Source organism: Marivirga arenosa (assembly GCF_030503895.2).
In the GTDB taxonomy this organism is placed as follows: Bacteria; Bacteroidota; Bacteroidia; order Cytophagales; family Cyclobacteriaceae; genus Marivirga; species Marivirga arenosa.
The window spans coordinates 1,021,373-1,252,058 of sequence record NZ_CP129970.2 but is presented as its reverse complement, the minus strand read 5'-3'; the positions used below and the strand labels follow the sequence as shown (position 1 = coordinate 1,252,058).

General features: G+C 33.5%; 212 protein-coding genes (2 of these 212 cut by a window edge). 126 read left to right on the top strand and 86 right to left on the bottom strand.

Annotated features, from left to right (window positions below; translation table 11 throughout):
• Positions 1 to 2,277: the end of a hypothetical protein gene (locus tag QYS48_RS05525; RefSeq protein ID WP_308357861.1), read on the top strand. Its footprint begins 2,538 nt before the window's first position; the window shows 2,277 of its 4,815 coding nt (coding positions 2,539–4,815); its start codon lies beyond the left edge, outside the window; its stop codon occupies positions 2,275 to 2,277.
• A gap of 28 nt (positions 2,278 to 2,305) precedes the next feature.
• Positions 2,306 to 3,688, top strand: coding sequence for a dipeptidase (locus QYS48_RS05520; RefSeq protein WP_308357860.1), 1,383 nt, complete (start codon positions 2,306 to 2,308; stop codon positions 3,686 to 3,688).
• A gap of 51 nt (positions 3,689 to 3,739) precedes the next feature.
• On the opposite strand, the gene QYS48_RS05515 is transcribed toward QYS48_RS05520, so the two are convergent.
• Positions 3,740 to 4,780 (bottom strand): sodium:calcium antiporter, encoded by a 1,041-nt coding sequence (locus QYS48_RS05515; protein WP_302103208.1) that lies wholly within the window; start codon positions 4,778 to 4,780, stop codon positions 3,740 to 3,742.
• 114 nt (positions 4,781 to 4,894) lie between these two features.
• Positions 4,895 to 6,184: a hypothetical protein gene (locus QYS48_RS05510; protein WP_308357859.1), complete on the bottom strand. Its 1,290-nt coding sequence runs from the start codon at positions 6,182 to 6,184 to the stop codon at positions 4,895 to 4,897.
• Positions 6,185 to 6,406: 222 nt separating this feature from the next.
• On the opposite strand from QYS48_RS05510, the gene rbfA reads away from it, so the two are divergent.
• The 6 genes from rbfA to QYS48_RS05480 all read left to right on the top strand — a co-directional run bounded on the left by rbfA (position 6,407) and on the right by QYS48_RS05480 (position 13,800).
• Positions 6,407 to 6,796, top strand: coding sequence for a 30S ribosome-binding factor RbfA (gene rbfA, locus QYS48_RS05505; protein ID WP_302128010.1), 390 nt, complete (start codon positions 6,407 to 6,409; stop codon positions 6,794 to 6,796).
• Positions 6,797 to 6,814: 18 nt separating this feature from the next.
• Positions 6,815 to 8,041, top strand: a complete 1,227-nt coding sequence (locus QYS48_RS05500) for an ABC transporter permease (protein ID WP_308357858.1) — start codon at positions 6,815 to 6,817, stop codon at positions 8,039 to 8,041.
• Positions 8,042 to 8,146: 105 nt separating this feature from the next.
• The gene (locus QYS48_RS05495; RefSeq protein ID WP_308357857.1) at positions 8,147 to 11,077 is read left to right on the top strand and encodes a DEAD/DEAH box helicase; all 2,931 of its coding nucleotides are present in this window, start codon (positions 8,147 to 8,149) and stop codon (positions 11,075 to 11,077) included.
• 9 nt (positions 11,078 to 11,086) lie between these two features.
• Positions 11,087 to 12,451 carry a DNA repair protein RadA gene (gene radA, locus QYS48_RS05490; RefSeq protein WP_308357856.1) on the top strand — a complete coding sequence of 455 codons (1,365 nt, stop codon included), beginning with the start codon at positions 11,087 to 11,089 and terminating at the stop codon, positions 12,449 to 12,451.
• A 311-nt stretch (positions 12,452 to 12,762) separates the two neighbouring features.
• On the top strand, positions 12,763 to 13,035 hold the full coding sequence (locus QYS48_RS05485; protein WP_302103214.1) for a hypothetical protein: 273 nt from the start codon (positions 12,763 to 12,765) through the stop codon (positions 13,033 to 13,035).
• 153 nt (positions 13,036 to 13,188) lie between these two features.
• On the top strand, positions 13,189 to 13,800 hold the full coding sequence (locus QYS48_RS05480; protein ID WP_308357855.1) for a hypothetical protein: 612 nt from the start codon (positions 13,189 to 13,191) through the stop codon (positions 13,798 to 13,800).
• An 80-nt stretch (positions 13,801 to 13,880) separates the two neighbouring features.
• On the opposite strand, the gene QYS48_RS05475 is transcribed toward QYS48_RS05480, so the two are convergent.
• Both QYS48_RS05475 and QYS48_RS05470 read right to left on the bottom strand, forming a co-directional pair.
• Positions 13,881 to 14,144, bottom strand: coding sequence for an HTH domain-containing protein (locus QYS48_RS05475; RefSeq protein ID WP_302103216.1), 264 nt, complete (start codon positions 14,142 to 14,144; stop codon positions 13,881 to 13,883).
• A gap of 59 nt (positions 14,145 to 14,203) precedes the next feature.
• A complete protein-coding gene (locus QYS48_RS05470) occupies positions 14,204 to 14,473 on the bottom strand; it encodes a hypothetical protein (RefSeq protein WP_308357854.1) in 270 nt (89 codons plus the stop codon).
• Between the two features lie 254 nt (positions 14,474 to 14,727).
• Between QYS48_RS05470 and QYS48_RS05465 the strand changes: the two genes are divergently transcribed.
• The 3 genes from QYS48_RS05465 to QYS48_RS05455 all read left to right on the top strand — a co-directional run bounded on the left by QYS48_RS05465 (position 14,728) and on the right by QYS48_RS05455 (position 16,501).
• Positions 14,728 to 15,330 (top strand): DUF2179 domain-containing protein, encoded by a 603-nt coding sequence (locus QYS48_RS05465; protein WP_302103217.1) that lies wholly within the window; start codon positions 14,728 to 14,730, stop codon positions 15,328 to 15,330.
• A gap of 147 nt (positions 15,331 to 15,477) precedes the next feature.
• Complete coding sequence (locus QYS48_RS05460) at positions 15,478 to 15,882, top strand: DUF4783 domain-containing protein (RefSeq protein ID WP_302128002.1); 405 nt, start codon at positions 15,478 to 15,480, stop codon at positions 15,880 to 15,882.
• A 214-nt stretch (positions 15,883 to 16,096) separates the two neighbouring features.
• The gene (locus QYS48_RS05455; protein WP_308357853.1) at positions 16,097 to 16,501 is read left to right on the top strand and encodes a DUF4783 domain-containing protein; all 405 of its coding nucleotides are present in this window, start codon (positions 16,097 to 16,099) and stop codon (positions 16,499 to 16,501) included.
• Between the two features lie 7 nt (positions 16,502 to 16,508).
• Here QYS48_RS05455 and QYS48_RS05450 read toward each other — a convergent pair whose 3' ends face one another.
• Positions 16,509 to 16,709 carry a PspC domain-containing protein gene (locus QYS48_RS05450; RefSeq protein WP_302103219.1) on the bottom strand — a complete coding sequence of 67 codons (201 nt, stop codon included), beginning with the start codon at positions 16,707 to 16,709 and terminating at the stop codon, positions 16,509 to 16,511.
• Between the two features lie 177 nt (positions 16,710 to 16,886).
• Here QYS48_RS05450 and QYS48_RS05445 point away from each other — a divergent pair, with 177 nt between their 5' ends.
• Positions 16,887 to 18,194 carry a 1-acyl-sn-glycerol-3-phosphate acyltransferase gene (locus QYS48_RS05445; protein ID WP_308357852.1) on the top strand — a complete coding sequence of 436 codons (1,308 nt, stop codon included), beginning with the start codon at positions 16,887 to 16,889 and terminating at the stop codon, positions 18,192 to 18,194.
• Here QYS48_RS05445 and QYS48_RS05440 read toward each other — a convergent pair.
• From QYS48_RS05440 to QYS48_RS05425, 4 genes are read right to left on the bottom strand one after another with little or no spacing between them, the layout of a single operon-like run.
• Positions 18,191 to 19,630 carry a DASS family sodium-coupled anion symporter gene (locus QYS48_RS05440; RefSeq protein WP_308357851.1) on the bottom strand — a complete coding sequence of 480 codons (1,440 nt, stop codon included), beginning with the start codon at positions 19,628 to 19,630 and terminating at the stop codon, positions 18,191 to 18,193. The two genes, QYS48_RS05445 and QYS48_RS05440, sit on opposite strands and share 4 nt — an antisense overlap.
• Before the next feature lie 2 nt (positions 19,631 to 19,632).
• Positions 19,633 to 20,292, bottom strand: a complete 660-nt coding sequence (nth, locus tag QYS48_RS05435; protein ID WP_308357850.1) for an endonuclease III — start codon at positions 20,290 to 20,292, stop codon at positions 19,633 to 19,635.
• Between the two features lie 4 nt (positions 20,293 to 20,296).
• Positions 20,297 to 20,539 carry a hypothetical protein gene (locus QYS48_RS05430; RefSeq protein ID WP_308357849.1) on the bottom strand — a complete coding sequence of 81 codons (243 nt, stop codon included), beginning with the start codon at positions 20,537 to 20,539 and terminating at the stop codon, positions 20,297 to 20,299.
• The gene (locus tag QYS48_RS05425; protein WP_308357848.1) at positions 20,517 to 21,119 is read right to left on the bottom strand and encodes a sigma-70 family RNA polymerase sigma factor; all 603 of its coding nucleotides are present in this window, start codon (positions 21,117 to 21,119) and stop codon (positions 20,517 to 20,519) included. The genes QYS48_RS05430 and QYS48_RS05425 overlap by 23 nt, the downstream gene beginning before the upstream one ends.
• A gap of 361 nt (positions 21,120 to 21,480) precedes the next feature.
• On the opposite strand from QYS48_RS05425, the gene QYS48_RS05420 reads away from it, so the two are divergent.
• The 4 genes from QYS48_RS05420 (at position 21,481) to QYS48_RS05405 (ending at position 26,791) form a co-directional block, all read left to right on the top strand.
• Complete coding sequence (locus QYS48_RS05420) at positions 21,481 to 22,059, top strand: ECF-type sigma factor (protein WP_308357847.1); 579 nt, start codon at positions 21,481 to 21,483, stop codon at positions 22,057 to 22,059.
• Positions 22,060 to 22,062: 3 nt separating this feature from the next.
• Entirely contained in the window at positions 22,063 to 24,567 is a 2,505-nt protein-coding gene (locus QYS48_RS05415) for a serine/threonine-protein kinase (protein ID WP_308357846.1), read from the top strand.
• Between the two features lie 86 nt (positions 24,568 to 24,653).
• On the top strand, positions 24,654 to 26,120 hold the full coding sequence (gene crtD, locus QYS48_RS05410; protein WP_308357845.1) for a 1-hydroxycarotenoid 3,4-desaturase CrtD: 1,467 nt from the start codon (positions 24,654 to 24,656) through the stop codon (positions 26,118 to 26,120).
• Positions 26,117 to 26,791, top strand: a complete 675-nt coding sequence (locus tag QYS48_RS05405) for a carotenoid biosynthesis protein (RefSeq protein ID WP_308357844.1) — start codon at positions 26,117 to 26,119, stop codon at positions 26,789 to 26,791. Before crtD ends, QYS48_RS05405 begins: the two co-directional genes overlap by 4 nt.
• A gap of 37 nt (positions 26,792 to 26,828) precedes the next feature.
• Here the strand turns inward: QYS48_RS05405 and QYS48_RS05400 are convergent, their stop codons facing one another.
• Positions 26,829 to 27,056 (bottom strand): hypothetical protein, encoded by a 228-nt coding sequence (locus QYS48_RS05400; RefSeq protein ID WP_308357843.1) that lies wholly within the window; start codon positions 27,054 to 27,056, stop codon positions 26,829 to 26,831.
• 269 nt (positions 27,057 to 27,325) lie between these two features.
• Between QYS48_RS05400 and QYS48_RS05395 the strand changes: the two genes are divergently transcribed.
• Positions 27,326 to 29,104, top strand: coding sequence for a chloride channel protein (locus QYS48_RS05395; protein WP_308357842.1), 1,779 nt, complete (start codon positions 27,326 to 27,328; stop codon positions 29,102 to 29,104).
• 479 nt (positions 29,105 to 29,583) lie between these two features.
• Here the strand turns inward: QYS48_RS05395 and QYS48_RS05390 are convergent, their stop codons facing one another.
• From QYS48_RS05390 to QYS48_RS05370, 5 genes are all read right to left on the bottom strand, one after another.
• Positions 29,584 to 30,645: a S41 family peptidase gene (locus tag QYS48_RS05390; RefSeq protein WP_308357841.1), complete on the bottom strand. Its 1,062-nt coding sequence runs from the start codon at positions 30,643 to 30,645 to the stop codon at positions 29,584 to 29,586.
• Positions 30,642 to 31,454, bottom strand: a complete 813-nt coding sequence (locus QYS48_RS05385) for a hypothetical protein (protein ID WP_308357840.1) — start codon at positions 31,452 to 31,454, stop codon at positions 30,642 to 30,644. Before QYS48_RS05385 ends, QYS48_RS05390 begins: the two co-directional genes overlap by 4 nt.
• Entirely contained in the window at positions 31,447 to 32,655 is a 1,209-nt protein-coding gene (gene lysA, locus QYS48_RS05380) for a diaminopimelate decarboxylase (RefSeq protein ID WP_308357839.1), read from the bottom strand. Before lysA ends, QYS48_RS05385 begins: the two co-directional genes overlap by 8 nt.
• Before the next feature lie 29 nt (positions 32,656 to 32,684).
• Positions 32,685 to 34,718, bottom strand: a complete 2,034-nt coding sequence (locus QYS48_RS05375) for a cation:proton antiporter (RefSeq protein WP_308357838.1) — start codon at positions 34,716 to 34,718, stop codon at positions 32,685 to 32,687.
• 225 nt (positions 34,719 to 34,943) lie between these two features.
• The gene (locus QYS48_RS05370) at positions 34,944 to 35,702 is read right to left on the bottom strand and encodes an SDR family NAD(P)-dependent oxidoreductase (RefSeq protein ID WP_302103234.1); all 759 of its coding nucleotides are present in this window, start codon (positions 35,700 to 35,702) and stop codon (positions 34,944 to 34,946) included.
• 181 nt (positions 35,703 to 35,883) lie between these two features.
• Here QYS48_RS05370 and QYS48_RS05365 point away from each other — a divergent pair, with 181 nt between their 5' ends.
• Positions 35,884 to 37,530, top strand: a complete 1,647-nt coding sequence (locus tag QYS48_RS05365) for a pseudouridine synthase (protein ID WP_308357837.1) — start codon at positions 35,884 to 35,886, stop codon at positions 37,528 to 37,530.
• Between the two features lie 34 nt (positions 37,531 to 37,564).
• Here the strand turns inward: QYS48_RS05365 and QYS48_RS05360 are convergent, their stop codons facing one another.
• Complete coding sequence (locus tag QYS48_RS05360; protein WP_302103238.1) at positions 37,565 to 37,921, bottom strand: T9SS type A sorting domain-containing protein; 357 nt, start codon at positions 37,919 to 37,921, stop codon at positions 37,565 to 37,567.
• A gap of 87 nt (positions 37,922 to 38,008) precedes the next feature.
• Positions 38,009 to 38,173 carry a hypothetical protein gene (locus QYS48_RS05355; RefSeq protein WP_308357836.1) on the bottom strand — a complete coding sequence of 55 codons (165 nt, stop codon included), beginning with the start codon at positions 38,171 to 38,173 and terminating at the stop codon, positions 38,009 to 38,011.
• A gap of 92 nt (positions 38,174 to 38,265) precedes the next feature.
• On the opposite strand from QYS48_RS05355, the gene QYS48_RS05350 reads away from it, so the two are divergent.
• Positions 38,266 to 38,739, top strand: a complete 474-nt coding sequence (locus QYS48_RS05350) for a DUF6438 domain-containing protein (RefSeq protein WP_302103239.1) — start codon at positions 38,266 to 38,268, stop codon at positions 38,737 to 38,739.
• A 21-nt stretch (positions 38,740 to 38,760) separates the two neighbouring features.
• On the opposite strand, the gene QYS48_RS05345 is transcribed toward QYS48_RS05350, so the two are convergent.
• Together QYS48_RS05345 and QYS48_RS05340 are read right to left on the bottom strand one after the other, a co-directional pair.
• Complete coding sequence (locus QYS48_RS05345; protein WP_308357835.1) at positions 38,761 to 39,288, bottom strand: hypothetical protein; 528 nt, start codon at positions 39,286 to 39,288, stop codon at positions 38,761 to 38,763.
• Positions 39,281 to 39,811, bottom strand: coding sequence for a helix-turn-helix transcriptional regulator (locus QYS48_RS05340; protein WP_308357834.1), 531 nt, complete (start codon positions 39,809 to 39,811; stop codon positions 39,281 to 39,283). Before QYS48_RS05340 ends, QYS48_RS05345 begins: the two co-directional genes overlap by 8 nt.
• Positions 39,812 to 39,921: 110 nt before the next feature.
• Here QYS48_RS05340 and QYS48_RS05335 point away from each other — a divergent pair, with 110 nt between their 5' ends.
• The 4 genes from QYS48_RS05335 (at position 39,922) to QYS48_RS05320 (ending at position 42,037) form a co-directional block, all read left to right on the top strand.
• Positions 39,922 to 40,179, top strand: a complete 258-nt coding sequence (locus QYS48_RS05335) for a YtxH domain-containing protein (protein WP_302127973.1) — start codon at positions 39,922 to 39,924, stop codon at positions 40,177 to 40,179.
• Between the two features lie 58 nt (positions 40,180 to 40,237).
• The gene (locus QYS48_RS05330) at positions 40,238 to 40,729 is read left to right on the top strand and encodes a Dps family protein (RefSeq protein WP_302103244.1); all 492 of its coding nucleotides are present in this window, start codon (positions 40,238 to 40,240) and stop codon (positions 40,727 to 40,729) included.
• 119 nt (positions 40,730 to 40,848) lie between these two features.
• A complete protein-coding gene (locus QYS48_RS05325; RefSeq protein ID WP_308357833.1) occupies positions 40,849 to 41,625 on the top strand; it encodes a UDP-2,3-diacylglucosamine diphosphatase in 777 nt (258 codons plus the stop codon).
• 16 nt (positions 41,626 to 41,641) lie between these two features.
• Positions 41,642 to 42,037 carry a hypothetical protein gene (locus QYS48_RS05320; protein ID WP_302103245.1) on the top strand — a complete coding sequence of 132 codons (396 nt, stop codon included), beginning with the start codon at positions 41,642 to 41,644 and terminating at the stop codon, positions 42,035 to 42,037.
• Positions 42,038 to 42,122: 85 nt separating this feature from the next.
• On the opposite strand, the gene gcvP is transcribed toward QYS48_RS05320, so the two are convergent.
• Entirely contained in the window at positions 42,123 to 45,035 is a 2,913-nt protein-coding gene (gene gcvP, locus QYS48_RS05315; RefSeq protein ID WP_308357832.1) for an aminomethyl-transferring glycine dehydrogenase, read from the bottom strand.
• Between the two features lie 137 nt (positions 45,036 to 45,172).
• Here gcvP and QYS48_RS05310 point away from each other — a divergent pair, with 137 nt between their 5' ends.
• Positions 45,173 to 46,633: a M28 family peptidase gene (locus tag QYS48_RS05310; RefSeq protein ID WP_308357831.1), complete on the top strand. Its 1,461-nt coding sequence runs from the start codon at positions 45,173 to 45,175 to the stop codon at positions 46,631 to 46,633.
• Between the two features lie 2 nt (positions 46,634 to 46,635).
• Entirely contained in the window at positions 46,636 to 46,836 is a 201-nt protein-coding gene (locus QYS48_RS05305) for a hypothetical protein (protein WP_302103247.1), read from the top strand.
• A gap of 38 nt (positions 46,837 to 46,874) precedes the next feature.
• Here QYS48_RS05305 and QYS48_RS05300 read toward each other — a convergent pair whose 3' ends face one another.
• The 14 genes from QYS48_RS05300 to QYS48_RS05235 all read right to left on the bottom strand — a co-directional run bounded on the left by QYS48_RS05300 (position 46,875) and on the right by QYS48_RS05235 (position 58,903).
• Complete coding sequence (locus QYS48_RS05300) at positions 46,875 to 47,384, bottom strand: hypothetical protein (protein ID WP_308357830.1); 510 nt, start codon at positions 47,382 to 47,384, stop codon at positions 46,875 to 46,877.
• 30 nt (positions 47,385 to 47,414) lie between these two features.
• A complete protein-coding gene (locus tag QYS48_RS05295) occupies positions 47,415 to 47,924 on the bottom strand; it encodes a hypothetical protein (RefSeq protein WP_308357829.1) in 510 nt (169 codons plus the stop codon).
• Positions 47,906 to 48,706, bottom strand: a complete 801-nt coding sequence (locus QYS48_RS05290) for an inositol monophosphatase family protein (protein ID WP_308357828.1) — start codon at positions 48,704 to 48,706, stop codon at positions 47,906 to 47,908. Before QYS48_RS05290 ends, QYS48_RS05295 begins: the two co-directional genes overlap by 19 nt.
• Positions 48,706 to 49,875, bottom strand: coding sequence for a DUF4105 domain-containing protein (locus tag QYS48_RS05285; protein ID WP_308357827.1), 1,170 nt, complete (start codon positions 49,873 to 49,875; stop codon positions 48,706 to 48,708). Before QYS48_RS05285 ends, QYS48_RS05290 begins: the two co-directional genes overlap by 1 nt.
• The gene (rsmI, locus tag QYS48_RS05280) at positions 49,872 to 50,555 is read right to left on the bottom strand and encodes a 16S rRNA (cytidine(1402)-2'-O)-methyltransferase (RefSeq protein WP_302127967.1); all 684 of its coding nucleotides are present in this window, start codon (positions 50,553 to 50,555) and stop codon (positions 49,872 to 49,874) included. Before rsmI ends, QYS48_RS05285 begins: the two co-directional genes overlap by 4 nt.
• 20 nt (positions 50,556 to 50,575) lie before the next feature.
• Positions 50,576 to 50,806 (bottom strand): 4a-hydroxytetrahydrobiopterin dehydratase, encoded by a 231-nt coding sequence (locus QYS48_RS05275; protein WP_302103252.1) that lies wholly within the window; start codon positions 50,804 to 50,806, stop codon positions 50,576 to 50,578.
• Between the two features lie 58 nt (positions 50,807 to 50,864).
• The gene (locus QYS48_RS05270; protein WP_302127965.1) at positions 50,865 to 51,131 is read right to left on the bottom strand and encodes a DUF493 domain-containing protein; all 267 of its coding nucleotides are present in this window, start codon (positions 51,129 to 51,131) and stop codon (positions 50,865 to 50,867) included.
• A gap of 74 nt (positions 51,132 to 51,205) precedes the next feature.
• The gene (locus QYS48_RS05265; protein ID WP_308357826.1) at positions 51,206 to 53,317 is read right to left on the bottom strand and encodes a SurA N-terminal domain-containing protein; all 2,112 of its coding nucleotides are present in this window, start codon (positions 53,315 to 53,317) and stop codon (positions 51,206 to 51,208) included.
• 77 nt (positions 53,318 to 53,394) lie between these two features.
• Positions 53,395 to 54,669, bottom strand: a complete 1,275-nt coding sequence (locus QYS48_RS05260) for a hemolysin family protein (protein WP_308357825.1) — start codon at positions 54,667 to 54,669, stop codon at positions 53,395 to 53,397.
• Between the two features lie 12 nt (positions 54,670 to 54,681).
• Positions 54,682 to 54,891 carry a hypothetical protein gene (locus tag QYS48_RS05255; RefSeq protein ID WP_302103257.1) on the bottom strand — a complete coding sequence of 70 codons (210 nt, stop codon included), beginning with the start codon at positions 54,889 to 54,891 and terminating at the stop codon, positions 54,682 to 54,684.
• 34 nt (positions 54,892 to 54,925) lie between these two features.
• Positions 54,926 to 55,519 carry an LPS export ABC transporter periplasmic protein LptC gene (gene lptC / locus QYS48_RS05250; RefSeq protein ID WP_308357824.1) on the bottom strand — a complete coding sequence of 198 codons (594 nt, stop codon included), beginning with the start codon at positions 55,517 to 55,519 and terminating at the stop codon, positions 54,926 to 54,928.
• Between the two features lie 68 nt (positions 55,520 to 55,587).
• Entirely contained in the window at positions 55,588 to 56,892 is a 1,305-nt protein-coding gene (locus QYS48_RS05245) for a tetratricopeptide repeat protein (RefSeq protein ID WP_308357823.1), read from the bottom strand.
• A gap of 12 nt (positions 56,893 to 56,904) precedes the next feature.
• Positions 56,905 to 58,200, bottom strand: a complete 1,296-nt coding sequence (locus tag QYS48_RS05240) for a hypothetical protein (RefSeq protein WP_308357822.1) — start codon at positions 58,198 to 58,200, stop codon at positions 56,905 to 56,907.
• Positions 58,187 to 58,903, bottom strand: coding sequence for a type III pantothenate kinase (locus QYS48_RS05235; RefSeq protein ID WP_308357821.1), 717 nt, complete (start codon positions 58,901 to 58,903; stop codon positions 58,187 to 58,189). Before QYS48_RS05235 ends, QYS48_RS05240 begins: the two co-directional genes overlap by 14 nt.
• 41 nt (positions 58,904 to 58,944) lie before the next feature.
• Here QYS48_RS05235 and QYS48_RS05230 point away from each other — a divergent pair, with 41 nt between their 5' ends.
• The 3 genes from QYS48_RS05230 to QYS48_RS05220 all read left to right on the top strand — a co-directional run bounded on the left by QYS48_RS05230 (position 58,945) and on the right by QYS48_RS05220 (position 62,915).
• Positions 58,945 to 60,021, top strand: a complete 1,077-nt coding sequence (locus QYS48_RS05230) for an anhydro-N-acetylmuramic acid kinase (RefSeq protein ID WP_308357820.1) — start codon at positions 58,945 to 58,947, stop codon at positions 60,019 to 60,021.
• A gap of 86 nt (positions 60,022 to 60,107) precedes the next feature.
• The gene (locus QYS48_RS05225) at positions 60,108 to 61,334 is read left to right on the top strand and encodes a Glu/Leu/Phe/Val dehydrogenase dimerization domain-containing protein (protein ID WP_308357819.1); all 1,227 of its coding nucleotides are present in this window, start codon (positions 60,108 to 60,110) and stop codon (positions 61,332 to 61,334) included.
• 75 nt (positions 61,335 to 61,409) lie between these two features.
• Positions 61,410 to 62,915, top strand: a complete 1,506-nt coding sequence (locus tag QYS48_RS05220) for a sodium:proton antiporter (RefSeq protein WP_308357818.1) — start codon at positions 61,410 to 61,412, stop codon at positions 62,913 to 62,915.
• A gap of 57 nt (positions 62,916 to 62,972) precedes the next feature.
• Here the strand turns inward: QYS48_RS05220 and hemE are convergent, their stop codons facing one another.
• On the bottom strand, positions 62,973 to 64,004 hold the full coding sequence (hemE, locus tag QYS48_RS05215; RefSeq protein ID WP_308357817.1) for a uroporphyrinogen decarboxylase: 1,032 nt from the start codon (positions 64,002 to 64,004) through the stop codon (positions 62,973 to 62,975).
• Between the two features lie 98 nt (positions 64,005 to 64,102).
• On the opposite strand from hemE, the gene sdaAA reads away from it, so the two are divergent.
• Complete coding sequence (gene sdaAA / locus QYS48_RS05210; protein WP_308357816.1) at positions 64,103 to 65,005, top strand: L-serine ammonia-lyase, iron-sulfur-dependent, subunit alpha; 903 nt, start codon at positions 64,103 to 64,105, stop codon at positions 65,003 to 65,005.
• A gap of 5 nt (positions 65,006 to 65,010) precedes the next feature.
• On the opposite strand, the gene QYS48_RS05205 is transcribed toward sdaAA, so the two are convergent.
• On the bottom strand, positions 65,011 to 65,970 hold the full coding sequence (locus QYS48_RS05205) for a calcium/sodium antiporter (RefSeq protein WP_302128763.1): 960 nt from the start codon (positions 65,968 to 65,970) through the stop codon (positions 65,011 to 65,013).
• A 2-nt stretch (positions 65,971 to 65,972) separates the two neighbouring features.
• On the bottom strand, positions 65,973 to 66,623 hold the full coding sequence (upp, locus tag QYS48_RS05200; protein WP_308358425.1) for a uracil phosphoribosyltransferase: 651 nt from the start codon (positions 66,621 to 66,623) through the stop codon (positions 65,973 to 65,975).
• Positions 66,624 to 66,760: 137 nt separating this feature from the next.
• On the opposite strand from upp, the gene QYS48_RS05195 reads away from it, so the two are divergent.
• From QYS48_RS05195 to QYS48_RS05140, 12 genes are all read left to right on the top strand, one after another.
• Positions 66,761 to 67,678 carry a M20/M25/M40 family metallo-hydrolase gene (locus QYS48_RS05195; RefSeq protein WP_308357815.1) on the top strand — a complete coding sequence of 306 codons (918 nt, stop codon included), beginning with the start codon at positions 66,761 to 66,763 and terminating at the stop codon, positions 67,676 to 67,678.
• A complete protein-coding gene (gene hpt, locus QYS48_RS05190) occupies positions 67,679 to 68,206 on the top strand; it encodes a hypoxanthine phosphoribosyltransferase (RefSeq protein WP_308357814.1) in 528 nt (175 codons plus the stop codon).
• 173 nt (positions 68,207 to 68,379) lie between these two features.
• A complete protein-coding gene (locus tag QYS48_RS05185) occupies positions 68,380 to 68,958 on the top strand; it encodes an adenylate kinase (RefSeq protein ID WP_308357813.1) in 579 nt (192 codons plus the stop codon).
• A 99-nt stretch (positions 68,959 to 69,057) separates the two neighbouring features.
• A complete protein-coding gene (obgE, locus tag QYS48_RS05180) occupies positions 69,058 to 70,050 on the top strand; it encodes a GTPase ObgE (RefSeq protein WP_308357812.1) in 993 nt (330 codons plus the stop codon).
• 81 nt (positions 70,051 to 70,131) lie between these two features.
• Positions 70,132 to 70,743: a nucleotide exchange factor GrpE gene (locus QYS48_RS05175; protein WP_308357811.1), complete on the top strand. Its 612-nt coding sequence runs from the start codon at positions 70,132 to 70,134 to the stop codon at positions 70,741 to 70,743.
• Between the two features lie 10 nt (positions 70,744 to 70,753).
• Positions 70,754 to 71,881, top strand: a complete 1,128-nt coding sequence (gene dnaJ, locus QYS48_RS05170) for a molecular chaperone DnaJ (RefSeq protein WP_308357810.1) — start codon at positions 70,754 to 70,756, stop codon at positions 71,879 to 71,881.
• Between the two features lie 161 nt (positions 71,882 to 72,042).
• Positions 72,043 to 72,924 carry a hypothetical protein gene (locus QYS48_RS05165; RefSeq protein ID WP_308357809.1) on the top strand — a complete coding sequence of 294 codons (882 nt, stop codon included), beginning with the start codon at positions 72,043 to 72,045 and terminating at the stop codon, positions 72,922 to 72,924.
• A 450-nt stretch (positions 72,925 to 73,374) separates the two neighbouring features.
• Positions 73,375 to 74,805: an amidohydrolase family protein gene (locus QYS48_RS05160; protein ID WP_308357808.1), complete on the top strand. Its 1,431-nt coding sequence runs from the start codon at positions 73,375 to 73,377 to the stop codon at positions 74,803 to 74,805.
• A 64-nt stretch (positions 74,806 to 74,869) separates the two neighbouring features.
• Complete coding sequence (locus QYS48_RS05155) at positions 74,870 to 76,537, top strand: formate--tetrahydrofolate ligase (RefSeq protein ID WP_308357807.1); 1,668 nt, start codon at positions 74,870 to 74,872, stop codon at positions 76,535 to 76,537.
• Positions 76,538 to 76,726: 189 nt separating this feature from the next.
• On the top strand, positions 76,727 to 77,179 hold the full coding sequence (locus QYS48_RS05150; RefSeq protein WP_308357806.1) for a hypothetical protein: 453 nt from the start codon (positions 76,727 to 76,729) through the stop codon (positions 77,177 to 77,179).
• 68 nt (positions 77,180 to 77,247) lie between these two features.
• Entirely contained in the window at positions 77,248 to 78,480 is a 1,233-nt protein-coding gene (locus QYS48_RS05145; protein WP_308357805.1) for a hypothetical protein, read from the top strand.
• A 76-nt stretch (positions 78,481 to 78,556) separates the two neighbouring features.
• Entirely contained in the window at positions 78,557 to 78,955 is a 399-nt protein-coding gene (locus QYS48_RS05140) for a hypothetical protein (protein ID WP_308357804.1), read from the top strand.
• Between the two features lie 2 nt (positions 78,956 to 78,957).
• Here the strand turns inward: QYS48_RS05140 and QYS48_RS05135 are convergent, their stop codons facing one another.
• Positions 78,958 to 79,584, bottom strand: coding sequence for a hypothetical protein (locus QYS48_RS05135; RefSeq protein ID WP_308357803.1), 627 nt, complete (start codon positions 79,582 to 79,584; stop codon positions 78,958 to 78,960).
• A gap of 91 nt (positions 79,585 to 79,675) precedes the next feature.
• On the opposite strand from QYS48_RS05135, the gene QYS48_RS05130 reads away from it, so the two are divergent.
• Together QYS48_RS05130 and QYS48_RS05125 are read left to right on the top strand one after the other, a co-directional pair.
• Positions 79,676 to 80,392 carry a hypothetical protein gene (locus QYS48_RS05130; RefSeq protein WP_308357802.1) on the top strand — a complete coding sequence of 239 codons (717 nt, stop codon included), beginning with the start codon at positions 79,676 to 79,678 and terminating at the stop codon, positions 80,390 to 80,392.
• 28 nt (positions 80,393 to 80,420) lie between these two features.
• Positions 80,421 to 81,713, top strand: coding sequence for an amino acid permease (locus QYS48_RS05125; protein ID WP_308357801.1), 1,293 nt, complete (start codon positions 80,421 to 80,423; stop codon positions 81,711 to 81,713).
• Here QYS48_RS05125 and QYS48_RS05120 read toward each other — a convergent pair whose 3' ends face one another.
• The gene (locus QYS48_RS05120; protein ID WP_302103277.1) at positions 81,714 to 82,883 is read right to left on the bottom strand and encodes an AIR synthase-related protein; all 1,170 of its coding nucleotides are present in this window, start codon (positions 82,881 to 82,883) and stop codon (positions 81,714 to 81,716) included.
• 384 nt (positions 82,884 to 83,267) lie between these two features.
• Between QYS48_RS05120 and QYS48_RS05115 the strand changes: the two genes are divergently transcribed.
• The 3 genes from QYS48_RS05115 (at position 83,268) to QYS48_RS05105 (ending at position 84,520) form a co-directional block, all read left to right on the top strand.
• Complete coding sequence (locus QYS48_RS05115; protein WP_302104082.1) at positions 83,268 to 83,549, top strand: type II toxin-antitoxin system RelE/ParE family toxin; 282 nt, start codon at positions 83,268 to 83,270, stop codon at positions 83,547 to 83,549.
• A 9-nt stretch (positions 83,550 to 83,558) separates the two neighbouring features.
• Positions 83,559 to 83,858 (top strand): HigA family addiction module antitoxin, encoded by a 300-nt coding sequence (locus tag QYS48_RS05110; RefSeq protein WP_302102753.1) that lies wholly within the window; start codon positions 83,559 to 83,561, stop codon positions 83,856 to 83,858.
• Between the two features lie 353 nt (positions 83,859 to 84,211).
• Positions 84,212 to 84,520, top strand: coding sequence for a hypothetical protein (locus QYS48_RS05105; protein ID WP_308357800.1), 309 nt, complete (start codon positions 84,212 to 84,214; stop codon positions 84,518 to 84,520).
• Between the two features lie 69 nt (positions 84,521 to 84,589).
• On the opposite strand, the gene rocD is transcribed toward QYS48_RS05105, so the two are convergent.
• Positions 84,590 to 85,870: an ornithine--oxo-acid transaminase gene (gene rocD / locus QYS48_RS05100; RefSeq protein WP_302103279.1), complete on the bottom strand. Its 1,281-nt coding sequence runs from the start codon at positions 85,868 to 85,870 to the stop codon at positions 84,590 to 84,592.
• 189 nt (positions 85,871 to 86,059) lie between these two features.
• Here rocD and rpmB point away from each other — a divergent pair, with 189 nt between their 5' ends.
• From rpmB to ftsY, 4 genes are all read left to right on the top strand, one after another.
• Positions 86,060 to 86,299, top strand: coding sequence for a 50S ribosomal protein L28 (gene rpmB, locus QYS48_RS05095; protein ID WP_302103280.1), 240 nt, complete (start codon positions 86,060 to 86,062; stop codon positions 86,297 to 86,299).
• Positions 86,300 to 86,327: 28 nt separating this feature from the next.
• Positions 86,328 to 86,510, top strand: a complete 183-nt coding sequence (gene rpmG, locus QYS48_RS05090; protein ID WP_302103281.1) for a 50S ribosomal protein L33 — start codon at positions 86,328 to 86,330, stop codon at positions 86,508 to 86,510.
• A 2-nt stretch (positions 86,511 to 86,512) separates the two neighbouring features.
• Positions 86,513 to 86,662, top strand: coding sequence for a DUF4295 domain-containing protein (locus QYS48_RS05085; RefSeq protein ID WP_302127935.1), 150 nt, complete (start codon positions 86,513 to 86,515; stop codon positions 86,660 to 86,662).
• Positions 86,663 to 86,814: 152 nt separating this feature from the next.
• On the top strand, positions 86,815 to 87,774 hold the full coding sequence (gene ftsY / locus QYS48_RS05080) for a signal recognition particle-docking protein FtsY (RefSeq protein WP_308357799.1): 960 nt from the start codon (positions 86,815 to 86,817) through the stop codon (positions 87,772 to 87,774).
• On the opposite strand, the gene QYS48_RS05075 is transcribed toward ftsY, so the two are convergent.
• Both QYS48_RS05075 and QYS48_RS05070 read right to left on the bottom strand, forming a co-directional pair.
• Positions 87,771 to 88,466, bottom strand: coding sequence for a DUF6048 family protein (locus QYS48_RS05075; protein ID WP_308357798.1), 696 nt, complete (start codon positions 88,464 to 88,466; stop codon positions 87,771 to 87,773). The genes ftsY and QYS48_RS05075 overlap by 4 nt on opposite strands.
• 4 nt (positions 88,467 to 88,470) lie before the next feature.
• On the bottom strand, positions 88,471 to 88,932 hold the full coding sequence (locus QYS48_RS05070; RefSeq protein ID WP_308357797.1) for a DUF6452 family protein: 462 nt from the start codon (positions 88,930 to 88,932) through the stop codon (positions 88,471 to 88,473).
• A gap of 214 nt (positions 88,933 to 89,146) precedes the next feature.
• On the opposite strand from QYS48_RS05070, the gene rimO reads away from it, so the two are divergent.
• The 4 genes from rimO (at position 89,147) to QYS48_RS05050 (ending at position 92,915) form a co-directional block, all read left to right on the top strand.
• The gene (gene rimO, locus QYS48_RS05065; protein WP_308357796.1) at positions 89,147 to 90,457 is read left to right on the top strand and encodes a 30S ribosomal protein S12 methylthiotransferase RimO; all 1,311 of its coding nucleotides are present in this window, start codon (positions 89,147 to 89,149) and stop codon (positions 90,455 to 90,457) included.
• 11 nt (positions 90,458 to 90,468) lie between these two features.
• Entirely contained in the window at positions 90,469 to 92,034 is a 1,566-nt protein-coding gene (bshC, locus tag QYS48_RS05060; protein ID WP_308357795.1) for a bacillithiol biosynthesis cysteine-adding enzyme BshC, read from the top strand.
• The gene (locus QYS48_RS05055; RefSeq protein ID WP_308357794.1) at positions 92,027 to 92,602 is read left to right on the top strand and encodes a 5-formyltetrahydrofolate cyclo-ligase; all 576 of its coding nucleotides are present in this window, start codon (positions 92,027 to 92,029) and stop codon (positions 92,600 to 92,602) included. The genes bshC and QYS48_RS05055 overlap by 8 nt, the downstream gene beginning before the upstream one ends.
• Positions 92,603 to 92,693: 91 nt before the next feature.
• Entirely contained in the window at positions 92,694 to 92,915 is a 222-nt protein-coding gene (locus QYS48_RS05050; protein ID WP_308357793.1) for a hypothetical protein, read from the top strand.
• Positions 92,916 to 92,917: 2 nt separating this feature from the next.
• Here QYS48_RS05050 and QYS48_RS05045 read toward each other — a convergent pair whose 3' ends face one another.
• From QYS48_RS05045 to QYS48_RS05005, 9 genes are all read right to left on the bottom strand, one after another.
• Positions 92,918 to 93,973, bottom strand: coding sequence for a potassium channel family protein (locus QYS48_RS05045; RefSeq protein ID WP_308357792.1), 1,056 nt, complete (start codon positions 93,971 to 93,973; stop codon positions 92,918 to 92,920).
• A 2-nt stretch (positions 93,974 to 93,975) separates the two neighbouring features.
• Positions 93,976 to 96,231, bottom strand: a complete 2,256-nt coding sequence (locus tag QYS48_RS05040) for a tetratricopeptide repeat protein (protein WP_308357791.1) — start codon at positions 96,229 to 96,231, stop codon at positions 93,976 to 93,978.
• 215 nt (positions 96,232 to 96,446) lie between these two features.
• Positions 96,447 to 97,037 (bottom strand): dephospho-CoA kinase, encoded by a 591-nt coding sequence (gene coaE / locus QYS48_RS05035; RefSeq protein ID WP_308357790.1) that lies wholly within the window; start codon positions 97,035 to 97,037, stop codon positions 96,447 to 96,449.
• Positions 97,034 to 98,011 (bottom strand): hypothetical protein, encoded by a 978-nt coding sequence (locus QYS48_RS05030; RefSeq protein ID WP_308357789.1) that lies wholly within the window; start codon positions 98,009 to 98,011, stop codon positions 97,034 to 97,036. Before QYS48_RS05030 ends, coaE begins: the two co-directional genes overlap by 4 nt.
• A gap of 4 nt (positions 98,012 to 98,015) precedes the next feature.
• Entirely contained in the window at positions 98,016 to 98,333 is a 318-nt protein-coding gene (gene yajC, locus QYS48_RS05025) for a preprotein translocase subunit YajC (protein ID WP_308357788.1), read from the bottom strand.
• Positions 98,334 to 98,339: 6 nt separating this feature from the next.
• Entirely contained in the window at positions 98,340 to 98,900 is a 561-nt protein-coding gene (locus tag QYS48_RS05020) for a DUF1573 domain-containing protein (protein ID WP_308357787.1), read from the bottom strand.
• A 28-nt stretch (positions 98,901 to 98,928) separates the two neighbouring features.
• On the bottom strand, positions 98,929 to 99,234 hold the full coding sequence (locus QYS48_RS05015; RefSeq protein WP_308357786.1) for a YtxH domain-containing protein: 306 nt from the start codon (positions 99,232 to 99,234) through the stop codon (positions 98,929 to 98,931).
• 95 nt (positions 99,235 to 99,329) lie between these two features.
• Positions 99,330 to 100,478 carry a transcription antitermination factor NusB gene (gene nusB, locus QYS48_RS05010; protein ID WP_308357785.1) on the bottom strand — a complete coding sequence of 383 codons (1,149 nt, stop codon included), beginning with the start codon at positions 100,476 to 100,478 and terminating at the stop codon, positions 99,330 to 99,332.
• A 116-nt stretch (positions 100,479 to 100,594) separates the two neighbouring features.
• Positions 100,595 to 101,698, bottom strand: coding sequence for a Glu/Leu/Phe/Val dehydrogenase (locus QYS48_RS05005; protein ID WP_308357784.1), 1,104 nt, complete (start codon positions 101,696 to 101,698; stop codon positions 100,595 to 100,597).
• A gap of 374 nt (positions 101,699 to 102,072) precedes the next feature.
• Here QYS48_RS05005 and QYS48_RS05000 point away from each other — a divergent pair, with 374 nt between their 5' ends.
• Together QYS48_RS05000 and QYS48_RS04995 are read left to right on the top strand one after the other, a co-directional pair.
• Positions 102,073 to 103,854: an ABC transporter ATP-binding protein gene (locus QYS48_RS05000; RefSeq protein ID WP_308357783.1), complete on the top strand. Its 1,782-nt coding sequence runs from the start codon at positions 102,073 to 102,075 to the stop codon at positions 103,852 to 103,854.
• A gap of 49 nt (positions 103,855 to 103,903) precedes the next feature.
• Entirely contained in the window at positions 103,904 to 104,359 is a 456-nt protein-coding gene (locus tag QYS48_RS04995; protein ID WP_302103299.1) for a Fur family transcriptional regulator, read from the top strand.
• On the opposite strand, the gene QYS48_RS04990 is transcribed toward QYS48_RS04995, so the two are convergent.
• The 4 genes from QYS48_RS04990 to QYS48_RS04975 all read right to left on the bottom strand — a co-directional run bounded on the left by QYS48_RS04990 (position 104,356) and on the right by QYS48_RS04975 (position 107,746).
• Positions 104,356 to 104,745: a hypothetical protein gene (locus QYS48_RS04990; protein WP_308357782.1), complete on the bottom strand. Its 390-nt coding sequence runs from the start codon at positions 104,743 to 104,745 to the stop codon at positions 104,356 to 104,358. The two genes, QYS48_RS04995 and QYS48_RS04990, sit on opposite strands and share 4 nt — an antisense overlap.
• Before the next feature lie 109 nt (positions 104,746 to 104,854).
• The gene (locus tag QYS48_RS04985) at positions 104,855 to 105,541 is read right to left on the bottom strand and encodes an ABC transporter ATP-binding protein (protein ID WP_308357781.1); all 687 of its coding nucleotides are present in this window, start codon (positions 105,539 to 105,541) and stop codon (positions 104,855 to 104,857) included.
• A gap of 70 nt (positions 105,542 to 105,611) precedes the next feature.
• Entirely contained in the window at positions 105,612 to 106,604 is a 993-nt protein-coding gene (locus tag QYS48_RS04980) for an iron ABC transporter permease (RefSeq protein ID WP_308358424.1), read from the bottom strand.
• A 26-nt stretch (positions 106,605 to 106,630) separates the two neighbouring features.
• Positions 106,631 to 107,746, bottom strand: a complete 1,116-nt coding sequence (locus QYS48_RS04975; RefSeq protein WP_308357780.1) for an ABC transporter substrate-binding protein — start codon at positions 107,744 to 107,746, stop codon at positions 106,631 to 106,633.
• 118 nt (positions 107,747 to 107,864) lie between these two features.
• On the opposite strand from QYS48_RS04975, the gene QYS48_RS04970 reads away from it, so the two are divergent.
• The 5 genes from QYS48_RS04970 (at position 107,865) to QYS48_RS04950 (ending at position 115,078) form a co-directional block, all read left to right on the top strand.
• Complete coding sequence (locus tag QYS48_RS04970; RefSeq protein WP_308357779.1) at positions 107,865 to 108,572, top strand: 2-phosphosulfolactate phosphatase; 708 nt, start codon at positions 107,865 to 107,867, stop codon at positions 108,570 to 108,572.
• 60 nt (positions 108,573 to 108,632) lie between these two features.
• The gene (locus QYS48_RS04965) at positions 108,633 to 110,708 is read left to right on the top strand and encodes a hypothetical protein (RefSeq protein ID WP_308357778.1); all 2,076 of its coding nucleotides are present in this window, start codon (positions 108,633 to 108,635) and stop codon (positions 110,706 to 110,708) included.
• A 184-nt stretch (positions 110,709 to 110,892) separates the two neighbouring features.
• Entirely contained in the window at positions 110,893 to 112,194 is a 1,302-nt protein-coding gene (locus QYS48_RS04960) for a peptidoglycan DD-metalloendopeptidase family protein (protein ID WP_308357777.1), read from the top strand.
• Positions 112,195 to 112,377: 183 nt separating this feature from the next.
• A complete protein-coding gene (locus QYS48_RS04955; RefSeq protein WP_308357776.1) occupies positions 112,378 to 113,064 on the top strand; it encodes an OmpA family protein in 687 nt (228 codons plus the stop codon).
• A 4-nt stretch (positions 113,065 to 113,068) separates the two neighbouring features.
• A complete protein-coding gene (locus tag QYS48_RS04950) occupies positions 113,069 to 115,078 on the top strand; it encodes an OmpA family protein (RefSeq protein ID WP_308357775.1) in 2,010 nt (669 codons plus the stop codon).
• A 56-nt stretch (positions 115,079 to 115,134) separates the two neighbouring features.
• Here QYS48_RS04950 and QYS48_RS04945 read toward each other — a convergent pair whose 3' ends face one another.
• The 7 genes from QYS48_RS04945 to QYS48_RS04915 all read right to left on the bottom strand — a co-directional run bounded on the left by QYS48_RS04945 (position 115,135) and on the right by QYS48_RS04915 (position 127,724).
• Complete coding sequence (locus QYS48_RS04945) at positions 115,135 to 115,425, bottom strand: DUF6787 family protein (RefSeq protein WP_308357774.1); 291 nt, start codon at positions 115,423 to 115,425, stop codon at positions 115,135 to 115,137.
• A gap of 28 nt (positions 115,426 to 115,453) precedes the next feature.
• Positions 115,454 to 116,767 (bottom strand): TolC family protein, encoded by a 1,314-nt coding sequence (locus QYS48_RS04940; RefSeq protein ID WP_308357773.1) that lies wholly within the window; start codon positions 116,765 to 116,767, stop codon positions 115,454 to 115,456.
• Positions 116,768 to 116,773: 6 nt separating this feature from the next.
• Positions 116,774 to 119,833, bottom strand: a complete 3,060-nt coding sequence (locus tag QYS48_RS04935; RefSeq protein WP_308357772.1) for an efflux RND transporter permease subunit — start codon at positions 119,831 to 119,833, stop codon at positions 116,774 to 116,776.
• A gap of 1 nt (position 119,834) precedes the next feature.
• Complete coding sequence (locus QYS48_RS04930; RefSeq protein ID WP_308357771.1) at positions 119,835 to 120,908, bottom strand: efflux RND transporter periplasmic adaptor subunit; 1,074 nt, start codon at positions 120,906 to 120,908, stop codon at positions 119,835 to 119,837.
• Positions 120,909 to 121,091: 183 nt separating this feature from the next.
• Positions 121,092 to 123,050 (bottom strand): endonuclease, encoded by a 1,959-nt coding sequence (locus QYS48_RS04925; protein ID WP_308357770.1) that lies wholly within the window; start codon positions 123,048 to 123,050, stop codon positions 121,092 to 121,094.
• Positions 123,051 to 123,295: 245 nt separating this feature from the next.
• Positions 123,296 to 124,369 (bottom strand): fasciclin domain-containing protein, encoded by a 1,074-nt coding sequence (locus QYS48_RS04920; protein ID WP_308357769.1) that lies wholly within the window; start codon positions 124,367 to 124,369, stop codon positions 123,296 to 123,298.
• Positions 124,370 to 124,397: 28 nt separating this feature from the next.
• Complete coding sequence (locus QYS48_RS04915) at positions 124,398 to 127,724, bottom strand: carboxypeptidase regulatory-like domain-containing protein (RefSeq protein WP_308357768.1); 3,327 nt, start codon at positions 127,722 to 127,724, stop codon at positions 124,398 to 124,400.
• Positions 127,725 to 127,951: 227 nt separating this feature from the next.
• Between QYS48_RS04915 and QYS48_RS04910 the strand changes: the two genes are divergently transcribed.
• On the top strand, positions 127,952 to 130,495 hold the full coding sequence (locus QYS48_RS04910; RefSeq protein ID WP_308357767.1) for a M14 family metallopeptidase: 2,544 nt from the start codon (positions 127,952 to 127,954) through the stop codon (positions 130,493 to 130,495).
• A 76-nt stretch (positions 130,496 to 130,571) separates the two neighbouring features.
• On the opposite strand, the gene QYS48_RS04905 is transcribed toward QYS48_RS04910, so the two are convergent.
• From QYS48_RS04905 to gdhA, 4 genes are all read right to left on the bottom strand, one after another.
• The gene (locus QYS48_RS04905; RefSeq protein WP_308357766.1) at positions 130,572 to 131,279 is read right to left on the bottom strand and encodes an ABC transporter ATP-binding protein; all 708 of its coding nucleotides are present in this window, start codon (positions 131,277 to 131,279) and stop codon (positions 130,572 to 130,574) included.
• 2 nt (positions 131,280 to 131,281) lie between these two features.
• Positions 131,282 to 132,754: a DUF5687 family protein gene (locus QYS48_RS04900; RefSeq protein ID WP_308357765.1), complete on the bottom strand. Its 1,473-nt coding sequence runs from the start codon at positions 132,752 to 132,754 to the stop codon at positions 131,282 to 131,284.
• A gap of 65 nt (positions 132,755 to 132,819) precedes the next feature.
• A complete protein-coding gene (locus tag QYS48_RS04895) occupies positions 132,820 to 133,287 on the bottom strand; it encodes a DUF1801 domain-containing protein (protein ID WP_308357764.1) in 468 nt (155 codons plus the stop codon).
• A 294-nt stretch (positions 133,288 to 133,581) separates the two neighbouring features.
• Entirely contained in the window at positions 133,582 to 134,940 is a 1,359-nt protein-coding gene (gene gdhA / locus QYS48_RS04890; RefSeq protein ID WP_308357763.1) for an NADP-specific glutamate dehydrogenase, read from the bottom strand.
• 189 nt (positions 134,941 to 135,129) lie between these two features.
• Here gdhA and QYS48_RS04885 point away from each other — a divergent pair, with 189 nt between their 5' ends.
• Positions 135,130 to 135,579: a hypothetical protein gene (locus tag QYS48_RS04885; protein WP_308357762.1), complete on the top strand. Its 450-nt coding sequence runs from the start codon at positions 135,130 to 135,132 to the stop codon at positions 135,577 to 135,579.
• Here QYS48_RS04885 and QYS48_RS04880 read toward each other — a convergent pair.
• The 3 genes from QYS48_RS04880 to uvrA form a co-directional block, all read right to left on the bottom strand.
• Positions 135,576 to 136,352 (bottom strand): SDR family oxidoreductase, encoded by a 777-nt coding sequence (locus QYS48_RS04880; RefSeq protein WP_308357761.1) that lies wholly within the window; start codon positions 136,350 to 136,352, stop codon positions 135,576 to 135,578. The two genes, QYS48_RS04885 and QYS48_RS04880, sit on opposite strands and share 4 nt — an antisense overlap.
• A gap of 49 nt (positions 136,353 to 136,401) precedes the next feature.
• Complete coding sequence (locus QYS48_RS04875; protein WP_308357760.1) at positions 136,402 to 136,956, bottom strand: TetR/AcrR family transcriptional regulator; 555 nt, start codon at positions 136,954 to 136,956, stop codon at positions 136,402 to 136,404.
• Positions 136,957 to 137,103: 147 nt separating this feature from the next.
• Entirely contained in the window at positions 137,104 to 139,929 is a 2,826-nt protein-coding gene (uvrA, locus tag QYS48_RS04870) for an excinuclease ABC subunit UvrA (protein WP_308357759.1), read from the bottom strand.
• A gap of 167 nt (positions 139,930 to 140,096) precedes the next feature.
• Here uvrA and QYS48_RS04865 point away from each other — a divergent pair, with 167 nt between their 5' ends.
• Together QYS48_RS04865 and QYS48_RS04860 are read left to right on the top strand one after the other, a co-directional pair.
• Complete coding sequence (locus QYS48_RS04865; RefSeq protein ID WP_308357758.1) at positions 140,097 to 142,478, top strand: PKD domain-containing protein; 2,382 nt, start codon at positions 140,097 to 140,099, stop codon at positions 142,476 to 142,478.
• Positions 142,479 to 142,529: 51 nt separating this feature from the next.
• Positions 142,530 to 143,096, top strand: coding sequence for a hypothetical protein (locus QYS48_RS04860; RefSeq protein ID WP_308357757.1), 567 nt, complete (start codon positions 142,530 to 142,532; stop codon positions 143,094 to 143,096).
• Between the two features lie 114 nt (positions 143,097 to 143,210).
• Here the strand turns inward: QYS48_RS04860 and QYS48_RS04855 are convergent, their stop codons facing one another.
• Positions 143,211 to 143,930: a pyridoxine 5'-phosphate synthase gene (locus QYS48_RS04855; RefSeq protein ID WP_308357756.1), complete on the bottom strand. Its 720-nt coding sequence runs from the start codon at positions 143,928 to 143,930 to the stop codon at positions 143,211 to 143,213.
• Between the two features lie 54 nt (positions 143,931 to 143,984).
• Here QYS48_RS04855 and QYS48_RS04850 point away from each other — a divergent pair, with 54 nt between their 5' ends.
• From QYS48_RS04850 to QYS48_RS04790, 13 genes are all read left to right on the top strand, one after another.
• Positions 143,985 to 144,437, top strand: a complete 453-nt coding sequence (locus QYS48_RS04850) for a GatB/YqeY domain-containing protein (RefSeq protein ID WP_308357755.1) — start codon at positions 143,985 to 143,987, stop codon at positions 144,435 to 144,437.
• On the top strand, positions 144,434 to 144,955 hold the full coding sequence (locus QYS48_RS04845; protein WP_308357754.1) for a CvpA family protein: 522 nt from the start codon (positions 144,434 to 144,436) through the stop codon (positions 144,953 to 144,955). Before QYS48_RS04850 ends, QYS48_RS04845 begins: the two co-directional genes overlap by 4 nt.
• A gap of 9 nt (positions 144,956 to 144,964) precedes the next feature.
• The gene (locus QYS48_RS04840; protein WP_308357753.1) at positions 144,965 to 145,561 is read left to right on the top strand and encodes an aminodeoxychorismate/anthranilate synthase component II; all 597 of its coding nucleotides are present in this window, start codon (positions 144,965 to 144,967) and stop codon (positions 145,559 to 145,561) included.
• A gap of 107 nt (positions 145,562 to 145,668) precedes the next feature.
• Positions 145,669 to 146,436 (top strand): alpha/beta hydrolase, encoded by a 768-nt coding sequence (locus QYS48_RS04835; protein WP_308357752.1) that lies wholly within the window; start codon positions 145,669 to 145,671, stop codon positions 146,434 to 146,436.
• Positions 146,433 to 147,095 (top strand): CBS domain-containing protein, encoded by a 663-nt coding sequence (locus QYS48_RS04830; RefSeq protein ID WP_308357751.1) that lies wholly within the window; start codon positions 146,433 to 146,435, stop codon positions 147,093 to 147,095. The genes QYS48_RS04835 and QYS48_RS04830 overlap by 4 nt, the downstream gene beginning before the upstream one ends.
• Entirely contained in the window at positions 147,088 to 147,975 is an 888-nt protein-coding gene (locus tag QYS48_RS04825; protein ID WP_308357750.1) for an NAD kinase, read from the top strand. Before QYS48_RS04830 ends, QYS48_RS04825 begins: the two co-directional genes overlap by 8 nt.
• Before the next feature lie 60 nt (positions 147,976 to 148,035).
• Positions 148,036 to 149,256: a hypothetical protein gene (locus QYS48_RS04820; RefSeq protein WP_308357749.1), complete on the top strand. Its 1,221-nt coding sequence runs from the start codon at positions 148,036 to 148,038 to the stop codon at positions 149,254 to 149,256.
• Positions 149,257 to 149,261: 5 nt separating this feature from the next.
• On the top strand, positions 149,262 to 149,975 hold the full coding sequence (locus tag QYS48_RS04815) for a DUF6089 family protein (protein WP_308357748.1): 714 nt from the start codon (positions 149,262 to 149,264) through the stop codon (positions 149,973 to 149,975).
• Positions 149,976 to 150,053: 78 nt separating this feature from the next.
• On the top strand, positions 150,054 to 150,782 hold the full coding sequence (locus QYS48_RS04810; RefSeq protein WP_308357747.1) for an isoprenyl transferase: 729 nt from the start codon (positions 150,054 to 150,056) through the stop codon (positions 150,780 to 150,782).
• On the top strand, positions 150,779 to 153,445 hold the full coding sequence (locus QYS48_RS04805; RefSeq protein WP_308357746.1) for a POTRA domain-containing protein: 2,667 nt from the start codon (positions 150,779 to 150,781) through the stop codon (positions 153,443 to 153,445). Before QYS48_RS04810 ends, QYS48_RS04805 begins: the two co-directional genes overlap by 4 nt.
• A gap of 6 nt (positions 153,446 to 153,451) precedes the next feature.
• On the top strand, positions 153,452 to 153,994 hold the full coding sequence (locus QYS48_RS04800; protein ID WP_308357745.1) for an OmpH family outer membrane protein: 543 nt from the start codon (positions 153,452 to 153,454) through the stop codon (positions 153,992 to 153,994).
• A 16-nt stretch (positions 153,995 to 154,010) separates the two neighbouring features.
• Positions 154,011 to 154,541 carry an OmpH family outer membrane protein gene (locus tag QYS48_RS04795; protein ID WP_308357744.1) on the top strand — a complete coding sequence of 177 codons (531 nt, stop codon included), beginning with the start codon at positions 154,011 to 154,013 and terminating at the stop codon, positions 154,539 to 154,541.
• 81 nt (positions 154,542 to 154,622) lie between these two features.
• A complete protein-coding gene (locus tag QYS48_RS04790; protein WP_308357743.1) occupies positions 154,623 to 155,531 on the top strand; it encodes an LD-carboxypeptidase in 909 nt (302 codons plus the stop codon).
• On the opposite strand, the gene chrA is transcribed toward QYS48_RS04790, so the two are convergent.
• Together chrA and QYS48_RS04780 are read right to left on the bottom strand one after the other, a co-directional pair.
• Complete coding sequence (gene chrA / locus QYS48_RS04785; protein WP_308357742.1) at positions 155,520 to 156,668, bottom strand: chromate efflux transporter; 1,149 nt, start codon at positions 156,666 to 156,668, stop codon at positions 155,520 to 155,522. The genes QYS48_RS04790 and chrA overlap by 12 nt on opposite strands.
• A 33-nt stretch (positions 156,669 to 156,701) precedes the next feature.
• Entirely contained in the window at positions 156,702 to 157,676 is a 975-nt protein-coding gene (locus QYS48_RS04780) for a 2-oxoglutarate and iron-dependent oxygenase domain-containing protein (protein WP_308357741.1), read from the bottom strand.
• 94 nt (positions 157,677 to 157,770) lie between these two features.
• On the opposite strand from QYS48_RS04780, the gene QYS48_RS04775 reads away from it, so the two are divergent.
• From QYS48_RS04775 to QYS48_RS04660, 24 genes are all read left to right on the top strand, one after another.
• On the top strand, positions 157,771 to 158,604 hold the full coding sequence (locus QYS48_RS04775) for a phosphopeptide-binding protein (RefSeq protein WP_302103356.1): 834 nt from the start codon (positions 157,771 to 157,773) through the stop codon (positions 158,602 to 158,604).
• A gap of 184 nt (positions 158,605 to 158,788) precedes the next feature.
• A complete protein-coding gene (locus QYS48_RS04770; protein WP_308357740.1) occupies positions 158,789 to 159,991 on the top strand; it encodes a pyridoxal phosphate-dependent aminotransferase in 1,203 nt (400 codons plus the stop codon).
• Between the two features lie 139 nt (positions 159,992 to 160,130).
• The gene (locus QYS48_RS04765; RefSeq protein ID WP_308357739.1) at positions 160,131 to 161,126 is read left to right on the top strand and encodes a bifunctional ADP-heptose synthase; all 996 of its coding nucleotides are present in this window, start codon (positions 160,131 to 160,133) and stop codon (positions 161,124 to 161,126) included.
• 39 nt (positions 161,127 to 161,165) lie between these two features.
• Positions 161,166 to 162,989 carry a potassium transporter TrkG gene (locus tag QYS48_RS04760; protein WP_308357738.1) on the top strand — a complete coding sequence of 608 codons (1,824 nt, stop codon included), beginning with the start codon at positions 161,166 to 161,168 and terminating at the stop codon, positions 162,987 to 162,989.
• A 72-nt stretch (positions 162,990 to 163,061) separates the two neighbouring features.
• Positions 163,062 to 163,613, top strand: coding sequence for a hypothetical protein (locus QYS48_RS04755; protein WP_302103360.1), 552 nt, complete (start codon positions 163,062 to 163,064; stop codon positions 163,611 to 163,613).
• Positions 163,600 to 164,253: a hypothetical protein gene (locus QYS48_RS04750; RefSeq protein ID WP_308357737.1), complete on the top strand. Its 654-nt coding sequence runs from the start codon at positions 163,600 to 163,602 to the stop codon at positions 164,251 to 164,253. Before QYS48_RS04755 ends, QYS48_RS04750 begins: the two co-directional genes overlap by 14 nt.
• Before the next feature lie 61 nt (positions 164,254 to 164,314).
• On the top strand, positions 164,315 to 165,094 hold the full coding sequence (dapF, locus tag QYS48_RS04745; protein ID WP_302103362.1) for a diaminopimelate epimerase: 780 nt from the start codon (positions 164,315 to 164,317) through the stop codon (positions 165,092 to 165,094).
• Between the two features lie 68 nt (positions 165,095 to 165,162).
• Positions 165,163 to 168,519 carry a preprotein translocase subunit SecA gene (gene secA, locus QYS48_RS04740; protein WP_308357736.1) on the top strand — a complete coding sequence of 1,119 codons (3,357 nt, stop codon included), beginning with the start codon at positions 165,163 to 165,165 and terminating at the stop codon, positions 168,517 to 168,519.
• Positions 168,512 to 169,021: an SPOR domain-containing protein gene (locus QYS48_RS04735; protein WP_308357735.1), complete on the top strand. Its 510-nt coding sequence runs from the start codon at positions 168,512 to 168,514 to the stop codon at positions 169,019 to 169,021. Before secA ends, QYS48_RS04735 begins: the two co-directional genes overlap by 8 nt.
• Positions 169,022 to 169,538: 517 nt before the next feature.
• Positions 169,539 to 170,732, top strand: a complete 1,194-nt coding sequence (locus tag QYS48_RS04730) for a M20 family metallopeptidase (protein ID WP_308357734.1) — start codon at positions 169,539 to 169,541, stop codon at positions 170,730 to 170,732.
• Between the two features lie 347 nt (positions 170,733 to 171,079).
• Complete coding sequence (locus QYS48_RS04725; protein ID WP_308357733.1) at positions 171,080 to 171,979, top strand: DUF1963 domain-containing protein; 900 nt, start codon at positions 171,080 to 171,082, stop codon at positions 171,977 to 171,979.
• A gap of 166 nt (positions 171,980 to 172,145) precedes the next feature.
• On the top strand, positions 172,146 to 173,696 hold the full coding sequence (locus QYS48_RS04720; protein WP_308357732.1) for a hypothetical protein: 1,551 nt from the start codon (positions 172,146 to 172,148) through the stop codon (positions 173,694 to 173,696).
• 300 nt (positions 173,697 to 173,996) lie between these two features.
• Positions 173,997 to 174,566, top strand: coding sequence for a hypothetical protein (locus QYS48_RS04715; protein ID WP_308357731.1), 570 nt, complete (start codon positions 173,997 to 173,999; stop codon positions 174,564 to 174,566).
• 253 nt (positions 174,567 to 174,819) lie between these two features.
• Positions 174,820 to 175,281: a hypothetical protein gene (locus tag QYS48_RS04710; RefSeq protein ID WP_308357730.1), complete on the top strand. Its 462-nt coding sequence runs from the start codon at positions 174,820 to 174,822 to the stop codon at positions 175,279 to 175,281.
• A 331-nt stretch (positions 175,282 to 175,612) separates the two neighbouring features.
• Positions 175,613 to 175,960 (top strand): heavy metal-binding domain-containing protein, encoded by a 348-nt coding sequence (locus QYS48_RS04705; RefSeq protein ID WP_308357729.1) that lies wholly within the window; start codon positions 175,613 to 175,615, stop codon positions 175,958 to 175,960.
• Positions 175,961 to 175,977: 17 nt separating this feature from the next.
• Complete coding sequence (locus QYS48_RS04700; RefSeq protein ID WP_302103373.1) at positions 175,978 to 176,307, top strand: hypothetical protein; 330 nt, start codon at positions 175,978 to 175,980, stop codon at positions 176,305 to 176,307.
• Positions 176,308 to 176,895: 588 nt separating this feature from the next.
• Positions 176,896 to 178,914: an OmpA family protein gene (locus QYS48_RS04695; protein ID WP_308357728.1), complete on the top strand. Its 2,019-nt coding sequence runs from the start codon at positions 176,896 to 176,898 to the stop codon at positions 178,912 to 178,914.
• Positions 178,915 to 179,235: 321 nt separating this feature from the next.
• Positions 179,236 to 180,495: a serine hydrolase domain-containing protein gene (locus tag QYS48_RS04690; RefSeq protein ID WP_308357727.1), complete on the top strand. Its 1,260-nt coding sequence runs from the start codon at positions 179,236 to 179,238 to the stop codon at positions 180,493 to 180,495.
• A gap of 115 nt (positions 180,496 to 180,610) precedes the next feature.
• Entirely contained in the window at positions 180,611 to 181,234 is a 624-nt protein-coding gene (locus tag QYS48_RS04685) for a CatB-related O-acetyltransferase (protein WP_308357726.1), read from the top strand.
• A 193-nt stretch (positions 181,235 to 181,427) separates the two neighbouring features.
• Entirely contained in the window at positions 181,428 to 182,447 is a 1,020-nt protein-coding gene (locus tag QYS48_RS04680) for a hypothetical protein (RefSeq protein ID WP_308357725.1), read from the top strand.
• Between the two features lie 133 nt (positions 182,448 to 182,580).
• On the top strand, positions 182,581 to 184,176 hold the full coding sequence (locus QYS48_RS04675; RefSeq protein WP_308357724.1) for an alpha/beta hydrolase-fold protein: 1,596 nt from the start codon (positions 182,581 to 182,583) through the stop codon (positions 184,174 to 184,176).
• A gap of 1 nt (position 184,177) precedes the next feature.
• Positions 184,178 to 185,218, top strand: coding sequence for a serine hydrolase (locus tag QYS48_RS04670; protein ID WP_302103383.1), 1,041 nt, complete (start codon positions 184,178 to 184,180; stop codon positions 185,216 to 185,218).
• Between the two features lie 134 nt (positions 185,219 to 185,352).
• Positions 185,353 to 186,033, top strand: coding sequence for a DUF4386 domain-containing protein (locus QYS48_RS04665; RefSeq protein ID WP_308357723.1), 681 nt, complete (start codon positions 185,353 to 185,355; stop codon positions 186,031 to 186,033).
• Between the two features lie 18 nt (positions 186,034 to 186,051).
• On the top strand, positions 186,052 to 186,510 hold the full coding sequence (locus QYS48_RS04660; RefSeq protein WP_308357722.1) for a GNAT family N-acetyltransferase: 459 nt from the start codon (positions 186,052 to 186,054) through the stop codon (positions 186,508 to 186,510).
• Positions 186,511 to 186,663: 153 nt separating this feature from the next.
• Here QYS48_RS04660 and QYS48_RS04655 read toward each other — a convergent pair whose 3' ends face one another.
• Together QYS48_RS04655 and QYS48_RS04650 are read right to left on the bottom strand one after the other, a co-directional pair.
• Entirely contained in the window at positions 186,664 to 187,251 is a 588-nt protein-coding gene (locus tag QYS48_RS04655) for an AsmA-like C-terminal region-containing protein (protein WP_308357721.1), read from the bottom strand.
• Positions 187,242 to 189,785 carry a hypothetical protein gene (locus QYS48_RS04650; RefSeq protein ID WP_308357720.1) on the bottom strand — a complete coding sequence of 848 codons (2,544 nt, stop codon included), beginning with the start codon at positions 189,783 to 189,785 and terminating at the stop codon, positions 187,242 to 187,244. The genes QYS48_RS04655 and QYS48_RS04650 overlap by 10 nt, the downstream gene beginning before the upstream one ends.
• Before the next feature lie 165 nt (positions 189,786 to 189,950).
• On the opposite strand from QYS48_RS04650, the gene QYS48_RS04645 reads away from it, so the two are divergent.
• Together QYS48_RS04645 and QYS48_RS04640 are read left to right on the top strand one after the other, a co-directional pair.
• Positions 189,951 to 190,859 (top strand): oxidoreductase, encoded by a 909-nt coding sequence (locus tag QYS48_RS04645; protein WP_302103392.1) that lies wholly within the window; start codon positions 189,951 to 189,953, stop codon positions 190,857 to 190,859.
• Between the two features lie 112 nt (positions 190,860 to 190,971).
• On the top strand, positions 190,972 to 192,537 hold the full coding sequence (locus tag QYS48_RS04640) for a GMC oxidoreductase (protein ID WP_308357719.1): 1,566 nt from the start codon (positions 190,972 to 190,974) through the stop codon (positions 192,535 to 192,537).
• 20 nt (positions 192,538 to 192,557) lie between these two features.
• On the opposite strand, the gene QYS48_RS04635 is transcribed toward QYS48_RS04640, so the two are convergent.
• Positions 192,558 to 193,154: a chemotaxis protein gene (locus tag QYS48_RS04635; RefSeq protein ID WP_308357718.1), complete on the bottom strand. Its 597-nt coding sequence runs from the start codon at positions 193,152 to 193,154 to the stop codon at positions 192,558 to 192,560.
• 172 nt (positions 193,155 to 193,326) lie between these two features.
• Here QYS48_RS04635 and QYS48_RS04630 point away from each other — a divergent pair, with 172 nt between their 5' ends.
• The 6 genes from QYS48_RS04630 (at position 193,327) to QYS48_RS04605 (ending at position 197,984) form a co-directional block, all read left to right on the top strand.
• Positions 193,327 to 193,656, top strand: coding sequence for a helix-turn-helix transcriptional regulator (locus QYS48_RS04630; RefSeq protein ID WP_302103396.1), 330 nt, complete (start codon positions 193,327 to 193,329; stop codon positions 193,654 to 193,656).
• A 45-nt stretch (positions 193,657 to 193,701) separates the two neighbouring features.
• A complete protein-coding gene (locus QYS48_RS04625) occupies positions 193,702 to 194,169 on the top strand; it encodes a DUF6428 family protein (protein ID WP_308357717.1) in 468 nt (155 codons plus the stop codon).
• Positions 194,170 to 194,198: 29 nt separating this feature from the next.
• The gene (locus QYS48_RS04620) at positions 194,199 to 194,813 is read left to right on the top strand and encodes a protein-tyrosine-phosphatase (protein WP_308357716.1); all 615 of its coding nucleotides are present in this window, start codon (positions 194,199 to 194,201) and stop codon (positions 194,811 to 194,813) included.
• Complete coding sequence (arsB, locus tag QYS48_RS04615; protein ID WP_308357715.1) at positions 194,813 to 195,859, top strand: ACR3 family arsenite efflux transporter; 1,047 nt, start codon at positions 194,813 to 194,815, stop codon at positions 195,857 to 195,859. The genes QYS48_RS04620 and arsB overlap by 1 nt, the downstream gene beginning before the upstream one ends.
• Positions 195,860 to 196,033: 174 nt before the next feature.
• Positions 196,034 to 197,500 (top strand): hypothetical protein, encoded by a 1,467-nt coding sequence (locus QYS48_RS04610; protein ID WP_308357714.1) that lies wholly within the window; start codon positions 196,034 to 196,036, stop codon positions 197,498 to 197,500.
• Positions 197,501 to 197,654: 154 nt separating this feature from the next.
• On the top strand, positions 197,655 to 197,984 hold the full coding sequence (locus QYS48_RS04605; RefSeq protein ID WP_308357713.1) for a hypothetical protein: 330 nt from the start codon (positions 197,655 to 197,657) through the stop codon (positions 197,982 to 197,984).
• 24 nt (positions 197,985 to 198,008) lie between these two features.
• Here the strand turns inward: QYS48_RS04605 and QYS48_RS04600 are convergent, their stop codons facing one another.
• Positions 198,009 to 199,148 carry a hypothetical protein gene (locus tag QYS48_RS04600; protein ID WP_308357712.1) on the bottom strand — a complete coding sequence of 380 codons (1,140 nt, stop codon included), beginning with the start codon at positions 199,146 to 199,148 and terminating at the stop codon, positions 198,009 to 198,011.
• A 342-nt stretch (positions 199,149 to 199,490) separates the two neighbouring features.
• Between QYS48_RS04600 and QYS48_RS04595 the strand changes: the two genes are divergently transcribed.
• A complete protein-coding gene (locus QYS48_RS04595; RefSeq protein WP_308357711.1) occupies positions 199,491 to 200,636 on the top strand; it encodes a Na/Pi symporter in 1,146 nt (381 codons plus the stop codon).
• Here the strand turns inward: QYS48_RS04595 and QYS48_RS04590 are convergent.
• Positions 200,625 to 200,855 (bottom strand): cytochrome b5 domain-containing protein, encoded by a 231-nt coding sequence (locus tag QYS48_RS04590; RefSeq protein ID WP_308357710.1) that lies wholly within the window; start codon positions 200,853 to 200,855, stop codon positions 200,625 to 200,627. The two genes, QYS48_RS04595 and QYS48_RS04590, sit on opposite strands and share 12 nt — an antisense overlap.
• A 267-nt stretch (positions 200,856 to 201,122) precedes the next feature.
• Here QYS48_RS04590 and QYS48_RS04585 point away from each other — a divergent pair, with 267 nt between their 5' ends.
• The gene (locus QYS48_RS04585; protein WP_308357709.1) at positions 201,123 to 201,506 is read left to right on the top strand and encodes an STAS/SEC14 domain-containing protein; all 384 of its coding nucleotides are present in this window, start codon (positions 201,123 to 201,125) and stop codon (positions 201,504 to 201,506) included.
• Positions 201,507 to 201,628: 122 nt separating this feature from the next.
• On the opposite strand, the gene QYS48_RS04580 is transcribed toward QYS48_RS04585, so the two are convergent.
• Both QYS48_RS04580 and QYS48_RS04575 read right to left on the bottom strand, forming a co-directional pair.
• Positions 201,629 to 203,938 carry a M1 family metallopeptidase gene (locus QYS48_RS04580; protein WP_308357708.1) on the bottom strand — a complete coding sequence of 770 codons (2,310 nt, stop codon included), beginning with the start codon at positions 203,936 to 203,938 and terminating at the stop codon, positions 201,629 to 201,631.
• Between the two features lie 20 nt (positions 203,939 to 203,958).
• Positions 203,959 to 204,546 (bottom strand): HupE/UreJ family protein, encoded by a 588-nt coding sequence (locus tag QYS48_RS04575; protein WP_308357707.1) that lies wholly within the window; start codon positions 204,544 to 204,546, stop codon positions 203,959 to 203,961.
• An 85-nt stretch (positions 204,547 to 204,631) separates the two neighbouring features.
• On the opposite strand from QYS48_RS04575, the gene QYS48_RS04570 reads away from it, so the two are divergent.
• Positions 204,632 to 205,132, top strand: a complete 501-nt coding sequence (locus tag QYS48_RS04570; RefSeq protein ID WP_308357706.1) for a DUF6702 family protein — start codon at positions 204,632 to 204,634, stop codon at positions 205,130 to 205,132.
• A 39-nt stretch (positions 205,133 to 205,171) separates the two neighbouring features.
• On the opposite strand, the gene QYS48_RS04565 is transcribed toward QYS48_RS04570, so the two are convergent.
• From QYS48_RS04565 to QYS48_RS04555, 3 genes are read right to left on the bottom strand one after another with little or no spacing between them, the layout of a single operon-like run.
• Positions 205,172 to 206,050 carry a YicC/YloC family endoribonuclease gene (locus QYS48_RS04565; protein WP_308357705.1) on the bottom strand — a complete coding sequence of 293 codons (879 nt, stop codon included), beginning with the start codon at positions 206,048 to 206,050 and terminating at the stop codon, positions 205,172 to 205,174.
• Positions 206,051 to 206,059: 9 nt separating this feature from the next.
• Complete coding sequence (locus QYS48_RS04560) at positions 206,060 to 209,320, bottom strand: hypothetical protein (protein WP_308357704.1); 3,261 nt, start codon at positions 209,318 to 209,320, stop codon at positions 206,060 to 206,062.
• A gap of 1 nt (position 209,321) precedes the next feature.
• On the bottom strand, positions 209,322 to 210,380 hold the full coding sequence (locus QYS48_RS04555; RefSeq protein WP_308357703.1) for an FAD-dependent oxidoreductase: 1,059 nt from the start codon (positions 210,378 to 210,380) through the stop codon (positions 209,322 to 209,324).
• A 134-nt stretch (positions 210,381 to 210,514) separates the two neighbouring features.
• Here QYS48_RS04555 and QYS48_RS04550 point away from each other — a divergent pair, with 134 nt between their 5' ends.
• The 6 genes from QYS48_RS04550 (at position 210,515) to QYS48_RS04525 (ending at position 218,433) form a co-directional block, all read left to right on the top strand.
• The gene (locus QYS48_RS04550) at positions 210,515 to 211,159 is read left to right on the top strand and encodes an MBL fold metallo-hydrolase (protein ID WP_308357702.1); all 645 of its coding nucleotides are present in this window, start codon (positions 210,515 to 210,517) and stop codon (positions 211,157 to 211,159) included.
• Positions 211,160 to 211,165: 6 nt separating this feature from the next.
• Entirely contained in the window at positions 211,166 to 211,849 is a 684-nt protein-coding gene (pssA, locus tag QYS48_RS04545; protein ID WP_308357701.1) for a CDP-diacylglycerol--serine O-phosphatidyltransferase, read from the top strand.
• Between the two features lie 41 nt (positions 211,850 to 211,890).
• A complete protein-coding gene (gene porU, locus QYS48_RS04540; protein WP_308357700.1) occupies positions 211,891 to 215,265 on the top strand; it encodes a type IX secretion system sortase PorU in 3,375 nt (1,124 codons plus the stop codon).
• A 25-nt stretch (positions 215,266 to 215,290) separates the two neighbouring features.
• Entirely contained in the window at positions 215,291 to 216,463 is a 1,173-nt protein-coding gene (porV, locus tag QYS48_RS04535; protein ID WP_308357699.1) for a type IX secretion system outer membrane channel protein PorV, read from the top strand.
• A gap of 31 nt (positions 216,464 to 216,494) precedes the next feature.
• Complete coding sequence (locus QYS48_RS04530; RefSeq protein WP_308357698.1) at positions 216,495 to 217,754, top strand: pitrilysin family protein; 1,260 nt, start codon at positions 216,495 to 216,497, stop codon at positions 217,752 to 217,754.
• A 73-nt stretch (positions 217,755 to 217,827) separates the two neighbouring features.
• Complete coding sequence (locus tag QYS48_RS04525; protein ID WP_308357697.1) at positions 217,828 to 218,433, top strand: YkgJ family cysteine cluster protein; 606 nt, start codon at positions 217,828 to 217,830, stop codon at positions 218,431 to 218,433.
• A gap of 63 nt (positions 218,434 to 218,496) precedes the next feature.
• On the opposite strand, the gene lpdA is transcribed toward QYS48_RS04525, so the two are convergent.
• Genes lpdA through QYS48_RS04505 form a run of 4 tightly spaced genes read right to left on the bottom strand, consistent with a single transcriptional unit; the run spans position 218,497 to position 224,698 of the window.
• A complete protein-coding gene (lpdA, locus tag QYS48_RS04520) occupies positions 218,497 to 219,900 on the bottom strand; it encodes a dihydrolipoyl dehydrogenase (protein WP_308357696.1) in 1,404 nt (467 codons plus the stop codon).
• 46 nt (positions 219,901 to 219,946) lie between these two features.
• A complete protein-coding gene (locus tag QYS48_RS04515; protein ID WP_302103428.1) occupies positions 219,947 to 220,297 on the bottom strand; it encodes a four helix bundle protein in 351 nt (116 codons plus the stop codon).
• A gap of 51 nt (positions 220,298 to 220,348) precedes the next feature.
• Positions 220,349 to 221,932, bottom strand: a complete 1,584-nt coding sequence (odhB, locus tag QYS48_RS04510) for a 2-oxoglutarate dehydrogenase complex dihydrolipoyllysine-residue succinyltransferase (protein WP_308357695.1) — start codon at positions 221,930 to 221,932, stop codon at positions 220,349 to 220,351.
• A gap of 27 nt (positions 221,933 to 221,959) precedes the next feature.
• Positions 221,960 to 224,698, bottom strand: coding sequence for a 2-oxoglutarate dehydrogenase E1 component (locus QYS48_RS04505; RefSeq protein WP_308357694.1), 2,739 nt, complete (start codon positions 224,696 to 224,698; stop codon positions 221,960 to 221,962).
• Positions 224,699 to 225,306: 608 nt separating this feature from the next.
• On the opposite strand from QYS48_RS04505, the gene QYS48_RS04500 reads away from it, so the two are divergent.
• The 7 genes from QYS48_RS04500 to carB form a co-directional block, all read left to right on the top strand.
• Entirely contained in the window at positions 225,307 to 225,903 is a 597-nt protein-coding gene (locus QYS48_RS04500; RefSeq protein WP_308357693.1) for a 30S ribosomal protein S16, read from the top strand.
• A gap of 12 nt (positions 225,904 to 225,915) precedes the next feature.
• The gene (gene rimM, locus QYS48_RS04495; RefSeq protein ID WP_308357692.1) at positions 225,916 to 226,452 is read left to right on the top strand and encodes a ribosome maturation factor RimM; all 537 of its coding nucleotides are present in this window, start codon (positions 225,916 to 225,918) and stop codon (positions 226,450 to 226,452) included.
• Positions 226,442 to 227,122 carry a tRNA (guanosine(37)-N1)-methyltransferase TrmD gene (trmD, locus tag QYS48_RS04490; protein WP_302103430.1) on the top strand — a complete coding sequence of 227 codons (681 nt, stop codon included), beginning with the start codon at positions 226,442 to 226,444 and terminating at the stop codon, positions 227,120 to 227,122. The genes rimM and trmD overlap by 11 nt, the downstream gene beginning before the upstream one ends.
• Before the next feature lie 102 nt (positions 227,123 to 227,224).
• Positions 227,225 to 227,575, top strand: coding sequence for a 50S ribosomal protein L19 (gene rplS / locus QYS48_RS04485; protein ID WP_308357691.1), 351 nt, complete (start codon positions 227,225 to 227,227; stop codon positions 227,573 to 227,575).
• A gap of 121 nt (positions 227,576 to 227,696) precedes the next feature.
• Positions 227,697 to 228,536: a hypothetical protein gene (locus QYS48_RS04480; RefSeq protein WP_302103431.1), complete on the top strand. Its 840-nt coding sequence runs from the start codon at positions 227,697 to 227,699 to the stop codon at positions 228,534 to 228,536.
• Positions 228,529 to 229,131, top strand: a complete 603-nt coding sequence (locus QYS48_RS04475) for a class I SAM-dependent methyltransferase (RefSeq protein WP_308357690.1) — start codon at positions 228,529 to 228,531, stop codon at positions 229,129 to 229,131. Before QYS48_RS04480 ends, QYS48_RS04475 begins: the two co-directional genes overlap by 8 nt.
• A 74-nt stretch (positions 229,132 to 229,205) precedes the next feature.
• Positions 229,206 to 230,686: the 5' portion of a carbamoyl-phosphate synthase large subunit gene (gene carB, locus QYS48_RS04470; protein ID WP_308357689.1), read on the top strand. It continues 1,333 nt past the right edge of the window; the window shows 1,481 of its 2,814 coding nt (coding positions 1–1,481); the start codon lies at positions 229,206 to 229,208; the stop codon falls past the right edge of the window.

Here is a 230,686-nt window from a genome sequence, read left to right as displayed (position 1 = left end):
GGCTTAAGAGGGGGAGATAGAATTGAATATCTCAGTTCAACCATACGATCTGAGAACTTTACTTTCTTTAAGGATTCAATTACAGCTGTGGGAACTTATGCCACAATTGATCCAGGCAATTGGGAAGGAGTATCTTTTCCTCAATTAGAGATCGCAAATTTTGATATGCGATGGTTAACCGCCAAGGATAGTTTATATATGACAAATCGATCTGATCCTTTTAAAATGTATAATGAAACAGCTTCTCTGGAAGGCCGGACTATTATCTCCAAAAAAGGTCTTTTCGGTGAGGGAGATATGACCACAAGAGGTTCTAATACAAGCTCAAAAGAATACAGCTTTAAAGAGGATGGATTCTCTGCACGACATGCAGCCTTTAGAATTGAATCAACTGATACAATACCAGCCCTTTCTTCAGATGATGTTAGATTAGATTTCGATTTTGAAGCTAATACTGCAACTATCAATCCTGAAATTGAAGGGGATGCGGCTTTAGATTTCCCTTATGCAAGCTACAAAACCTCAATTCCATCAGCATTGTGGAAGCTAGATGAAAAAGTGGTGGAAATGACCAAGCCTGCTGATATTAATATTAGAAATTCATATTTCTATTCAACCAACCCAGATCAAGATTCATTGGTGTTTAATGCAACTAAAGCAGTTTATGATATAGAAAGTCAAGCTTTAAATGTTTCAGGAATTCCTTATATAACTGTAGCGGATGCAAATATAACACCAAGTGCAGGCGAAGTAATTATTGGGGAAAATGGAGAAATCAACAAATTATATAATGCTACTTTAGAATTGGACACTCTAACAGGATACCATAACCTTTATGATGCTGAAATTGAAATTGCTTCAAGAAATAAGTTTTCTGGAAATGCAACTTATAGATATGTAAATTCAGTTGGAGATACATTTTCTATTAAGATGGGCGAGTTTAGCTTAGAACCCATTCCTGATGCTTCCAAAAATGACAAGCAATTAAGAACTGTTTCTTCAGGTGTGGTTCGTAAAGAGGATAGATTGTTGATGAGCCCAGGCATGTTTTTCAAAGGAGATGTAACCATGTATGCAGATAAACCTGCATTGGAATTAAAAGGCTATATACAACCTGATCTAAGAGATATTCCTAATTATGATACTTGGATAGCTTATACCAGCGATGGTAGCGCAAAAGAAGTAGTCATTGATTTTGATAATAGTACTACTGAAATGGGTGAACCACTTCAAGCTGGTATTCATTTCGATAATGTCAGCAATCAGTTGTATGCTACTTTTATGACTGAAAAAAGAGACTTTACTGACGCTGATTTCTTTAAACCTTCTGGTTTATTAACCTATAATGCAAATGGAAATCAATTCGTAATTGAAAGTAAAGGTAGAAAGTCAGGAACATCCTATGCCGGTAAATATTTTGCCTATAATGAAGAAGATCAAAAGTTGGAATTTGAAGGGCCATTCAAGTTCATGAATAGTAGAAAGGAAGCCGAGTTTAATTCAGCGGGTTCAGGATCAGGAGATTTATTAAATCAAGAATTTATTTTCAATTTGATGATGACTGTTGAGTTCGACTTGCCAAATGGGTTTACTCAAATCATCGGAAATGATATGATAGAAGTGATCCAACGTTTAGGTCTGCCAGAATCAACAAAGGATTTAGATAGACTGCTTCCAAAACTAGCAGAAATAGCTGGTAACTCCGCTGCTAAGAGATATGAGGAATACATTTTTAATGAATACATTCCATTACATGCCTTATCTTCAAATTTAACCAAAACGCTGGTCTTGAATAATTTGGATATGAAATGGTCAGACATGGAGCAAGCTTGGTATAGTGTAGGTAAAATTGGTTTTTCAAACACTGGTGCTCAGGATATAAATGCTAATGTTGATGGATTTGTAGAACTTCAAAAGAAAGAAATGGGCTCTGCTATTAAATTATTTTTACAAGTTTCGCCATCATGTTGGTATTTCTTCCACTATGAACAAGATAGACTCATATTCTTCTCTTCCAATGCTGGCGCAAATGATTTAATAACTAAAAAATCGAAAGCTGATAAAGCAAAATTTGGAGAGTTTGTATTCTTAACCGGTGATAAATCAGAAGTGATTAGTTTTATAGAAGAATATAGAAGAAAATATTTCGATATTGATGCTCCTTATTACTTAGAGATGGCGAGTGAAGCAAGTAGTGGAGCAGCGGCACCAGTAAATAGTAACCCAACTCCAACTCAGGAGCCAACTCCTGCTGAGGATGATGACGATGGATTTTAATTGAATATTTGGATATAAATTTTAATAAATGATTACGAAAGAGGAAACAGGAAAATACTTACAACAGAACAAACAAAGATTTTTAGACGAGCTATTCGAATTGCTTAGAATTCCTAGCGTAAGTGCAGATCCTAAATTTAAAGCAGATGTAAAAAAGGCTGCTGAATTTATGAAAGCTAAGTTTGAGGAAGCGGGGGCTGAAAATGTGGAAGTTTGTGAAACAAAGGGGCATCCAATTGTATATGCGGATAAGATTATAGACCCTAACTTACCTACTGTTTTAGTATATGGTCATTATGATGTTCAACCTGCCGATCCTTATGAATTATGGGAATCAGAGCCTTTCAACCCCGTAATTAAAAATGATAAAATTGTAGCTAGAGGTTCGGCTGATGATAAAGGTCAAATGTACATCCATGTGAAAGCATTTGAAATGATGATGAAGAATGGTGGTGTACCTTGCAATATCAAATTTATGATTGAAGGTGAGGAGGAAGTTGGTTCTGAAAACCTTGAGGTATTCATAAAAGAAAATAAAGAGAAGCTAAAAGCTGATGTAATTGTTATTTCGGACACTTCAATGATTGCTAATGATCATCCATCAATGGCAGTTAGTTTGAAAGGATTAAGCTATTTGGAAGTTGAAGTCACAGGGCCTAATAGAGATTTACATTCAGGTGTTTACGGAGGTGCAGTTGCCAATCCAATCAATGTATTATGCAGAATGATTGCCTCCCTTCAAGATGAGAATAAAAGAGTAACTATTCCTGGCTTTTATGACAAAGTATTAGAACTTACTGCTGAAGAAAGAGCTAAAATGAATGAGGCCCCATTTGATTTAGGGGACTTTAAAAAGGATTTAAATATTGAGGATGTAGAAGGTGAAGAATCTTATAATACTTTAGAGAGAATGGGAATCCGTCCTACTTTAGATGTAAATGGAATTTGGGGAGGATATACAGGAGAAGGTGCAAAAACAGTATTACCCTCAAAAGCAAATGCCAAAATTTCAATGCGTTTAGTTCCGGATCAAAATCATTATGAAATATCAGAATTATTCCAGAAACATTTTGAAAGTATTGCTCCCAAAAGTGTGAAGGTAAAAGTAAAACCTCATCATGGAGGTATGCCATATGTTACCCCAACGGATACCGATTCTTATAAAGCAGCAGAGAAAGCGTTTGAAAAGGTTTGGGGTAAAATGCCAATTCCTACTCGTGAGGGAGGTAGTATTCCAATCGTATCTTTATTTAAGGATATATTAGGCTTAGATAGTATCTTAATGGGATTCGGTTTGAATTCTGATGCAATACATTCACCTAATGAAAGTTTTGGAGTTGAGAATTACCTTAAAGGAATTGAAACTGTAGCTTTGTTCCATCAATATTTTTCAGAATTAGATAGAAAATAAGTATTTGAAAAAATACTAATTGGTAGAGCCTGCTTTTAAAGCGGGCTTTTTTTATTTAATCACTATTGAAGTAATGCCTATGGTTTCGAATATCATCCAGATCACGAATAGAACGTAAAGGCCTAATAATACCATCCCCTCCCATTTAACTAAGGCTAAGTTAGTTCTTAAGAAAATGAACATTATAATGGTAATTATTGCTAGGAATAGCATTAAAGGTGCAGCTACTGTAAAATTAACTATTGCAGAACCAGCTATTAATACCCCCACTGGAACTGCGACTAGCAAATCAAAAATATTGCTCCCTAATACATTACCCAAGCTAATTGATCCTTTAAATTTCTTTGCAATTTTAATGCTTACCACTGCATCAGGAATGCTGGTTGCGCCAGCTACAATTGTAATACCCCAAATGAAATCAGGAGTATTAAAGAAATTGCCTAAGAAAATTGCACCACTAACTAAGCCTTCCACACTGGCTACAATTAATACTAAGCTAATAATAAGTTTAATCCAGTCCTTTCGGATATTTGTAATTTCCCTATCAACACCAAGAACAGCTCTTTTTCCATGATCCCTTCTATAATCACGAGTTTCCATTCCCTGAATGAAAATGTATAATATATAAAAGAAAATTGGAAGGCAGGCAATCCATCTAGTCATATTCCCTTCCATATTTCCTGCTGTTATATTTACTGGATAGTATATATAGGCTAAAGCAAATGAAATGAATAATACAAAAACTGAAATTATGTAATATTGGGTGTCTTTGTATATCAAGCTAAGATCTGCGGGCATTCTTTTTACCATCACGGCTGAAATTCCTGGAATTACAAGAATGTTAAAAATCGCTGAACCTACTATAGCGGATACTCCTAAATCGAATTTACCATGAAGTAATGTTGATAAAATTGTAGCTGCTAATTCAGGGAAACTTGACCCTACGGCCGTTATAATTGTACCTTGAATAAGTGGAGGTAAATGATAATAATCAGAAAGTTTTTCAGACGATTCTTCTAGGAGACTACCGCCTTTCCATACCGCCCATGTGGAAATTGAAATTATTCCAATATAAAGTAATAGTTCTCCCATATCTCCTGTCAAATATGAGCAAATTCAAATTCTAAAACAACACTGTACTTTAAATTCAGATTAAAAATATGTACTGACGGTTATATTTAATATCACTCTGTATATATTCCCAAATTAATTCTGATTAACTCTTACAAATAAGTTGTTACTAATTTGTGTATAGTTATTACTATCAATGTTAAGTCTATTCTGAATTGAAACGAAATACCCAGATTGATCAATAATGATTTCAGGTTGATTTGATTTAATATCATTATACAGAGTTATCATCCTTTCTTTTTCATTCATATCACTTAAAATTTTCTCACTTAATTCAGGATGATAAAAGCGAGTGGATATTGATTTAGCATTCATATAAAGGCTTGTTTTTCCGCCAATAATCATAGCATCTTTATCAAGAGTTGCTCTAGCATATATAGAATTTTGAGCTTTTAATTTGTTAAAATCACCTGACTCATGCAGTGATGTGTTTTCAAAAAACAATGCATAGTTTGTAGAAATTAATAAAATGCTAAAAGTTATGGTAAAGATTTCTGCTCTAACTTTTCTTTTAAATTGTAGTATTAAATGGATAGTAAAAAATGCGAAAGAAGGAACGAATAATAATAATTCAAACGGAGCCTGCTGCTCTGAAATCCACCACCCTCCAAATGCAGCTAAAAACATAATAAACATCACTTGCTGCACTCTTAATTGGTAATTTGTAAATCGAGTGGCACTAAAAGTTTTATATAGCGCAAATAGAAAAACAATTGAAGGTATTGCTGCAATAATAAGGATTGATTGCAGGTTTATAACTGGCTGTATGGAACTAAAGAGGTTGAATTTTATCCATTGTGATAACAATTCATCTAATCCTCCCTGCCAGTAAAAATAAATGAATACTAGCATAAAAGGGAAAAGAAAGCCATAAAGAAATAATAGATATCTTCGAATCACTAAACTTGTAAGTAAAGCGAATGATAAGATTGTTGCAATTAAAAATACAACTGAAGGCAGATAAAAAAGCACTGCTATTCCCATAAAAAAACCCGTTTTTAAAATGGTGGAATCCTTCAGTTTATTTTCAATACGTAAATAGATATTATCTAAAACTAATAAAATAAAAGTTAGACTTATTAAAGCTGGCGATAAAGTGAAAAAGTCATAGAATACCAACATTATTAAAGCATAAATTAATGCGGGTATATAAGAGTTTTCATTATATGCTTTATTTCGAAGCATAATATTATTAAATAATGAAAACTGATAGGTAACCAATAAAATGGAAAGTATTTGTAATAAAAGAATTGACCTACCCCCGATAGAACTTATTAGCATATACATCCAGGCGGCAAGTGGTGCGATCGGGCTTACAAGGTCTTTATATAAAACTTTTCCCGTGCTTAAACTTTCTCCAATCATTAGCCAATTGATTTCATATACCAATGGCTCAGACCCAATAAGATAAGGCAGCCGTATTAAAAATACTGCTAAAAAAAGAATCAGTAAGCGGTAAGGGTCGTTTATACGGAAAAATCCTAACAATTCTATTGGGTTTTGTTTGATGTTCGATTGCTAAATTAGGCGATTAAGCACAAATTGTATAAAATATCATGCATATTTGTAAAGAAATTAAAGAATAATATGGCCTCAGGTTCAAGACAGAAAAAATATTCCAGTTTATTACAGAAAGATTTAAGCGAGATATTCCAAAAACAAATGGCAAATGCTTTTGGTAAAGCCTTTATCACCATAACAGATGTGGAAGTTTCTCCAGACTTAAGCTTTGCTAAAATTTATTTGAGTTTGATGCTTTCTGATAAGCCTAGTGAAACTTTAGAATTAATACAAGCTAAGAAAAGTGAGATTCGAAAACACCTAGGGAATAGAATTGGGAAGCAAGTACGAATCATTCCTGAATTAGCCTTCTTCATGGATGATACTCTAGAAAGAGCGAATAGAATTGATGATATATTATCTAAATTGGATATCCCGCCTGCTGATGAAGAGGACGAAGATGACCAAGATAATTAATGAATCAAAAATAGTATTTTGAAGAATCTTTCATTTTTTATAGCAAGACGTTATTTCCTATCTAAAAAGAAAAAAGGATTTATTAATGTGCTTTCTATTATTGCTATGGTAGGAGTGGCAATAGGAACTGCTGCATTGGTTATTGTTTTATCCGTTTTTAACGGTCTTGAAGACTTAATTCGATCATTATACAGTTCTTTTGATGCAGATATAAAAATTAGCCTGAAAGAAGGGAAGTTTTTTGAATATGATGAGGAATTAAAAACTCAAATTCAAAATATTGAAGGCCTTGCCACGATAGTTGAAGTGGTAGAAGACAATGTATTAGTACGTTATAATGATGGAGAGTCAGTAGTGAGAATGAAAGGAGTATCTCCTGACTTTGAGAAAAATGCTGAATTAAGAAATCATATTACAGAAGGTCAACTTAAACTCACCGAAAAAGAACAGAATTTTGCTGTGGTGGGTCAAGGTATTCGATATGATCTATCGATAAATTCAAGAAATAATTTTCTGGCATTACAGTTTTATTATCCTAAAAATATTAGTCCTGGTAGATCCAATCCATCCAGTATGTATAATTCCGGAATACTAATGCCTGCAGGTGTTTTTGCAATTGAAAAACAGTATGACGAAAAATACATATTTGTTCCGTTACGGTTCGCACGAAATTTAATAGGAAAAGATAATGAGTGTACGTCTTTAGAAATCGAATTAGAGGATGGAGTCTCCGTCAGTGAAATTCAAAACATACTAAAGAGAAAATTAGGGGACAGCTTTGATATAATGAATTCAGATGAGCAACATGCTTCTCTACTTAAAGCCATCAAAATTGAGAAATTATTTATCTATCTAACTTTCAGTTTTATACTAGCCGTAGCTTCGTTTAATATTTTCTTTGCTTTAACAATGTTGGCTTTAGATAAAAAAAGAGACATAAGTATTTTGTTTGCGATGGGTACACCTATAAAAACCATCAGGAATATTTTCTTAAAAGAAGGGGCTATAATATCCCTGTCAGGAGCATTAACAGGAGGGCTATTTGGGTTTATCATTTGCCTACTACAACAGGAATATGGATTGATATCCATGAATATGGCGTCAGCAGTGCAGGAGGCTTATCCAGTAAAAATGATAGCCACAGATTTTATTTTTACGATGTTGAGTATTGCAATTATTACAATTTTAGCTTCATTCAAACCAGCCCAAGTAGCTGCGAAGTCAGTAGAAATACAGCGTTTGTAGTAATTAATTGTAAAAATCATTATTTGTTCCATCCTATTTTATTAAATTTCAATTCTGATTTTACTAAAAACCTAACGTTAATTGTTTGATTGATAAGTTTTATTCATGGAGGTATACACCACACAACCTTTTCAACTAATCTATTCATTATTCGAGCACGAGTATTTGGGCTATACTTTTGAGTCTTTTGTCGTGCAAAAAAATTCAAGGGGAGAGTTAACCTTTTCTCATCAAAATATTTCCTCGAAAAATGCTAGAGAGTTTGCAAAAGGATTAGATGATGTTGATTATGAGTTGATAAAGCTGATGGATGAAATGCAGCAGGATGTGGTGGTTAGGAAGTTTGCGAAGAAGAAAATGAAACCTGTTGAATTCTTTGATAAAAACTATAATATTGATGGTGGCAATGAACTAGTGAAAAATGAGATTGAGCGCTATATGGAAAAGAGGCGTTCGGAAATTCTCAGTCGTATTAAAGGAAAAATGCTTTTTGAAATGGGAAATGATGGAGAACCCGCATGGCGCCAGATTGAAATAATGGAAGAAAAGGCAACCATACTTTTCCACTTTGTAAAAAATGAAGACAATACGCATTACTTTCCTACCATAAAGCATGCAGGTGAAAAACTTGAGTTTCAATATAAAGGAGCTTATCTCATTTGTAATGAACCCGCATGGTTAATAGTAGATCAAAAATTATATTCCTTTGAGAAAAACCCTGATGGTAAAAAAATAAAGCCTTTCCTAAATAAAAAATTTATAGCTATTCCACAGAAAGTGGAAGAAACGTATTTCAAAAAATTTGTAGCTCCTTTAGTTGCTTCTTTTGATGTATTCGCAAGAGGCTTCAAAATTAAGACTTATAGAGAAGAACCTTTTCCAATTTTAAAGATTTCTGAATTAGCCGCTAGTTCTGGTAAAAGCATGGATCTGTTTAATGATGATAAGTCCGGAACCAACGAAGAGGGTAAGTTATTATTAGAACTTAAATTTAAATATGGTGATCATATTTTTTCACTCGGAAAGAATGAGCAAGTTTCTGTTAAAGTTGAAAAGGAAGATGGACAATTTGTATTCAAACGATTAGTTCGAAATATTCTGAAAGAAAAGAGTTTGAGAGATGCCATGGCGAGCAGAGGCCTTGATATTTTAAAAGGCAAATTAACAGCCCCTAAAACACAGGCTTTCAGCTGGATTTCTAAAAATGTTGATTGGCTAGAAGAAAATGAGGTTGAAATTCAACAAGAAAAACAGAATTCTGAAAAGAATTACTTTGTAGGTAAATCATCCATCTCTATTGATATTTCAGAAGGGATTGATTGGTTTGATATCAATGCTGTAGTAATGTTTGGAGAGTATGAAATTCCATTCAAAGAACTCCGTAAACATATATTGAATAACCAAACTGAATTCCAGCTGCCTAATAACCAAACGGCTGTTATTCCATCGCACTGGTTTGAAGATTATTCTGAATTATTCAGCTTCATGGAAAATGGAGAAGATGATAGAATGAAAATGAGAAAGCATCATCTATCATTGGTCAATGAAATGGATAAGAGTAATCTAGCGAAAGTTCAGATGGATCGTAAACTAGCAAAGCTGAAGGATTTCACTCAGATTGATGACCATCCTATGCCAGAGGATTTTTCTGGTGAACTGCGTCCTTATCAAAAGGAAGGATTTAATTGGCTGCAGTTTTTGAATCAATATAATTTTGGAGGTTGTTTAGCGGATGATATGGGGCTCGGTAAAACAGTTCAGACTTTAGCAATGCTGCAATCTGAAAAGGAAAATGGCAGAACTAATGCTAACTTACTCATAATGCCAACCTCACTCATATATAATTGGCAATCGGAAGCAGAAAAGTTTACTCCTGACCTTAAAATATTTGTTTATACGGGTACCAATAGAATTAAAGACAGTAAACAATTTGAAGATTATGATCTTATTTTAACGTCTTACGGAATCACTAGATTAGATATTGATATCCTTTCTGAATTCCTTTTCAATTATATTATTCTTGATGAATCTCAGGCTATTAAAAATCCTGATTCACATATTGCCAAAGCAGTTAAGAAGCTGAAGTCTAGAAGAAAATTAGTACTTACAGGTACTCCTGTTGAAAACAGTACTATGGATTTATGGTCTCAAATGTCATTCGTTAATCCGGGACTTCTGGGGAATAAAAAATTCTTCAAAGATGAGTTTGTAACGCCAATTGAGAAAAAGCGTGATGAGCATAAATCTCAAAAACTAGCGACTCTAATAAAGCCTTTCATTCTCCGAAGACATAAGTCGCAAGTAGCAACTGAATTACCTGATAAAATTGAAAATATTCATTATTCAGGTATGACTACCATGCAGGAAGAAAAGTATGAAGAAGTAAAAAATTACTTCAGAGATATGATCTTGGATGAGATAGAGAAGAAAGGAATTAGAAGTTCTCAAATGATTCTTTTACAAGGGTTAACTCAGTTGCGTCAAATTGCAAACCACCCTAAACTTACCGATACTGAGTATCAAGGGGATTCTGGTAAAATGGAGGATGTAACCCACATGTTAAGCTCCATCATATCAAAAGGACATAAAATATTAGTGTTTAGTCAGTTTGTAAAGCATTTGGCCTTATTTAAAGATTATTTAGAACGTAGTCATATTAAATACGCTTATTTAGACGGTACTACTAAGGATAGGCAAAAACAAGTAAAGTTATTCCAAGAAAGTGATGACATTCCTGTATTCTTAATTTCTTTGAAGGCGGGTGGACTAGGATTAAATTTAACAGCTGCTGATTATGTGTTTTTATTAGATCCTTGGTGGAATCCTGCTATTGAGCAGCAAGCTGTGGATAGAGCGCATAGAATAGGCCAAAAACAGCAGGTTTTTACCTATAAATTCATCACAAAAAATTCAGTAGAAGAAAAAATTCTTGCCTTACAACAAAAGAAGCTAACATTAGCTCGAGATTTAATTAGTACAGAAGAGAGCTTCATGAAAAGCTTAAGTAAAGAAGATATTGAAGGGATCTTGTCTTAAAATCAAAATATGGCTAAAGTAAAATCAGCATATTTCTGTCAGGAATGTGGTCATGAATCACCAAAGTGGGTAGGTAAATGTCCTTCTTGCGGAAAATGGAATACATTTGTGGAGGAGGTTATCAGCAAAGACAAATCCTCAAGTGGATATCAGCCTTCAAAAAAAAGAGCTAATAAACCTATTCCTATTAAAGAGGTAGAAAGTACACAGGAGGCCAGAATAGAAGTTGAAGATAGAGAGTTAAGCCGAGTGCTAGGAGGAGGAATCGTTCCTGGATCTCTTGTACTAATCGGTGGGGAGCCTGGTATTGGTAAATCTACATTAATGCTTCAAATTGCCTTGCAGTTAACCAATTTGAAAGTATTATATGTAAGTGGTGAAGAAAGTGCTCAGCAAATTAAAATGAGGGCTGACAGAATGGAAAATAAATCTGATAACTGTTTCATTTTAACCGAAACTCATACCGCAGATATATTTAGAGAGATTGAAGAACTCAATCCTGATTTATTAGTAATAGATTCAATCCAAACTTTACATTCACCTAAGATAGAATCGGCAGCAGGAAGTGTAGGTCAGGTCAAAGAATGTACGGCTGAATTAATGCGTTTCGCTAAGGAAAATAAAATACCAGTATTTCTTATAGGCCATATCACTAAAGATGGAGCAATTGCTGGTCCTAAAGTTTTAGAGCATATGGTGGATGCAGTTTTGCAGTTTGAAGGGGATCGACATTTGACTTACAGAATCCTCAGAACTACAAAAAACCGATTTGGCTCAACCAATGAATTAGGAATTTATGAGATGCAACAATATGGTTTGCGTCAAGTGAGCAATCCATCCGAAATATTAATCTCTCAAAAAGATAAAGACAGTAGCGGAACAGCTATCGGAGCCACTTTAGAAGGAAACAGGCCATTGCTGATTGAAATACAAGCCTTAGTTAGCCCAGCTACATACGGTACTCCTCAAAGATCAGCTACCGGTTACGATAGTAAGAGAATGAATATGCTTTTGGCCGTATTAGAAAAAAGAGGAGGCTTTAGATTGGGGATTCAGGATGTTTTTTTAAATATGGCAGGAGGGGTAAGAGTGGAAGACCCAGCTATTGATTTAGCGGTTTGCATGGCGATTGTTTCATCTTTGGAAGAAATTCCTTTGTCATCTAAAACTTGTTTTGCTGCTGAAGTAGGATTGAGTGGGGAAATACGAGCAGTAAACAGAATTGAAAACAGAATAGCAGAAGCTGAAAAGTTAGGGTTTGATGAAATTATAGTTTCAAAATTTAGTATGAAAGGTGTAGATACATCCCGCTATAAAATTGAAATTAAAACTTTTAGCCAACTAAGAGAGGTAGTGAGTTATTTATTTGGATAATAGTATAAAGCTTTGGAAATAAATAATATTGAATCTAATTATTGATTTTATGAAACTCTGTTTTTTGAAGTTCAATATCAGAAATATAAAATGATCCCTCTTCAAAATGCTTGGTCGTTTTTTATAGAATTAAATCAATCATTTGTAATGGGAGCTTAATTAATAAACTCCAATGAAAAGAGCATATTCCTACCTAAAGGATTTCACATATTCTAAAATAATTTTACGTTTTTTCCCCACTCCGAAGAAATCAGAGTAGCCAGCAATATTTTTGAATCATAAATCTAGTATTCATAAAATAGTTTAAAAAGATGGCTAATGACAATCAAAAATGGCTAGTGAGTGAATCGAATCCTAGACCAGATAATTATGTAGCAATATTTTGTGTGACCAAAGCGAGTAAAATTAAAAGATTAGGATGTTCTGTTTATCCAAATGTAAATGAAGCATTAAAAAGAGCTAAATATCTTCAAGTTAAACATAAGACCAAAAACATTAGGATTTTCTATCCCAATAGTGTGAGTATTATTATTAAAAAAGGGAGGGAGATCAATAATGAAAAACTAGAAGTAACTTCAAACTAATAATAGAAATATTTTACAGTGATAATCTCTATAAAACAATCACCAGCAACCTTGGATGTATAATAGATTTTATTCGTTTGGAAGCTGGCTGTTTTATTTTAGAATTTATAATTCAATAGTTCGATATATAATTAACCTTTATTAACATATAAAATGAAAAAGACCAATTTAATGATTTTAATAGTAGGCTTTATTTTTTTAAACCACCAGTTAAAAGCGCAAGAAAGTGAAAAGCCGAAAACTCTGATGGATAGTGAATCAATTAATACAGAAGCCATCGGTTTTTTTGTTGCACCTTCCTTTGGATTTACCCAAATGGACGGTAGCGCGACTTCTTTGCTTAATTTAAGAGGTGGTGTAACTTACAAAGATGTATCAATAGGTGCTTATTTCAGTACGTCATTAAACGAAATATATCCTGAGAGTGAGACTTTGCCCAATATTTATATGGATTATTGGACAGCAGGAGGATTTGTAGAATATTCGCTTCTTTCTAAAAATATATTTCATTTGACCTTTCCACTGTACTTAGGTTATGGAGAAGTTCAAATGGATAATGAAGATGGAGATCCTGGTTTAGGAGAAGCTAATTTCTTTCAAGTTGAGCCTTCTGCACTACTTGAGGTGAACCTTCATCCAAATATCAGATTTAATTTAGGAGCTGGCTATCGATTTGTTGGGGAGATGAATTATCGAAATTTTAATCAGACAGATATGACCGGTTTTACAGCCTATCTTGGTTTTAAATTTGGGCTCTTTAAATAAGAAATAAAAAATTTCAAAATCAGCTGAATATTAAGAAAGACATTCGATTTCGCTCTAATTGAAATCGAATGTCCTTATTTTTAAATTAAATTATTTAGCTTTTGATTATTTTTAAAGCCTATGTGGAGTTTGCCCTCCTTTTCATAAATATATGATCGCCTATTATGACAATAGCGAATAGGTGCTAATAAAACATTTCTCATTACTTCAATATATTCATAAAGGGTACTCGGAGATATTTCTAATCGGTCTGCCAATTCTTGTGGCTGTCCTGTTGCTTTCAAACGAATAAGCTGGTCAATCCTTTGTAGCTTATCCACCATTTTAGGAAATAGTTTACTCATTGGTCTATGATTTTTAAAATGTAACTTTTGAAAAAAATTCAGTGAAACATTCTTGCATTTCAAATCAGAAGACGCGAGTGAAATAAAAATATTTTTTGAACTATTTTTATAGGAATGAATGATGTTTTTTGAATATTGAATAGAAACTTGGGGAGTTCTATGGGAAGAACATCATCATAAATATTCTTAAAAACTAGTCTGTTTGGAAGTCTATGACTTTGAGAAAAATATTCAATTCTTTCAACTTCATTCTTTTCAAAAGCTTCTATTTGCTTCGAACCAAAAGGTAAAAGCATGATGAAGGATAGAAAGAATAACAGATTTTTCATTTTTTTAAATATTTCCTAAAAACGCATGTGCTGACGAATGGTTTATGAAATTATTTAAAAAAATATCTTTCTTCATATTGAATGGTCATGGAATAAGCTCACTATATTTCAATATTTACTTTGCTATACCTGCCGATTCAGAATGATATCTTTTCTGTTTTGACCTCGCACATTCCTTTCTTTGCTACACTTCTAAATTTTCCCATCTGAAATAATTTTCTGATATTTAAACTCAATCTGAAATGCAATCTGTAATGCAAGAATTTTTTAATGAGCTTGGATTTTCAAATGAGATATTTGCTTTTGTCTTATTACCCATCTTAATATTTTTTGCGAGAGTCGCAGATGTTTCAATTGGAACAATGCGGGTAATTCTTGTAATGCAAGGAAAAAAAGGCATTGCCCCATTATTAGGATTTTTTGAATCCTTTATTTGGCTTTTAGCAATAGGTCAAATCTTTCAACATATTGATAATCCGATTAGCTATATTTCATATGCCTCAGGCTATGCATTTGGAACATTTGTGGGGATAATTTTAGAGGAGAAAATGGCAATCGGTAGAGTTGTGGTCCGGATTATTACTGCTTTACCTGCTAATGACTTACTGCACTATTTAGAAACAAAAAATCATAGATACTCTAATATTGATGCCATGGGAAATGATGGTAAAGTAAATGTTATATTTACTGTAGTAAAAAGGAATACTTTGAAAGAACTAATACCAAAAATAAAAGAATATAATCCTAAGGCATTCTTTACTATAGAAGGGGTTAAAAAGGTAAGCGATGAAGAATTTTCTTATAAAGAAAATAAAGGTATTGTATTAGGTAAAATGCTAGATATAAGAAGTAAATAATGTATTATGCCACATTAATTTAAATTAAAGGCTAGCTTTTTGCATACTCAGCTGCATTGTGCTAATTTTAATATAATTTTGCTTTGTTATGCGTTAGAATGGCATAATTTTAGCTGAATTGATAATTCAATAGAATTTAAAATCCTTATGAAAGGAATTACTATAAAATTATTCTTGATATTTCTGCTTTTGAGCTTTTTTACTCAAAATGGGTTTAGCCAAAATGAATCTTTATTTGCAGAGGTTCGCTCGGCTCTCAAAGCAGGGAGTTCAAAGGAATTATCACAATATTTCAATGATAATATTGAATTAAATATAAATGGAGAATCAGGGAATTATAGTAACGTTCATGCAGAAATTTATTTAAAGGAATTCTTCAAAAATCATGAGCCAGTTAGCTTTGAATATGCTCATCAAGGGAGTTCTAATGAAGGTTTAAAGTATGCCATTGGAAATTATGTATATTCTGGAGGTACTTATCTTGTGCTTATTAGAGCTAAAAAGATAAACGGAAAAGAGAAAATATATATTATAGATTTTTCAGAGGATTAAATAATCTTTAATTCAGTTTATCCTCATTAGTTTTATAGATCATTATTCTTCCTATCACAATTAAATTCTTTTTAATTAACCCCATCAAGATATCCAATTTGAATTACTCGGTAATAGAGGTGAAAGCTTAATTGTATTACCGTAAATTAAATTCCATTTTGTAATTCATGGCGTAATTATTGCTAATCAATCATCTAAATTATCATAGATTTTAATGAGAGGAATAAGTATTAAACTTTTCTTTTTTCTGGTATTATCAGGCTTAGATTATAGCAATTCTTATGGCCAAAATGAGTCCTTACTTGCAGAGGTTCGTCTTGCACTAAAAGCAGGTAGCGCTAAGGAGCTTTCTCAATATTTCCATGATAATGTAGAAGTTAACATAAAGGATGAATCAGGGAATTATAGTAGAATCCATGCTGAGATTTATTTAAAAGAATTTTTTAAAAATATTGAACCTATTAGCTTTGAATATGTACTCCAAAGAAGCACAGATAATGGTTTAAAATATGCAATTGGAAATTACACATATTCAGAAGGTAAATATCTTGTGCTTATTAGAGCTAAAATAATCAATGGTAAAGAGAAAATTTATATTATTGATTTCTCAGAAGATTAAGTTAAGCTTATTTCCAGCTTAATTTCTCTTCTGGCATTACAAACCATAATATGATATAAACTAGTATACCTGGAAAAGCCGCGCTTAAAATAGATATTAAAACATAAAGTAACCTTACTTTTCCTGCATCCCATCCAAAATATTTTGCAATTCCTCCGCATACACCTGCAAATACTCTTTCTCTTGTTCTTTCTAAATTCTTAGTCATAATTGTTGCTCGTTTTATTTAATAAAACGCAATATAAATGCCAAAACCTAAAATATGCATTTATTTAGAATTAAGGCTTATTGCGTAATTCTATATGTTCAAATTCGAACATATAATTTCTATATTGAACACTATTTAATTTCATTATATTTGTGGCTTTATTTTAAGCTCAGCTCAATGTATAAAATAATTAGATCATTAATTTATTCATTTATCCGCGTTTTTTTAAACGTCAGTTTATCTTTTTCATATAGAAATATAATTGTAACGGGATATGAAAAAGTTAAAAAGCGAAAGCCAGTATTGTTCGTAAGTAACCATCAAAATACTTTTATGGATGGTTTAGTGCTAGTAAAAGTAGCTAAAAATATAAATCCTAACATATTAGTAAGAGCTGATATTTTCCAATCAAAATGGGCTGCAATCGCATTAGATATAATCAGACTTATTCCTATTTATCGTAAAAAAGATAAAGTAGGAAGTGTAGCTCAAAATTCAGAAATATTTAAAAAATGTATTGACCTATTTAAAGAAGGTAAACCAATTTTAATATTTCCTGAAGGGAATCATGATATAAAAAGGTTTTTAAGACCTATAAAAAAAGGCGCTGCTCGTTTAGCATTTCAAGCAGAGGAAGAAAATGACTTTAATTTAAAACTAACAGCAGCACCATTTGGGCTAGAATACGAAAATCATCCTCAGAGATGGTATGATTTACACGTTCATTTTGCTGAGCCGTTTTTAATAGATGATTACGGGGAACTTTATAATAAGAACCCTCTTGAAGCACAATCTCAATTTACAAATAGAATTAGGGAGGAGATTTCTGCTGAAATGGTGGATATCAAATGGAAAGAGGAATATGAATTTATGGAAGATGTTAGGCAACTTATTAAGCCATATGCTGTAGATTGGGCTAAAAATAAAAAATCAATTGTTCATGCGGAAACGGAAGTGATAAATCATATTGCAGGTCAATTAAAAGAGGATGAACCCAAGACAAATAGTTTGAAAGAGAAGCTTTCTGCTTATTTCAGAGATGTTCAAAAAGCAGGTTTAAGCTATGACTATAATATCAAAAAAATTGGCCTATTTCAATCTATCATAAAATCCATTGGAGTAGTAATTGGTGCCCCATTTTGGTTATTAGCAAAGCTTATTAATTTTATTCCAGAATACATTATTGAAAGAAAGGTTATAGATAATGTTAAAGATATAACTTGGCATATTTCATTGAGAGCAGGAATTTCTATCTTTCTATATCCAATATTTTATTTGATTATATTTTTAATATTAGGCTTTAGTATTGATTGGTTAATTGCAGGAATAGCTGTGTTTAGCCTTCCTTTAATTTCTGTAGTAATGTATGAGACAGAATACCATTTCAAAAGGCTAAAAAGTGCTTTTATTTTATCAAAGAATAAATCATTAAATCAGCAAGAGTCAGAATTAGTTAATGAATTTAAAAAGCTGGCACTTGGCTAATTGATATAGGGAGCTAAAAATATGCCGGCAAGTACAAGAATAATAATTGCAAATAGATTCAATATTATCCCCGCTCGTACCATTTGTTTGATGTTGATATATCCACTGGAAAATACAATGGCATTAGGTGGAGTACTTATTGGCATCATAAAAGCGCAACTGGTAGCCATGGCTACTGGTACAGCAAGCAAATAAGGGTTAACTTCTAAGCCTGAAGATATACTTAACACCATAGGAATTGCAATAGTGGTTAAGGCTACATTACTCATAATTTCAGTTAAGAATAATGATAAAGCGGTTAAAACTAATATTAATAACCATATAGGAATGTCCTTATAAGTACCGATTGCTTGTCCAATCATATCCACGAAGCCTGCTTCCTCCATTGCTTTTGCTAAAGCCATTCCGCCACCAAATAAAATAAGAATTCCCCAAGGGAGGTTTTTCATATCTTCCCAATTCATTAGCATTTTTCCCGATTTATTAAGAGGAATTAAGAATGTGGCTAATCCGCCAGACATGGCTGTAACCGTATCGTTTAAAATTTCCGATCCAATTAATGAATTAATCTGAGATTTGCCTATCCAGCATATAGCAGTAATGCCAAATATTATTGCTACCCATTTTTCTTCCTGTGACCATTGCCCTAAGGAAGCAATCTCTTTATGAATATAACTTTCAGCACCTTCAATTTTTTTAATTCCGTGTTTGAATAAGACTTTAGTTAATAATTGATAGATAACTATTATCATAACTGTAACAGTAGGGATACCAATTATAAGCCAGTTTACAAAATCAATGGTTTCGCCTAATATGTTCTGTACTAATCCTACTAAAACTACATTGGGCGGAGTACCAATAATTGTAGCCATGCCTCCCACATTAGCTGAATACGCAATGCTTAAGAATAAGGCAGTTTTAAACCTACCAAAGCCTGAAAAACTATCATTATGTTTTTCTAATAGTTTAACTACAGAAAGCGCAATAGGCAACATCATTACTGTTGTGGCTGTATTGCTAATCCACATACTCAAAACCGCAGTAGCTAACATGAAACCCAGGATTATTCCATTTGCATTGGTCCCAGTTAGATGAATTAGGTTAAGGGCAATTCTTTTATGGAGTTTATGTTTTTCCATAGCAAGCGCTAACATGAAACCACCCATAAATAAAAAAATAATAGGACTAGCGTACGGGCTAGTTGCCTCAGCCAATTTAAAAACTCCAGTACTTGGGAATAATATCATGGGTAATAAAGCGGTTGCAAAAATCGGGATGGCTTCAAATACCCACCATATAATCATCCAAATCCCAATTGAAAAAACATCCCAAGCAATTTCTGGAAACCAAATTTGAGGATTAACTATTTGGATTAACAGAAAAATTATTGGGCCAACTAATAAAGCCAAATACTTTACCGAAGTCCTGGAACTCATTTTTATAGTTGGTTTTCTAAAGGTTTATTCTTTTCGAAATATCTACAGAAATGTGTGATCTTACATTCCTCGCATTTTGGTTTTCTTGCTACACAAACATATCTACCATGTAAAATTAGCCAATGATGTGCCACATGTACATATTCAGCAGGAATATGCTTAATAAGAGTTTTTTCTACTTCAAGTGGGGTTTTAGCATTTTGATTTACCAAGCCCAATCGCTTTGAGACTCTGAAAACATGTGTGTCAACGGCCATTGCAGCTTTATTAAAGACTACTGAAGCAATAACATTTGCTGTTTTTCTACCAACACCTGGCATTTTTTGTAAATCTTCAACTTTTTCTGGCACCTCTGAATTGAAATCTTCTACCAGAATTTTGGCCATACCAATTAAATGCTTGGTTTTATTATTCATGAAGGTCACGCTTTTTATATAAGGTAAAACTTCATCAAAATGTGCGTTAGCAAGATGCTCAGGAGTAGGGAAGGCCTCAAAAAGAGCTGGTGTAACCATGTTTACTCTTTTATCAGTACACTGAGCTGATAAAATAACAGCCACAAGCAACTGATACGGATTTTCATAATTCAATTCCGTTTCTGCCTGTGGCTGGTTTTCAGAAAAATATTCTAAAAATGATTCGTAGCGTTCTTTGCGTGTCATTTGCTTAATCCTCCTTAACAGGATGCAAATTAACAGCTTTTGAATATTCTAAAATAGTATTGATGGTTTTTTCTGAGGGGTTCATCATTCCCCCATCCATTTGCTTTTTCAGCCATAAAAGTTCATGATATTGCTCGAGCAGTTCCATGTCCTCATTTAAGGCCAGTTTGATTTGCCGATTTTCTTCCGGCTGTGTTTCTTCATAAACATATCGGATTAAATCGTCATGAGTAAAAATTTTGGTCATAGGCTATATTATATTGTTGCATCTTTTTCCTCAAATTAATGAGGGCATAGCGCATTCTTCCTAATGCAGTATTGATGCTTACGCCTGTCTGATCCGAAATTTCCTTAAAGCTCATGTCCATATAATGACGCATAATTAAAACTTGCTTTTGAGCTTCAGGTAACTCCTGTATCAATTTACGAAGCGATTTATGTACATCTTTCTTCATTTGGATGTCCTCAAAAGTGCCTTCTGCAAATTCGAGGGTTTCGAATACACTGTTTCCATCATCCATAACGATGGTAGGGTATCTTTTATTTTTCCTGAACTTATCAATTGCTAAATTATGTGCAATCCTTAAAATCCAGGGCAAAAATTTACCTTCCTCGTTATAACGACCAGATTTTAAAGTTCGTATAGCTTTTATGAAAACTTCTTGCATTAAATCTTCAGCTACATACTGATCCTTCACGATCATGTAGATAGTAGTGAAAATTCTTGATTTGTGGCGGTTTACTAATTCTTCAAACGCTACTTCATTACCATTGATATACTGGCTCACCAATTTACTGTCTTCCAGCATTGTTTTTTGATTATTCATCTTAAAACACCTTGTTTAGTTTGGTAAAAGTTTATTCTATAGCGTTCTGTTTAGGGGTGAAAAATTATAATTATAGTTTCGAAAGTATTCAAATGATTTTAAATCACAAAAATATTTTTCGATTTATTTTATAGTGACAAGATAAATATCAAAAAGGTTGGAAAACATATAATAATATTTTTTAAAGTACGTTTTCTACAGTTTTTTTGATAAAATCTTATTAGGTTTTTAACTTGTTCTTACTCCTAATTAAAGTTTTAGCATATTTAACCAGTTATAATATTCTTTTTTTATCAATCTTTATTTTATCTAAAAAAATAGTAGATTTATACATTAAATTCTTTATATTTATCGAATTATTATGGTGAATACAGGAGAAATAACGCAATTATTGGTAAAAGTAAACAATGGAGATTTGGATGCTTATAATAAAATCTTTCCTGTTGTTTATAATGAACTTCGTCATATAGCTCACAGGATAAGATTTCAATATTTTGGAATCGAAACTATGAATACTACCGCGATAGTTCATGAAGCCTATTTAAAAATAATTAATTCTGAGGCAGATTGGAATAGCCGTGCTCATTTCTATGGTGTTGCAGGAAAAGCAATGCGTCATATCTTATTAAATGCTGCTAGAAGAAAAAAAGCAATTAAAAGAGGTAGAGATGCACAGCACATTTGTTTTGAAGAATGGGAAGAAAAAATCAATCTATCTGTAGATTGCTCTGAAGAGTTATTAAATCTTGACGAGATTCTCAACGAATTAGAAAAAAAAGATAGTAAGCAAGTGAAATTAGTAGAGTGTAGGTTTTTTGCTAATATGACTATTGAAGAAACTGCCATAGTTCTTGATGTTTCACCTTCCACTGTTAAGAGAAACTGGCAAGTAATAAAAGCATGGATCTACAGCCAGATTCAATCTAAGAAAACAGCTTAAGTAATGGGGTATTCCTGGAGTGAGTTAGAAACGATCTTCCAAACTGCATTAAAGTTACCCGAAAAAGATCGTATAGAATACGTGAAAAATCAAGCTGAGGGTAATTCTAAATTAGAGCAGACTGTATTATCAATGCTGAAGGAGTCTGAAAATGCCAATCACTATTTTGATAAGCTTCAAGTAGATATAGCGCAAGGTTTTGAGGAAAGGAAAGAGGATATTTTTAGCATTGGTGATACAATTGATAAATATGTTATAAAAGAAAAATTAGGTGAAGGAGGGATGAGTCAGGTTTATCTGGCTGAGAGAAATGATCAACAATATGATCAACTAGTAGCTATAAAATGTTTTTCAATTTCTAATGAGAAGCACGATTTATTTAAAAATTTCCAAAAAGAACGCCAATTTCTTGCCAAGCTGAACCACCCAAATATTGCCCATATTCTTGATGGAGGTGTAACAGATCATGATATACACTACATCATTATGGAATATGTAGATGGGATGCCATTAGTTGACTATATCAATCATAATAATTTTGATCTTAAGAGTAAGTTAAAAATTTTTAAAAAGGTATGTAATGCAATTAATTATGCTCATAACCATTTAATTCTTCATTTAGATATAAAACCTTCAAATGTTTATGTGAATAAGGAAGGAAGCATAAAGTTATTAGATTTTGGCATTGCGCAAAAAATAGGAGAACCACTAGCTGATCGATATTTTTTGGCTTCGCCACTTTATGCATCACCAGAACAAATTAAGAATAAAACTATAAGCGTAGCTTCTGATATCTATCAACTCGGGATATTACTGCATCAAATACTTTCAGGAAAATTACCCTTTAAATCGAGAGAAAACAGTTTAAAATCAAATAAGGAATTAATTCTTTCTCAAGATAGCATTGACAAAGAATTACTATCTATTATAAAGAATTGTTTAAAGGAAAATCCTGATAAGCGTTATCTTTCTGTTTCAAGTTTAATTCAAGATATAGATTTCTTTTTGGATAATAAGGCAATTGCAGTTCATAGTAAATCAGTCTTTTATCAAGGAAAAAAGTTTTTTATAAGAAATAAAATAAAAATGTCTTTAGCGATTCTGCTTCTGATATCTATGACAATGGGAATAATTTTTACCTCTCATCAAGCAGAAATAGCAAAGGAAAATGAATTAAAAGCGAAAAAGACTAGTGAATTTTTATTGGACATATTTAATAATGCAAACCCAAATTTGACTAAAGGGAGCTTGACGGTTAAGGAAATCTTAGATAATAGTACAAAAAGTGTTGAAAATAAATTTGATGAAAGAGAGTTCAAATTGGCTTTATATGCTCAACTTATTGATATTTACACTAATGTGTATTTGTGGGAAGATTCCAAAAAGTTAGCGGAGAAAGTACTAACTGATTATACGGATCTTTATAATTATTCTTCCCTGAAAATCATGAGTAATTTAGCTTCGAATTACAGAGAATTATCAGAATTCAAGAAGGCGGATTCAGTTTTTTCTAAGATTGTTAGCAGCTTTGAAATTATTCCAGTAACACCAGAATTTAAGGTTGAAAATTATTTAGCTTATGGAAAATTAAAACAGATCGAAAGTAATTATGATTCAGCATTACAACTAATTCATAAAGCGGATTCTATTACTAAGATGAGGAAAACTAGACCTAAAGAAGCAGCAGATATTTTTAACCATTATGCCTCAGTTTATAAAGATCTGTCGAAGTATGATACAGCTTTAAGTTTTCAGAAAAAAGCAATAAATACCATCAGTGACATTGATGGGCCTGAATACCAAAACTCATTATCCATTTATTATAATAATCAAGGGAATATCTTTGAAAAGCTTTCATTATATGATTCAGCAATTCTAGCTTTTGAGAATTCAATTCAACGTAAAAGGCAAATTCAATCAAAACCTAACTTAGATTTGGCAATTACCTATAGTAACTTAGGGGGGGCGTATTATAAGAAAGAAGCCTATGACAGTGCTTCAAAATATTTGAATACTGCAATTACAATATTCAGTATTGAATTAGAGCCTGACAATAATTTCATAATTTCTTCTCGCTATTCTCTTGCCAACATCTATTATAGCCAACAACAGTTTAAGAAAGCCTTTGAAGAATATAAATTAATACTCCAAGCAGACACTAACAATTTTGGATCTGAACACCCCTACGTGGCAGATGATTATATTTCTTTGGCTAATTGCCAAAGGGAGATGGGAGAATTAAATAAGGCACTAAAGAACCTGAAGAGAGCGGAAGTCATAATAAATAATAAATTTGATAAATCGCATCAAAAAACATCATACCTAAATAATAAATTTGGGATGTTGTATGAAGCTATGGAGAATTATACTTTAGCTCAGTTGTACTATCAACAATCGTATGATTTAGCTTTTCAATATTTAGGTTCAGATCACCGCTATACAAAACTTTACAAAGAAGATGTTGAACGGGTGTCTAAAATCATGAAAGCATCTATCAAGAATATGTAAAGCTAACTTTTCTGACTCAATATTTAAATTTTTTAAACTATTCGGTTTAATATTAATTAGATTGAGAAATATTTTTAAATATTCATATGAAAGCTGTAATTATAGGTGCTGGAATTGGTGGAATCGCAACTTCTATCCGCTTAGCTAAAAAAGGGTATGAAGTAGAAGTTTATGAACAAAATAGCTACCCTGGGGGTAAGTTATCAGTTTTTGAGCAAGATGGTTTTCGCTTTGACGCAGGCCCTTCTTTGTTTACTTTACCAGAACTTGTAGATGATTTGGTGTCTTTACAAGAGGAATCAGAAGATATTGATTTTCCCTATAAGAAATTAGATGAATCGTGTAGATATTTTTGGGAAGATGGGAAGAGGTTGACTGCTTATACAGATCCAGAAAAGTTTGGCCAAGAGGTTGAAAAAGTTTTTAGTGTTCCTTCTAAGGTAATTGTAGACTACATAAAAAATGCAGAATTTAAATACGAAAAGTCTGCGAGGATATTTTTAGAAAAATCATTACATAAGCGCTCTACCTTTTTATCAAAAGAGATTCTTCCTGCCTTGTTGAATATATATAAGTTTGGACTTTTTAAAAGTATGAATCAGGTCAATAAAAAGGCATTAAAACACCCTAAATTGGTTCAGCTTTTTAATCGATTTGCAACCTATAATGGTTCTGATCCTTATCAGGCTCCAGGCATTCTAACTTCAATAGCAAATTTGGAATTGAATAAGGGCACATTCTATCCACAAAATGGTATGTTTCAAATAACGGAAACGTTATTAAAAGTAGCTGAAAGCCTTTCTGTTAAATTTAACTATAATTCCAGAGTAGAGCAGATTCTTATAAAAGAAGGTAAGGCAGTTGGAATCATTAATAATGGGGAGAAAATACTTGCTGATTTAGTAGTAAGTAATATGGATATTTACCCTACTTACCGAAAGCTGCTATCTGATCAAAAACAACCTGAGAAAATATTAAAACAAGAAAGGAGTAGTTCAGCCCTCATTTTTTATTGGGGTATAAATAAGGATTTTGATGAGCTCGGTTTACATAATATATTTTTTAGTGAAGATTATGAGAAAGAATTTAATCATATCTTTAAAAAGAAAACAATTGTGGATGATCCTACGATTTATGTTAACATCACTTCTAAACATTCTCCATCTGACGCACCAGAGGGGAATGAAAATTGGTTCGTAATGGTAAATGTACCTTCAAACAGTGGGCAAAATTGGGATGAGTTAATTCCAATAATAAAAGAATCAGTTATTAAAAAGCTAAATAGAATTTTAGGTACAGATCTGGAAAATCTAATCAAAACTGAAAGTATTCTTGAGCCTAGGACTATAGAAAGTAAAACTTCCTCTTATGGTGGAGCACTTTATGGAAGTAGTTCTAACAATCAATTTTCAGCATTTTTAAGGCATCCGAATTTCCATCAAAAAATTAAAAACTTGTATTTTTCTGGGGGTAGCGTACACCCGGGTGGAGGCATTCCTTTATGTTTACTTTCAGCTAAAATTATTGATGACTTAAGTCCAGCTGCAAAATGAAAAAAACATCAGTTCTGAACTTTATTGAAAAAATAAGAGATAGGCCTTTAATTGGTATAATAATCATTTCTGCTTTTTACTTTTTCGGTATTATTGGAATTATATCCCCCTATCAAGATTGGTTTATTGAGAAAACTGCGTTCAACTTAATGTTGTCATTTCTAATAGTAGTTTTATATCAACAAAGGCAAGATTTACGGTTAATATTAGCTATTATCTTTTGTTATCTGATTGGCTTCTTTGCTGAATTTTTAGGAGTTAATTATGGGTTAATTTTCGGTAGTTATAATTACCCAGATACTCTAGGTCCACAATTAAAAGGAGTTCCTTTAATTATTGGTATAAATTGGTTTATCATCACTTTTTGTGTTGGAGCAGTGATATTTAGATTGTCAAAAATGCCTTTGGTAGTTAAAGTTTTACTGGCTACAGTTTTAACTGTTTTAATAGATGTTTTGATAGAACCTGTTGCCATGAAAATTGATTTTTGGAATTGGAGTAATAATGAGGTGCCTTTTCAGAATTATTTAGGTTGGGCCGTTATTTCCTTGCTGATTTTTTCTTTTTATGCCTTAATTAAAATTCCATTTAAGAACATTGTGGCAGTTGTTTTACTAATTTGGCAGATTTTATTTTTTGGTGTGTTAAATCTGTTTCTAGATGTAATTTGAGAGAATAAAAAAGCCGACACATGGTCGGCTATTATTATTATGCTGAAGTTTTAACGTATTGATTTTCTTGAACTAACTCAAAATATTCGTCAAACAAGGATTTTGAGATTAATTTACTGTCCGTTCCTGAACCCCATTTGGCATTAATTTCAAATAAGCCGTTAAATGACCTACCTTCATAATTTTCGCCAATTCTAAAACCCTTCAATCCAGTTTTTTGGTCAGGCAATTTATTACATACGAAATTTATTCTGTACCTATCCATGTTTAAAAAGTTTACATAAAACTATAAACTATAGACCAAGATGCGTGCCAAAAGGTTGGTATTTTTAAATTAATTATCGACCAATCCTATATATTTTAAGACGAGTGCAATGAGAATCATATCATTTAAGGATTCAAAACTATTTCCATTATATGGTAGGTAATTTCTTTATTTTGTAATGGATTTAAGTTTTGAAAATATCCTATAAATCTTCTAAAATAGATCAATTTCGGACTTGGATAGCTTTATAATTATTTACCTTTGCAAACATGAAATTTAAATCACTCTTACTTAAGTTTCTTATTTGGCGTGTAAAACACGTAAGTACCACAAACTTTGTGATTTTCACCAGTGGTATAATTGGTATTATTGCTGGTTTAGCCGCAGTAAGCTTAAAGGAGAGTGTTCATGTCATTCAAAATTTCCTAACTAGAGATTTCCAACAAGAATTTGGTAACTATTTATACTTAAGTTATCCTCTAATTGGTATAATTCTTACTCTTTTGTTGTCTAAATATATTTTGAAGGAAAAGTTAGGGCATGGCATTACGGACATACTGTATACAATTTCAAAGAAATCAAGTATTGTGAAAAGAACCAAAACCTTCTCTAGAATGCTTACCAGTTCCTTGACGGTTGGTTTTGGAGGATCTGTAGGATTGGAGGCACCTATTGTGGTTACGGGTTCGGCAATTGGTTCTAATATTGGAAGGTTAGTTCACTTAAATTATAAGCAAAGAACTCTTTTGATTGGTTGTGGTTCTGCTGGAGCTATTTCAGCAATATTTAATTCGCCTATAGCAGGAGTAATTTTTAGTATAGAAGTGATTTTAGCGGAGGTAACAATTAATACCTTTATACCACTATTGATAGCCTCAGTTTGCGGAGCTCTAGTTTCTTTAACTTTGTTAGGCGATGACGTATTATTTTCATTTAACCTGACTGATGATTTTGTAGCTGCAGATACCCCCTTTTATATCTTTTTAGGAATTTTTACCGGTTTAGTTGCTCTTTATTTTACAAGAGTAGTTAGTAAAGTTGAAGGATTAATTCATAATGTAAAGGGAGATTTAAATAGAGCAATTCTTGGAGGTGTTGCACTGGGTTTCTTAGTTTTTATTTTGCCACCACTATACGGTGAGGGTTATGATACTATTACAAAGTTATTGGAAGGGAATGCTCAAAATATATTGAATAATAGCCTTTTCTTTGATGAAATAGAGTCATTTTTCTTAATTGTTTTATTTGCTGCTGGTATAATATTAGTAAAGCCAGTTGCTACAGCCCTAACTATTGGTGCTGGAGGTAGTGGTGGTATATTTGCCCCTTCTTTGTTTTTGGGAGGCGTTACTGGATTTTTGTTTGCTTATCTGGTTAATAAATTAGGAATTACAGCACCTATAAGTTTAAGTAATTTTACTTTGGTAGGAATGAGCGGAGTTATGAGTGGAGTATTACATGCTCCTCTAACAGCTATTTTCTTAATTGCAGAGATCACTAGTGGTTACACTTTATTCGTGCCGCTCATGATTGTATCAGCAATTTCCTATAGTACCATATCTTATTTCGAAAAATATTCAATGTACACTAAGCCACTTGTTGAAAAAGGTGACTTAATCTATCATGATAAAGACCGACAAGTTTTAAGCTTAATCGATTTAAAAAAAGTTATTGAAACGGATTTATTAACCATAGACCCAGATGCAACTTTGGGAGAATTAGTTGATTTAGTAAGATTTTCCAAAAGGAATATTTTTCCAGTAGTGAATCAGGATAAAGAATTAATGGGAATAGTAACATTGGATGATATTCGTGAAATTATGTTCGATGAAGAATCCCGAAAAAATATTATTGTTAATACTTTAATGCATACCCCACCTACAAACGTTACTGGTAAAGAAAATATGAGATCCGTGATGATGAAGTTCGAAAAAACAGGTGCATGGAACTTGCCAGTGTTAGAAGATGGTAAATATGTTGGCTTTGTTTCTAAATCAAGAATTTTCAATGCTTACCGTAAAAAATTGATCAGACAGCAAATCGAATAGGTTTACATTTTTGCAAACCTTACATTCTTTACTTCTGTAAGAAAAAGTAGTGTGTTTTGGCTTAAATGCTTGATCTTCTGAGGATTGTCCACATTTGTAAATTATTAAAAATATATATAACATACTGATTAACAGTCTCTTGAAATTTATGTGTGGATAAGTGTGGATAAGTATAGCTATTTGTGGATAAAAAATTGTTTGATAACTTGAATCTTTATTTTGTTAAAATACACTGCTAAAAGTGTGGTTATATGTAAGGTTTCATTTGAGTAGTAAAGTGTTTTACAAATCGTACTAATTATTAAACAAAATAGGTCTAAGTAATATTACGTAGATTAATATTAATTGATTATTAACTGTATAAGTTGAATGTATACTTTAAGTTAACTTGAGGATTCAATAATTATTCAGGAAGGATCATTTATTTTTTAATAATTCAACTTTAGCCTGTTGATTTTAGTTTATTAGAATAATACAATTTAGTTATTCTTTATAAAATTAATTGCAGCTTCAATCATGCTGTCTTTTCCATTAGCAAGATCAATTGAATCTAGAGCTACTTCAACATCTGGTTTAACCCCAAATTCAATATTATTCCCATTTGCATCTATTGTTCTTGTAGAAGAAAAACGATAACGCCAACCATTAGGTAATTCATCATTAATTGGCAATCCACCACCCCCGCCAGTTTGATCTCCAATTAAAGTAACGTTAGGTAAGAAACTCATCATGCTAGCAAAGAAGTTTGCTGAACTGTAACTGCTTCTATTTATTAAAACAACGATTGGCTTGTTGAATTTATAATCATCATCTCCGTCAAACTCAATGAATTTCTCTTCAGCTATGGAAAAATCTTTATGGCCAGGCCCTGTTTTATAATACCAGTCTGCCACTTTTATTTTATCATCTGCAAAGCGATTGGCTATAGTGAATGCATTACTAATACTTCCACCTCCATTATTTCTGATGTCAATGATAAGACCAGCAACAGGCCCATCAAGGCTATTAATTTCAAACCCACCTTTTCGTTCGTTAATTAGGAATTTCTGAACGATATAATTCATTAGTGAAGTGCTTACATTGTCTGAGAAGCTTTCATAATACATATAACCGACTGAATCAATAATGGTATTATGTATTGGGCCTGAGATTTGATAATCCTCACTTGGAACTAAGTAATTTCTTTCAATTATATCGAAATTAAAATTGCTTGGGTATTCTAAAAACCATTCCCAGTTTCGGGAAAAATCTATACCTGCTGATATGTTAACATGTCCATCTTCAAGAATAAATAAAAGCTCGGATAGTACCTCAAATAGCTCAATGCTATTTCTAGCCGCAATAGCTTTAGGTCTATAAATGCTTCTTGCAGAATCCCAATCAATATTTTTATCATCAAAAAACGAATATTTTTCATCTACAGTAGTCCATAAATGATCAAATACTTCAGCGTTTTCAGGCTCTGGATTTTCTTCAATAAATAATCTTTCACATGAAAGATTAAAAAATGCTAATAATATGATGATTAGGCGGATTCTCATAATTGAAAAAATGTACTTATCATGATAGCATGCTCTGCTGTTTTGATCGGGTTCTGTGATTGATAGCTTTCAAAACTCCAGAAGTAATCTAGTCTTAAGCCATTACCATTTTTTAAAGGATAGTATAAATACATTTGATTTGACCATTTGAAATACTTGTTAAATGAGATGATATCTCCTTCTAAAATATAATCAAAAAACTCAACCTCTTCTTTATTTATGGATGCTGGAAATTTGGTTGAAGCAAATAGCGGTCTAGTGGCATAGGTAACAACTGGTATATTTACAAACATCCCAATGTCAAATTTTCGCTTCCATAAAGTAAAGCTTTTATCTATTAAAATTGCTGGAGCAACGGATATTCTGGTCTCTATGTGCTGACTATTATTAGTATAACTTAAGTGTTGTCTTAATGCCCACTTTCCTGATAAATCAAAGCCTAAATTTAGATTTATGAATTTATCATTTTCATTAAAAACATTCCAATATTGCTGATAATGTCCTTCTAATCTGAAAGTGTACATTTCAGCATTGCTAATACTGCTGTTAGGATTATTAAAATCAAACTTTAAATGTGATGTATTAAGTTTGCTGTCTTTCTTAGTCAAATGGCCTAAGATTACACTTCCACCAATTCCATTGTATAATAATGGTGAAATGCCTTGATCCAGAACATTTACATAACTACCTCCAACACCGGTTATAAAGTGAGAGATAGGCTTTTCAGTTTCACTAATTGTTTCTTGAGCTACATTTTTATTGAGTAACCCTAAGCATAATATGGCAAGTATGAAGTATGCTTTATTCAAAATCAACGATGACTTGGTTTCTTAGAAGGTCATCTAAGGACTCTCTTTTTCTTATTAATTGATCTTTTCCTTCATGTACTAATACTTCTGCAGGTCTATAGCGTGAATTATAATTCGAGGCCATAGAAAACCCATAAGCTCCAGCATTTTTGATTGCAATTATATCACCTTGTCTAACCTCAGAAAGTCTTCTGTCAGTACCAAAAGTGTCTGTTTCACAAATGTATCCAACAACCGTGTATACTCTTTGTGTATCAGATGGATTTGATATGTTTTCAATTTGATGGTAAGCATCATACATCATAGGTCTTAGCAGATGGTTCATACCCGTATCCAAACCTACAAATACTGTGGCAGGTGTAGTTTTGATTACATTGACTTTAGATAAAAAATAACCTGCTTCGGAAACTAAGAATTTTCCAGGTTCGAACCATAATTCTAAATCCTTGCCTCTGGATTTGCAGAAATCCTTAAATCTTTTGCTTACTTCTTTTCCTAATTCCTCAATGTCAGTTGTTACATCGCCTTCTTTATAAGCTACTTTAAATCCACTTCCAAAATCAATAAAATCTATATCAGGGAAGTCTTCAGCAGCTTCAAAGATTATTTCAGTTCCTCTTAAAAAGACTTCTGAATCTAAAATATCTGAACCAGTATGAATGTGAAGTCCAATTACATTAATGTTATAATTTTCAATCACCCTCAACAAATGCCTCATTTGTAGAATAGAAATCCCAAATTTTGAGTCAATATGACCGGTTGATATTTTTGAGTTTCCACCTGCCATTATGTGTGGGTTTAATCTGATACAAACCGGAACACTATTATGATATTTATGGCCAAACTGCTCCAAAATTGAAATATTGTCAATATTGATCATCAGCCCTAAATCAACAGCTTCAACGATTTCATCTATAGAAACGCAATTAGGAGTATATAAAATATCCTTTGGTTCAAATCCAGCTTTTAATCCTAAATAAGCTTCTTGTATAGAAACTACATCAAGGCCAGTTCCGTGCTTTTTCATCCATTTCAAAACTGAAATATTGCTTAAAGCTTTGGTTGCATATTTAAGCTTCAGATTAATGCCAGAAAAGGCATCGTTTAAACGTTTGATTTGAGAAGCTATTTTGTCGGCATCATAAACATATAATGGAGTGCCGTATTTTTCAGTTAATGAGGTTAAGAATTTATTATCCACTCGATTGTTATATTAAAATTTAAAAGCGATTATTGAATGCTTATTTTTTCGTAAAAATGTTCCAAATCTTCGGGTTTACCAAATACAAAAATAACATCTCCTAATATAGGTGTAGTTTCTGGTCCAATTTGAGTATTAAGTTCACCATCTCGTTTAATTCCAATTACGGTAACACCAAAATTATGACGAATGTTAGTTTCTGCTATAGGTTTTCCTGTTATTTGGCTGTTTTCACGCTCAATTTCATAACAAGCAGTCGTAAGATTTGGAAATTCTTCTGTCAGCTTCATCATTGGGTTTCTTTTAATGACACCCCTCAGCATTTCGTAATTATCTGCTCTAATGTTTCGAACAAACTCTTTTATTCTTTTTTGAGGAATAAAATACTGATTTAATACTCTTGTAAATATTTCAACAGAGGTTTCAAATTCTTCAGGTATCACTTCATCTGCCCCAAGTCGGAGATTTTCTTCTGTTTCCGTAATAAAGCGAGTTCTAACTATAACATGAATAGTATTACTTATCACTCTAATTTGAGTAACAATCCTCTTAGTAGCCAATGGATCAGAAATTGCAATTACTACCACCTTAGCTTTATGAACCCCTAGTGATTTCAAAACTTCAGCCTGAATAGCATCTCCAAAATGGATAGGCTCGCCTAAAGCTTTATATTTTTTTATGGTATCTGGATTCATTTCACAAATCACATAAGGAATACCAGCACTTTTTGCTGCTTTAGCCACATTCTGTCCATTCAAACCAAAACCAATAATAATAATATGATTCTCTAATTCTTCATCAGCTAATTCCTCACTTTCTTCCACGTTTTCAGGAAATGAAAAGAACATTTTTTGAGTATGACTGCCAATAGTTGTTGCGAGTTTATTACTAGAAAGAAAATCAGCCAATTTTGGAGATATACTTATAATATAGGGAGTAAAGCCCATTGTGAATAGTGAAACAGATAAAAAATATTGGTAAGTCAAATCTGATATGAGACCATAAGTAATGCCTACAGTTGATAGAATAAAGGCAAATTCACCTACTTGAAATAAAGAAAATCCTATTCTGTATGATGTCCTTCCAGGATAACCTAAAACAGCCCCAGAAAAAGTAGCGATTATAGTTTTTGCTACCATGGTAGCTACCATTAATCCTAATATGATAAGGAAGTGATCTGCTACAAAAAATATATCCAATAACATCCCAATTGAGACGAAGAAGAATGAAGTGAATAACTCATGAAACGGTAGAATATTACTGGCTGCCTGATGACTATATTCTGATTCGGATACAATTAATCCCGCTAGAAAGGCTCCTAGAGCCAATGAAAGTCCTAAAGATGAACTTAACCATGCTATTGAGAAGCAGATTAAAACAATGACTAAAATGAATAATTCTTTACTCTTTGTTTTGGCAATTTGATAGAATAACCAAGGCACTATGTAGCGAGCACTTACTAAAACAAATGCAATCAACAATGCCGCCTTTAAAAGCATCATTAGTATTTCAGTCCAAATATTTTCTCCTTGTCCAGCTAGTAAAGGCGTAAATAACATCATTGGAACAACAATAATATCTTGAAATATCAGTATAGCTAATATAGTTTTACCGTGTGGTGTGGTGGTTTCACCTTTGTCCTGAATTAATTTGAGAACAATAGCCGTACTACTTAATGAGAATAAGAAACCCAGGAATATTGCAGCATTTAAATCAAAGCCCGTGTTAAGAGCAATCAAACTTACTAATAAGATTGTGCCGATTACTTGTACTGATCCCCCTAAAAAAACTGCTTTTTTTATTGATATTAAACTTTTAATTGAGAATTCAATACCAATAATAAACAACAATAAGATAACACCGATCTCAGCAAATACTTTAACGCCTTCAGTCGCATCTATTAGTTGAAAACCGTATGGGCCTGCAATAATTCCGGTAATTAAGAACCCGATAATTGGAGGTATTTTTAGCTTTCTAAATAATAGAATAACAAAAATGGATAGACCTAATATGATAACTATATCACTTAAAATGGGTATATCAACGCTCGCTGCTAGTATCATGTACAATTTACTTTAAATCAAAATTAATCATATATGACAACTATTTATCTTGATTTAATAAATCTATTATAATTATTTTTAAATAGGGGGTTTGTAGTGTTTTAGATTACTAATTCGCTATGAATGTTTAGTAAAAAGTAAAAGCCAGTACAAGGAAATGATCTGCCATAAAAAAGTATTCTCTATCCTTATGGTGTCATTACAAAATATACTGGCTATTAATTATCAAGCTGTCATGCCACCATCCACAGGGTTAACAGTTCCAGTGATGAAGCTGCTTTCATCGCTTCCTAAAAACAACATGAGCTTTGCCACATCCTCGTTTGTTGCATATCGCTGTAGTGGAATACTTTGCTCAAATCCTTTTTTAGCTTCAGCTCCTGCTCCTGGTGCAAATCCTTCTTCTAAAGAGCGCATCATTCTATTATCCACCGGTGATGGGTTAACAGTATTAACTCTAATTTTATGAGGAGCTCCTTCCAATGCAGCTGATTTCATCATCCCTATAACAGCATGTTTACTTGTTACATAAGGCAGTACATTTGGCGTACCCATAAGCCCAGCCACTGATGAAGTAATGATAATGCTTCCACCCTCTTTGTTTTGTTTCATAACAGGGAAAACATGTCTTAGTCCATAATAAACCCCTTTTATATTTACATTTATGAGCTGGTCAAACACTTCTAAGGGATATTCATCCAAAGGAGCTACCTTTCCTTCTATACCTGCATTATTATAAAATATATCTATCCCTCCTAATTTGTCTTTTGCGAAGGCAACATATTTTTCTACTTCCTTTTCATTACTTACGTCAGCTGCGAAAGTAAACAGATTTTCTGATTTTAATTCTTCTTTCGTTTTTTGTAAGTCACTATCTTTTAAATCAGTAATTAACACTTTTGCACCCTTTTCTAATAAAAATTTAGCTAAGGTTTTCCCAATTGCTCCAGCACCTCCAGTGATTATAATTCTTTTATTTTTCATGATATTAGGTTTTAGCTTTTGGATATTTTAACGTAAGCCATATTTGGAAGTTGGTGATATAAGTTACTCTGTAAGATGATTTAAATTTAGAATGTGACTAATATTCATCATGTTACTAATACTTAATTACTTAATTTTGAATTTATAATCTAAGGCTTCCAATAGCCCAAATTTATTTCAAATGCAGGATCAATACTTTAATAATTTTCAAACAGATGTCTCAGAAATTGTATTGCCAAAGAAATTCACTTTTCCTTTTTCTTACGAACCTCATCCTTTAACAAAAATTGCTGCAAAGGAACTGCAACAACTACTAAGTAAAAAATCACTGGAAAAAGAAATCAGTGGTAAGATGTATGGTGTTTTGGTGGTTAAAAACAAGAATAATGAATTAGGCTTTTTAGCTTCTTTTTCTGGTCAAGATTATGAGGGAGTGGAGCCAGCTAATTTTGTGCCGCCTATTTTCAATAGGCTAAATAAAGAAGGGTTCTTTAAAAAAGGAGAGGAAGAATTAAGACAAATAAATTCCAGAATTGAAAATATAGAGAAAGATACTGAGTTTATAACCTTAAGAGAAAAATTAAAAGAGCAGAGTAAAAAGGCTGATTCAGAAATTAAGGATAGACAACTCGCTAAGCATAAATCTAAAGCAAAAAGAAAGGAACAAAGAGAAGAAGCAATGATTAGCTTAAGCCCTGCAGCATATGATCATCTTAATGAAAAACTTAGTAAAGAAAGTAGGAAGGAGGATTTTAACTATAAAAAGTTCACAAAGGATTGGAAGAGAAAAATTGCTACTATTCAGAAAGAGCTTTCTGTTTATGAATCTAAAATTCAAAAATTAAAAAAAGATAGAAAACAAAAGTCTATTCTATTACAAAAAAAGATTTTTGATCAATATCAGTTCTTAAATATCAAGTCTGAAAAGAAAGGACTTGAAACCATATTTGAACCAATAGGCAATCCGCCATCTGGAGCTGGTGATTGTGCATTACCGAAGTTACTTCAATATGCATTTCAGAATAATTATGAGCCAATTTCAATGGGAGAGTTTTGGTGGGGTAAAGCGCCAAAATCCGAATTACGTAAAGAGGGTAGATTTTATCCAGCCTGCAGTGGCAAATGCAAGCCTATTTTGGGTCATATGTTAAAAGGCCTGAATTTGGAAGATGATCCTTTGAAGCAGTATACGGCTAAAGACAAAGTAATTAAAACCTTATATGAAGATGATTTTATAGCAGTAATTGTTAAGCCTACTGGTTTGTTAAGTATCCCTTCCAAAGAAATTAAAGATTCTGTTTTATTAAGAATGCAAAAAAAGTATCCCAAAGCTACAGGGCCGCTGTTAGCTCACCGATTAGATAAAATGACATCAGGTATTATGCTAATAAGTAAAGATTTGGATAGTCATAAATACCTACAAAAGCAATTTATGGATAAAACTATAAAAAAGAGGTATTATGCCATCATTGAGGGGGAATTAAATGAGAATAGTGGAGAAGTAAATTTACCATTAGCAGTAGATGAAGATAATAGGCCTATGCAAAAAGTATCTTATCAAGAGGGAAGAGATGCAAAAACAAAGTGGGAAGTTATTAATCGTAAAAAAGATAAAACATTAGTCAAGTTCACACCGATTACAGGAAGAACACACCAATTAAGGGTTCATTCTGCACATCCTGAAGGTCTAAATGCTCCAATTGTGGGAGATACATTATACGGTGAGAAAGATGAGAGATTAATGCTGCATGCGCAATTCATTGAGTTTTATCATCCTAAAACTGAAGAGAAATTGAGCTTTGAGGTTGATCCAGATTTTACATTATAGAAAAGCCCTATGAAAACTCATAGGGCTTAATAAACTATTCTATTATAATTTTCCTTTGCGTTTGTTGATTTCCGCTTTGAATTTTTATGAAATAAAGACCACTTTCTATTCCTTTTAAATCAATAGACTTTTTCTCATGATATCTATTTTTATTGAATCTTTTAGATAGAATTTTTTTTTCGTCTATAGAATGAATTGTAACTAAATAACTACCGAAGATTTTATTTTCAAAAGAGTAATTTAATTCTTTAGCACCATCAATAGGATTTGGGAAAGCTATAAAACTTGTATTTAATGGTGAGTCATTTGATAACACAGTTATATTTTCAGAAATGCCTTCGCAACCATTAATTAAAACTGAAACTTTATAGTCGCCACTATTCTGAACCATAATAGATTGACTCGTGGCATCCGGTAATATTGCGTCTTTATAAAACCATTGTAGTTTACGATATTATTAGACTGATTTCCAGCCCTTTTAAAATTGTTGATTTAAAAAACTTCTAGGGGGAGGTACAAATGTATTATATGAATTTGGATCAGCCAGGCAAATAACGGGATCAAACTCTTTAAATACTTGTGCGTTAAGGTCACCAAAGGTAATTAATATTAAAATATATAGTGCAATAAATACTTTTTTCATATTTATTAATTTATCACCATCTTTAAAACTAATTATTCTACATCGGAATAATAGAATTATTTTAATTTTTTATAAAAGACACCCATAATTACATGAATTTATTCAAAAAGATTCCAATCTATTTTATTCTATTGATTTGTTTTATAGCTTCTTGCAAATCCACAACAGGAAATAATTCACAAAAGGTTGAAGAAATTTTTAGCTTAAATACTACTTCTTGTTATGGTCCATGCCCAGTATTTAATTTGATGATATATGGAGATAAAAGACTGGTTTTTGAAGGGAAGGAAAACACTGATTTATCTGGAGAACATGAAAAACAACTTACTGACGATCAGTTTGATGCTTTAATGGCAATAGTTGAATCTGCTGATTGGGCAAATTTAGAGGAAGAATATAGATCAGACATGACAGATTTACCTACACAAAATTTCATGTATAACAGAAATGGAGTAATTAAAAAAGTTATGAGATATGGTGCGGGACCAGAATCCATTTCTAATTTGAGCGACACCATACTTACTTTTGTTGAGGAACAAATCTTTTCAGAGAAAACAAATGATTAATATCGAGAAGTGAGATCTTTCTCACTTCTTGTTTTTAGGTAAATATTTTGAGGTGAGCTTATCGTTTTCAGATTCATTGCTCCAGAACACATTCATAATATAATATCTATCCTTATCTCTTAGTATTTGAATGCTATTAATCCCTCTTCTTTGGACAGGTCCATTCTTTTCAGTTCTCACTGCATAGGTACTAAAGCAATGAACAATGTTTCCAAACTCTTCAGTAATTCTATTTAACTCCTGTTCGTAAAAGGCAGTACCCTCTCGATATTTTTTGTACATGTCAATATATTCTTGAGGTGTCCAATAATTATAGCTGATTTCTCCTTCTTCATTTATTAGAGTGGGAATTAATTTAGCATCTTCAGAAAAAAGAAATTTAAACCTCTCCCAGTCACGTTCTTGGTCGGCAGGGCCTGAAATAACTTCTGTCAAAGCTGACATTATATTCTCTACAGATTGAACGTCTTTCAGATAATTCTGCGAGAATAAATTTTGATTAAAAGAAAATAGGATGAATGTAATGAGGATGTAGTATAGTTTATTCATTATGCTTATCAATTATTTTTATCAAATCAGTATTACTTTGAAGAACTGTTTGTAATATATCTAATAAATTGGAGTAATCAGCAGATAACTTTTGATTTAAATCTTCATGATTGAGATTTGAATTCATCCTCATTTTATGAAAAGCTCTGAAGCCATCCACCATTTTTTGGATGTCCTTATTCTGTTCTTTTAGATGTTTTAATTTATTTCCGTTATTCCCTTTTAAGGCATTCACTTTATTTTTCAAACCTTGAAAAGGGAAATTGTCTTCAATTATTTTGAATGGATTTTTATCTAGAATAGGTTTTTCAGCCTCAAGTTTTAAATCTTCATTTACGATTTGATGAATATCAATGTTAAAAAAATCAGCAATTTTAACCAAGTTTTCAATGCTGGGTTGCGCAAGCTCCTTTTCATAAGATGCTATATTACCTCTTTTTAATCCAACAGATTCAGCCATAGCGGTTTGGCTAAGGCCTCTTTCCTTTCTTAAGAATTTTATATTTTCAGATATTTTAGTCATTTGTTAACAATATTAACAAAAAATAAGATAAAATGTCAAAATATGTAACATTATTAGACTGATAGAGTTAACATAAGTGTAGATTATTAGAAACTAAAATAAATATCACTATGAATAATGGAGTAAAAATATTGACAGGATTTAGCTTAGGATTGCTAACAGGTGCTGTTGCAGGTTTATTGTATGCACCAGAAAAAGGAGATAAGACCAGAAAAAAATTGAAAAAGAATGTGGATAAATCTTATAAAGATTCTATGAAAAAGATTGATGAATTGAAATCCACATTAAATCAAGAAATTGATAATGTTTCATCTAAAGGAAAAGAAACTTTAAGTCAATTGAAAGAATCTGTAAACTATAAAAACTAGGATTGTAATTTATTGATTTAAGGTTCAAATATTTTTGAGTTTAAAAATAGATTAATAAATGAATACTGTAACAGAAAAAAGATATAGAAAATTAGGATTTGACAAGTCTGAAACCGAAAGATTGGTGGAAGTGATGAATGCATTATTGGCAAATTACCATATGCATTATCAAAAACTTAGGAACTTTCACTGGAATGTAAAAGGAGCTGATTTCTTTGATTTACATGAGCAATTCGAGGAAAGATATGATATTGCAAAAGAAAGTATTGATGAAATTGCTGAAAGAATTCGAGTATTCGGGCACACACCGCTTAGTAATTTGAGTGATTACATGGAGAATTCTGATATTAAAGAATCTCCAACTAACTTACCAGCAGAGGAAATGGTACAAGAAATCTTAAATGATTATCAAATATTATTATCATTTCTGACTGATGCCATGAATGCTGCGATTGATATAGGAGATGTTGGTACTGAGGATATGTTAAATACATTTATCCAAGACATGGAGAAACACCACTGGATGCTAAGTTCTTTCTTAGGAAAATAAATTGATAGTAGTAAAGTTGAAAGCTGAATCAAGTAACGGTTCAGCTTTTTTTTATGCCCTACTTAAAATCCTAAAAATTGAATAGAATTCATATCCTTTTTTTAGCTTTGTAGCTAGAAATGAAAACAATAAACCTAGACATAACAGAATCTAAGAAATTATATTTCGCCTCAGATTTTCATTTAGGAGCACCCAATAAACTAGAAAGCTATAAACGAGAAAAGTTAATCGTCAGATGGATGGACAGTATAAAAGAAGATGCTGCAGCCTTATTTTTAGTTGGCGATTTATTTGATTTTTGGCATGAATATAAGCGAGTTATTCCTAAAGGGTTTATTCGGTTTCAAGGAAAATTAGCCGAGTTAGCCGATTCTGGTTTACCCATCTATATATTTACAGGAAATCATGATATGTGGATGTTTGGCTATTTCACGGATGAATTAGGGATAGAAATTCTTAAGTCTCCAATTTCATTAAATGTGGATAAAACTAAAATATTAATTGGTCATGGTGATGGTTTAGGGCCTGGTGACAAAAAGTATAAGGTACTCAAAAAGATTTTCGCGAATAAAATTTGCCAATGGTTCTTCAGACAAATTCATCCGGATTTAGGAATCAAAATAGCTAATGCATGGTCTGCAAGCAGTAGAATAAGTAGCACTACATCTGATACTGAAAAATTTTTGGGTGATGGCGAATGGTTATGGACCTATGCAAAGGAGATGGAGAAGAAGGAACATTTTGATTATTATGTGTTTGGGCACAGACATTTACCATTAGATCTAGAGGTTGGAGAAAATTCTCGCTACATAAATTTAGGGGAGTGGGTGAATTATAATACATTTGCATCTTTTGATGGCAAAGAATTTGTACTCAAAAAATTTGATCAAGAATAATTTCTGTCTTTACTATATGAAAAGAGTATTACTCATACTTATTATTTCCATTTTAACTGTCTCGCTTTCATTTGCTCAGAAGAGTAGTTCTAAAGACAGTGTGGAAATTGAAAGTATAGAAAAAGATGGCCGTGTAAATTATCCAAAGAAAATTCTAGTAAATCCTGAATTTGATTTTAAACTTAAGAAAACAGAAAAAGGGAAGTTTAGCCTAAGCTTCTATAATGAGAAAAATAAGGCTGTCACCATCAAGATTTATGACCTTATAGGTAATTTGATTATGCAAGAAACCGTATCTAATAAGGGGCCTTTTAATAAGGAATATGATCTTAGTTATTATAACCCCAAGTTCTTTATCGTAGAAGCAGGCAGTTCCCAATACAACAAAACCAAATCAATAATTGTAGAGTAAGATTGTAAATCAAGTAGTAATGGATTCATACAAAAAAGCCTTTCATTTTTAAAATGAAAGGCTTTTAAGGTATATATATTTGAAATTAAACCGCTAACTCCGCTTTGTTTTCTTCATATTCTGATACTGGAATACAGCTACACATCAAGTTTCTGTCACCATAAGCAGAATCTATTCTACTTACACTTGGCCAGAATTTATTCATTCGAACTGATTCTAATGGGAATACAGCTTTTTCTCTTGAATAAGGTAACTCCCATTTTTCAGCTAAAGCAACAGACATAGTATGAGGTGCATTTTTCAATACATTGTTTTGCTGATCAGCTTTTCCATCTGCTATTTCCTGAATTTCTTCTCTGATTGAAATCATGGCAGTACAGAATTTATCTAGTTCCATTTTACTTTCACTCTCTGTTGGCTCTATCATCATAGTACCAGGAACAGGGAAAGAAACTGTAGGAGAATGGTATCCATAGTCCATTAGTCTTTTTGCAATATCTTCCACTTCAATTCCAAACTCTTTGAAAGCTCTGCAATCAATAATCATTTCATGTGCTGCTCTACCTTTTTGATTAGTATACAACACAGGGTAATGACCATCTAATCTTTCTTTAATATAGTTTGCATTAAGGATAGCAATTTGAGTGGCTGCTTTTAATCCTTTTGCACCCATCATGCAGATGTAAGCATAACTAATGGATAAAATACTAGCACTACCCCATGGCGCAGCTGAAATAGCTGAAATAGCCTGATTTCCACCAGTTGGTACCAATGGATTACCAGGAAGGAAGTCTTCCAAATGTTCTGCCACACAAATTGGTCCCATTCCAGGGCCACCACCACCGTGTGGTATACAGAACGTTTTATGAAGATTCAGGTGACAAACATCAGCCCCAATATTTGCTGGAGAAGTTAGTCCAACCTGTGCATTCATATTAGCTCCATCCATATAAACTTGCCCACCATTATCATGAATGATTTGGCAAATTTCCTGAATACTCTCTTCAAATACACCGTGAGTTGAAGGATAAGTAACCATTAATGCAGCTAAATTATTTTTATACTCTTCAGCCTTAGCTCTTAAATCATCAAGATCTATATTTCCTTGATCATCACATTTGGTAATCACCACTTTCATTCCTGCCATAACAGCACTAGCTGGGTTTGTACCATGTGCCGATGAAGGAACAATGGTAACATTTCTATGACCTTCTCCTCTGCTTTGATGATAGGCTCTAATCACCATTAGACCAGCATATTCACCTTGTGCACCTGAATTAGGCTGTAATGAAGTTGCAGCAAAACCCGTGATTTCAGTTAGCATATTTTCCAGCTTAATGAACATTTCTCTATATCCTAAAGCTTGTTCTTTCGGAGCATATGGGTGAATGTATGCTAATTTAGGCCATGTTACTGGGATCATTTCTGCTGTTGCATTTAGTTTCATTGTGCATGACCCTAAAGAAATCATAGAATGAACTAATGATAAATCTTTATTCTCAAGCCTTTTGATGTAACGTAACATCTCGTGCTCAGCATGATACTGATTGAAGACAGGATGTTCTAAATAATGACTTTCACGTATGAATTGTTTTGGCCAATCTAATTCTAAATCATTTACTTTTTCTTCAACTGTAAATTTAGATTCATCTTCATCTACTACTAAAGCGAAAATCTCAATTAACTCTTTAATATCATGAATTCTAGTGGTCTCATTTAAAGAAATAGAAACCGTATGCGTCCCGCTTAAATTCAAGTTAATTTTTCTCTCATATAATAATGAGTGAAGTTTCTCCCTTAATTTTTCCGACTCTAGTTGTACGGTAATAGTATCAAAGAAATGCTTGTTAGAAACTTCATATCCTAAAACTGTTAAGCCATTAGCTAATAATTTTGTTAAGGAATGAGTACGGATAGCAATTTTTCTTAAACCAATTGGCCCATGATAAACAGCATACATACCTGACATAATCGCTAATAAAACTTGAGCCGTACAGATATTTGAAGTCGCTTTTTCCTTTTTGATGTGCTGCTCTCTGGTTTGAAGCGCCATTCTATAGGCTTTGTTTCCTTCTTTATCGATTGATACTCCAATGATTCTACCAGGAATCTGTCTTTTATATTTTTCTTTAGTCGCGAAATATGCTGCATGTGGTCCACCGTATCCTAATGGGATTCCAAATCTTTGTGAAGTCCCTACTACACAGTCAGCTCCCATTTCACCTGGAGGTGTTAAGATTGCTAAAGATAGTAAATCTGCACCGATAGCGGAATAAATATCGTTTTCAGCAGCCGCCTCAATGTAAGGCTTAAGATCTAATATTTCTCCTTTTAAGTTTATTTGCTGAGTATAAAATCCAAATATTTCAGGATCCGTAACATCCAATTGTGTTAAGTCAGCAAATCTTAATTCAATTCCAAGAGGATTTGCTCTGGTTTTAAGAATATCTATGGTTTGTGGGAAAGTATTTTCATCTACAAAGAAAACATTAGCAGACTTCTTTTTTCCTTTTCTTAAACCATAGAACATACTCATGGCTTCAGCAGCAGCAGTACCCTCATCTAATAATGAAGCATTAGCGATTTCCATCCCAGTTAAATCAATAACCATAGTTTGAAAATTAACCAGCGCTTCTAATCTTCCTTGTGCTATTTCAGCCTGGTATGGAGTATAAGCGGTATACCAGCCTGGATTTTCTAAAATATTTCTTTGAATCACTCCAGGTGTGTGGGTATTGTAATACCCTAAACCGATATAGGATCTAAAGATCTGATTTTTATCAGCGATATCTCTAAAAGATTCTAAAAATTCAAACTCGGTTTCAGCTTCTGGAAGATTTAAATCCTTCTTAAGCTGAATGGCTTTCGGGATTGTTTCATCGATAAGTTGCTCTAAAGAATCGGCCTTTACCGTTTTCAGCATCTCTGATATTTGCTGATTATCCGGTGCATTATGCCTCACATCAAATCTTTCTTGGTATAGAGGGTTTAATTTCATAATATTTGAAAGTATCTTTAATAAATATTTTAGATATTCACGGACTGTTTCGTGCCACAAAAGTACAATATATTATTTAGGATTTTTGTTCACTTAACAGTAAAAATTTTAAATAAATTTACCTTAAACCCTTAATTATGAAGACATTTTTCTCAAGCTTGTTGATGAGTATCCTTGCTTTTAATATTCTTTCAGCTCAAGTAATGGAGAAGCAAGCAAGAAAGTATGCAAGTACTATAACTGATGCAGATTTAAGAGAACATTTAAGCTTATTAGCTTCTGATTCCTTAGAAGGAAGAGAAACTGGTAAGAAAGGTCAAAAGATGGCTGCCGAGTATATTAAAAATGAGTTTGAATCTTTGGGCCTAAAGGCTCCAGTTGATGGATCTTATTTTCAAAAGTTTAATTTATATCAAACTTACAGAGGAGACTCTGAACTAACTTTTAACGGGCAAACCATTAAAAATTTGGACCAAATGGTTTATTGGGCGAATGTTCCATTCGAAAAATCACAAATAGAAATTATTTATGTAAATAAAGCTCAAGAAGAAGATTTATCAGAAGTTGACGCTAAAGGCAAGTTTTTAGCTTTTAAAGCTGAAGGACAGTTCACTCCTGTTCTGCAAACGATCGAAGAATTAGGTGCAAAAGGAGCTATTGTATTCGCAGAAGATAGTAGTAGAATGGGAATGGTATTGAGATATGGTAGATATTACTCAACTCATGGTTCTCTTTCTAGAAAAAAACCGACTGAAGAAGGTTTAGCTAGTGTAGTTCTGTATCAAGAATTAGCTGAAGATTTATTCGGAAAGCCATTAGAGGAATTAAAAATTGGTGATGAAGCAAAAGCTGAATTATTTGCTGAAATCAATACAGAAACTGTAGAGACTGAGAATGTATTAGGCTACCTTGAAGGCACTGAAAAGAAAGATGAATTAATTATAATTACTGCCCATTATGACCATGTAGGTGTACAAGATGGTAAAGTATATAATGGTGCGGATGATGACGCTTCTGGTACTACTGCTGTTTTAGAAATTGCTGAGGCATTTGTAGAGGCAAAGAAAGATGGTAAAGGGCCTAAAAGAAGCATTCTGTTTATGCCGGTAACAGGTGAGGAAAAAGGCTTGTTAGGTTCAGCTCATTATTCTGAGAACCCTGTTTTCCCATTAGAAAATACGGTAACCAATCTTAATATTGATATGATTGGTCGAGTTGATTCTATCCATAAGGATAATAGAGAATTTGTTTATCTGATTGGATCAAATAGAATCTCAACTGAATTACACGAAGTAAGTGAAATGATTAATGCTAATTATACAAAGCTTGATCTTGACTATACTTACAATGCAGAAGATCATCCTGATAGAATATACTACAGATCAGATCACTGGAATTTTGCGAAGAATGGTGTTCCAATCATATTCTACTTCAATGGTACTCACCCAGATTATCACCAGCACACCGATACAGTAGATAAGATCGAATTTGATTTGTTAAAGAAAAGAGCAGATTTAGTTTTTTATACTGCTTGGGAAATAGCCAACAGAGAAAATCGTTTATCTATTGATGAAGTAGAGGAAACTGAAGAAGAATAATCATGAAAAAGCTATTAACCTTTGTAACCATTTTAATGATTTCTGCCTGCGGACTAGTTGAAGTTTGTGTAGTCTGTACAGAACTTAATACAGGAATTGAAGAAGATTATTGTGGATCACCAGATCAAGTTCAAGAATGGGAAGATGATTTAGAGGAAACAGGAAATCAATACGGACAAGATTGGAGCTGTGTAGGTTCTTAAAATTGTTAAAGCCAACTATTTTAGAATAGTTGGCTTTTTTATTTACGCAATAAATTTTCAACTTCAATCCCTAATTCATTGGCTTTAGTTTTAATAGCCTTTTTTAATGCAATAGATGTTTCTTTTCTAGTTTGGTAGGGATAGAATTGGGTTTCGGATTTAATTTTGAATCCAATTTTGTAATTACCTAATTCAATTTTTTGAATATCATTCCATTCGATAAATTGAGATTTTTTGAGTACTCCCACTTTAATTTTAATACCTTTTTCAGTCAGTAAGAAATGAGGTGCATGCTTTGAGGTTTTAGATTGTTCTACACTTGCTTTGAATAAATAAACAAGCCCTATCATCATATATGCAAAAGGCATTGACTTGTCGGCAAAATTTGAATTTTCTTTATTAAAAAGATTATAAATAACAAGTATTGATAAACCAATAAAGAAGAAAGCTGCGAAAAAATTAAACCTACGCGCAGTAACTTCTGTGATATCGAGTCTCCCCGAACCTAGATTAATTCTTTGGCTTTTTTCTAATGATTGAGTTTCCATTGGTTGATAGTTTTTTGATTAGTTTTATTATTATCTTCTTGATAAATCTTCTACTTCCTTTTCTTTTTGAATAGCCATATCTTTAATTGCTCTTTTTATTTGGATGGAAGTTTCTCTTCTGGTTTTATAAGAAAAATATTGTATTCCAGTTTTATCCTTTATCCCAACTAAGTAATACCCTATTTCAATTTTCTTTATATCATCCCAATTAAATAAAATCGATTTTTTGAAAACTCCAGTTTTAATTTTTATCCCTTTAGTTGAAATTCGAAAATGTGGGGCATATTTTGAGCTAGTGGATAATTCGAAATGCGCCCTGAACAAAAAGATGCTGGCCGAAAAGAAGAATAATAAACCTGAAATGATTTTATAGTTAAAGTCTGATTCTTCATAGATATAGCTAATAATATAATAAAGTGAGCATATCATCATCAAGCCACCTATTATATAATTCATCTTTCTTGCAAGACTATCCGAGAAACTGATTTCTCCTGATCCCAGAGTGAATCTTTGACTTTTTTCTAATGCTTGAGTTTCCATTGGTTCTGGATAATGGTTAATAGTTCTTTGTAAATATCTGGAGAGCAAGATAATATCTCTCTTCCAAATATAAAATCACTATCTCCATTAAAACGAGAAACCTGTCCCCCGGCTTGTTGTACAATAAAGGCTCCAGCTGCTACATCCCAAGCATTAAGGTTATATTCAAAATAACCCTCATATCTTCCGCAAGCAACGTAAGATAGATCAACTGCTGCACTCCCTAATCTTCGAACTCCATGGCTATTTTCCATTAGGAATTTAAGGATGGATAAATAATCATCCATTTTATCAAAATTATAATAGGGGAAACCTGTAGCAATTAAACTTTGGGATAAAGAAGTATTTTTAGAGACTGAAATAGACTTTCCATTTAGACGAGATCGAGAACCCTTTACAGCTTCAAAGCATTCATCTTTATTTATTTCCAATACAATACCAGAAACTATTTCATTATCCTGCTGTAAGGCTACACTTATGGAATATACTGGTAGTCCATGAACAAAATTCGTAGTTCCATCTAAGGGATCAATAATCCAATTGTAGGTTTCACCCGTTTTGGTGGAAGTCCCTTCTTCTGCTATGAAACCAGACTCAGGTAAAATTCTTCCCAAACCTTCCACAAGTCTTTTTTCTGCTTCCTTATCTACATAGCTCACGAGATCATTAAAGCCCGTATGTTCTACTTTATCAGAATTAAAGTTCTGTGATTCTATCTTGATGAATTCACCAACTTCCTTTATTAATTTAATGGCCTCTTCGTGGATTGTATTTAATTCCATTACACATTCATTTTTTTGGTTCTATACAGTAAGTTGAAAGACTTAAAGGCAAAATATAATACAATTGGTAAAACTGCTGCGTGTAAAGCTTGAGGAAGTGTGTAGAAAAAACCTAATACTAAAAATTGAGCTATTCCGAAAACAGCATAATAGATGGTATGCCATTTTTTTGCAGGTTTTTTAAATAGTAAAAATGCAAATACAATATTCAGTGGAAATGCCCAGATCATGTTCCAGTTATCTACTGTAGCCACATGATCTGATAAAAACCATAAAAAGAAAATTAAGCAACCTATTAAGCCCGTGATAATAAATAAAAGCTTGTTGTACCATATATCACTAGTTTTAGATTTATGATGTCTTACACTTAAGATTATTCCGATCAAACAAAGTAGCCATGTTAAATGCTGGGGAAGAATTTGGAAAGATGAGCTTTCCTGTTTTTCGGGAGCTTCATAAATAGCTAATTTATCCTTTACTATAGGCTTACCTTCATAGGTAGCTTTGTCATAATGATACATTAGCATATCAGGAAGAAACATTTCATTCCTTTTATCAGCAATTTGGTCAGTAGGTTGCCCTAAAACCAAATCAATACCGAAATCTTGCCAAGGTTTATCCTCTAAATAAATATCTAAGAATTCCCTGAAAGTGTAGCCTTCAGCTTGTTTATTCCAGCTTAATCCAGAGCCTAATACTTCCTCTAATAAGTCTCTAAAACGAGTTGAACAATTGTCGAAGAAGAAATCATATTGATAAAATTTATTTTCAGGCCTAATGTTATTTAGAAGATAATCATAAATCTGATTTTTCTGACTTAAGCTTAAATCTAATTTTTGCTGAATTACTGATCTGTTTTCAGCTTTCGCAGAACGTATTAAATAGGAAATTCTTCCAGCAGAAAGCATATAATTAAGCTTTCCGCGAACAAATTTCATATAGAAACCAGGTGTGTCGAAATCAAAAGTTCCATAATTAAAAACTACGCTAATTCCTTTAGCTTCATCTTCAACCCAAAGTGCGGAATGACCAAAGCCAGAATAGAGTTCATCACCTGGTGCTACAGTAATCAAACTAATTTCTGATTCTTCAGATAAACTATTTTCAGCGTAGGTATTTAATGTTGCACTTAAAGAGAGTGCGAAAATTAATAATAATTTCCTCATCATGATTGAGCGTTTAATACTAATACAATTTCACCTTTAGGAGCTGTTTTTTCGAAGTGCTCTATTAAATTGCTTAAGGTATCGGTTAAAGTTTCTTCGTATAATTTTGTGAGTTCTCGTGATACGGAAGCCATTTTTTCCCCTCCTAATACTTCCGCTAATTGTTTAAGAGTTTTTAGCAAACGGTGAGGAGATTCATAGAAAATTATTGTGCGGTCTTCTTCTTTTAATTTTTCTATTCTAGTTTTTCTTCCCTTTTTATGAGGTAGAAAACCTTCGAAGCTAAACCTATCATTTGGGAAACCTGATTTTATCAAGGCTGGTATTAAGGCAGTAGCACCAGGAAGCGATTCTAGCTTTATATCATTATTGAGGGCTTCTCTAGCCAATAAAAAACCCGGATCTGATATTCCGGGTGTACCTGCATCAGAAATCAAAGCCATTTTTTTTCCTGATTTTAAATCATCAATAACACGCTTCAATTTCTGGTGCTCATTATGAATATGAAAGCTTTGCAATGGCTTTTTTATATCATAATGTTTTAACAGCTTTCCTGAAGTTCGAGTGTCTTCTGCTAAAATGATATCAACTTCATTGAGGACCTTTACAGCCCTATACGTCATATCATCTAAATTGCCAATGGGAGTGGGCACTAAGTATAGTTGAGTTTCTACTTGCTCCATGCCCAAAATTACAGATTTTATTAAACTAATTTGTCAATTTCTTCAGCTAGCTTTTTATCTTTTTCGGTCACAGTATTGCCTTCATCATGTGTAGTCAATTCAAAACTAACTTTATTATATACATTCGACCAATTAGGGTGATGGCCCATCTTTTCAGCAATAATGGCAACTTTAGCCATGAAGCCGAAAGCTTCAGTAAAATCTTTAAATTCAAATGTTCTTTTTAGCGTATTATTTTCTTCTTTCCACATAATTCTAGTTTTTTATATTATTCTAACCGCTATAAAATTCATTTGTTACGATAAAAGCTTATAATGCTATAACACCTTTCACTTTATTGGTCTCCATATATTTTTCAATGATTTGCTCGGCTGAACCAGCAAGCATTTTAATAGTAAGGCTCACATATTTCCCTTTACTTGAAGGCTTTACTATTACTTCATGATTCTCAAATATTTCTTTTATCTCATCTTGGTTTTCAGCCAAAACGATAAATTTAAACATATATAAGCTTGGCCATTCTGAAACGGCCTCCAACTTTTCTCTGAAAGATTGAATTTCTTTTTCTGTACTCATAACTCACAATCCTTTTTTCTTATTCATAAAAAAAGGGGCTAAAAAGCCCCTTAAAATATTAAGTATTTAATAAATTAATAGAACTTATATCTTAGGTCTACTATATCTGCTTTTTCTTCAATTGCTGATTTGATCTCAAAAGAAACAGCATTAGATCTTCTTTGAGCTAACTGTTCTTTGTAAGTGTTATAATCTGCAATTTCAGGAGCTGGTGTTCTATTTGTAACACTTAAGACTACTATACCATTATTTGCCTCTAAAGGTTTCGATTGCTTGTTTAATTCTATTCCGAAAATAGTACCAATAACCTCTGGCGCTTGTCCTACATTAGGTAAAGAACCTGAAGATATTTTAACATCAGTAGTAGAGAAAACATTGGCATCATCACCATAAGCAGCAGCCATCTCATTTAAAGTTCCTGATAAACCAGATACTTTTTCTTTAATGATATCTGCTTTCATTTTTTGTCTCAATTCTCTTGAAACGATTGCTCTAACAGCGTCAAAATCAGACTCACCTTTTTCAGTTTCATTAGTTAAAACTGCAACTACGAAATAATTGTCAGTTTCAAAAACTTCTGAAACTTGCCCTACTGAAGCATCAGTGAATGCCCATCTTACGATTGGTCTAGAAGATCCTAAAGTACCAATGGTAGTTTGATTAGGTGACATTTTACCAGAACTTCTAACTCTGTATCCTTCTTCGTTTGCTGAAGCAGTAAATTCAGAGTAATTAACGTTTGATGCAGCAAATAAATCTGCTTGTCTGTATAAATTATCTCTTGTACTTTCTGAAGGAAGGATATCTCTGTAGATAGTCGCTATTTTGTAAGTTTTAGCTGTTTTCTCTTCAGTAACATTAATGATGTGGTAACCATACTGAGTTTTTACAACTCTATTGATAACACCAGTTCCATTTTTAGCAAAAACAGCTGCGTTGAATTCATCAACCATAGCTCCTTCTTTGAACCATCCTAAGTCACCACCTCTAGTAGCAGAAGGGCCATCACTATATTCTTTAGCTAATTCAGCGAAATCTTGTCCGCTTCTAGCTTTTTGTAATACCTCTTGAGCTTCTTGCTTCGCTTTAGCATCAGCCTCATCAGAATCATCCTCAGCTTCAATTAAGATATGGCTAGCCTTCACTGAAGCTACAGTGTCATCATAAATTTTAGAAGTTTTATATAAGATGTAAGCACCATCTTCAATATACGGTCCGATCACATCACCTTCTTTTAAAATATTAGTGTTAGAAGCTAGTATTCTTGGAAGTTGAGCAATTGGGTAAGTTCTGAATGAGTTACTTCTATCAGAATTGATTCTTGCATAAGCTGAATCATCTTCAACAGTTTGAAACTCCTTTTTAAGCTCCTCAACTTCTTCTCTGATGTAAGTTGAATCCTCACCAGAAGGTAGTAATTCAAAACCTACATAACTGATAGTTCTAGATGCATCAGTTTCATATTTCTCAATATTATCGTTGAAATATTTTTTTAATTCAGAATCTGAAGGAGACACTAAAGAGTCTTGTACTGAGTAAAAAGGAATATATAAGTATTCAACCTCAGCTGATTCAGTTTGATCCTGGTAAGCTCTTTGTGCTTCAGCTGTTGTAATATAAGTCGAACCAATCATCAACTCATCATATTTCGTTCTTGCTCTAGCAGGAACTAGTGATGATTCAAATGAATACCATTGCGCTTGTTGCTCAGCAGGAGCTTGTGCAATGTTTCTGATGATATTAACAACTTGTTCTTTGTTAAATTCTCCAGTTTCAGGATTTGTAAAGTTTTGTCTTACAATTGGGCTGATGTTATCACCCTGTACCATGTCTACTAATTCCGCATCAGTTACAACAAGACCTAATTCGTCATATTGCTTTTGAAAAGCTTTTTCAACGATTAGATAGTCCCATGCTCTCTGACGAATAGATGACATTTCTTGATCAGAAGGTGCTCTACCATTACCCGCTCTAAAGTTATTTTTGAATTCTTCCACTTTTTGCTGATACTCAGGCAGATTGATGGTTTCACCAGCAATTTCACCAACATCATTTGATCTGCCTCCACCTAATAGCATTGAGTCAGGCCCAAGCAAATCAGTTAGCAAGAAAGCTAAAATGGATAATCCAATTAGGGCGATCAATACCGACCCCATTTTTACTCTTAGTGTATTAAATACTCCCATGTTTGTTTATTTCAAAGAACCGCAAAATAATAGTATAAATGATTAATATCAAAGTGATTCCATTTATTACTTTTTGCTTATTCTGGGTTAATGATGATTAGTTTTACAAGATTAATTCTGTTTTCTTCCATACTTTCGATTATAAATCGAAAAGGAGGGCTGCTAACTTCTTCTTTTAGGATAGGGAAATTCTCTGTAATTGATAAAATAAAGCCACCTAAAGTATCATAGTCACCTTCTGGAATGCCTAATGCATATTTATCATTTATGTAGTCAATTTCTAGGCGGGCACTGAAAATGAAGGTGTTCGCGGATACTTTTTCTTCCACAAGATCTTCGTCATCATGCTCATCTTGTATTTCACCAAAAATTTCTTCAATTATGTCTTCCAAACTTACGATACCCGAAGTTCCACCAAATTCATCCACTACCAATGCTAAGCTTTTGTGTTCCTGGATAAATTGAATCATTAATTCATTTGCTGGCATAGTTTCAGGTACAATAATAATTGGAGTTAGAATCTCCTTTATATCACCCGGTTTTTTGAATAACGCTAAGGAGTGGCAGTATCCAATTACATCGTCAATCGATTCTTTATAAATCAATACTTTTGAATGCCCGCTTTCGGTAAATGCCTCTTTTAATTCTTCAATAGAGTCTTCAATATCAACAGCAACCACCTCAGTTCTAGGAATCATACACTCTCTGACCTTTATGGTTTTAAATTCTAAGGCATTATTAAAAATTTTCTTATCAAGCTCAACTTTACTTTCCTGATGGTCGAGCTGAACAGTATTTTTAACGAAATGATCTAAATCAGTAAGTCCGAATACAGGTTTGTCTTCTTCGTATTTTAATCTTAAAACATATTTTATAAAGATCTTTGATAGGTTTACTATGAAAAATACAATAGGGTAAGTGATGTAGTAAATCAACCATAATGGCAAAGCAAAAAAGGATAATAAGCCATTGGGGTTTAATAAGAATATGCTTTTAGGCGTAAATTCAGCTACAAATAGTACAAAGATTGTAGATATAACCGTTTGAGCTAGAAGAATGAAAACATCATTTTGAAAAAATAGTGGCAGATTGCCTACTAAAAAAGGTTCAATCATTTTAGCCATATAAATACCATATACAACCAATGAAATGGTGTTTCCGATTAAGGTAGTTCCTATAAATGAGGAAGGCCTTTCAATAAATTTCGATAATATTTTACCGGAAATTATTCCTTGCTGGCTCTGTAATTCAATATGCAGTTTATTGGAAGAAATGAAAGCTATTTCAATTCCGGAAAAAAATGCAGAAAAGAGTAACGAAATAATGATGTAAATAAGATAACTGCTCTCCATATTAAATTAGAACTAACCCTCAGTTTTCTTTTTTTGTCTGAGGTATCTTTGTAAAAGTAACAGACTTATGGATAACATAAAAATCCAATAGGAATATTCAAAGCCTACGGTTAAAGATTGATGAATACCAATAACAAAAAGTGCAAAAGCTAATCCCACAATAATGAAATTTGGCTTAGGTCCTTTATTATCAGTTTCTTGTTTATTTTGCTTTGGACTCATAGATTTTTCTTTTTCGGAAGTGGTTGAGAATCATCTAGCTGTTTATTTGAACTTCCTCAGTTTTAACTTCTTCTTGATTGTCATTGTCTATCGAATCCGTTTCTTGTTCGTCTAAGTAGATAGTACCACTAGGATTTAAAATACGATAACTTGAGAAATCTTGTTTAGCTCTTAAACCAGTACCGGTTGAAATTTGATCTTCAGACTGAATTCTTACAAACTTTTCAGTATAAATTTCTTCCTTTTGCGGCTCCCAGAATAATTCTTCAGAATTTAACTTTCGAGGCTCAATATACCCTATAACTTCAACGTCTCCTTCTGCTTTATAGATATCAGTCTCTTTTGTATGATAGGCAGAATTTGCTTCAAGAGTTGAGGATAAGGTCCCATCTGGCTCATAAAATTCAATAAAAATATCATTAGGGAATTCCCTATCCCCATTTTCATAATCATATTGCTTAGAAGCTTTTACAATTACTCTTACTTTAGCAGAATCGGAATATAATATTTCCACTGAGTCAGCTTCCATGATAGGTCCAGAGTATTCTTCAAAGCTTTTATTCTCTTGAAGCCCTGATCCGCAGGCAAAACTCAATAAAATTAATAATAAAATGAAAAAATGTTTCATAGGGCAAAAATAAAAAAAGCGGTCATGATTTAGAATTCAAGACCGCTTTTAATGATTTTATTTATGTATTAGTCTCTGGTTTGAACTTGAACAGTTTCACCTATCCAACATCCAACAGACACCTCTTGTCCAACTGAATAATTATAGTTAAATATATCTTCTTTTGATGGAAATTGCTCTTTGGCAACATTCATTCTATTTGCATCTCCACCCAATTGATACATTTTGTAAGCTGCAATATATACCGCTCTATCTTTCACTACATCCTGTCCACCTTTACAATCAGTGAAACTTTTTAAATAAAGGTCACCGATTAATGTGTAGGCTTCTTTTCTTGAAGGATCAGCATCTAATGCATCATAAGCGTAGCCTCTTGCTTTTGATTTATTACCACTTTTAGAAGCTAAATCTGATAATTCAAGATATACATCAGCTTTTTTGATGTTGTCTTCTGAATATTTCAAAGCCTCTTGGAAGTATTTCTCAGCTTCCTCCATATCACCACTAGCTTTAGATTTTAAAGCAATCATTCTAGATAATCCGAATTCAGGAGTATTTGCTTGAACAATTTTTGCTGCATCAATAAAAGAATCAGAACTGGTACATCCACCTGCTAAGGCAAATTTTACAATTCTCTCAGCATCTTCTAACTGCTTACCATCTTCAACAAACTTAGGATAAAGCTTGGTGTCTATGATGTTACAATCGATAGTGACAGATGCGTTGAATAGTTTTTCAATATAGTCTCTAGCTTTTTGGATTTTTTGCGCGCTCTCACCATCCGCTAACATCTGATCTAAGATATCTTGAACTTGATCATATATTGCAATAATATCCAAGTCAGTAAGATCACCACCAGTTAATTTATATCTTCTGGCTGCATCCATATAGTATATAGTGTTAGAAGAGAAACTTTTTGCTCCTAACATTTCGATTGCTTCTTTCTCAATTTTGTAAAGCTCTTCGTATTTATCTTTTCTATCTTTCCATACATTATAAGCATCATTCGCTTTTCTGTTGGTAACATTCTCAACATCGTTGAAATACTTCATTCTTAAATCATAAAGCAGTACAACAGAATCCTGAATGTTCTTTTGTCTTTGACCCGTTGTGGTTTCAGCTAAGTTCTCATAAACTTTAACTCCCTGAATGTAAATAGAAGGGTTGAGGTCTGGAGTTTCTTTTAATAACCAATCTAAAGGTGCTTTAGCAGCTTCATATTTTTCTGCTGTTAACATATCAGAATAAAGCGCATTTTTCTCCATTGCTTTATTTTTCTTATCTGGGTCCTCAGGCCAATTCCAACCGTCCTGTCCAAGCATAACTGCTTGCGCACCTATTAAAAATGCTAATGTTAATAGAATTCTTTTCATCTTTCTTAAAATTTAATCAAACTGTCTTCTTAAAAACCATCTATCGTTAAAAGTAAAACTCAAATTTAAATTCAAATAATTCTCTTGAACTAAGTTGTTCAAAAGTGTTCCTCTTTGTCCTACTTCAAACGCTAGATTTACGTTTGAAAGATTGTTTATAGGTAATGAGGAACCAAAAGTTATGCCAAATGAATTAATTGAAGTGTTGTTTATAACTAGCGGACCATTAGAAATGTTAAGGCCTGCCCTGTAAGTTACTCTTTCATAATACTTTGTGCCAGATTTTACATCGGGGGTGAACTCACCACCAATTTTTAATTCCATTTGCTCGCCAAAGTTGTTGTCAGCTATACCAAAACTGCTGTAGTCAGACCAATCTTGATAAGAGAAATCAGCTGATATAGCCCATGCTGTTAACTTAATATAGCTTAAGCCTACCCCTATTTTTTGAGGTAATACAGTAGTACCTTCAATATCATTTTCTAAAAATGCGTTTTCATTTTCTTCATTCCGTAATGGAACCTCTTGCAGGCTTAATATCTGTAAAAATGTATTTCTATTTGTATTTAAGTTAGCTTGCACATCATAAGTAGCCCCAAATGATAAATAGTTCTCACCAATTTTGGTTCTAAAGTTAGTTCCTAATGTAAATGAGAAATCAGAGAAATTATCGGTGTATTCAGCTGATACTAAATAGGGAACTCTTAAGGTATCACCTTCATTTATGATATCTTGATAAATGGTTCTGTCTGTTAGTTTTCCAAAATTATAGTTGGCCTCAGCACCAATCGCAATATTTTTAGTTATGTTCCACCCATTAGCTAGACTCAATTGTGATATTGTACCCTCACCTTTAAATCTTGAAAGGCTTGCTTGAGGATCAGTAATTTGATTAGAACTATTCCTTTTAATCTCATAGTTTTTGGATGAAAGAGGTCTTAAAGCTACTGAAATTGCATATTTACCTGGTATAATAGGAAAAGCCAATGTAGCATATTTTAATCCACCATTGATTTGGGTAAATCTTGTAGCTTCATCACTTATATTATTTTGAGAGATATTTAATCCAGCTTCAAATGAGGTGAATTGTTGCCCCCCTAATAGTGCTGGGTTTAACACTGGGATAAACCAAGGGCTTTGATATGCAATTCCTGCATTGCCCATTCCATTGTTAGCAACATATCCTTTTTCAGAAACCAGACCAACACCATAAGCCGAATATGGTGAAACCAAATCCTGAGAAAATGATGATGATACAAATATTACGGAAAAAATACTGGCTAATAAACCGGTTTTAAATTGACGCATTATATCTTAAAATTGCATTTAAACCCACTAAAACTAATTCAGGGATTGCAAAGATGGGCTCTTTTAATTTAGTTTCAAAGAATTTTGCATCTCCACCGGTAATTATTGACGTAAGCGGTGAATATTTTCTTTTAACTTCTTGAATGTAAGTGTCTATCTCTGCCTGAATTCCGAAAGCAACTCCACTTTGCATGGCCTCAATAGTATTGTCGGCTATGAAGTTGAAATTGCTTTCAGGCTTTACCAACGGTAAACGTGCTGTAAAATTATGCATACTCTGAAATCTCATGAATAATCCTGGCGAAATAGCACCTCCGTAATATTTTTTTCCATTTTCCAGAACTTCATAGGTTATGCAAGTACCTAAGTCGATTACTATAATATTATGATCAGGATACAATGCTTGAGCACCAGCAACTGCGGCAATTCTATCTAAACCAATGGTTTCGGATTTATATAGATTTTCAAAAGGTAAAGCCGTTTTATAATCAAGTAGAATAGGGTTTTGATTGATTTCAATTTCATTCAAAATTTCTTCATATGAGATTCTTACACTTGAAATGATGACATTATCTAGCGAATAGGTTTTTATAAAAGTTTTAACATCTGACAGTTGATCAAAAATTTTAACTTCTTTTAACTTCTCTTCATTAAAAAAACCTAACTTGATTTTAGTATTACCTACGTCAATGACTAAGTTCATAAATTCGTTTTTCAGTTCTAAAATTAATTAAAATTACTCAAATGCATACTTATAAAGTGATTGGCTTAATGTCTGGAACTTCTCTTGATGGATTGGATATTACTTTTTGTCGATTTGATATTTCTGAAGCTGGCAAATGGAACTGGTCAATAATTGATTGTGAAACTGTAGGTTATCCTATTGAACTTAAAAATAAATTAAAAAAATCAATTGAAATGTCAGCTTTAGATCTACATTATTTAGATGTTGAATTAGGGAAATATTTCGGTGATACTGTTCATAGCTTTATAAATAGAAATAATCATCAGGTTGACTTTATTGCTTCTCATGGTCATACTGTTTTTCATGACCCAGCAAATGACCTAACAGTTCAAATTGGGAATGCGAATTTTCTACATAGCATTACTAAACTTCCTGTTATTTCTGATTTTAGAACATTAGATATTGCAAATGGCGGGCAAGGGGCGCCACTAGTACCTATAGGAGACCAATTATTATTTTCAGATTATGATATTTGTATCAATTTAGGTGGGATAGCGAATTTATCCTTTGAAGATTCGAATGGTGATAGAATTGCTTATGATATATGCATTTGTAATATTTTACTGAACCGCTTAGCTCAGTTTAAAAACTTAGAATTTGATAAGGACGGTGCTCTAGCTCAAAAAGGTGAATTAAAAGAGACTCTTTTGAACCAATGGAATAGTTTTAGTTTTCTGAATCAGAAGCCACCAAAAAGCCTAGGCATTGAGCAGTTGGAACCAGAGATTTTAAGTAAAATCGACTCGAATCGGTATTCAATTGAGGATATGTTAGCAACTGCAGTTGAACATATTGCTTTTCAGATTAGCAAATCTGTTAAACAAAGTAAGAAAGAAGGGGCTATTCTATTTACCGGTGGTGGGGCTTTTAATCAATATCTAATCAAAAGTTTAACTGAAAAATTGGGGAGTGAATATAGAATCGAATTGACCACTACTGAAATCAAAAATTATAAGGAAGCATTGATTTTTGCATTTTTAGGAGTTTTAAATGTGAGAAATGAATACAATACTTTTTCCTCAGTTACCGGTGCTCACATTAATAGTATATCTGGTCAAAAGCTAGGCCGTTTTTGAAATTAATTTTTGTAGTTTTGGCCTTTTAGATACTCAGATGAATAATTTCATCTTATTTTTTACGGAACGACTAAAATTGAAAAAATATGAAAGAACTCTTAGAGAAATTTGAGAATAAACGACCTGAAGTAGTATTTGAATGGAAAGATTCTGAAACTGAAGCAGAGGGTTGGGTTGTAATCAATTCACTTAGAGGTGGTGCTGCTGGAGGAGGAACAAGAATGCGTCCTGGACTGGATAAACATGAGGTGGAATCATTAGCCAAAACTATGGAAGTGAAATTTACTGTTTCAGGTCCAGAAATAGGTGGTGCAAAATCAGGTATCAATTTTGACCCATCTGATCCGCGTAAAAAAGGAGTATTAGAAAGATGGTATAAAGCAGTTTATCCATTATTAAAAAATTACTACGGTACAGGGGGTGATTTGAATGTAGATGAAATTCATGAAGTAATTCCAATCACAGAGGAATATGGTTTGTGGCACCCTCAAGAAGGGGTTGTAAATGGTCATTACAACGCTACTGAACCCGAAAAAATAAAGAAGTTAGGTCAGTTGAGACAAGGAGTAATCAAGGTGATTGAAGCACCTAATTATAGTCCTGATATCAAAAGAAAATACACCGTAGCCGATATGGTAACGGGTTTTGGTGTTGCAAAATCAGTTGAGCACTATTATAATATTTGGGGAGGTAAACTTCATAAGAAAAGAGCAGTTATTCAAGGTTGGGGTAATGTTGGAGCTTCTGCAGCTTATTTCTTAGCACAAGCTGGAGTTAAAATTGTAGGTATAATTGATCGAAATGGTGGATTAATTAATCAAGATGGATTCACACTTGAAGAGTTAACCGATTTATTTATTAACCGAAATGGAAATGAACTAATATCTGAGGATATTATTCCATTTGATGAGATCAATAAAAAGATTTGGTCGCTTGAAGCAGAAGTTTTTATTCCTGCAGCAGCTTCTCGTTTGATAAGTAAAGAGCAAGTGGAGGAGATGATTGCTTCGAAATTAGAAGTAATTGCAGCTGGGGCTAATGTTCCATTTGCAGACAAAGAAATTTTCTTTGGTCCTATTGCAGAGTTTACCGATAGTAAAGTGGCTGTAATTCCAGATTTTATAGCGAATTGTGGTATGGCTCGAGTATTTGCATACTTAATGACTGCAGACGCTGAAATTACAGATGAGGCAATATTTGAGGATACTTCCAGAACAATTGAGAAAGCTCTCCGTAAAACCTTTGAAGCAAGTAACTCAAGCGTTAATATTTCAAAAACTTCATTTGAAATAGCATTAAGTCAGCTAATTTAATACATTATTAATCTTTCCAGCTAAGCTTTTTAGTTGGAAACTTCCTAAATTGAGGATTCTTGAAAAATCATTTGCATGAGAACATCGAAATTTTCTATTTCAGTAATATTTTTAATTCTATTTTTCACGGTATTATTTGTTCCAAATACCACAATCGCTTCTGAAAATAATTCAAAAGCAGCAGTTGAGGTACAAAGCCAAGATCATGATGAGCAAGAAAATCATTCTGAAAATGTAGAAAATGAGGAAGGCGAACATCATTCAGCTCCAGCATGGACGGTTATTCCATTTGTGTTATTGCTATTAATGATTGCTACAGGACCCTTATTTTACGAGCATTTTTGGCATAAAAATTATCCTAAAATTGCCGTTCTTTTAGCCGTTTTGGTAGTGAGTTATTATTTATTTATTCTTCATAATTATCACAGTCCTGTTCATGCTGCATTCGAATATTTTCAATTCATTTCCTTATTGGCATCACTTTACATTGCATCTGGTGGAATTGTAATCAAAGTAAATAAGAAGTCAACCCCAATTGTGAATATTGTTATGTTGCTAATTGGTGCTGTGGTAGCTAATTTAATTGGAACTACCGGTGCTTCTATGTTGCTTGTAAGGCCATTCATTAGGTTGAATAAAAATAGAATTAAAGCTTACCATATTATTTTCTTTATCTTCATGGTAAGTAATATAGGTGGTTCTTTAACTCCAATTGGTGACCCACCACTTTTCTTAGGGTTCTTAAAAGGAGTGCCATTTTTCTGGACTTTAGAGCATAACTGGCCAGCTTGGGTATTTGCATTATCTATTCTTGCTATAGCATTTTATTTCCTTGATAAAAGGAATAAATCAGGTCAGGATGAAGATGAGGTAGAAGTATTCGATAATAAAATTACTATTAACGGGAAAAGAAATTTCATTTGGTTAGCAGTAATTATTGTTTCTGTATTTATTGATCCTAATGTATTTTCCTGGGTGCCGGGTATTACTTATGAAGGGCAGGAATTTTCTTATATAAGAGAAGTGATTATGCTGAGCGTAACATATCTATCTTATAAATTCGCTAAAGATAAAGTCCATGATTTAAACGAATTTAGCTTTGAACCTATCAGAGAAGTCGCATTCATATTCATCGGAATATTTGGAACGATGATGCCTGCGTTAGATTTGGTAGGTAATTTTGCTAAGTCAGAAGCTGGTGCTTCTTTAATTACGCATAACACGCTTTATTGGGGTACAGGATTACTTTCTGGCTTCTTGGATAACGCTCCAACATATTTAAACTTTCTAGCAGCAGCAATGGCCTCTCAAGGAGGAAGTATTTCTGTATTAGCAGAGGTTACTCAATTTGCAAATGGTGGAGTTTATTATGATTCTGTAATGGATTTAACTGCTATTTCAATAGCTGCGGTATTCTTTGGAGCTATGACCTATATTGGAAATGGACCCAACTTTATGGTGAAGTCAATAGCAGAACAAGTGGGTATCAAAATGCCATCTTTCTTTGGCTATATCATCAGATATTCAATCCCTTTCCTACTTCCATTATTACTATTAGTCTGGTTGTTATTCATCAGATAATTAAAAAGGCGAGAAAAATTATTTCTCGCCTTTTTAATTTATTGAAATCGTCAAGTTTTATTTAACCCCAAATTCTTTCACCGCTTCTATGAAGTATTTCACATGATCTGGATTAATATCAGGATAAACGCCATGACCTAAGTTGGCTATATGCCTTCCTTCGCCAAATTGGGAAAGCATATTTTTAGTATGCTTTCTGATCGTTTCTTTATCAGCATAAAGCACACAAGGATCAAGATTTCCTTGTAGAGTTCGATCATCTCCAACAATTTTTCTTACTTCAATAGGGCTCATAGTCCAATCGAGTCCAATAGTATTATAATCTAATTGGCTTAAATCAGCGAATGCAGCGTGTGCATCTTTAGCGAAAATAGTTTTAGGAACATTTTGTATTTCATCTGCTATTCTTTTTAAATAAGGAATGGCAAATTCCTGATATTGAGCGTGAGAAAGTATGCCTGCCCAGCTATCAAAAACCTGAACTAAATCTGCTCCACTAGAAATTTGTGCTTTTAAATAAGCTATCGTGCTATCGGTGATTTTATCTAATAATTGATGAGAAAGTTCTGGCTCTGTGTAAAGCATAGCCTTAGCCTTGGAGAATGTTTTGCTTCCACCCCCTTCCACCATATAAGCGAAAATTGTCCATGGTGCACCAGCAAAACCAATTAAGGGAACTCTTCCATTTAAATCATTCTTTGTTATTTCTATAGCTTTTGTAACGTAAGAAAGACTTTCTTCTACATTGGCAACTCTTAATTTTTCAACATCACTTTTAGATTTGATGGTGTCAGGGAAATGAGGTCCTCTTTTCTCCACCATTTCATATGGTAAGCCCATGGCTTCAGGTATGACTAAAATATCAGAAAAAATAATAGCTGCATCAACTCCTAATAGATCAACGGGTTGAATGGTTACTTCAGCCGCTAACTCTGGAGTTTGCGCCAATTCAATAAAACCACTTACACTTGCTCTAACTTTTCTATATTCTGGAAGAATTCTACCAGCCTGGCGCATTAGCCAAACAGGTGTTCTTTCTACCTTTTCGCCTTTGGCTGCTCTTAATAGCAGATCATTTTTTAATTCCATGCTGCAAATATACATTCATATTATGCTTCTGAATTATAATATTGCTAAACTTTTCTTTTTCTTTGCCGATATATTCAAAAGGCTAAAACAATACTGTCATGTCAATACTTTTTAGTGAATTTAAGGAATGGAAAGAATACTGTGAGAAGAAGGGTACGAAGCTTTACGAACCAGTATTGGAATATGAAAAAGATCAGAAGGGGAAAGATGAAGATTTCGTTTGGGAAAACTTACAAACGGCCTATGATGTAATGAAGGATGCTGTTAAAACGGGCTTGGAAGAAGATATGCATTCACGATCCGGAATGATAAATAATGGAGCTAAAAAAGTATATCATAACCCATTAACAGTATTAGATCCTAATTTTCAAAAACTTATATCTAGAGCTCTAGCAGCAAAAGAAGTGAATTCCTGTATGGGCCGGGTTGTTGCTGCTCCAACTGCAGGAGCTAGTGGTATTTTGCCAGGCACAATGTTCACTTTGCAAGAAATTCACGGTTTAGATGATCGAAAAATATTAGAAGGCTTATTAGTAGGGGCAGGGATTGCGTTAATAATTGAGCAAAAAGCTTCTTTGGCAGGAGCTGTTGGTGGATGTCAGGCTGAAACAGGTAGTGCTGCTGCGATGGCGTCTGGAGCTATAGTGTATTGTTTAGGAGGAGATATCGATCAAGTTTTTAATGCGGTAGCGATTACAATACAGTGCATGCTAGGGTTGGTTTGTGATCCAGTTGCAGGTTTAGTTGAAGTTCCTTGTGTGGTCAGAAATGCTAGTGCTGCTGCAATTGCAAATTCTTCTGCACAAATTGCTTTATCCAATGTAAGTGGTGTAATTCCAGTTGATGAATGTGTTGATGCTTTAGGAGAAGTAGGGCAAAGCATGGAAACGAAATATAAAGAAACAGCTATGGGAGGTTTAGCTGCCACATTAACAGGGCAGAGCATTTCTAAAAAAGTATTGATTCAGGATATTGAAATGCTGCCAGATGAAGAAAATTAATTGATTCAGGATATTACATTAATCGTATAATAAATATATATCCCTAATAAAATTAAACCTTCATAACGGTCTACAATTTTATTTATAGCCATAAACGGTAGAATGAGTAATGTGATACCCAACATCCAAATGATATCAGAATTCAGTATTATCTCACTTACTTGAATTTCTGATATCAAACTGGTGATACCTAATATGGATAAGATATTAAATATATTTGACCCCATTAGGTTGCCTAATGCCATATCAGTTTCCTTTTTAAAAGCAGCTACTACTGAGGTAACAAGCTCAGGTAAACTAGTTCCTAAAGCTACTACTGTTATTCCCACTATTCGCTCACTAATACCCATGAAAAGAGCCAAATCTTTCGCACTATTTACAAACCAATCAGATCCAAAATATAAGCCTGCTCCACCAATTAAGATTAGGCTTCCGTCTTTAATGATATTCTTTCTAGTAGCAGGACTTTTCGGTGTTTCTATCTCTAATCCAAGATCTTCTGGGTTAATATGATTTTTTCGTGATCTGCGAATGATAAAAAACAAATACAATGCAAGGAGTAATACAAAGCCTAGACCTTCATAATCATCAACATATCCTTCTTGAACTAAAAAGTAAAGTAACAATGAACAGCCCATTGTCATGGGCCAGTCAATTTTAATAGTGTCACTATTTACAGGAATGGGTGCAATAAGTGAGGTGATTCCTAAGACGAGGGCAATATTGCAGATATTTGACCCTATAACATTTCCCATCGTAATGTCTGGGCTCCCCGCTATTGCTGCTTGTATACTTATCAATAATTCTGGTGCGGATGTACCAAAAGCTACAATTGTAATCCCCACTACTAAAGGAGACATTTTTAGCCTTAAGGCAATTCTTGAAGCACCACGAACTAATAATTCTCCACCGAGGATTAATACCGCTAAGCCAACAAATAATAATATAGTATTGCTGAGAGGCATCGCTAATGAGTGTTTTTAGGACCAAAACTTAAATCTCCAGCATCACCTAATCCAGGTAGGATGTACGACTTTTCATTCAATTCTCTGTCAAGTGAACCTAAATAGATTTCATAATTGCCATCTAGATGGTCATCTATGTATTGAATACCTTCTGGTGTACCAATTGCAGAAGCAATAATTATTTTCTCAGGAGAACCGTTTTTTCTAATATGATGAACAGCTTTTACCATCGATCTTCCTGTTGCTAACATAGGATCAGCTAAAACTACAAACCTTCCGTTTACAGGAGGAAGTGCTTCGTAACCCATCTCTATTTCAAACTCATCACTATTTATATGTTTTCTAAAAGCACCTATGAATCCTGAATCGGAATGATCAAATACATTTAAAAACCCTTGGTGAAAAGGCAATCCAGCTCTTAAAACACTGATTATAACAGGAAAATCATGCATTAATGAAATTGAGGTAGTTTCAAGAGGAGTTTGGATTTCTTTTTGCTGATAATATAAAGATTTAGAAATTTCATAAGCTAAGATCTCAGCTAGCCTTTCTAAATTTCTCCTAAATCTATAGCGGTCTTTTTGAATGTCGATTTCTCTCAATTCGGCTATGAAGTGGTTCGCAATGCTATTTTCTTTATCTAAAATATACATTAGTGGAATTAAGGTTGACATTAAAAGCTGTCAAAACCTAAATATAATTTTATTTTTTAAGAAAAAAATTAAAAAAATGAAATATCCAGTTCCGAATTTTATTTCTCCTACTAAAAGATTTTAACTTTGCAGCACTTATGGATTATAATTTACTTAAAGAACTCTGCAGTATTCACGCTCCTTCTGGAGAAGAATACACAATGAAAAATTATCTGCTTCAATACATAAAAAAGAACCAAGCGAATTGGAAAGTACAACCTAAGCTGTATCATGGTGAAGAATTTCAGGATTGCTTAATATTAGTATTTGGTGAGCCGAGGACTGCAGTTTTTGCCCATATGGATTCTATTGGGTTTACGGTTAGGTATGAAAATCAATTGGTTCCTATCGGGGGGCCAGATGCTAAAACAGGATATAGGTTAAAAGGTGAAGATTCACTAGGGCCTATTGCTTGTGAGTTGGAGGTCAATAAAGAGAATCAGACATTCTACAAATTTGGAAGAGGGATTGACAGAGGAGCTAGTTTAACTTTTGAATGTGATTTTAGAGAGTCTGATGAATACATACAATCATGCTATTTAGATAATCGACTTGGTGTATTCAACTGTCTACAACTGGCAGAAACTTTGGAAGATGGAATGATTATTTTTTCTACCTATGAAGAGCATGGAGGTGGTTCTGTTCCATTCCTTGCCAAATTTATGGTAGAGAAATATGGCGTTTATCAAGCATTAATTTCTGACATAACATGGGTAACGGAGGGTGTAAAACATGCTGAAGGCGTTGCTATTTCGATGCGTGATAAAAGTGTTCCAAGGCAATCGTTCATTCAAATGATTCAAAACCTAGCAGAAAATTCAAACATACCCTATCAGTTAGAAGTTGAGGCAAGTGGCTCAAGCGATGGAGGGTATCTGCAAGAAACACCCTATCCTATTGACTGGTGCTTTATTGGTGCTCCTGAAGATAATGTGCATTCACCAGATGAGAAAGTTCATAAAAAGGACATCCAATCAATGGTGGAAATGTATAAATATTTAATGAGTGAATTATAAATGGTGAAGATTTTAGATAAAGAATTCATTCCATTCATCTCTGCTGATGAAATCAGTAAAAGAATCAGTGAATTAGCAGGTGAAATCAATAATTACTATCAGGATAAAGAGCCTTTGGTAGTTAGCGTTTTGAATGGTTCATTTATTTTTACTGCAGATTTAATTAGATCAATGGATATTCCAGTTGAACTTACTTTTATAAGAGTAGCTTCTTATGAAGCTTTAAAAACCACTGGTAAGGTTAGAGAAATATTAGGCCTTAAGGAAAATGTTTTTGGACGAGATTTACTGATACTAGAGGATATAGTGGATACAGGAAATACTTTAGAACATTTACTCGATGCTTTTAAGGATTTAGGAACAAAATCCATTAAAGTAGCTAGCTTACTTCATAAACCAGATGCTCAAGAAAAAGGGAATAAACCAGATTTTGTTGGTTTTGAAATTCCTAATAAGTTTGTTGTAGGATATGGGCTAGATTATGAAGGAAAAGGTAGAGAACTAAAAGAGATTTATCAATTGGCATGATAAAGCTTATGTATAAGTTGGTAACATTTATTACCTATAGGCTTGATTTAAACTATTAGCTTCAAATTCAATAAAACACCTATGGAGGTTCCAATATTCTCTACAAAGAGGAGCCTTTATTGGCAATTTTAATCATAAAACTTTTATATTTGATTTTCTTATAAATTACAATCATGTTAAATATTATACTATTTGGACCTCCTGGTGCAGGTAAAGGTACCCAAAGTGAAAAAATAATCGACAAATATAAATTAACACACATTGCAACCGGTGACTTATTCCGTAAGCATTTGGGAGAAGGGACTGACTTAGGAAAGTTAGCTCAAAAGTATATGGACGAAGGTAATTTGGTGCCTGATGAGGTGGTGATTGGAATGGTAGATGAGAAAATAAAAGAAACTCAAGCCTCAAGTGATGGCTATATTTTCGATGGTTTTCCAAGAACTGTACCTCAAGCAAATGCATTAGATACTCTTTTAGAAGAAAAGGGAGAAAAAATTGCGGGTATGATTGCTTTAGATGTTCCTGAAGAAGAATTGAAAAAAAGAATTCAAGAAAGAGGTAAAACATCAGGAAGAGCTGATGATCAAGATATAACTAAAATTGAAAATAGAATAAAGGTTTATCTTGCGGAAACTTTACCTGTTGCAAATTACTACGATGCTGAAGGAAAGTATGTAAAGATTCATGGTGTGGGTAGCATCGAGGAGATTTTTAATAATATTTCAACTGAAATTGATAAATTGAAGTAGTTGATTTCAGTCTCGAAAAGAGCCGACTCATTCAAAATGGGTCGGCTTTTTTATTTACTGCCGAATTTAACCTAAATTTGCGCCTTAAAAATTAGTCCAATGGCCAATCCAAACTTTATTGATTATGTGAAATTCTGCTCTCGCTCAGGAAAAGGTGGTGCAGGTGCTGTTTCTATGCGTAGAGAGAAACACGTTCCAAAAGGTGGGCCAGATGGAGGAAATGGTGGCCGAGGAGGAAATATTATTCTTAGAGGTAACACTCAATTATGGACATTACTCCATTTGAAATATAAGAAACATGTGATTGCAGATGCTGGTGCACCTGGAGCAGGAGCAAGAAGTTCTGGTGCTGATGGCAAAGATGTGATCTTAGAAGTTCCCTTAGGGACTGTAGCTAAAGATGCTGAGACGGGTGAAGTAAGATTTGAAATCACCGAAGAGGGAGAGGAAAAGATTTTGACCCAAGGAGGAAGAGGAGGATTAGGTAATGCTAATTTTAAAACGTCTACCAACCAGACACCACGCTATGCCCAACCTGGTGAAGATGGTATTGAAGAATGGATTATTCTTGAATTAAAGCTATTAGCAGATGTTGGCTTAGTGGGATTTCCTAATGCTGGTAAAAGCACCTTGCTTTCTGTAGTTTCTGCTGCAAAGCCAGAAATTGCTGATTATGCTTTCACAACTCTAACTCCAAATTTAGGGGTAATTCCTTACCGAGATCATAAGTCATTTGTTATGGCGGACATCCCTGGAATAATTGAGGGTGCCGCGGCAGGTAAAGGATTAGGGACTCGATTTTTAAGACATATCGAAAGAAATTCTATACTACTTTTTATGATTCCTGCAGATAGTAAGGATGTAAAGAAAGAGTATGAAATACTAATAAATGAGCTAAAAGAATATAATCCTGAGCTGCTGGATAAGAATAGACTTTTAGCGATTACAAAAGCTGATTTATTGGATGAAGAGCTAATGGAAGAGCTTAAAGTAGAAATTCCGAAAGAGCTTCCTTATGTTTTTATTTCTTCATTAACACAATTTAATATTGATCAGCTGAAAGATATGATTTGGAAGGCTTTAACCGCCTAATGTCATCTTGTCAGCTAATCTTGGCTTGGCAAAATCCTTGTTAAATATTGCTTAAAATAAGTTTAATAACATCATACAGTTATGGCTAAAGAAGAATTAGACGAAAAAGATTTGAATAAAACAGCTGAAAATGCTGAAGATATAAAAGATGAGCAGAATTCTGATGAGGAAGTAAAAGACGAGTTGACGGAAGAGGAAAAAAAAGCAGCGGCTGAAGCTCAAGCAAAGGATGAAGAATTGTCAGATTTTGAGAAGTTAGAAATAGAACTGGCAGAGTCTAAGGATAAATTCTTACGTCTTTATTCTGAATTTGAAAATTTCAGAAGAAGAAATGCAAAAGAGAGATTAGAATTAGTAAAAACTGCTTCAGAAGAGTTGATTTCTGAATTATTACCCGTTATGGATGATTTTGAACGCGCTGAGAAATCTTTTGATGACCAATCAGAAAATGATTCTTTAAAGGAAGGGTTTACGCTTATCAAAAATAAATTCGAGAAAACATTAACCAATAAAGGCTTAAAAGCTATGGATAGTGATGCAGGCATTGAATTTGATCCTGAAATCCATGAAGCAATTACCAAAATACCTGCACCTGATGAAAAATTAAAGGGCAAAGTGGTTGATGTAGTTGAAAAAGGATACCTATTGAATGACAAGGTTATCCGTTTTGCAAAAGTTGTTATAGGAGAATAAAAAGATTAAGATGGCGAAGAGAGACTATTATGATATTCTTGGTGTTAGCAAAGGGGCTTCGGATGATGAGATTAAGAAGGCTTATAGAAAAGTAGCCATCAAATTTCATCCTGATAAAAATCCTGATAACCCAGAAGCAGAGGAGAAATTTAAGGAAGCAGCGGAAGCATATGAAGTTTTAAGAGATCCACAAAAACGCCAACGATATGATCAATTTGGTCATGATGGTATGAAAGGAGGCCCTGGTGGCTTCGGTGGAGGAGGTATGAATATGGAAGATATCTTCTCTCAATTTGGTGACATCTTCGGTGGTGGCGGAGGTGGCGGCTTCGAAAGCTTCTTTGGTGGAGGCGGTGGCCGTAGAAGTAGAGGTAGAAGAGGATCTAACCTAAGAATTAAGTTGAAACTTAATTTAAAAGAGATTGCTCATGGTTGTGAAAAGAAGATTAAGGTAAACCGTCTAGTTTCTGCTGATGGTGTTACCTACAAAACTTGTGAAACCTGTGGAGGTTCTGGCCAGGTAAGAAGAGTAACGAATACTATGTTAGGACAAATGGTTTCAGCTAGTACTTGCCCTACTTGTCATGGATCAGGTAAATTTATTGATAAAAAACCACCTCATGTAGATAATACAGGTCTTCAGTCAAAAGAAGAGGTTATCAATGTAAAAATTCCTGCTGGAGTTTCAGATGGTATGCAATTATCAATGTCAGGTAAAGGAAATGAGGCACCAATGGGTGGGCCAGCCGGTGATTTGATGATCTTGATTGAGGAGTTGGAGCATGATGTATTGAAGCGTGATGGGAATAACATCATCTACGATCTTTATCTAAACTTTGTTGATGCTGTTTTAGGTACTTCTGTTGAGGTTCCAACAATTGATGGTAAAGTAAAGATTAAGATAGAAACTGGTACGCAGTCAGGTAAAATCTTAAGGTTAAGAGGCAAAGGGGTAGGAGATGTAAATGGTTACGGTAGAGGTGATCAATTAATACATGTAAATGTTTGGACTCCTAAAAAAGTCTCTGATGATGAAAAGCAAATGCTTGAAAGCATGAGAGGTTCAGATAACTTCAAACCTAATCCTACTAAAGCGGATAAAGGATTTTTTGATAGAGTAAAAGAGTTTTTTAATTGATTTGCACTCTGAGCAGAATTTGATATAAAAGCACTTTTTTAAGTTAAATTGTTAAAAAGCCACTATTTATATTTAAACAGTGGCTTTTTAAGTTTAATTAGAAAACTAAAAGATTCATGTTACCGTATTACCTCATCATGAATAGGGTATTTCAATTTTTGATGTCATTTTTATTAATGGCATTGTTTTCTATTAATCTATTAGGGCAAGAGCTGCACAAGTACTTTGAAATTAAGCACGCTAAAGCAATTGATAAAATAGATTTAAATGTATCAACCAAAGCGGGTAAGTCTTTTTTAAATTCAGTTGATTCTGATGCCCCTTTATTAATTTTAGGAGCAAGTGAGAATGATGTTGCTGCCAGTACATTTAAAATTGAGGAAATACAAAACACTCAAAAAGTTGATGCTGACCTAACTTGCAAAAGCCATATGGGCTTAAATTTTACTGAATCTGTAGCAGGCAGTATTTTTTCTTCGGATGAGAAGCCAAGCGATATGTGGCAGCTCAATCTTTCAGAACATATAACATTTAATTTATCTTTAAATTATCTTATGGGAGAAGCCAATGTTGATTTAAGTAGATTGGCTATTGAAAGGTTAAAAATAAAATCGGGCAGTGCAGATGTAAGACTTAGGTATTCTGATAAAATGATGAATAGCGTTGCTATGGATACCTTTTTCGTAAAGGTGAATTTTGGAAATATCTATGTTGAGGACTTAAATTATTCAATGGCAAAAGATGTAATTGCAGAAGTTGGTTTTGGTAATTTATCAATAGATTGCGGAAAAGACTGGAAAATTAATAGTAGAATAAATGCTTCAGTAGGAGCTGGTAATTTAAATATAATTTTACCTCCAGATGAGTTACCTGTTATCATTCGCATTCATGATTCTCCTTTATGTAATATCAAAATGGCCGATAATTTCAAAAAGATAGGTCATAATGCATTTAGTAATCAAGCTTACATAGATAATCCTGAAAATAGCATGGAGTTTATTTTAGATGTAGGAATGGGAAGCATTGCTTTTAAAACAAAGTAATTAACAATTACAAAACTTGAAATTAAGTACTTTTACCATTAGCATTTCATAAATGCTACCACCTCCAAAAGATATAAAGGAGTACTTTATCTTATAAATTGTTAATAATACAAGCTATAAGAATATTTTTTTGAATTCTTATGGCTATTTGATGAACACTCATATAATGGAAGGGGGATAATTATTTGTACTACACTCCTTTTAAAAAATTAATAAAATGCAGTTCAAAAATTTTTAGTTTAATTTTTATCTGGCCAAAGGTTATAATATCTCAACGCCTATAGCAAATAAAGTCTAATTCAGAAATCTTTCGCTAGGTGGGTTTATTTTACAAATTCGTAGTATAGTACTAGAAACCGGACTGTTAGTCTCTATTTTTCACTATTTTGAGCATTTTTTTTAATACTTTTTATTAAAATTACAGATAGTTAATTTTTATCTGACCTAGTTGTGAAATTTTTTAAAATACTTTTCAAATTAATATCAGGGATATTACTACTCCTTCTAATTGCAATTTCATTTATTTTTTTAGTTGAGTATTACAATAGCAGCTATTTAGAGATAGATGATCATAATTCAACCAATGATCTGATTATATCTAATGTGAATGTAATCCCTATGACTGCTGATACTATTTATAAAAATCAAACTGTCATTATTAAAGATGGTATAATCAATAGCATTCAAAGTAAAACTCAATTACAAGAAGGTATAGAAGTAATAGATGGTTCCAATAAATTTTTAGCTCCTGGATTAATTGATATGCATGTTCACGTATGGGATGAATATGAATTGGGGCTTTATTTGGCAAATGGGGTTACAGCAGTCAGAAATGTATGGGGGTTACCCATGCATTTAAGATTAAAAGAGTCAATAAATGCTGAAGAAATCTATTCACCTAATTTTTATACTTCAGGCCCTAAGTTAACAGGTCCAGAATTTATAGGTGATGATAATTTGAATCTTACTAACCCAAAAGAGGCTGCAAATAAAATTATTGATTACAAAAAAAGAGGCTATGATTTTATAAAAACTTACTATGGTTTAACTCCTGAGATTTATGATGCCATAATTGATCAGGCCAAAAGTTCTGATATAGACATCATTGCTCACCCTTCTCAGAAAGTCCCGTATTCCTATCATTTTAATAATCAAATTAAGTCGATTGAACATGCAGAGGATATCGTTCAACAGCCACTAAATTATTCATTGGATACTTTAAAACTTAAAGAAGTAGTCTCTGATTTTGCAGATTATGGTAAAGCCAATTTCTGTCCCACTTTAGTTGTTTATAATAATATTTACCAAATGCTAATTGATGATAACATACTGCAAGAGGACAGAATGAATTATATGAATCCATTGATAAAAATGGTGGATAGTGAAGCGCAATTTAACAGATGGCAAAACTCAAAATCAAATGATAGTTCAGTAGTCTCAAATATTAAAGCTCAACATGATTTTCATTTAAAAATTGTAAAAGATTTAAATGATGCGGGTGTAAATATAATATGCGGAACGGATGCAGGAATCGGAGTTACAATGCCTGGTAAATCAATTCATAAAGAGCTCCAATTTTATTCCGAAGCAGGCTTATCAAATTTTGAGGTGCTGAAAACAGCAACTATAAATGCTGCTAATACACATGAGTTAATGTCCAATATGGGTACTATCGAAAAGGCTAAAATTGCTAATCTCATTTTATTAAATGATAATCCATTAGAAGATCTTTCAACCCTCCAAAATCCTGCTGCGGTTATCATAAATGGGCACTATCTTTCTCAAGAATTTTTAGAACTACTAAAACAAGAAGCACTTGAAAGAAATAACTTACTGTACACTGCCCTTTTTTATTTAGAGAATTTGTTAGTTGAGAAGTAATGTTTCAAGCCAGCAATTTCAATTTCAATATTGAAATCTAAGTTTATTATTCTATTTTTAAATCATGACAGACTTAGATATTGCAAGCCAGTGCAAACTGGAACCCATCACTAAAATAGCAGATAAGCTTGGCCTTAATGCTGAAGAAATTGAAATGTATGGTAAGTATAAAGCCAAGTTACCGCTCAATAAAATTAATGAGGAGAAATTAAATAAAAGCAAGCTAATTTTAGTAACCGCTATTTCGCCCACTCCTGCCGGTGAGGGTAAAACCACCATATCAATAGGCTTATCAGAAGGCCTTAACAAACTAGGGAAGCAAACTACTGTTGTGCTTAGGGAACCATCCTTAGGTCCTGTTTTTGGGATAAAAGGAGGTGCTACAGGAGGAGGCTATTCTCAAGTTTTACCTATGGAAGATATTAATCTTCATTTTACTGGAGATTTTTCTGCAATAGAAAAAGCACATAATCTTCTTGCTGCCATCATTGATAATAATCTTCAAAGCAAAACCAATTCTTTAGGAATTGATCCACGTACCGTTGTATGGAAGCGAGTTATGGATTTAAATGACAGAGCCTTACGAAATGTAGTGATTGGTTTAGGAGGCACCACCTCTGGAGTGCCTAGAGAAACAGGCTTCGATATTACAGCTGCTTCGGAGATAATGGCTATTCTTTGTTTGTCAAAAGATTTAGAGAATCTAAAGGAAAGACTAGGTAATATTTTTGTAGGCTATACTTTTGATAAGAAACCTATTTATGCTAGAGACTTAAAAGCAGAAGGAGCAATGACAGCTCTTTTAAAAGATGCCATTAAACCAAATTTAGTGCAGACTATTGAAGGGAATCCAGCTATTATACATGGAGGGCCTTTTGCCAACATCGCTCAAGGTACAAACACGGTAATAGCCACCAAAATGGGGATGTCATTATCAGATTATACCGTTACAGAAGCTGGTTTTGGATTTGATTTAGGGGGAGAGAAATTCTTTAATATTAAATGTCAGAGTTCCGGTTTAAAGCCTAAAGCAGTGGTACTAACCGCTACAATTCGAGCATTAAAATATCATGGTGGAGCTGATTTACAAGATTTGAAAAACTCTAATGTTGAAGCCGTTAAAAAAGGCTTACCCAACTTAGAAAAGCATCTGGAGAATATTCAGAAGTTTGGGATTACTCCAGTCATTGCGATTAATAAGTTTCAAACGGATGATGAGGAAGAGATAAAAGTTATAACTGATTTTGCATCTAAAAAAGAGCTTCCTGTAGCGGTAGCAGATGTATGGGCAAAAGGAGGTGAAGGGGCTTTAGATCTTGGAAATGAAGTTATTAAAGTGATTGAAAAAAATCATGTTGACTTTAAACCTCTATACGATTGGGATAAATCAGTAGAGGAAAAAATTGCAACTATAGCTACAAAAATATATGGAGCTGAACATGTAGAATACGGTGCAAAGGCCAGAGCTGCTTTAAAAAGAATTTACGATTTAAAATTAGATAAACTGCCGATATGTGTAGCCAAAACACAGAAATCTCTTTCAGATGATCCTAAACTGTTAGGAAGACCTAAAGATTTTATTTTAAAAGTAAGAGAAATAGAAATTGCTGCTGGTGCAGGTTTTATTATCCCTATTACAGGTGATATAATGAGAATGCCGGGATTGCCTGCCCATCCTGCATCTGAAAATATTGATGTTAATTCAGAGGGTGAAATTGTAGGCTTATTCTAGTATTAAAGCTGAATAGAAATCTTTTAGGTATATGAAGGTAAATTATTTTAATTTCTGACTTTCAGTTAGGAATTAAAATTACCTTTGCATCAACTTAAAGCAGAAAAATTAAAGGTTTTGCAACAACATTATAGAAGCAATACGAGACATATACTTCAGTCGCTTAAATATTTAAAGAGGAATTTACTTATGCTTCCTCTTTTAATGCTTTTTTCTATTCCTATTGCCTATTATGTTAAGGGATACAGCTGGGAAGAATCATTAATAGTAGGTCCTCTTTTTAATTTTTCAGCTTTTATTTTATTGGGATGTATTCCTACATTTCTTATTCATAGATCCCATTATATCAACAATAAAGATTTTAGTCTATTTGTAGACAAAATAAGTGGTAAGATCACAATTAATGAAGATAAACAATATGACATTGATTCATTAGAGTTTATTGAACATTTAGCTATTTCCAAAAAAAGAAAGGAAGATGGCAAGTTCAGGTTAATAACGCCATGGTCCAATTATTCCTATTTAAAAGTAATCACACCTGATAATAACCAATATAAGATAAGCTCTAATGTAGTTTGCAGTTCAGAGCTACCCATAAGGGTTCATAGTAGGGAATACACGCTTTGGCCATCCATTAGATGATAAAATGACAATATTTAACTGTTTGTTTAGTTAGATAATCATAATATTGTAAATAAACATATTCTATTATGATGAACGTATCATTAAAAATGAAGTCTGCTCCATTTGTATTGTTGGTTATTAGTGTAGTATCCTGTTCAAAATTTAGTAGGGAAATAAAAGAGATTGATTATTCTTCACCTTATCCTTTAAGTTCAACTTTAGAAGATAAACTAGAGCAGGATACTTTGGCTTGGAGATATCAGATTTCTGCAGATGATTTTGCTAGAAATGGTGATTATAGGAATGCTATAGATAAATGGGATTCTGCAAGGCATTCTAGGAAAACAGATGTTTCTAAGGCCGAAATTGATTCAATTAATAATAGATATTCGGTTAAAAACGCTAAAGAATACATTCTTGAAAAGGCAAAAGAAAATCAGATTGTCATTATAAATGAAGCTCATCACAATTCAAGGCACAGAGTCTTTACTAAATCATTACTAAGTGATCTGTATAAATTAGGTTATAGAAACTTAGGATTAGAAGCACTAAACAATGGAAAGGCTCTAGATTCAGCTTTGAATGATCGGGGTTTTCCTATTCAGGAATCAGGTTATTATGTTCAAGATCCTCAGTTTGGTAATATGGTTCGAACTGCGTTGGAATTAGGGTATAATGTATTTGCTTATGAAAATTTCGAAGGTGGAGGTCAAATAGATCGTGAGAAGGGACAGGCAAATAATATTGCACAAGTGATAAAAAATAAGCCAAATGAAAAATTTTTAATTCATTGTGGATTTGCTCATGCTCTTGAAGGACCATATCCACATTGGGGTAAGGCTATGGCTCAGCGCGTAAAAGATATTACTGGAATTGATCCTTACACTATTAATCAAACAGCATATAATGAAAAGAGTCATCCAGATTTAAATCCGCCAATTTTAAAAGCGATAGATATAAATGAATCCTCAGTATTAATAGATCAAAATAATGAAGCAATAAAGTATCAAAGAGGACAGGCATATACTGATTTAGTGATTCTACACCCCACAACTGAATATATAAATAACAGACCAGAATGGCTTTTTGATAATGGAAATCAACAAGTGAATATTCAGTTAGATGAAATTGAACTTGAACCCCCATTTATGATTCTAGCTTATAAGGAAGGGGAGGATATCCATAAAGGTATTCCCATGGATATTTCTGAAGTAAAGAAAGGTAGATCATCTGCAATGCTTGCCTTACCAAAAGGAGAATATACTATGATAGTAACAGATGAAATCAAGTCTTTCAAATTTAACCATAAAGTAAAATAGTTCTTTCAATGATGATGTTAGCTTTAGCTTAATGTTTTAGTTATTTTAACATGGTAGCTATTTAAATTTTATTATCATGAAAGGAATAATTAAAAACTTAGCACCTCATATTTTCCTAATTGATGGTGTAGGTGCATTTTTAACTGCTATCAACACCGGTATAATTTTCATCTTAATTCAAGAGTGGATTGGTATGCCATATCAAGTATTGATTCCTTTGGCAATTATTGCAGCGGTGTTTTGTTTATATTCGTTAGGGTGTCACTTTTTTTTGAAAAGAAATCGAAGAAACTATTTAAGAGCTATCGCAATAGGGAATTTAATGTACATAAGCTTAACCGCTATTCTGGTTTACCTCCATTTTGATAGACTTGAGATTTTAGGTGTTATTTATTTTATAAGTGAAATGACAATTGTTTCAATTTTGATATACATAGAGTTTAGCATTTCAAAAATAATTGATTTAAATCAGTAAGCTCACTTAAATTTTTCCGTAATTATTCTCATAAAATCAATGACATTTTTCATTAAATCTAGCTGTTTTTGATTTCGAATTTTTCCATAGAATGAAAATTGTAAATATTTCTCTTTTGTAATACTCCTGAAATCAAAACCTTGATAAAAACTATCCTCAAGTTTAATTAAAAACTCCTGCAGGGCTTGATCATCTAAAATTAATTTTAGTTTTTCTGCTTCTTTGGAATGACAAAAGAATTTTTTGTCAAACTTTGCATTGCCAATTTCAATATCCTGATAACCTAATGGTTTCATTGCTTGCATAGCCCAATTATCAAGATACACTTCAAAGTCAAAATCAATGGGCGAATTTTTAAAAGTAATTAAAGTCCAATCACCCTTACCTAAGTCTCGAATCTTGAAATCATTTAGTCTATCCTCACTGTATACAACTTCAGATCCGTTAACATTTCCAGAAAGGGTATATTCTTTGTTTGGTCCTTCATCTCGAAATGAAATATTGAATCCTAAATTTTTAGCAAATTGATTAAATAATTCACCTCTTTTTTTCTTCTTATTTAGTGAATAGAAAACACCAAAAATCAACAGTAAAATAAAAATAATAAGTATTATCAATACGGGATGCATGACCTAATATACTATTTTTAATGAAAAGGTCAATTCCCATTGAAAGAGGAAATTGTTATATTGATTATGTAATCATTAAAACTCCAGTCATATGCGGTATCTAAATAAATTATTGTGCTTGATTATACTTTGTGTTAGCACAAATTTATATTCTCAATCCTTAATTGGTTCTTGGGAACATACTGAGATTAATTCAAATGGAGATACAATTAAAAGTATAGTAAGCTTTGCAGATGGATTTCAATCACTATGTGTGTTTAATGCAACTAAAGGTATTTTCCTTCATACTAATGGTGGAGCATGGAGCTTGGAAGATGATAGGTTAACTGAAAAGGTTGAATATCATTCTGACAGTTCTAATTACGTAGGGCAGCAAATAACATTTAAAATCATCTTAACTGATAGTACTTTACAAATAGCAGGAGAGGATGAAGTTTTTAAAAGGCTTGATGATGGAACTCCAGGTGATTTAAATGGTGCTTGGTTAATGTCGGGCAGAAAAAGAAATGGAGAAATTCAGCAAAGAGACACTGATAAACCAAGAAAAACTATGAAGATTTTGTCGGGCACTCGTTTTCAATGGATTGCCTACAATACCGAGACTAAACAGTTTTTGGCTACAGGAGGAGGAACTTATACCACTGAAAATGGTGAGTATATTGAAAATATTGAATTTTTCTCACGTGATGATTCCAGATCAGGCGCTAGCTTAAAGTTTAATTATGAATTGAAAAATGATGATTGGCATCATTCCGGCCTTTCCAGTAAAGGCGATCCTATTTATGAAATATGGACGAGACGCCAATAATATATACTAAGAAGTTAATTTAGGCAGTATGAATAAAATTAGCCGAAAGAGAAATAAAGATTTAGGACTTGGTGAATTAATAGCTATCGCATTAGGAGGTATGGTTGGTGGCGGTATATTTTCTATTTTAGGAATAGCCACTGAAAACATAGGAAACGCAACGCCTATTGCAATTTTAGTAGGTGGAATTTTAGCTTTTTTTGCAGCTTATTCATATGTGAAATTAGCTCTCCTATATAAAGATGAGGGGGCAACTTATTCTTTTTTTAAAAAAACGTTCCCACATAGTAAGGTTGCTTCATCTGTAATAGGTTGGCTCATTGTTTTTGGTTATATCAGTACACTTGCACTGTACGCTTTTACTTTTGCTTCCTATTTCTGTAGTCAGTTTGAATATCTGAATAATGTTATATGGCAAAAATTAATTGCAGCTTTTGTGATCATATCTTTTGCAATTGTGAATTTGGTGAGTGTAAAGGGAATGGGAAAGATAGAGGACATATTAGTTTATTCTAAAATCATTATTCTTCTGTTCATCTCAGGTTTATTGGCAGGTAAAGCGGATATAAAAAACTTACAACCTATCATTGAAACCAATACAACTTTAGGTAGTATTCTACTGGTAGCTGCAATTACATTTGTGGCTTATGAAGGGTTTCAATTGGTAATTCATGCTTATGATGAAATGGATCGTCCTAAAAGAAATATTCCAATTGCCATCTACTCTTCTATCAGCATCGCTACTTTATTATATATATTATTGGCAGTCGCAGCATTAGGCACCATTCCGAAAGAAATAATTATTTCGGATAAAGAATATGCCTTGGCCGCTGGTGCAAAAACTTATCTAGGAAATTTTGGCCAGTTTTTCGTAATCTTCGGTGCCCTATTAGCAACTTCAAGTGCTATAAGTGGGACATTATTCGGCTCCTCTCGACTTATGGCTGTTATTGCAAATGATGGATATTTTCCGAGATTACTGTCTAAAAAAATTAAAAAGCATATACCATACATCGCAATTATTACGATCAGTTTAATGGCAATATTATTGGTTGTTTCTGGGGGATTACAAGTGATATTAGAATTTGGAAGTATTACATTTATTATAGTTTCATTTTTAATGGCCTATTCTAATTATAAGAAAAGACATAAAACTAATTCATCCTGGTTGCTTACAATCATTGCATTAGTAGGACTATTTTTTGCAGGGGTACTGATTATTTATTTTGAGTTCAGTGAAAACAAAAGCCAATTTATTTTTATAATTGTTATTTACGGATTACTGGCTTTAGGGGCATATTTCTTTTCAAGAAAAAACTAATCACCCCTCATATTCAAACTCCCCATGCTCACTTTTAATAGTGACTTTTTTGCTCTCAGATGCTTCTACTCGACCGATTACTTGAGCTTCAATGTTGAATGATTTTGAGATATCAATAATCTGTTGAGCATCTGCCTCATCAACATATAATTCCATTCTGTGGCCCATATTGAATACCTTATACATCTCTTTCCAATCTGTATTTGATTCTTCTTGAATCATTTTGAAAAGAGGAGGGGTTGGTAGCATATTATCTTTGATTACATGTACATTTTCTACAAAATGTAAGACCTTCGTTTGTGCACCCCCACTACAATGAACCATACCCTGCACTTTCCCAGGTAATTCTTCTAATACTTTTTTAATAACGGGAGCGTAGGTTCTTGTAGGAGATAAAACTAGTTTTCCGGCATCCAATTCTACTCCATCTATTTGGTCAGTCAATTTTTTACTTCCTGAATAAATCAATGCTTTATCTACGGCAGGATCGAAACTTTCAGGATATTTCTCCATTAAATACTTATCGAACACATCATGACGAGCTGAAGTAAGTCCGTTACTTCCCATCCCCCCATTGTATTCATTTTCATAAGTTGCCTGTCCATATGAAGCTAAGCCTACGATTACTTGACCCGCTTTAATATTGTCATTGGAAATAACATCGGCTCTTTTCATGCGAGCGGTAACTGTACTATCTACTATAATTGTTCTTACTAAATCTCCAACATCAGCAGTTTCACCACCTGTGCTGATAATATTAACCCCATTGTCTCTAAGCATCTGCAAAACCTCTTCCGTTCCATTGATAATTGCAGAAATTACTTCTCCAGGAATAAGGTTTTTATTTCTTCCAATTGTAGAGGAGAGTAAAATTTTATCCGTACAGCCCACGCACAATAAATCATCAATATTCATAATGATCGCATCTTGCGCTATACCTTTCCAAACAGAAATATCTCCTGTTTCCTTCCAGTACATATAAGCCAATGAAGATTTTGTACCTGCGCCATCAGCATGCATGATGGTGCAATACTTGTCATCACCTGTTAAATGATCAGGAACAATCTTACAAAAAGCTTGAGGGAAAAGCCCTTTATCAAGGTTTTTGATTGCATTATGTACATCTTCTTTTGATGCTGAGACTCCGCGTTGGTTATATCTATCAGACATGGATTTAAAATTTATCCAAAATTAAGGGGATTGGAGAAAGTAAACTAATTCAAAGTGGATTTTTATGATATGCTCATTTTTAAATATGGTTTTATTCAAAAAGTAATTCTGTGTTGCCTTTTCAGAATCCCAACAATTTATTTACTTTTATTCTATACCAAAACCTACAGACTATAGTCAGATTTGGAAATTTCCCGCAGGTTTTGAAAATTATAAATTAGATATAAGCACCAAGTGGTAACTGTATCCGAAATATTTACGGAATACGTGCACCTTGGGTGTACGTATTCAATTTTTATGCAGCATTGGAATCTCTTCCTCATTAACATTTCCTAATACAAAACTAATTAGTTAACTTTGACGTTAGTAACGCAAGGAGTAATTATGATAAAATCTTTTGGTAGTAAAGAAACAGAGAAGATATGGAACGGTGAAAGATCCAAAAAGCTTCCAAACGAAATCCAAAATATTGCCAGAAGAAAATTAAGAATGATTAACAACTCTCAAGATTTACAAGACCTGAGAATTCCGCCTTCGAATCGGCTGGAAAAATTAGGTGGAAACTTAAAAGAATTCTACAGTATTAGAGTTAATAAGCAATGGAGAATAATCTTCAAATGGGAAAATGGAAATTGCTTTGAAATTGAAATAACTGATTATCATTAATTTGAGATTATGGAAAAATTAGACAACATACACCCGGGTGAAGTTCTCAATGAGGAATTCTTGATACCAATGGAAATTTCGGCATATAGACTAGCTAAGGATACTTTTATACCTCAAACCAGAATTAGTAAAATTATAAAAGGACGCAGAAAGATCACTGCTGATACTGCTTTAAGATTAGCAAAATACTTCGGCACATCTGCCAAATTTTGGCTTGGTTTGCAAGACGATTTTGATATTGAAGAAGAGCGTAAAGACAAGCAGGACGAACTTAATAACATTCGACCAGCTAATATTAACGCTGCATAACATCCTGTCATAAATCATGGCAGTTAGTAGGTAAATGTGACTTTATCTCTTTGTGGATTGCCTCGCTATTTAACTGAAATTTTGATACTTTTAATCAGCCACGAATTTATACAGTGGCGTTAAGGCGAAGAATTAAGCTATTGACTGAATGATGTAATCAGTAATTTTCATACATAACATACATAGCAACTATCCAAACATTATTTTATAAGGATGATTTTCGCGCAAAAATCAGTGTTTTGTCATAAAATTACTCCTTTTAAATTACGTCCTACCTAATGAAAGTGAGAGCTTTCAAACTTGCATAAGCCAATATTTTTAAGCTATTTCAAAGCTGTTAAAAAATTAAGTGTATGATCAATAATATTAAGAAGAGTGTTCAAAGTTTTATTACTTCATTAAAGCCAAGATATGCTGTTGAAGTAGATTTGTATCACGTTATCCCTGGTGTACCTGTGAAATCTAACAAGGAGCGTCATGATTTTGACAAGGGAGAGTTTCAACAAGCCAAAACCTTTTTTGACAAAGCTATTGTTAAGACCTCTGATCTAAAGCTAGCACCTGCTGAAATTAAATTGATAAAAGGTAAGAAAAAAGTTCTAGAATTTAAGCATTTTGGCCCCGTAGATGACATTAGGCCGTCAAAACGTAAAAGAAGATAATATTTTCAATCACTTGTTGAATAAAAAACCTTCATTGAAAAATGAAGGTTTTTTATGTCAAAGTTAAATTTACTTCTTCTTAAACTCAGTAATCGTTTTCTCAATGATATCACAACATTCGTTGATCTGCTCTTCAGTAATTACTAAAGGTGGCGCAAATCGGATAATGTTACCATGAGTTGGTTTTGCTAATAATCCATTTTCTTTTAATGCCATACAGATATCCCAAGCTGTAGAGCTATCTTCTGAATCATTGATCACTATGGCATTTAATAAACCTTTACCACGAACTAAGGTCACCAAATCAGATTTCTCGATGAACTTTTGCATACGCTCCCTGAATAATTCACCTAATTTACGAGCATTTTGAGCTAGTTTCTCATCTTTAACAACGTCAAGTGCAGTTACAGCAACTGCAGTTCCTAATGGGTTACCTCCAAAAGTAGAACCATGCGTACCTGGTGTTAGTACTTCCATAATAGGATCATTTGCTAAAACTGCCGATACAGGATAGAATCCTCCTGATAGTGCTTTACCTAATATTAAAATATCGGGTTCAACATAAGTAGACTGCTTTTCGCAATGCCCCTGGCAAGTACAGTCTCCACAAACTGCTAATAAACTACCGGTTCTCGCAATACCGGTTTGAATTTCATCTGCAATGAACAATACATTATGCTTTTTACAGATCTCCTTACATTTTTTCATGTAATCATTATCCGGTCTGTAAACCCCAGCTTCACCTTGAATTGGTTCTACTAAAAACCCAACAATATTATCTTCGCCCTGTAAAATTTTCTCTAAGGCATCAGAGTCGTTATATGGTATTTTTACGAAGCCAGGAGTATAAGGTCCAAAATGATTTTTAGCAGTATCATCACTTGAGAATGAAAGGATAGTTGTAGTTCTTCCGTGGAAATTTTGTTCTGCTACAATTATTTTACCAGCATTAGGTGAGATCCCATTTTTCTCATAGGCCCATTTTCTGGCAATTTTTAATGCAGATTCTACAGCTTCAGCACCAGAGTTCATCGCTAATACCTTATCGAAACCGAAGTATTCACTCACATATTTCTCAAAAGGACCTAATATGTTATTATAAAATGCTCTTGAAGTAAGCGTTAAAGTTTCTGCTTGTTTTTTAAGTGTTTCTAATATTCTTGGATGACTGTGTCCTTGGTTCACTGCACTATATGAAGATAAAAAGTCATAATATTTTTTACCTTCAACATCCCATAGGAAAACACCATCACCTTTAGCCAATACCGCTGGTAAAGGATGATAATTATGAGCCCCATACTTATCTTCCATCTCAATGGCTTGTTGACTACTCTTGATTTCTTCCATCATAACATTTAAATGTTTAAAAATTCTTAAATTGCACACTCTTATAAATGTAAAACTAACAAAACAGGACGGCAATCCCTTAGAATTCCAAAAAAATAGCTGGTATTTTTAAGGTAAGGTTTGTGATTATCAAAATATTGCCGATATTTGCAAACCAATTTTAAATCGACAACAAAAATAATTTAAATAGATATGGCACGAGTTTGTCAAATTACCGGAAAGAGACCTCAGGTGGGAAATAATGTTTCTCACTCCAACAATAAAACCAAAAGAAGATTCTTGCCAAACTTGCAGAAGAAAAGGTTTTACATTCCTGAGGAGGATAAGTGGATCACGTTAAAAGTGTCAGCTAGCGCAATCAGAACCATTAACAAAAATGGTATCACTTCAGTTTTGAAGAAGGCACGTGAAAACGGTAATGTATTAGTATAATTTTCTATTGCTCAAAATTTAAAGCACAATGGCTAAGAAAGGAAATAGAGTCCAAGTAATATTAGAATGTACAGAGCATAAAGAAACTGGTGCTCCAGGTACTTCTCGTTACATCACGACTAAAAACAGAAAAAACACAACAGAAAGATTGGAGTTGAAAAAATATAACCCGATCTTAAAGAAATATACTGTTCACAAAGAAATTAAGTAATCATGGCTAAGAAAGTAGTTGCAACTTTAAAAGATAAAGACGCTAAAGGTTACGCTAAAGTAATCAAAGCAGTAAAGTCTAAAAACGGAGGTTATTCATTCCGTGAAGAAATGGTACCTTTGGATATGGCCAAAGAGGCACTTAAAAAATAATTGTAGTTTTTAAGGTTAAAATTGATTTAAGTCCCTCATTAGGGACTTTTTTTGTTTATACCCTTTTACAACTATTCTTTTATATACTTTAGGTCAATATTTTCGTATTATTGTAAGCGGTTAAATAGCCCCGCATCTATAACATAAGTGGTATGAGTATTTTCAAAATTTTTTCCAAAGAGAAAAAAGAATCTTTAGACAAAGGTTTAGAGAAAACAAAAGAGAGTTTTTTTACTAAACTAGGACGTTCAGTTGTCGGTAAATCCCAAGTGGATGAAGATGTATTGGATGAATTGGAGGAAATTTTAATTAGCTCAGATCTTGGCGTTAATACCACTGTTAAGATTATTGATCGTATTGAAGAAAGAGTAGCTCGCGATAAATATTTGGGTACTGATGAATTAGATAAAATTCTAAGAGAAGAAATAGCGGGTCTTTTGGAAGAAAATAATACGGAAGATTTAAAAGATTTTTCTTTACCTCAAAATATTAAAAAGCCTTATGTTTTATTAGTGGTAGGGGTTAACGGGGTAGGTAAAACTACAACGATTGGGAAGCTTGCTGCTCAATATAAAAAGCAAGATAAAAAGGTAGTTTTAGGAGCTGCAGATACCTTTAGAGCGGCTGCTGTAGATCAGCTAAAAATGTGGGGAGACAGAATTGGTGTGCCAGTTGTTTCCCATGGTATGAATACAGATCCTGCATCCGTAGCATTTGATGCAGTTAAACAAGGAGTTGCAGAGGAGGCTGATATCGTAATCATCGATACTGCTGGAAGGTTACATACAAAAGTGAATTTAATGAACGAATTATCTAAGATTAAAAGGGTAATTCAAAAGTTCGTTAGTGAAGCGCCACATGAAGTTTTATTGGTATTGGATGGCTCAACCGGCCAAAATGCCATGATCCAAGCTCGTGAATTTACGAAAGCTACAGAAGTAACAGCATTAGCCATCACAAAACTGGATGGAACCGCAAAAGGAGGTGTGGTAATAGGGATCTCTGAAGAATTCAAAATTCCAGTAAAATATATAGGTGTAGGCGAGAAAGTGGAAGATCTTCAGGTGTTTAATAAAATGGAGTTCGTGGATTCATTCTTTAAAAGAGTTTAACGAGGCTTTTCCATTAATTTTTTCTCTTTCCATTTAATTCTGTATACTAGATAGTAATTGAAAGTCCAGCGATTATCAAATTCTGCTCGGCCAAAACCTGGTATATCGTAAGTTCGGAATTGGTCCGCATTTACAATTCTTCGATTAAGCTGTATTCTGAAGTTATACCCCATATAAAGGTTTTTCAAAATCATTACTCGTAACCCAGCAGTCATTTCAATCCAGCTTGCCTTAACATTTTTATTGGTTAAGCTTTCTTCATATAATCCGTAAAAAGGATTAGTGATATTGGTAATTAAAGTCTCAGAAAAATTAGATTTAGCATATCTTAAGCCGAATGTTAAAGTGTTATGGTCTGGGTCATATTGTAAGAAGTCAGCTTCTAAACCAATTCTGTAATAACTCCCTTCATTGCTGTAAGTAAATTCCTCACCGCTGTTTTGATATTCGTTGATCCCATATGATCCTACCAAATAAATTCTGTGAAAGTCGATGTCTCCTTGAAATTCGTAACGTGTACGTTTATCACCAAAAGCATTGACTCCTAAAGCAACCAAATCCGTTCCCACTCTTAGGCCCGTTGGGATATAAAAGGATTTAGGAACTTTTGGCTTCTGGATTTTAGCAAGTTCTTTTTTTACAGAATCAGATTCCTGTTCTGTAGCTTCTTGAGCAAAAACTGCAACGCTCAAAAAACTAAAAAATATAAAGCTTAATATTAGGCGCATTTACAGTTCTTTTTAAAGTATCATTTACAATTACTAATGAATCGAATGTTTGGAAAGTAGTATCCATACCGACAAACTCTAAGTCAATGCCACATTCAGGAGAGTCAACAGCATTTCTTGTTTCATAATTGAATTCAATGCTATCCACAAACGGGCCATAATAAAAGTAAAAGCTGGTTTGATTTGACCCTGGATTAAGTGGAAGTTCAAAAATACTTAAGGTATCACTTTGAAAAAATGTGCTGTCGGATTCAGGGCTAACAATACTATCGAAAATAACTTGAACTTGTTCTTCTTCACCTTCTTCTATTGTAAAGGTTTGAAAAGTAACAAAATCAACATTTAAGGTATTGCAGTTGCTATCTACATCACAAGCAAAAATGCTGAATATAAGTGCTATTAGAATGCTTTTCTTGATCATTGACTTCATTGGCCTGCAAAGATATTCAATATTCTGACAAGCTAAACCCAATATTAGATAATTGCGTGCAATTCATCACATATGAAAACAATTCCTCTAATAATTGATTAACTTTGCATCTTTAAATTTAACCTATTTTAAAATTACTTCTTTGGAATACTAGATGAAACAAATTTTAAGCCAAAGAGTAATTTTTTGGGTACAATATTAAAGAGGAGAAATTTTGAAGACGAAAGGATTAAAGAAAGATAAGGTAAATGTAGTCACATTAGGCTGCTCAAAAAACTTAGTAGATTCTGAGGTAATGATTACCCAGCTTAGGGGTAACGATATAGATGTGTCACATGAATCCGAAAAGGATGATTCTAATATTATAGTAGTAAATACCTGTGGATTCATAGATAATGCAAAGCAGGAATCAATAGATACTATTTTACGATATGCTGACGCCAAGGAAGAAGGCCTAATTGAGAAATTATATGTGACCGGCTGCCTTTCACAACGCTACAGAGACGATTTAGAAAAGGAAATTCCACAAGTTGATGCCTTTTTTGGTACTATGGAATTGCCTTTATTACTCAAAAAATTCAAGGCGGATTATAAACATGAATTAGTGGGGGAAAGAATTACCACTACAGCTAACCATTTTGCCTACATGAAAATAGCGGAAGGTTGTGATAGACCTTGTTCTTTCTGTGCAATACCATTAATGCGTGGAAAACATGTTTCTCGACCAATTGAAGAGCTAGTAAAAGAGGCTCAAAATATGGCTAGAAATGGCACTAAAGAAATATTACTAATAGCTCAAGATTCTACCTACTATGGTTTAGATATCTACAAGAAAAGAAATTTGGCTGAATTGCTTCGCCAACTATCTGATGTGGAAGGCATAGAATGGATAAGATTACATTATGCATTCCCAACTGGTTTCCCGGAAGATATTCTAGATGTAATGGCTGAGAGAGATAATATCTGTAATTATTTAGATATGCCGCTTCAGCATGGTTCTACCAAAATGCTGAAGGCAATGAGAAGAGGGACAACCCGCGAGAAGCAAGAAGCATTAATTGAAAAAATAAGAGAGAAAGTTCCAAATATTGCATTAAGAACTACTTTAATAACAGGCCATCCTGGTGAAACGGAAGAAGATTTTCAGGAATTAATGGATTTTGTAAGAAATACAAGATTCGATCGCTTAGGTGTTTTTCCATATTCTCATGAAGAAAATACGCATGCATTTAGTTTTGAAGATGATGTTCCGGATGAAATTAAACAAGAAAGAGCGGATGCCGTAATGGAATTACAGACTCAAATTTCTGAGGAGCTTAATCAAGCTAAAATAGGAAAGTCATTCAAAGTGTTAGTGGATAGAAAAGAAGGTGGGTTTTTTGTTGGAAGAACTGAACATGATTCACCTGAAGTAGATAATGAAGTATTGATTGATGCAACGGAAAGCTATGCACGAATTGGTGATTTTGTAGAAGTGGAAATTACCGATGCTACAGAGTTTGACTTATATGGTAAATTGAAATAATAATATTTAATATGAAGGTAGGCTGTATTGATTTTTTTGAAACTGGACTTTTTGCGCCAATTTTTAATGATTTTATTAAGCAAAAAGAAGAATTAAAAAGTTTTTACCACCGCTACCCAAATGTTGAATCATTTCAAGCTCAAATAGAGGAAAAATCTGAGAGCTCTGTCAATAGAGATAAATTAGTCGAGGTTTTAGAAAAACAATATCAGACTGTTGAACAGCTTGAGGAGTTAGTACAGGATAACATTAAGAGTTTATCTGATTCAAAAACTTTCACCTTGACTACTGGACATCAGTTGAATGTATTTACAGGGCCATTATATTTCCACTTTAAAATTATAACGGTTATTAATGCTTGTAAGCAATTAAAGGCAAAATATCCGGATTATAATTTTGTACCAGTATATTGGATGGCTTCTGAAGATCATGATTTAGATGAAATCAAATCTATTCAAATTGAAGGGAAGAAATACAAATGGAATACTGAGCAGACTGGTGCCGTTGGCAGAATGGCAATTGATGGTCTGCCCGAACTAGCAAAAGAAATTGCTGGAGAAGGAAGTATTTTTGATAAAGCGTATTCCAATGCTGAAAACTTAGCAGATGCTGTTCGAGCGTATGTAAATGCTATTTATGGTGAATACGGATTGGTAGTAATAGATGCAGATGATCATGATTTAAAATCTGAATTCAAGCATGTTATAGAAGATGATGTTATAAAAAATACTGCTAATCAATTAGTGGAAGAGCGTTCTCAAGCTCTAGATAATATTGGATATAAAACACAATCTTTTCCTAGAGAGATTAATTTCTTTTATCTCAAAGATGGAGTTAGAGAAAGAATAGTGAAAGAGGAGGGTGTTTATAAAGTACTAGAAACGGATATTCAATTTAGTGAAACTGAAATAAAAGCAGAGATTGATCAGTACCCTGAGCGATTTAGCCCCAATGTTATTTTAAGACCATTATACCAGGAGTGTATCCTTCCTAATTTAGCCTATACTGGAGGTCCCGCAGAAGTAGCTTATTGGCTTCAATTGAAACCAGTTTTTGAGTACTTTAAAGTTCCTTTCCCAATATTATTGCCTAGAAATTTCGGGATGATTATACCAAATGTAATACGTCATAAAATTAAAAAATTAAAATTGGCAGATGTTGATTTGTTTACTGAAAGGGAGGAGTTGAAGAAGCAAATCACAAAAAGAATCACTTCTGTAAAATTAAATTTAAATGATGAGCGTCAGCAATTGAAGCAATTACTCGCGGATATAAAACAGTATGCTAGAGACGTTGATGTTACGCTCTCACAAATGACAGAGGCAGAAACAGAAAAAATCAGCAACTCAATCGATAAGATTGAGAAGAAAATGATGGCAGCAGAAAAGCGCAAGCATGCTGATAAAATGAGACAGACGGATGAAGTGAAGGATTATTTATTTCCTTCAAATGGTTTGCAGGAAAGAAAAGAGAACTTTCTTCCATTCTTCAAAGCCGACTCTCAATTTATTAAAGGATTGTTAAAGGCTTTTGATCCATTTAATTTGCAATTCCATATAATGAGATGGGATGGATAAAAAAACGCTTCGAAAAGTTTATTTAGAGAAAAGAAAATTTTTGAGTGAAGCAGAATATGAAAGAAGAAATATTTTGCTCTATGGTCAATTGGTAGATTTCTTTAATGAACATCCATTTAAGAGTGTACATACTTTTATCCCAATTGTTAAAAATAATGAACCAGATGTATTTCAGTTCATAAAGTATTTATGGACTAAAAAACCACAAATCAATACCATCACTAGCATTACAGATTTAAATAGCACGAAGTTATATCATTTTCAGATACATAATACTACTACTTTTATCACGAATGAGTGGGGAATCCCTGAACCTCAAGATTGCAATCAGTTTTCATTGAAAGATATTGATTGTGTATTGGTTCCCATGATTATTGGAACTAAAAGTGGACATAGAATAGGTTACGGTAAAGGATATTATGATAGATTTTTAAGCCAATGTAGTGCCAATACTAAATTTATCGGAATCAATCTTGGGCCACTTTTGGAAGGTGAAAAATTCATAAATCAATATGATGTTCCAATGGATTATATGATCACTCCTTTTGAGCGATTAAAAATCAATTGATTTTCATATTATAGAATTACTATTTCAACCCGATTTCTCAAATAAATTGAAACTTTAAAAAATTGTCTTAGTTCATAGGAATGAAAATTTAATGAGTAATTATAGAATGTCAATATCAATTGAAACTGTAAGGGTCGGGAAAGATTATTATCTGGTGAACTTTGGAGAAGTTCATGAATTTACGGTGACTAAGGCTACAGGATATAAAGATTTTGAATGTAAAGATTTAAATACGCTTGAAGCCTTTAATTTAAGTGAATTAACTGCCTACGGTAAAGGAAAGGATTTTGAATTCTACGAGTTAGAAGTATAGATTTAAACACCTTCCTCTAAATTAAAAACTCTTTTTATACTTCTCTGAGTTTTCTGATTCATCAGCATTATTAAATAATCACCAGTTCGTATTTTGAAATTATCAGCTGGATTTTTGTAAGCTGTTCTTTTTCCTTCTTCCACTCTTACCAAGCCCATAAGGATCACATTCTCATTTTTCTTCAATTCAAAAAACACTTTATTGTACTCCTGGCCGTTATAGGGGTTTTTTTCAAGCACTTTAAACTGCTTCATATCATACTCTTCATCGTTGGTAGGATAGGCCAAAATCTCTTCAGAATACAGCGCTACATCGGGCTCAAACATATAGCTTGCTAGCAGCCTGCTTGCAATTTCATTACGTGAAATGGCATGAGTTACTCCAGCACTTATGAATGTTTGCTTAAGATTCGAGTTTTCAAGTGTTACTATGAAGTTTAAGCCTGAGTATTCCTTTTTAAGATTTAGTATGTATACTAATTTTTCAGTATCATCCTCTAGGTTTATAAAAACTGTATTTGACTTCTGAATATTTACCTTTTCTAGTAATTCAAAATTTTCGTAATCAGAGTATAATACAAACAGGTTTTTGTTTTGATAAAGCTCCTTAAGTAGGTCAATGTTGTCTCTATTCCTGGTAACAATAGCTACTTTTCTTCCTGCTTTTATTAATTGATCGATAACGGTTTTACCAAAATGTGTCCAACCAATTACTACTATATGATCTTCAAAATTTGTTCCGTACATACCCAGTTTTTTATGTTCTTTAATATTTGCCATAATGGTTGAGATTTGACCAATTAATAGACCGTATACTCCTAAACTCAAAAATATTAGAATATAACCAATTGCTCTTCCGCCAGTTGAGGTGGGAACCATATCACCATAGCCAACAGTAGTTAAAGTGACAATTGAGTACCAAAATGCATCTGATAATGTCTCAATTTCCCCTTCCTCAGAGCGTAACTCAAATTCTAATAGATTAAATACTAGGAATAAGAAAATTGCTAAGAAGGCAATCAGATAATAGATAAGTCTTTTATAACTTCTAAAGCTCATTGTTATAGTTTAAGCCCAATCACTAATATATCATCAGTTTGTGGTGTGCTTCCTCTCCAATTTATAAATTCTTTTTCAATTAATGATTCTTGTTCATAAATCGGCTTTTGAGCAATCTTCTCAAGTAATAAACGAAAATTACTTTTCATATATTTCTTATTCCTGCTTCCGCCAAATTGATCTTGATATCCATCTGAGCTTAAATAAATGATATCTCCCTCATTATATTTAATTTCCTTTTTTGTAAAATCTTTTTCAGAAAGTTGTGTGCTTCCAACGCTATTTCGATCTGGTTCTATAATTGTAATATCTGAATTTTGATACAAATACAAAGGAATTTTGGTACCTGTAAATTCTAAGGTTTTCTTTTTTTTATCAATCATCAATAGGCCTATGTCTAATCCATCCGTATTAGAGCTGTTGATGTTTTCCTGATGAAGATTTTGCTGTATTTTTTGGTCTAAGAGTGATACAATTAAGTCAGGTGAAGTAATTCCGGTTTCAATCACAATTTGATTCAACAATGAATTAGCTAAAACTGTCATAAATGCACCAGGCACTCCATGACCTGTACAATCTACCAAAGCAATAGCGACCTTGTTTTCAATTTTTGTGTACCAATAAAAATCTCCACTTACGATATCTCTAGCTCTATAAAATATGAATGATTCTGGAAAAGACTCTTTTATGGTTTGTACTTGAGGTAATAATGAATCTTGAATCTGCTTTGCGTAATTGATGCTGTCTGTAATCTGTCTATTTTGTATACTAAGTTTATGACTGGTCTCTGCTAATTCTTCTTTCTGACTTTCAATTTCTTCTTTTTGTTCCTGGATTGCACTGTTCTGTTCTCTTAAGGCTTGGTTGGTTCTATTTTTTATTTTATTACGACTGTATAAAATGATGATGAGAATAATTAATAAGACAAGACCAATACCTAATGCTGCTATGAAAAATGTTCTCTGTTCGGCTCTGAGTTCTTTAATAGCATTATCTTTTTTTAACAGATCAATTTCTTGCTCTTTCTGGTCGATTTTATAAATAGCCTCTATTTCCGCAATAGATTTAATGTTTTCAGCTTTATATTTTCTTTCAGATTCAAGCATATAAAGCTTCATATAGATAAGAGCATTGTTTTTATCTCCCATTTCATCATAAATTTTTGAGAGATCCTGATAGCAATCCTTAAGTATTGGAGTTGAATTAATTTTTTGAGCTATACTAATACTATTTTTTATAACGCTAACTGATTTCTGATACTCAGATCTTGATGTGAAAACCTCACCTTTTTCAATACCTATTCTTGCTAGTAGTTCAGGCATATTTTGTGATGCTGCTAAAACCTGAGCTTTGTTTAAGTAGCTTAAAGCTTCATCAAATTGCTTATTGATTACATATATTTTGCCGATATCAAAGAAAGAGTATGCTAGACCGATTTTATCTTGGCTTACTGAATCGATCTGCATAGCGTTTTGGAAGTTCTGTAGTGCTTTTTCAGTCTCACCTATTACTAGAAAGTAATTGCCAATATTGCTGTAAGTTGTGGCTATATTATAGGGTTGAGCATTTTTTTCGGCTAATTTTAATGCCTTAAATAAATACTCTTCAGCTTTTTTATAGGAGCCTAACTCTTGGTATATAAGTCCAATAGAGTTCATGGTCACCTCTTTACCTTTTACCATCTTAAGCTCTTCCTTAATTTTTAGGGATTGAACACAATGCTGGATAGCAAGATTATACTGCTCCATATAAGTGTATATATCACACATAAGTGAAAGAAGGTTAGACTGGAGCTCTTTATTATTAGTTTGATATGCTAAATCTAAGGCAGACTCTGCAAAACTAAGAGAAGTTTTATAACGATCGAAGAAAAAGTAAATGTTGGCTAATGATGCTGCGGCTTTTGATGCTCCAATAGCATTTTCTCTATTTTTAAAAATTTCGTATGCAGAAAGAAAATATTTTTCTGTCTGATTAGATTCATCTACGATATAATAGTAGTCACCTAGATAATATTGTGCCCAAGCAAAACTATTTGTAGAAGAATCCCCGTCTGATAAAGTAATAAGTTCTTCAGCATAAAGCCGCATGGAATTAGGATCTGATGTTCTATATTCTTCACATAGACTTATTAATACATTTATTTTATCGGGTTTATTTAAATTAGATGTAAGGAGATTTTCTAAACTATCGATATTTTGAGACGATAGCGAATGGGCAAATAATAAGAATATTATGATGGGGAAATAAGCTTTCATAAAAAGATAAATATAACAATAATACTCTTATTAGAATATATATAGTACTAACTATTGTTTTAAGATTATCTAAAAAGGCGAGTTTAATACTAGTGAATATATTGCCCTATATCTCTTTCAATATTTTCTATGATTTAGCATTAAATTTAAGAACTCTCAACTAAATAATCAGAGCTTCTAAGGTAGAAGTGAGGAATATTTTGTGGATGCTTTTATTATAAGTTTACTAATTCCTCATGTAGTTTTATTACTTGCAGAATCACAGATCTACTTTCATCATTATAAATGATATGGTCAGCTAAGTTTAATCTTTTTTGATCAGAGAATTGTTTGTTCATGATGGATAGAACACTTTCTTTAGTGCGTTGTGGGTCTCTTTTTAGAGTTCGTTCTATCCTTAATTCCTGATTGGCGTGTACATTTATAGTAGCATCTAATTGTTTATATGAACCTGTTTCATATAATAGAGCTGCTTCTTTCAATACATAAGCTTTATCGGAATGCTTGTCACACCAATATTCAAAGTCTTTTGCTACTGCAGGGTGAACTAAACCATTTAAGGTTTTTAATTTTTTATCATCATTAAATACGGCTTTACTTAAATATTCTCTATTTAATTCACCATTGTTTAAATACGCTTCATTGCCAAAGTTTATAACAATCAGTTTTTTGAGTTCAGGGTCATTTGATTGTAGCCATTTGGCCCTATAATCTGCAGGATAATTCGGAACCCCTAAAAGATTAAAGACTTCACATATCAAGCTTTTACCTGCTCCAATTCCCCCTGTGATGCCTATTTTTTTCATGGCTTTTCGTATTGAAGCTTGATGCTATCAATAGTTATTTTTTTATCCTTAAGAATTTGCGGTAAGGATAGAATTATAGGTTTAGTCACGCTGTCTTTTTGACTAATTTGTTCATAATCCACAGCGAGTCTAATACTATCTAAATTGTAGTTTCCAGCTAATTCTTCCTGAATTTGGAATGAAATTCTTGCTAAACTATCATTAAAAATATAGGCATTTGAATCTTCAGGAGCATTGATCTTTTCAAACGGCAGCATTAATTCCTGTTGGATAAATTTTGACACCCTAAATTGAACATTAATCTCAACCGGATTACGATTTACTAAACTTGAACCAAAGGTTGGTAAGTAAATGTCCTCATCATATTCCGATGAGATATTCTCTTCTTCTATTTCTATTTTTAGCTCTGAAGGAACATTTTTAATAAATCTTTCAGGCCCGGTAAATATTGCGGAGTCGTGTGATTTATTAATAGCAGAGGTTATTCTGTAGTCTTGGGCCAATGATATTGTAGTACTATCAATAAACAATTTTGCTTTGGCAGATCTTAACGAATCAATTTCAATATTTAGAGTATCGGTTTCAATAAAATTTAATTGCACTTCAGTCATTTGGTCTGCAATTAAAGAATAAAGTGAGCTACCTAAAATATATTTCTGGTTTACAGGGTCTTCTAATGGAACTTCTACTGGCTCAATTGTAAACCAAAATGTCTTTCTTAATAGATTCCATCCGCCTCCGTTCACATTAATGCTTACTCTTTGCGGTAATTCTTCAACCACCACTAAAGATGAATCTTGATAGGTGAACTTTATGGGGTAACTTATTCTGGTTGAATAATTATCATTTAGCGCATTGAAAAACCAAAAAGTGGTAGCTGTGACAAAGCACAGAACTACCACTTTTATAGTATCATTTGATTGAGGTAATAATAGATTACTCAACCAATCCCATATGTTTTCAAATTGCTTCAATAAATTATTTTTCTTGAAGTTTTTTACTTTGTTCTAATGATACGGCTGATTTTTCGAAAACCATTTTTGTACCCTTATCTACTTCTAAAACAATCTTATCTTCTTCTACTTGGTACACTTTTCCGTGTAAACCACCTATCGTGACAACTGCATCACCTTTCTTAATTTCAGATATAAATTTCTTCTGATCCTTTTGCTTTTTCTGCTGCGGACGAATCATGAAGAAGTAAAAAACTAAGATTATACCACCAAATAATAATAATTGGCTCATCCATGCATTGTCGCCACCTGTTGTAGCTTGCGCTAAAATTAATTGTATCATTAAATATTATTGTTTTACGGGTCCTGCACTTGAATTGTCAGCCTTAGGCTCAACAAATGCTTTAATTGTAATATTGTTAGTAGCAGGCCAAGTGTTAGCTGTAATTCTAACTACTTTGTTATCCTGATTCTTTTTACCTCTAGAGTTATACTTTACTTCAATTTCACCTTCTTCTCCTGGAGCAATTGGCTCATTTTTAGGGTAAGATGGAACAGTACAACCGCATGATGAAGTAGCATTTGAAATAATTAAAGGTGCTTCACCCGTATTTTTGAATTTAAATACTTTGGTTACAACATCACCTTCAGTAATTGTTCCGAAGTCGTGCGTTTTTTCAGTGAATTCCATTACAGGTAATGGTCCATCGGGTTTTTGGTTAGGAGTAGAAGCTTGTGTTGTATTTTGAGATGCTGTTTTAACAGCAGTACTGTTAGCAGCGGTTCCTCCATTTCCTTCTAAAGCAGCTACTCTTCTTTCCAGGTCAGTAACACGCTTTTCTAAATCGCCATTACAAGCGCCTAGCGTTAATAATCCTACTGCCACAATTGCATATACTAAACTTTTCATAGTTAAGAATTATATTTATTAGTTGAACTTATTTTTCTTCTTTGTTTTTAATTTGACCCAATAATGCGTCAACATCAGTTAATAATTGTTCTGCTTTTTGTTTAGCTGAATTTACTACTTTCTCCCCATCGCTACGTGCACTGCTTAGTCCTAAATCTTCACCTTCAGAAATATCATTTAATAAATCCTCTAGCATTTCTTTATATTTTCCTAAGCGGTAGCTTAACTTATCTCTTGTATTCTCACCGGTATCAGGAGCGTATAAAATTCCTACTATAGCGCCTGCTGCTGCACCGGCTAAAAATGCGAATAGATTGCTTCCTCCTTTACTCATAATTTTTTCCTTTAGCTGTAAATATACTGCACATTAAAAATGATTCAAATGTACATTAAAAGTTTTTTGAATTTTACGCAAATAGACCAATCAAGTTATTTGTTGTCGATTAAACCTCTCCCACTTTTCTTGATTTTACCTTCCTTTTCAAAGCTTGCTGAGATTTTATCTAATAATCCGTTTACAAATTGTTTACTTTTTTGCGTACTGTAATTTTTAGAAAGCTCAATATACTCATTAATCGTCACTTTTACAGGGATGCTTGGGAAATTCAGCATTTCACTCACTGCCATTTTTAAAATAATCATATCTACTACGGCAATTCTATCCGATGCCCAGTTTTTAGCAAAATCTGACACTACTTTTTCATATTCACTTTCATGAGTTATGGTTTGTTGATATAAATCTTTAAAGAATTCGCTATCATCTTCCCAGTTAGCAGAAAGCTCAATTAATTCAATATGTTGTGTCATTTCATCAAACGACTTAATGCTCTTTTTTAACATCGATTTAAGAGCGGATTTATTTTCTTCCCAATAAAGGTCACGCTCAGCCATAAAGTTTGTAATGGCTTCACTTTTTAAAATTAGCTGTCTTGATATCTGGTTTAGAACCTCTACATCATCTTCAAAACTAGGATCATTTTTTAAAGTGTACTCTTTATAAAAATCTGTTTTCTTCAATTGATCTCTGTACCACTCTTGGACATCCAGCCTATCTTCTTCCCAAGTGATGTTGAAACGAGTAAACTCATTTTGCAAAGCATCATTTTCTTTCATGATTTTGATGGCCTTGTTATTATAAAGATTCAACTCACTTTCAAATACTTGTTTCCCACTATCGGCTAATCTTTTCTGCCTTTTTTCTACATCTTCTTTTGCTAAATCTGCAAATTCAATTAAAAGCTTTAGGGATAGATAGTAGTTTTCTAAAAGTTTGTTTACAGCTTCAAGCATATCCTTTTTAATAAAAGAGATATCCTTTTTTACATTAGTTTGAAATAAATCGATGGCATCACTAACTGCTGAACGAATTTCAGGATTGCTATCCTGCTCTTCTTTAATTTGATTAGATTGGTAGTTTGCCTTGAAAATTTTCTTTGCCGTTTTTGCATTTTGTTTCAAAAGCGATTTGTCTTGCACTTCCATTGAGTTTAAATCTGGAGTGAAGATTTCATCTATGTGGTCCAGCGCTAATTCAAAATTGGCATCTTCACATTTTTGAACTGCATATAGCGCTTGCATAACTTTAATTCGTAATGACCTTCTGTTCAGCATAAATCAGTAATAAAAAGAACGATAAAATAATAAAATAGGGAAGGCAGCATTCCACCTTCCCTGCAAAAATAATAATTCAATAATTAGTATGCTAATTTCACTTTGCCCATATCTGCCATTCGCTTGTCAGCAATTTCAATAGCAGCTTGGTGTGAAGTTTTGCCTTCAGCTTCGGCTTTATTCAAAATCTCTAATGATTTATCATAAATTTTTTCTGTTTGCTCTAATGCTAAAGGTTTATTGTAATTTTTCATTAACTCAGGGAAGATATTAATAATACCGCCAGCATTCACTAAGAAGTCAGGAGCATAAAATATTCCATTTTCCTGTAAAAGCTTGCCATGCTTCTTCTCGTCCGCTAATTGGTTGTTAGCAGCTCCAACGATAACATTTGCTTTTAACCTTGCTATAGTATCATCATTGATCGTTGCTCCCATTGCGCATGGAGCGTAAATATCAGCATCAACATCATAAATTTCATCTGGCTTCACAACAGTTACTTTGTGTTTATCCGTAACTCTTTTAATGTTACTTTCATTAATATCAGTAATTGTAACTTTTGCACCCTCCTCAATTAGGTGATCAACCAAATAGTGTCCTACCTGACCTACTCCTTGAACAGATATTTTCTTACCTTCAAGACTATCGCTTCCATAAGCTTTATTTACAGTAGCTTTTAAGCCCATGTAAACTCCATATGCAGTAACGGGTGAAGGATCACCACTACCATTCATTGATTCAGGTAATCCCATTACATATTTTGTTTCATATGATAAGTGAACCATATCAGCAGTACTCATATTCATATCTTCGGCAGTTATATATCTACCACCTAAGCTATCAACAAATCTCCCGAATCTTCTTAAGAAAGCTTCGTTTTTTAATTTTTTAGGATCACCTATAATTACAGCTTTTCCACCACCTAAATTAAGACCAGAAATAGCAGCTTTATACGTCATCCCTCTAGATAATCGGAGTACATCAATTAAAGCCTCCTGATCATTTTGGTAAGTCCACATTCTGGTACCCCCTAAAGCAGGACCTAAAATAGTATTATGAATAGCAATGATTGCTTTAAGGCCAGTAGGCTCATCATAGCAATAAACAACTTGCTCATGTCCCATATCAGCTATTGTATTAAAAGCTGAAAATTTATCCTGGGCTTCTTGATTTTTTAATTCTACCATCTTGGAATTAATTTAAAAATGTCTTTAGTCGTTTCTGTATCTCTTTTAGAGAAATTGTGTGCAAAAATAACTTTTATTTCTCTGCAAATCAATGTGCAGAGATTCTTGTAAATCCAACATTATTAGAGGTTTAATTTGTTTTGGTAAAATTATGAGTTGTAATACTGGTTTTTAGTAATATTAAATATTGTTATGCAGGCTAATTCAATATTTATTAAAGGAATATTGAGAGGTAAATATTTTTGAAAGAAGGAGATTTATTAATCTGAATAAATTCAAACCAATAGGAAGCTTATATATTTGTAATTCTAAATTCATCATTTTAGATGGGAAATTGTTTTGAACCATCTACCTGATCAAACGTTGATATTTTCGTGAAAGAATTAAAACACCTCAATAAATATTTAATAAAGTATAAAACCCTACTGATTTTAGGCATATTGTTTATGATAGTGTCTAATTTTTTTGCTGTGTTTCCTGCTCAGGTTGTGCGCTATGCCTTTAACTTAGTGAAGGAAAATATTGAAATGTATCGCATGTTCGAAAATTTCAATTTGCAGGATAACTACTACGAAATTTTTGCATCTGCTATTCTGATTTATGGGGGTATTATTTTGCTTTTAGCTTTAGGAAGAGGTTTTTTTCTATTCCTTGTTCGTCAGACCATTATTGTAATGTCTCGCCATATAGAGTACGATCTTAAAAATGAAATTTATAATCATTACCAAAAACTTCCTTTAAGTTTTTACAGGCGGAATAACACGGGAGATATCATGAACCGTATATCTGAGGATGTAAGTAAGGTGAGAATGTACTTAGGGCCTGCTATCATGTATTCGGTGAATTTGATTACACTTTTTTGTATTGTTATTCCAATCATGTTTTCAGTTAATGCCACTTTAACATGGTATTCATTAATTCCTCTACCATTCTTGTCCGTTAGTATTTATTTTGTGAATAATCTTATTAATAAAAGATCAGAAGAGATACAACGAAGCCAGTCACAACTTTCAACTTTAGTTCAAGAAGCATTTTCAGGAATCAGAGTATTAAAATCTTTTGTTAGAGAAGATGATTCGATAAATAATTTTAGTAAAGAGACTAATAACTATAAACACAAAGCGCTGAAATTAACATTTATTCAAGCCTTATTCTTTCCATTGATTATGGGAATGGTTGGTTTAAGCGTGATTTTGGTTGTGTATATAGGTGGGGTTGAGGTGATGAATGGAGCAATTAGTGCAGGTAATATTGCTGAATTTATTATTTATGTAAACCTTCTCACCTGGCCAGTAACCTCAGTAGGGTGGGTTACTAGTATTATTCAAAGAGCTGCTGCTTCTCAAAAAAGAGTGAATGAATTTTTGGATACCAAAACAGAAATTGTATCTAAGAAAAATATCGAAAAAGAAATTGTTGGAGATATCGTATTTGATAAGGTAAGTTTCACCTATCCTGATAGCGGTATTAAGGCATTGAAAGAGGTTAGTTTTTCGGTAAAGAAAGGAGAAACTTTGGCCGTTATTGGTACTACGGGCTCTGGAAAAAGTACGATTGCAAATCTAATTACCAGAATGTATGATCCTACATCAGGAAATATTAATATAGATGAAATTCCTATTGAAGATTATAAGGTTGAGACATTAAGAGGACAAATCGGTTATGTTCCCCAAGATGTATTTTTATTCTCAGATTCTATTAGAAACAACATCGCATTTGGTAGTGTAGAGCTCTCTGAAGAGCAGATGTTGAAAGCATCTAAAGATGCTGATTTACATAACAACATTCTTGATTTTCCTAAAGGCTATGATACTGAGTTAGGAGAGAGGGGAATTACACTTTCAGGCGGTCAGAAGCAAAGAGTGTCCATTGCAAGAGCCATTGCCCGAGATCCTAAAATCATGATCTTGGATGATGCTTTATCAGCAGTTGATACTAAAACGGAAAACGCTATTCTTAATGCGCTTAAGAAAATAATGGAAAAACGTACTAGCGTTATTATTTCTCATCGAGTTAGTTCTGCAAAATTAGCTAACTACATTATTGTTTTAGATGATGGTGTTATAGTTGAGCAAGGAACTGAACAGGAATTACTATCGCAAGAAGGGCCTTACAAAGAGCTATATCAAAAACAATTACAAGGCGAATCAGTATAATATTGATAAAGCAAACTTATTGCGTTTGTTTGAATTCATTTAAAAATTCATGATATTTGAGGAAGAAGATTTTGAGATGGAGATTACAATAAAACCAGAAAACATACTGAGATCAAATGGCTTGCGGAAAACACAAATCCGCTTAGAAATGCTTCAAATTTTTATGAATTCGAATCATGCTTTATCAGTAAATGATCTGGAGCGTGATTTAAAATCAAGCCATGATAGGGTTACTATCTATAGAGCCTTAAATTCATTTGAGGAAAATGGGATTTTACATCAAACACCAGATCCAAATGGTAATATGCGCTATGCAATGTGTTCAGATAGTTGTCCTGAACATACTCATCAAGACAAACATGCTCATTTTATTTGCGAAAAATGTCAGCAAACGTATTGTTTGGAAGATGTGAAAATTCCAGATGTGGAGTTAGAGAATGGTTATCAGCTTAATAGTATTACTTACACTATGAATGGAATTTGCAAAGAATGTCAGCTTAATTAATGTTCATCTAATAACCAATTAATAGCTTCGTCTTTGTCTTGAAAAGTTTTAAAGTCAAAACCTCTTTTTCTACAGATTGAAGCCCAGAAGCTACCTATTTCCTCAGTTCTAGGGTTGATTATTGCTGCCATTTTCACTTCTTTGAAATCAGTTAATTTTAGTTCAAAAACCTTCAAAAGATTGAATGCTTCATTATGTGGTAGCTTGAAAATGGTAAGTTGATAGTCTAATAGAATCAATTTTTTCTTAGAGCTTTGTATAGCATTATGTATTTTCTCTGCATTTTGTAAAACTGCTCCAAATTCAGTTCTCTCCCCTTGGCTGATTATATGCAGATAATGCTTTTCTTCACTTATTTTAATACTTCTTTTAAAAAAATTGGCCACAGTTGAATTGATAGTTTATAAAGCAAAATTATAGATAATTTCAGAGAATTTTGTCTAAATCCACTAATGAACTTACTAAAAACTAGTTTTTTAGTCAAAAAAATAACCCTTAATGGTAATTTAATTTATGGATGTAAGGAAATTCTTTTTCAATTTCACCAGATTCTTTCAATGATTTTGGGCTACCTGAGATAATATTTTCACCACATCTCGCGAGCCAAATTTCATCGGCTATTCCAATGGCAGTTTCCACTTGATGAGTGCTGATTAGTATAGTTTTTTGAGTTTGGTTGACTAAATTTCTTAATAGTTCTAATGTAGTATATCGGTTATTTGCATCCAGATGTACTGTGGGTTCATCTAAAAGCATAAGCTGTCCGTCCTGTGATAATGCTCTAGCAATCATTGTCTTTTGTAGCTGTCCATCACTAATTTCTGAAATGTTAGCATCTTGCAAATAAGATATGTTACAAAGCTCAATGGCTTCCTCTACCTTTTCAATATCTTTTATGTTTAGTTTTCCAGTCCAGTTGGTAAATGGATATCTCCCCATTTTCACTAAATCAAGTACACTTAAATTACTGGCCTTAATAGGATCAGTTAATACTATACTGACAATTTGAGCAAATTCTTTTGGTTTATAAGAATTGATATTTTTTTGGAGTAATGAGATTTGCCCCGCTAAGGGATCTTGAAGATTTGCTATAGTTCTTATCAATGTACTTTTACCTACGCCATTAGCTCCAAGTAATGCAATGAATTTACCCTTCTCAATTTTTAGGTTAAGGTTTTGCATTAAGCTATTGTTTGATTTACCATTACGGTATCCAATAGATAAATTTTCAGTTTGCAGTATGTATTTTAAATCAACCAAAATTTCTACTCATATTTTTTCTTCTTACAATAAGCCATATTACAACAGGAGCTCCAAATAAGGAAGTAACAGCATTAATAGGTAAAACTAAATCTGAAAATGGAACTTGAGCGATCAAGTCACAAATCAGTAATAAACATGCACCTAAAAGTAAGGTAGCAGGTATTAAAACAAAATGATTAGAACTTCTGAATAAAATCCTGCTGATATGAGGAACGGCTAATCCTAAAAATGCTATGGGGCCACAAAATGCAGTTACAATCCCCGCTAATATGCTAGTAGAGATAACTAAAAATAATCGGACATTTTTTATTCTTAACCCCATGCTTTGGGCATAATTTTCTCCCATAAGCAGTGCGTTTAAAGGCTTGGCTTGCCAATAGCCAATTGCTATTCCAATAAGTATAGTTGGGATAAATATTTTTAACTCTGACCAGCTTAAATTACCCGTTGTACCAAAGGTCCAGAACAGGAAATTTTGGATGTCCTCAGCAGTGCTGAAATATTGCATTACACTCACAATTGCTGAAGTAAATGCCCCAAACATTAAGCCTACTAAAAGTAATGACATGCTATCTTTTAGTCTGATGGAAACCAATACGACTAAAAGTAAAACAGAAAGTGAGCCTATTATGGAAGAAATAGTCATTCCCCAATAGGCTAAAGTGCCATTAACCCCTATTCCTAGGAGTACTAAAAATGCAACACCCAGACTGGCGCCAGAACTTATTCCTAATACAAAAGGTCCAGCTAATGGATTTCTAAACAAAGTTTGCATTTGTAAACCAGCAAAACCTAAAGCGGCTCCTGCGAAAATGGAGGTTAAACTTTTAGGTAGCCTGTAGGAATAAATAATATTATAAAATGCTTCGTTATCTGTGTTGTTTTGAAATATAATTGAGAACACATCAGCCAGTGAAATATTCACTGAGCCCAAACTTATAGATAGTAGGATTAGAACTATTAAGATCGGGATTATGAGCAATATTTTTTTATATGCTGGTTCTATTTTCAAGGATTCAATTTTTCAAAATATACGGTAGCAGTATCCTTTAAAACTTCAGGATGCATTAATTTTATGTAATCTTTTAGTACCCAATCAGCACGCATATAACCTGATTCTAAGAAATCATTTGCACCTGATTCGGTAACTCTCTTTGTGTATGAAAATACCTGTTCATTTTGAAAGGCTTCAAAAAGCGCATAATTTTCATTTGTATTTTCTAATTTTTTTAGACTAGTTAAAGATGCAGCACCAATCCAAATATCAGCTGATTGAGCAATACTCAAAACAGATTCAAAGCTTAATTCTAAACTGCCAGTTTCATTATTTTCTTTCCATAGATAGTTTCCTGCAGCATCCTCAATAAATTTTGCAACATAGCTATTTCCTCCTGGCATATACCAAATATCACCATACATAATTCCAGTCATCACACTGGGTTTATTTTTTATGTTTTCGCTTAAGCTTTTTGCTTCTATATATTCTTGTTTGATATGATTAAATATACTATCTCCTTTTTGGTACTCATCAAAAAGAATTGAATTTAATTTTAACCATTCAGCTCTACCTAAAGGAGTGTTTTCTAAATAATCGGTATTTACAATTACGGATATTCCTGCTTTTTGCAAAGGTTTTAATTGCTCATAATTCCCACCAAAAGCATAGGCGGTAATTACATCAGGCTTCAATGAAATTGTTTTTTCAATATTGATTCCATTTTTCTGTCCTATATCTTGCAAATTTCCATTTTCGGATAATTTTCTGAATTGCTTACTGTAGATTAAATCTAAGTTGGGGAAGCCTATCACACTTTCACTGTGGCCAATAGCTTCAATTGAAGGTAAATGAGATGTAGATAAACATACTATTTTTTTAATAGGGATTTTGATGGCAGCATCAGCTTCGATAGATGGCTTTTCATTTTTATATAACACATAATTAAAAAAGTCTTTAGAACTAGGCTTTTTAACTTTTACCAGATAATAATCTTGAAATTCCTCAATACTTAAGGTTTGGCTGTACTCAGTAATTTCCTTGCCTTTAGTTTGCTGCTGAATTTGTTTATTACTTTCACAGCTAAATAGGCTTATTAATAATATAAAAAGTGAAATTCTAATCTTCATTAAGAGCAAAAATAATCAAAATGATTCTATTGCCTATCCAATCTCATACTTATCCTATTTATAGCTCCGAATTCAAAATATTTTGCAATTTTTGCAATTCTAAAATTAGAAAGCTTGTATGAAAAATATAGATGTTTGTTTAACTCCTGAATTACTACATCAATACAATTTGGAGAATAAAATAGTGGTGGTGGTTGATATTCTACGTGCTACTTCTTGTATGGTAAGTGGATTCTCAAATGGAGTAACAGAAATCATTCCGGTTTCTACTTTAGAAGAATGTAAAGCATTACAAGAGAAAGGGTATTTAGCAGCTGCAGAGAGAAATGGAAGTAAAGCAGAAGGATTTGACCTTGGTAATTCTCCATTTGAATACCTTGATTCAAAAATGAAAGGTGAAAAAGTAGCGGTTACTACTACAAACGGAACCTTGGCAATTAACAAAAGCTTAGCAGCAAAAGAAATTTTAATAGGTGCATTTTTAAACCTAAACGCTCTAGTTGAGTATTTAAAAAATAAGGAAGAAGATATTATAATACTGTGTGCAGGTTGGAAGGGTAAATTTAATTTAGAAGATACTTTGTTTGCAGGAGCATTAGCTCACCAATTAAAAGAGGATTTTCAATTTGCATGTGATGCGCCATTAGCTGCCGAAGCCATGTATCTCACAGCGAAAAAAGATATGATGAATTATATGAGAGATTCTTCTCACGCAAAAAGATTATCGAAATTAAATGTGGTAAAGGATATCGAATTTTGTGTTCAAGAAAGTATTTATGATATAATTCCATATTTAGATGGAAAATCATTAAGATTAAAAAAATAAAATCTGTAGTCATATAATCTTATTTATAATGATAATTAAAGATATAGTTAGCCTTCAAAAATGCTAGATATAAGCTATTCACCATATTGGCTAATTTTATGCTTATCACTTGGTTTAGGATATGCTTTCTTGCTATACAACAAGCATAAAGGGCCTTGGAAACCTATTTGGAATAAAGTTCTATTCGTTCTCAGAACAATTGCTATTACCTTAATTGCCTATCTTTTATTGGAACCCTTTTTGAATATTCGAAGAACAGAAAGTGAAGATTCTAATATTGTTTTCCTTATAGATGATTCTGAATCAGTTAATGAAGGAGATGATAATTTTAATAAAACATTTTCATCAATACTTCAACTAAAGGAAAAGCTCGAAGACGAGAAAGGGGTACACATTCCAATCTTAAACTTAAAAGGTGATATAATTACTAGTTCAGATAGCTTGGAAGGTTTTCAAAAATCTAGTCCCTTAAATCAGTCCTTAAAAAATATTTCAGATCTAATTGATGAAGCATTAATTTCAAGAGTGGTTTTATTTTCTGATGGAATTTATAATCAAGGCATTTCACCTGATTATTATGCCTTTCCTTTTGAGCTCTCAACAGTGGGTTTAGGTGATACTGTTCAAAAGAAAGATGTTGTATTAAAAGAGATCAGATATAATAAGGTAGCTTATCAGGGCAATGAATTCCCAATAGAGGTTGATATTTTACAAAGCGGATTTGATAATCAAGTTGGACGTGTAAAGTTGCTTAAAGAGGGAAAAACAATAGATCAAGAGGTAATCAATTTTATAGGGAATGATAATTTATCGACTGTTCAGTTTTTAGTTTCTGCAGATGATTTTGGTTTCCAATCTTATACTGTTAGAGTGGAAGCCTTAGAAGGTGAATTTATACAAGAAAACAACAGCAAAAATGCCTATGTCAATATAATTGAAGGTAAAAAGAAGATTTTATTTTTAGCGCCCTATCCTCACCCTGACATTAAAGCATTAACCGCTTCACTTGATCAAAATACTAATTATGAATATGAACTAAATATCGCCTCGGTTAATAAAAAGCAGCTTAAAAATATAGCCGAATATGATTTAGCTATTTTATTTCATTTGCCAAACCGAAATAATGTTTTCATTTCTGAAATTCGAAAGATAGCCAATGCCAATATTCCTATTTGGTTTGTAAATGGCCCAAATATGGCTTTTAATATTTATAATGAAGTGAATAAATCAACCGAATTAAGACCTTCTGCTGAGGTAGATGAAGCTTTCGCTTATATAAATCCAAAATTTGATTTATTTCAATTGGAAAATGAAAAGCAAGAGATCCAATCAAAACTGCCACCAGTATATTTACCGTATGTTAAACATCAATTTCATCCTTTGGCTCAGAGTTTTATGATGAAAAGAGTTGGGAATGTTAAAACTCAACAACCCATATTTGTTTTTTATAAAGATGATCAAACAAGGCAAGCTACTCTTCTTGCACAAAATTTCAGAGTTTGGAGAATGGTAGAATATTTAAATACTGAAAGGCATGATTTTTTTGATTCGTGGGTTTCTAAAACTATTCAGTATTTAACTGCTAATAATAAAAGAGACCTATTTAAAGTATTTCCAATAAAAGATGCCTTTCTAGATAATGAAATGATAAAATTCAATGTAGAATTGTACAATGAAGTTTTCGACAGGATATTTGATGTTCCCATCAGCTTGATCTTGAAAAATGAGAAGGATAGTATTTTAAATTATGAATTTACACCTGATAGGCTTAAGCCAAATTTTGATTTGGGAACTTTGGCTCAAGGGGTCTATGATTATACAGCTACTGGTAATTTGCAAGGTGTAAATTATACTTCTTCCGGACAGTTTGTGGTCGATCAATTTGATATTGAGAAGCAAAACTTAAAAGCCAATTTTAATCTATTAAGAAGAGTTGCCCAAAAGAATAATGGGAAGTTCTACAAAGTAGATGAATTAAGTAGTTTAGAAAGTGATTTGATGGCTAATGATTATCCTAAAGTGTTAAGCGGTGAATCTGAGGTTATTCCAATAACTCAAAATATTATTCCTTATATAATTATTTTGATTTTATTGTTTTCTGAGTGGTTTATCAGACGATTTTTCGGGTCTTATTGATAAAAAACACCTTATTTGTATTAGATTCAAGCTTTGAAAAACCACATTTACCAATCAAAATCTTAATTAATCCTTTTGTTTTTAATAAAAAATTAAATAATCACTTTAAAATAAAGTACCTAAAGTATTGATATTTAGAAAAATATAATAATATTGCATCTGGCAACAAAGCACAATTATTAAAATGAAAAGAAAACTTACTAGTGCACTCATACTTTTAGTGTTAATATTAACCACATATTTTTTTGTTTTTGAGTACTACGCTAGCTCTCCTTTGATAGATAGCGCAAAGGTAGAATCTGATACTGCTCAAATTAATCTGGTCAAACCAGATCCTACCATCTTATACGGCATGGTAGTTGATTCTTTTCAGGTTGCGGAACATGCCGTAAAAAGAAACCAGAGTATTTCTGATATATTATTAGCATATAATGTTTCCCACCAAACCATTTTTCAATTAGCTAATGTTGCCAAAAATGTATTTGATGTACGTAAGATTGCACCTAACAAAAAATATACGATAATTTATCAAGATAATGACTCATTACCTTCTGCAAGGGCTTTAGTGTATGAACCAAACCCGGAAGAGTATGTTGTTTTTAACTTAAAAGATTCAATTAAAGTATATGTCGAAAAAAGACCAGTTGAAGTTAAAGAGAAAGCAATTAGTGGTACAATTCAATCTTCACTTTATGAAGAGATATTAAAAAATGGAGGAACTCCTGAATTAGTCGATTTAGTAGCTGATATGTATGGATGGCAAATTGATTTCACCAAAATTTATCCTGGGGATCAATTTAAAGTAATATACACTGAGAGAACAATTGAGGGGAAATCTGTAGGCATAGAAGAAATTATAGGTGCAGAATTAATTCATTATAATAATCCATTTTTATCCATTGCTTTCGATCAAGGCGATGGTATTGATTATTTTGACGAAGAAGGGAAAAGTTTAAGAAAAGCATTCTTGAGATATCCAGTGAAATTTACACGAATTAGTTCAAAATATACTAAAAGAAGATACCACCCTGTACAAAAGAGATATAAAGCTCATTTAGGGACTGATTATGCAGCACCAACGGGTACGCCAATTTATGCTGCTGGAGATGGTGTAATTCTTAAAGCAAGATATGAGAAATTTAATGGGCGTAATGTAAAAATCAGACATAATGCTACTTATTCTACGCAATACCTTCACATGTCAAGAATAGCAAAAGGAATAAAGCCAGGATCAAAAGTTAAGCAAGGCCAATTAATTGGTTATGTAGGTTCTACAGGTTTAGCAAGTGGACCGCATTTGTGTTATCGCTTTTGGAAAAACGATAAGCAAGTTGATGCTTTAAAAGTAGATTTACCTCCTTCTGAGCCAATTAAAGAAGATTATCTTTCAAACTTCATGAGATATAAAGGGTATGTGAAATCAAAATTAGATCAAGTTTCATACCCTGAGGCTGAAAGTGAAGTTCTAATGGCAAAAGTGAAGTAATTACTTTTAATAAGTTTGTAAATATTTCATCAACCAATAAATATAATTCTCCCCGAATTTTAATATAAGATAAGTAAGGTCTCGGATAGAAATCCTATTATTTCATCGAATATTTTTATGCAATTCAATTTTTAAAAGTAGTTTTGTACAATTATTTTTTAAAAATTTTAAAGAAATTGCAAAATGAAAGGTTTGTTCCTTATATTAAATTTTATTTTGATTTTTTCTATTCAGAATGCTGAGGCTCAATTAGGTGGAAATTGGGTAGATTTGGAAGGTAAAGTCATTAGTAAAGCTTTGGAAGCACCTATTGAGGCTACTTTGACTTTAGAAAGTTTACCTTATGGCGCTGATATAAGAGTGTTTCATTCTGATGAGGAAACAGGTGATTTTTCTTTTAAAATCAAAGAAAATAAAGCCTATAAAATAAAAGTTGAATCAAAAGGGTACATATCCTTAGAAGAAGAAATAAAAATTGAAGATGAAAATAATCCTGTAGTCTTCAGTCTTATGCCTTCTGGTGAAGGAACTATACTCAGACTGGATATAAACTTTAAGCAAAGTAAAGCTGAGATTCTTGAAGAATCTTATAAAGAGTTAGATAAGCTCATGCAAATGCTTAAAGAGTATCCGAATATGGAAATTCAATTAGAAGGGCATACAGATTTTAGAGGAAGTGCTTCTGCAAATATGAGATTAAGTGAGAAAAGGGTGAACGCAGTAAAATCTTATTTGACTTCTAAATCCGTAGATGCTAAAAGAATAAAAACTAAAGCATTTGGAGGTACTATGCCTTTAAGCCGAGAGAATACAGAAGAGGCAAAATTAAACAATAGGAGAGTGGAAGCTCGAATATTAAAGACGGAATAATAAAATGAAAAAACTATCTTTAGTAGCAGTAATCACTATTTTCTTTTCCAATATCGCTTTCAGTCAAGATACTAAATGGGCTGATAGAGTAATTGAGTATTCATCTCAATTGGAAGAAACACAATTTTCAGTTGAGCAATTATTAGGAAAACCTAATGTATATCCTTGGGGTGAGGGTAGTCCTAGTGCATGGACACCAAGCAGACCCGGAAGATCAGAATTTGTAAAAGTAGGATTTGACAATCCTAAACCCATTCGTCAAATTGCAATTGCTGAATCATATAATCCTAGTGCACTCACAAAGATTTACTTTTACGATGAGGAAGGCAATGAATATCTAATGATTGAAAGAGAGCCTGTAATTGTTAATCAACCAGGTCGTTTTTTAAGGTTATTTACTGAGCTTACCGAATTTAACGTAGCTGCGGTTAAGTTGGAATTTGAAGGAGAAGCTGTACCAGGTTATTACAGTATTGATGCCATTGGTATTACAGATTCAGAAACACCTATTGACCTGCAGTTAGAATTGGTGCCGAATGTAAAGGAAGAATTAGTTTCAGAACGTTTAGATGAAAAGGTAAATAGTCCTTATGAAGAATTAAAACCAATATTAAGTCCTGATGGAAAGCAATTATTTTTCGGGAGAAAATTTCATCCAGATAATATAGGGGGTATAGAAGATTATGAGGATATATGGGTGAGTGATCTTGACAGTATAACTAATGAGTGGAAAGAAGCCCGAAATGTTGGTGAACCTTTAAATAGTGATGGACCAAACTGGGTGAGCTCAATCACGCCAGATGGGAATACTCTGGTATTGCTTATTGGTAATGAATATGATGATAAGAAAAAGAAATTATTTTCTGGTGTGTCTGTATCATCTAAAGAAGGCGATAGCTGGTCAAAACCTGAGAGCTTAAAGATTGATGACTTCTATAATATGTCTGAAAAGGCTAATTTTTATCTGGCAAACAGTAGAAAAACATTGATGATGTCAATCAAAAGAGATGATTCATACGGGGATAGAGATTTATATGTGAGTTTTGAAAAAAGAGATGGCACGTGGACTGCTCCAATGAATTTAGGTGATGTAGTGAATACAGCTACCGATGAGACTTCCCCTTTCTTAGCAGCGGATGATAAAACTTTATTTTTCTCCTCTTCGGGTTACATAGGCTTCGGAAAAAGTGATATCTATATGACTCAAAGATTAGATGATACATGGCAAAATTGGAGTGAACCCTATAATATGGGGCCGCAAGTAAACTCAAGCGGTGATGATTTATTTTTCAGTATGCCTGCGGAAGGTAATTATGCTTATTACACAAAAGAAGATTCCGTTGGTAATATGGATATTTACCGTTTGCCAATGCCATTATTTAATGAACTTAATCCAGTTATTACAATTGCAGGTAGAGTTGTAGATGCAGAAACTCAAGAACCACTTGATGCAATAGTATCTTATGAAACATTAGATGGTACAGAGGTTGGTAGAGTACAAACTGACCCTACAACAGGAGAATATAAAATTGCTTTACCTGCCGGGCAAGAGTATCAATATATTGCAAGAGTTAAAGGCTATTTACCAATCAGTGAAAATGTTGATTTAACCAATCAGAAGGAATCAAAAAGTTTTAATAATGACATGATCATGGCTCCTGTTAAAGAGAAAGCTGAGATCGTTTTAAACAATGTATTCTTTGCATTTGATAGCTACGAGCTATTAGCAAGCAGTAAATCTGAATTAGATAGAATGGTTGAGGTAATGAATGAAAATTCAGCTATTGAAGTGGTTATTATTGGTCATACCGATAGCACTGGTCCTGAAGAATATAACCAAATGCTTTCTGAGAAAAGAGCTCAATCAGTTGTGAATTATTTAACAAATAATGGTATCAAATCAGAAAGACTTGAGTATGTTGGTAAAGGTGAAACTGAACCCGCTTATCCTAACGATACTAGAGAAAACAGAGCTAAAAACAGAAGGGTTAACTTCAAAGTGGATAAGGAATAGAATTAATTCATATAAATTGAAAAAGCCGGTTAAACCGGCTTTTTTTATGTCTAGTACTATTTTTTCCTTTTAAATCTACTTAAAGTTTTTTTTACGAAGCCAATAAAGAATTTACTTTGCCCCAGAAGGAACCCATAAAATAATAAGATGATAAAATAAACAGGTAGGATAAGTATATAATAAACCGTTGTAAATATCCAGTTTCGTTCTTCTTTTGCGGCTATTAGTGATAAAACTGGTTCCTTTAAAAAGAGAACAGTAAAACCAGTACAAGCAAACACAATTAGAACAACGAATACTTGCCAACCAGATTTAAGATCCCATCTGTTTTTAAGTTTCTCAAACATTTAGAGCTAGTTTTAGCACAAATGTAATTTAATTTATGGAGTCTTTAGTTAACAAATTACCGCTAATGGCTAATAGGTTGATTTCTGATTGTTTAGCAAGGTAAATAGCATTTAATAATCTGCTTTCTGCCTCAATAGAGTTTAATTGAAATTCTCTTAATTCAATAGAATTAGATCTTCCTACTTTGTATCTTTCTAATGCGATATCTGCATTTTCTTGAGCCACATCTAAATTTTCATTCTCAAGCTTTATTAAATCAATTTTATTTTTGTACCGCACGTAGGCTGATGATAAGTCACCTTGTAGTTGGTTTTCTAACTCTTGCATTGCAATTGTATTATTTTCTACTGCTATCTGAGTAGTTTGGTTTCGTCTCCGTCTATCTAAACGATCGAATATCCTCCATGATAAACTCAATCCATAGCTTAATCCTAATGCTTGGTTTTGAAGTAAAAACCCTGCCTGGGCATTTAAGTTAGAATAACCATAGCCTAGGTTGAAATCTACTTGAGGAAGTAATTCTGTATTAACTGTTTTATTCTGAATTTTAAGAATATCTTCTTGCTGCATTAAAGCTAATAGTTCCTTATTTCTAGTGTTAAGGTCTTCTATCAATTGGTTTAATTCTAAACTAGTATCAATAGACATGCTATCCGTTGCGATAAACTCATGATTAGGATCTTGTCCTAAAAGTAAGTTTAAGGATACTCGTGCCTGCTGTACGAGTTCTTCCTGATTCATTAAATTACTTTTATCGGTATTTAAATCTACTTGAGCGGCCAATAATTCAGTCTTTGAGAACCGACCAACTTCATAATTAGCTTCTGCAATTTCAAGTCTTTCTTGTGATAGTTCAACAGCCGATTCTAATACACTGAATTGATATTGTTCAAATACTAATTGAAAATAGGATTGTATGATGCTTCCTAAGGTATTTTCTAAAACTGCCTGAGTTTCAAATCGAGTTTTGTTCCTTTCAACTTGCAATGCTTTGTAATCCAAAAACATTTTAGTACCATCAAAAAGGGTCCAAGTCAAATCACCTCTAACGTTAAATCGATTAGATTTTGCTCCATTAATTTCTCTTGGTGGCCCTTCGATAAATTGCTGGTTTACATCTTCAATATCAAAAGATTGTCCACTAGCAATGTCTATAACTGGTAGAAAAGCAGAATAAGCGTAATTTGAATTTAAAACAGCTTCTTTTTCTATATTTTTGGCCGTCCTGATGGAAAAATTATTCTCCATTCCAATACTTACAGCTTCTTCTAAGCTAACTTCCTGTGCTACTGCATTGAAGCTAAATAATCCTATAAAAATGAATGTGATATATTTTATCATAAAAAATTAAGATTCTACACGAGAAACACGTGCACGTTTACTAGCTAAATAAGAATAAATAGCAGGGATAACATATAATGTTAATCCAGTTGCGAAAATTAAACCTCCAATAATGGCAATTCCCATTGACACTCTACTTTCAGAACCCGCACCAAGTGCCAGAGCAATTGGTAAAATTCCCAGGATGGTAGATAAAGCTGTCATTAGTATCGGTCTAAATCGTGATTTAGCTGCCTCAACAATTGATTCAGTTACATTTAATCCTTGAGCTTTTTTCTGATTTGCAAATTCCACAATCAGAATAGCATTTTTAGAAACTAAACCTATGAGCATGATGATTCCAATTTGGCTAAAGATGTTTAGAGTTTCTCCAAATAACCAAAGTGATAAAAATGAACCTCCTACGGCTAATGGAACCGTAAATAATATGATTACAGGATCTCTAAAACTTTCAAATTGGGCAGCCAATACTAAATAAATTAATACAATTGCAAATCCGAATGCAAATAGTAAACTCGATGAACTTTCAAAATAGTCTAAGGACGCACCGGATAAAGAAGTGCTATAAGTCTCGTCTAATACTTCTTTTGCAATTGCATCCATAGCTTCAACACCATCTCCAATTGTTTTGCCTGGAGCTAAACCTGCAGATAATGTAGCCGAGATATATCTATTATATCGGTATAAGGATGGTGGTGTTGAGCTTTCACCTAATGTTACCAAGTTGTCAAGTTGTAACATTTGACCATTTTGTGCTCTCACATACAAAGATCGTAAATCTACTGGTGCATTTCTGTCGTTTCTTTGAACCTGACCTATCACCTGGTATTGCTTTCCATCCATAATGAAGTAATCAAACCTCTGTCCACTAAGGCCTAATTGCAGTGTTCGAGCTATATCTATTACTGAAATTCCCAATGATTTAGCTTTTTCTCTATCAATCTGTATATCAATCTGAGGCTTAGTAAATTTTAAATCCTGATCTACCACTGTAAAAGTTGGATCCTGCTGCGCCTTTTCTATGAATTTAGGTAAGGCTGCTTGTAGTTTGTCTAGTGAAGTGGCTTGAATTACATACTGAATCGGTAATCCCCCTCTTCTACCACCGATGGTTTGTTGCTGGAAAGCAAAGGCTTTAGCTGCAGGGAATTGACTAAGAATAGGTGTGTATTCATCATATAATTGCTGTTGACTTTTCTCTCGGTCTTCAGCATCTACCAACATTATCCTCATAAATCCAGAGTTAGTACCCTGAGTACCAAACCCAGGTGATGTTACAGAGATCAAGCCATCAGTTGGTAAAGTATCCATGGTAACCTCTACCAAATTATTAATGTATTCATCCATATAATCGAATGTGGCACCTTCAGGACCTGCAGCATTTACTGAAATCATTCCACGGTCTTCCAATGGCGCTAATTCAGAAGGAAGTGTTTTAAATAAACCATAAATTAAGGCACCTGCTCCTAAAAATAGAATTATTCCCATCCATCTCACTTTCATGAAAGCGTCTAAACTTCTTCCATACCCTTTGTTTAGCCAAACGAAGAATGGTTCTGTTTTTCTGTAAAACCAATTATGTCTTTCTCGCTTCTTCAATATTCGGCTACTCATCATTGGGGTTAATGATAAGGCTACAAATGAAGAAATCATTACTGCTGTTGCTACAACTACACCGAATTCTCTAAATAGTCTACCCGTAATACCTTCAAGAAAGATAACCGGCATGAACACTGCTACTAAGGCAACGGTTGTCGCGATAACGGCAAAGAAAATTTCTACAGAACCTTTTTTGGCAGCTTCCATTGGTTGCATTCCATCTTCCACCTTAGTATAAATATTTTCTAATACCACTATGGCATCATCCACTACTAAACCGATGGCTAGTACTATCCCTAATAAAGTCAAAACATTGATAGAAAATCCCGCTAGATACATGAAAAAGAAGGTTCCTATTAAGGCTACTGGGATTGTCGCAATTGGAATAACTGTAGTTCTCCAATCCCTTAAAAAGGCAAAAATGATTAAGATTACGAGAATAAATGCGATTAAAATGGTTTGCTGTACTTCATTTATTGACTCTCGAATATATTCTGTTTGATCAAATCCAATTCCCAAATTAATATCTTCGGGAAGGTCTTTCTTGATATTATCAACCCTTTTGTAAAACTCATCCACAATATCGATACTGTTGGAACCAGGCTGAGGAATTAAAACTACACCCACCATTGGTATTCCATCTCTTTTCAAAACAGTTCGCATATTTAGTGGGCCTAATTCTGCATATCCGATGTCAGAAAAGCGGACAAACGAATTATTTTGTTCTGCAATAATTAGGTTATTGAAATCTTCTTCGCTTTTAAGCTGGCCTTGTGTTTTCACTACCAACTCTATCATATCACCTTCAATACTTCCTGAAGGTAATTCAACATTTTGATTTTCAACTGCGCTTAAAACGTCTAATGGGGTTAATTGATAAGCAGCAAGTTTTATGGGGTCCATCCATAATCGCATCGCATACCTTTTTTCTCCCCATATTCTTACTTCACTAACACCTGATATTGTTTGAAGCCTTTCTTTAAAAGTATTTTCTGCAATAGCGGATAATTCTAAAAGACTTCTTTCCTCACTGTTAATGTTTAAGAATACAATAGGTTCTGAATCAGCATCTGCTTTGTTTACGGTTGGAGGTTCAGCATCTTCCGGCAATCTTCTTCTTGCTCCTGAAACCTTATCTCTCACATCATTGGCGGCAGCTTCTAGATTTTCACTTAAATTGAATTCAATGGTAATCCTACTTCTACCTTCAGCACTTGTAGAAGTAATAGTTCTAATCCCTGCGATACCGTTTACCGCTTCTTCAAGCGGTTCCGTGATTTGTGATTCTATTACATCTGCATTAGCTCCAGCGTAGTCAGTGGTAACTGTAATGATTGGCGGATCAACTGAAGGGTATTCTCTAACCCCTAAAAAATTAAATCCAATAAGGCCAAAAATTAATATTACCAGAGATAGCACTATGGCTAAAACAGGCCTTTGTATACTTATTTTTGATAAGGAAGCCATCTTAGTTTTCTAGCTTTTTAATTTCTACTTTTGCTCTATCTTTTAATTGAGGAACACCCGCAATTGCTACTGTATCCCCATTTTCAATACCTCTTAGTATTTCAACCCTATTTGCAGTTCTCGAACCTAATTCTACTTCTTTTAAATGAGCCATTCCATTTTCAATAACATATGCGGTATGTCCATCTGCTTTTGGCATAATTGAAGTCGTTGGAATTAAAATAGAATTTTCTCTATTTTCAAGACTTAGGTTAATTCTAATAAATTGACCTGGTATTAAAGTGTTATCAGGATTTTCAGTTTCAGCCCTAACAGTTAAGGTTCTTGTTACAGGATCAATTTGTGGCTCAATGGCATAAACTGTGGCTTCTCTATCTTTATTCTCGGCCTCTGAATTAAAAGTAATTTTACTTCCTTCTTTTACCAATCCGCTGTATCTACTAGGAACAGAGAACTCAATTTTAATAGGGTTTACATTATATAATGAAGCGATTTGTGAGCTAGGTGTAATATAGCTTCCCTCACTAACATAACGCAAACCGATATATCCGGAAAAAGGAGCTCTAATTCTAGATTTATCAATTTGAGCCTGCAATGCTTCTATTTCTGCTTCAGTAGTTTTTAAATTAGTAAAGGCGATGTCATATTCTTCCTTACTAATCGCTTCCTTTTCCAGCAATTGCTTTTGCCTTTTCTCAGTTTCTGCATTTAGGCGTGCTGTATATTTTAATCTTTGAAGATCAGCTTCAAGGTCAGCTACATTCGTTTGAACGAGTAACTTACCTTTTTTTACATATTGACCTTCTTTGAAATATATATGGTCTATTTTACCAGATATTTCACTTGCTAGTTGCACAGATTCATTGGCTAATAATGATCCTGTTAAGACAATGTCATTTTTGAAAGTTTCATACTGAACCACTTTAGCATCTATCGTTATTTTAGTGCTAGCAACAACAGGCTCTGATGAAACTTGTTGCTTTTCTTCAGAGGAAAAAATATCTGGAAATACTAAGAATATGATAACGGCAACTATTGCGATAAAGGCAATAATTCGTATTGCAATTTTGTTCATAGTGAATAATTAAAAAAGTAAGCTAATTAATGTGCAAACATACAAACAGATAGAACTATGCTAAAGATGAAAAGTTGCCTATTTTGAAAGCTTTCACTTTAACGGCAGGAAATAGTGATGATTGGAAGGTAGGAATCTCTAACTATGGAGATAGAGATTCCTAATGCTAAGAATAATAAGGCTTTATTCTTTTATAAGTTTTTGAATAAAGTATTGATCATCTATAGATAAGATAATGAAGTACATACCCCCTTTGAGATGGTCGATAGAAATAGTATTTCTACTTGCATTAATATTATTTAATTCTTGCAGTTTGCTACCATTCGATGAGTATATCGTTGCGCTAATAGTGCTTGCAAATTGTAATTTTTCTGTTTTAATAAAGATTTGATCTTTAGCGGGATTTGGATATATCAATCCATCTATTGTTTTAAAATCAATATTAGCTAATGTTTGGCCTGTAGAATCTTCGACTGGCTGTAAATCATCGATGGTTCTTGGTGAGATTTGATAGTCATTACCAAACTGACCTACAAAGCCTGTTACATCATACAATCCAGTAGGAATATCTTCTCCAACTATTGGGTGATTACCAGAACCAATTCTAAAAATCAATTCATTGACACCGTCTGTAATTGTAAAATTACCGCTAGCACCGCCTCCAAGAAAGATTCCAGTCTCTACAAATTCAACATTTCTAACAGTGATCAACTGCGATTCATATTCTTCACCTACATTTGCAAGACTAATAACTTTTGGTTCAGGGAGGTTTACACCTTGTTTTAATATTGTGATGGTAATTGGTGATTCGGAAATTTGTAAAAGGTTATTAAACTCACTTAAACCACCAGTCACAGATACACTATCGCCCTGTTGAAGATTTTCAGATTCATTATCCGTATCAAAACTTCTCACTACAAGTCCTGCAGTACCGTCATAAATCACTCTGTTGTTGCTGCTATTGTTACCTGCATCAATTACTACTCCTTGAACAGTTACTACTTCACCTAGCGTAAATTGTCTTGCTTCAGCAATGGTCGTTATTTCTATAGCTCCTTCTTTTCCTGAAACTGAAAGCTCTTCCGAATCGCCATCGGTGCTATGTATTACTTCTATATTAACTTCTTGCTCCTCTTGATTAGGTTCAAATCGAAGGAATACGGTGAAAGTTTGCTCGCTACTGTTGTTTGAAGAAAAACCAATGCTATCTGTATAATTCTCTCCATCGGTAGAAACGTAAAAAGGGGCTTCCACTTGCACAGAAACATCAGAAGTTAAATTATATGCATTAATTTCATATTGCTGTTCTAATGAAGAGCCTAGTTCAGCATTACCAAAATCAGCATTAAAATTAAGTGTATTTAAGATTAAATTTGGGCTAGTGGATCCTCCCCAGATTGCATTTACCCATTCCGGATGATCAATGAAGGGATTACGATTGCCTTGATATCCAAATGCGCCTTCATGTCGTGCTCTTTCTTCAGCATCCACTGGGTCTTGCTCATGCCATTTAATTAAGGTGAATAAAACGCCAAGGGCAGGTTCATTCGAAAAACTAATTCTATCAACTAATTCTAGGTCAAGAGATTCACTTTCATATCGAGTAGCCATGTAGAAAAGAATTCTTGCTACATCTCCTTTAATTTCATCTCTAGGATCCCAAAAGTCGTTAGTGGTATATGTATCAGGAGCTTCGCCTTCTGCATTTTCTGGAATATTTTCTACATCATTAAAGTCCTTATTGCTTTTTGAGCTGTTAACCGTTGCATCTGATGGCCTCAGGTTGTGTACATCTGTGTAAGCGGTATCTTGAGTGCTAAAACCATGAGAAGAAGGCCAAGTATGCTCTCTGTTCCAAAAATCAGGTTCATTGTTTGAGGCAAAGTTGGATTTCGGGATGGAGGCATTCTTGTAAAAGAGTATAATGTTATCTGGGTTATTAGGGTCTTCATCAAGATCTCTGAGGATAACATCTCTAAACTCACTATAAGTTTTCACCTCATGCCCCCGAAGTATTTGATGCAGCTTTATTTTTAACTCATTACCACTTAATCCCTCTGTTCCATCATAATAGCCATCAGGCTGTGCTATCACAATTGTGCTCAAAATGGATAAAATTGTTAGGAGTAGTATTTTTTTCATATAGAATAGAATTTTCATTTTGAAATTAATAGAGACTTTCCTGATTATTATTATTTGTATAAAAATCAAGAGTTCAAAGTTAATTGGTTCTGTTAAAACAATCTAAAAAACTGACTGGTCTGTGTGTTTTATTTTTATAATTCTATAAAAATGTGGGTTCTTTATATTTATTGTAATGAGTATAAAAAAACCCGAGGTAGCAATACCTCGGGTTTTCGTTTTTTATTTAACTCTTGAAAAATGAGTTATTCTTCCCCTACTTCAACATTATCGATCGTTACTCTGGTTGCACCTGCACCAGAGATATATCTGAAAGCAAATCGATAAGCATCATTATGGAATTCAGAAGGAATTCCTACTGCCTGGTCAGAAAATACGTTATTTTCGCTTGCTGGTGGTGGAAAGTTAAATTCTAATTGAGTCCAAGCACTAGCGTCAAATGCACCGTCAGCGGCATAATCATCTTCAGCTATAACCCATATTTCAGGACTTGGTCCGTCAAATCTACTTGCATACTTAAATTTCAATGTATTAAGTACCACATCATTTGACTCTTGTACTGGTGAAATAATCCAAGAATCTACTTCTTGTGGACCACCAGAGAATCCGTTTGCTTGGATACCTTGGCCATCAAAACCAAAAGAAGTACAACCCCAACCAGAACCACCTGCTAATACTACATTCTCTACTCTCCAGTCAGCTAATACTGCACTACATGCATCGAAGTCGCCACCAAAGTCAGCCGAAAAATCAATATTGAATCGGATAGGAAGTAATACTCTGGAAATGACATGAACAGTTCCATTACCTTCGCTATTTGACCTTAATATTTCTAAATCTGGATTAGCATTTATTACCAAACCACCATCACGTGCTACTGGAACGTTAATACCAGATAAAGTAGCGATAGATCTGAAAGATCCAGTCTCGATCTGATTTAGGCTTAGATTAGCTAAAGCAATATGCGTTTCCAGTATTTCTACTAAGTTAACAGCATCATCAGCTAATAAATCCTCCACGCTATCATAACCTAATTGGGAAGCCAATATTGCAAAAGCATTGTTTGTAGGTGCAAAAACAGTTCTTTGCTCTTGCGTTTTGTTGCTCGTTAGAGCACCAACCAAGCCATTTTCATCAGCTAAGCTTATGAATGAACTCAATTCGCCAGAGGCATTTTCTTCGTTTATTACTGTTAAAAGAAGTGGATCGTCTGTAATCCCAACATCTGATGAATCATCATAATTTTCGTCTATACAAGAAGTTGAAAAAATCAACATTCCTGCGAACACGAATGATGCATATTTTAATATATTTTTCATTTTACTATTTTTTAAATTTTTGTCTCAATTAAAAGATGTATTTAACACCAAACTGTGCACTCCAAGTTTGACCAAGATCAAAGTTTGGAATGGTTACATCCGTTGGATAAGTTGACTCTCCTTGAATAGTATTGATGGTAAATTGAGCATTTCCATTAGCATCAGTACCTTCAAAGTTCATTAAGTTTCTTTGTACAGTTTGTCTGCTTACACCCCATGAGTCATTCATCATGTTCAATACATTTAAAATATCAGCTCTGAATTCTAATCTATGCTCAGATGGATCCTTAGTTAAGTTGATGGTTTGAACAACTGATAAGTCAAGTCTGTGTAACCATGGTAAAACTGCACCATTTCTTTCCGAAACCGTACCTCTATTTTCGCTTAAATATGGATCATTCTCAATATAGTTATTCAAAATGTTCCATTGCTGCTCAGCAGTTTGCACAATTGATCCACCAGCTATTCTGTCGATAAGCTGTGCATCTTCTAAACTTTCTGGGATATACATTAATGAAGATCCACCACCTTCACCAGTAATGTTACCACTGTAAGTATAAGAGTATCTTCCTTGTTCACCAGCTGAATAGTATAAGTTGAATGAAGTGTTGTTAGATTCATTTAGACCTTTTGTGTTGAAGGCAATTAAACCTACTACTCTATTTGGTTGATCATTTCTTGAGAATCCTTCTTCCGGATTGTTTCTTCCTTGCTGAACGTCAGCTGGCCATAAGGAAGCTGCTTGAGAACCGCCACCAAGTCCAAAGTCTCTACTTTGACTTCTTGTATAATTAAAGCTGGTAAAAATACCTTTACCCCAATCCTTTTGAACTCCTAGAGTTAAAGCAGCATAAGTCCTGTCGTCAATATTAGTTAAATAATATAACTCATTGATTTCGCCACCTAGTGCTACTTGATCGTAAGTTGGATATGCATTACCGCCAATATTTACTGACTCACCAGTAGGAACACTTGAAAGGTTAGCACTGAATGGAGTGTTGTAATCTTTAGAGAAGATACCTTCAACAGTGAATACAAATCCATTATAAACATAATCTGCCGCTAAGTTGCTTCTCCAAGTTTGAGGAAGTTGAAAGTTAGGGTCAGTTATTGATAACGAGCTAGAAACAGTAGGTTCCTGTACTGATGGATCTGGTCTGTAATAGTTAATATCCGCTTGGAAACCTTCCCATGTTGGGTTTCCATCTTGTCCCCAATCATCTTCCAATAGACCAATGAAACCTCTTGTTACACCATTACCATTAATTTGGTTAGATAAGTGAACAAATATTGGACGACCTGTGAAAATACCTGTCCCACCACGTACTTGTAAGGTTTTGTCACCAAATGTATCCCAGTTAAAACCTAAACGAGGAGAGAAAACAGGGTTAATTGAAGGGAAATTATCCACACGAGGTTCAATAAATTCACCTGGATTTCTAGGGTTTTCTACACTTATCCCTAATGCTTCTACTCTAGGGTTTCTAGGAGCATCAATTGGGTAGAAAGGTAATTCAACACGTAAACCTGCTGTTACTTTTAAGTCGTTAGTTGCTTGATATTCGTCTTGTACATAAATACCAACTTGTCCAAATTGAGTTCTATCTGTTGGTAAAACATTTGGATTTTCTGCATCATATGTAAATCCAATTGCAAAACCTGCTGGACGAACGCTTGGGTCTCTATCAATTACTGCAGCTACGAAATCATCATAAGAATTCCATCTGTACCATGAATCCCAAGTTGGGTTAAAGGCATTATCGAATGTCATGTATTCGAAGTTCACACCCGCAGTGAAAGTATGATCACCCATGAAATAATTAAAATTATTTGTGATATTAAAGGTTTTGTTATCCAATAAGTTACCTCTAGTGAAAAGTTCAGTTCCTAATGAGGCGAAATATAATGGAGTAGAACCGTCATATTCTAATATTTCAGACATTGGGAAATTTTGATCTCCAGGAATAAATCTTTGGGATATGGCGCTGGTATATCCAATATTCAATTTATTGGCCATATTGTTACCAATGTTTGAAGTCCACTCTCCAACAATAGATTGAACGTCTTCTTCACTTCCGTAATTACCGTTTCTGAAGGTAAGCGCTTCATTACCAAATCTACTTGTATTTCTAAATCTTTCACTAGCAGGAAGTCCACGAATACTGTTTCCGTTGATTCCAACATCTCTTCTTTGTTGGAAATTGTTGTAACGCACCATGATTTTGTTGCTCTGATTCAAGTTGTAATCTAATCGAAAGTTCAACCTTGTAGCTACATCTTCAAATGGATAGTTTTCGTAAGCACCTGTTTCATATCCATAAATTTCTTGCATTTGCTCTTGCACAAACTCAGCTTGATCAGCCGTCATTCTTGCAATACCTAATTCTAAGTCAGGCAATAATCCTTGCTCAGGTCTTGCCGCTCTTCTAGTATCACCAGGGATAGCATTATCCTCAAATTCAAATGAACCAAAAAAGAACAATTTATCTTTAATGATCGGTAAACCTAAAGTTACACCGTGAATTTGTGTACTTGATTCAGAAAAAGGTACGTCCTGACCACCATTTAAAGTAGTTCCTTGAGTATTCTGATTTCTGAAAAGTGTATAAGCCGTTGCTTGTATAGAGTTAGTACCTGACTTAGTTACAGCATTAACACTTGCTCCTGTAAAACCACTTTGAGTTACATCATAAGGAGCGATGTTTACTTGTACTTCTTCAATTGCGTCAATTGAAATAGGATTTCCTCCTGCAAACTGAGAGCTTCCTAAGCCAAAGTTGTTGTTGTATAAGTTACCATCAATGGTGTAATTGTTATATCGGTTATCAGCACCACCAAAACTAGTCCCATTTGATTGAGGATTCAATCTTGTGAAGTCATTTATACTACGGTTAATGGTCGGCATTGAAGCGATTCTTTCATTTGATAAGTTGGTAGAAGCTCCTGTTCTATCACCATCAATTACTTGACCTCTTTGTGCTTCAACAAGTATTTCACTTAATTCTTCAACACTAGTTGTCATAGCAATATTGAGGTTCAATGTTTGACCTAAGTCAAGATCGATATTCTGAAGCTCATATTCTTGAAAGCCAATAAATGAAACTTTAAGTGTGTATGGTCCACCCACTCTCATGTTTAGCATTCTAAATCTACCACTGACATTTGACACGGCTCCATAGGTAGTACCTGAAGGAGTGTGTATTGCTTGGACAGTAGCGCCAGGTAATTCCTCTCCTTTGTCATCTTTAATCACACCAGTTATTGCTGATGTAGTTACCCCTTGTGCAAAGGCTGAACCTACTGCTAAAGCAAGCAGCAATGTCACTACACATAAACTCTGTAAAATTTTCTTCATTTTGTAATTTGTTTTTTGAATTTACTGCAAAATTAAATGACTAATCACTTAAGCGTCTGTGTTCTAAGTTAATTATTGATTATGTATGCATACTATTTTGTTAACATTAAGTTAACATTGGTATTTTACTATGAAATTCTGGTTTAAAAACAGGAATATCACCGTTCAAAACATTGTACTTACTAGATAGGAATTAGATTGTTAACTTCCACTTTAATAAAAATTTTATGAGAAAGATCTACCTATTATTTATTTTAGTTTTCAGTTCTAGCCTCACTGTGGCTCAAAAGGATTTATCCTATTTTCTACCCGATAGTTTAGAGTATGATTCTTCAATTCCAACACCCGAAAGTGTGATTGGGCATCAGGTAGGAGAATGGCATGTTACTCATGATAAGTTGGTATATTATATGAAGGCTTTGGCTGCAGCTTCTAATAGAATTACCATTATTGAAAGTGGTAAAACTTATGAGGATAGGCCTCAATTGCTTTTAACGATTACACATCCTGAAAATCATAAAAACATTGATCAAATAAAGCGTGATCATAAAAATCTAACTAATCCTGAATTATCCAATGGTTTAGATGTGAATGAAATGCCATCAGTTGTGATGATGGGTTTTTCTATTCATGGCAATGAACCGAGTGGTAGTAATGCTTCTATGCTTACGGCTTATTATTTGGCTGCTGCCCAAGGTTCTGATATTGAAGATAAGTTAAAAAATGTAGTAGTACTTTTAGATCCATCATTTAATCCAGATGGTTTAAATAGATTTGCTACTTGGGCTAATATACATAAAAGTGAAAATTTGGTTACTGATCCTAATGATAGAGAATTTAACGAAGTTTGGCCTGGAGGCAGAACCAATCATTATTGGTTTGATATGAATAGAGATTGGTTGCCAACCCAATTGGTTGAATCTCGGAATAGAATTGCTCAATTCCATGCATGGAAGCCGAATATTTTAACAGATCACCATGAAATGGGAACCAATAGTACATTCTTTTTCCAGCCAGGAATTCCAGAACGTACTCATCCGATTACACCTCAAAAAAACCAAGATTTAACTGCTCAAATTGGCGAATATCATGCTGAATTTTTGGATCGAATAGGTTCACTTTACTACAGTAAGGAGAGTTTTGATGACTTTTATTATGGGAAAGGATCTACTTTTCCGGATGTACAAGGGGCAGTTGGGATTTTATTTGAGCAAGCGAGCTCTCGAGGTCATGCACAAGAAAGTGTAAATGGAGTTCTTGAATTTCCTTTTACAATAAAAAATCAATTCACGGCATCATTAAGTACATTTCAAGCTGCTTATGAAATGAGAACTGAATTGTTAACATTCCAAAAGGATTTTTATAAAAATTCAAAGCAGATGGCATCGCAGGCAAGTGAAAAAGCATGGGTGGTATCTGATCTAGATCAATCTAAGCTTTTCCGTTTTGCAGAAATGCTTGATAGACAAGAAATTGAAGTTTATAAATTAGCAAAAAATACAGCAGGCTTTGATTCTGATAACAGCTTTATTATTCCTACTAATCAAAATCAAAGCAGATTAATCAAAGCAATTTTCGATGTGAGAACTAGCTTTAAAGACAGCTTATTCTATGATGTTTCTGCTTTTAATATGGGGATGGCCTTTAATCTAGATTATAAAAGCTTAGATAATAAAGGGTTCAATAGTAGCCTTTTAGGGGAAAGGTTCACAGCTGATCAAAAACCAAATTCCAATATAATAGGAGGAAAAAGTGAATATGCTTATTTAATGGAATGGCATGATTTCTATGCTCCAAAGGCTTTAAATAAGATTCATAAAGCTGGATTAAGAACGAAGGTCAGCACTGAAGAAATAGTATTATCTAATGGAGAAACTTTAGCCATCGGTACTATTTTAATTCCTGTTAAGCAGCAGAATCAATCCGCAATCCAGATTTATCAAATCATAGAAGAAGCTATAACAGAAACTGGTGTTAAAGTGCATGCGCTTAATAGTGGGAATACAAGTGGAGTTAATTTAGGAAGCCCCTCTTTTGAACCCTTAACAAAAACAAGTATAGCAATGGTTATTGGTGAAGGGATAAGTCCTTATGATGCTGGAGAAATATGGTTTTTAATGGATCAGCATTATGAAATGCCGATTACTAAAATTGATGTTAATGATTTCAGAAGAGCGGATTTAAGCAGATATAATGTTTTAATTATGCCAGATGGTAGATATGGGAGTATGGGTAGTCAAATGCCAAAGATACAGTCTTGGTTACAAACAGGCGGCACATTAATAGCCTATCAATCTGCAGCAAAATGGCTTTCAGATCAAAAATTAACTAAAGTTAAATTCAAAAAAAATAAGGCTGATACAATTGGATATGAAGCTTATGAGGATTTAGGCAACAACAGAGGAGCTCAAGTGATTGGTGGTGCTATTTTTGAAGTGGAATTAGATTTAAGTCATCCGATTGCTTATGGATTGAAAAAGGAAAAGATGCCTATTTTTAGAAATACAACATTGTTTATGGAGAAATCTAAAAATCAGTATGCTAACCCGCTTAGATACACCCAATCGCCATTGTTGAATGGTTATATTTCTGAAGAAAATGTTGAGAAATTAAAAGGAACTTCAGCTGTAAGCGTAAGTAGAGTAGGAGCTGGAAAGGTGATTTCTTTTACAGATAATACAAACTTTAGAGCTTTTTGGTATGGTACTAACCGATTATTTATGAACGCAGTTTTCTTCGGCCAAACCATTAGCGGAAGTTCTGCGGAATAGAATTTACATTTAGTTGAATGTTATATAAAGGATGGTCTATAAGCCATCCTTTTTTATTTATTAATATTTATAAAATTTAATTTTCAACACTGCTGCTGAAATAATCTGTAAGTTCATTTAATGTACTTTCAGTTACTTCCATATCCTTAATAATAATTCCCTTGTCTAAAATGACAATACGATCACAAATCTCAGTAACATGATTAAGATCATGACTGGAAATCACAAAGGTGACTGATTTTTCTTTTTGAAATTGTTGAATGATCTTTTTCAATCTAATCTGACTCGTAGGATCTAGATTTTCGAATGGCTCATCAAGTATAACTAATTTAGGATCTCCAAGAAGTGCAGCTGCTATCCCTAATTTCTTTTTATTACCCTTAGAAAGATTTCTGATGTACTTTTTCTTACCAAAAATTTCATCATTAAATAAGGGTTCAAATAGTTTCAAATGCATGCTAACATCTCCCGCACTCACCCCTCTTATTTTAGCTAAAAATTGGAAATACTCTTCAGGAGTTAAATAGTGGATTAAAAATTTCTCATCAATGAATGACCCTGTTATGTTTTTCCAGTCTTCTTGATCTTTTACCGATTGATTATCAATTTGAATTTCTCCTTCACTAGCACGGATAAGGTCGAGCATCAAACGTAAAAGTGTTGTTTTACCTGCCCCATTATTTCCTACTAAGCCAAATGATTGTCCTTCAGGAATATTTATTTCCGGTACATTTAAAACCGTTTGTTTATGGTAGCTTTTTTTAAGGTTATGTATCTGTATCACTTCTATATTGTTAAATCGTGGATGAGTTTATATTTATCTTTCTTTAATTTATTAGCTATCGCATTAAAAAATGGTTTTCTCAACACAATGCCAATGAGTCCTGTAACGGCAATAGCTAAAACACCTATCTGACCATTCCAGATATATGAAAATGGGGCGTAAACTATCATTGGTCCTAAAATAAGAGGAATTCCCACTACAAATTGAGCGGCCCCTACTCCCTGATAATTCATCATAGAGCTCTTATCTAATTCTATAGGCTTTGGACCCCATAAGCTCATGCGCATAATAAGCATACTATTTATTCCTACATTATACAGTGCAGTTGCAGCCATTATCAGCATAATTTCATATCCATAATAAAAATAGGGTAGCGATAAGATACTAGTAATAATTACTGAGTAAACTAGTAATCTGTATCGGGACTCCACCCACAGCTTATATGGATTGATCTGAGTCAGGAAAAAGTCCATCTGGTTAGTATTCCAGCTCCAAAGAAACTGCCCGTACTGAATAATGAATATTCCTGTAAAGAAAATGCTTACAAAAATCGCCATGAATTCTGATTGTGTTTCTTTTCCCATACTGAAAATGAGAAGTGGGTAGAATAAAAAAATACCAGCCATCATCACGCTTGATCTACTCCTTTTATGACGAAGGATTAATTTAAGTTCCTGACCTATCAAAGTGTTAAGCAAACCTTTGCTTTCCCAATTTCTTAATTTTCCAGTAAATTTTTCACCAGACATCATTTTGGCATCGAATAAATCTTCCAAATAAAGATTTTCTAAGAAGAATTTATAGCTTGTATAAATTACGAATAGTAGTATTAGAATTGGGACGATCAATAAAATGGGATTGTTGGTTATTGCAGATGCCCACTGCCCCAAAGGGATTAAATCAAAGTTTAGATAATTATTTCCAATGTAATTAATGGCAATAAGTGAAAGTAATACAGTCCAAAATAGATTAGAGTTCTCTAATTTCTTTTTAATTAATATATTAAAAAAATGAAGGATTAAAGAGGTAGATAAGGTGAAAAGTAGCCAAACTAAGCCTTTGGAAAGTCCGATAGAAGGAATTACTGTGCTGACTGTCAAACCAATAAAAATCGAGGGAGCCAGGAGATTATACGGACTTAAAATCGATCTGAAAACAAGAAATTTTGAAACTAGATTTTTCGAAATAGGTAAGTGAAGGTAGGGCTCTATATCTAGAGCTGGTACATTTTGCATCAGATAACGAAGTCCGAGCTCACTAATAAAATAATAAAGTAAAAATTGATTAATTAATATTGTGGGCTCGGTATCGATACCAAAGCCATCAAGCAGTTCATTAAAATTTGAGCTCACAAATATCAGGTTCATTAATAGAAATAATCCCAATAGGATCAAGAAGATCTTAATACCTAAATCTTTTTCGAAAGCAGGAGATCTTCTAAAGTTTAGCCACTGATGCTTTAAAATCCATTTCATAAATTGTAGTTGATAGTTCTTACAATTTTGAAATTTAAATCAATAAAGATGAATAGGCAATAATATTATTTATTTTTCATCTTACTAAGAGAATTCTCATACTGCAAAATCCAGTCATCTACAGAAATTTTTTTCGCTAACTCTTCAATTAGATCAAATGGAATATTTTTTAGGTTTTTAAAGCGAATACAACTTTTTCCCATATCTAATTTAGTAGTAATTCGCTCCGAATATTCTTTTTTAAACCATTCCATTAATTCAGGGCTAGTATAAATACCACTATGATAGAGGGCTATAAAATTTTTTTGTGAGGCTATGTTTATAAAGGGTAAAGGAAGTTCAGGATTTACATGGTAACCATTTGGATATATATCATGAGGAACTACAAAGCCTATCATTCCATATGATATTTCTTCTTTGAATCCTTCAGGGAGGTTTTCCTTAATTATATCCCTTAACTTTTCAACAAATGGTCTCCTGTCTTTAGGAATAGCATTTAAATATTCCTCAACAGTTTTTACATCATAATTCATTAGGTATAGATTTTTATTGAATATAAGCGTTTCAAAATTTTTTGAATCAATTCTCTCAATAAATCTGTGGCAGTTACCAAAATAAACTTTACATCTTTATGAGAAAATTATCAATTACTATTCTATTACTATAGATGTTGATTGTGACGATTTTTGTAAAGATAATGGCTATGAAAGAGAGGCATTTCTGTTTCTAATTCAGGTGGGGATTCCTTTAATAAGTATAGATGAAGTGGTGAACCAGATTCTTAGAAAGCAATGAACCAGGTAAAAAGCTACCTGGCTCTTATTCTTTTAAATTACACCTTGGGCTTTCATTGCGTCTGCAACTTTTAAAAACCCATAAATATTTGCGGCAGCCAAATAATTATGTTGATTTAATTCGTATTCTTCAGCTGTTTTAACGCAATTGTCATGTATATCCTTCATAATATTTTTTAGTCTATTGTCTACTTCCTCATGTGACCAATATACTCCAATTCTATTCTGACTCATTTCTAAGCCTGAAACGGCAACTCCACCTGCATTAGTAGCTTTACCTGGAGCATAAAGAATTTCAGCTTCACAAATAACATCAATGGCTTCGGCTGTTAAAGGCATATTAGCACCTTCGGTGAGCAGTTTTGCACCTGATCTTTTAATGTTTTCAGCATCCTTTTTATTGATTTCATTTTGAGTTGCACATGGAAATACGCAATCCGCTTTGGTTTCCCATAAAGGGTTATAGTCTTTATCTGCATCGTTTTCTACATATTTAGCATTGGAGTATTTCTCTAAATATTCTGATATTCTGCCTCTATTCACATTTTTAATTTCTTTGATGAATTCGAGCTTTTCTTGATTTATTCCTTCATCATCAATAATGTACCCTGAAGAATCTGAAGCAGTGATGGGTTTGGCGCCTAATTCAATTAATTTTTCTAAAGTGTATTGTGCCACATTTCCTGAACCAGAAACCACACACTTTTTATCCTTCAAGCTATCATCATTTTTTTCCAACATGTATTGGGAAAAGTACACTAAACCATAACCCGTAGCTTCAGGTCTAATCAAGCTACCGCCCCATTCTCTCCCTTTTCCCGTTAATACTCCGGTAAATTCATTTCTGATTTTTTTATAAGCACCGAATAAATAGCCAATTTCTCTACCTCCAACGCCAATATCACCAGCAGGCACATCCGTAAAATGACCGATATGTCGATATAATTCACTCATAAAAGCTTGGCAAAAACGCATAATTTCAGCATCCGATCTTCCTTTCGGATCGAAATCAGCACCACCTTTACCACCGCCTAAAGGAAGACCGGTTAATGCATTTTTAAAGATTTGCTCAAAGGCTAAAAATTTCAGTATGCTTTGGTTTACTGAAGGGTGAAACCTTAAACCTCCTTTATAGGGGCCTAAAGCACTGTTCATTTGTACTCGGAAACCCCTGTTCACTTGCACTTCCCCATTGTCATCAAGCCAATTGACTCTAAATGAAATAAGTCGCTCAGGCTCAGCCATTCTTTCTAAAAGGCGTAGATGATGAAATTCAGGATGTTTTTTAAAAACAACACCGATTGATGAAATTACTTCCTCTACTGCTTGAATAAATTCCGGTTCATTCGGATTTCTTCTCTTTATTTTTTCGAGTAATTCATTTTCAGACATAAAAAATAGTTCAATGTTAAAGATTGATAAATATGCTAAAAAAAAGTTTAGCTGTGTGTATCTAATTTATTTTCTTATTTAAAACATATTTTTAAGACGGTAATCAATTAAAAATGATACTTCAAACTCTATCTAATTTGGGTTTGGTCTGATTTTTGGTTTTGATTTTTCGAACCAACATCAAACGTTATGAAGCAGTTAGTATATTTTGGTATTCTTATCCTTTTTTTATCCTCTTGTACAGAGAGAGGTCGATTAGAACGCAGAGCTGACCGAATTGAGGGAAAATGGTATTTTGATAGAGCATTTTACAAAGAAGATAATGCTTTATTTAGGAACAATTTAATGGAAGATTACAGAGGGGATCAAATCATTTTTCATGAAGATGGTTTTGCTGAATACTATGATGCTTCATTGGATGCATATTTTGGTGGAGATTGGATTTTAACTTTACACAAATACAACTATCACGATGGTAGTGAAAGAATTTATACCTTAGATATGGAATTCTATGATTATATCCATCGTGATAGATTTAGCATTTATAGTGATGCAGTTAAAATTGGACTTAATAACTTAAATCTTGAGTCCTATGACGATTTTGGAACTTATACTTTTAAATTAAATAAGATCGATTAAGCTTTTGCTGATAATTTTTTTACTAATGCAGTTACCCATGATCTAGGCGTAAAACGTACGCTAAAGGCCATTAATTTATTTTGGAAACCATGGATCGCAACTCTTTTTCCATTTAACATAGCATGATAACCATATTGGGCCACCTCAGCTGAAGTTGGAAGCTTTTTGTTCTTCACTAATTTTGAATCATCTAAATCTGCTGCATTTTGGAAGCCAGAAGCCGTAGGTCCAGGGCACAGAGCAGTAACAGTCACTCCCGAGCCTTTTAATTCTTCAGCAATAGCTTCTGAAAAAGCTAATACATAATGTTTAGTCGCATAGTAAACCGCCATTAAAGGCCCTGGTTGAAATGAGGCCGTAGAGGCTAATTGCATTATTTTTCCAGATTTTCTTTTAAGCATTCCATCTAAGTATAATCTAGTAAGTATCGTTAGGCTGGAAATATTTAAATCAATCATTTGAGTAGCTTTATTGAGGTCTGATTTACTGAACTCTTCAAAATCTCCAAAGCCGGCATTATTTATCAAGTAATCAATTGAAATGTTATTTTTTTCAGTAAACTCAAATAGATCATAAGCCGATTGGGTTTCCGAAAGATCAAAAGCAGCAACTGTCACTTTAATTTTGTGACGGCTTTCTAATTCTTTTTTGAGATCCAAAAGCTTTTGTTCTGATCTTGCGACCAATACTAAGTCATCTCCTTTTTGTGCGTGAATTTTTGCTAGCTCTAAGCCAATGCCTGAAGAGGCTCCTGTAATTAATGCAGTTTTCATATTGTTAATTGTTATAGATTGAATATTCATTCGGTTTTTGATAAAAAAATTATTTCTTGACTGCTTTCCAAGCGAAATTTGCCAAGTCTGATACTGTGCTTTTATTTAAATTCCCAACACTGTGAAATATTTTAGCTGCAGAAACCACGGTTCCATGCACCATTTCAGTCATAACCTCTACATCAATAGCAGACATATGTCCGTATTCAATTCCTTGTTGTAAGAAGTTGATAATTGGTTGGTAATGCTTTCTTTGTTCTTCTTTGGTTTCTTTTTGAATGAAAGGAGATTGAGCATATTGTTCCAAAAATTGAAATCGCAATCGATTATTTGCATAAAATGTAAATAATGCTGTCCATATCGATTTAAAATCTTCTTCGAAACTGTTCCCACTTAGTTCAGCTGCTTGCATTGACTTTCCCATTTTTTCTTTTGATTCGGAATACAATGCTTCCAGCAGCACTTCTTTATTTTCAAAGTGATGATAGATGGTGCCAGCTGCAACTTTAGCCTTTTTGCTAATCATTGACATAGGGGTAGCATGAAAACCGTTTTCGGTTATCAACTCCAAAGTTGCTTGTAATATGAGTTCTCTTTTGTTCATCAGTGCAAATATACGAATGAATGTTCATTCGGTTTTAGGTTAAATGATTTTTTTTGAGAAAAATATGTAGACCACATAGTTTTGTCGATAAAACTAGTAAAGAGCCCTATAAGATGTTCAGTCTTCTCAGTTCGATTTACTTGAAGATTATAATTTCTCTTTTAAGAATTCTGCAGTATGATTATTTTTAATTTTTATCATTTCCTCAGGTAAACCTTCGAAAACTACGTTTCCGCCTTTTTCACCTCCTTCAGGACCAAGGTCTATTATCCAATCGGCAGTCTTGATCACTTCCATATTATGCTCGATAATAATAACCGAATTACCTTGTTCAATCAATGCATTTATTGATTCTAGTAATTTTTTGATGTCATGGAAATGTAAACCAGTAGTTGGCTCATCAAATATGAAAAGATTATGATCATTTTTGATGCTTCCTCCTTTTCCTAAATAAGAAGCCAATTTTACTCTTTGAGCTTCACCACCACTTAATGAGTTTGAAGATTGTCCTAAACGAATATAGCCAAGACCCACATCGTTAAGAGGTTGTAGTTTATTGATAATAGGGTTATTGCCTTCAAAAAATTCTAAACTTTCCTCTACTGTAAGGTCTAAAACTTCTGCAATATTCTTCCCTTTATACGTAATTTCTAAAATTTCATTTTTGAATCGCTGACCTTTACAACTCTCACAAGTTAACTCTATGTCAGCCATGAATTGCATTTCAATTTTTTGAATACCTTCTCCCTGGCACATTTCACATCGTCCACCATCTACATTAAAGCTGAAAAATGCAGGTTTATATCCTCTTTGCTTAGCTAAAGTCTGGTCGGAAAATAATTGACGGATTGCATCATAAGCTTTTACATAAGTTAATGGATTTGATCTTGAAGATTTTCCAATTGGATTTTGATCCACAAACTCAATGGATTTTACTTTTTTGTAGTCCCCTTCAAGTTTTTCAAATTTACCTGTGCTCTCAGTGCTTCCTTGGCCAATCATCTTAGCTAAGGCTGGATTTAAGATTTTTTTGATTAGGGTAGATTTACCTGAGCCGCTTACACCAGTCACAACTGTAAGTACTTCAAGTGGAATTTTCACTTCCTTTATGTTGAGATTATTTTCTTTCGCTCCTTTAATGGAAATGCTGTTTTTCCACTTTCTTCTTGATTTCGGTACGACTACTTCATTGCTGCCATTTAAGAAGCGTGCGGTATGAGTATTATCGGCTTTTTTTAAAGCTTCAAGATCGCCTTGAAAAACTAAATTCCCCCCATGAGCTCCAGCATCTGGCCCTATGTCGATAATCTCATCTGCCTCGACCATTACCTCTTCCTCATGCTCTACAACAATAACAGTATTGCCTAAATCTCTAAGCGTTTTCAACACTTTTACCAACCTAGCGGTATCACGAGGATGCAGACCGATTGAGGGTTCATCCAAAATATACATGGACCCAACCAAAGCACTACCTAATGAAGTAGCCAACTTAATTCTTTGAAATTCTCCACCAGAAAGAGTTGAGGTTAGTCTGTTTAAGGTTAAATAACCTAAACCTACTTCCATCAAATATTCTAATCGGCTATTTATTTCTTTAAGGATTCTCCCAGCAATTTTCTGCTCGCTTTCAGTTAGTTTTATTTCATTAAAAAACTTTAATAACTGGTCAATTGGCTTAAGTACTAATTCTATGATAGATTTATCATTGATTTTTACATAGCCCGCATCCTTTCTTAATCTAGTACCTTTACAATCAGGACATGTGGTTCTTCCTCTATAGCGCGATAACATCACTCTATATTGAATTTTATGCATTTTAGATTGTAAATGATCGAAGAACTTATTCAATCCTTTGAAATATTTATTTCCTTCCCAAAGTAGCTGGTATTCTTCTTTCGTTAGTTCTTCTATAGGTCTGTGTATCGGGAAATCAAATTCAATACCATGTTGGATTAGTGGCTGAACCCATTTTTTCATGGTTTCTCCTTTCCATGGTGCAATAGCCCCTTCGTATACAGATAAACTTTTGTCAGGAATTACTAAATCTTCATCAATGCCCAATATTTTACCAAAACCTTCACAAGTTCTGCAAGCCCCATAGGGGTTATTAAAGCTAAAAAGGTTTATAGAGGGTTCCTCAAACTGAATACCATCCAATTCAAATCTATCATTGAATTCTTTTTTTCCTTCAGATTCTACAAAATCAATGATGCACTCTCCATGCCCTTCAAAAAATGCAGTTTGAATTGAATCTGCTATTCTAAATTGGTTGTCTTCATCTTCTTTTTGAACAGAAGTTCTGTCGATCAGAATAAATAAATCTTTTCTTTTTAAAGACTGATTTTCTTCAAGTATATCCTCTATATATAATGTATCCTCTTTGTGAACTACTCTAGTGTATCCTTTACTTAATAAGAGTTCTAATTCCTGCTGAAGTGTCCTTCCTTTAGGAACAATTAAAGGTGCCAGAATCATAAATTTTTCACCTTCTTTATGAGCATGTATAGTATCAGATATGCTTGATACAGTATCTCTGGTCACTATTTTTCCGCTTTTAGGAGAATAGGTGATCCCTATCCGCGCAAAAAGTAATTTCATATAATCGTAAATCTCAGTAGTAGTACCCACTGTTGACCTTGGGTTTCGAGTATTTACTTTTTGCTCAATCGCTATGGCGGGTGAAACTCCTCTTATGTAATCAACTTCAGGTTTTTCCATTCTACCCAAGAACTGTCGGGCATACGAACTAAGGCTTTCTACATACATTCTTTGGCCTTCGGCAAATAAAGTATCGAAAGCTAAAGAGGATTTACCAGATCCGGATAAGCCTGTAACTACTACTAATTTATTCCTTGGAATAGCTACACTAAGGTTTTTTAGATTATTAACCCTAGCCCCTTTAATGATTATAAATTTTTTAGGATCAAGCTCTTCAAATGCAACTTGACCTTTAGTATTTTCCTTTAATTCCATAAGCGTACAAAGATAAGAGGCTAACTTGAGAAATGTGAATTTGTTGTTAAAGTTAGTGTAGATCTTAAACCCTAAATAAAAAGATAAAAATTTTTCAGAAGATATGACCCAATCCAAAAATATTATGTGTGTAGCATATTGAAAGGAAAAAACTATATCTAAACATTATGAAAAATTTAAATCAAATTAAGAAATGGGGATTGCTATTTGCAGCTTTCCTAATTGTATTATCATGTAACGATGAAGATCCAATTGTTGGTGAACCCCCAATTGCTGATGCGGGAACAGATATCACAGCATCAGTTGGTAGCAACGTTACTTTAAATGGAAGTAGTTCATCAGATCCTGAAGGTGGTACTCTTACTTTTAACTGGGAATTAACTCAAGCCCCAACAGGTAGTTCAGCAACTGTATCAAATGCTACTAGTGAAATTGCAATTTTCGTTCCTGATGTGGAAGGAGATTATGTGGCCACTCTTACAGTGGAGGATGCTGATGGAAATACAGCCACGGATGATGTGTTAATTTCTGCAACTGTGAATGATAATGAAGCACCTACTGCAGTGATTACTGACACAGAAAACCAATCAATACTTTCTGAAAATGGAAATGATGTATTAAATGTTGGAAATACATTTCAGTTTTCAGCTGAAAATTCTACTGATCCAGAAAATGATGCTTTAAGCTATTCTTGGGAAGTTACTGCTGCGCCAAACAACAGTACTCCTACACTGGCAAACGAAACAACTTCAGTGCTTGATTTTACTGCTGATTTAGAAGGAGAATATACTATTATGTTAACTGTGAATGATGGCAATGGAAATGAAAGCACTGCTGAAGTAAGCATCACGGCAGAAGTATCCCCCGTAATTATTGATGCAGATGTAATTGAAGATACTACCTGGGAGGATGTTTACGAAGATCCTAGCCTTCCAGATTATCGCATAATAGGTAATATTAGTGTATCGGCTTATCTAACAATTGATCCTGGGGTAAATGTTATTTTAGATGAAAATGTACAAGTATTTGTAGGTTCAGGTGGTGTGTTAGATGCAAATGGAATCTCAGGTAATATGGTTCAATTTTCTTCTTCTAATGTAGAAGCAGGTCAACATTGGAAAGGACTATTTATACAGTCTTCTGATCAAAGAAATAGCTTAGAATATACTATAGTAGAATATGCTGGTAATTCTGAGATGTCTTTTGCTAGTGGAACAGACTACAAAACTAATATTGGATTAGATGCAGGAGGATACTTAAATGTGCAGAATTCACAAATTACAAATAGTGATGGCTATGGACTACTCATACATGATGATGAAAGTGATTTAGGAACATTTAGCACGAACTCATTTAGCAATAATGTAAGAGCTGTGGGGATTAGGGCATTACATGTATCAAAAATTGATGAAGCGACTTCTTTTTCAGAAAATGCCTCTGCAGATGTTGAAATTTTCCAATCTACCTTACCTAATACTGAAACAGTAAATTGGAACAAATTAAATGGAGATTCAAAATATAGAGTAAGTGGCGAGTTAAATATTGATGGAAACCTTACTATAAATGCAGGTGCATATTTAACGTTTGATCAAAATGTTGCCATGAACATAAATTCAGGAGCTAGCATAAATGCCTCAGGTGGTACTTCAAATAAAATAGTTTTTACAAGTTCAAATATTGATGGTGGATTATTCTGGAGAGGTATTTTAATTAAATCATCTAATCAAAACAATGTTTTGAGTAATGCTGAAGTGTCTTATGCTGGTAATAGTGAATGGGCGTTTGCAAGCGGTACAGATTATAAAGCAAATATAGGTTTAGATGCTGGAGGTCAATTAAATCTTCAGAACACAACTGTGTCAAATGGTGATGGATACGGTCTGTTTATCCATGATGATGAATCAGATTTAGTGTCTTTCGAAACTAATAATTTCAGCGGTAATCAGACTGCAATCGGATTAAATGCATTGCATGTTTCCAAAATAGACGGAGCAACTACTTTTTCTAATAATTCATTAGGACAAGTTGAAATTTTTGGTTCTACATTGGCAACAACAGAAACCGTTACTTGGAATAAATTAGATGGAACTTCTAAATATACAATAACTGGAAATGTTACAATTGATGGTAATCTTACAGTAGCGGCTGGAGCTTATTTTGAAGCTAGAGAAAACATTTATATTCAAATTGAAGGATCCATCATTGCAGAAGGGACTGATACTAATAAAATTACTTTCACTTCAACCTCAGGGGTAAAGTGGAACGGAATAAGAATAGCTTCTTCAAATGCTAATAATTCTCTCGATTATGTGGTAGTAAGTAATGGTGGTTTTTCAGAAATGCCATTCCCAAGTAGTTCAGATTATAAATGCAATGTAGGGGTATTTAGAAGTGCGGTAATTAATATAACGAACTCAGAATTTTCCGGTTCAAATGGTTATGGAATTGCAATTGATCAAGATGGCGGAACATCTGTAAATGATGTGGAATCGGCAGCTGCAAATAATACATTTACTAATAATACTGCAGGTTCTGTATTATTAGACTAATAATTTAAGGGCAATTAATTAAATTGCCCTTTTATTTCAAACTAAACTTTTATGAAACGAATAACTATTATTTTAATAGCGATTATTAGTATCGTTAGCATTGATGCAAATGCTCAAAAATCTTTCGAAAAAGGCACCAATTTATTGAACGCAGGCTTTGGATTTGGCTACTATGGTTACGGTTTTGGGGTTGGAACAAGGAGCTTTTCTGTTCCGGCTATTACCGCAAATTATGAAGTAGGTGTGGGCGATTTCATTGGAGTAGGCCCTTATGTGGGTTTTGCGAGCTGGAATTACCGAAGTGCAGGTTTTGAAGGAGGCTACTCCATTTTTGCTTTTGGAGGTAGAGCTAGTTTTCACCTTACCGATGTATTGTTGAATGATGCTCTAGATTTAGGGGTCGATCCGAATTTGGATTTTTACGGCAGTATTATATTTGGCTTTAATGTAGATGGATATACTGGTGATTTCACTAATAATTATAATAATGGTCTTAGTGTTAGCTTTGGTCCAATTTTAGGATTTAGATATTATTTTAATGACAGTTTTGGTGCCTACATTGAAGGTGGTCGTGGAACTTTCAGTTATGGTACTATAGGCATTACCGTAAAAATGTAAGTTATATAGAAGCGAGACCTAAGCAGGTATAAGCATTTGTTTAGGTGTTGTTTTTTCATTTTAAGCTGAAAAGCCGTCTCATATTGAGCCGGCTTTTCATTTTTAAGACTAATCTTAATCTTCTCGTAATTCTCTAAGATATAATTGAATGGTATTTTCTAAACCAAAGTATAAGGCATCGCAAATAAGGGCATGCCCAATACTTACCTCATCCAAAAACGGGATTTTTTCTCTTAGGTATCTAAGGTTTTCTAAACTTAAATCGTGACCTGCATTAATTCCTAATCCAACTTCTTTTGCTTTATTGGCAGCTTCTACAAAGGGAAGAACTGCTTTTTCTTTGTCTTTAGGGTATAGGTTCGCATAAGGTTCTGTATATAATTCTATTCTGTCAGTACCAATTTTAGCAGCATTTTCAATTAAATTCAGATCTGTTTCTATAAAAATAGATGTTCTTACTCCCATACTTTTTATTTGCTGAATCACATCTTTGAGCTGATCATAATGCTGAACGGTATCCCATCCTGCATTTGAGGTTAAAACTCCCGGAGGATCAGGTACTAAAGTCGCCTGAGCGGGCTTATTTTTTTCTACAAGTTCTAAAAATCGCTCATCAGGATAACCTTCTATATTAAATTCAGTCGTGACTATGGGAGCCAAGTCATAAACATCCTGTGTGGTAATGTGGCGTTCATCAGGTCTGGGATGGATAGTAATTCCTTGTGCTCCAAACCGTTCGCAATCTTGTGCGACTTTTACTACATTAGGGTTGTCACCACCTCTAGCATTACGTAATGTGGCGATCTTATTGATATTGACGCTTAAGCGTGTCATAATTTTATTTTAATATGGTAACTTTGCAACAAAGTTAAGGTTTAAAAAAATACTATGAGCTTAAAACAACAAATTGATACCGATATTAAGACCGCAATGCGATCTAAGAACAAAGAAGAGCTTCAGGCATTGCGTTCAATTAAATCTCTAATTCTTTTAGCAGAGTCAGAAAAAGGAGCATCAGAAAATCTTTCTGAAGATGCAGAAATGAAATTGTTGATGAAAGCAGCAAAGCAAAGGAAAGAATCAGCAGAAACCTATAAATCAAATGGAAGAGAAGAATTAGCAAATGCTGAATTATTAGAATTAGAAGTAATTGAAAGGTATTTGCCTAAGCAGATGTCTGAAGCGGAGGTTAAAGAAAAATTAACTGAAATAATAGAAGAATTAGGAGCTTCAGGCCCACAAGATATGGGGAAAGTAATGGGGACTGCTACCAAAAAACTAGCTGGAAAAGCGGATGGAAAAATGATCTCTCAACTAGTTAAAGAAATACTTAATTCTTGAAAACCTTAGATATATTATTATTAATCCCACTTCTATTTGGGGCTTACTTAGGATATAAAAAAGGATTGCTTTTAGAAATTGTTTCATTAGTAGCGCTAATTGTGGCTATAATTGGTGCATTTAAGCTGCTTGACTTCGGAATGGATTTGCTTCAACCCTACTTTGAGAACTGGGAGCAAGCCTTACCAATAATATCGTTTATTCTTTTATTCGTAGGTATTTTATTGCTGGTGAATTTGGTAGGGAAGGTTGTGAAGAAAATTTTAGATATGACCTTATTAGGTGGTCTTGATAATTTTGCCGGATCTATAATTGGCTTATTAAAATGGGCCTTCGGTGTAAGTCTAGTTCTTTGGTTAGGTGAATCAATTGAGATTAGTATATCTGCTGATATGGCAGAAGGAACTTATATTTATCCAATAGTAGCTTCTATTGCACCATTTGTAGTGGAATTAATTTCTGATTATATGCCATTTATTCAAGAGGTTTTTGATCAATTAAAATCACAATTTTTATAAGCTTAGTATATGATATTGATATTAGATAATTTTGATTCATTTACTTATAATTTGGTTGATTACTTTAATCAATTAAATGTTGATTGTGAGGTAATTCGAAATGATATTCATCCAGAAAAAATTGATATATCTAAATACGATGCATTAGTTTTATCACCCGGCCCAGGCAGACCAGAGGATGCAGGATATTTATTGGATTACATAAAATCTTTTGAATCTAATTTACCAATATTAGGAATCTGTTTAGGACATCAAGCCTTAGCAAAGTATTTCGGTGGGGAAGTTGTACAGGCACTTAAACCTATGCATGGGAAGCTGTCACAAGTCAGAATTCTGGAGCAAAATCAATTGTTGGAAGACATGGAGAGCTCTTTTGAAGTTGTTCGGTATCATTCATTAGTAGTAAATATTGAAGAAACATTACTACTACCATTGGCTGAAACGGCTGAAGGTGAAAATATGATATTTAAGCATTGCAATAAGCAAATTTTTGGTATTCAATATCATCCTGAAGCAGCATTGACCCGTTATGGATTAAAGATTTTAGATAATTGGGTTAATATCATGAAGGCTAAAAGCTTAGCATTTGTAAATAAAATAGCTTAGATTAAGTGAAAATGATATTTTTATCTTAATTAGTTTCTTTTCGTTAAAGGAATTATAAAATTTGAATAAACTTAGAGGAAGGTAATCCTCAACGCTTTAAAAATAATATGAAAATACATAAAGAAGGAGAATATAGTTATATTGATGAAGGCCAAGGTGAACCATTAGTACTTTTACATGGTCTTTTTGGCGCACTTAGTAATTGGGAAGGAGTTGTAAATAAATTTTCAAAGGAATATAGAGTACTCATTCCTTTACTACCTATTTATGAAATGCCAATTAAAAAAGCAGGCCTTGATGCTTTAACCGACTTTGTTGAAGGCTTTGTTGAGCAGAAAGGATTATCAGATATGAATTTAATAGGTAATTCTTTAGGTGGACATGTTGCTTTGATTTACACTTTAAGGCATCCTGACCAAATAAAAAGACTTGTTTTAACTGGAAGCTCTGGCTTATTTGAAAATACAATGGGTGGTTCATTCCCTAAAAGAGGGAGCTATGATTATATCCAAGAAAGAGTAGCTTACACTTTTTATGATCCAAAAACCGCAACCAAAGAATTAGTAGATGAAGTTTTTGAGACTACTAAAAGTATACCGAAATGTATGCGTATAGTAGCGATTGCAAAATCTGCTCAAAGACATAATATGCGTGAAGAAATTAAAAAAATTCAGGCACCTACATTGCTAGTTTGGGGTTTAAATGACACCATCACTCCGCCAATGGTAGCGCATGAATTTGATAAATTAATACCAAACACTACCCTTAAATTCATTGACAAATGTTGTCATGCACCTATGATGGAGCATCCGGAGATATTTAACAATTACCTTGAGGATTGGTTAAAAAGTACAGAACGAGTAGAAATGAAATGATAGTAGATTTGATAAACGATATGATCCCACCACTTAAGGTGACAGACGATGCAGCTAAAGCATTAGTTTGGATGGAAGAATTACGTCTTCATGCTTTACCTGTAATAAAAGATAAAACCTTTTTGGGTTTCCTTACAGAGGATATGATTATTGATCAGAATGATGTAGGAGCTAAAGTAGGAGACTTTCTTTTAAGAGGAGAGGATTGTTTCGTTTATGATTACCAACATACTTACGAAGCGGTTAAAAAAGCAACAAACTTTGAATTTGAATGTGTAGTTGTTTTAAATGAAAAAGATGAATTTTTAGGCGTTGCAGTTTTGTCTGATGCGCTTTCAATTTTTTCTCAGTCAGCTTCAATTCAAAGTGAAGGAGGTGTTATTGTTTTATCTATGAACCAAGCAGATTATTCATTAAGTGAGATAAGCCGTTTAATTGAATCCAATGATGCTCGAGTAATGGGTTCAAGTCTGAATATTGATAAAAATGAACCTACAAAATTTAGATTAACCCTTAAAATTAATAAGGTTGATCTTACCCACATCATCGCTACCCTAGAAAGATTTGGCTATAAAGTGGTTGCTAAATATCAGGAGGTAAAATCAATATCTAATGAGAAAGAAAGATTAGATATGCTAATGCGTTATTTAGATGCCTAATACCATTAAAATTGCTCTTCACGGTAAAGTATTTAATGATGAGGTAAAGCCTCACATTAAAAGAGTTGTAGATGTTTTAATCTCTTCTAAGGCAGAGTTGATTGTTTCAGAGTTATTTGCTGAAAAATTTAATACTGCATTCCCTGAATATGCCAATTTTGATATTTTCACTCAACTTAGCGAATCAGATGAGGTTCATTATTTGATCAGCTTGGGAGGTGATGGTACTCTTCTGGAAGCAGTCAATTATGTTGGTGCTTTAGAAACTCCAATTTTAGGAATTAACACAGGAAGATTAGGTTTCCTAGCCACTACTCCAAAAGATAAGATTGATAAAGCATTATCGGATTTATTAAATAAAAACTATAAGGTAGATAGCAGAGCTTTAATCCATCTTGAAACTGATTCCAACGTTTTTGAAAAAAAGCCTTTTGCCTTAAATGAATTTGCAATTTTAAAGACAGATTCTTCCTCTATGATTACAGTTCACACTTATGTAGATGGAGAATATTTGAATTCATATTGGGCAGATGGATTAATAGTAGCAACCCCTACGGGCTCTACAGGCTATTCTTTAAGCTGTGGAGGGCCAATTATTCTTCCACATTCTAATAATTTTGTAATCACACCAGTTAGTGCTCATAATCTGAATGTTAGGCCTTTAATCGTTTCAGATCAAAGCGTTATATCCTTCAAAATAGAGGGAAGAAGCAATAAATTCTTAGTATCCCTCGACTCAAAATCACATTCTGTCGATTCTTCTATAAAATTGTCAGTTAGAAAAGCTGATTTTAAAGCTAAATTGATTACGTTTGATCAATTGAACTATTTTGATACGCTAAGACAAAAATTAAACTGGGGATTAGATTTAAGGAATTGATTACCACGAATTTAATTTTTTATATTATTTTTGCTCTTTAAGTAGAGAACCAATATTAGGATGAGAAAATTATTACTAGCTTTTACAATTATAATGTCTGCAGCAATAGTGTTGCCAGATAGTGTTGATGCTCAAATTTTTGGAGGCAAGAATAAAAGAAGGAAAAGTGCTAAAAGAATTGGTTCATTTTCAGGTTCTAAACGTTTGTTCAATCCTGAGATTTCTTATTATTCAATTGGAGGAGGAATAAACGCATTAAACTATTTCGGTGAAATCGCACCAACTTCATCCGCTGCAAGTACCGACATTTCATTTACACGCCCAGGAATCAACTTGTTTATTCAACAAAGATTTGGCGATAGGTATTCTTGGAAAGCAAATTTAATGTGGGGTCGATTACAAGGATCAGATAAGGAAACAATTGGAGAAGGTAACTTCACTACTGAGAATGCGAATCGATACTTAAGAAATTTAGATTTTAGAAATGATATTATTGAATTGACCGCACAAGGAAGAGTAGATCTTTTCAAGCATTCAGGTCGATTTTCATCTCGTCCACCTTTCAATGTGTACGTTACTTTTGGTGTTGGTGTCTTTTATCATAATCCAAAGGGCTTGGCTCCGGAATATTTTTCTACTGATGCTTTTCAAGTAGATAACCCAGGTGACTTTGAAGGTACAAGGTATTATCCTCTTGAACAATCAGGTCAATGGGTAAGTTTAAGAGAATTAGGTACAGAAGGGCAATTTGCAGATCAGGCTACTAGAGATGAGTACAAAAACGCTTTTGGTAAAGATTTACCTGATCCTTACAGTAGATTCCAATTAGTAATCCCCTTAGGAATAGGTGCAAGATATAAGTTGACAAATAATTTAGATATTGCACTTGATTTAAGTTACAGACATACATTTACCGATTATTTAGATGATGTAAGTGGTGAGTATGTAGATTTAGGGGTTTTTGGCAATCCATCCGATCCTAATGCTGCTTTAGCGATGGCCATGTCGGATAAGTCAAATCAATTTGATGCTAGTACTTTTATAGAAAGTATTCAACCAATTCTTTATACTCAAAGAATAGATAATAAAACATCCTCTTTAAATCCTGATTTCACGTGGAGAAGAGCTGCTGGATATGGTTCCAACGGAGGGTTTGGCAATGATGATCCTAGAAGAAATATAAGAGGTAATCCGCGAGATAATGATATTTATATTGTAACAAATATATCTGTTTCATACATTTTGAGCGGTGGGCTCGTTAAAGGAGCAAAGTTTAGATAATATTTATGTTAAATTTCTTCTTTAAGTCATATAAAACGAACATTGGCCTATTCTTAATTTCATTTATTTTATTTTCAAATACTATAAATGCTCAATCAAAAGAATTTGGAGGAGGGATTGCCAGTTTTAATTATACAGGTGATCTCATTAGAACTTATAATATTACCAATCAATCAGTAGGAGTTAATTTATTTTACTCTAGAAATTTTAAAGAAGGCTTCGGGGCTAAACTGAATTTCGGTGCAGGTAGAATAAAAGGAAGTGACCAAAACCCAATTGATCCACAAGCGCAGGTAAGAAATGCTGCTTTTCAAGATTTTATAACCGAGATTTCAGGAGTAGCAACTTATGATTTTCTTGATTTTCGTACAGAAAGAGCATTGGTGAAATTTACACCCTATTTAGCTGCTGGGGTTGGTTTTTTTCTTATCAACAGAGCTGATAAAAATGCAGATTATAGTGATATTCAGTTAATGATTCCGTTTGGAGGAGGAATAAAATATAGCTTGGGCCCCCTATGGACATTAAACTTTGAGTTTTCTGCAAGAAAATTATTTTATGATTATTTAGATAACATTTCAGTGGAACAGATTACTGATAAAAGAAATTCTGATTTTCAGTTTGGGAATTGGAATGATAATGATTGGTATTATTTCGCTGGCTTATCAATAAGCTATACCTTTTGGGGGATAAATTGCCCAGTTCCGCTTAAAAAATAACTGTAGAATTTCCACACAAGTTTATTAATAATAATGATTTTTGTACCTTGCGGCCTTATTTGGAGCAGTTGATTGAACATGGAAAAAAATTTGGATAAAAACAATTTACCAAAACATGTAGCCGTTATTATGGACGGTAATGGGAGATGGGCAAAAAAACAAGGTGCAGCCAGAGTTTTCGGTCATAAAAATGCTATTAAGTCTGTCCGTGATACGGTTGAAGGATGTGCAGAGTTAGGGATTTCACATTTAAGTCTATATGCTTTCTCAACTGAAAACTGGGGAAGACCAAAAATGGAGGTTGATGCTTTAATGCAATTATTAGTGTCAACTATTAAGTCTGAAATGAAAACTTTAATGGAAAATGATGTCAGATTGTCTTCCATTGGAGATATTAAAAAGTTGCCGACTAAGTGCAATAATGAATTGGAATCTGCGATTGAGCAAACAGCTAACAATAAAGGTTTAAATTTGATTTTAGCATTAAATTATAGTGGGAAATGGGATATTATGCAGGCATGTAGAAAAGCAATGACTGCAACTGAAAATAATAAGCTAAAAGCTAAGGACTTAACAGAGGTTGAGTTTGAAAAATTTTTATCTACATCAGGAATACCGGATCCTGAACTATTAATCCGGACGAGTGGTGAATATAGGATTAGTAATTTCATGCTTTGGCAATTGGCTTACTCAGAAATTTATATTACTGATATATTGTGGCCAGATTTCCGAAAGGAACATTTACATGAAGCATTATTGAATTATCAATCTCGAGAAAGAAGATTTGGAAAAGTATTAAGTGAATGAAACGAAATCTATTAGTAGTAATAGCTATTCTTATAAGCGCAACATCTGTTTTTGCGCAGGTCAATCCATCAATGGATTACAGTAAGCCTCGAAAATATGAAGTAGTTGAGGTTGTAGCAAATGGATTAGAATATTTGGATGAAGGGGCGGTTGTCGCCATAACAGGAATTTCCAAAGGAGATAGAATTGATATCCCAGGTGATGATATTTCCTTCGCCATCAAAAAAATGTGGAGGCAAGGTCTTTTTGCAGATATTGCCGTTAAATATGAAATAGTTGAAGAGGGTAAAATCAAATTGATCCTCGATTTAACAGAAAGACCGAGGCTAACGAAATATTCATTTCAGGGCATCAAAAAATCAAAAATATCTGAAGTATCTGATGAGTTGAGCTTGGTAAAAGGAAGAATACTTACCGATGCCTCAGTTAAAAATGCCGAATTAAATATCAAGAAGTATTTTATTGATAAAGGTTTCTTAAATGTGGAGGTTGGTTCAATTCAAAGACCTGACAATCTTGTAGGAAATGGAGTTGAATTAATCTTTCAAATAGATAAAAAGAATAAAGTTAAGGTTGAAGATATTTATTTTGTCGGGAATGAGTCTTTTGGAGACAGAAGGTTAAGAGGTAGAATGAAAAATACAAATGAGAAATTGAGATTCACCTTATTTGAAGATGTTGTCAGTCGAGCCATTCACTCTAAACCTAAAAACTGGTTTCAATTTTTATTTAAGCAAGATTCTGTTGGCTTAAATAGAGCTTTAGATTACTTTGGTGAACATGTAAATGTGAACTTCTTTAAATCTTCTAAACTTGTTAAAGCTGATTATGAAGAAGATAAAAATTCATTAATTGAATTTTATAACAGTAAAGGATATAGAGATGCTGAGATTACTTACGACAGCATATACAAACAAGGAAGAAATATTGCAGTCGAAATAGGAGTAGATGAGGGACAAAAGTATTATTTCCGCGATATCAACTGGACGGGTAATTTCAAGTATAATGATGAGGTTTTAAGTTCAGTTTTAAATATTAAAAAGGGAGATATTTACAATCTCGAAAAGATAAATAGGAAATTAAATTACGACCCTACAGGAAATGATATTAGTTCTATTTACATGGATAATGGTTACCTATTCTTTAATGTAACACCAGTAGAAGTAAATGTAGAGCAAGATTCAATTGATATTGAATTACGAGTTTATGAAGGTGCTCAGGCAACCATTAATAAGGTAACCATAAAAGGAAATACAAGAACGAAGGATCATGTGGTTCTTAGAGAATTAAGGACCATCCCGGGAGAAAAGTTCAGTCGTCAGAAATTAATTAGAACACAGAGAGAATTGTCTCAATTAGGATATTTCAATCCAGAAACCGTTAATCCTACTCCGGTTCCAAATCCGAATGATGGAACAGTTGATATTAACTGGGAACTTGAAGAAGTTTCAAACGATCAAATCCAATTATCTGGTGGATGGGGAGGTTTTATCGGGTTTGTAGGTAGTTTAGGAGTTACTTTTAACAATTTCTCCTTAGGTAATTTCTTAGACTTTGGAAATTGGGATCCACTACCGGTTGGAGATGGACAGATTTTATCTTTACAATTTCAGGCAAATGGTAGGCAATTCCAGAGTTATAATTTCTCATTCACAGAACCTTGGTTAGGAGGTAAAAAGCCAAATGCCTTAACTATAGGAGGTAGTTATTCTTATCAAGGTGATTTCGTGAATTTCAGAGATCCAAGATCAGGGATTTCTGGCTCATTCAGAATTTTTAGAGGGTTCGTGAGTTTATCAAGAAGATTAAAATGGCCTGACAACTTCTTTACATTGGCCAATTCATTGGAGTATTCTCGTTATACTTTAAATAATTCAAGAAGAATTGGATTCCAATTGGGATGTACTGATTGTGAGGCTAATAATATTAACTTTAAAACTACAATTGCTAGAAATAGTGTAGATAATCCAATCTATCCAAGAAGTGGTTCAAATGTTAGTTTATCAGTTTCATTAACTCCTCCATATAGTTTATTGAATAATAAAAATTACGATGAACTATCATTTGAGCAAAGTATTAACTTCCTTGAATTTAATAAATGGATGTTTGATGCTTCATTCTTTAATAAAATTGCAGGTGATTTAGTTATAAATACAAGAGCGAATTTTGGAATAATATCTAGTTATAGCGATAAAGTAGGAGTTGGGCCATTTGAAAGATTCATTTTAGGCGGTTCTGGTTTAGCAGGAGGTCAAGGATTTATTTTAGGTAGTGATATCATTGCATTAAGGGGTTATGAGGATAATTCATTAAGGCCGACTGAATTTGTGCCTTCCTTTGAGAATGGATCAATGACAAGACGTCAAGTCAGTGGAGGAACTATTTATAATAAGTTTGTGATGGAGCTACGTTATCCAGTATCATTAAACCCTTCTGCAACAATATTTTTATTAGGATTTGGTGAAGCAGGAAATACTTGGACTAGTTTTAGTGATTATAATCCTTATGATCTAAAACGTTCAGCAGGTTTTGGAGCTAGAATTTTCATGCCAGCTTTTGGTACTATTGGAATTGATTGGGGATATGGATTTGATAATGCTCCAGGCACAAATGTTAGAAGTGGAGGCCAAATTCACTTTACTATTGGTAATCAGCAGAGATAAATTGGTATGAGATTTGTTAAAGTCCTAATAACAATTGTAATTTTGGGAATTGCCTCGCAAAAGGCGCTGGCTCAAAAATTTGGTTACGTGGATTCTAAATTCATTTTAAGTAAAATGCCTGAGTATGCAGAAGCTAAACAAGAAATTGATGCTTTGACAAGTGCCTGGCAAAATGAAATAAAGCAAATGCGTAAAGAGATTGAATCGAAATACGCTGCTTTAAAGGCAGAAGAGGTTTTACTAACAAAAGAATTAAAAGAAGAGCGCTTAGCTGAAATTGAAAAAAGAGAAAAGGAAGTTGAAGAGTATCAAAATAAAGTATTTGGATTCAATGGATTATTATTTCTCAAAAAGAAAGAATTAATAAAACCAGTTCAAGATAAAGTTTTTGAAGGGGTTGAAATAGTAGCAAAAAAGGAAAGGCTACAAATAGTATTTGATAAAGCAGGTGAGTTAATTATGATTTATACAGATCCTGTACATGATTATACAGACTTAGTTTTAGAAGAACTAGGACTAATTGATGAAAACGATTTAAATAAGAATTAATAAAGTGAAAACAAATATGAAAAAGGGATTAATATTAATTTTAGCATTGGGTTTATTTTACACTGCAAGTGCCCAAGAAACAAAAATAGGATTCACGAATGCTGATTATGTATTGAGCTTAATGCCAGAATCTAAAGAAGTGCAATCTCAAGTTGCTGCTTACGAAAAGCAATTTTCAAATTCAATCCAGCAAAAATATCAAGATTTTCAGCAACAGGTTGCAGAATACCAACAAAATGCTCCTACCATGACAGAGCAAATGAGAGCTGAAAAAGAGCAAGAATTACAAGGCTTACAGCAATCATTACAAAAATTTCAGCAAGATGCTGAGCAATCAATTGCTCGTAAGCAACAAGAGTTGTATCAACCGTTATATGAGAAAATTCAAAATGCTATTGATAAAGTAGCTGAAGAAAATGGATACACTCATATCGTAAGAGCTGAGGCATTATTATATATCTCTGACGAAGAAGCGGGTGATATTTCACCAATGGTATTAAACAAATTGGGTGTTGAAGCTCCAAATGCATCAGCAACTGATGAATAAGATAGATTAGTTAATCAATTAAATTATAAAGATATTAGCCTTGAAGAAATTCAAGGCTTTTTTTGTTTTAAGGTAATATATATGGCTATTTCCCCTCCATTTTTAAAAGAAGGCGATCTAATTCTGGTGCTCAGTCCATCAGGAGTAGTAGATAAAAAAAAAGTAGAAAATGGTATTGAGATTCTTAAAGAAAAAGGATTCAAGATAGAGATTAGTAAGAATACCTTTAACGCATATTTTAAATTTGGTAGCAGCCATGAAAATAGATTATCTGATCTTCAAAATGCTTTAGATCACCCTGAAGCCAAAGCAATTTACTGTGCCAGAGGAGGATTTGGCATCACTCATATATTAGATGATTTAGACTGGACAAAGTTCAAAGAGAACCCGAAATGGATTATTGGCTTTAGTGATATTACTGCTCTTTTAAATGTCACGTATAAAAAGGGATTTGCCTCTTTGCATGCTAGTGTTTTACAGGGCCTTTCAAAGCTCGATAGTCAATATCAAACCTCCATTTTTGATTGTTTAAAAGGTAAGGTTGATAAAATGGAAGCTAAGAGTAAATTCAATAAAAATGGAGAGGGTACAGGATCATTAATAGGAGGTAATTTATCTTTATTAGTAAATCAAATTGGTACAAGGTCTGAATTAGATTATAGGGGTCAAATCCTCTTCATTGAAGAAGTGGCTGAACCACTTTATCATATTGATCGAATGTTTCTGCAATTAAAAAGAGCGAATAAGCTAAAAGATTTAGCAGGCCTCGTAGTTGGTCAATTTACCAATTTGATAGAAGATAAATCTATATATGGTCAATCTTTAGAAGAGATTATTCTTGCTCATTGCAAAGAGTATGATTTCCCAATTGGATTTAATTTTCCTTTTGGGCATGGTGAGGATAATCACTCAATCGTTCATGGGGCAAAAGTAAATATGAAAGTGAGAGATAAGGAGTCGGAAATCTCTTATGGCGTTTCACCCCAATAAAAAGCCAGCTAACAACCCAATCAACACCACATAAGGAGCTGGAATTTTGGTAAACAAAAGGATTCCTACTGTTCCTAGTATTAGGCTAAAATTCAATAGATTTGCTTGAACAGGTTCAAATAGTAGGAAAATTGCGGCTACCACCATCCCTGAACTGACCGCAGTTATTCCTTCTAGAGAGGCTTTAATGATTCTGAATTTTTTCAATTGGTCCCAGAATCTTATTAAGAAAATCATCATCAAGGTACCCGGTACGAATATTCCCACTGCGGCTAAGAAGCCCCCTAATATTTCACCCCAAACTCCATATTCACGCATTGACAAGGTGCCGATGTAACTGGCAAATGAGAAAGTAGGTCCAGGAATTGCTTGTGCTATAGCAAACCCGCTTAGAAATTCTGAAGAACTTAAATAATCCTTAAAATCTACAAACTCCGTATACAAAAAGGGAATTAATACCTGGCCACCCCCAAATATTAGACTTCCATTACGGTAAAAATTCTCTAGCAGTCGAATTGGTAAAGATTGAGTAAATAAACCAATGAGTGCAATCAATATTAAAACACTAATCCAAATGATTAGCGCTGTCCATCGGATTTTGATCTTTTCTTTCTCTTCAATGGGTTGAGCTTTATACTTAAGTCCAGTTATGAATCCGCCCGCTAAAATTAATAGGGGGAATAAATAAGGGGAATTGATCAAAACTGTGATGCTAGCAGATACCACAAGCAAAATGACACTGGTTTTAGTATGAATCACCTTTTTAACAATTCTGTAGGCAGCAGCTGCTACAAAGCCTACTGCAATCGGTTGAACAAAGGTTAGAAAATGAGTGGATAGCTCATTTTCATCAATATTGGACATTAATATTCCAAAAGCTGTCATTAAAGCAACTCCTGGAATTGCCCAAACAAATAATGTGATAAATGCAAAAGGAGCTCCTCCTATTTTAGTCGCCAAACCGGTAAGAATTTGAGTAGATGAAGGCCCTGGCAACATCTGACACAGGGCATTCATTTCAATTAATTCTTTTTCCGTTAAGTAGCCTCTTTTATAGACTAAATAATCTAAGAATAGCGCAAAATGAGCAGTGGCACCTCCAAAAGTGGTGAGAGATAGGATAAAAATATCCTTCAAATAAATGAGATATCGGATATTTCTAACCACTAATTACTTCTTCAGTAATCCGATTTCAGCTAATCGTTCTTCTAAGAATTGTCCAGCTGTCATATCATCATATTGTTTTGGGTTTTCTGCATCTACACAACTATCTAAACAAGTTAAATCCATGCTCGATTTAGGATGCATGAAAAACGGTATACTATACCTAGAAGATTTCATTTGCTCTTTAGGTGGGTTTACCACTCTATGAATTGTAGATTTTAATTTATTGTTCGTTAATCGAGCTAGCATATCCCCAACATTCACGACTAATTGATTGGGTAATGCTGTAATTGGAATCCACTCTCCATCTCTTCTTAATACTTGCAATCCGTCAGCACTAGCCCCCATTAATAAAGTAATTAAATTAATATCACCATGTTGTGCAGCTCTTACTGCATCTTCAGGTAAATCTTCAGGATTTTCAATTGGAGGATAATGAATAGCTCTTAAGATACTATTTCCATAGGTTACATGAGTATCAAAATAATTTTCATCTAAGCCTAAATAAAGAGCGATTGCACGAAGCATTTCAAAGCCTGTTTTTTCAAGTTTCTGATAAGCCTCTTTTGCTAATTCGGCTAGCTCAGGCACTTCAGTTGGCCACAGATTGTCAGGGTACTCTTTTTTTAATTCATGATCCTCAGGTACAAATTGCCCTACCTGATAGAATTCTTTCAAGTCTGGTACTTTATGTCCTTTTGCTTGTTCTTTCCCTTTACTTGTGTAGCCTCTTTGTCCAGCTAACTCTTCTTTTTCGTAGGCTTTCTTTTGTTCACTATCTAAAGCGAAGAATTTTTCAACTGCAGCATATAATTTTTGGCTTAGCTCGTCACTTAGGTAATGACCTTTAATCGCTACGAAACCTATGTTGTTGTAAGCTTCGCCTAATTCTTTTACAAACTGCTCTTTAGTTTCTGCAGTTCCATTTGTGAAATCTTCCAGATTCAAGGAAGGGATTTCGGTATATAATTTCTTGCTCATAACACTATCCGGGGTTTAACTGTTGATAGTGTAACATAATCACACTACCTTAGTACACTTTACTAAGGTAAAATAAATCAAAAAACATAAAACCATGAAAAAAGCCACAATAAGATTTACTTTTTTATTCGCGATAGCTACAATTTTTGCATGTAGCACTGGTAATAAAGAAGAAAAAGCACAGACAGAAGAAGAAAATACTGAGTTTAAAGATGTTGAAGAAACTACTTCAAAAATCATGTTAACTCCGGTAGAGTCACCTCAATTTGATGACTCCATGTTGGAAATGTTAAGCCCAATGGAAAATGAAGTAATTGCAGAAGCAGGTGCAATAGATTTTTCTTACAACGTAAAAAATTACGAATTAGGGACTCAAACTATTGATGCAGATATTAAGAATTGTGCCAATTCTGGAAAGGGACAGCATATCCACTTAATTTTGAATAATCAACCGTATACAGCGCATTATGAAGCTGAATTCACAAAAGACCTTGAGGAAGGCCATTATGTAGCCCTATCATTCTTGTCAAGATCATATCACGAAAGTGTAAAAAGCTATGGCGCTGCAAACATTCGTCAATTTACGGTAGGTCGAGAGCCTAATGAGGATGAAGTTGCAGACTTATCTGCACCTCACATGTTCTACAGTAGACCTAAAGGAACTTACGTAGGAAAAGATGCTGAAAAGGTATTGTTAGATTTTTATTTGTTAAATACTGATTTAGCCTTAGACGGAAATACTGTAAGAGCTACCATTAATGGTCAAGAATTTATGTTAGATAAATGGCAGCCATATTTCATTGAAGGAGCTGAAATGGGAGAAATGACGGTTAAATTAGAATTATTAGATAAAGAGGGGAATTTAGTTGACAGTCCTTTCAATCCAGTTGAAAGAACCGTGATGTTAAAAGAAGGGGATGCTTCTTAATTAACATTCGAAAGCATTATAAAATAGCTCGCAATTTATATTGCGGGCTATTTTTTTGTGTTTTTATATTTAAGTGAATTATTAGCACATCAAAAGCGAATTACTTAATTTTAGCCCTCAGTTTAAACGCCCTCAGAAAAAACGGAGTTTAAGGAACAAAATTCTTATAAAATAAATAATTGCAATGAATTATCCGGTAAGCGATCGCATCAAAAATATGTCAGAGTCTGCTACTTTAGCCATGGCAGCAAAAGCTAGAGAATTAAAATCTCAAGGTATTGATATTATTAGTTTAAGTCTGGGAGAGCCAGATTTTAAGACTCCCAAGCATATTCAAGAAGCAGCAAAGAAGGCGATTGACAGTGAAAAATATTTTGCTTATCCACCGGTTTCAGGTTATCAGGATTTAAGAGAAGCTATTGCCAAAAAGTTAGAAACGGAAAATAACGTTCCCTCAACTCCTGAACAAATCGTGGTGTCAAATGGAGCCAAGCAATCCATTGCAAACTTAATGCTTTCCATTTTGAATCCTGGCGATGAGGTAATTGTGTTTGCTCCATTTTGGGTAAGCTATACCGAATTAATAAAATTAGCAGGAGGAACTCCAGTATATGTTACCGGAACATTGGAAAACGACTTTAAACCAACGGCTGAGCAATTAAATGATGCTATAACCGATAATACAAAAGCAGTTTTATATTCATCACCATGTAATCCTACTGGTAGCGTTTTTTCTAAGGAAGAATTAGAAAAGCTAGCGATGGTACTTCGTCAGTATGATGACATTCTGGTTCTTTCGGATGAGATTTATGAGCATATCAATTTTGGAAATGAAGGACACGTTAGTATGGCTTCTTTACCAGGAATGGCCGAAAGAACGGTTACCATTAATGGATTTTCAAAAGGCTTTGCTATGACGGGTTGGAGAGTAGGATACATTTCAGCTCCATTACCCATTGCAAAAGCGGCCACTAAAATACAAGGACAAATCACTTCAGGTAATTCATCGATTGCACAAAGAGCAGCATTAGCAGCTATAACGGAAGATTTAACCCCTACCTTAGAAATGACTAAAACCTATCATAAGAGAAGAGATATGGTTTTAGAATTGTTGAATGAAATGCCTGGCGTAAAAACTAATGTCCCTAAAGGTGCTTTCTATATTTTTCCTGATATCAGCAGTTTCTTTGGTAAATCTGATGGAGAAACTAAGGTTATGAATGCTGATGAATTAGCGATTTATATTTTAAATAAGGCCAACGTATCTGTTGTTACTGGTACAGCATTTGGCGCCCCTAACTGTATTAGAATTTCATACGCAGCTTCTGATGAGGAATTGAAAGAAGCCATGAAGCGAATGAAAAAAGTATTGGCTGAATTAAAGTAATAATTCTATGTTATTTAAACCTGTCAGGTTTAAATTGGGGAAAGCATCAATATTTGAAGGTAATGATGGTTTTGAAAAGAGCAAACCTGACAGGTTTCATTATCAATATAAACTAGGTGAACGGCAAATAATTATTTAGATGGTCATAAAGGATATTCCTAATCTTTTTAAGGCATTTCAGAAACTTAAAGTTTTGGTGATAGGCGATGTGATGATTGATGCCTATATCTGGGGCACTGTCTCTCGAATTTCACCTGAAGCACCAGTTCCTGTTGTGAATGTAAAGAAAAGAGAAAAGAGAATGGGGGGCGCAGCAAATGTTGCCCTCAATCTACTTTCTTTAGGTGCTGAACCAATTCTTTGCTCTGTTCTGGGAGATGATGATGAATCCTTGATTTTTCAGGACTTATTAAAAAACAGGAATATTACCGATAAAGGCCTAGTGAAAAGCAAGGACAGAATAACTACCATTAAAGAAAGAGTGCTTTCGGGTTCACAACATTTATTAAGGGTAGATTCTGAAAGCCTTGCACCTTTAAATGAACTAGAAGAGGAATTACTTTCAAACAAAATTATTGAATTGCTTCCTGAAGTAGATGTCGTAGTTTTTGAAGATTATGACAAAGGAACGATTAATGCTTCTGTTATTCGAAAAACAGTAGAAAAATCCAAAGCATTGGGAAAACCCATTGTGGTTGATCCCAAAAAGAACAATTTCTTTGACTATAAAGAAGTGGATTTGTTTAAACCAAATTTGAAAGAGTTACAAGAAGGAATGCATGTTGATTTCTCTAAATCAGATGATGTTAGTTTAAAAAAGCAAACAACACTTCTAAGAAATAGACTTTCTTCAAAAATGGTCATGACAACATTATCTGAAAGAGGGGTTTACATTCAAACAGATACAGAAGATGTGTTAATTCCTGCATTCAAACGTAGTATTTCTGATGTATCAGGGGCAGGAGATACCGTGATCAGTATTGCTTCATTATGTGTAGCACTTAAGCTAAATCCAGCTTTTACCGCTTCTTTATCCAATTTAGGAGGAGGAATTGTGTGTGAAGAATTAGGAGTAGTGCCAATTGATGCCAAAAAGTTGGAAGTAGAAGCAATAAAACATAATTTACAATTATAATAAATGTCTTAAAGCTTAAAGCAAAGCATTTCAATCAGCATGAAATTTTCTAGACTAAAAAACTCAATTACAGAATGGTTAAACAATGCCATTTACAACAGTAGATCTGCTGTATTGAGCACATTAGTTTCTCTTAAAGCTTTTATATGGCTTACAGCTGCGGTTTTGCTGTTCTTCGTTTTTGGTTTTGAAACGGAAGCGAATGAATTGGAACAAGTTTTCTTAGGTTTAGACATTGTTCTCATCATTTATTTCTTTTCTTTCATCATTCGACTTCTCTACGAATTTAGGAGGACTGAATTTCTGCTCAATAATAAACTAGAGGCTGTTCTGGTATTGATAATCCTAATTAATACTATTAGTAATTACTTTTTTGACAATCAAATTATAAAATATCTGGCAGACACCTTCGGTTTCAAAAACTATGAGGATGCTTATTTAACTTTAATTACCTTTTATTTCCTAGTGCTGATAGCGTATGAATTCGTTAAAGCAAGTACTGTATTGTCAAAACTGAAAACGAAACCAGCAAGAACCTTCATTTACAGTTTCTTGCTATTAATTGCTTTCGGAACAGGGGTTTTGATGCTACCCGCCATGAGTGTGAAAGATGGGGCTATGCCATTGATGGATGCTTTATTTACAGCAGTTAGTGCCAGTTGCGTAACGGGTTTAATAGTAGTGGACACTGCCACCTATTTTACCATGAAAGGTCAGTTTGTGATTATGATTTTATTTCAACTGGGTGGCTTAGGTATTATTTCATTTACCTCCTTTTTTGCTACTTTCCTGAAAAGTGGAGTGGGAATCAAACAGCAATTAATGTTACAAGATTTCTTAGTTAGTGAATCATTATTTTCAGCCAAAGGACTTTTAAGGAAGATTATTGCTATCACTTTAGTTATTGAAATTATTTCATTTATCCTGATCTTTTTTAGTTGGGGAGAAAGTGTTGAATTCAATTCAATGGGACAGAAAATATTCTTTTCTGCATTCCATGCTGTGAGCGCCTTTTGTAATGCTGGCTTTAGTTTATTCACCAATGGTTTATTTGAAAATGAAGTAGCGAATGGTTACATCTTGCACATTATCATTGCATTGACTTTAATATTAGGGGGCTTGGGTTTTTCATCTATTCAAGATCTTTTCTCAAGAAAGAACTTGAGAGATCGCTTCCAAAATCCATGGAAAGACTGGAATTTAAGTACTAAAATTGCGGTTTATACTTCTTTGGTTTTACTAGCTTCAGGTACAATAGTTTTTTACTTATTGGAGAGAGGAAATACACTTGATGAAAAGAACTTTATCGAATCCTTAATTACCAGTTTTTTCCAATCGGCTACTGCAAGAACAGCAGGATTTAATACTGTTGATATAGGAGCCTTAAGAACACCAACCCTTATAGTGATGGCATTCTTAATGTTTGTAGGTGCATCCTCCGGTTCAGTAGGAGGTGGTATTAAAACCTCTACCTTTTATTTATTAATAGTTTCGGTATTTGCTACCTTAAGGGGACGATTAAAGATTGAAATTGACAGGAAATTCATACCAAAAGAGTTATTGTTTAAAGCCTTATCTATCTTTTTCTTTGCGGCTTCCCTTAATTTAATCGCTATTTTTCTGTTAACTATTACGGATAGTGATTATACCTTAATGCAATTGATTTTTGAGCAAGTATCCGCTTTTGGTACAGTAGGTTTAAGTACTGGAATTACAGCTGATTTATCCTTTGCGGGTAGAGTGATTATAATCCTTTCCATGTTTATTGGTAGAGTAGGAACCTTAACATTTGCACTAGCATTAAGTAGTAGAAAATCTACCCAGAGCTATAAATACCCTAAGGCTCATCTAATGGTAGGATAATTTATTTGAAGTCCAACTTGTTTTACTTTTTTTGGGTCTTAACTTTGGTATATCAACCTTAAACTAAAAGTTATGAAATTTATTAGTTTAGCAATCATTATTGCTAGCGTTGGTTTTTGTACACCTAAGTGTGACGAAACAGCACCTTCCGATGTCTATACATTTCCAGATAATATGGAAGAATTAATCCCATATGAGAACCAGGAGAAATTTACGCTTGTCCATAATTCAGGTACTGAAATTCTTTTTGAGGTGCAAAGGAATTCAACTGTTGAAACTATAAGCTGTGATCACTGCTGTGATTATTTTACATATGAAAGCGAAGATTTAAGGGTATTTTCTGATTATCCATTTTATGATATCCAATTTAATATAAATGCTGAGGAGGAAGAAAATTACAGCTATGGTATTACTATTGGAAGAGAATACTTTTCATTAAATGAGAGAATACAAACTGTTGATTCAGTAAGAATAAAGGATCAGTACTTTCATGATGTATTTAAAATGAAAAGTGATAGCTATAGGGAGGAATATGAAATAGAAATAGATAGTTTGTATTTCAATTATTCTATTGGTATTCTTAAAATAGTGCAAGTAAATGGAGATACGTATGAGATTCAATAAATTATTTCTGTACGCTTCATTTTTGTTCTTGATATCGTGTAATGGCGCAATTGTGTATACAGAATTTGATCTTCAGGCTGAAACAGAAGCTTGGATAGTTCAAGAAGATGATTTTAGTTTTCAAATGGTAGATGAAAATGGCATTGTCAACAATTGGAATCTGACAGAAGAAGATAATTATTATAGTGAGTCAAGTGGTACTTTTTTGTTTATCCCTACAGACAAGACAATGCACGAAGTTCATTATCAGAAATTCAGAAGTGCCATTTTAGGAGATTTTAGTTTTAGTGCGGATGCAGGCTTTTCTGAGGTTAATCCCTGGATTTCATTTAATATGCCTCATTTGTATTTTGAATTTGATGCAGTAACTCATAAGCCAAATAGGTTATATTTATCCCCCAATAGTGGTGAGTCCTTTACCTGGGCTGATTATGAGGAAGTGGATCAACCTTTTGATTTTAAGGTAGTGACTGATTTAGAAATTAAGGGTGATACCTATCCAGAGGAAGTTGCAGTTTTCGAATTAATTGATCAGATGGGGATATTAGAATCAAAGAGTATTGTAAAATTTGCTTTTTCAAAAGATATAGGCCTTATCTACTTAGAGTTAAAAAGTGGCTTAAAATATTATAGAATTTAATTTTCAAAGTGTCATTCTGACATAAGAATTACTTTGGTCTTATTTTGGCTTAATCAGGCGTATGAAAAAAATCGAATTTTATAAATATCAAGGCACAGGAAATGATTTCGTGGTGGTGGATAATCGTGAGAAAAGCCTTGATAGAAATGATAGATCTATAGCACAAAACCTGTGTGATCGGAAATTCGGAGTGGGGTCTGATGGCTTAATTTTAATAGAAAACCATTCAGAATATGATTTTGAAATGGTGTTCTTTAATCCGGACGGTTCTCAAAGCATGTGCGGAAACGGGAGTAGGTGCGCAGTAAAATTTGCTCAGTTTTTAGGCATTATTCAAAATGAAACTACTTTTCTGTCAACTGATGGTGTTCATGAAGCTTCCATTGAAGGAGATATTGTACGCTTAAGTATGCATGATGTTGATCAAAGCAGAATGCAGGATTTTTCAGATCATTTAACCATCAATACTGGCTCCCCTCATTATGTTCTATTTACCAGTAATTTAAAAGATAAGGATATAAAGGAAGAAGGATCAGCGATTCGATACAGCAAAGAATTTGCAGCTGAAGGGATCAATGTTAATTTTGTTGAGAAGCAATCAGAAAGTGAAATTTCCGTTCGTACTTATGAGCGGGGAGTTGAAAATGAGACCTTATCTTGCGGGACTGGTGTAACGGCTTGTGCCATTGCACATGTGATGCATGGTGGTAAATCTCCTGTTAAAATTGAAACCTTAGGTGGTAGCTTGAGTGTTGAATTTAAGCTAACTGAAGGAAAGGCAGAAAACGTTTATTTAACCGGACCAGCAAAGAAAGTTTTTAAAGGTGAAATCGAGCTTTAAAAATTCATATAAATCATAAAAAAGCGTGTAAATTAGCGCTTAGTTAAAAAATATTACAGCAAAAAAGCATGTTTGACTTTATAGCAAAAGGACTAACCAAAGTATTCGGAACCAAATCCGATAGAGATATAAAAGAAGTTTTACCTCTAGTAGAACAGATCAATAAAGAATTTGCGCAATTAAAAGACTTATCTCATGATGAGTTGAGAGCCAGAACGAATAGCGTAATGGATAAAATCAATCAATATTTAAAAGAGATTGATGATCAAATTGCTGCACTTCACACTAAGGTGGATGAAAATCCTGATATGGATTTACACACCAAGGAAGATTTGTTTAATCAGATCGATGATTTAGAAGAAAAAAGAAATGAAAAGTTGGAGGAGGTGCTACTAGACGTACTTCCTGAAACTTTTGCCATAGTAAAAGACACAGCCAGAAGATTCATGGAAAATGAACAGCTGGAGGTTACCGCTACTATGTTTGATAAAGAGATGTCCGGTAAAGCTGAGCATGTTAACTTAAGCGGTGATAAAGCCATCTGGAATAACAGCTGGAAAGCGGCAGGAAATGAAATGACCTGGGGTATGATGCATTATGATGTCCAGCTTATTGGGGGTATCGTTTTGCATAAAGGAAAAATTGCTGAGATGGCTACGGGTGAAGGTAAAACTTTAGTGGCTACTTTACCTGCCTTCCTAAATGCATTAGCAAAAAGAGGGGTTCACGTGGTAACGGTTAACGATTATCTTGCAAAGCGTGACTCTGAATGGATGGCGCCTATCTATCAATTTCATGGAATATCTTGTGATTGTATCGATAAATATCAGCCTAACTCGGAGGAAAGAAGAGCGGCTTATCAATCAGATATTGTGTATGGTACGAATAACGAATTTGGCTTCGATTATCTGAGAGATAATATGACGCGTGAAACCAAAGAATTGGTACAAGGGAAGCATCATTTTGCTATGATTGATGAGGTAGATTCTGTATTAATTGATGAGGCCAGAACTCCATTGATTATTTCAGGTCCAGTACCTAAAGGAGATGTTCACGAATTCGATCAGCTAAAGCCAAGAATTGAAAAGCTTGTAACGGAGCAAAGAAAATTAACGGCTAATTATTTACTTGAAGCTAAAAAGCTCATCAAAGAAGGAAATGAAGAAGAAGGTGGATTAGCTTTATTTAGAGCTTACAGAGGTTTACCAAAGCATAAGCCATTAATTAAATATTTAAGTGAGCAAGGTATCCGTCAGATTCTACAAAAAACGGAAAATATTTATTTAGCAGATAATGCTAAAAGAATGCCTGAGGCGGATGAGCCATTGTTATTCACAATTGAAGAGAAAAACAATAATATAGACCTTACTGAAAAAGGGATTGACTTAATCACCAGAGATGGTGAAGATTCTAAATTCTTTATCCTTCCTGACATTGGGGTTGAAATTGCACAACTTGAGAAAGACGAATCTTACTCTAATGAGGAAATGTTAGAGAAAAAAGAGGAGTTGATTAAAGATTATTCCGTTAAAGCAGAAAGAATTCACACGGTAAACCAGTTACTAAAAGCCTATACTTTATTTGAAAAGGATACGGAATATATTTTAGTAGATGGTAAGGTAAAGATTGTAGATGAGCAGACAGGTCGTGTGATGGAAGGAAGAAGATATTCTGACGGACTACACCAGGCGATTGAATCTAAAGAAAATGTAAAGGTTGAGGATGCTACTCAAACTTATGCGACCATTACCTTACAGAATTATTTCAGAATGTACCACAAATTAGCGGGTATGACCGGTACTGCAGAAACAGAAGCGGGTGAGTTCTGGGATATTTACGAATTGGATGTGGTGGTTATTCCTACTAATAAACCAATTGTAAGGGATGATAGACAAGATAAAGTGTATAAAACGGTTCGCGAGAAATTCAATGCCGTAACTGAAGAAATTGTAGCCATGAGTGAAGCTGGAAGACCTGTTTTGGTTGGTACTACTTCCGTTGAGATTTCTGAGATCTTAAGCCGTATGTTGAATATGCGTAAGATCAAACACCAGGTATTGAACGCAAAACAACACGCTAAAGAGGCAGATGTAGTAGCAGAAGCTGGTAAACCGGGTACAGTTACTATTGCCACTAATATGGCGGGTCGTGGTACAGATATTAAGTTAGCTAAAGAGTCGAAAGAGGCAGGAGGTTTAGCCATAATCGGTACTGAAAGACACGAATCAAGACGAGTAGATAGACAGTTAAGAGGTCGTTCAGGTCGTCAGGGAGACCCAGGGTCATCTCAATTCTTTGTTTCCTTAGAGGATAACTTGATGAGAATGTTTGGTTCTGATAGAATTGCCAAGTTGATGGATAGAATGGGACTGGAAGAAGGAGAGGTAATCCAGCACTCTATGATTTCTAAATCAATTGAAAGAGCTCAGAAGAAAGTAGAGGAAAACAACTTTGGTACTCGTAAGCGATTATTGGAGTATGATGATGTGATGAATTCGCAGCGTGAAGTAATTTATAAGAGAAGAAAGAATGCACTTTACGGAGAAAGGCTTCAGCTTGATATCATGAATATGTTGTTCGATACCTGCGAGGATATCGTGAACAACGCAAAAGCTACCAATGCTTTTGATGATTTCAGATTAAGCATCTTAAGTACTTTCGGTGTTGATTTTGAGATCGCTCAAGAAGAATTTGATAGCATGAAGGAGGCAGAACTTACTGCAAAGTTATATGATTATGTTTACAGCTCTTATAAGGCTAAAAACGAGAAAATTAGAGAAAAAGCTTTTCCTATCTTAAAAGATATTTCTAAGAATAAAGGGGCTACCGTTAAAGATATATTGGTGCCTTTCACGGATGGTAAAAAGCAGATTGGGGTAGTAACCAATCTTGAGAAAAACTTAGAGACGGAAGGCCATGAAATGATCCTATCAATGGAGAAAATTTCTACTCTTGCTGTGATAGATGAAAATTGGAAAGAGCATCTTAGAGAAATGGATGACTTAAAGCAATCTGTGCAGAATGCGGTTTATGAGCAGAAAGATCCGTTACTCATTTACAAATTCGAAGGTTTTGAATTGTTCAAACGCTTTATCGGTAAATTAAATGAAGATATTAGCTCATTCATGATGAAACTTGATCTACCAGTTCAGGATAGTTCTGAAGTTCAAGCTGCAGCGCAACGCAGACAGAAACAAAACTATAAGGAAAGTAAGGAAGAATCAGGTTCTGTATTAAGTGGAGGAGGTCAGAATAAAAATAGACCAGCAGTTGATAAACAGATGCCTGCAAAATCTGAAAAGATTGTGGGAAGAAATGATAGAGTAAGCGTACAATATCAGGATGGAAGTGTGAAGAAAGATGTTAAGTTTAAGACGGTAGAAGAGGACGTTAAAAACAATAAATGTGTATTGTTAGATGAATAGGTTCGGAAACATCATAGCGGTAATCACTTTAGGCTTCTTTATTTGGGGCTGTGTAACTACTCAACAAACTTCCACTGCCAGTAAATCTTACAGTGAGGACTTAAGTCAATATCGACCTAAAGTAGATACTTCTGTTAGCATGGAAGTAGAAAAAGCGAGCTTTAGAAAAACGAGTGACGATTTTACAGCTCAAGCAGATGTTACTGAGCTATTGAATAAGAAGCTTGATACTTTAGCGGAGAATAATAAAGAGATTCGCTATGTAAATGGGTATTCTATACAGATTTACAGTGGGAGCAGCAGTGCAGAAGCCTATCAAGCAAGAGATACGGCAAGAGTCGTCTTACCTGAAATCAGAACCGATGTGGAATACCGACAACCCATTTATAAGGTGAGGGTAGGTCGCTTTACTGAAAGATTAGAGGTGCAGAGAACTTTATTGAAGTTAAAACCTAAGTTTCCAAGTGCTATCTCAGTACCTCAAAGAATTTATATTAATTAAGAAGAAATAATCAAAACCTGTCAGGTTTATGACGCACCATCATAACTGATTCAAGCGTCCGCTTGGATCAATCCAATCATGGATCGTTAAAACCTATCAGGTTACATTTTAGAAAGTATTGGAATATAAGTAGTTTCCTCTAGCGGGATAAAATAATATTTCCATCACCATCTTCTGGATGATGATTGATGATGCCTTTGGCTTTGGATATTTCAGTAATAATTTTTTTCGCTTCAGCGAAAACTCTTTTGTTTTCTTTTGCATCTGTTGTGGTTAAATAATAATGTTTATTAATCTGTACTAACGTTAGAAAATTTTCACCGCAAAAATGATAAGAGAACACAAAAGAAAATAACCAAGGTTATTTTTTTATATTGAATAAAGTATGAGGTAGCTAAACTCAACTTAGTTTAATTGGTTATTCAATAGATTTCAGTCGGTGTACCACAGATTAGAATATAGAAAGCTGGAAACCCATTAAAAATTTCCAGCCTAAGACTTAAAATCAAAATATAAAATGGATTTAAAATCAAGGATTCAATCATTAGCAAAAAATCAATTTGAGGAAGTAAAAGGATTAAGAGAGCACTTACATGCAAATCCTGAGTTGTCTTTTGAAGAATTTGAGACAGCAAAATTCATCAGCAAAACGCTAACAGATTGGGGAATTGATCATCAAACCGGAGTTGCCGATACAGGGACCGTAGTATTAATAAAAGGAAAAAACCCTGATAAAAAGGTAACAGCTCTAAGGGCTGATATTGATGCCCTTCCCATAAAAGAGCAGAATGAGGTACCTTACAAGAGTAAAAATGAAGGCGTGATGCATGCATGTGGGCATGATGTACATACTTCCTGCATGCTAGGTGCTGTTAAAATATTAAATGAACTTAAGGATCAATTTGAAGGGACTATAAAAGTATTATTTCAACCAGGAGAGGAAAAAGTACCGGGTGGTGCTTCAAAAATGATTAAAGAAGGAGTTCTTAAAAATCCGGAAGTCAATAATATTATTGGGCAACATGTGATGCCATTAATTGATGCTGGTAAAGTGGGTTTCCGTTCTGGTATGTATATGGCCAGTACCGATGAACTTTATCTTACTATTAAAGGAAAAGGCGGTCATGGTGCTATGCCTGAGCAAAATGTTGATCCCGTTATTATTTCAGCCAATATATTAGTGGCATTGCAACAAATTGTGAGTCGACACGCAAGCCCTAAAGTGCCTTCCGTAGTTTCTTTCGGGAAAGTAATAGCCGAAGGTGCTACTAATGTTATTCCTAATGAGGTTTATATAGAAGGAACCTTCAGAACCATGGATGAAGAATGGAGAGCAGAAGCGCATAAAAGAATGCGGAAAATGATTGAAGGCATGGCAGAAAGCATGGGGGCTACTGCTGATTTTGAAATCAGAAAGGGCTATCCTTACCTCATTAATGAACCTGAGTTGACCGATAGAGCAAAAGCCAATGCCATAGAGTATTTAGGAGAAGAAAATGTGGAGGATTTAGACCTTTGGATGGCAGCAGAAGATTTTGCTTACTTCTCTCAAGCCACAGATGCCTGTTTCTACCGATTAGGAGTTAGAAATGAAGCCAAAGGCATTACTTCTTCGGTGCATACTCCCACTTTTGATATTGATCCTGTCGCTTTAGAGACCGGCATGGGTTTAATGGCTTGGTTGGCCATAAAAGAATTAGAGAGTAAGTAATTTTCTTTAGAGAGACTATAGGATTTATAACTGTAGATTTATACGTTTATTAAACGTTTAATTACTACTTCTTTCTAGAAAAACTATCCTCATATCGATTTTAAAGAGCTTTTTGAGGCTAACTTAATTATTAGTAGATTGCTGAAAAATATAAAGTAGATACGTGTACCTCGAGGTGCACGTGTTCAATTGTTGTACGCAATTCCACATATAGCTAAGCCATTGACTTCGCAAGCTATCGGTTAAGCAGAGAAAGAGTTAATAAAATGGATTCGAGTGAATTGCTTATTATTTTATAAAAAGATAAAGTTTTAGTCAGATTACCAAAAGACATAGTACGAAAATAAATGTCCAGCTTCGAAAAAAATAATTTAGATAAAATAAAGTCGTTCATTCGCAATTCGGAGGAAATCAACATTGAAGAACCCGACAAAGAAGAACTAATCAAAATGATTAGACCAACTGTTGGAATTAGAACTAAATCGAGTGATGATAAAAACATAAATGTTGGAATATCTAAAATTGGAGGAAAGCCTGATTTACCAAAAGATTTTAAATGGCCAAGAGCAAATAGTAAATCAATGCTATTTTGTGCTCAATATAATTTGTCTGAATTAACACCATTTGACAAAGAAAGCGTCTTGCCCATTACAGGTTTCTTTTACATTTTTTTAAGCCTAGATGAGAAATGGCAAGAATTTAATGGAGTTAACCAGCAATTCAAATTTATATACAGCGAGACTGAGAAACTCATCAGAACGGAATTTCCAAATGACTATGAACACAATCACGTATTCAAAACAGCACTAATCGAATATTTCGAATTTTATACATTACCTCATAATGAGAATTATAAGCTGTCAGAACTTGATGAAAAGTATGATGATTTTCTATTTTCTTGCTATGAGCCAGTGAATGACTTTATTTCTGAAGAACTATCTCATGATCCAGATAATATGCATCAACTTCTTGGGCACGACAGGTCAATTCAATCAAGTGTGGTTTACGACTTCGCTACAAAGGAATTAGGTCTGTATGGTGTGGAAAGTTCTAATTATCAAGAACGATGGAAAGACATTTTAGAACTGTCAAAAACGTACGAATTGCTGTTACAATTAGACTGCTTTGATTCTAATACTGATTTAAACAAGTTTGGTGGAAGTGGATCATACTATTTTGGACTATCAAAAGCTGACTTAGAAACAAAGAATTTTAATAATATTAAAATGTCGTTTCAAATGACATAAATAAAGCGTACAACACTAAATATAGGTCATTGGGCAAATAATGCTAAAGTTGAAAATAATTACATTTAAGAAAATATGTAGGAAATTGGAGGTTTGGAGCCGTGAAGTGCCCAACGCCCCATATTCTTAACGTTACAAGCAAGCCTGAAAGACGATACAGCAAGAAATGGAAATTTGGCAACACATTGAAATTTTAAGACGACCTAACAAGACTTGGTTTTTCTCAAAGGACAACATCGAAGAGAAAATTAACGCCTTGACTAAAATTGCCAGTGATGGTTATCCAAGTCTTATTTACAGCTTGACAGAATTTCTAAAAGACGACAACAAAGAAATAAGAGAAACCACTTCCAATACAATTACTCACCTATTCAAAAAGATTGACAGCAAAAAGGGATATTACGAAACTCTCAAACATTGTAGTATTTCAAAAAGCGACATTGATTTTTATGAAGCTAACTTTCCAATAGAACAATATGTTGAGCTTTTAGCAATCAGTTCATTAAACGGAAGTGGATACATTAGAGAAAAAGCAGTTAAAAAACTTTCACAAGTTGACAGTCCAAGAGCTATTCAATTTTTAATCTATCGTTTAGCTGATTGGGTTTTACCAGTTCGAAAAGCTGCACTAAACGGCATTAACAATTACAAAACAACCAATTACATTGACAGCTTAATTGAAAATTTGCCAATTTTTGAGTGGCTACAAAAAGTTGAACGGACAGACCTTCGCGGAATTTACAAAGACATTGTTGAGTTCATTGCTTCTAAAAATAGGGCATATGTAATTGACAACTTTAAGAAATACCCAGACAAACTAAGAATACTTTTAGCAAGACACATTTCAAGTTCGCTTAGAGACAATTCACAAGAATTAAAACTATTCTTAACCGACAAACATTTTTTGATTAGAAACTTAACAATAAACCATTTTGACAAACTTGGGCAAACGGAAATCGAGCAATTACTGAATGACAAATCAGCGAATGTCCGACTTCAAACACTTTATTGCTTAAAAGACCAAAACGGATTTGAAACAACTGTAAATAAATTTTTAGCGGACAATTCCGCTACAATAAGACATTTTGCAAGGTTCACGCTGAAACAATCAAATATTGACTTTGCTAAATTTTACAATGACAACTTACAAAAAAACAATCAAGTCATTGGGTCATTAAGCGGACTTGCTGAAACGGAAGGTAAACAGTATTCTGAAACAGTTAAGTCGTATTTGAAAGACAAAAAAATAAGAGTTAAAAAGACAGCGTTTTTAGCTCTTTGCAAACTTGATGAAGAAAGTGCGTACGACTTTGCATTTAAGAACCTTGATAGCCAATATCTTGGACTTAGAAACGTAATCATTGAATTTTTATCGAACATTCCGAGACAAGAAGTTTTGACAAAGGCAAAAAGCATTTACGAAACAGGCAATTATGACTTAAAAAAGTCAATGCTAAAACTCTTCAACAAAGTTGGCGGTTGGACAGCAATTCCAGACTTGATGATTGGAACAATTGACGAAAACGAGAACATAAGACAATTGGCGTTTGGCTATATACAAATTTGGAGAGCAAGAGCAGTAAGACTATTTTCAACACCAAAACAAGGAGAAATTAATAGAGCAAAAGAGATTTTCAACTTCGTAAACGAAACACACGAAGACAAACAATATTTTAAAACAAACCCAGTAGATGGACTTGACTTTTACTTCAAATAAAAGAAAGCCAGCTTTTAACAATGTATATAAAAAATAGTCGAAATAGTAATAAAATCAAGGCTTTTGGCTCGTATCAAACTTTGTGCTTTACCGAAAGTTTAATGCTTCGAAATCGCCTACTTTTCATATACTAAACGTTATGGGCAATTTAGAGCAATGATAAAATCTATTTTTCTGACACTTTTTCTATCGCTTTCTTTTTCTTCTGTAAAGGCTCAACATGAAGACTTTCAAATAATTAGCCAAGTTCTTGAAGAACTGGAAAATCGTAACTGGCTTCTAGAAGATATATTTCCGCGAATGCCACCACCTCCAGAGTCGCGAGAGTATTTTATCGAACTAAGAGACGATTTGACTCGAGCGCAAGCAGATTCTCTGTTTACACGAATAGAGAATAGATATGCTCAATACTTACGAGATGTTGCTGAACGACAAGTTGATAGCACAGTTATTTACTTGGCGACAGACAACTACTTGTCTGGCACTAAATGTATCTGGTGTGGGATTAAACCAGACAGCTTACTTAATGACCCTTCCTATTCTAGATATCAGAAACTTGCAAAGCAATTAAAAAAAGGGAAGAAGAACGACTTGAGAATTCCGTTTGATTCTTTTGTCTATTATGGGAAATACAAGCTTAAATCAGTAGACGAATTTCCTCCAAGAAATGAACTCTATAAAGGAAATCTTAACTTCTTATCAGGTGGAGAAATATATTTTTCGAGATTCTACCAAAACGAGAATTTGGGAACAATTTATTTTTCAATAAACACATGTAAAAGCGATTGTGGGACAGGATATATGGTGCTTTTTGAACGAATAAAAGGGGAATGGCAGATTTTTGATATCCTGTTACAATGGATTAATTAATAAAGCCCATAACATCACCTATGAATGAATGGGGTTTCATCTGTCAGGTTATTTTCGTGGGAATTGGAAAGTACGCAACAAGTGTTAAATTCAAATCAAGACGTGCTTATTTGCTAGATGAGAGAATAGTGCTTTCTAATCCCCACTTATCATAGCTAGGCGTAGTACGTAATTGATCATACAAGAAAAATACTGTACTCTAATACTTGTATCATTTCTACTTTTGATATTATCATGTAAACCTTTGAAAAACTTGCATCCATCTACGGAAGCATTATTGGAGGTTAAAAATGAAAATTTCGAAGTACTCAATGGCATTTATAAAAATTATCAAGATACTGTTTTCGGTAAGATTCGACACAGCCCCTATCGTGCTGTAGAGGAGAATGATTTAAGCATAATGCCAAGACTTTTCGTTTTATTACCTGACAATAAAGGATTTTATCACGATGCTGTTCTTGAAATAGAATTCATTTCTAAAAGAGTAGCAAGAATTAAGGCGTACCGAAATGATAGTATATTCTTTACAAAGAATCTGCCTGGTAAATTTACAAACGAATATTTTTATGTGAATCCTAGGGCATATATTATGCCATTTTTCCCTCTATACTATGTGCGCAATTTTGAAAGAGTTAGGATTTCACAGTATGAGGGAAATCTGATTGTTGACCATACTAAAATATTATGGGGTTTTGCTTTGATGGCAGGTGGTTAAGACTATGGTAGATCAACTTCCATATAATCTAGATCCGACAAATAAACACATACAACATTTGCTAAAAAATGCATTTACTAACTACTTCTAGTAAATTGAAAAGGTAAATCACTACAAAGCCAAACATTTATATTCATTTAAAGAGAAGGTTGCTTAAGTGCTTCTCTCTTTTTAATGCTTTTGCAATTGTAGTTATGTTTTGGCTTTGCTACTTTAGTACTTCGTTAGCAAAATGTAGCAAACGCATTTTAGCATAGCGTAGCCACAATAAGTGCTATATTAGCGAGGAATGTTATGATAATAAATTATGTTTAACAAAAATAGATTTAAAATGAAAATGAAAATCCAATTAATGCTAATTGTGGGAGTACTTTTTACAAGTTGTTCCACAGTAGCTCACCTACAAACAGATGATTTAAAGCAAAATTATTCGGTAACAAATCCTGATCAAATCGAGATTTATTCTACTGATAAAGTAGATGAAAATTATTCTGTGATTGGAGAAGTTGTTTCAAGTGTTGATGCTGGGAGAGATGCTTCGATTTCTGTAAAATACTTAAAGAAGGAGGCTGCAAAACTTGGAGCAGACGCTATTATAAACCTGAGATTAGAAATAGGTCAGGGATACTGGACAAACGCTATAAAAGCTACTGGTACGGCAGTAAAATTTAATAATTAAAAAAATAGAAATCGATTATGAGAAAGATATCAATTATAATATTCGTAGCATCACTGTTTTTTTCGAGTTGTTCTTTTTATGCTTATCAATATCAAACTGGAAGTTCATCATATTCAGAAACTACTCCAGAGTCAATCAAGATATATTCAGGTGATATTGAGCAGGATTACATAGTTATAGGTTCTGTTACTGCAGATGTAATGGGAGATGCAGATGCTGTTGTTAGGTATTTAAAAAAGAATGCAGCAAAACTTGGTGCAGATGCAATTATCAAAGTGGATTTATCTAAAATGAATTCTTTTTCTCGAAGAACCGGAATCTCAGGAGTTGCTATCAAGTTGAAGTAATTACTTTGGCTAACAATTTGTCATTCGTAATGGCGGATTATGTGTTAAATATCACGGCTATGGGCTCATATCAAGATCAAATCGGTTTGATAGCAAGTAGCTATAAAATCCGCCATTACACATATGCATATCATTATACAGCATGTTGCTTTTCTTTTGTAATTCAATTATTGTGGTTATAGTTTGGCTTCGCTACTTTAGTTTTTCATAAGCGAAGCGTAACAAACGCATATTAGCTAGGTGTTTTGCTTAATATCCCTCTTCGAAATGAAATTATTTTTAACACAAGGCTGGACAGGAACTAAGAAACTCATCAAAGATAACCCAAATGAACAAGAAGTTTCTATGCTCCAAAAGCTTACTTAATTTGCCTATCGTTTAAGCTCGGAGAATGCTATTTAGTTAATAGCAGTACAACAGCCAAAAAATATCATGTATTAATGTAGATCTATAAAAAAAGCATGATTATCATAGCGCTATCAATTTTTATAACTATTATTTTTCCTTAAAAATCGTAATTTTTATTACATTCGATATTTAATTCTCATGCTGCCAATGAGATATGAAGTTTAATGAGGTAATCAATTTATGCTGCGGGTAAAGTTTTTATTGTTAATTATCATTTGTAGTTCTGCCTTACATGCACAAAATTTTAGGAAAAGTCTTAAAAGAGCCGATCATTATCTAAATATTAATAATTATAGCAAAGCCATAAGGTATTATAAAGAGGCTTTAAAATATAAGCCAGGGAATGCGGAGGCTACTTACGGACTGGGGTTATCCTACTTATTCGACTTTAAAAATGATGAGGCACTAAAAGAGCTTACTTTAGTGTGGCAACTCAATCCTGATATTGGAAATAACATAGAATATTATTTGGGTTTAGCTCATCAATACGATTATAATTTTGAAGAGGCTATTAAGTATTACAGACTTTTCGGAGAAAAGAAAAATAGAAACCGCTATGAAGCTGATTTACAAATTGAAGAATGCCTAATAGCCGATTCTTTATATAAAAACCCTCGATCTGTGGTGGTTGAAAATCTCGGTCAATTGGTTAATTCACGCTACCACGATTATACACCTGCCTTAATGGCTGATGGAAAAACGCTTTATTTTACATCAAACAGAGCAGGGTCTACTGGTGGTTTGAAATTAGATGATGGTACTTTTTATGAAGACATATATAGCTCTACCCTACAGAATGGACAATGGAGCAAACCTCAAAAACTAGATAGGAACATAAACGGCAATTACCACGATGCAATAGCATCTGTATCTCCTGATGGAAAAACGCTTTTTGTCTATTCTGAGGAAGGCAACGGAGATATTTATTTTTCAAATTTACAAGATTCAACCTGGACTTATCCTCAACCGCTAAGCAATAAGATCAACTCCATTTTCTGGGAAACATCGGTTTCAATAACGGCTGATGGTCAAACCTTATATTTCACAAGCGATCGTCCAGGTGGATATGGGGGATTGGATATTTATAAGATTACAAAAGGAGAAGATGGGGAATGGGGTACTGCCCAAAACCTTGGACCTACCGTTAACACCGGAGCGTCTGAAGATGCACCTATGATCCACCCAGATGGCCACACCTTATATTTTAGCTCTTCTGGTCATGATGGAATGGGTGGATATGATATCTATTATAGCAAACTGGAAGGTGATGAATTTCAAGCTCCTGTCAATTTAGGCTACCCAATCAATACGGTTTATGATGACAATTATTTTGTGATCTCAGGCGACCTTAAGCATGCTTACTATGCTTCCAGAAAACCAGGAGGTTCTGGCATGGTGGATATCTATCATGTAGATATGGAAGCAAAAATTGAAGTTGAAGAAACTATCCAGGCCGAAGTTGAAGCCTTACCCGTATTAGTTGAAAATACTGAAATAGCTTCTGAAGATGATATAGAAGTTGAGGTTGAGCTTCCGGAGCCAGAGCCTGAAGCTAAAGCTGTGGTTACTGTATTTAAAGGTAAAGTGCTGGATGCTAAAACAGGCTTACCAGTGGGAGCTGAAGTGAAGATGGTGGATAACAAAAATAATAGTGTTACTGCTCAAGCATTTGCTGATCCACAAACTGGTGAATTCGAGTTGATTGTTCCACAAGGAGGTAATTATGGGGTTTCAACAAGTAAAAGAGGATATTTATTTAATTCGATCAATTTTAGACTGCCTGAATTTTCTGAGTATCAGGAAATAGATGTTTCAGTATTGCTGGATAGGGCTGAGGTAGGAACCAAAATGGTTCTGAAGAATATTTTCTTCGATATTGGTAGTTCTGCTTTAAGAACTGAGTCGCTAGGTGAGTTGGAAGTGATTAAAGACCTTTTAATGAATTCACCTGACCTTAGAGTACAGATCAATGGACATACAGATAATGTTGGGAATTCAGTTTACAATAAGCTTCTTTCTAAAAAAAGGGCTCAATCTGTGGTAGATTACTTGATTGCAAATGGTATTAATACTGAGCGCTTAGAAGCTAAAGGCTTTGGAGAAGAACAGCCATTAGTATCAAATGATGATGAAATAGGGGGTAGGGAGATTAATAGAAGAACCGAAATTGAGATTCTAGGAGAAAGTCAAAATGGTTAGTAAATGGTATTTAACTCCAAGTTAAATATAGGCTTTAAATAGCTGGCCGAGCTAGGGTATAAGTGAGTACTTAGATGATGTCATGTAATTGAGCTTATCAGAATAAAAGAAAACATAGTAGCAAACAAATACAACTAGTCAGATTAGTCCATTACAATTCTACATTTTCTTTAATAAGGAATTTTATATAAATTTATTATATCAGTTCAAATACAACCAAAGCTTAATTTTCATTTTGTTTTATGACTTGGTAATGGCTGATATAAGAGATATATAGTCATCAGGGGTTGATTATATTCAATTGTTAACAATAATTACGCAATGAAAAATCAAATACTTTTTCTGATACTCTTATCTCTCTATTGTATCTCTTGTAACAATGAAACTGAACAGCAAAGTGAAACAATTCATGAGTTTAAAATAAGTGAAATTGACAGCTTACTGAAAAGATATCATGAATTAAATAGGTTTAGTGGAGTTGTATTAATTAGCAACAAAGAATCAAACCTATATAATAAGAGCTTTGGATTTGCCAATTATGAAGTCAAAAAGCCATTCTCTGAAAGTACAGCCTTTAAAATAGGAGAAATTTCCGAATTAGTTACTTCTAGAATAATTAATGAAATGGCTGCAAATGGCGATTTACAGTTGTCTGATGAAGTATCAAAATATCTTCCAGAAATGAAAACTGAATTCACCATTGCCGATTTACTGAATCATAAAACTAACTTTCCAGACATAGCTACTATTCAAAAACAGTACCCTAATCTGAATTATTCTACTATTGAGTATGCTAACTTAGCTGAAGTTAATTCAAATAAACCGGGCAAAAGTGATTTAAACTTTAACATATTGGGACTTTTGATTGAAAAAGTCAGTAGGAAAAGTTTTCAAGAAAACATTTTTGACTATGCGAAAAGATTGTCTTTAAAAGACACCTATTTTCAAAAAACAGCTTCCACACAAGAAGCCACAGGTTATCTTTTCTATAACTTTCGAGGGAATGGTCTAGAATTGCAAGAATCACCAGTTTACTCTTTGGAAGCTGCATTCAGTAGTAGAGGGATAAAATCAAGTGCTAATGATTTAGCAAAAATTATTTATTCAAAACCAGATATAAATGTAGAGATAGATGGTTATTTAAGTAATGATGGTTTTAGTTATTCTATATTCTATAGAGCAGATAATGGTATAGCAATTATTGTATTAAGTAATCGAAGACATCCTGTTGCGAAGGAAATATCTAATGCCATAAACAATATACTGAAGGGGATAAGTTATAAAGTACCTTTAAGAAGGAATCCTAAAGCTATTAATCCCGAAATACTGAGTAATTACATAGGGAAATATAAATTAAATGAGTTTGTCAAGTTTGAGGTAATAAAAGAAGAAGATAGTCTTTTTGTGTTATTGGGTCCAAATAAAGTAGCTCTTATTCCTCAGTCAGAAAATCAATTCTATATGCTTGACAGTGATGCTTCAATGCGGTTTGAAGAAGATTCTACCAATAAGGTTAATAGCGTTGTTTTATTAAATGGATTTATTAAAAGTGATGAAAGAGCCTTGAAAATTGAAAATTGACTATTACTAAAAAGATTAAAATATCACGGTTTGCTGAAGGTGCATCACAAGTGACGCTTTTTAGCCAGTATTTGTACGTTTTTTAAGGCAACCTAATTAAATAGACTATAATTGAATGATGGGACCAGATAAGAATATAAAATTCCCACTTGAGAATTACGAAAGACTTTGTTTTTTAAAAAATGTTGTAAAAAATCCTAATATTATCGTTGGCGACTATACATATTATGATGACTTTGAAAATGTAGAAAATTTTGAAAAAAATGTAAAATACCTTTTTGACTTTGTTGGTGATAAATTAATAATTGGAAAATTCTGTATGATTGCTTCAGATGTTAAATTCATTATGAACGGAGCAAATCATCTGACAGACTCATTGTCAACTTATCCTTTTGCAATTTTTGGAAGAGGATGGGAAAATGCAATGCAAGGAAAGTCTTATCCACACAAAGGAGATATTAATATTGGTAATGATGTTTGGATTGGTTATAACGCAACAATTATGGCAGGTGTCAATATTGGAGACGGAGCAATTATTGCAACAAATTCGACAGTAACTAAAGATGTAGCACCTTATACAATTGTTGGTGGGAATCCCGCAACAGAAATCAGAAAAAGATTTCCAGAAGATGTAATTACAAAACTATTAGAATTAAAATGGTGGAATTGGGATATTGAAAAAATCACGAAGAACGTACAGAACTTAACAGGAAATAAAATTGAAAAGTTGATTCAATAAAAAAGAAAGCACTCAATAATGGCTCCAAGTAATTGCTTGCGCTGTCCAAAGTGCTGATTATTAACTAATTTAAATGCTAATACGCAATGATAGTTAATATAGCAAAACCATAAGGCATTCTACATATAGAAAAGCTATTAAACTCTCAATTAGGATATTGAGCAGATAACATGAAAGTATTAAAGCAGCAGATATGAACAAAACAATGCTATTAAACCGGAACCTAATCTATTTTGGAATTCCGCTTGCACTATTAGGAACTCTAATTCTGCTTATAAAGTGTTCATATTTAAATGTTCTTAGCCATCATGATATTTTGAACTTTGCCATAACTGCAGACTTAGTTTTAACGATCCCATTAGTTTATTTTCTGCTGATTCGTAAATCTGATATTCCTAATACTACAGTAGTTCCTGTTATGATAATCGGATTAGTAATTGGTTCGTATTTTTTACCTCAAGAAAGCCAAACATATTTAGTACTATTCAAAAATTGGGCTTTACCATTAATTGAAATCTCAATACTAATTTACATTTTTGTTAAAGTTAGCACTGCAATTCGGTTATATGGAACCCTAAAAGGTTCAACACCGGACTTTTTAGATGCACTTAAAAACACTTGCAAAGAAATTCTGCCAAAAAGTATAGTTATGCCGCTTGTGACCGAAATTGCAGTCTTTTATTATGGATTTATATATTGGAAAAAAAGAAAGCTGAAAGCGAATGAATTTACATACCATAAAGAAAGTGGAACAATAGCATTATTAGCTGTAATAATACTAATTATCACAGTAGAAACAGTCGTTCTCCATATTTTTCTATCAAAATGGAGCAACATTACCGCTTGGATTTTAACGGCTTTGAGTATTTATTCTGGAGTTCAGCTTTTTGGATTTTTACGATCCATGTTGAAAAGACCAATATTAATAGAAAATGGTAAATTGTTTCTTCGCTATGGAATTATGAACGAAACTATTATTGATCTAAAAAAAATTGAAAGCATTAAGGTTTCATCAAAAGATATAGAACTCAACAAGGAAACGAGGAAGCTATCAATTTTAGGCGAATTAGAAAGTCATAATATTCTTATCTGTTTGAAAAAAGAGAATATTCTTACTGGACTATATGGAATCAAAAAAAAATACAAGAATTTGGCATTCTACGTTGATAAAAAGATTGAATTTGTAAATCAAATCGATAACGCCATTGAATAAAAAGGGCTTAATTTGAGAATGATTACATTAAAAATAACAGAAAATTGAATATTAGGAGCTTTAATATGACTCATGCGTCCTACTCAGCACCTTATAAACTCTTCAAATGAAATATTTTAGCAAATAATACTAAATGATTAAGCTTTTTAAATTCGAAGTACTAATACTTTTACTTACCATTAGTTCTTTAAAGACCGTTTCAGCACAAATTGACAAAGGGTCACAATTAGTTGTAAATAAAATTATAGACAAAACCATCTCTTCTGAAGAGAGTCATTCCTATTCTGTTGAGTTACAAAATGGTATGGCAATAATTGGAAAAGTTACTCAAAAAGGAATTGATCTTGTAATTGACGTTTACAGTCCTAGCGGAAAGCTCATTAAACAAATTGACAGCCCAAATGGAACAGATGGAGATGAACAGTTTGATATTACATCCAATGAATCAGGTATCTACAAATTTGTTTTGCATTCTCTTGATAAAGAAGTAAATGAGGGAAATTACCTTTTAAAGGTATTGCATATATTAAGCTTGACTGAAAACACTAAGCGTATCACCAAAAAGGGAATTCCAACTGAAACGCTTTATAATTTATGGGAAGCCTCACTGACTGACAAAACGGTTATTGATAAATTCATTAAGAACCATACTGAGAAACACATTATCGAGTCGATCGAAGGAAGTAATTCCGATATGATGGTCACTTATTTTTGCATACCCCAGGATAATACTGAGTATGTTATGTTAAGTGGTGGTCCTGATTTTTTAGGATTACGGTTTCAACCATTACCCAATACAAAACTCCATTTTGTAACGCAAATAGTACCTAAAGATGCGCGATTCAATTATGGATTTAATTATTTTAATCTCGATAAAGCGGGACCGAATAATGAAATTGAGTCTAGAAGTATGGTACATGCCTATGACGGAACTTTAGAAATGCCAAATGCATCTAAACAACCCTATATTACTGAAAGAAAGCAAGTAGAAAAAGGTAGTTTACTCTTAACATCAATTCAAAGTGAAATTCTTAATGAAGAAAGAAAAATTACAATACATACACCTTCCAATTATAATGCCTCTGAATCGCATAATCTTCTAATCGTTTTTGACGGAGAATCATATGGGGCAAGACCAAATCGTAGGTCTAGAATTCCAACTCCCACTATTATGGATAACCTATTAGAAGACAACAAAATTACCCCCACTGTTACCGTTTTGGTTTGGTCTATGGGTAAAAGAAGCAGTGATTTAATAAGTGAAAAATTTGGTGATTTTATAGTAGATGAACTTATACCTTGGGTTCGTTCACAATATAATATTCATACTGAGTCAAATAAAGTTGTATTAGCAGGTTCAAGCCGTGGAGGTTTTGCTTCAAGTTTTATAGCCTTTAAACATTCAGACGTAATAGGAAATGTTCTTTCCCAATCTGGTTCTTATTGGATAAAAGGATCTGAGAATGAGAATCATTGGATATATCCTGAAGATAATGGAAAACTAATAAACTTATATAAACAAAGTGAACGATTACCTATCAAATTCTATATGGATATTGGACTGTATGATGCCGGAGCATCAATGCTTGGAATGAACAGACAATTTCGAGATATACTTGAAATAAAAGGCTATCAAGTAGACTATCGTGAATTTAAAGGAGGGCACAATTATATAAATTGGCGAGGAACACTTTCAGATGGTTTAATCTCTTTGATTGGAACAGAATAAAATGAAAAATAAAAGAAATAAGCTGATAATCATTAGAGTTTTACTGTTCCTGGGAACTGCAATATCTTTATTTTTTGTCCCATGGCCAATAGTTTTTGCTTGGTTAAACCCACTGCCCGATACTATCCAAGAACAAGTTGATAAAGCCTCTGACTATGGGTTTGATGGTATAATAGTTTGTGTAAATGAAAAGGGGAATCAAAGCCAAATTTATACTTCAGGATATAAAAACAAAGAGAACAAAATACCAACTGACCCTAATTCATTATTTAAAATTGCCAGTGTAAGTAAATTGTATCAAGCAGTAGCCATTTCTAAACTAGTGAGCGATGGTAGTTTATCTTTAAAAAAATCACTTATTGATTATCTGCCGGAATTAAAAGGCAGAATAGAATATGCAGATGAAATTACCGTGAGAATGTTGGTTCAGCATAGAAGTGGTATTCCTAACTATACGGATACATATATGTATTGGGCTGCTCCAAAGGAATCAGCTGAGGAAAATCTCTCCTTGGTTTTGGACAGGCCAGCAAATTTTAAGCCTGACCAATCCTATGAATATTCAAATACAAATTATTTGTTATTAGCTAAAATCATGAGTCGCATTTTGGGGTATCACTCTTTCAAATACATACAAAAAGAAATTTTAAATCCATTAAATCTGAAGGATACTTACAGTTCTTTAGAAGATGTAAATATTGATGAGGTGATGAGTGGATACTATGTGGGTTATGAGTCAGATTTAAAAAAAGATAATATAAGCTCAATGCTAGCCACGGCTGAAGATTTAAGTAAATTTATTAGAGCCTTAAATGATGGTTCTGTTTTTAGAAATAAGGAAGAGCAGGAATTATATGCTTCATTGTATCGATTTAATCATACTGGTTTGATCCCCGGTTACCAAACAATAGCAAAATACCATCCTGATATAGATGCTGTAATAATACAATTCACCAATACTGTAAACTTTGAAGGGTATAATTGGAATTTGTCTGAACTTATGTATAATCGAGTTTTAAAAATCGTACGTAAGAACAAGTGATTAAAATATAAAATCAGTAATTCAAAAATCATGTGAATTGCCTGTCGGGAAAAGACCAAATAAAAATTATTAATTATTTTAATGTAGTTTGCAGTAACAATAGGTAATTGTGCGTCACATAAAGAAAAATAATTATGACTACAATCAATGAACACAATCAGCTAATAAAAACTGCAAGAGTAACGGGTATTTGGTATTTATTATTGGCTATCACCGGAGTATTTGGTTTTATGGTTTTTAATTCTCAAGTCTATAGCCCTGATGCCAATGAAACGCTAAACAACTTGATTGAAAACCAATCTACAGCAAGAATTCGCTTATTATTTGAATTCGGAATTATTATTTCTCAGGCACTAACAGCCATATGGTTTTATAGATTATTTAAAGGAATAAATGATTGGGCAGCGCTAGCAACTGCTATCTGGGGTACGGTAAATTCATCTATTATCTTGATCAGCGCCATTTCCATGGGAGTTGCTATCAAATTATCATCCTCTAATCTTATTGCAGACAATCTCATCATTATTGAAACTCTACAAGCAATCATAGCTAATGCATGGCTGATAGGAGGATTATTTTTTGGATTGTGGTTACTACCCTTTGGTTACATCATCACAAGTTCCAAAAGAATGCCTGTTTGGCTCGGAAGAATTTTAATCCTTGGAGGATTTGGATATATTATAAGTACATTCTTATCCTATGGAGGTATTTCAGCTGATTGGGTTGGCTATTTTCAAATTCCAGCTTCAATTGGTGAATTTTGGATGATCGGATATTTACTAATTTTTGGTATTAGGCCAGCAGAGAATTCCTGATAAATAAGGTTTGTTAAAATGTCTGAATTTAACAACATAAAAGTAAGTCGATTATCAAATCGTGATGAAGATAAAATTTATGCATTTCTTGATCTAATTTTCAATCGGGAACAGAATATCCCGATTGATCTTATTAGAATCAAATCAGAGAAAATTTTTTGGTGGGGTATTAAAAATGATGAGGAAATAATAGGTGTTGCTGCCACTTGGATTGAATCTGGTGAATGGCATTGGGGAAGATTTTCAATTCATCCTGAATTAAGAGGACAAGGCTATGGTGAAAAGTTAGCTAGCTTTTCAATAAAAGAATCTTTTAATTATAATATTGACCATTTAGTTATTGAAGCAAGAGATGCTGTGGTACCACTAATTCAAAAAATGGGGGGTACTATTATTGGAGAAACTCAACCTTTTTATTCGGAGAATATTACGCTTATGAAGTTGGAAAAAAGAAACTTTAACACTTTAAAAAGTTAAGCATGGTGTTTATGAATATTTACAAATAAAGAATAGATTCTTAGTTCCTAATCTGTATTCCATATTCATCTATAGTTACTTGGTGGAATAAGAAATTGCCCTATTGTTAGACCATAGCTAAGGTGACAAAAAACCTACTGAAAGAGAATAGAATTACTTTCTATCTTTCCCCAGAAGAACACTATATTCCTCTGGTGTGCCTGTAATTCTAAGATTCAGATAACGAGTCTTTTTATCTATATCCTTCTCAATAATGTCATCAATTTGAGTAGAATCCACTTTATTTTTCTTTCCGAATACTTTATTCATTCCCGCCTTAGTAATCACATTAATGGGTATACGAACATAATAATCCATTGAAAGGTCGGTATTTTGGTCTCCAGAAACTTCAAAATATCCTAAGCTTGAATTTATAGTCATGGCTGGAATCGAAAGAGAGCCTTGACTTAAATCGAGAGTATTCTGCAAAGTATCGAAGCGCACAATTGATAAATTCTTATCTGAAAAATAATCTGATAGGGCTTCAAAAGCTGAATAATTATTTATACTTCCTTCTACCACTTTCATTTCTATATGTAATTCGGAATCATCAATGATGGGAACCATGTCTGCATGTAAATGAATTTTTCCATTTATAGAACCCGATAGTCGACCGTGTAGATTTTCTGAAACCAGATGATCTTGACCAAAATTTTCAAATTTAAAAAGTAGCTGATCCAGATCAATATTATTCAATTCCATGTTGGGGCTAAAGTAAATAGCTTTGGGTTGGAGCCATTGAAGTAACCGTTTAATCCAATAGATCCTCCAGCTGATTTTAAACTTAAAGTATCTAGATAAATATAATGATCGCTCTGCATTCTACCATTAAGAGCGAAATCCCTCAGATGTATACGATGATAGTTTAGATCATCTATATTCAAATCGAAATTCATATCTGTAAATGGGACTTCAAAAATATTAAAGCCTGCTTCATGATCTACCTCTTGAATTTCTTCTCCTTCTGGTGGTGGATTGTAGGCAAATAGCTGATCAAAATCTAACTGAGTACTGCTAAACGATAAGGAATTGGGTATATCTGAAATACTATCATTATTGTAATGAGTGAAACTCAATCTGAAATCAGAGTTCCCTATTTTTCCAGAGGCATCTGTTACCTTGAAAACGTTGCTATCCATAAAAAAGCTACCTTTGAAATCTTCAAAGCGCATGGGATGTACTTTCATATTGCTTGCTAATCTATCAATATCTACTTGAGTACTTATTAATTTTTCATTGAATTTCATATCGACTAAACCATGAAGTTGCAATTCACTAAACTCTTCATGTCGATAGTCTTCTGGAACATAGTTTTCACCACCATAAGTAAAGAGGTCCTCTAATTGTATTAATTCAGAATTTAGATTAAAATCAATTTTGGTATCTCCAATTGGTGTTTCTTCAAACCAAAGGTCATAATTCTCTAGCTTTCCATTGAAATGAAAATCGCTTTCATCGATCATGCCAGTAAAATCAATGACTCTGAAATTAGCAGTATCAATGAAAACATCGGCATTAAAATCATGTAATTCATGAGGGTAGTTTGTAAGCTGTGCATGAAGTTTCTCTATAAAAAATTCTCCTAAAGGTAAATTGGGCGATTCCGTGAAAGCTTTAGCAGAACTTTTAAAGGTAAATCGCATGGATAAGTCTTTTATTTTTTCCTTGAAGCCTGCAGCGCTATCCGAAGACGTACTACTTAGTTCTTCTATGTCCAATGTGTTTGAAGATATATTCAATACTGCATCAACAGGAATATTGGTATGATGAATTATGGCTGGTAAATCGGAGAGGCTTCCATTTATAGATATATCAGATTTTCCAATTTCGAAATCTAATTGATCAATTAAAGCCCTATGACCATCCATTTGTGCACGTATATTAACATTTTTGATGGGTAAAGGATATACGGAACTCTGTATATTAAGATCCTGCACTTTTAGCTTTGTAAAATAAGATTCGTTTAAGCGTTCAATACTTTTTTCTGGTTGAGTTAAATCAATAATGTCATGAAAGTTCATTTCCAGTGAGACAAATCCTGAAGATTCTTCCAGATTGTTAATGTTTAAGAATTGTGCTAAAAAGCCAAGATCAAATTCAGAAATCAGCTGAATGTCAAATTCAGGGGATTCAAAATTCTTTATTTCTATATTACCGCTAAATACACCTGTTTCAGGTTTTGCACTAAAATCCTCTATAACTAGCTCCATCGTAGAAGGATCGCGTTTTTCCCCATTCGTAAAACGTCCTTTAAAATATAAATCATTTACGGTTTTATTAGAGGAAGTATTATTGATAAATGCTTCTGAACAACCAAAATCAACTTGGATTTGAGGAGAATAATTGTTTATAGACTTACCTTTAACGGTGGCGTCAAAGTAAATTTTTCCACCATTATCATAACGATCTAAAACAGGATTGATCTCTTCAGGTGCAAAAGCAAGAAATAAGTCAAAATTTGGTTTGTTACCATTAAAATGTAAATCCAGATTCATATCATCATCCACATCAATAGAACCTTCCATCATAAATAGTGCTTTCTCTATTAAGAGTTCAGATGGTGTGATTGCTAGTTTGTTTTCTTGTGCATCAAACTTAAGCCTTGTTGATATTGAAACATGCTTATGATGTAAAAATGAGGTGTCATTATCCAATATTAGATTAAATAAAAAATTACTTTCAAGCTTAATCTCCATTAGTTCTTCTGTGGACATAAAACTAGAATTAGCCTTTTCTATAAAAGCTTCAATTAATATATTATTCTCCTCATTAAGCTTTAAAAGGTCAATATTTTCAAGCTCAATTGCCTGTAAATCAAGATGGGTAGATTCTGAATCTGTTGTCTCATCTTCATCCGCTTCATTCGTTATTGCATTTAATATATTGAACGATCCGTCAATATGTTGCACCAGTTTTAAGTAGCCTTCCGATAATTTTATTTTCTTAGCTTCATACGAACCATTTATGATTGACAAAATGTCAAATCCTAGATAAATATCTTCAATATGCAAAAGCATCTCAGCACTATCCTCTTTACTTTCAAATATTTTTACATCTTCTAAATCAATTGAAATATAGGGGAAGTTTTGAAATGGAGATATATGGCTGTCATAGATTTCAATACGGCCTTTGAAATCATGATTCACCTTGTTTACTATTTCTTTAACAACAGTATCTTGATGACTGTAAGCAAGAGTAACTATAACTGCTGAGGCAATTACAATTATCAATAGCATAATAAATATTATTTTAAACCATTTTTTTCCTGTGTTAATCATGTAGCAATTTAATAATTGTAGAGTTTATATTCCTCATGCATAGACTAATGTATTCATAAGAGGATAAAATTTAGTATTAATGAATTTAAGAATGTAACTTATTTATCTAAACGAAAGAAAGTTATGGGCTTAATTGAAGAATTGCCATCACAAAATGGAAGGATAATCATTGTAACTGGAGCAAATACAGGCTTAGGGTTTGAAACCGCATTAGTTTTGGCTAAGAAAGGTGCTAAAGTAATTATGGCTTGCAGAAATGCGATTAAAGCCAATAAGGCAATAGATAGAATTAAAAAAGAGATTCCTATTGCAGATTTAGAGTTCATTCAAATTGACTTAAGCAGTTTAGAATCTGTTCGATCCTTCGCAAAAGAATTCCAATCTAAATATGATAGGCTAGATGTATTAATAAATAATGCAGGGGTAATGATGCCGCCTTATACGAAAACTAAGGATGGTTTTGAATTACAATTTGAAGCCAATCACTTAGGTCATTTTCTGCTTACTGGTTTATTACTTGATACTATTGTGAATACTCCAGATTCAAGGGTTGTTTCATTAAGTTCGATAGCACATAAAAATGGGAAAATTAATTTTGATGATCTGCAGAGTGAGAAAAAATATTCTGCATCAGAGGCTTATGGACAATCTAAGCTAGCATGTTTAATGTTTGCTTATGAATTACAAAGAAGGTTAGAAAGAAAAGGTTATAAAAATACCATATCAACAGCTGCTCATCCTGGAGTTTCTCCTACGGAATTGAGTAGACATATGCCCAAATTATTATTTGTTATTTTAAAATATACCTTAGGCCCATTTTTGACTCATGCGCCAAGTGAAGGGGCTAAGCCTACACTCATGGCTGCTGTTGCAAATGGTGTAAAAGGAGGTGATTATTTCGGACCTACTGGCTTTAACGAAATGAAAGGTAAACCTGGCATTGCTAGTTCTACCGATTTATCGAAAGATGAGACTGTTGCAAAAAGATTATGGGAGGTTTCGGAAGAATTATCAGGCTTAAAATTTTTATAGGTTTTGAAATAAATGAACCAAATAATAAAAATTATCACAGTGGTTCTAACTTAATAAAATGATATGATCTCATTATTTTTATTATCTTGAAATCTATAAGATAGATTAATTAATGGATTACGATTATGTGATTATTGGGAGTGGCTTCGGTGGCTCTGTAAGTGCGTTAAGGCTTTCCCAAAAAGGGTATAAAGTTTTAGTAGTTGAAAAGGGGAAATGGTATAAAGCGAAAGATTTCCCAAAGACAAACTGGAATTTCAGAAAGTGGTTATGGGTACCAGCTCTACGATTTTTTGGAATCATGAAGCTTTCTATATTCAAACATATTGTAATCCTTTCGGGCACAGGTGTAGGAGGAGGATCTTTAGTTTATGCGAATACATTACCAGTACCTAAAACTACATTCTTCAAAACGGGTAGTTGGTCACAATTAAAGGATTGGGAAAACACCTTAAAACCTTATTATGATGAGGCTTTAAGAATGCTTGGTGCTGCTAAGAATCCCAAACTTTTTGATGGTGATAAAGGACTTGAAAAAGTAGCCGATCGACTCAATCTTAAATCAAAATTTGATGCCACCAATGTTGCAGTCTATTTTGGAGAAGAGAATGTAACTAAACCGGATCCATATTTTGGAGGGGAAGGCCCTGAAAGGACAGGATGTAATCATTGCGGTGCATGCATGACAGGCTGCCGGAATAATTCGAAAAATACATTGGATAAAAATTATCTCTATTTGGCTCAAAATAAAGGTGCTGAAATTTTAGCAGAGCAGGAGGTTGTTGATGTAAAAGCAATAAATGAAGAAAACCTTGATGAAGGATACGAAATATCCATGCAGTCGAGCACCAAGTTTTTTAAGAAAAATAAGACAGTAAAAGCCAAGGGCGTAATTTTTTCTGGTGGTGTGATGGGCACTGTAAAATTACTGTTAAGGTTGAAGGATAAATCACTTCCAAAGTTATCAGACCGAATTGGAGAAGATATTAGAAGCAATAATGAGACATTAGTTAGTGTTTCGACTTTAGATAAAGAAAAGGATTTTTCAAAAGGAGTAGCCATTGGTAGTATATTAGATACCGATGAAAACAGCCACTTAGAGATTTGTAGATATTCAGAAGGATCAAATGCCTGGAAATTGGTTCACTTTCCTTATGTAACAGGGGGAAATACATTTACTAGATTAGTCAAAGCTTTTTTTGCAGTGGTAAAGAGTCCGTTTAAGTATATTAAAACGTATTTTATAAATGGCTGGGCAAAAAAGACAGTAGTATTGCTTTTCATGCAAACATTAGACAGCACAATAAGATTTAGGAAAAATATTTTTGGAGGGATGAGTTCAACTATGAGTTCAGGTAAAAAACCTACTCCTTTTATTCCTGAATCTGAGAAATTAGTAAAAGAATACAGTAAGGCAGTTAATGGTGTAGGAACCTCATTCGCACTTGAAACTTTAGCAGGAATACCTTCTACAGCACATATTTTAGGTGGAGCAGTAATGGGACACAATCCATCAGAAGGGGTAATAAATGAAAAGAATGAAGTTTTTGGCTATAAAAATATGTATATCATTGACGGTTCTATGATATCAGCTAATCCAGGTGTTAACCCATCCTTATCTATTACTGCTATTGCAGAACATGCTATGGATCAAATACCTTCAAAGGCTAATAAATAGAATTAATTTAAAACCAATCTCTAATCATTTTTAGGCTGGTACATAATTATTATTTGAATAATAACAGCTAGGAAGATCAAAATGTAGATTTCGATTTGAGTGTACAACTCAACATTGCGAACTGCTTTTTGACTAATTGATAATTGCCTGTTTCCCTCAGTAATCTGAATTTCCGAGAGTTGTTTTAGATGTTGATTTGCGATTTTAATTTTATCGTTTAGATTTTTGTTGTCTTTAAAATCTTTAGTATCAATATTCTTTTCAAGTTCAATAATACTGCTCAAATCTGTTTGTAAATCATTAAAAACTCTTTCCTCTTTTTTAGTAAGTTTCGTTTTCTTGAATTTTTCAAGTTCAGAATTGAGTTCCTTATTTTTTTGAGAATTAATGATAGAAAAGTATGCGGTATCATATTCCACAAGTGCTATTTCTTTTTCATGCAAAATATTAGAGATATTAAAAATGATTTCTTTAGCTAAGAGCCTGTCCTCATAAATACTAACCACTGAATCCCTAACTCGTTGAAAATTTTTTCTGTCTATAAGGTTGGTACTGATGATTAAAATAAAAACCATTAATATTCCTAAAATCCATTTTATTTTATTGATTAACGACATAGCAGTGATATTAAAATCTTTCCACTAAAGATAAGAATTCAGGGCAGTTTCTATTAATGAAGCACATTATTTTTCAAAGTTTTTATTTATCTCTAGTATGTTTTTTTAGTTGTAACGATTACATCTCTTTTTAATTTGAAACATTAATCGTAATATCACGATTATAAAAATTATGGGAGCATCTAAGACCAACATATTTTCCGACCAACAAAATGAAGTAGCTCGATTTGCAAAAGCCTTTGCTCACCCAGCACGAGTAGCGATTATTGAGTATCTGTTTAAATTAAATGCTTGTGTTTGTGGTGATTTAGTAAGCGAAATAGGCTTAGCTCAAGCTACAATTTCTCAGCATTTGAAAGAATTAAAAAGCTTAGGAATAATCAAAGGAAATATTGAAGGAACGAGTGTCTGTTATTGTATTAATGAAGAAGTCTGGGATAAGATGAAGCATATTTTAGATACTTTTTTTAATCAAAAATTGAGCACAACGGACTGTTGTTAAAAAAATTTGACTCTATTAATCGTAATATTACAATAAATAATAATTATGAATTTATCAAAAATTAAAAAAGAGCTTACCGGATTATCAGAAATTAGTTTTCAATTGCCAAACGGGGAATTAGTTCCAGAGCATTTTCATGTAACCGAAGTAGGGAAAATCACTAAAAACTTTATAGATTGTGGAGGAACCGTTCGAAAAGAGGAAGTGGTTAACTTTCAATTATGGAATGCTAATGATTATAACCACCGTTTGCATCCCGAAAAACTGGTAAAAATTATTGAATTGTCTCAACAGACTTTGAATATTTCTGACGATCTGGAAATTGAAGTAGAATACCAAGGTGAAAGTATTGAAAAATACGGATTAGATTTTAATGGAGGTGCTTTTTTATTGACCACCAAACAAACTGATTGTTTGGTAAAAGATAATTGTGGTATACCTAATAGTAAACCAAAATTAAAGCTAGCTGATTTAAATGAATCAGTTTGCGATCCAAACGGAAACTGTTGTTAATAGAAGATAAAAATAGAAACTAACATACCGTGTTTGAAAATCTAAAAGTAACAATAGAGCAAATTCGAGATTTTTCAATTTCTTTAGAAAGGGAAGAAAATCTAAAACCTCTTATTGAATATATCCAGCATAAAATTAATAATCAGGAAAAGGTTAATTTGAATTTTATTTGCACCCATAATTCGAGAAGAAGTCATTTATCGCAAATTTGGGCTCAAACTTTTTCTTATTATTTTGGCATAAATGGAGTTAATTGTTATTCAGCGGGTACTGAAGCTACCGCTTTGTTTCCAGAGGTGGTTAATGTATTAGAATCTTCGGGATTTGTGATAAATAAACTTTCTGCAGGCTCCAATCCTGTTTACAGTATTAAATATGCTGATAATGCACATCCTATAATAGGATTTTCTAAGGGCCTTAAGCATAATTTTAATCCAAAATCAAACTTTGGTGCTATTATGACCTGTGATGCTGCATATGAAGCTTGTCCTATTGTGAATGGTGCCGATCAGAAATTTGCTATTACTTTTGAAGACCCTAAGCAATTTGATAATACCGAAATCCAGAAAGAAAAATATATAGAAAGAAGTATGCAGATTGCATCAGAGTTTTATTATGTATTCTCTCAAATTAATAATAGATAATGGCAGTGAAGAAATTAAGTTTTTTAGATAAAAACCTAACACTTTGGATTTTTGCAGCGATGGCTGCAGGAGTTGGTCTAGGATACTTTTTTCCTAATTTACCCGAAGTTATCAATACATTTAAATCAGGTACTACAAATATCCCAATTGCAATTGGATTGATTCTAATGATGTATCCACCTCTAGCAAAAGTTAATTATGCATTACTTCCAAAGGTCTTCAAAAACGTTAAAATACTATCCACTTCACTTGTGTTAAACTGGATTATAGGTCCATTTTTAATGTTTTTCCTGGCTATCATTTTTCTAAGTGATTACCCAGAATATATGGTGGGCTTAATTTTAATAGGATTAGCTCGTTGCATAGCCATGGTTTTAGTTTGGAACGACCTAGCTGATGGAAATAGTGAATATGGAGCAGGATTAGTAGCGCTAAACAGTATTTTTCAAGTTTTTGCCTATTCATTTTATGCATGGATTTTTATAACCATACTTCCGCCCTATTTTGGATTTGAAGGATCTATCGTGGATATTTCAATTACTACAATTGCTGAAAGTGTAGCGATATATTTAGGTATCCCCTTTTTATTAGGAATACTAAGCAGAATTATTTTAGTGAACTGGAAAGGAGAAAAGTGGTATAAAGAAATATTTATACCAACTATTTCTCCCTTAACTTTAATTTCACTGCTGTTTACGATTCTTGTTATGTTTTCTTTGAAAGGAGAACTAATTGTAAAAATACCAATGGATGTTCTTATTATAGCCGTTCCTCTATTAATTTACTTTGCTTTAATGTTTCTAATAGGCTTTTTTATTTCAAAAGCTGTAGGAGCAAAATATGATAAAACGGCTTCTGTAGCCTTTACGGCAGCGGGTAATAATTTTGAATTAGCCATTGCAGTTGCGATTGCAGTTTTTGGCCTAAACTCAGGTCAGGCATTCGCGGGAGTAATTGGACCATTAGTTGAAGTTCCAGCACTAATTTTATTGGTAAAAGTATCTTTTTGGCTGCGCAATAAATATTTTAAAACACAAGCAGTTTAGATAGCGAATAGTATACATTTTGAATTCTTCAGTTATCAAAATCACTTAAAAGATTTTGATTCTCAGTTAATTTTAGAATTATCGATAGATAACTTATTTAGGGTGTTATATGACATTGATTTTAAAATAGCCTAGTTCTAGCTTTGGTTCATATAAAATCAAATCAAGAATATTATGAGACTCTTTGAAATTATCTTGTTGTTATGTGTTACAATTCTTCCATTTATTAAGCGCCCTTTATTACAAAGGATTAAGTCAAACTATTTATTTGCAATTTTAGGATCAGTTTTAATTCTACACCTTTTAATAGAGGGTTTTCGATGGCAAATGTTCCCAGCTTATTTGCTTGTAGTTGTATTAGTATGGCGCATAAAAGCTGTAGATATTAGTCAAAAAGCTAAGTTTAGTTTTTTAAGAGGATTAGGCTATTTTTTAATGCTTATAGTATTAAGTGTTTCTTGGCTTTTACCTATTGTATTACCCGTTTTTGATCTCCCAAAACCTACTGGTGAGTATAAGGTCGGATCTGAATCCTTTTATGTAAAAACTAATCTGGATGAATTGATTACAGAAGATCCTACAGATAAAAGAGAACTAATGGTGAAAGTCTGGTACCCAGTTCAGACAGAAAAAGAAGAATTAGAAGCTGAACGCTATGTAGATCAAGCAAGTAGAGAAGGCTTTGCCACAAAGTATGGTTTACCTGCATCTGCTCTTAATTATTTAGATCAGGTTGAAACATATGTTTATAAAAATGCTCAAGTGGCCGATGGGAAATTTCCTGTAATTTTATTTTCACACGGTTATGGTTCTAAAGCTACAGCTTATTATGCTTTGCTAACTGAACTTGCTAGTCATGGTTATGTAATTATTAATATGAACCATACTTATGAAAGCCTGGGTGTTACTTTTCCAGATGGTCGTAAAAAATATTTTGATTATGATTATCAGAGAAAGATATCAGCTCATTTCATGGAGAAAATGGGGCCTGTTATTGATGCTTTTAAAGATAGTCTGAGTTATGATCAAAGACATCCGATCGTTAGAGATGCAATCCAAGACTATTTTGAAGGCCATATTCAAGATAGATGGGCAAAAGATATGGTTTTTATCACCAATTTACTGAATGATTGGAACAATAAGGGTTTATTGAAAGGAAAGCTTGATTTGGATAGGATAGGGGCATTAGGTCACTCCGTTGGAGGGGGTACAGCTGGAAATTTGGCTATGAAAGATAATAGAATTAAGGCTGCTGTTAATTTAGACGGAATTCAATGGGGTAGTAAAATTGATACAGTTTACCATATCCCGTATTTATATGTTTCCGCAGATTGGCCGGCTGATCATGAAGACATCAACTCCCATATCTATAAGAAAAAGAGTACTGATTATTTCTATGAAGCAAAGTTGTTAAAATCAGCTCATGCAAATTTCATGGATATACCGTTCATGGTAACACTTAATTCAGTAGCAGGAACGGGTGAGATTAATCCTTATTTAGGAAACAGAATAATAACTGAGTTGACGATCTCATTTTTCGATCGGCACTTAAGAGGATTAGAGACAAAAAGTCCTGAAAGAATAGCTGCTGAACAGGATCTATTAGAAATGGAAATATTTAAAGGAGACTCTCTTTTATAATATAGATTCTAGTTCTTATTCTTTATTTTAACTTCCAACTAATTATTAGTTATAGTTGTCAATCACTAAAATTCAAGTTATGCGGCCTTTAATATTTTTGATAATTTCCTGTTTATTTGCGTTAATATCATTCCAATGTTCAAGTATCAATGACTTGAATGCTAATTTTTCAGGTAAGATTTACAATCATCTTTTTTATGATACTGAAGAGGAATGTGAAAAAGCTCAAGTTGATTCTAATTTTTTCATTAATTGCCATCAGCAACTTGAGTTCATTGATGAAGATAATGCCACGATTATGTTAACCGATATAATTTATGAGGTTAGCTATACTGTTAAAAAAAACAAAGTCATCATCTTTTCAGAAGAAGGTGGTAATTCCCAATTTGAAAATATTGAATTTAAAATTATCCAGAATAATGAATTATTAAGAATAGACGATTCAACAGTTTGGAAAGAACAGACTGGTGAGTCTATCTGGTAGAATTCACTTAGCTAAAAAGAGTATTTAAAACACACTTGTGATACTTTCCAAAACGTCTTCTCTTAAATCAGAATTAATAGCGAATGCTAATAGTAAAGAAAGAATCAAACCTATAGTAGCGTAAAGGAAATCTCTTCCCAAGAGTTTACCTGCCTTAGCAGAAGACTTCTTGCGTTTCTTTGCTCGTTTTTTTCCTAGCGCAATCGCTAATTCTCTTCCACCCAATAAACCTATAAATACCCATGTAGTACTGATAGGAATGGTGCTTATTACTTTGAAATAGTATAAAAGTATGGCATATATTAAGTCAACTAAAGTAGCAGCTCTTACATCGGTTACTCCAGCTTTTTCATTTACAATGCCTTGAATTCGATCTCCTTTTAGGAAGAATAGTACGCCTAAACCAATAAAAATGAATCCGGCAAATCCAATAAATTCATAAATGCCTAAACTTCTAGGTAAAAATACAGCAATGTTGGCAGCATCTTGAGCAATCCAAATGGACCAAAGTGCTCCACTTGTTACCCATTGCAAAGGAGTCCAGAATTTTGCAGGCTTTCTACTTGTAAAATATTTTGAGACTAACTTTTTAACTAAAATCCATACTATAAAAGCCACTACAAAAGCTAAAATGTAACCTGAGAAGCTTTTTGATAATACTTTTCCTATTGAACTTGCCTGAGTAGAAAATGCACTTAAAAGTAGTACAGAAGTAGATACAGGCATTCTTAATCTGGTTAAGATTAAGAGTAAAACAGGAGCGGCTAATTGTAAAAAGCTAAAAGTTTCAGGGGCTTCATTAAATCCTTTTGAGGCTAATCGTTGATGACTCACATCGCCATCATAAACAACCCAACTGTAGGTAACCGTTGCTAAAAATATTAAGCCCATGAATAACCAGAGAATCCACCATTTTCTATGGCTGTTAGAAGCGATAAAGGTTCCTATAGTTTGAATACTGTCATTTGCAATTGCCGAATAAGCAGCAATACCAAAACCTATCCACATTGCAATATTAGGATAAGGAGTAAATATTCCACAAAGGAAAGTTAAAACAGCGATAAGGGTAATAAAAGCTTTTTCTCTTCTGGCAATCTCAAAGGTGCGGTAAGTTACCTCTGTGACCCGGCTTCTATTATACTTTTCAAATGCTTTTTTAGCCATAAAATAATATTATTCAATATTGCCGCTTAAGCAATTTTATTTTTCAAGCACAAATCTAATTATTCTTAGTGAAACAATGAGTTAAAAAATGATTAACTATATTACTTAATTATTAATAGTATTCACATTAACTTAATTTACTTTTAAGTTAAAATTTAAAAATAGCTTTATTTGCTGTTTTTCTGCACTTTTATTCTTAACAATTGTTTTACTTCTTAAATGCAAAATTCCTTTTTTAAGATTATATTTTTGCACTTTGAAATAACCTTAAAATATTAAATCATTAAAACCTCTGTTCTACATACTAAACAAAGTTGGCAATCGATCCTGAAAAGGGGAGCATTGATTGCGTTTAATATTTTTCTATTTCTATTAGCTATAGATTTTATAGGGTATTCTTTCCGACTTTTAAATAAAGATGTTGCTGACTCTATCATTAACCTTACAGCAAATCCATTTATTAGTTTGTTTATTGGCTTATTAATTACTGCCATAATTCAGAGTAGTAGTACAAGTACTTCCATGATAGTGGCAGTGGTGGCTTCTGGCTCTTTAGATTTTTCCGATGCTATTCCCATGATAATGGGAGCTAATATTGGAACTACTTTAACCAGTACTCTAGTATCCTTAAGCTTTATTACACAGCGAGATGAATTCAGAAAAGCAATTAGTGCAGGGGTTGTCCATGATTTTTTTAATATACTAGTTGTTGCAATATTATTCCCTTTGGAATATAATTATGGAGTATTATCTAGTTTATCTTCGGCTACCTCAAGTTTTATTTTAGGTGCTGATTATGTTGCTCAACAAAATGAATTTAGATATTTCTTATTGACAAAACCCTTTGTTCTTTATTTAGGTGAATTAATTCCATATCCGTTATTGTTAGCGACTTTATCTTTTGTTTTACTTGCTGTAGCGGTTAAGTTTCTATCTAAAACTTTGTATAAATCTATTACAGGTGGCTCAAAAGAATTTTTGCAGCGTTACTTCTTTGGTAGTCCTTATAAATCATTTTTTTGGGGAACCGTTTTTACTGCGGGTGTTCAAAGTAGTTCGGTAACTACCTCAGTAATTGTACCTTTTGTGGCTACTCGTAAAATTAATTTAAAACAAAGTTTCACTTTTATCTTGGGGGCTAATATTGGTACTACGATCACGGCATTAATTGCAGCTTTATTTAAATCTGAAGCAGCAGTAAGTATAGCATTAGTGCACTTATTCTTTAATTTAATTGGAGTTTTAATATTCCTTCCATTTCCAATCATTAGAAATATACCGGTTAAAATGGCTAAGTCATTTGGCAGGTTAGCGATGAGATTTAGAATAGCAGGTTTTGCTTATATTATTCTGACCTTCTTCTTAATTCCGTTTATCCTGATATCTTTTAATAAAGAAGATGGCATTAAAGCAAGGGATCATAAAATTGAATTGAATGAGGAACGAGATCAAGCTAATAATTCTGATAAAAAAGATTCAGTTCGTTAGTTTTCCAATAATTTCAAGTTTTTCGAATACTCTTTCTGTATGAGGGGCATCCTTAAGCTCATCCGTTAAGTCTTGACCTGACCAGTGTTCGTAATGTGTACCATTTTTCCACAACCTAGAATTGCTAACATCATATATAATACCTTTGTAAGCAATCCATATTTCCTCTCTATCTTGTCCGTTCCTCAATGCTAACTGCTGGGGGCTATAGTTTTTCATTCAGTTAATTTTATAGGCGAAATTAAATAAAACAAAATTTTATTACGTCTTCATTTAAAGCAGAATTCAAAAGTAATCAATCGGTAATTATTGTTTCTTAATCCTTAAGTATTTTAAATGGTACTATTTAACATTAAATCAGATTCATCTAAATGAAAAACTTGTAAAAAGACTTTTTAACTACTTCTGTAATTTTATTAAATTCCTGCTTCCTTTTATCTTATAATTATATATTAGCTTTGTACTATTATTTATTTCCAATTGAACATGACTACAACAATTTCAGAAAACATTAAAATCGAAGAAGTACAAGAATTAAGTGCTGCAATGATCACTTTCAAAGGGGCTGTTTCAACTGATGATTATCGCCAGGTAATGGAAGCTAATTACGAATTAAGCAAAAAACCAGAAATCAATAATTGGTTACAGAATAATACTGATGCTGGTGTTTTATCATTACAAGATCAACAATGGGTTTCAAATGATTTGATACCGCGTGCTGCTCAGGAAGTAGATAAGATTGCCGTTGTAGTTTCAAAGGATGTATTTAGAAAGTTTGCGGCAAAAAATATTTTAGATAAGCAGAAAGGGAAACTCAACTTTCAATATTTCAATAGCTTAGAAGAAGCTAGAACTTGGTTGAAATCTTAACTAAGAATTTATAGGATTTAAGTACTATACAGGTGTGTGTTTTATTTTAGTGTAGGTTAACAATAATTAAAAAGGCAGGGGTGGTTCCCTGCCTTTTTGTTTTTTCTGATATTTTATTCCTATTATTTATTTCTACTCATTTCGTTATCAGCTGGCGACTGACCTCTAGGCGTATCATTTCTTCTTTTATATAATTCGAATTTGTTAGGAATATTTCTTGGTGGCCAATAGTTGTTTTCTTCGTCAGTATCAGCTGTTTCTCTTTTTGGATCTAATTGAAACTGAACCACTTCTTTTTGAGTGATGAAAACTTTTGTAGCCTTATTTTCGCTTCTTCTCCATATTTCGGCTGGGTAAGTTACTGTTTCAGTGCTGCCGTCCTTATATGTTGCTTTCAGAATAATTGGCATTACTAAACCGCCTTTATTTTCATAGTGAATTTCATAGAAATTATATCCACCATCTAAAAGCTCTTTTTCCTTTGAAGATAATGAAGCTCTGAAAGTCTTATATGCTTTTTTATCATCACTATCCACACTATAAGGATCATATGAGTTGTAAAAGTCTTTTAATTCTGGGTTTTTCTCTACTACAGTAGTGATACCCGCAGCTTCGTTTTTGTCTGGTGTTACATGGTAACTACCAGCTTCAGCTCTTTCTTTTTTAATTTTGTTTTCTACATCAGGATTTTTTGAATCGAATTTATACCATTCAACATCATTTATTGCAATATCTACATGATCAACACTGTAGAACCATCCTCTCCAGAACCAATCTAAATCAACTGCAGAAGCATCTTCCATTGTTCTAAAGAAGTCTGAAGGAGTTGGGTGTTTGAATGCCCATCTTTCAGAAAAAGTTTTGAAGGCTTTATCAAAAAGCTCTCTTCCCATCACAGTTTCTCTTAAAATATTTAGAGCGGTAGCTGGCTTTCCGTAAGCATTATTACCAAACTGAATGATATTTTCAGAGTTGGTCATGATAGGGCGTATATTTGCTTTATCTCCTTTCATATAAGAAACAATGTTTCCAGCAGGGCCTCTTCTACTTGGGTAATTGGGTTCCCACTCTTGCTCAGCAATGAATTGAACAAAGCTATTTAAACCTTCATCCATCCATGTCCACTGACGCTCATCAGAGTTAACAATCATTGGGAAGAAGTTGTGACCCACTTCGTGCGTAATCACACCGATCATCCCGTATTTAGTTCTTGCAGAATAAGTGCCATCTTCAGCAGGACGACCGTAGTTGAAACAAATCATCGGATATTCCATACCATTTGCTGCCTCAACTGAGATAGCAACTGGATAAGGATAAGGAATAGTCATTCTTGAATATACTTTTAAGGTATGAGCAACTACTCTTGTAGAATACTTATCCCATAAACCCCAAGCTTCTTTAGGATAATATGACATCGCCATTACCGTTCTGCCTTCAATGTCAACTCCCATTGCATCCCAAATGAATTTACGAGATGATCCGAACGCGAAATCTCTGACGTTTTCAGCCTTATAAGTCCAAGTTTTAGTGCCTGAAGCTTTACTTTTTTCTGCTTTCTCAGCTTCTTTTTTTGTTACGATTAAAACAGGATCATCGGAAGTTTTTGATTTCTCCCATCTTTCCAATTGATCTTCAGTTAAAACCTCTTCTGCATTTTGCAATTCACCAGTAGAAGCGACAATGTGATCTTCAGGAACTGTTATATTCACTTCATAGTCACCAAATGGTAGGGCAAATTCACCTCTTCCAAGGAATTGTTTGTTTTGCCATCCTTCAAAATCATTATAAACTGCCATTCTTGGAAACCACTGCGTGATGGTATAAACGGTGTTATCATCGCCTTCGAAATAATCGAAACCACCACGGCCGCCCATTCTAGCTCTGTCATTAATGTTATAATACCAGTCAATTGAGAAAGAGATTTCTTCACCTGCTTTTAAAGGCTCTTCTAAATCAATTCTCATCATAGTATTGTTGATGGTATATTCCATATCATTTCCTTCAGCATCAACTAACTTTTGAATTTTATGACCCCCATCATAATCTGGATAGCCCATCATTCCGTCAATTTGCCCTTCAGTAGCTCTATCAGGCACACTGTTTTCAGCTACATCATACGTCATGCTGTTTTTAGCACGCATATTTTGATCAAGCTGTACCCATAAATAAGTTAATTCATCAGGTGAATTGTTAACATATGTAATGGTTTCAGAACCTTTAATTTGATTCTTTTTCTCATCTAATGTAACATCAATTTTATAATCAGCTCTTTGTTGCCAATAAATATGACCAGGTGCACCAGAAGCTGTTCTGTAAACATTCGGTGACCTTAACATATAATCTAACTGCTCGAATTTGCCCTGGTTTTGGTACTCTTGTGCAGTTGCAGCAAAAGCAAAAAATGCCAAAAAGGCTGTAAATAGTCTTTTCATATTATTTTATTATTTAAAACTTACCAAAATTTCGTTTCCATCATGATTGTAATGGCTATTCCACCAATAGCACTTGATATGATGAGCACCCAATCTCGTCTTTTTGTTCCTAATATGTCTATAAAGATAAAAGATATAAGTAAGAAACTAAGTACTACTATAATTTGACCGATCTCAAGTCCTATGTTAAAAGCTAATAACTCCATTACAATAGAACTGTTTTTACCTAGTATTGCTTTTAAGTAATTACTAAACCCTAAGCCATGAATCAGCCCAAACAACAATGCAAAGATATAATTCAATTGCATGCTATTGGTTGATTTAAGACTTCGCTCTTTTTTAAATAGATTGGCAAAGGCAGTGATGAAAATTGTAACTGGAATTAAAAATTCAATTAATTCTGCTTTAATCTCTACAATGTTTAAGGTGGAAAGTGCCAACGTTATGGAATGACCAATAGTAAAAGCTGTAATCAAGATTAGTACTTTGCGCCAATCTTTCATTAAGTAAATAGCTGATAAGGCCAAAACAAATAAAATGTGATCATATCCGTTAACATCTAAAATATGATGAAATCCTTCAAGAAAGTAGGCTTTAAAAGTAGACATATCCACCTATATAATTTTCAGTTTAATTTGTTTAGAAACCATAATATTACCATAATTTTGCAAAACAGACATAAGACTTTTTAAAATGATATATAGCAATTTTATAATCGGTTTTTTATGGGTGCTTAGCGGAGTTGTTCATCCCTTTTATGTTTCCATTTCTGATTTGGTCTATAAAGAAGAAACCAAATCTGTTCAAATCATGCATAAGGTATTCGTAGATGACTTCGAACAGACTTTGAACAAGCATTATAATGTAAATCTAGATATTTTGGCAATGAAGAATACGGCTGAAATTGATGAGATGTTAGAAGATTATTATTCAAAAAGATTTTCAGTTGAGATAGATGGGAAACTACAAGAGATCACTTATATCGGTAGTGAACTAGAAGAAAACGTGCTTTGGATTTACCAAGAGATATACAAAGTACGAAAGCCGAATATTTTTAAAATTACAAATACTGTATTATTCGATGAATTTGATACGCAATCGAATTTAGTCCATACAGAAGTGGGAGGAGAGATCAAAACAGTTAGGCTGGTTGATGGGGATGAAACCCAGGAGGTAGAATTTGATTATTATTAAAAAATAAAGGCTTGGTATTTTAGTGCCAAGCCTTTCATTTTATAAAACATTTAAAGATTGTTCTTTAATTTTTTCAAGCTCTTCCTTCATCTGAATCACTTGCTCTTGTAAGTCTGAATCATTTGCTTTTGATCCCAGAGTATTGATTTCACGACCTATTTCCTGACTGATAAACCCTAGTTTTTTGCCATGAGATTCCGCTTTACTGTTAAGTGTATCAGAGAAATATTTTAAGTGAATAGCTAATCTCTCCATTTCCTCATGAACATCTAATTTTTCTGAGTAATAAATAAGTTCTTGTTCCAGTCTATCTTGATCATAATCAACCGACTGAGTAAGTTCCTTAATATTGTTTTGTAGCCTAGTTCGGATTTTCTCTAACCTTTGAGGTTCAATTATTTTAGCATTTTCTAATTTTTCTGCTATGGTATCCACATAACTTCCTAGAATAGAACCTACTTTTTGACCTTCTGATTTACGAAAATCATTACAGCTATCTATTGCATTATTTAGCGTATCATTTATTAATTTCAAATCTTCCTCAGAAAGGTTCTCATCTTCAAACTTCATGATTTCTGGAGCCTCTAAGGTCATCTTCATAAGGTCATTAAACTTTCTTCCATTAGTCTCCTCAAGATCTGAAAGCTTTTCATAGTAAGCCGTGAATAATTCTTGATCAATGTTAGGTAATGCTAATTGTTTATTCTTAGTGCTGATTTTTATGTTGACAGCAGCTTTTCCTCTAATTAATTTCTTATTGATAACATTTCGAATTTCAATCTCTTGTGCATTAAGAGTTTTAGGGAGTTTTAATGATAAATCTAAAAATTTAGAATTGAGTGTTTTAATTTCTACTTCAACAGAAATATTCTCGTTTTGTGCTTCGGCATTACCAAAGCCAGTCATTGATTTGATCATGGAAAAATATTAAAAATCGTATCCTATACTTAAACTAAGTTTGGGGTCTTGAACAATATAATCTTCAATAGGATAGGCGTAATCTAATCTTATATAATAACCTAATAAAGTTGTTCTAAGCCCTAATCCGAGCGAAGATAACCAAGGGTTTTTGTAATTTCTAATAACAGCTTTGAAATTATCAGCTTCTATATTCTGGCGGTTTATACTATTGTCTTGTGCCCAAGGGCTTCCTCCTAACCAGGCCGTTCCTATATCATAGAATCCTATAACTTGGAAATTGCGAGCAAAAGTAGAATTCATTGAATTATTACTTAACACTCTAAAAATAGGAAATCTTAATTCATTGCTTAAGAGGATAACATTTTTGCCGCTGAATTCATTTAGCTGAAAACCTCTTAAGCCAGTTATAAATTCATGGAAAAGTAAATTCTCATTGTAGATAGGACTTTCAGATGAAGTAATTGATAAAGGATTCTCCTCTATTGTAACTTCATCTCCAGAAGCGGGCTGATTAATTCTTCTGAAAACCCAGTTTTCAACTCCACCTAACATAAAATAGGGTGAATTCTGACCTAAAAATCCGCCAACATAAAGTCTACTGGCAAATGTGATTTCTCTAAATATCTTTTGATAGTTTCTAACATCTAAATAAATTTTACTAAATGATTGACCTGCCGCAAAACCACTTGTATAATTCTCGAAAGCAACTTTTCCTCTTAAACCCTGGCGCATATTTAAACCAATGGGTTCTGAATCATCATAGATATATTCGATTTTACCTCCAAAAAGCCAATCATTTGAAAGTGGGCTTTTAGCCAAATTGTTACCTTGAGTCAGAACATTAAAGCTACTTTCTATAAACTGTCTGTAGATAACATGAGGCTTAACACTTATTCTACTATTATTTGAAAAGGGGAAAGCCCCACCAAAACTGATGTTATTTAATGCATAAGTTTGATCTGTAAATCTGTCATTAAGTTTTGTAGCATAAACATCTCTTTCAAACCTTACACTATAATCAACCAATCTTTCAAGATATTGGTATTCGCCAAAAATAGAACCGCTTCTAAAATCCTGTAGAGATAAATCAAATCCTCCGTAGAATTTATTATTCTCCCTTAAGTCATTCATTTGATATCTTGAATACATGGAAAGTCCTATTAATGGATCGATTTTCCATGAGGCGGTAACATTATTTGTTGTGAAGGTAGGTTCATAATCAAAAGGCCCCATTAAGCTTGCAGTACTTCTTAGTTTGCTTAAATTCTTTAAAAGTGAGCTTTCTTCTTTGTCTTGTTCAAATTTTTGTGCTTCAAATTCAAAGTTATCTGCATCTAGCTTGGTAGAGTTTTCATTTCCTTGATTAAGCTTTTTTTGAAGACTAGATAGATTTGAATCCTCTTTAAAGTTTTTATCCTTGGGTATTTCTAAGTTATTGCTTTTCCCTGCCCCTTGATTCTTGATACTTGGATTAGGATTTAATTTTCGGCTTAATTCAACTTGCTTCCTTAATGTGGAAGGTAAAAACTTAGCTTCATTAGCACTGAAATCATCTTTTAGATAGAGTTTTTCAGTATCATTTTGATTCAGAACTACAGAATAGAGTTTCAGCTCAGGTCTGAGATCATAATTTTGAACCCCTGTTCCATAGGCAGAAATTTGGGTAGAGGTCTCTTTTTCTAGGTCGAATCGGTACAGATTGTTAATGCCTGATTTATCGCTAACATAAAAGAGGGTAGAACTATCTGGAATTACGATTTGAGTATTTTCTCCGAAGTCTTTGGTAATTTGTTTAAGCTCATTTGGCTTATCAATATCATATTCAAATAAGTTAAAATTTCTTACCATGTCTGAATATCCATAATCTATGGAGACACTATCAGTTTTTCGATTACTTGAGAAAACGATACGTTTTGTATCTGGAATAAAAGCAGGGTATAAATCGTCAAAAACATCATTAGTTAATCTTCTGATATTAGGTCTTCCTGTACTAATTAAATAAAGGTCGGATTGAGCATTAATATTAGCACTTACAACCGCTGTTTTACCATTTGGATAGATGTCAATTTGATTCACTTGATCAAATTTTCTTAAGTCACGTTTTTGAATTTTATCAGTATAAGGATTGTAAAGATTAAGAAGATTTACACCTCTATTGTAACTAACAATACCCAAAGTAGCACTATCACCCCAGTCCATAGCTGGAGCAAAAGTTTCTTCAGATTTTTCTAACCTTTTCTGTCCCCCTCTAAAAATAACTTTTTCTTGCCCGCTGCTTATCTTCCTAAGTTTAACTTTAAAATGCCCTCTGTTATTTATTGAATATGCTAAGAAGTCACCATTTGGGCTAATTTTAGTTTGGTATTTTACTTCACCTATCCACGGTTTGGAAATTTGATTTTTAGAAGATAATTCTTCTGTATCCATATTGGTGAAGTTATTAATGTAGAAATATTTATACTCACTTAAAAAGGCTTTAAAAGGTATTCCTAAGGTGTTGGTAATACTTTTTTCTTCATTCCTTATAATTCTAGTAAGGTTGAGAGTATTTGAAATATTAATTCTTCCATATTTTTCTGAAATAAAATTCCATAGTGATTGACCGGCTAGTTCAGCTTCTTTTCCTTCCAAATTTTCAATGCTTGAGGGATTATGATCAATTAAATAATTCCTAACGAAATCATCCATTTCTGCATTCCATCCATACGCTATGTAGGCTGCTGCGCCATTAATGAACCATTCTGGCACTGTAAACAATGAATTGGATTGGAAAACTTCAGATACTAAGCCCCCGCCAAAAAGCATGTCTTTGATGAATAGCTTTGAAACTTTGTAATTAATTTCTTTCCTAAGTGTTTCGAATGAACCGGAGAAGGCAACTTCTAAATGAGTTTTGAGGAAATTAGTTTGTCCACTTATGTCAAACTGAGCCTCATTGAGTCCAACATTACTTTGATTGTAATCAATATTGCTATTAAAAATAAAAATTTTGGTTTTACTATAAGGTGCATAACCCATGATGTCTGTAATCCGTAGGAAATCCTCTTCTATAGTGCTAGCAACTTGTTTAGCAAGTTTTTGTCCACCATAGTAATAATAAACATCAAAATGAGAAGTGCTATAATATTTCCAATCGAAAAATCTGTATTGAATTCTACTTTTACCAAATGTTTCCTCACTGTTTTGTGCTCGTAAAGCTTGAGGCGTAATACTTGCAAAAGTTATACTTACTATTAATAAAATGAATGTAAAGGTTCTTAATCTCATACTAACTTGAATATAATGGATAATAACGTTTAATGTTTACTTCATCATTTAATTTTTTTGAATTAATTATTGATTCCACAAACTCATTAGCAAAATATGGGGCTAATGATACACCTTTAGTACCTAATCCATTGAATATAAAAACGTTCTTATGAGCAGGATGGTTTCCAATTAAAGGTCTCCTATCTTTTGTTGAAGGTCTAATTCCTGCTACTTGATCTATAATCTCATATTTTACATTTAGTAGGTCATCTAATTTTTCTGTAAGCTGATTTCTAGCTTTTGAAGTAGGTTCATATGTAAGATTTTTCCATTCATAAGTAGCACCCACTCTGTAATAGTCTTGATGAGTATTTTTTACTACAAAAACTCCTCTATTAAAAATTACATCTTCCGGTAAAGCTTTTTCAGTTTTAATATGTAAAATCTCGCCTTTCACTGGTGCAGTAGGAACCCAATCAAAATACGAATTTCCGCTTAGGGGTCCATCGCAAAAAATTATATTTTGAGCTTTAATTTCTTGATATACAATAGTATCATCAGTTATAATCAGGCTTTTGTAGTCAAACTTTTTTTCAATGAGGGCATTAATGGAAGTTAAATACTGCTGATGAGCTTCAAGCATAGTTTTCACATCTAAAAAGCCACTATGCTTCAATAATACGCCTCCAAATGGATCTTTAATAAAGTTTGTAAAATGAGATTTGGTGTAAGTATGCTTTATAAATGCTGTAGCATCATCTTCTCTAGCCATCCAATCGTTCTGATCTTCTAAAGATAGAAAAGGTCGATATATGGCTTTGTCATATAAGAATTTAGTATTTAATGATTTTTCTAAATTACTATAAAAGCTTTCCAGATAGGAGAATAACTGTTCTGCTAACCAGGTTTTTTTCATTTTTCTTCCGGTAATCGGGTTGTATAAACCTGCTGCAACTTTTGAACTAGAATTAGGATTATTTTCTGAAATAACAACAAACGACTTTCTATGAAGCTTTAAATGCTCTACTACAGAAACTGAAGCAATTCCGTGACCCACTATAATGTAATCAACTTTCATAACGAAATTTTACTTTTCAAAAGAATTAAATTATTAAAGACTATGATTGTTTCAATCCAAATCACCTTCTATAATTAAATATATTTTAGGCAATCAGCTTTAATTTCAACAAATTTGCATCAAACTATAGAGATATGATACACATTAAGCAATTTGTTTTCAATCCTTTTATGGAGAATACTTATGTGGTTTATGATGATAATAAAAATGCTGCCGTTATAGATCCAGGATGTTATGAAGGTTATGAGCAAGATGAGTTGGTAAACTTCATAAAAGATGAAGGCTTGAATGTTCAGCAATTAATAAATACACATTGTCATATTGATCATGTTTTAGGAAACCAATTTGTGAAGGATAAATATGGTGTAAAGCTATATATGCATGAGAAGGATAAACCGATTTTAGAGGCAGTCCCTACTTATTCTGCCGCATATGGATTTGCCAATTATCAAATTTCTAAACCTGATATCTTCCTTAAAGAAGGCGATATTCACAAGATTGGAGATATAGAATTTGAGGTGTTGTTTTTACCAGGCCATGCTCCAGGTCACATTGGTTTAATGAATGAAAAAGAGAAAGTATTTATAGGAGGGGATGTTTTATTTGATGGTAGCATAGGTAGAACAGATCTTCCTGGTGGTGATCACGATACTTTAATCAGTAGTATTCAAAATAAACTATTTAAATATGATGATGAGGTAGTTGTATATTGTGGACACGGTTCAACTACAACACTCGGAAAAGAGAAAGCATCAAACCCTTTTTGTGCTATAAAATAAACTGCTATGATAAAAAAGAATATACCTAATGCTATTACAGCAGCGAATCTATTTACTGGTGCAGTAGGAGTTTATTTTACTAGTCAGTTTGAATTCGAATGGGCTGCTTTTTGCATAGTGTTGGCTGCTGTTTTTGATTTTTTAGATGGAATGTTAGCACGATTGCTCAAGGTTCATTCTGAAATTGGAAAACAATTAGATTCTTTAGCTGATATGGTTACTTTTGGTTTTTTACCTTCCTACATACTTTTTCAATTTCTTCAATTGAATGAAGCTGAGGTATGGAGTTTCATTGCCTTTTTAATAGCAGTCTTTTCAGCATTCAGATTAGCTAAATTCAATATTGATACTCGTCAGTCGGATGAATTTATAGGTTTACCAACTCCCGCTAATGCCTTATTCATAGGTTTTTTGATTTTTTTAAAAGGTAGTTTTTTCTCGAAATATCTGTTTGATACAGCTAGCTTAATTATAATAGCGGTTCTTTTTTCATATCTGCTTGTGGCAGAAATCCCAATGATTGCACTGAAGTTTAAAAATTTGAAATGGCAGGATAACATCTTCAGATACCTGACTATAATAATGGCTATAATTTTAGTGGCAATTTTTCAATTTTCAGCTGTTCCAATCGTTATCCTCATTTATATCATTTTATCAATTATAAAATATTCATTCTTCTCCAGAAATTAATTTGGAAAAAACACTGTTAGAACTTTGTTTTGAGAGTTTTAATGAGAATCTCCTTCACTATCATATTGACCCTTTTTATACAAATTTTGTATGCTCAATCCGTTTTGAATAAGAATGGGATGATAAAAGTAGCTACTTCAACGGAAGGAGTTTATAAAATTGATTCTCAATTTTTAGAGGCAGCAGGAGAAAATCCTTCTGAAATAAATCCTAATAAAATTCAGGTTTATGGAATGCCCGGAGGTCATATTCCACAATCAAACTCCATAGATTATCCTTATGATCCGCAACCTTTAGCTATAAAAGTTAAGGCCAATACAAATGCTGTTTTTGAGGAGAATGAAGCGGTTTATTTTTATGCTGATGCTGTAGATAATATCGACTATAATTTTGAAAATGAATTTTATGAGTATAGCAATAATGTATACAGTGATTCAATTTACTTTTTTATTGATATAAATGCAGAACAAACCAATTCAATTGCTTCAATAAGCTCAGAAAATATCAATGTAGATCAAAGTTTTAATTGGTATGATGCTGTTTATTTTCATGAAGTAGATGAAGTAAATATTTTAAGATCTGGAAGAAAATGGTTTGGTGAATCTTTTAGTATAAATAGAACTCAAGATTTTACTTTTGAATTAAATAATGATATTGCTTCATCTGATGAAATAAGCCTTACTACTCACTATTTAGCACAAACTTATAATGAAGCAAATCTAAAAATCAGGTTAAATGAATATGAGTTAGCCAGTGAGTCACTTGAAAGAGTATCAGATTTTACAATCTTTCCATATCGTGAAAAAGGCAAATTGCTTGAAAACCGATCAACAATAGCAAGCTCATTAGTTTCAGGATTAGAATTAAATATTTCGCTTACACATGAAGCTTTGGGTGCTGGTAGGTCTGATGGATATCTGGATTATTTGTTTCTAACGGTTCCTCAAAAGTTGAATGTTTTAAATTCCCAAATCGTAATTAGAAATAGGGGATTTCAGCAAATTGGTAATTATGAATTAAAAATAGGTAATCTTTCAAATGATCATTATGTATGGGAAGTGAGTGACCCTATTAATTCTAAGGAATTAATCATGAATAATGGGTCTTTTAAATTTTCTCAAACTGAGGAGAGAAGGGAAAGAAAATTCGTAACTTTTAATGCTAATTCTGCATTACGCCCGGAATATATAGGAACATTAAATTCACAAAATCTAAAGAAATCTACCTCTCCCGATTATTTAGTCATTACTTTTGACGGCTTTAATGAAAGTGCACAAAAGCTAGCTTCATATCGAGAAAATCATAATAATTTTAGTGTGGAGGTAGCTAAAATTTCTGAAATATTTAATGAGTTTGGTTCAGGTAGAAGAGACGTTTCTGCCATCCGAAATTATATCCGCTATTACTATTTAAAAAATCCAGACAAACTTAAATATGTGCTTCTTTTGGGTGCATCATCCTATGATTTTAAAGATAGAATAGCTAATAACACTAATTTAGTCCCAGTATATCAATCTAGAAATTCGCTACATCCGGTTTTTACTTATGCCTCTGATGATTTTTATGGATTCATGAATCAAAATGAAGGCTTTTGGGCAGAAGAATCGAATAATATTGATGAGCTTGACCTAGGCATTGGAAGAATACCCGCAAAAACAAAAAAGGAAGCTGCGGACGCAGTAAATAAAATAATTTACTATGAAACGAATCCTCAAGCCTTTAACAAATGGAGAAATGATATTTATTTCATTGCAGATGATGAAGATGGCAATATTTTTCATCGTGATTCAGAAGAACTAAGTAAATATGTAATTGATAATTTTGGATTTTATAATATCAACAAACTCTATTTAGGAGCATTTGAACAGGAAGTTTTTGCCAGTACACAGCGTTCACCAAAAATGAGAGAAGCCATAAATGATATGGCAAATAAGGGCGCATTAATAGTGAATTACATTGGTCATGGTTCGGAAAGTAGCTGGACGAATGAATCTATTCTTAATGTAAGCATGGTTGAAGAATGGAATAATATTGATAAACTGCCGCTATTTGTCACAGCAACTTGCGAATTCGGCCGATTTGATAATCCAAATATAGAATCAGGCGCTCAGAGAATGTTACTTAAACCTGATGGTGGTGCTATTGCATTATTAACTACTTCAAGGCCTGTGGAGTCAAGTTCAAATGCCACTTTAAATCGATCTTTTTTTCAACATGTATTTAAATCTCAAAACACTAAACCTAAAAAATTAGGGGATATTATTAGGCAAACTAAAAACTCAGGGATTGTAGGGGTTAAGAACCGAAATTTTATTTTGCTAGGTGATCCAGCTGTAACTTTGGCTGAACCTGAAAGTAATGTTCAAATTACCAATATTATGAATGAAGAGGGTGAAACGGATACTCTTAAAAGTATGTCTAAAATCACAGTATCGGGTTTAATTGAGAACAATCTAAAACAAATCATGTCAGATTTTGATGGTGAACTAACCATTGAACTTTATGATAAGCCCCAAGCATCTTCTACAATCGATAAAGCAGAAAGTGAATTTAACTTTATGACATTTGATCAAGTGATCTACAGAGGGAAGTCAAGTATTCAAAATGGGGAATTTAGCTTCAGTTTTTATGTTCCCACTGAAATAGATTACCGCATTGATAAAGGCAAGTTTAGTTTTTATGCGAAGAATGACAATCAATTAGAAGATGCATCAGGTTTTAATAATGATTTCATTGTAGGAGGTAGTTCTCTCATGTCAAATAATGATACTGCTGGTCCTGATTTGGCGTTATACCTAAATGATAGAGAATTTGAAAATGGTAATAGAGTAGGGAATGATGCTACTTTAATAGTAGATTTGTTTGATGAGCATGGAATAAGTATTTCAAATAGCAATGTGAATCCAGGTATTACCTATTCAATTGATGGTGGGGAAGATATAAAACTTAATGATTTTTTCTATTACGATAAAGATTCCTACCAAGAGGGGACCATTGAATATGATCTACAAAATTTAAAAGAGGGGAATCATTACATAACTATTAAAGCCTCTGATGTTTATAATAATAAATCACAAGCGACCATAGAGTTTGAGGTAATTGGTGAGGACGATATCGAATTGTTAGATTTTGCTATATATCCAAATCCAGCCCAATCCAATGTTAATATTCGATTACGTCAGAATAGAAAAAATGCGCAGGTTATGGTTCAGTATCAAATCATAAATAACCAGGGTCAATTAGTGTATTCCCATGAATACACTACTAATGAAGACTTCAGAATAGATCAATGGGACTTAAGAAACCAAAATGGCGAAAAACTTTCACCAGGATTATATTTTGTCAGGCTTTTTGTACGTTCTGTAGAAGATAATGCAAAAACTGACCAAATTAAAAAGCTAATTATAATCAATTAAGTATATTTGAGTAAACCAAAATAAAATGCGAGCAGCGAAATTAATATTTTTAACGGCTTTAACCGTTTTATCAACCCAAGCTTTAGGCCAAATTACTGGTCCACCTACTACAATTTCTGGGCAAGATGCTGAAAGAAATGTTATCACTACAGCTATGCCTTTTTTATTAATATCACCCGATTCCCGTTCTGCAGGAATGGGAGACGTGGGCGTAGCGCTTTCGGCTGATGCTAATGCTATGCAATGGAATGCAGCTAGATTAGCATTTGTTGATAATGAAATTGGCGCTTCTATTTCTTATTCCCCATGGTTAATGAGTATAGGCGTTACGGATATGTCTATTTCATATTTAAGTGGTTATTATAAAATATCCAAAGAGCAAGTAGTTGGCTTATCAATGAAGTATTTCGATTTAGGAAATATATTCTTCACAGATGATGGTAATACAGGGACTGATTTTTCTCCAAAAGATTTTTCAATTTCTGCTGCTTATTCCAGAAAGTTAAGCGATAATTTAAGTGCGTCTTTGACAGGTAAATTTGCTAGGTCTAATTTATTTGGAAACTACACGAATAATAATCAATCAAATCCAAGCCCAGCAACAGCGGTAGGGGTTGACTTGGGAATTTTCTATACAAAAGAATTATTGTTTAGTGGAAAGGATTCTGAGTTCTCTTCAGGAATGCAGATCGCTAATATTTCTAATAAGGTTTCGTACAGTGGAGATGATAATGAACAGTTCTTACCGATTAATTTGAAAATAGGATCAGCCTTTACCTCTAATTTGGATCCTTATAATAAATTAACTATTTCAGTTGATTTTAATAAATTAATGGTTCCTACACCTAATGAAGGAGATACTATTCCAGCAACTCTACTTGAAGGTATGTTTGGTTCATTTGGTGACGCACCTGCTGGTTTTCAAGAAGAATTAAGAGAAATTACAATTTCTTCAGGTGTAGAATACTGGTATAATAATATTTTTGCGGTCAGAACCGGATATTTTTACGAACATATTACCAAAGGAGGTAGACAATATTTCACTGCTGGATTAGGATTCAGATACCAAGTGTTAGGTTTAGATTTTTCTTACTTAATCCCAACTCAGCAAAACAATCCATTAGCAGAAACGCTTAGGTTCACAGCGGTTTTCAAATTTGAAAACTTAGGGATTGCAAAAGCCTCTGTTGCAGAGTAATTCCAAGTAAATTTTCATTTAAAAATTCATTATGCTTAATAGACAAGTTGCTCCAAAAGCATATATGCTGAAGGATTTATCATTAACAAAGCCTGAAGTTAAAAAGCTTTCAAATGATGTTTCAGTTCATATTATTCAGGATGATACTAATCCTGTTTTAAAAATTGATATACTATATCCTGCTGGAAGAACAAATGATAATAAACCAGGGGAATCGCTTATATGTGCAAAGGTTTTAGTAGAGGGAACAAAGAGCTACCCTGGAAGTGAGCTGCAAGAATTGTTAGATCATTATGGAGCGCATCTGGATTTTGCAGTAGATTATGATTATACAACCGTAAGTCTTTTATGTTTAAAAGAACATATAAATACCTTATTGCCTGTTCTAAAAAGTGCTATCAAAGAACCGCTTTTTGAAGATAAGGATTTTGAAAAAATAAAGCTTCAGCAACTTCAAAAAATTAGGGTTAATAATCAAAAGAACTCTTTAATCGCTACTCGAAATCTTAGGAAAAACCTTTTACAAGGAACACCTTATGCTAGCATACTTGAGGAAGATGAGTTAAATGCCATTCATAAGGAAGATATAGAAAATTATTTTAATAAGTATTTTGCTCTTCAGCCTGATATTATTGTAGCAGGTGATTTTGATGAAGATATTTTTAACTACTTTGATGAGTATTTTGGTAACCTGGAATTTAAACCAAATGAACCGCAGTATACAGGTAAACTTAATCCCAATTTAGAGGAAAAGAAGATTGAAAGAGAGGGCTCTGTTCAAGCTTCTATAAGAATGGGGGCTATTTCTATTCCTAGAGACCATCCAGATTACTTTGACTTATCTATTACCAATGAAATACTAGGCGGATATTTCGGTTCTCGTTTAATGAAGAATATTCGAGAAGATAAAGGATACACATATGGTATTTATTCTGTTTTAATCAATTATAAGCATGTCGATTATCATATAATCGGAGCTGATGTGAAGATTGACCACATTGAGGACACTATTCAGGAAGTGTATCATGAGATGGAAGATCTAAAAACTAATCGGGTGCCGGAGGAGGAGATTGAAACCATTAAGAACTATATGCTCGGTAAAATAGCCAGTAGTTTGGATACGGTTTTTCACCAATCAGAGAATTACAAAGTTAAGCTATCAGAGGGTGCTGATTACATTGATTATTTTGATGCCTATGTTAAAAGTATCAGAAATATCACGGCTGAAAGGATTTTAGAAATCAGTAAAAAGTATTTTTCTGAAGAATATTGTGTGATTAAGGTCGCTTAATCTCACTCGAAAAAAATATTTTGATGATGTAAATCTAAGCCATCGTTTTTAGGATTACATTTGTGTTCAAAATATGACCATCAAACAAAAAGTTGAGGCGGTTGAAAAATTATTCAGTAGCCTCGATCAGGAGATATCCCATTTTAAAAGTTTTACGGGAATATATTGTTATTCTTCATGTGGAAAATGCTGTAATAAACACGATATAGAGGCAAGTCCACTGGAGTTTTTGCCACTTGCTTTTCATTGGTTTAAAACTGGCCGAGCACAAGAATTTTATGATAAGCTTGAAAATAATCAATCCTTAAACTGCATAGTTTATAGTCCGTTGTCAATTCTAGATCAAAACCAAGGCAGTTGCAGTGAATATCCTTACAGAGGATTAATTTGTAGATTGTTTGGCTATGGCGCAAACCGAGATAAGTACGGAGAACTAAGACTATTAACTTGCAAATTGATAAAAGATGGCCAGATTGAAAATTATACTAAAGCTATCGTTTTATTGAAAAATAATGTAAAAGTACCTGTGTTTACTGAATACTATCAGAAATTAATGCAAATAGATTTTCAGTTAGCCAGGGATATATTACCCATAAATAAGGCTATTAAAATAGCATTAGAAACTGTGATGCAATATTATGCCTATCGACCTTATTCTTCAGGCAAAGGAGCAGCTTAAAAGATTCAAAATAAAAAAATCCCGATAGTTTTATCGGGATTTTTTAAAACTGCAAAGCCTATTTTACATATGAATAGGTCTATTATCTGTTGCGGCTAGGCAAGCCTCCTTAACTGCTTCCATATAAGTAGGGTGTGCATGAGACATACGAGAAACATCTTCAGCGGAAGCTCTATATTCCATAGCAGTTACACCAGCAGCAATCATATCAGCCGCTCTAGCTCCAATAATATGAATACCTAAAATTTCATCTGTATTTTTATCAGCAATTACTTTAACTAAACCTTCCAAATCCATACTAGCGCGAGCTCTACCTAATGCTTTATATGGGAATGAGCCAGTTTTATACTTTTTTCCCTCATCCTTTAATTCTTCTTCAGTGTAGCCAACACCCGCAACTTCTGGCCAAGTGTACACTACATTAGGAATTAATTTGTAATGAATGTGAGGTTTTTGTCCGGCCATAGTTTCAGCTACAAAAACACCTTCTTCTTCAGCTTTATGTGCGAGCATAGCACCTCTTACGACATCACCGATTGCATAAATATTATCAACTTCAGTTTTGAGATTATCATCAACTGAAATTTTACCTTTATCATCAGTTTTTAGGCCAGCAGCCTCAAGATTTAACCCATCTGTATAAGGTTTCCGACCCACTGCCACTAAGCAATAGTCTCCTTTGATAGTCTCTTCTTTTCCTTTATCTGTCTCAAAAGTAACTTCTACTTCTTTTCCTTTATTTTCAACTTTAGTTACTTTATGTTTTAGCTTTACATCCATTCCGAGCTTTTTCATGCTCTTCTTCATTTCTTTCCCCATGCTTCCATCCATAGTAGGAATAAGGCTGTCAGCAAATTCTAATACAGTAACATCCGCACCAATTCTTTTATACACTGAGCCTAATTCTAAGCCGATTACACCACCTCCGATAAGAATCATATGTTTAGGCACTTCCTTTAACTCTAAAGCCTCAGTACTGCTGATAATTCTTTTCTTATCAAATTTAGCAAATGGCAACTCTATAGGTTTTGAGCCTGTTGCAATAATTACTTTGTCAGTGCTGAGTTCTTCCGTTTTGCCATCAGATTTTGTAACAACAACAGTGTTTTTATCTTTAAATGATCCAACACCAGTATGTACATCAATTTTATTTTTCTTCATTAAGAAGGCAATACCGTCTACATTTTGTTTCACAACATCTGCTTTGCGGTTGATCATCTGCTTAATGTCTACTTTCAGGTTGCTCAGGTTTATCCCGTGCTCTTTAAAAGTAGTTTCAGCATTATGGTAATGCTCTGAAGAATCTAATAAAGCTTTTGATGGGATACATCCAACATTAAGACAAGTTCCTCCTAAAGTATTATATTTTTCAATAATGGCTGTTTTCATGCCTAGTTGTGCGCATCTGATAGCTGCCACATAACCACCAGGACCAGAACCAATTACTGTTACATCGTATTTTGACATTTCTTTTTATTTTAGGTACTAAGTACTAAGTACAAAGTACAGGGTTTTAAATCAGTTTTTGTTGTAAAGAGTAAGTCATTCTTCTTATTTCACTTATTCTTTCTATTATTTCTTCAAAACTCTTTTCATTAATATATGAAAGTCGGTTAGAAAGATTGCTTTGAGTTTCTAGTTCTGCTAGAGATCCCAAAGCAATTCCTAAGAATTGATAAAATTCTTTAGGGTTATTTCTACCAGCACCTTCAGCTATATTAGAAGGGATTGATACCGCACTTCTCTTCATTTGGGATGTTAGTCCAAATTTTTCTTCATTAGGAAAAGCTGATGTTATTTTATAAATAATTTCAGCAAGATTCATTGACTGTTTCCATATTTGAAGATCTTGAAATTTATGCATTTTATTCTCAATACTTTGTACTTATATCTCTGTACTTTTGATATCAAAGCGTTAAACTCCCAACAATAATCTAGTTGGATCTTCAAGTAATTCTTTTACTCTTACCAAGAAGCTTACTGACTCTTTTCCATCAATAATTCTGTGATCATAGCTTAAGGCTACATACATAATAGGCCTAATTTCCACTTGACCATTAATTGCAACTGGTCTTTCTACAATATTATGCATACCCAGAATTGCTGATTGAGGAGCGTTAATTATAGGAGTAGAAAGCATTGAGCCAAAAATACCACCATTAGTGATGGTGAAGGTACCTCCGCTCATTTCCTCTATGCTCAATTTACCGTCTCTAGCTTTTTTAGCTAGTCTTACTACTTCTCCTTCAATTTCATTGAAAGATAGTTTCTCTGCATTTCTAATTACAGGAACTACTAAACCTTTTGGAGATGATACAGCAATTGACATATCTACATAGTCCGAATATACCATTTCATTACCATCAATTTGAGCATTAACCGCTGGCCATTCTTTTAGAGCCATAGTACAAGCTTTTGTAAAGAATGACATAAAGCCTAAGCCTACTTCATATTTCTCTTTAAATTGCTCTTTGTATTTTTTACGTAAGTCCATGATTGGCTTCATATCCACCTCGTTAAAAGTGGTTAACATAGCCGTTTCATTCTTAACGCTTACCAATCTTCTTGCGACAGTCTTACGTAAGCTCGACATTTTCTCTCTGTTCTGAGCTCTAGCATCTGATGAAGCTGGAACACTTTGAGTTTCAATTTTGTCTTCAGCTTTATCTTTTTGAGGTGATGGTTTAGACTGCTGCTTTTCTGCATTTTCCGCATCTTCTTTTGTGATGCGACCGTCCTTACCCGTTCCTTTTATGTTTGCTGGATCAATACCTTTCTCCTTCAATATTTTTGCGGCAGCAGGAGAGGCATGTCCTGTTGCATAAGTTTCTTTTCCATCTTCCTGACCACTTGATGATGATTCACTTGAAGATGAACTACTTTCAGAAGAAGAGTCGCTAGGAGCACCTCCTTCAGTTACTTCGATTTTACAAATAGTAGCACCTATTTCGATGGTATCATCTTCCTGAGCAACAATTTTCAAGAATCCGTTAGCTTCTGCTGGTAATTCAAAAGTAGCTTTATCAGACTCTACTTCAGCGATTACTTCATCCATCTCTACATAATCACCATCAGACTTTAACCATGAACTAATGGTAACTTCTGTGATAGATTCTCCCACAGTAGGAACTACCATTTCATGAACTTCACCTGTCTTTTTAGGACCGCTGCCTGAAGAAGAATTACTACTATCAGATTTTGGTTCTGACTTTTCTTCTTCTTTCGATTCAGCCTTATCTTCTGATTTAGATCCCGAACCTTCAGCATTTTCATCAATCTCACAAATTACAGCCCCTACTTCGATGGTTTCATCTTCTTCAGCTTTTATTTTTAAAACGCCAGACACTTCAGCGGGTAGTTCGAATGTTGCTTTATCAGATTCTAATTCTGCTATAATTTCATCTTGTTCAACATAATCACCATCTTTCTTTAACCATGATGCTATGGTCACTTCAGTGATTGATTCGCCTACTTCAGGTACTTTTATTTCTAAACTCATGTTTTCTGAATTCTATCTTAAAAAATTTTATTTCTTATTATCTAAATCAAAAGCTTTTTCAACTAATGCTTCTTGTTCTGCCTTATGCACTTTTGCATATCCTGTAGCTGGAGATGCACTAGATTTTCTTGAAATCAACTGCAAGCCTGCTTTATTAGCAATAGTTCTTAGCATATAAGTCCAATATCCCATATTTGAAGGCTCTTCTTGTACCCAGAATATTTCAGGATCTTTGAATTTCTTCAATGCTTTATCGATTTGATTCATCGGGAATGGGTGTAGTTGCTCTATTCTTATGATGGCAACATCTTTACGTTTATCAGCTTGTTGCTTTTCTAAAAGGTCATAATATACTTTACCAGTACACAACAATACTCTTTTTACGTTTTTATTAGTTACATAATCATCTTCATAAATTTCTCTGAATTTACCATCAGTGAATTCTGATATTGGAGAAATTACTTTCGGATGACGTAGTAATGATTTTGGAGCAAATTGAACCAATGGTTTTCTAAACTCCCATTTTACCTGTCTTCTAAACATATGGAATAAGTTAGCAGGAGTAGTGATATTGGTTACCACTAAGTTTTCCTCTGCTGCTAATTGTAAGAACCTTTCAGGTCTAGCATTCGAGTGTTCAGGTCCTTGTCCTTCATAACCATGTGGTAATAACATCACAAGACCATTCATTCTCTGCCATTTACTTTCTGCTGAAGTGATGAATTGATCAATCATTACTTGAGCACCATTTGCAAAGTCACCAAACTGTGCTTCCCAAATAACTAATGCATTTGGAGTAGCCATGGCATAACCATATTCAAAACCTAATACGCCAAATTCTGATAATAAAGAGTTAAAGATTTTAAATTTCTGCTGTTGATTTTCCTCAATATGATCAAGATTGCAATAAGGTTCGTTTGTTTCTGCATCAAAAACATAAGAATGTCTGTGAGAGAAAGTTCCTCTTTTCACATCCTGACCAGACATTCTAACGATAGTATTTTCAGATAGTAAGGAACCATAAGCTAATAATTCTGCATCAGCCCAGTTTAACATTTTCTCATCAAAGAAATTCTTCTTTCTATCTTTAAATAATTTATCAATTTGCTTAAGAGGTTTGAAACCTTTTGGTAGACTAGTTAAAGCTTTTCCAATTTTGTCAACCAATTCTTGAGAGATAGAAGTGTCTGGAGATGCTAAAAAATCGTCAGATTTAGCTCTTCTTAGCTGTTTCCATTCTTCTTCTATTTTTTGAGGTTTATAAGGTAATGGCTTTTGTTTAACCTCATTCAATCGATCTTGAAGTTGCTTTTTGAAATCCTTTTCAAGTTTTTTGATTGAATCATTGTCTAAATCACCTCTTTCAGTCAATTTCTTTACATAAACCTCTCTAGGGTTGGCATGCTTCGCAATTTTATTGTAAAGTTTAGGCTGAGTAAATTTAGGTTCATCACTTTCATTATGTCCATGTCTTCTGTAGCATAATAAATCGATGAAGATATCTTTATGGAATTTTTGTCTATATTCAACTGCTAAATTTGCGGCAAAATTTACTGCTTCTGCATCATCGCCATTTACGTGTAATACAGGAGCATCAATCATTTTAGCAATATCTGTACAATAGATTGATGAACGTGCATCGTCATAATCAGTCGTAAAACCTACTTGATTATTGATTACTAAATGGATGGTTCCTCCAGTAGAATAACCTTCCAATAATGACATTTGAGTAGTTTCATAAACTATTCCTTGTCCGGCAACAGCTGCATCTCCATGGATTAAAATTGGAACTGCTGCATCTGCATTGTCATTGTATTCGTCATCAATTTGTGCTCGAGTGTATCCTAAAACAACGGAATTTACAGCTTCAAGGTGAGAAGGGTTAGGTGTTAATTTAACATAAGTTTTTTTGCCACTTGTAGTTTCTAAATGACTTGAATACCCCATATGATATTTTACATCTCCATCTCCCATAGTAAGATCAGGATCTGTGTTTCCTTCAAACTCCGCGAAAATTTGCTCGTAGGTTTTATTCATAATGTTAGCTAAAACATTTAACCTACCTCTGTGAGCCATCCCGATTACTACCTCTTTCGTACCCAATTCAGAAGATCTATTAATAACTTTATCTAAAAATGGGATGGTGTTCTCTCCACCTTCAAGTGAGAATCTTTTCTGACCTAAGAATTTTGTATGCAGGAAGTTTTCAAAGACAACTGCTTCATTTAGTTTTGATAAAATTCTTTTCTTTTCTTCTAATTGAGGCTGATAGTCACCTTTTGATTTTTCAGCTTTATCAATAAACCAATCCACGATTTTTGGATCACGTATATGCATATATTCGAACCCTATGGAACCAATATATATTTTATCTAAGGCATCAACTATTTCTTTTAAGCTAGCTTTACCGATTCCTATTTCTTGTCCAATTGAGAATTTCTCGTTCAAATCCTCCTTTTTAAGGTCGAATTCTTCTAAGCTTATTCTAGCATCATGCGGTCTTCTTTCTCTAACCGGATTGGTTTTAGATTTCAAATGACCTCTCATTCTGTATGCCTGTATCAGATTACGAACATGAGTTTCTTTTGAAGAGACCTTTAAATCTGTAGCTTCGCCATTTCCACCAAAATCTTGTTGAGAAAATTCAAAACCTTCAAAGAACTTTTGCCATGAATCATCTACTGATTCAGGATCATTTTTATATGATTGATAAAGTTCCTCGATATAATTGCCATGTGCATTGGCTATATAGGTGTATTTATCCATTATGGAATTGTTTTATTTATTGATAAGCAAATATAAACACTTATGAAAAACTATTAAAATTGCTTATGCGATTAAGCGGAATCAATTGATTTTCAAATATGTTGGCACTAATAACGGTCTTAATACACTTGGTGTTTTAAAAATTGGCAATTACTTAATGTAGATCTAGATTGTGCAAAGTTTTAATAGGCAATAGGCTTTGGTCGTTTATAATTAGTAGTCATTTCAAAAGACTTTAAAAGAGTTAATATTATCTATATTTTGAATATTTTGGTATCGCGAACTGTGATTTAGGAATGGATTTGCAGTAATTTATTGTTTTAATGTAATCAGGAAAGACTCAAACTTAGATTTTTTCATCGTAAATGAATCGATCGAAAAGCTTAGAGGATGGGGTAGAAGCTGATTCAAAGGATTTTGAAAGCACTAATTTTATTTGAGAATTTTAGCATAAACTCATTAACTTATTGATTATTAAGTTTCTACAGATTATAACTAATTTTTAAAAATTACTAAACTTGTGTTTCTTTTCAGAAAATTATATACCTTTGCACTCCAAATATAAAAGAGGGACGTGATCCTTCGTAATTGCTAAAATAAAATAGAAAATGGCAGTAAAAATTAGATTGGCCAGAAGAGGCCGTAAAAAACTGGCGATATACGATGTAGTCGTAGCTGACGCCCGTGCACCACGTGATGGTCGCTTTATTGAAAAAATAGGTACTTATAACCCAAATACGCCTGTTGCAGCTATCGAGCTTGACAATGACAAGGCTTTTCAGTGGTTAATGAATGGTGCTCAGCCTACTGATACAGTTAGAGCTATGTTATCATACCGTGGATTGCTTTATAAAAAGCATTTACAAATTGGTGTGATAAAAGGTGCTTTAACTCAAGAAGAAGCTGACAAAAAACTAGAGGCTTGGTTAAAGGATAAACAAGCTGCTATTGAAGGAAAAGAAAAATCTATTGCTGATAAAACAGCAGCTGAGAAGAAAGCAAGATTAGAAGCAGAAGCTAAAGTTAATGAGGCAAGAGCGGAAGCAATCCGTAAGCGTCAAGAAGAAGCTGAGGCTGAAGCGAAAGCTGCTGAAGCTCCAGCAGAGGAGGCAACTGAAGAAGCACCGGCTGATGAGGCTGCTACTGAAGAGGCTCCAAAAGCTGAAGCATCTGAAGAAAACTCAGAAGAGAAAAAAGAAGATTAAAATAATTTCCCCATGAAGCTTGACCAATGCTTTCAGTTAGGTATGGTATTGAAGCCTCATGGTTTAAAAGGAGAATTATATATCTCTTTGGATACTGATTATCCAGAGGATTATGCGGAAATGGAATCAGTCTTTCTATCACAAAATGGAAAGTTGGTTCCATTTTTTATTGAGCGTATTCAATTAAAAAATAAAGAAGCCTTAGTAAAGTTTGATGATATTGACAGCAAGGAATCAGCCTTAAATTTAAGAGGATCAACGCTTCATTTGCCACTAACACAATTACCTGAATTAACTGGCAATCAATTTTATTTTCATGAGATTGATGGATTTAAGGTTTTCGATGTACAGAAAGGTGAGTTAGGGATTGTTAAGGAGGTGTTTGAAGCAGGTCATCAAGATTTAATAGGTATGGAATATCAGGGGAAAGAAGTTTTGATCCCTATTAATGATGATGTAATTCTTAATGTCAATAGAGAAGAATCAAGCATAGAAGTGAATTTGCCTGAAGGTTTACTAGAGTTATATTTAGAAGAAAATGAGGATTGATATAATCACTTGCTTGCCCAAATTATTAGAGGGTCCATTTTCTGATAGTATACTTAAAAGAGCTCAAGAAAAAGGATTAGCTGAAATTTATGTGCATGATTTAAGACAATATTCAACCCATAAGCAGAGAAGTATTGACGATTATGCTTATGGTGGTGGAGCAGGAATGGTTTTGCAAATTGAGCCTATTGCTGCTGCCATTGATGACCTTAAATCTCAACATGCGTATGATGAGATAATCTATATGAGTCCTGATGGTGAACAGTTTAGTCAACCTATCGCTAATGAGTTAGCCTTAAAAGGCAACTTACTTATATTGTGTGGTCACTATAAAGGAGTTGATGAGCGTGTAAGAGAGCATTATATTACTCGTGAAATTAGTATTGGCGATTATGTGATTTCTGGAGGGGAGTTAGCTGCAGCGGTAGTAACTGATGCGGTGATCAGGTTGATTCCTGGAGTACTATCAGATGAAACCTCAGCCTTAACAGATTCCTATCAGGATGGATTATTAGCACCGCCAGTGTACAGTAGACCAGCGGAATTTAAAGGATTGAAAGTTCCAGATGTGCTTCTTTCCGGCCATGCTGCCAACATTGAAAAGTGGCGTTTTGAGCAAGCTGTAAAAAGAACTGAGGAACGAAGGCCAGATTTATTGAAAAAAGAATAAAAAAATATTAATATGGGATGCAAAGAATAAAATTATCCTTATATTTGCACTCCATTTTTCGGGATATAGAACCGAAACCATTATCGGAAAAAAGAAAGAGCCATGAGCGATTTGATCAAAGAAATTGAAAAAGAATATCACGAAGCAGTAAGCAAGTTTCCTGAATTTAAAGCAGGGGACACAGTGAATGTTCACGTAAGAATTAAAGAAGGAAATAAAGAGCGTATTCAGCAATACCAAGGAACTGTAATTCAAAAAAGAGGTTCTGGTAACTCTGTTACTTTCACTGTAAGAAAAATTTCTAGTGGAATTGGTGTTGAAAGAATTTTTCCTTTAATCTCTCCTGCTATCGATAAAATCGAAGTGGTAAGAAGAGGTTCAGTTAGAAGAGCAAAATTATACTACTTAAGAGGTAGAAAGGGTAAATCTGCTAGAATTAAAGAAAAAATCTAAGGATTTACATTCAACATACAAGAGGCGATTATGGAAACATAATCGCCTTTTTTTTTCGATTAGGATCATATTTAAAACGATTAAGTGAATAAATTCTTAGATTTATTCTATTTTTACACTGATGTTTGCTAAGTTTTATCAATACATAAGAGCCTTCAGTTTAGATGTGGTTGCAGGTGCTGTAATCAGCGCTCGATGGATTGGAAATTACTTTAATGCAGATATCCCTACCGAAGCAATTTTAGCCCTTGGTCTCACTGTGTGGCTAATTTATACTATTGATCATTTGTTGGATGCCAGAAAGCTCAAATCGAAAGACGTATTCCTACGACATGCTATTCATCATAAAAATGCTCCGTATATTTTTGGCTTAATTGCGGTGGTAACTATGGTTTTAATTTTTATTTTACAAAGTTTAAAACCCTATCTAATTGGCTATGGATTAGCTTTAGGATTTGTAGTCTTTTGCTATTTGATTTATGTTCATTTCATTCAAAAAACTGCAATCTGGGCAAAAGAATGGTTCATTGCACTAGTTTACGCTTCAGGTATATGCCTTCCTACCTTTTCTTATATACAAGAAATCCCGCTTATCTTAATTTACTTTTGGTTGCAGCTTTTTATTCTGGCAAGTATTAATTTGATACTGTTTAATATGATTGAGTATAAAACGGATAAGCAAAATGGTTTTAACTCATTTGCTACCATTAAAGGAGCTGATTTTTCAAGAAGAGTCATTTTATTTTTATTGTTTGCTTTTGTCCTCATTTGGTCATCATCCTTTTTATTATTTAAAGCGGAGGAGCTTTTAGATTACCAAGCGATGTTTATTTTCATGGCATCCGTATTAGCAATGGTGTTAAGTAAGGAGATTGTTCTACGACAAGAAGAATGGTATAGGGTAATAGGTGATATAGTTTTTGTATTACCAATATTAGAAATTCTTTTAATCGATGGCTAATTTCAATCGCATTGCTGGGATTTATGATGCTTTGAAAAAAATAGTTTTCAAAGATCAACTAGAAAATGCAGCTCAACACTTCTTGAAGGATATATCTCAAAATAGCTCGATTATAATAATAGGTGGGGGCAGCGGGCAATTATTAAAGTGCTTTGATAATACTCACAAAATAAGCTATGTTGAGCTGTCATCTAAAATGATTGAAAAAGCTAAAAAGGTAAGAACTAATGCTGAAGTTAAATTTATTAATGCAGATATTTTAAATTTTCATTCTATTCAGCATTATGACTACGTTATCACTCCTTTTATACTAGATTGCTTTAAAGAAAATGAGTTACATATTATATTCTCAAAGATTGAAGCTATTAATCATACAGCTACAGTCTGGATTCATACAGATTTTTACCCCAAAAAGATATGGCAAAAAGTTTTAGTGAAGCTAATGTATTGGTTTTTTAATTTGGCCACAGGTTTAAGCACATCAAAACTACCCGATTTTGATACCATTTTTAAAAAGCATGATTTTATTTTGAAATCAAAAGCCTCTTTTTTCCATTCTATGATAGAATCCAAAATTTATCAAAAGATTGAATGACGAACTCCTTTCGATTTCGGAATTATCATCTTAATTTTGCCCAATTTATTTAGCCCAACACAAATAAAAATCTCATGCCTAAAGACAACAGCATCAAGTCAGTTCTTATCATCGGTTCAGGTCCTATTATCATTGGTCAAGCTTGCGAATTCGATTACTCCGGTTCTCAAGCATCAAGATCTCTAAGAGAGGAGGGAATAGAAGTAACCTTAATTAACTCCAATCCGGCAACTATTATGACGGATGAGGTTACAGCAGATAATATTTACCTTAAACCGCTTACTAAGAAATCAATAGTTGAAATTCTTGAAAAGCATGATATTGATGCAGTATTGCCCACTATGGGAGGTCAAACTGCCTTAAACCTCGCTATAGAATGTGATAAATCAGGGGTTTGGAAAAAATACGGAGTAAAAATGTTAGGTGTTGATGTGGATGCCATTGACACTACTGAAAATAGAGAGTTGTTCCGTTTGAAGATGGAAGAGCTTGGTGTAGGAGTTTGTAGAGGAGAGACTGCTACTTCTTTCTTACAAGGAAAAGAAATCGCACAGAAAATAGGCTTTCCATTAGTATTAAGATCATCTTTTACGCTTGGTGGATTAGGTGGGGCTATTGTAAAAGATCCCGCAGAATTTGATAACGCTCTTAAAGATGGTTTACACGCCTCTCCAATACATGAAGTCCTAATTGAACAGAGTATTTTAGGTTGGAAAGAATATGAATTAGAAATTCTAAGAGATAATATTGGGAATGTAATTGTGATATGTTCGGTAGAGAATTTCGATCCCATGGGAATTCATACTGGTGATTCCATTACGGTTGCACCTGCTCAAACTTTACCTGATACAGTTTTCCAAGAAATGAGAAACCTTGCCATCAAAATGATTAAAGGCATAGGTAATTTTGCTGGAGGGTGTAATGTACAGTTTGCTGTTAATCCTGAAAATGATGATATAATCGGTATTGAAATTAATCCTAGGGTTTCAAGATCATCGGCTTTGGCTTCAAAAGCAACTGGTTATCCAATTGCAAAAATTGCGGCTAAATTGGCAATCGGTTATGATTTACATGAATTAAAAAATCAAATTACAAAAAATACTTCTGCATTTTTTGAGCCATCATTAGACTATGTGATCGTGAAAGTGCCAAGATGGAACTTTGATAAATTCCCTGGCTCTGATAGAAGATTAGGTTTTTCGATGAAATCAGTAGGGGAAACTATGGGGATTGGAAGGAATTTCCAAGAGGCCCTACAAAAAGCTTGTCAGTCTTTAGAGATAAAAAGAAATGGACTGGGAGCCGATGGGAAAGAATTAAGAAAGCAGGATGAAATCCTTTACAGTTTAGAAAATCCTAGTTGGAATAGATTATTCCATATTTATGATGCCTTTAAATTGGGAATCCCTTTCAAAACAATACAAAAACTTACCAAAATTGACAAATGGTTCTTAGAGCAAATTGAGGAGCTATTAGTGCTTGAGAAAGAGGTTGAGAAATATCATATAGAAAACCTTCCGAAAGAGTTGATGCTCGAAGTGAAGCAGAAGGGCTA

Coding starts and splice junctions, on each gene's coding strand:
- QYS48_RS05520 (WP_308357860.1), top strand. CDS start 2,306: ATGATTACGAAAGAGGAAACAGGAAAATACTTACAACAGAACAAACAA.
- QYS48_RS05515 (WP_302103208.1), bottom strand. CDS start 4,780: ATGGGAGAACTATTACTTTATATTGGAATAATTTCAATTTCCACATGG.
- QYS48_RS05510 (WP_308357859.1), bottom strand. CDS start 6,184: ATGATTGGAGAAAGTTTAAGCACGGGAAAAGTTTTATATAAAGACCTT.
- rbfA (WP_302128010.1), top strand. CDS start 6,407: ATGGCCTCAGGTTCAAGACAGAAAAAATATTCCAGTTTATTACAGAAA.
- QYS48_RS05495 (WP_308357857.1), top strand. CDS start 8,147: ATGGAGGTATACACCACACAACCTTTTCAACTAATCTATTCATTATTC.
- radA (WP_308357856.1), top strand. CDS start 11,087: ATGGCTAAAGTAAAATCAGCATATTTCTGTCAGGAATGTGGTCATGAA.
- QYS48_RS05485 (WP_302103214.1), top strand. CDS start 12,763: ATGGCTAATGACAATCAAAAATGGCTAGTGAGTGAATCGAATCCTAGA.
- QYS48_RS05480 (WP_308357855.1), top strand. CDS start 13,189: ATGAAAAAGACCAATTTAATGATTTTAATAGTAGGCTTTATTTTTTTA.
- QYS48_RS05475 (WP_302103216.1), bottom strand. CDS start 14,144: ATGAGTAAACTATTTCCTAAAATGGTGGATAAGCTACAAAGGATTGAC.
- QYS48_RS05470 (WP_308357854.1), bottom strand. CDS start 14,473: ATGAAAAATCTGTTATTCTTTCTATCCTTCATCATGCTTTTACCTTTT.
- QYS48_RS05465 (WP_302103217.1), top strand. CDS start 14,728: ATGCAAGAATTTTTTAATGAGCTTGGATTTTCAAATGAGATATTTGCT.
- QYS48_RS05460 (WP_302128002.1), top strand. CDS start 15,478: ATGAAAGGAATTACTATAAAATTATTCTTGATATTTCTGCTTTTGAGC.
- QYS48_RS05455 (WP_308357853.1), top strand. CDS start 16,097: ATGAGAGGAATAAGTATTAAACTTTTCTTTTTTCTGGTATTATCAGGC.
- QYS48_RS05450 (WP_302103219.1), bottom strand. CDS start 16,709: ATGACTAAGAATTTAGAAAGAACAAGAGAAAGAGTATTTGCAGGTGTA.
- QYS48_RS05445 (WP_308357852.1), top strand. CDS start 16,887: ATGTATAAAATAATTAGATCATTAATTTATTCATTTATCCGCGTTTTT.
- QYS48_RS05440 (WP_308357851.1), bottom strand. CDS start 19,630: ATGAGTTCCAGGACTTCGGTAAAGTATTTGGCTTTATTAGTTGGCCCA.
- nth (WP_308357850.1), bottom strand. CDS start 20,292: ATGACACGCAAAGAACGCTACGAATCATTTTTAGAATATTTTTCTGAA.
- QYS48_RS05430 (WP_308357849.1), bottom strand. CDS start 20,539: ATGACCAAAATTTTTACTCATGACGATTTAATCCGATATGTTTATGAA.
- QYS48_RS05425 (WP_308357848.1), bottom strand. CDS start 21,119: ATGAATAATCAAAAAACAATGCTGGAAGACAGTAAATTGGTGAGCCAG.
- QYS48_RS05420 (WP_308357847.1), top strand. CDS start 21,481: ATGGTGAATACAGGAGAAATAACGCAATTATTGGTAAAAGTAAACAAT.
- QYS48_RS05415 (WP_308357846.1), top strand. CDS start 22,063: ATGGGGTATTCCTGGAGTGAGTTAGAAACGATCTTCCAAACTGCATTA.
- crtD (WP_308357845.1), top strand. CDS start 24,654: ATGAAAGCTGTAATTATAGGTGCTGGAATTGGTGGAATCGCAACTTCT.
- QYS48_RS05405 (WP_308357844.1), top strand. CDS start 26,117: ATGAAAAAAACATCAGTTCTGAACTTTATTGAAAAAATAAGAGATAGG.
- QYS48_RS05400 (WP_308357843.1), bottom strand. CDS start 27,056: ATGGATAGGTACAGAATAAATTTCGTATGTAATAAATTGCCTGACCAA.
- QYS48_RS05395 (WP_308357842.1), top strand. CDS start 27,326: ATGAAATTTAAATCACTCTTACTTAAGTTTCTTATTTGGCGTGTAAAA.
- QYS48_RS05390 (WP_308357841.1), bottom strand. CDS start 30,645: ATGAGAATCCGCCTAATCATCATATTATTAGCATTTTTTAATCTTTCA.
- QYS48_RS05375 (WP_308357838.1), bottom strand. CDS start 34,718: ATGATACTAGCAGCGAGCGTTGATATACCCATTTTAAGTGATATAGTT.
- QYS48_RS05370 (WP_302103234.1), bottom strand. CDS start 35,702: ATGAAAAATAAAAGAATTATAATCACTGGAGGTGCTGGAGCAATTGGG.
- QYS48_RS05365 (WP_308357837.1), top strand. CDS start 35,884: ATGCAGGATCAATACTTTAATAATTTTCAAACAGATGTCTCAGAAATT.
- QYS48_RS05360 (WP_302103238.1), bottom strand. CDS start 37,921: ATGGTTCAGAATAGTGGCGACTATAAAGTTTCAGTTTTAATTAATGGT.
- QYS48_RS05355 (WP_308357836.1), bottom strand. CDS start 38,173: ATGAAAAAAGTATTTATTGCACTATATATTTTAATATTAATTACCTTT.
- QYS48_RS05350 (WP_302103239.1), top strand. CDS start 38,266: ATGAATTTATTCAAAAAGATTCCAATCTATTTTATTCTATTGATTTGT.
- QYS48_RS05345 (WP_308357835.1), bottom strand. CDS start 39,288: ATGAATAAACTATACTACATCCTCATTACATTCATCCTATTTTCTTTT.
- QYS48_RS05340 (WP_308357834.1), bottom strand. CDS start 39,811: ATGACTAAAATATCTGAAAATATAAAATTCTTAAGAAAGGAAAGAGGC.
- QYS48_RS05335 (WP_302127973.1), top strand. CDS start 39,922: ATGAATAATGGAGTAAAAATATTGACAGGATTTAGCTTAGGATTGCTA.
- QYS48_RS05330 (WP_302103244.1), top strand. CDS start 40,238: ATGAATACTGTAACAGAAAAAAGATATAGAAAATTAGGATTTGACAAG.
- QYS48_RS05325 (WP_308357833.1), top strand. CDS start 40,849: ATGAAAACAATAAACCTAGACATAACAGAATCTAAGAAATTATATTTC.
- QYS48_RS05320 (WP_302103245.1), top strand. CDS start 41,642: ATGAAAAGAGTATTACTCATACTTATTATTTCCATTTTAACTGTCTCG.
- gcvP (WP_308357832.1), bottom strand. CDS start 45,035: ATGAAATTAAACCCTCTATACCAAGAAAGATTTGATGTGAGGCATAAT.
- QYS48_RS05310 (WP_308357831.1), top strand. CDS start 45,173: ATGAAGACATTTTTCTCAAGCTTGTTGATGAGTATCCTTGCTTTTAAT.
- QYS48_RS05305 (WP_302103247.1), top strand. CDS start 46,636: ATGAAAAAGCTATTAACCTTTGTAACCATTTTAATGATTTCTGCCTGC.
- QYS48_RS05300 (WP_308357830.1), bottom strand. CDS start 47,384: ATGGAAACTCAATCATTAGAAAAAAGCCAAAGAATTAATCTAGGTTCG.
- QYS48_RS05295 (WP_308357829.1), bottom strand. CDS start 47,924: ATGGAAACTCAAGCATTAGAAAAAAGTCAAAGATTCACTCTGGGATCA.
- QYS48_RS05290 (WP_308357828.1), bottom strand. CDS start 48,706: ATGGAATTAAATACAATCCACGAAGAGGCCATTAAATTAATAAAGGAA.
- QYS48_RS05285 (WP_308357827.1), bottom strand. CDS start 49,875: ATGATGAGGAAATTATTATTAATTTTCGCACTCTCTTTAAGTGCAACA.
- rsmI (WP_302127967.1), bottom strand. CDS start 50,555: ATGGAGCAAGTAGAAACTCAACTATACTTAGTGCCCACTCCCATTGGC.
- QYS48_RS05275 (WP_302103252.1), bottom strand. CDS start 50,806: ATGTGGAAAGAAGAAAATAATACGCTAAAAAGAACATTTGAATTTAAA.
- QYS48_RS05270 (WP_302127965.1), bottom strand. CDS start 51,131: ATGAGTACAGAAAAAGAAATTCAATCTTTCAGAGAAAAGTTGGAGGCC.
- QYS48_RS05265 (WP_308357826.1), bottom strand. CDS start 53,317: ATGGGAGTATTTAATACACTAAGAGTAAAAATGGGGTCGGTATTGATC.
- QYS48_RS05260 (WP_308357825.1), bottom strand. CDS start 54,669: ATGGAGAGCAGTTATCTTATTTACATCATTATTTCGTTACTCTTTTCT.
- QYS48_RS05255 (WP_302103257.1), bottom strand. CDS start 54,891: ATGAGTCCAAAGCAAAATAAACAAGAAACTGATAATAAAGGACCTAAG.
- lptC (WP_308357824.1), bottom strand. CDS start 55,519: ATGAAACATTTTTTCATTTTATTATTAATTTTATTGAGTTTTGCCTGC.
- QYS48_RS05245 (WP_308357823.1), bottom strand. CDS start 56,892: ATGAAAAGAATTCTATTAACATTAGCATTTTTAATAGGTGCGCAAGCA.
- QYS48_RS05240 (WP_308357822.1), bottom strand. CDS start 58,200: ATGCGTCAATTTAAAACCGGTTTATTAGCCAGTATTTTTTCCGTAATA.
- QYS48_RS05235 (WP_308357821.1), bottom strand. CDS start 58,903: ATGAACTTAGTCATTGACGTAGGTAATACTAAAATCAAGTTAGGTTTT.
- QYS48_RS05230 (WP_308357820.1), top strand. CDS start 58,945: ATGCATACTTATAAAGTGATTGGCTTAATGTCTGGAACTTCTCTTGAT.
- QYS48_RS05225 (WP_308357819.1), top strand. CDS start 60,108: ATGAAAGAACTCTTAGAGAAATTTGAGAATAAACGACCTGAAGTAGTA.
- QYS48_RS05220 (WP_308357818.1), top strand. CDS start 61,410: ATGAGAACATCGAAATTTTCTATTTCAGTAATATTTTTAATTCTATTT.
- hemE (WP_308357817.1), bottom strand. CDS start 64,004: ATGGAATTAAAAAATGATCTGCTATTAAGAGCAGCCAAAGGCGAAAAG.
- sdaAA (WP_308357816.1), top strand. CDS start 64,103: ATGTCAATACTTTTTAGTGAATTTAAGGAATGGAAAGAATACTGTGAG.
- QYS48_RS05205 (WP_302128763.1), bottom strand. CDS start 65,970: ATGCCTCTCAGCAATACTATATTATTATTTGTTGGCTTAGCGGTATTA.
- upp (WP_308358425.1), bottom strand. CDS start 66,623: ATGTATATTTTAGATAAAGAAAATAGCATTGCGAACCACTTCATAGCC.
- QYS48_RS05195 (WP_308357815.1), top strand. CDS start 66,761: ATGGATTATAATTTACTTAAAGAACTCTGCAGTATTCACGCTCCTTCT.
- hpt (WP_308357814.1), top strand. CDS start 67,679: ATGGTGAAGATTTTAGATAAAGAATTCATTCCATTCATCTCTGCTGAT.
- QYS48_RS05185 (WP_308357813.1), top strand. CDS start 68,380: ATGTTAAATATTATACTATTTGGACCTCCTGGTGCAGGTAAAGGTACC.
- obgE (WP_308357812.1), top strand. CDS start 69,058: ATGGCCAATCCAAACTTTATTGATTATGTGAAATTCTGCTCTCGCTCA.
- QYS48_RS05175 (WP_308357811.1), top strand. CDS start 70,132: ATGGCTAAAGAAGAATTAGACGAAAAAGATTTGAATAAAACAGCTGAA.
- dnaJ (WP_308357810.1), top strand. CDS start 70,754: ATGGCGAAGAGAGACTATTATGATATTCTTGGTGTTAGCAAAGGGGCT.
- QYS48_RS05165 (WP_308357809.1), top strand. CDS start 72,043: ATGTCATTTTTATTAATGGCATTGTTTTCTATTAATCTATTAGGGCAA.
- QYS48_RS05155 (WP_308357807.1), top strand. CDS start 74,870: ATGACAGACTTAGATATTGCAAGCCAGTGCAAACTGGAACCCATCACT.
- QYS48_RS05150 (WP_308357806.1), top strand. CDS start 76,727: ATGCTTCCTCTTTTAATGCTTTTTTCTATTCCTATTGCCTATTATGTT.
- QYS48_RS05145 (WP_308357805.1), top strand. CDS start 77,248: ATGATGAACGTATCATTAAAAATGAAGTCTGCTCCATTTGTATTGTTG.
- QYS48_RS05140 (WP_308357804.1), top strand. CDS start 78,557: ATGAAAGGAATAATTAAAAACTTAGCACCTCATATTTTCCTAATTGAT.
- QYS48_RS05135 (WP_308357803.1), bottom strand. CDS start 79,584: ATGCATCCCGTATTGATAATACTTATTATTTTTATTTTACTGTTGATT.
- QYS48_RS05130 (WP_308357802.1), top strand. CDS start 79,676: ATGCGGTATCTAAATAAATTATTGTGCTTGATTATACTTTGTGTTAGC.
- QYS48_RS05125 (WP_308357801.1), top strand. CDS start 80,421: ATGAATAAAATTAGCCGAAAGAGAAATAAAGATTTAGGACTTGGTGAA.
- QYS48_RS05120 (WP_302103277.1), bottom strand. CDS start 82,883: ATGTCTGATAGATATAACCAACGCGGAGTCTCAGCATCAAAAGAAGAT.
- QYS48_RS05115 (WP_302104082.1), top strand. CDS start 83,268: ATGATAAAATCTTTTGGTAGTAAAGAAACAGAGAAGATATGGAACGGT.
- QYS48_RS05110 (WP_302102753.1), top strand. CDS start 83,559: ATGGAAAAATTAGACAACATACACCCGGGTGAAGTTCTCAATGAGGAA.
- QYS48_RS05105 (WP_308357800.1), top strand. CDS start 84,212: ATGATCAATAATATTAAGAAGAGTGTTCAAAGTTTTATTACTTCATTA.
- rocD (WP_302103279.1), bottom strand. CDS start 85,870: ATGATGGAAGAAATCAAGAGTAGTCAACAAGCCATTGAGATGGAAGAT.
- rpmB (WP_302103280.1), top strand. CDS start 86,060: ATGGCACGAGTTTGTCAAATTACCGGAAAGAGACCTCAGGTGGGAAAT.
- rpmG (WP_302103281.1), top strand. CDS start 86,328: ATGGCTAAGAAAGGAAATAGAGTCCAAGTAATATTAGAATGTACAGAG.
- QYS48_RS05085 (WP_302127935.1), top strand. CDS start 86,513: ATGGCTAAGAAAGTAGTTGCAACTTTAAAAGATAAAGACGCTAAAGGT.
- ftsY (WP_308357799.1), top strand. CDS start 86,815: ATGAGTATTTTCAAAATTTTTTCCAAAGAGAAAAAAGAATCTTTAGAC.
- QYS48_RS05070 (WP_308357797.1), bottom strand. CDS start 88,932: ATGAAGTCAATGATCAAGAAAAGCATTCTAATAGCACTTATATTCAGC.
- bshC (WP_308357795.1), top strand. CDS start 90,469: ATGAAGGTAGGCTGTATTGATTTTTTTGAAACTGGACTTTTTGCGCCA.
- QYS48_RS05055 (WP_308357794.1), top strand. CDS start 92,027: ATGGATAAAAAAACGCTTCGAAAAGTTTATTTAGAGAAAAGAAAATTT.
- QYS48_RS05050 (WP_308357793.1), top strand. CDS start 92,694: ATGAGTAATTATAGAATGTCAATATCAATTGAAACTGTAAGGGTCGGG.
- QYS48_RS05045 (WP_308357792.1), bottom strand. CDS start 93,973: ATGAGCTTTAGAAGTTATAAAAGACTTATCTATTATCTGATTGCCTTC.
- QYS48_RS05040 (WP_308357791.1), bottom strand. CDS start 96,231: ATGAAAGCTTATTTCCCCATCATAATATTCTTATTATTTGCCCATTCG.
- coaE (WP_308357790.1), bottom strand. CDS start 97,037: ATGAAAAAAATAGGCATCACAGGGGGAATTGGAGCAGGTAAAAGCTTG.
- yajC (WP_308357788.1), bottom strand. CDS start 98,333: ATGATACAATTAATTTTAGCGCAAGCTACAACAGGTGGCGACAATGCA.
- QYS48_RS05020 (WP_308357787.1), bottom strand. CDS start 98,900: ATGAAAAGTTTAGTATATGCAATTGTGGCAGTAGGATTATTAACGCTA.
- QYS48_RS05015 (WP_308357786.1), bottom strand. CDS start 99,234: ATGAGTAAAGGAGGAAGCAATCTATTCGCATTTTTAGCCGGTGCAGCA.
- nusB (WP_308357785.1), bottom strand. CDS start 100,478: ATGCAAGCGCTATATGCAGTTCAAAAATGTGAAGATGCCAATTTTGAA.
- QYS48_RS05005 (WP_308357784.1), bottom strand. CDS start 101,698: ATGGTAGAATTAAAAAATCAAGAAGCCCAGGATAAATTTTCAGCTTTT.
- QYS48_RS04995 (WP_302103299.1), top strand. CDS start 103,904: ATGATATTTGAGGAAGAAGATTTTGAGATGGAGATTACAATAAAACCA.
- QYS48_RS04985 (WP_308357781.1), bottom strand. CDS start 105,541: ATGCAAAACCTTAACCTAAAAATTGAGAAGGGTAAATTCATTGCATTA.
- QYS48_RS04975 (WP_308357780.1), bottom strand. CDS start 107,746: ATGAAGATTAGAATTTCACTTTTTATATTATTAATAAGCCTATTTAGC.
- QYS48_RS04970 (WP_308357779.1), top strand. CDS start 107,865: ATGAAAAATATAGATGTTTGTTTAACTCCTGAATTACTACATCAATAC.
- QYS48_RS04965 (WP_308357778.1), top strand. CDS start 108,633: ATGCTAGATATAAGCTATTCACCATATTGGCTAATTTTATGCTTATCA.
- QYS48_RS04960 (WP_308357777.1), top strand. CDS start 110,893: ATGAAAAGAAAACTTACTAGTGCACTCATACTTTTAGTGTTAATATTA.
- QYS48_RS04955 (WP_308357776.1), top strand. CDS start 112,378: ATGAAAGGTTTGTTCCTTATATTAAATTTTATTTTGATTTTTTCTATT.
- QYS48_RS04950 (WP_308357775.1), top strand. CDS start 113,069: ATGAAAAAACTATCTTTAGTAGCAGTAATCACTATTTTCTTTTCCAAT.
- QYS48_RS04945 (WP_308357774.1), bottom strand. CDS start 115,425: ATGTTTGAGAAACTTAAAAACAGATGGGATCTTAAATCTGGTTGGCAA.
- QYS48_RS04940 (WP_308357773.1), bottom strand. CDS start 116,767: ATGATAAAATATATCACATTCATTTTTATAGGATTATTTAGCTTCAAT.
- QYS48_RS04935 (WP_308357772.1), bottom strand. CDS start 119,833: ATGGCTTCCTTATCAAAAATAAGTATACAAAGGCCTGTTTTAGCCATA.
- QYS48_RS04930 (WP_308357771.1), bottom strand. CDS start 120,908: ATGAACAAAATTGCAATACGAATTATTGCCTTTATCGCAATAGTTGCC.
- QYS48_RS04925 (WP_308357770.1), bottom strand. CDS start 123,050: ATGAAAAAAATACTACTCCTAACAATTTTATCCATTTTGAGCACAATT.
- QYS48_RS04920 (WP_308357769.1), bottom strand. CDS start 124,369: ATGAAAAATATATTAAAATATGCATCATTCGTGTTCGCAGGAATGTTG.
- QYS48_RS04915 (WP_308357768.1), bottom strand. CDS start 127,724: ATGAAGAAAATTTTACAGAGTTTATGTGTAGTGACATTGCTGCTTGCT.
- QYS48_RS04910 (WP_308357767.1), top strand. CDS start 127,952: ATGAGAAAGATCTACCTATTATTTATTTTAGTTTTCAGTTCTAGCCTC.
- QYS48_RS04900 (WP_308357765.1), bottom strand. CDS start 132,754: ATGAAATGGATTTTAAAGCATCAGTGGCTAAACTTTAGAAGATCTCCT.
- QYS48_RS04895 (WP_308357764.1), bottom strand. CDS start 133,287: ATGAATTATGATGTAAAAACTGTTGAGGAATATTTAAATGCTATTCCT.
- gdhA (WP_308357763.1), bottom strand. CDS start 134,940: ATGTCTGAAAATGAATTACTCGAAAAAATAAAGAGAAGAAATCCGAAT.
- QYS48_RS04885 (WP_308357762.1), top strand. CDS start 135,130: ATGAAGCAGTTAGTATATTTTGGTATTCTTATCCTTTTTTTATCCTCT.
- QYS48_RS04880 (WP_308357761.1), bottom strand. CDS start 136,352: ATGAAAACTGCATTAATTACAGGAGCCTCTTCAGGCATTGGCTTAGAG.
- QYS48_RS04875 (WP_308357760.1), bottom strand. CDS start 136,956: ATGAACAAAAGAGAACTCATATTACAAGCAACTTTGGAGTTGATAACC.
- uvrA (WP_308357759.1), bottom strand. CDS start 139,929: ATGGAATTAAAGGAAAATACTAAAGGTCAAGTTGCATTTGAAGAGCTT.
- QYS48_RS04865 (WP_308357758.1), top strand. CDS start 140,097: ATGAAAAATTTAAATCAAATTAAGAAATGGGGATTGCTATTTGCAGCT.
- QYS48_RS04860 (WP_308357757.1), top strand. CDS start 142,530: ATGAAACGAATAACTATTATTTTAATAGCGATTATTAGTATCGTTAGC.
- QYS48_RS04855 (WP_308357756.1), bottom strand. CDS start 143,930: ATGACACGCTTAAGCGTCAATATCAATAAGATCGCCACATTACGTAAT.
- QYS48_RS04850 (WP_308357755.1), top strand. CDS start 143,985: ATGAGCTTAAAACAACAAATTGATACCGATATTAAGACCGCAATGCGA.
- QYS48_RS04840 (WP_308357753.1), top strand. CDS start 144,965: ATGATATTGATATTAGATAATTTTGATTCATTTACTTATAATTTGGTT.
- QYS48_RS04835 (WP_308357752.1), top strand. CDS start 145,669: ATGAAAATACATAAAGAAGGAGAATATAGTTATATTGATGAAGGCCAA.
- QYS48_RS04830 (WP_308357751.1), top strand. CDS start 146,433: ATGATAGTAGATTTGATAAACGATATGATCCCACCACTTAAGGTGACA.
- QYS48_RS04825 (WP_308357750.1), top strand. CDS start 147,088: ATGCCTAATACCATTAAAATTGCTCTTCACGGTAAAGTATTTAATGAT.
- QYS48_RS04820 (WP_308357749.1), top strand. CDS start 148,036: ATGAGAAAATTATTACTAGCTTTTACAATTATAATGTCTGCAGCAATA.
- QYS48_RS04815 (WP_308357748.1), top strand. CDS start 149,262: ATGTTAAATTTCTTCTTTAAGTCATATAAAACGAACATTGGCCTATTC.
- QYS48_RS04810 (WP_308357747.1), top strand. CDS start 150,054: ATGGAAAAAAATTTGGATAAAAACAATTTACCAAAACATGTAGCCGTT.
- QYS48_RS04805 (WP_308357746.1), top strand. CDS start 150,779: ATGAAACGAAATCTATTAGTAGTAATAGCTATTCTTATAAGCGCAACA.
- QYS48_RS04800 (WP_308357745.1), top strand. CDS start 153,452: ATGAGATTTGTTAAAGTCCTAATAACAATTGTAATTTTGGGAATTGCC.
- QYS48_RS04795 (WP_308357744.1), top strand. CDS start 154,011: ATGAAAAAGGGATTAATATTAATTTTAGCATTGGGTTTATTTTACACT.
- QYS48_RS04790 (WP_308357743.1), top strand. CDS start 154,623: ATGGCTATTTCCCCTCCATTTTTAAAAGAAGGCGATCTAATTCTGGTG.
- QYS48_RS04780 (WP_308357741.1), bottom strand. CDS start 157,676: ATGAGCAAGAAATTATATACCGAAATCCCTTCCTTGAATCTGGAAGAT.
- QYS48_RS04775 (WP_302103356.1), top strand. CDS start 157,771: ATGAAAAAAGCCACAATAAGATTTACTTTTTTATTCGCGATAGCTACA.
- QYS48_RS04770 (WP_308357740.1), top strand. CDS start 158,789: ATGAATTATCCGGTAAGCGATCGCATCAAAAATATGTCAGAGTCTGCT.
- QYS48_RS04765 (WP_308357739.1), top strand. CDS start 160,131: ATGGTCATAAAGGATATTCCTAATCTTTTTAAGGCATTTCAGAAACTT.
- QYS48_RS04760 (WP_308357738.1), top strand. CDS start 161,166: ATGAAATTTTCTAGACTAAAAAACTCAATTACAGAATGGTTAAACAAT.
- QYS48_RS04755 (WP_302103360.1), top strand. CDS start 163,062: ATGAAATTTATTAGTTTAGCAATCATTATTGCTAGCGTTGGTTTTTGT.
- QYS48_RS04750 (WP_308357737.1), top strand. CDS start 163,600: ATGAGATTCAATAAATTATTTCTGTACGCTTCATTTTTGTTCTTGATA.
- dapF (WP_302103362.1), top strand. CDS start 164,315: ATGAAAAAAATCGAATTTTATAAATATCAAGGCACAGGAAATGATTTC.
- secA (WP_308357736.1), top strand. CDS start 165,163: ATGTTTGACTTTATAGCAAAAGGACTAACCAAAGTATTCGGAACCAAA.
- QYS48_RS04735 (WP_308357735.1), top strand. CDS start 168,512: ATGAATAGGTTCGGAAACATCATAGCGGTAATCACTTTAGGCTTCTTT.
- QYS48_RS04730 (WP_308357734.1), top strand. CDS start 169,539: ATGGATTTAAAATCAAGGATTCAATCATTAGCAAAAAATCAATTTGAG.
- QYS48_RS04725 (WP_308357733.1), top strand. CDS start 171,080: ATGTCCAGCTTCGAAAAAAATAATTTAGATAAAATAAAGTCGTTCATT.
- QYS48_RS04720 (WP_308357732.1), top strand. CDS start 172,146: ATGGAAATTTGGCAACACATTGAAATTTTAAGACGACCTAACAAGACT.
- QYS48_RS04715 (WP_308357731.1), top strand. CDS start 173,997: ATGCCACCACCTCCAGAGTCGCGAGAGTATTTTATCGAACTAAGAGAC.
- QYS48_RS04705 (WP_308357729.1), top strand. CDS start 175,613: ATGAAAATGAAAATCCAATTAATGCTAATTGTGGGAGTACTTTTTACA.
- QYS48_RS04700 (WP_302103373.1), top strand. CDS start 175,978: ATGAGAAAGATATCAATTATAATATTCGTAGCATCACTGTTTTTTTCG.
- QYS48_RS04695 (WP_308357728.1), top strand. CDS start 176,896: ATGCTGCGGGTAAAGTTTTTATTGTTAATTATCATTTGTAGTTCTGCC.
- QYS48_RS04690 (WP_308357727.1), top strand. CDS start 179,236: ATGAAAAATCAAATACTTTTTCTGATACTCTTATCTCTCTATTGTATC.
- QYS48_RS04685 (WP_308357726.1), top strand. CDS start 180,611: ATGATGGGACCAGATAAGAATATAAAATTCCCACTTGAGAATTACGAA.
- QYS48_RS04680 (WP_308357725.1), top strand. CDS start 181,428: ATGAACAAAACAATGCTATTAAACCGGAACCTAATCTATTTTGGAATT.
- QYS48_RS04675 (WP_308357724.1), top strand. CDS start 182,581: ATGATTAAGCTTTTTAAATTCGAAGTACTAATACTTTTACTTACCATT.
- QYS48_RS04670 (WP_302103383.1), top strand. CDS start 184,178: ATGAAAAATAAAAGAAATAAGCTGATAATCATTAGAGTTTTACTGTTC.
- QYS48_RS04665 (WP_308357723.1), top strand. CDS start 185,353: ATGACTACAATCAATGAACACAATCAGCTAATAAAAACTGCAAGAGTA.
- QYS48_RS04660 (WP_308357722.1), top strand. CDS start 186,052: ATGTCTGAATTTAACAACATAAAAGTAAGTCGATTATCAAATCGTGAT.
- QYS48_RS04655 (WP_308357721.1), bottom strand. CDS start 187,251: ATGGAATTGAATAATATTGATCTGGATCAGCTACTTTTTAAATTTGAA.
- QYS48_RS04650 (WP_308357720.1), bottom strand. CDS start 189,785: ATGCTATTGATAATTGTAATTGCCTCAGCAGTTATAGTTACTCTTGCT.
- QYS48_RS04645 (WP_302103392.1), top strand. CDS start 189,951: ATGGGCTTAATTGAAGAATTGCCATCACAAAATGGAAGGATAATCATT.
- QYS48_RS04640 (WP_308357719.1), top strand. CDS start 190,972: ATGGATTACGATTATGTGATTATTGGGAGTGGCTTCGGTGGCTCTGTA.
- QYS48_RS04635 (WP_308357718.1), bottom strand. CDS start 193,154: ATGTCGTTAATCAATAAAATAAAATGGATTTTAGGAATATTAATGGTT.
- QYS48_RS04630 (WP_302103396.1), top strand. CDS start 193,327: ATGGGAGCATCTAAGACCAACATATTTTCCGACCAACAAAATGAAGTA.
- QYS48_RS04625 (WP_308357717.1), top strand. CDS start 193,702: ATGAATTTATCAAAAATTAAAAAAGAGCTTACCGGATTATCAGAAATT.
- arsB (WP_308357715.1), top strand. CDS start 194,813: ATGGCAGTGAAGAAATTAAGTTTTTTAGATAAAAACCTAACACTTTGG.
- QYS48_RS04610 (WP_308357714.1), top strand. CDS start 196,034: ATGAGACTCTTTGAAATTATCTTGTTGTTATGTGTTACAATTCTTCCA.
- QYS48_RS04600 (WP_308357712.1), bottom strand. CDS start 199,148: ATGGCTAAAAAAGCATTTGAAAAGTATAATAGAAGCCGGGTCACAGAG.
- QYS48_RS04590 (WP_308357710.1), bottom strand. CDS start 200,855: ATGAAAAACTATAGCCCCCAGCAGTTAGCATTGAGGAACGGACAAGAT.
- QYS48_RS04585 (WP_308357709.1), top strand. CDS start 201,123: ATGACTACAACAATTTCAGAAAACATTAAAATCGAAGAAGTACAAGAA.
- QYS48_RS04580 (WP_308357708.1), bottom strand. CDS start 203,938: ATGAAAAGACTATTTACAGCCTTTTTGGCATTTTTTGCTTTTGCTGCA.
- QYS48_RS04575 (WP_308357707.1), bottom strand. CDS start 204,546: ATGTCTACTTTTAAAGCCTACTTTCTTGAAGGATTTCATCATATTTTA.
- QYS48_RS04570 (WP_308357706.1), top strand. CDS start 204,632: ATGATATATAGCAATTTTATAATCGGTTTTTTATGGGTGCTTAGCGGA.
- QYS48_RS04565 (WP_308357705.1), bottom strand. CDS start 206,050: ATGATCAAATCAATGACTGGCTTTGGTAATGCCGAAGCACAAAACGAG.
- QYS48_RS04560 (WP_308357704.1), bottom strand. CDS start 209,320: ATGAGATTAAGAACCTTTACATTCATTTTATTAATAGTAAGTATAACT.
- QYS48_RS04555 (WP_308357703.1), bottom strand. CDS start 210,380: ATGAAAGTTGATTACATTATAGTGGGTCACGGAATTGCTTCAGTTTCT.
- QYS48_RS04550 (WP_308357702.1), top strand. CDS start 210,515: ATGATACACATTAAGCAATTTGTTTTCAATCCTTTTATGGAGAATACT.
- pssA (WP_308357701.1), top strand. CDS start 211,166: ATGATAAAAAAGAATATACCTAATGCTATTACAGCAGCGAATCTATTT.
- porU (WP_308357700.1), top strand. CDS start 211,891: ATGAGAATCTCCTTCACTATCATATTGACCCTTTTTATACAAATTTTG.
- porV (WP_308357699.1), top strand. CDS start 215,291: ATGCGAGCAGCGAAATTAATATTTTTAACGGCTTTAACCGTTTTATCA.
- QYS48_RS04530 (WP_308357698.1), top strand. CDS start 216,495: ATGCTTAATAGACAAGTTGCTCCAAAAGCATATATGCTGAAGGATTTA.
- QYS48_RS04525 (WP_308357697.1), top strand. CDS start 217,828: ATGACCATCAAACAAAAAGTTGAGGCGGTTGAAAAATTATTCAGTAGC.
- lpdA (WP_308357696.1), bottom strand. CDS start 219,900: ATGTCAAAATACGATGTAACAGTAATTGGTTCTGGTCCTGGTGGTTAT.
- QYS48_RS04515 (WP_302103428.1), bottom strand. CDS start 220,297: ATGCATAAATTTCAAGATCTTCAAATATGGAAACAGTCAATGAATCTT.
- odhB (WP_308357695.1), bottom strand. CDS start 221,932: ATGAGTTTAGAAATAAAAGTACCTGAAGTAGGCGAATCAATCACTGAA.
- QYS48_RS04505 (WP_308357694.1), bottom strand. CDS start 224,698: ATGGATAAATACACCTATATAGCCAATGCACATGGCAATTATATCGAG.
- QYS48_RS04500 (WP_308357693.1), top strand. CDS start 225,307: ATGGCAGTAAAAATTAGATTGGCCAGAAGAGGCCGTAAAAAACTGGCG.
- rimM (WP_308357692.1), top strand. CDS start 225,916: ATGAAGCTTGACCAATGCTTTCAGTTAGGTATGGTATTGAAGCCTCAT.
- trmD (WP_302103430.1), top strand. CDS start 226,442: ATGAGGATTGATATAATCACTTGCTTGCCCAAATTATTAGAGGGTCCA.
- rplS (WP_308357691.1), top strand. CDS start 227,225: ATGAGCGATTTGATCAAAGAAATTGAAAAAGAATATCACGAAGCAGTA.
- QYS48_RS04480 (WP_302103431.1), top strand. CDS start 227,697: ATGTTTGCTAAGTTTTATCAATACATAAGAGCCTTCAGTTTAGATGTG.
- QYS48_RS04475 (WP_308357690.1), top strand. CDS start 228,529: ATGGCTAATTTCAATCGCATTGCTGGGATTTATGATGCTTTGAAAAAA.